The 230,686-nt window shown below is 41.9% G+C and carries 209 protein-coding genes, 10 tRNA genes, 1 pseudogene and 2 riboswitches (1 of these 222 cut by a window edge); of the genes and pseudogenes, 121 read left to right on the top strand and 99 right to left on the bottom strand.

The genetic code is table 11. From position 1 onward, the window contains the following. The 8 genes from EO132_RS10755 to EO132_RS10720 all read left to right on the top strand — a co-directional run. Positions 1 to 593 carry the 3' portion of a hypothetical protein gene (locus EO132_RS10755; protein WP_127137851.1) on the top strand. Its footprint begins 91 nt before the window's first position, so only the last 593 of its 684 coding nucleotides appear in the window; the start codon falls outside the window, past its left edge; it ends in the stop codon at positions 591 to 593. A gap of 54 nt (positions 594 to 647) precedes the next feature. Next, positions 648 to 1,655 (top strand): glycoside hydrolase family 43 protein, encoded by a 1,008-nt coding sequence (locus EO132_RS10750; RefSeq protein ID WP_127137850.1) that lies wholly within the window; start codon positions 648 to 650, stop codon positions 1,653 to 1,655. 23 nt (positions 1,656 to 1,678) lie between these two features. Continuing rightward, positions 1,679 to 3,430, top strand: a complete 1,752-nt coding sequence (locus tag EO132_RS10745) for an FAD/NAD(P)-binding protein (protein ID WP_127137849.1) — start codon at positions 1,679 to 1,681, stop codon at positions 3,428 to 3,430. Further along, a complete protein-coding gene (locus EO132_RS10740; protein WP_164732323.1) occupies positions 3,427 to 4,572 on the top strand; it encodes an amidohydrolase in 1,146 nt (381 codons plus the stop codon). The genes EO132_RS10745 and EO132_RS10740 overlap by 4 nt, the downstream gene beginning before the upstream one ends. 76 nt (positions 4,573 to 4,648) lie before the next feature. Next, positions 4,649 to 5,071 (top strand): DoxX family protein, encoded by a 423-nt coding sequence (locus EO132_RS10735; protein ID WP_127137848.1) that lies wholly within the window; start codon positions 4,649 to 4,651, stop codon positions 5,069 to 5,071. Position 5,072: 1 nt separating this feature from the next. Beyond that, complete coding sequence (locus EO132_RS10730) at positions 5,073 to 5,522, top strand: MarR family winged helix-turn-helix transcriptional regulator (protein WP_127137847.1); 450 nt, start codon at positions 5,073 to 5,075, stop codon at positions 5,520 to 5,522. Positions 5,523 to 5,589: 67 nt separating this feature from the next. Then, positions 5,590 to 6,345: a DJ-1/PfpI family protein gene (locus EO132_RS10725; RefSeq protein WP_127137846.1), complete on the top strand. Its 756-nt coding sequence runs from the start codon at positions 5,590 to 5,592 to the stop codon at positions 6,343 to 6,345. A gap of 6 nt (positions 6,346 to 6,351) precedes the next feature. Beyond that, entirely contained in the window at positions 6,352 to 7,044 is a 693-nt protein-coding gene (locus tag EO132_RS10720) for an SIR2 family NAD-dependent protein deacylase (protein ID WP_127137845.1), read from the top strand. On the opposite strand, the gene EO132_RS10715 is transcribed toward EO132_RS10720, so the two are convergent. Then, positions 7,034 to 7,486 (bottom strand): heme-binding domain-containing protein, encoded by a 453-nt coding sequence (locus EO132_RS10715; RefSeq protein WP_127137844.1) that lies wholly within the window; start codon positions 7,484 to 7,486, stop codon positions 7,034 to 7,036. The two genes, EO132_RS10720 and EO132_RS10715, sit on opposite strands and share 11 nt — an antisense overlap. A gap of 35 nt (positions 7,487 to 7,521) precedes the next feature. Here EO132_RS10715 and EO132_RS10710 point away from each other — a divergent pair, with 35 nt between their 5' ends. Further along, entirely contained in the window at positions 7,522 to 8,094 is a 573-nt protein-coding gene (locus EO132_RS10710) for a hypothetical protein (protein ID WP_127137843.1), read from the top strand. 46 nt (positions 8,095 to 8,140) lie between these two features. Further along, positions 8,141 to 9,484: an adenylosuccinate lyase gene (gene purB, locus EO132_RS10705; protein WP_127137842.1), complete on the top strand. Its 1,344-nt coding sequence runs from the start codon at positions 8,141 to 8,143 to the stop codon at positions 9,482 to 9,484. Between the two features lie 372 nt (positions 9,485 to 9,856). On the opposite strand, the gene EO132_RS10700 is transcribed toward purB, so the two are convergent. From EO132_RS10700 to EO132_RS10680, 5 genes are all read right to left on the bottom strand, one after another. Then, on the bottom strand, positions 9,857 to 10,672 hold the full coding sequence (locus EO132_RS10700) for a mechanosensitive ion channel family protein (RefSeq protein WP_127137841.1): 816 nt from the start codon (positions 10,670 to 10,672) through the stop codon (positions 9,857 to 9,859). A 126-nt stretch (positions 10,673 to 10,798) separates the two neighbouring features. Next, entirely contained in the window at positions 10,799 to 11,338 is a 540-nt protein-coding gene (locus EO132_RS10695) for a DUF4252 domain-containing protein (protein ID WP_127137840.1), read from the bottom strand. 113 nt (positions 11,339 to 11,451) lie between these two features. Next, positions 11,452 to 11,991, bottom strand: coding sequence for a DUF4252 domain-containing protein (locus EO132_RS10690; RefSeq protein WP_127137839.1), 540 nt, complete (start codon positions 11,989 to 11,991; stop codon positions 11,452 to 11,454). Positions 11,992 to 12,004: 13 nt separating this feature from the next. Continuing rightward, complete coding sequence (locus tag EO132_RS10685; protein WP_127137838.1) at positions 12,005 to 12,439, bottom strand: hypothetical protein; 435 nt, start codon at positions 12,437 to 12,439, stop codon at positions 12,005 to 12,007. Then, complete coding sequence (locus tag EO132_RS10680; protein WP_127137837.1) at positions 12,426 to 12,935, bottom strand: RNA polymerase sigma factor; 510 nt, start codon at positions 12,933 to 12,935, stop codon at positions 12,426 to 12,428. The genes EO132_RS10685 and EO132_RS10680 overlap by 14 nt, the downstream gene beginning before the upstream one ends. Positions 12,936 to 13,148: 213 nt before the next feature. Here EO132_RS10680 and EO132_RS10675 point away from each other — a divergent pair, with 213 nt between their 5' ends. Next, on the top strand, positions 13,149 to 14,681 hold the full coding sequence (locus EO132_RS10675; protein ID WP_127137836.1) for a S41 family peptidase: 1,533 nt from the start codon (positions 13,149 to 13,151) through the stop codon (positions 14,679 to 14,681). Between the two features lie 34 nt (positions 14,682 to 14,715). Here the strand turns inward: EO132_RS10675 and EO132_RS10670 are convergent, their stop codons facing one another. Beyond that, positions 14,716 to 16,578, bottom strand: a complete 1,863-nt coding sequence (locus EO132_RS10670) for a TonB-dependent receptor plug domain-containing protein (protein ID WP_127137835.1) — start codon at positions 16,576 to 16,578, stop codon at positions 14,716 to 14,718. A gap of 69 nt (positions 16,579 to 16,647) precedes the next feature. Further along, positions 16,648 to 16,881, bottom strand: a riboswitch (cobalamin riboswitch). Between the two features lie 55 nt (positions 16,882 to 16,936). Here EO132_RS10670 and EO132_RS10665 point away from each other — a divergent pair. The 6 genes from EO132_RS10665 (at position 16,937) to EO132_RS10640 (ending at position 22,219) form a co-directional block, all read left to right on the top strand. After that, positions 16,937 to 18,088 carry an ABC transporter substrate-binding protein gene (locus EO132_RS10665; protein WP_127137834.1) on the top strand — a complete coding sequence of 384 codons (1,152 nt, stop codon included), beginning with the start codon at positions 16,937 to 16,939 and terminating at the stop codon, positions 18,086 to 18,088. Then, on the top strand, positions 18,089 to 19,120 hold the full coding sequence (locus EO132_RS10660) for a FecCD family ABC transporter permease (RefSeq protein WP_127137833.1): 1,032 nt from the start codon (positions 18,089 to 18,091) through the stop codon (positions 19,118 to 19,120). Beyond that, entirely contained in the window at positions 19,120 to 19,899 is a 780-nt protein-coding gene (locus tag EO132_RS10655; RefSeq protein ID WP_127137832.1) for an ABC transporter ATP-binding protein, read from the top strand. Before EO132_RS10660 ends, EO132_RS10655 begins: the two co-directional genes overlap by 1 nt. 61 nt (positions 19,900 to 19,960) lie before the next feature. Beyond that, a complete protein-coding gene (locus EO132_RS10650) occupies positions 19,961 to 21,304 on the top strand; it encodes a DNA recombination protein RmuC (protein WP_127137831.1) in 1,344 nt (447 codons plus the stop codon). A gap of 2 nt (positions 21,305 to 21,306) precedes the next feature. After that, complete coding sequence (locus EO132_RS10645) at positions 21,307 to 21,672, top strand: 6-phosphogluconate dehydrogenase (protein WP_127137830.1); 366 nt, start codon at positions 21,307 to 21,309, stop codon at positions 21,670 to 21,672. Position 21,673: 1 nt separating this feature from the next. Beyond that, positions 21,674 to 22,219 (top strand): acyl-CoA thioesterase, encoded by a 546-nt coding sequence (locus EO132_RS10640; protein WP_127137829.1) that lies wholly within the window; start codon positions 21,674 to 21,676, stop codon positions 22,217 to 22,219. Here EO132_RS10640 and pgl read toward each other — a convergent pair. Then, the gene (pgl, locus tag EO132_RS10635; RefSeq protein WP_127137828.1) at positions 22,200 to 22,925 is read right to left on the bottom strand and encodes a 6-phosphogluconolactonase; all 726 of its coding nucleotides are present in this window, start codon (positions 22,923 to 22,925) and stop codon (positions 22,200 to 22,202) included. The two genes, EO132_RS10640 and pgl, sit on opposite strands and share 20 nt — an antisense overlap. 87 nt (positions 22,926 to 23,012) lie before the next feature. Next, a complete protein-coding gene (zwf, locus tag EO132_RS10630) occupies positions 23,013 to 24,545 on the bottom strand; it encodes a glucose-6-phosphate dehydrogenase (RefSeq protein WP_127137827.1) in 1,533 nt (510 codons plus the stop codon). A gap of 164 nt (positions 24,546 to 24,709) precedes the next feature. Here zwf and gndA point away from each other — a divergent pair, with 164 nt between their 5' ends. The 10 genes from gndA to EO132_RS10580 all read left to right on the top strand — a co-directional run bounded on the left by gndA (position 24,710) and on the right by EO132_RS10580 (position 34,765). Continuing rightward, complete coding sequence (gene gndA / locus EO132_RS10625) at positions 24,710 to 26,119, top strand: NADP-dependent phosphogluconate dehydrogenase (RefSeq protein ID WP_127137826.1); 1,410 nt, start codon at positions 24,710 to 24,712, stop codon at positions 26,117 to 26,119. Between the two features lie 17 nt (positions 26,120 to 26,136). Continuing rightward, positions 26,137 to 26,652 (top strand): DinB family protein, encoded by a 516-nt coding sequence (locus EO132_RS10620; RefSeq protein WP_127137825.1) that lies wholly within the window; start codon positions 26,137 to 26,139, stop codon positions 26,650 to 26,652. Further along, the gene (locus EO132_RS10615; RefSeq protein WP_127137824.1) at positions 26,649 to 27,500 is read left to right on the top strand and encodes a ChaN family lipoprotein; all 852 of its coding nucleotides are present in this window, start codon (positions 26,649 to 26,651) and stop codon (positions 27,498 to 27,500) included. Before EO132_RS10620 ends, EO132_RS10615 begins: the two co-directional genes overlap by 4 nt. A 186-nt stretch (positions 27,501 to 27,686) precedes the next feature. Continuing rightward, entirely contained in the window at positions 27,687 to 29,717 is a 2,031-nt protein-coding gene (locus EO132_RS10610) for a S9 family peptidase (RefSeq protein WP_127137823.1), read from the top strand. Then, positions 29,714 to 30,217, top strand: a complete 504-nt coding sequence (locus tag EO132_RS10605) for a YybH family protein (protein ID WP_127137822.1) — start codon at positions 29,714 to 29,716, stop codon at positions 30,215 to 30,217. Before EO132_RS10610 ends, EO132_RS10605 begins: the two co-directional genes overlap by 4 nt. A 30-nt stretch (positions 30,218 to 30,247) precedes the next feature. After that, positions 30,248 to 31,285: an amidohydrolase family protein gene (locus tag EO132_RS10600; protein ID WP_127137821.1), complete on the top strand. Its 1,038-nt coding sequence runs from the start codon at positions 30,248 to 30,250 to the stop codon at positions 31,283 to 31,285. Between the two features lie 42 nt (positions 31,286 to 31,327). Continuing rightward, on the top strand, positions 31,328 to 31,858 hold the full coding sequence (locus EO132_RS10595; protein WP_127137820.1) for a YybH family protein: 531 nt from the start codon (positions 31,328 to 31,330) through the stop codon (positions 31,856 to 31,858). Further along, positions 31,780 to 32,706 (top strand): helix-turn-helix domain-containing protein, encoded by a 927-nt coding sequence (locus tag EO132_RS10590; protein ID WP_127137819.1) that lies wholly within the window; start codon positions 31,780 to 31,782, stop codon positions 32,704 to 32,706. The genes EO132_RS10595 and EO132_RS10590 overlap by 79 nt, the downstream gene beginning before the upstream one ends. A gap of 11 nt (positions 32,707 to 32,717) precedes the next feature. Next, positions 32,718 to 33,638, top strand: coding sequence for an amidohydrolase family protein (locus EO132_RS10585; protein WP_164732322.1), 921 nt, complete (start codon positions 32,718 to 32,720; stop codon positions 33,636 to 33,638). 29 nt (positions 33,639 to 33,667) lie between these two features. After that, on the top strand, positions 33,668 to 34,765 hold the full coding sequence (locus EO132_RS10580) for a serine hydrolase domain-containing protein (protein ID WP_127137817.1): 1,098 nt from the start codon (positions 33,668 to 33,670) through the stop codon (positions 34,763 to 34,765). Between the two features lie 103 nt (positions 34,766 to 34,868). Here the strand turns inward: EO132_RS10580 and EO132_RS10575 are convergent, their stop codons facing one another. From EO132_RS10575 to EO132_RS10560, 4 genes are all read right to left on the bottom strand, one after another. Continuing rightward, positions 34,869 to 36,326, bottom strand: coding sequence for a TolC family protein (locus EO132_RS10575; RefSeq protein ID WP_127137816.1), 1,458 nt, complete (start codon positions 36,324 to 36,326; stop codon positions 34,869 to 34,871). Beyond that, on the bottom strand, positions 36,286 to 39,555 hold the full coding sequence (locus tag EO132_RS10570) for an efflux RND transporter permease subunit (RefSeq protein WP_127137815.1): 3,270 nt from the start codon (positions 39,553 to 39,555) through the stop codon (positions 36,286 to 36,288). The genes EO132_RS10575 and EO132_RS10570 overlap by 41 nt, the downstream gene beginning before the upstream one ends. A 23-nt stretch (positions 39,556 to 39,578) precedes the next feature. Then, on the bottom strand, positions 39,579 to 40,661 hold the full coding sequence (locus EO132_RS10565; RefSeq protein ID WP_127137814.1) for an efflux RND transporter periplasmic adaptor subunit: 1,083 nt from the start codon (positions 40,659 to 40,661) through the stop codon (positions 39,579 to 39,581). Between the two features lie 144 nt (positions 40,662 to 40,805). Continuing rightward, complete coding sequence (locus EO132_RS10560; RefSeq protein WP_127137813.1) at positions 40,806 to 41,207, bottom strand: hypothetical protein; 402 nt, start codon at positions 41,205 to 41,207, stop codon at positions 40,806 to 40,808. A 216-nt stretch (positions 41,208 to 41,423) separates the two neighbouring features. Between EO132_RS10560 and EO132_RS10555 the strand changes: the two genes are divergently transcribed. Beyond that, complete coding sequence (locus EO132_RS10555; protein WP_127137812.1) at positions 41,424 to 42,011, top strand: hypothetical protein; 588 nt, start codon at positions 41,424 to 41,426, stop codon at positions 42,009 to 42,011. Between the two features lie 37 nt (positions 42,012 to 42,048). On the opposite strand, the gene carB is transcribed toward EO132_RS10555, so the two are convergent. Then, positions 42,049 to 44,901, bottom strand: a complete 2,853-nt coding sequence (gene carB, locus EO132_RS10550; protein WP_127137811.1) for a carbamoyl-phosphate synthase large subunit — start codon at positions 44,899 to 44,901, stop codon at positions 42,049 to 42,051. A gap of 95 nt (positions 44,902 to 44,996) precedes the next feature. Then, a complete protein-coding gene (gene rpmH, locus EO132_RS10545) occupies positions 44,997 to 45,155 on the bottom strand; it encodes a 50S ribosomal protein L34 (RefSeq protein WP_072882462.1) in 159 nt (52 codons plus the stop codon). A 169-nt stretch (positions 45,156 to 45,324) separates the two neighbouring features. Here rpmH and EO132_RS10540 point away from each other — a divergent pair, with 169 nt between their 5' ends. The 6 genes and pseudogenes from EO132_RS10540 to EO132_RS10520 all read left to right on the top strand — a co-directional run bounded on the left by EO132_RS10540 (position 45,325) and on the right by EO132_RS10520 (position 50,279). After that, the gene (locus EO132_RS10540) at positions 45,325 to 45,840 is read left to right on the top strand and encodes a DUF2892 domain-containing protein (RefSeq protein WP_127137810.1); all 516 of its coding nucleotides are present in this window, start codon (positions 45,325 to 45,327) and stop codon (positions 45,838 to 45,840) included. A gap of 241 nt (positions 45,841 to 46,081) precedes the next feature. After that, a complete protein-coding gene (locus EO132_RS10535; protein WP_127137809.1) occupies positions 46,082 to 47,275 on the top strand; it encodes a metallophosphoesterase in 1,194 nt (397 codons plus the stop codon). Positions 47,276 to 47,616: 341 nt separating this feature from the next. Beyond that, positions 47,617 to 47,988, top strand: a pseudogene (locus EO132_RS19760) (DUF4369 domain-containing protein); the annotation flags it as partial. Between the two features lie 15 nt (positions 47,989 to 48,003). Beyond that, positions 48,004 to 48,696, top strand: a complete 693-nt coding sequence (locus EO132_RS10530) for a TlpA family protein disulfide reductase (protein ID WP_235856434.1) — start codon at positions 48,004 to 48,006, stop codon at positions 48,694 to 48,696. Positions 48,697 to 48,776: 80 nt separating this feature from the next. Beyond that, complete coding sequence (locus tag EO132_RS10525; RefSeq protein WP_127137807.1) at positions 48,777 to 49,436, top strand: peptidoglycan DD-metalloendopeptidase family protein; 660 nt, start codon at positions 48,777 to 48,779, stop codon at positions 49,434 to 49,436. Between the two features lie 222 nt (positions 49,437 to 49,658). Then, positions 49,659 to 50,279: a hypothetical protein gene (locus EO132_RS10520; RefSeq protein ID WP_127137806.1), complete on the top strand. Its 621-nt coding sequence runs from the start codon at positions 49,659 to 49,661 to the stop codon at positions 50,277 to 50,279. 66 nt (positions 50,280 to 50,345) lie between these two features. On the opposite strand, the gene EO132_RS10515 is transcribed toward EO132_RS10520, so the two are convergent. Beyond that, entirely contained in the window at positions 50,346 to 51,314 is a 969-nt protein-coding gene (locus EO132_RS10515) for a lytic transglycosylase domain-containing protein (RefSeq protein WP_127137805.1), read from the bottom strand. A gap of 49 nt (positions 51,315 to 51,363) precedes the next feature. Continuing rightward, the gene (locus EO132_RS10510; protein ID WP_127137804.1) at positions 51,364 to 52,026 is read right to left on the bottom strand and encodes an alpha/beta hydrolase; all 663 of its coding nucleotides are present in this window, start codon (positions 52,024 to 52,026) and stop codon (positions 51,364 to 51,366) included. Between the two features lie 160 nt (positions 52,027 to 52,186). Between EO132_RS10510 and EO132_RS10505 the strand changes: the two genes are divergently transcribed. Then, positions 52,187 to 52,480, top strand: a complete 294-nt coding sequence (locus EO132_RS10505; RefSeq protein ID WP_127137803.1) for a GNAT family N-acetyltransferase — start codon at positions 52,187 to 52,189, stop codon at positions 52,478 to 52,480. Between the two features lie 51 nt (positions 52,481 to 52,531). Here EO132_RS10505 and mtaB read toward each other — a convergent pair whose 3' ends face one another. After that, the gene (gene mtaB, locus EO132_RS10500; RefSeq protein ID WP_127137802.1) at positions 52,532 to 53,860 is read right to left on the bottom strand and encodes a tRNA (N(6)-L-threonylcarbamoyladenosine(37)-C(2))-methylthiotransferase MtaB; all 1,329 of its coding nucleotides are present in this window, start codon (positions 53,858 to 53,860) and stop codon (positions 52,532 to 52,534) included. 237 nt (positions 53,861 to 54,097) lie between these two features. Between mtaB and EO132_RS10495 the strand changes: the two genes are divergently transcribed. The 17 genes from EO132_RS10495 to EO132_RS10415 all read left to right on the top strand — a co-directional run bounded on the left by EO132_RS10495 (position 54,098) and on the right by EO132_RS10415 (position 70,676). After that, entirely contained in the window at positions 54,098 to 55,030 is a 933-nt protein-coding gene (locus tag EO132_RS10495; RefSeq protein ID WP_127137801.1) for a DUF5694 domain-containing protein, read from the top strand. Between the two features lie 139 nt (positions 55,031 to 55,169). Next, the gene (locus EO132_RS10490) at positions 55,170 to 56,501 is read left to right on the top strand and encodes an alpha-L-fucosidase (RefSeq protein ID WP_127137800.1); all 1,332 of its coding nucleotides are present in this window, start codon (positions 55,170 to 55,172) and stop codon (positions 56,499 to 56,501) included. 10 nt (positions 56,502 to 56,511) lie between these two features. Then, a complete protein-coding gene (locus EO132_RS10485) occupies positions 56,512 to 56,943 on the top strand; it encodes a putative quinol monooxygenase (protein ID WP_127137799.1) in 432 nt (143 codons plus the stop codon). A gap of 70 nt (positions 56,944 to 57,013) precedes the next feature. After that, entirely contained in the window at positions 57,014 to 58,189 is a 1,176-nt protein-coding gene (locus EO132_RS10480; protein WP_127137798.1) for a S41 family peptidase, read from the top strand. A gap of 65 nt (positions 58,190 to 58,254) precedes the next feature. After that, positions 58,255 to 59,079, top strand: coding sequence for an AraC family transcriptional regulator (locus EO132_RS10475; protein ID WP_127137797.1), 825 nt, complete (start codon positions 58,255 to 58,257; stop codon positions 59,077 to 59,079). A gap of 131 nt (positions 59,080 to 59,210) precedes the next feature. Continuing rightward, positions 59,211 to 59,738, top strand: a complete 528-nt coding sequence (locus EO132_RS10470) for a YceI family protein (RefSeq protein ID WP_127137796.1) — start codon at positions 59,211 to 59,213, stop codon at positions 59,736 to 59,738. A gap of 117 nt (positions 59,739 to 59,855) precedes the next feature. Beyond that, a complete protein-coding gene (gene ygiD, locus EO132_RS10465; RefSeq protein WP_127137795.1) occupies positions 59,856 to 60,683 on the top strand; it encodes a 4,5-DOPA-extradiol-dioxygenase in 828 nt (275 codons plus the stop codon). Positions 60,684 to 60,689: 6 nt separating this feature from the next. Then, positions 60,690 to 61,001: a DUF3861 domain-containing protein gene (locus EO132_RS10460; RefSeq protein WP_127137794.1), complete on the top strand. Its 312-nt coding sequence runs from the start codon at positions 60,690 to 60,692 to the stop codon at positions 60,999 to 61,001. 21 nt (positions 61,002 to 61,022) lie between these two features. Then, positions 61,023 to 61,805 (top strand): glucose 1-dehydrogenase, encoded by a 783-nt coding sequence (locus EO132_RS10455; RefSeq protein ID WP_127137793.1) that lies wholly within the window; start codon positions 61,023 to 61,025, stop codon positions 61,803 to 61,805. Positions 61,806 to 62,100: 295 nt separating this feature from the next. After that, positions 62,101 to 63,987 (top strand): CocE/NonD family hydrolase, encoded by a 1,887-nt coding sequence (locus tag EO132_RS10450; protein WP_127137792.1) that lies wholly within the window; start codon positions 62,101 to 62,103, stop codon positions 63,985 to 63,987. A gap of 230 nt (positions 63,988 to 64,217) precedes the next feature. Beyond that, positions 64,218 to 65,423, top strand: a complete 1,206-nt coding sequence (locus EO132_RS10445; protein WP_164732321.1) for an FISUMP domain-containing protein — start codon at positions 64,218 to 64,220, stop codon at positions 65,421 to 65,423. A gap of 93 nt (positions 65,424 to 65,516) precedes the next feature. Then, positions 65,517 to 65,840, top strand: a complete 324-nt coding sequence (locus tag EO132_RS10440) for a helix-turn-helix domain-containing protein (protein ID WP_127137790.1) — start codon at positions 65,517 to 65,519, stop codon at positions 65,838 to 65,840. Beyond that, positions 65,837 to 66,835: a DNA cytosine methyltransferase gene (locus tag EO132_RS10435; protein ID WP_127137789.1), complete on the top strand. Its 999-nt coding sequence runs from the start codon at positions 65,837 to 65,839 to the stop codon at positions 66,833 to 66,835. The genes EO132_RS10440 and EO132_RS10435 overlap by 4 nt, the downstream gene beginning before the upstream one ends. Continuing rightward, a complete protein-coding gene (locus tag EO132_RS10430) occupies positions 66,828 to 67,889 on the top strand; it encodes a DNA adenine methylase (protein ID WP_127137788.1) in 1,062 nt (353 codons plus the stop codon). Before EO132_RS10435 ends, EO132_RS10430 begins: the two co-directional genes overlap by 8 nt. After that, positions 67,834 to 68,328 (top strand): hypothetical protein, encoded by a 495-nt coding sequence (locus EO132_RS10425; RefSeq protein WP_127137787.1) that lies wholly within the window; start codon positions 67,834 to 67,836, stop codon positions 68,326 to 68,328. Before EO132_RS10430 ends, EO132_RS10425 begins: the two co-directional genes overlap by 56 nt. Next, complete coding sequence (locus EO132_RS10420; protein WP_127137786.1) at positions 68,328 to 69,398, top strand: HNH endonuclease signature motif containing protein; 1,071 nt, start codon at positions 68,328 to 68,330, stop codon at positions 69,396 to 69,398. The genes EO132_RS10425 and EO132_RS10420 overlap by 1 nt, the downstream gene beginning before the upstream one ends. Positions 69,399 to 69,596: 198 nt before the next feature. Then, positions 69,597 to 70,676 carry a 3-keto-alpha-glucoside-1,2-lyase-like domain-containing protein gene (locus EO132_RS10415; RefSeq protein ID WP_127137785.1) on the top strand — a complete coding sequence of 360 codons (1,080 nt, stop codon included), beginning with the start codon at positions 69,597 to 69,599 and terminating at the stop codon, positions 70,674 to 70,676. 3 nt (positions 70,677 to 70,679) lie between these two features. Here EO132_RS10415 and EO132_RS10410 read toward each other — a convergent pair whose 3' ends face one another. Both EO132_RS10410 and EO132_RS10405 read right to left on the bottom strand, forming a co-directional pair. Next, positions 70,680 to 71,858, bottom strand: coding sequence for a GlmU family protein (locus tag EO132_RS10410; RefSeq protein WP_127137784.1), 1,179 nt, complete (start codon positions 71,856 to 71,858; stop codon positions 70,680 to 70,682). A gap of 84 nt (positions 71,859 to 71,942) precedes the next feature. Then, complete coding sequence (locus tag EO132_RS10405) at positions 71,943 to 72,215, bottom strand: type B 50S ribosomal protein L31 (RefSeq protein WP_127137783.1); 273 nt, start codon at positions 72,213 to 72,215, stop codon at positions 71,943 to 71,945. A gap of 160 nt (positions 72,216 to 72,375) precedes the next feature. Between EO132_RS10405 and EO132_RS10400 the strand changes: the two genes are divergently transcribed. From EO132_RS10400 to EO132_RS10365, 8 genes are all read left to right on the top strand, one after another. Then, entirely contained in the window at positions 72,376 to 72,897 is a 522-nt protein-coding gene (locus EO132_RS10400) for a DUF4199 domain-containing protein (protein ID WP_127137782.1), read from the top strand. A gap of 42 nt (positions 72,898 to 72,939) precedes the next feature. Then, positions 72,940 to 73,887 carry a glycosyltransferase family 2 protein gene (locus EO132_RS10395; RefSeq protein ID WP_127137781.1) on the top strand — a complete coding sequence of 316 codons (948 nt, stop codon included), beginning with the start codon at positions 72,940 to 72,942 and terminating at the stop codon, positions 73,885 to 73,887. Positions 73,888 to 73,946: 59 nt separating this feature from the next. Then, positions 73,947 to 75,653, top strand: a complete 1,707-nt coding sequence (locus EO132_RS10390) for a phospho-sugar mutase (RefSeq protein WP_127137780.1) — start codon at positions 73,947 to 73,949, stop codon at positions 75,651 to 75,653. A gap of 3 nt (positions 75,654 to 75,656) precedes the next feature. Next, entirely contained in the window at positions 75,657 to 77,483 is a 1,827-nt protein-coding gene (locus EO132_RS10385; RefSeq protein ID WP_127137779.1) for an ABC transporter ATP-binding protein, read from the top strand. Positions 77,484 to 77,678: 195 nt separating this feature from the next. Then, complete coding sequence (locus EO132_RS10380) at positions 77,679 to 78,221, top strand: RNA polymerase sigma factor (protein WP_127137778.1); 543 nt, start codon at positions 77,679 to 77,681, stop codon at positions 78,219 to 78,221. Positions 78,222 to 78,254: 33 nt separating this feature from the next. Next, a complete protein-coding gene (locus tag EO132_RS10375) occupies positions 78,255 to 78,788 on the top strand; it encodes a hypothetical protein (protein ID WP_127137777.1) in 534 nt (177 codons plus the stop codon). Next, on the top strand, positions 78,781 to 79,221 hold the full coding sequence (locus EO132_RS10370; RefSeq protein WP_127137776.1) for a hypothetical protein: 441 nt from the start codon (positions 78,781 to 78,783) through the stop codon (positions 79,219 to 79,221). The genes EO132_RS10375 and EO132_RS10370 overlap by 8 nt, the downstream gene beginning before the upstream one ends. A 109-nt stretch (positions 79,222 to 79,330) precedes the next feature. After that, on the top strand, positions 79,331 to 79,684 hold the full coding sequence (locus tag EO132_RS10365; protein ID WP_127137775.1) for a DUF6515 family protein: 354 nt from the start codon (positions 79,331 to 79,333) through the stop codon (positions 79,682 to 79,684). A gap of 55 nt (positions 79,685 to 79,739) precedes the next feature. Here the strand turns inward: EO132_RS10365 and EO132_RS10360 are convergent, their stop codons facing one another. Beyond that, complete coding sequence (locus tag EO132_RS10360) at positions 79,740 to 80,771, bottom strand: WD40/YVTN/BNR-like repeat-containing protein (protein ID WP_127137774.1); 1,032 nt, start codon at positions 80,769 to 80,771, stop codon at positions 79,740 to 79,742. Between the two features lie 59 nt (positions 80,772 to 80,830). Here EO132_RS10360 and EO132_RS10355 point away from each other — a divergent pair, with 59 nt between their 5' ends. The 7 genes from EO132_RS10355 to EO132_RS10325 all read left to right on the top strand — a co-directional run bounded on the left by EO132_RS10355 (position 80,831) and on the right by EO132_RS10325 (position 94,156). Beyond that, positions 80,831 to 82,045 carry an RsmB/NOP family class I SAM-dependent RNA methyltransferase gene (locus tag EO132_RS10355; protein WP_127138008.1) on the top strand — a complete coding sequence of 405 codons (1,215 nt, stop codon included), beginning with the start codon at positions 80,831 to 80,833 and terminating at the stop codon, positions 82,043 to 82,045. Between the two features lie 442 nt (positions 82,046 to 82,487). Then, positions 82,488 to 86,162 carry a phosphoribosylformylglycinamidine synthase gene (gene purL, locus EO132_RS10350; protein ID WP_127137773.1) on the top strand — a complete coding sequence of 1,225 codons (3,675 nt, stop codon included), beginning with the start codon at positions 82,488 to 82,490 and terminating at the stop codon, positions 86,160 to 86,162. A gap of 127 nt (positions 86,163 to 86,289) precedes the next feature. Further along, on the top strand, positions 86,290 to 88,059 hold the full coding sequence (locus tag EO132_RS10345) for an AMP-dependent synthetase/ligase (protein WP_127137772.1): 1,770 nt from the start codon (positions 86,290 to 86,292) through the stop codon (positions 88,057 to 88,059). 122 nt (positions 88,060 to 88,181) lie between these two features. Then, positions 88,182 to 88,631, top strand: a complete 450-nt coding sequence (locus EO132_RS10340; protein WP_127137771.1) for a MarR family winged helix-turn-helix transcriptional regulator — start codon at positions 88,182 to 88,184, stop codon at positions 88,629 to 88,631. Between the two features lie 15 nt (positions 88,632 to 88,646). Then, on the top strand, positions 88,647 to 91,052 hold the full coding sequence (locus EO132_RS10335; protein ID WP_127137770.1) for a 3-hydroxyacyl-CoA dehydrogenase/enoyl-CoA hydratase family protein: 2,406 nt from the start codon (positions 88,647 to 88,649) through the stop codon (positions 91,050 to 91,052). An 83-nt stretch (positions 91,053 to 91,135) separates the two neighbouring features. Next, positions 91,136 to 92,326 (top strand): acetyl-CoA C-acyltransferase, encoded by a 1,191-nt coding sequence (locus tag EO132_RS10330; RefSeq protein WP_127137769.1) that lies wholly within the window; start codon positions 91,136 to 91,138, stop codon positions 92,324 to 92,326. Between the two features lie 21 nt (positions 92,327 to 92,347). After that, a complete protein-coding gene (locus tag EO132_RS10325) occupies positions 92,348 to 94,156 on the top strand; it encodes an acyl-CoA dehydrogenase family protein (protein WP_205780354.1) in 1,809 nt (602 codons plus the stop codon). Positions 94,157 to 94,328: 172 nt separating this feature from the next. Here EO132_RS10325 and EO132_RS10320 read toward each other — a convergent pair whose 3' ends face one another. Then, entirely contained in the window at positions 94,329 to 96,128 is a 1,800-nt protein-coding gene (locus tag EO132_RS10320; protein ID WP_127137767.1) for a glycoside hydrolase family 15 protein, read from the bottom strand. A gap of 103 nt (positions 96,129 to 96,231) precedes the next feature. Between EO132_RS10320 and EO132_RS10315 the strand changes: the two genes are divergently transcribed. The 4 genes from EO132_RS10315 to EO132_RS10300 are packed head-to-tail and all read left to right on the top strand — an operon-like array spanning position 96,232 to position 102,947. Then, positions 96,232 to 98,442, top strand: coding sequence for a bifunctional alpha,alpha-trehalose-phosphate synthase (UDP-forming)/trehalose-phosphatase (locus EO132_RS10315; RefSeq protein ID WP_127137766.1), 2,211 nt, complete (start codon positions 96,232 to 96,234; stop codon positions 98,440 to 98,442). After that, positions 98,439 to 99,962 (top strand): nuclear transport factor 2 family protein, encoded by a 1,524-nt coding sequence (locus tag EO132_RS10310; RefSeq protein ID WP_127137765.1) that lies wholly within the window; start codon positions 98,439 to 98,441, stop codon positions 99,960 to 99,962. Before EO132_RS10315 ends, EO132_RS10310 begins: the two co-directional genes overlap by 4 nt. Positions 99,963 to 99,988: 26 nt before the next feature. Next, positions 99,989 to 101,320, top strand: a complete 1,332-nt coding sequence (locus EO132_RS10305) for a M28 family metallopeptidase (protein WP_127137764.1) — start codon at positions 99,989 to 99,991, stop codon at positions 101,318 to 101,320. Positions 101,321 to 101,333: 13 nt separating this feature from the next. Next, complete coding sequence (locus EO132_RS10300) at positions 101,334 to 102,947, top strand: M1 family metallopeptidase (RefSeq protein WP_127137763.1); 1,614 nt, start codon at positions 101,334 to 101,336, stop codon at positions 102,945 to 102,947. Positions 102,948 to 103,016: 69 nt separating this feature from the next. Here the strand turns inward: EO132_RS10300 and EO132_RS10295 are convergent, their stop codons facing one another. Both EO132_RS10295 and EO132_RS10290 read right to left on the bottom strand, forming a co-directional pair. Next, complete coding sequence (locus tag EO132_RS10295; RefSeq protein ID WP_127137762.1) at positions 103,017 to 106,400, bottom strand: ThuA domain-containing protein; 3,384 nt, start codon at positions 106,398 to 106,400, stop codon at positions 103,017 to 103,019. Positions 106,401 to 106,592: 192 nt separating this feature from the next. Further along, positions 106,593 to 107,846, bottom strand: a complete 1,254-nt coding sequence (locus EO132_RS10290) for an MFS transporter (protein ID WP_417935870.1) — start codon at positions 107,844 to 107,846, stop codon at positions 106,593 to 106,595. A 229-nt stretch (positions 107,847 to 108,075) separates the two neighbouring features. On the opposite strand from EO132_RS10290, the gene EO132_RS10285 reads away from it, so the two are divergent. From EO132_RS10285 to EO132_RS10260, 6 genes are all read left to right on the top strand, one after another. Next, the gene (locus EO132_RS10285) at positions 108,076 to 109,995 is read left to right on the top strand and encodes a S9 family peptidase (protein WP_127137760.1); all 1,920 of its coding nucleotides are present in this window, start codon (positions 108,076 to 108,078) and stop codon (positions 109,993 to 109,995) included. After that, a complete protein-coding gene (locus tag EO132_RS10280) occupies positions 109,992 to 110,684 on the top strand; it encodes a DUF2490 domain-containing protein (RefSeq protein ID WP_127137759.1) in 693 nt (230 codons plus the stop codon). Before EO132_RS10285 ends, EO132_RS10280 begins: the two co-directional genes overlap by 4 nt. Before the next feature lie 74 nt (positions 110,685 to 110,758). Then, positions 110,759 to 111,346, top strand: a complete 588-nt coding sequence (locus EO132_RS10275; RefSeq protein ID WP_127137758.1) for a superoxide dismutase family protein — start codon at positions 110,759 to 110,761, stop codon at positions 111,344 to 111,346. A 102-nt stretch (positions 111,347 to 111,448) separates the two neighbouring features. After that, positions 111,449 to 112,075: a hypothetical protein gene (locus EO132_RS10270; RefSeq protein ID WP_127137757.1), complete on the top strand. Its 627-nt coding sequence runs from the start codon at positions 111,449 to 111,451 to the stop codon at positions 112,073 to 112,075. Between the two features lie 74 nt (positions 112,076 to 112,149). Beyond that, positions 112,150 to 112,677 carry an RNA polymerase sigma factor gene (locus EO132_RS10265; RefSeq protein ID WP_127137756.1) on the top strand — a complete coding sequence of 176 codons (528 nt, stop codon included), beginning with the start codon at positions 112,150 to 112,152 and terminating at the stop codon, positions 112,675 to 112,677. Positions 112,678 to 112,679: 2 nt separating this feature from the next. Next, positions 112,680 to 113,477, top strand: coding sequence for an anti-sigma factor (locus EO132_RS10260; protein WP_127137755.1), 798 nt, complete (start codon positions 112,680 to 112,682; stop codon positions 113,475 to 113,477). Between the two features lie 80 nt (positions 113,478 to 113,557). Here the strand turns inward: EO132_RS10260 and EO132_RS10255 are convergent, their stop codons facing one another. Both EO132_RS10255 and EO132_RS10250 read right to left on the bottom strand, forming a co-directional pair. After that, complete coding sequence (locus EO132_RS10255) at positions 113,558 to 114,205, bottom strand: OmpW/AlkL family protein (protein WP_127137754.1); 648 nt, start codon at positions 114,203 to 114,205, stop codon at positions 113,558 to 113,560. Between the two features lie 134 nt (positions 114,206 to 114,339). Beyond that, the gene (locus EO132_RS10250; protein WP_127137753.1) at positions 114,340 to 115,320 is read right to left on the bottom strand and encodes a CorA family divalent cation transporter; all 981 of its coding nucleotides are present in this window, start codon (positions 115,318 to 115,320) and stop codon (positions 114,340 to 114,342) included. A 70-nt stretch (positions 115,321 to 115,390) separates the two neighbouring features. Between EO132_RS10250 and EO132_RS10245 the strand changes: the two genes are divergently transcribed. After that, positions 115,391 to 115,927, top strand: a complete 537-nt coding sequence (locus EO132_RS10245) for a mechanosensitive ion channel family protein (RefSeq protein ID WP_127137752.1) — start codon at positions 115,391 to 115,393, stop codon at positions 115,925 to 115,927. A gap of 90 nt (positions 115,928 to 116,017) precedes the next feature. Here the strand turns inward: EO132_RS10245 and EO132_RS10240 are convergent, their stop codons facing one another. From EO132_RS10240 to EO132_RS10230, 3 genes are all read right to left on the bottom strand, one after another. Then, positions 116,018 to 117,307, bottom strand: a complete 1,290-nt coding sequence (locus EO132_RS10240; RefSeq protein WP_127137751.1) for a tetratricopeptide repeat protein — start codon at positions 117,305 to 117,307, stop codon at positions 116,018 to 116,020. A 73-nt stretch (positions 117,308 to 117,380) separates the two neighbouring features. Continuing rightward, positions 117,381 to 118,097: a DUF4331 family protein gene (locus EO132_RS10235; protein WP_127137750.1), complete on the bottom strand. Its 717-nt coding sequence runs from the start codon at positions 118,095 to 118,097 to the stop codon at positions 117,381 to 117,383. 19 nt (positions 118,098 to 118,116) lie between these two features. Continuing rightward, positions 118,117 to 118,809, bottom strand: coding sequence for a DUF4331 family protein (locus EO132_RS10230; RefSeq protein WP_127137749.1), 693 nt, complete (start codon positions 118,807 to 118,809; stop codon positions 118,117 to 118,119). A 167-nt stretch (positions 118,810 to 118,976) separates the two neighbouring features. Here EO132_RS10230 and EO132_RS10225 point away from each other — a divergent pair, with 167 nt between their 5' ends. Next, positions 118,977 to 120,167, top strand: a complete 1,191-nt coding sequence (locus tag EO132_RS10225) for an LETM1-related biofilm-associated protein (RefSeq protein ID WP_127137748.1) — start codon at positions 118,977 to 118,979, stop codon at positions 120,165 to 120,167. A gap of 89 nt (positions 120,168 to 120,256) precedes the next feature. Here EO132_RS10225 and EO132_RS10220 read toward each other — a convergent pair whose 3' ends face one another. The 7 genes from EO132_RS10220 to EO132_RS10190 form a co-directional block, all read right to left on the bottom strand. Beyond that, positions 120,257 to 121,012, bottom strand: a complete 756-nt coding sequence (locus EO132_RS10220; protein ID WP_127137747.1) for a LytR/AlgR family response regulator transcription factor — start codon at positions 121,010 to 121,012, stop codon at positions 120,257 to 120,259. Positions 121,013 to 121,057: 45 nt separating this feature from the next. Further along, a complete protein-coding gene (locus tag EO132_RS10215) occupies positions 121,058 to 121,387 on the bottom strand; it encodes a 2TM domain-containing protein (protein ID WP_164732320.1) in 330 nt (109 codons plus the stop codon). Positions 121,388 to 121,395: 8 nt separating this feature from the next. After that, complete coding sequence (locus EO132_RS10210) at positions 121,396 to 121,701, bottom strand: 2TM domain-containing protein (protein ID WP_127137745.1); 306 nt, start codon at positions 121,699 to 121,701, stop codon at positions 121,396 to 121,398. A 2-nt stretch (positions 121,702 to 121,703) separates the two neighbouring features. Beyond that, a complete protein-coding gene (locus EO132_RS10205) occupies positions 121,704 to 122,006 on the bottom strand; it encodes a 2TM domain-containing protein (protein ID WP_164732319.1) in 303 nt (100 codons plus the stop codon). Between the two features lie 44 nt (positions 122,007 to 122,050). After that, positions 122,051 to 122,329, bottom strand: a complete 279-nt coding sequence (locus tag EO132_RS10200; protein WP_127137743.1) for a 2TM domain-containing protein — start codon at positions 122,327 to 122,329, stop codon at positions 122,051 to 122,053. A gap of 183 nt (positions 122,330 to 122,512) precedes the next feature. Further along, complete coding sequence (locus EO132_RS10195; RefSeq protein ID WP_127137742.1) at positions 122,513 to 123,841, bottom strand: 2TM domain-containing protein; 1,329 nt, start codon at positions 123,839 to 123,841, stop codon at positions 122,513 to 122,515. 6 nt (positions 123,842 to 123,847) lie between these two features. Further along, entirely contained in the window at positions 123,848 to 124,471 is a 624-nt protein-coding gene (locus tag EO132_RS10190; protein ID WP_127137741.1) for a tetratricopeptide repeat protein, read from the bottom strand. A 157-nt stretch (positions 124,472 to 124,628) separates the two neighbouring features. On the opposite strand from EO132_RS10190, the gene EO132_RS10185 reads away from it, so the two are divergent. Continuing rightward, a complete protein-coding gene (locus tag EO132_RS10185) occupies positions 124,629 to 125,240 on the top strand; it encodes an FMN-binding negative transcriptional regulator (RefSeq protein ID WP_127137740.1) in 612 nt (203 codons plus the stop codon). A 4-nt stretch (positions 125,241 to 125,244) separates the two neighbouring features. Here the strand turns inward: EO132_RS10185 and EO132_RS10180 are convergent, their stop codons facing one another. After that, positions 125,245 to 127,041, bottom strand: coding sequence for a PorP/SprF family type IX secretion system membrane protein (locus tag EO132_RS10180; protein WP_127137739.1), 1,797 nt, complete (start codon positions 127,039 to 127,041; stop codon positions 125,245 to 125,247). Between the two features lie 272 nt (positions 127,042 to 127,313). Here EO132_RS10180 and EO132_RS10175 point away from each other — a divergent pair, with 272 nt between their 5' ends. Together EO132_RS10175 and EO132_RS10170 are read left to right on the top strand one after the other, a co-directional pair. Further along, positions 127,314 to 127,784: a GNAT family N-acetyltransferase gene (locus tag EO132_RS10175; protein WP_127137738.1), complete on the top strand. Its 471-nt coding sequence runs from the start codon at positions 127,314 to 127,316 to the stop codon at positions 127,782 to 127,784. A 290-nt stretch (positions 127,785 to 128,074) separates the two neighbouring features. Then, positions 128,075 to 128,497: a DoxX family protein gene (locus tag EO132_RS10170; protein WP_127137737.1), complete on the top strand. Its 423-nt coding sequence runs from the start codon at positions 128,075 to 128,077 to the stop codon at positions 128,495 to 128,497. Between the two features lies 1 nt (position 128,498). On the opposite strand, the gene EO132_RS10165 is transcribed toward EO132_RS10170, so the two are convergent. Continuing rightward, a complete protein-coding gene (locus EO132_RS10165) occupies positions 128,499 to 130,661 on the bottom strand; it encodes a TonB-dependent receptor (RefSeq protein ID WP_127137736.1) in 2,163 nt (720 codons plus the stop codon). A 212-nt stretch (positions 130,662 to 130,873) separates the two neighbouring features. Between EO132_RS10165 and EO132_RS10160 the strand changes: the two genes are divergently transcribed. Further along, entirely contained in the window at positions 130,874 to 131,293 is a 420-nt protein-coding gene (locus EO132_RS10160; protein ID WP_127137735.1) for a DUF2141 domain-containing protein, read from the top strand. A 145-nt stretch (positions 131,294 to 131,438) separates the two neighbouring features. After that, positions 131,439 to 132,380, top strand: coding sequence for a LysR substrate-binding domain-containing protein (locus EO132_RS10155; RefSeq protein WP_127137734.1), 942 nt, complete (start codon positions 131,439 to 131,441; stop codon positions 132,378 to 132,380). Between the two features lie 33 nt (positions 132,381 to 132,413). Here EO132_RS10155 and EO132_RS19585 read toward each other — a convergent pair whose 3' ends face one another. Then, the gene (locus EO132_RS19585) at positions 132,414 to 132,611 is read right to left on the bottom strand and encodes a hypothetical protein (protein WP_127137733.1); all 198 of its coding nucleotides are present in this window, start codon (positions 132,609 to 132,611) and stop codon (positions 132,414 to 132,416) included. Positions 132,612 to 132,731: 120 nt separating this feature from the next. Between EO132_RS19585 and EO132_RS10145 the strand changes: the two genes are divergently transcribed. After that, on the top strand, positions 132,732 to 134,015 hold the full coding sequence (locus EO132_RS10145) for a D-alanyl-D-alanine carboxypeptidase (RefSeq protein WP_127137732.1): 1,284 nt from the start codon (positions 132,732 to 132,734) through the stop codon (positions 134,013 to 134,015). Here EO132_RS10145 and EO132_RS10140 read toward each other — a convergent pair. Next, positions 134,009 to 134,596: an NUDIX domain-containing protein gene (locus EO132_RS10140; RefSeq protein WP_127137731.1), complete on the bottom strand. Its 588-nt coding sequence runs from the start codon at positions 134,594 to 134,596 to the stop codon at positions 134,009 to 134,011. The genes EO132_RS10145 and EO132_RS10140 overlap by 7 nt on opposite strands. Before the next feature lie 73 nt (positions 134,597 to 134,669). Here EO132_RS10140 and EO132_RS10135 point away from each other — a divergent pair, with 73 nt between their 5' ends. After that, positions 134,670 to 136,226, top strand: coding sequence for a M81 family metallopeptidase (locus EO132_RS10135; RefSeq protein WP_127137730.1), 1,557 nt, complete (start codon positions 134,670 to 134,672; stop codon positions 136,224 to 136,226). On the opposite strand, the gene EO132_RS10130 is transcribed toward EO132_RS10135, so the two are convergent. The 5 genes from EO132_RS10130 to EO132_RS10110 form a co-directional block, all read right to left on the bottom strand. Beyond that, positions 136,223 to 136,876 carry a DUF2461 domain-containing protein gene (locus EO132_RS10130; protein ID WP_127138007.1) on the bottom strand — a complete coding sequence of 218 codons (654 nt, stop codon included), beginning with the start codon at positions 136,874 to 136,876 and terminating at the stop codon, positions 136,223 to 136,225. The two genes, EO132_RS10135 and EO132_RS10130, sit on opposite strands and share 4 nt — an antisense overlap. 263 nt (positions 136,877 to 137,139) lie before the next feature. Continuing rightward, positions 137,140 to 137,940, bottom strand: coding sequence for a TIGR00266 family protein (locus tag EO132_RS10125; protein WP_127137729.1), 801 nt, complete (start codon positions 137,938 to 137,940; stop codon positions 137,140 to 137,142). A gap of 59 nt (positions 137,941 to 137,999) precedes the next feature. Next, positions 138,000 to 138,545 (bottom strand): hypothetical protein, encoded by a 546-nt coding sequence (locus EO132_RS10120; protein WP_127137728.1) that lies wholly within the window; start codon positions 138,543 to 138,545, stop codon positions 138,000 to 138,002. A gap of 134 nt (positions 138,546 to 138,679) precedes the next feature. Then, positions 138,680 to 139,819 carry a glycosyltransferase family 4 protein gene (locus tag EO132_RS10115; RefSeq protein WP_127137727.1) on the bottom strand — a complete coding sequence of 380 codons (1,140 nt, stop codon included), beginning with the start codon at positions 139,817 to 139,819 and terminating at the stop codon, positions 138,680 to 138,682. Positions 139,820 to 139,898: 79 nt separating this feature from the next. Continuing rightward, entirely contained in the window at positions 139,899 to 140,354 is a 456-nt protein-coding gene (locus EO132_RS10110; protein ID WP_127137726.1) for a DUF4442 domain-containing protein, read from the bottom strand. Positions 140,355 to 140,523: 169 nt separating this feature from the next. Here EO132_RS10110 and EO132_RS10105 point away from each other — a divergent pair, with 169 nt between their 5' ends. The 8 genes from EO132_RS10105 to EO132_RS10070 all read left to right on the top strand — a co-directional run bounded on the left by EO132_RS10105 (position 140,524) and on the right by EO132_RS10070 (position 148,421). Beyond that, the gene (locus EO132_RS10105) at positions 140,524 to 141,006 is read left to right on the top strand and encodes a DUF4870 domain-containing protein (protein ID WP_127137725.1); all 483 of its coding nucleotides are present in this window, start codon (positions 140,524 to 140,526) and stop codon (positions 141,004 to 141,006) included. Continuing rightward, complete coding sequence (locus EO132_RS10100) at positions 141,006 to 141,800, top strand: nuclear transport factor 2 family protein (protein ID WP_127137724.1); 795 nt, start codon at positions 141,006 to 141,008, stop codon at positions 141,798 to 141,800. Before EO132_RS10105 ends, EO132_RS10100 begins: the two co-directional genes overlap by 1 nt. A 245-nt stretch (positions 141,801 to 142,045) precedes the next feature. Continuing rightward, entirely contained in the window at positions 142,046 to 142,375 is a 330-nt protein-coding gene (locus EO132_RS10095; protein ID WP_127137723.1) for a PadR family transcriptional regulator, read from the top strand. A gap of 9 nt (positions 142,376 to 142,384) precedes the next feature. After that, on the top strand, positions 142,385 to 144,130 hold the full coding sequence (locus EO132_RS10090; RefSeq protein WP_127137722.1) for a PspC domain-containing protein: 1,746 nt from the start codon (positions 142,385 to 142,387) through the stop codon (positions 144,128 to 144,130). Between the two features lie 129 nt (positions 144,131 to 144,259). Next, complete coding sequence (locus tag EO132_RS10085) at positions 144,260 to 144,982, top strand: head GIN domain-containing protein (protein WP_127137721.1); 723 nt, start codon at positions 144,260 to 144,262, stop codon at positions 144,980 to 144,982. 108 nt (positions 144,983 to 145,090) lie between these two features. Continuing rightward, positions 145,091 to 146,101, top strand: a complete 1,011-nt coding sequence (locus EO132_RS10080) for a dipeptide epimerase (RefSeq protein WP_127137720.1) — start codon at positions 145,091 to 145,093, stop codon at positions 146,099 to 146,101. After that, a complete protein-coding gene (locus EO132_RS10075; protein WP_127137719.1) occupies positions 146,101 to 147,147 on the top strand; it encodes a PLP-dependent aminotransferase family protein in 1,047 nt (348 codons plus the stop codon). Before EO132_RS10080 ends, EO132_RS10075 begins: the two co-directional genes overlap by 1 nt. A 68-nt stretch (positions 147,148 to 147,215) precedes the next feature. After that, complete coding sequence (locus EO132_RS10070; RefSeq protein ID WP_127137718.1) at positions 147,216 to 148,421, top strand: C40 family peptidase; 1,206 nt, start codon at positions 147,216 to 147,218, stop codon at positions 148,419 to 148,421. 75 nt (positions 148,422 to 148,496) lie between these two features. On the opposite strand, the gene EO132_RS10065 is transcribed toward EO132_RS10070, so the two are convergent. Continuing rightward, positions 148,497 to 149,978 carry a SusD/RagB family nutrient-binding outer membrane lipoprotein gene (locus EO132_RS10065; protein ID WP_127137717.1) on the bottom strand — a complete coding sequence of 494 codons (1,482 nt, stop codon included), beginning with the start codon at positions 149,976 to 149,978 and terminating at the stop codon, positions 148,497 to 148,499. Positions 149,979 to 149,988: 10 nt separating this feature from the next. After that, positions 149,989 to 153,111, bottom strand: coding sequence for a SusC/RagA family TonB-linked outer membrane protein (locus tag EO132_RS10060; RefSeq protein ID WP_127137716.1), 3,123 nt, complete (start codon positions 153,109 to 153,111; stop codon positions 149,989 to 149,991). 295 nt (positions 153,112 to 153,406) lie between these two features. Here EO132_RS10060 and EO132_RS10055 point away from each other — a divergent pair, with 295 nt between their 5' ends. Beyond that, on the top strand, positions 153,407 to 153,850 hold the full coding sequence (locus tag EO132_RS10055) for a hypothetical protein (protein ID WP_127137715.1): 444 nt from the start codon (positions 153,407 to 153,409) through the stop codon (positions 153,848 to 153,850). Between the two features lie 64 nt (positions 153,851 to 153,914). Here EO132_RS10055 and trxB read toward each other — a convergent pair whose 3' ends face one another. The 10 genes from trxB to EO132_RS10005 all read right to left on the bottom strand — a co-directional run bounded on the left by trxB (position 153,915) and on the right by EO132_RS10005 (position 165,460). Next, complete coding sequence (gene trxB, locus EO132_RS10050; protein ID WP_127137714.1) at positions 153,915 to 154,883, bottom strand: thioredoxin-disulfide reductase; 969 nt, start codon at positions 154,881 to 154,883, stop codon at positions 153,915 to 153,917. A gap of 538 nt (positions 154,884 to 155,421) precedes the next feature. Continuing rightward, positions 155,422 to 156,792, bottom strand: a complete 1,371-nt coding sequence (rimK, locus tag EO132_RS10045) for a 30S ribosomal protein S6--L-glutamate ligase (RefSeq protein ID WP_127137713.1) — start codon at positions 156,790 to 156,792, stop codon at positions 155,422 to 155,424. Between the two features lie 13 nt (positions 156,793 to 156,805). Next, positions 156,806 to 157,591: an RMD1 family protein gene (locus EO132_RS10040; protein WP_127137712.1), complete on the bottom strand. Its 786-nt coding sequence runs from the start codon at positions 157,589 to 157,591 to the stop codon at positions 156,806 to 156,808. A 20-nt stretch (positions 157,592 to 157,611) separates the two neighbouring features. Next, the gene (locus tag EO132_RS10035) at positions 157,612 to 157,920 is read right to left on the bottom strand and encodes a hypothetical protein (protein WP_127137711.1); all 309 of its coding nucleotides are present in this window, start codon (positions 157,918 to 157,920) and stop codon (positions 157,612 to 157,614) included. 2 nt (positions 157,921 to 157,922) lie between these two features. Beyond that, the gene (locus EO132_RS10030; RefSeq protein ID WP_127137710.1) at positions 157,923 to 158,897 is read right to left on the bottom strand and encodes a deoxyhypusine synthase family protein; all 975 of its coding nucleotides are present in this window, start codon (positions 158,895 to 158,897) and stop codon (positions 157,923 to 157,925) included. Between the two features lie 52 nt (positions 158,898 to 158,949). After that, positions 158,950 to 159,822, bottom strand: a complete 873-nt coding sequence (gene speB / locus EO132_RS10025; protein ID WP_127137709.1) for an agmatinase — start codon at positions 159,820 to 159,822, stop codon at positions 158,950 to 158,952. A 20-nt stretch (positions 159,823 to 159,842) separates the two neighbouring features. Further along, the gene (locus tag EO132_RS10020; protein WP_127137708.1) at positions 159,843 to 161,297 is read right to left on the bottom strand and encodes an arginine decarboxylase; all 1,455 of its coding nucleotides are present in this window, start codon (positions 161,295 to 161,297) and stop codon (positions 159,843 to 159,845) included. Between the two features lie 464 nt (positions 161,298 to 161,761). Beyond that, positions 161,762 to 163,963, bottom strand: coding sequence for a xanthine dehydrogenase family protein molybdopterin-binding subunit (locus EO132_RS10015; protein ID WP_127137707.1), 2,202 nt, complete (start codon positions 163,961 to 163,963; stop codon positions 161,762 to 161,764). A 17-nt stretch (positions 163,964 to 163,980) separates the two neighbouring features. After that, complete coding sequence (locus EO132_RS10010; protein ID WP_127137706.1) at positions 163,981 to 164,436, bottom strand: (2Fe-2S)-binding protein; 456 nt, start codon at positions 164,434 to 164,436, stop codon at positions 163,981 to 163,983. A 193-nt stretch (positions 164,437 to 164,629) separates the two neighbouring features. Next, on the bottom strand, positions 164,630 to 165,460 hold the full coding sequence (locus EO132_RS10005) for an endonuclease/exonuclease/phosphatase family protein (protein ID WP_127137705.1): 831 nt from the start codon (positions 165,458 to 165,460) through the stop codon (positions 164,630 to 164,632). Positions 165,461 to 165,807: 347 nt separating this feature from the next. Here EO132_RS10005 and EO132_RS10000 point away from each other — a divergent pair, with 347 nt between their 5' ends. Beyond that, positions 165,808 to 166,815 carry a transporter family protein gene (locus tag EO132_RS10000; protein ID WP_205780353.1) on the top strand — a complete coding sequence of 336 codons (1,008 nt, stop codon included), beginning with the start codon at positions 165,808 to 165,810 and terminating at the stop codon, positions 166,813 to 166,815. Then, the gene (locus EO132_RS09995; protein WP_127137704.1) at positions 166,805 to 168,346 is read left to right on the top strand and encodes a vanadium-dependent haloperoxidase; all 1,542 of its coding nucleotides are present in this window, start codon (positions 166,805 to 166,807) and stop codon (positions 168,344 to 168,346) included. Before EO132_RS10000 ends, EO132_RS09995 begins: the two co-directional genes overlap by 11 nt. On the opposite strand, the gene EO132_RS09990 is transcribed toward EO132_RS09995, so the two are convergent. Both EO132_RS09990 and EO132_RS09985 read right to left on the bottom strand, forming a co-directional pair. Next, positions 168,347 to 168,958 carry an alpha-ketoglutarate-dependent dioxygenase AlkB family protein gene (locus tag EO132_RS09990; protein WP_127137703.1) on the bottom strand — a complete coding sequence of 204 codons (612 nt, stop codon included), beginning with the start codon at positions 168,956 to 168,958 and terminating at the stop codon, positions 168,347 to 168,349. A gap of 10 nt (positions 168,959 to 168,968) precedes the next feature. Next, positions 168,969 to 169,931 carry a helix-turn-helix transcriptional regulator gene (locus EO132_RS09985; RefSeq protein WP_164732330.1) on the bottom strand — a complete coding sequence of 321 codons (963 nt, stop codon included), beginning with the start codon at positions 169,929 to 169,931 and terminating at the stop codon, positions 168,969 to 168,971. Positions 169,932 to 170,213: 282 nt separating this feature from the next. On the opposite strand from EO132_RS09985, the gene EO132_RS09980 reads away from it, so the two are divergent. After that, positions 170,214 to 170,711, top strand: coding sequence for a DinB family protein (locus tag EO132_RS09980; protein WP_127137701.1), 498 nt, complete (start codon positions 170,214 to 170,216; stop codon positions 170,709 to 170,711). Positions 170,712 to 171,050: 339 nt separating this feature from the next. Here EO132_RS09980 and EO132_RS09970 read toward each other — a convergent pair whose 3' ends face one another. After that, on the bottom strand, positions 171,051 to 174,065 hold the full coding sequence (locus EO132_RS09970) for a VPS10 domain-containing protein (protein WP_127137699.1): 3,015 nt from the start codon (positions 174,063 to 174,065) through the stop codon (positions 171,051 to 171,053). A gap of 255 nt (positions 174,066 to 174,320) precedes the next feature. Here EO132_RS09970 and EO132_RS09965 point away from each other — a divergent pair, with 255 nt between their 5' ends. From EO132_RS09965 to EO132_RS09940, 6 genes are all read left to right on the top strand, one after another. After that, on the top strand, positions 174,321 to 174,698 hold the full coding sequence (locus tag EO132_RS09965; protein WP_127137698.1) for a DUF7009 family protein: 378 nt from the start codon (positions 174,321 to 174,323) through the stop codon (positions 174,696 to 174,698). Next, positions 174,692 to 175,279 carry a molybdenum cofactor guanylyltransferase gene (gene mobA, locus EO132_RS09960; protein WP_127137697.1) on the top strand — a complete coding sequence of 196 codons (588 nt, stop codon included), beginning with the start codon at positions 174,692 to 174,694 and terminating at the stop codon, positions 175,277 to 175,279. Before EO132_RS09965 ends, mobA begins: the two co-directional genes overlap by 7 nt. Positions 175,280 to 175,367: 88 nt before the next feature. Further along, entirely contained in the window at positions 175,368 to 175,877 is a 510-nt protein-coding gene (locus EO132_RS09955) for a DUF2975 domain-containing protein (RefSeq protein ID WP_127137696.1), read from the top strand. A gap of 3 nt (positions 175,878 to 175,880) precedes the next feature. Further along, the gene (locus EO132_RS09950) at positions 175,881 to 176,084 is read left to right on the top strand and encodes a helix-turn-helix domain-containing protein (RefSeq protein WP_014034008.1); all 204 of its coding nucleotides are present in this window, start codon (positions 175,881 to 175,883) and stop codon (positions 176,082 to 176,084) included. A gap of 21 nt (positions 176,085 to 176,105) precedes the next feature. Then, a complete protein-coding gene (locus EO132_RS09945) occupies positions 176,106 to 176,981 on the top strand; it encodes an ABC transporter ATP-binding protein (protein WP_127137695.1) in 876 nt (291 codons plus the stop codon). Further along, complete coding sequence (locus tag EO132_RS09940) at positions 176,978 to 180,139, top strand: ABC transporter permease/M1 family aminopeptidase (protein ID WP_127137694.1); 3,162 nt, start codon at positions 176,978 to 176,980, stop codon at positions 180,137 to 180,139. Before EO132_RS09945 ends, EO132_RS09940 begins: the two co-directional genes overlap by 4 nt. A 62-nt stretch (positions 180,140 to 180,201) precedes the next feature. On the opposite strand, the gene EO132_RS19580 is transcribed toward EO132_RS09940, so the two are convergent. The 12 genes from EO132_RS19580 to EO132_RS09885 form a co-directional block, all read right to left on the bottom strand. After that, positions 180,202 to 180,480, bottom strand: a complete 279-nt coding sequence (locus EO132_RS19580; protein ID WP_235856432.1) for a YdeI/OmpD-associated family protein — start codon at positions 180,478 to 180,480, stop codon at positions 180,202 to 180,204. A 33-nt stretch (positions 180,481 to 180,513) separates the two neighbouring features. Beyond that, entirely contained in the window at positions 180,514 to 180,708 is a 195-nt protein-coding gene (locus EO132_RS19575; RefSeq protein WP_235856431.1) for a YdeI/OmpD-associated family protein, read from the bottom strand. 121 nt (positions 180,709 to 180,829) lie between these two features. Beyond that, the gene (locus EO132_RS09930) at positions 180,830 to 181,282 is read right to left on the bottom strand and encodes a GNAT family N-acetyltransferase (RefSeq protein ID WP_127137693.1); all 453 of its coding nucleotides are present in this window, start codon (positions 181,280 to 181,282) and stop codon (positions 180,830 to 180,832) included. A 40-nt stretch (positions 181,283 to 181,322) separates the two neighbouring features. After that, the gene (locus EO132_RS09925) at positions 181,323 to 182,807 is read right to left on the bottom strand and encodes an amidohydrolase family protein (protein ID WP_127137692.1); all 1,485 of its coding nucleotides are present in this window, start codon (positions 182,805 to 182,807) and stop codon (positions 181,323 to 181,325) included. A gap of 46 nt (positions 182,808 to 182,853) precedes the next feature. Continuing rightward, on the bottom strand, positions 182,854 to 183,804 hold the full coding sequence (locus EO132_RS09920; RefSeq protein WP_205780352.1) for a TolB-like translocation protein: 951 nt from the start codon (positions 183,802 to 183,804) through the stop codon (positions 182,854 to 182,856). Between the two features lie 38 nt (positions 183,805 to 183,842). After that, positions 183,843 to 184,238, bottom strand: coding sequence for a hypothetical protein (locus tag EO132_RS09915; protein ID WP_127137691.1), 396 nt, complete (start codon positions 184,236 to 184,238; stop codon positions 183,843 to 183,845). A gap of 56 nt (positions 184,239 to 184,294) precedes the next feature. Next, a complete protein-coding gene (locus tag EO132_RS09910; protein WP_127137690.1) occupies positions 184,295 to 184,579 on the bottom strand; it encodes a hypothetical protein in 285 nt (94 codons plus the stop codon). A gap of 53 nt (positions 184,580 to 184,632) precedes the next feature. Next, a complete protein-coding gene (locus EO132_RS09905; RefSeq protein ID WP_127137689.1) occupies positions 184,633 to 185,082 on the bottom strand; it encodes a GNAT family N-acetyltransferase in 450 nt (149 codons plus the stop codon). Between the two features lie 103 nt (positions 185,083 to 185,185). Continuing rightward, a complete protein-coding gene (locus EO132_RS09900) occupies positions 185,186 to 186,028 on the bottom strand; it encodes an NAD(P)H-binding protein (RefSeq protein WP_127137688.1) in 843 nt (280 codons plus the stop codon). A gap of 5 nt (positions 186,029 to 186,033) precedes the next feature. Then, a complete protein-coding gene (locus tag EO132_RS09895; RefSeq protein WP_127137687.1) occupies positions 186,034 to 186,546 on the bottom strand; it encodes an anthrone oxygenase family protein in 513 nt (170 codons plus the stop codon). Between the two features lie 7 nt (positions 186,547 to 186,553). Beyond that, complete coding sequence (locus EO132_RS09890; protein ID WP_127137686.1) at positions 186,554 to 186,964, bottom strand: DUF5367 family protein; 411 nt, start codon at positions 186,962 to 186,964, stop codon at positions 186,554 to 186,556. A 91-nt stretch (positions 186,965 to 187,055) separates the two neighbouring features. Beyond that, on the bottom strand, positions 187,056 to 187,910 hold the full coding sequence (locus EO132_RS09885; protein ID WP_127137685.1) for a helix-turn-helix domain-containing protein: 855 nt from the start codon (positions 187,908 to 187,910) through the stop codon (positions 187,056 to 187,058). A gap of 378 nt (positions 187,911 to 188,288) precedes the next feature. Here EO132_RS09885 and EO132_RS09880 point away from each other — a divergent pair, with 378 nt between their 5' ends. Continuing rightward, entirely contained in the window at positions 188,289 to 190,100 is a 1,812-nt protein-coding gene (locus tag EO132_RS09880) for a sensor histidine kinase (RefSeq protein WP_127137684.1), read from the top strand. Beyond that, entirely contained in the window at positions 190,097 to 190,510 is a 414-nt protein-coding gene (locus EO132_RS09875) for a response regulator (RefSeq protein WP_127137683.1), read from the top strand. The genes EO132_RS09880 and EO132_RS09875 overlap by 4 nt, the downstream gene beginning before the upstream one ends. 100 nt (positions 190,511 to 190,610) lie before the next feature. Here EO132_RS09875 and EO132_RS09870 read toward each other — a convergent pair whose 3' ends face one another. Beyond that, on the bottom strand, positions 190,611 to 191,630 hold the full coding sequence (locus EO132_RS09870) for a helix-turn-helix transcriptional regulator (RefSeq protein ID WP_127137682.1): 1,020 nt from the start codon (positions 191,628 to 191,630) through the stop codon (positions 190,611 to 190,613). A 157-nt stretch (positions 191,631 to 191,787) separates the two neighbouring features. Here EO132_RS09870 and EO132_RS09865 point away from each other — a divergent pair, with 157 nt between their 5' ends. From EO132_RS09865 to EO132_RS09830, 13 genes are all read left to right on the top strand, one after another. Next, a complete protein-coding gene (locus EO132_RS09865) occupies positions 191,788 to 193,164 on the top strand; it encodes an RtcB family protein (protein ID WP_127137681.1) in 1,377 nt (458 codons plus the stop codon). Then, complete coding sequence (locus tag EO132_RS09860; protein ID WP_127137680.1) at positions 193,146 to 193,571, top strand: hypothetical protein; 426 nt, start codon at positions 193,146 to 193,148, stop codon at positions 193,569 to 193,571. Before EO132_RS09865 ends, EO132_RS09860 begins: the two co-directional genes overlap by 19 nt. Before the next feature lie 779 nt (positions 193,572 to 194,350). Beyond that, positions 194,351 to 194,893: a tetratricopeptide repeat protein gene (locus tag EO132_RS09855; RefSeq protein WP_127137679.1), complete on the top strand. Its 543-nt coding sequence runs from the start codon at positions 194,351 to 194,353 to the stop codon at positions 194,891 to 194,893. A gap of 13 nt (positions 194,894 to 194,906) precedes the next feature. Further along, a tRNA-OTHER gene (locus EO132_RS19290) sits at positions 194,907 to 195,045 on the top strand. A gap of 75 nt (positions 195,046 to 195,120) precedes the next feature. Beyond that, positions 195,121 to 195,193: transfer RNA gene (locus tag EO132_RS19285), tRNA-Asp, on the top strand. Between the two features lie 3 nt (positions 195,194 to 195,196). Then, positions 195,197 to 195,284: transfer RNA gene (locus EO132_RS19280), tRNA-Ser, on the top strand. Positions 195,285 to 195,555: 271 nt separating this feature from the next. After that, positions 195,556 to 195,628 (top strand) — tRNA-Lys (locus tag EO132_RS09850). A 6-nt stretch (positions 195,629 to 195,634) separates the two neighbouring features. Further along, positions 195,635 to 195,708, top strand: a tRNA-Leu gene (locus EO132_RS09845). Positions 195,709 to 195,712: 4 nt separating this feature from the next. Further along, a tRNA-Leu gene (locus EO132_RS09840) sits at positions 195,713 to 195,786 on the top strand. 2 nt (positions 195,787 to 195,788) lie between these two features. Then, positions 195,789 to 195,860, top strand: a tRNA-Gln gene (locus EO132_RS19275). 3 nt (positions 195,861 to 195,863) lie between these two features. Further along, positions 195,864 to 195,992, top strand: a tRNA-Phe gene (locus tag EO132_RS19270). A gap of 1 nt (position 195,993) precedes the next feature. Then, positions 195,994 to 196,066, top strand: a tRNA-Arg gene (locus EO132_RS09835). Positions 196,067 to 196,554: 488 nt separating this feature from the next. Then, positions 196,555 to 196,620: transfer RNA gene (locus tag EO132_RS09830), tRNA-Ser, on the top strand. 228 nt (positions 196,621 to 196,848) lie between these two features. On the opposite strand, the gene EO132_RS19670 is transcribed toward EO132_RS09830, so the two are convergent. Next, positions 196,849 to 196,971 carry a hypothetical protein gene (locus tag EO132_RS19670; protein WP_262707585.1) on the bottom strand — a complete coding sequence of 41 codons (123 nt, stop codon included), beginning with the start codon at positions 196,969 to 196,971 and terminating at the stop codon, positions 196,849 to 196,851. Between the two features lie 133 nt (positions 196,972 to 197,104). Between EO132_RS19670 and EO132_RS09825 the strand changes: the two genes are divergently transcribed. Beyond that, positions 197,105 to 198,205 carry a slipin family protein gene (locus tag EO132_RS09825; RefSeq protein ID WP_127137678.1) on the top strand — a complete coding sequence of 367 codons (1,101 nt, stop codon included), beginning with the start codon at positions 197,105 to 197,107 and terminating at the stop codon, positions 198,203 to 198,205. Between the two features lie 232 nt (positions 198,206 to 198,437). Here EO132_RS09825 and EO132_RS09820 read toward each other — a convergent pair whose 3' ends face one another. The 13 genes from EO132_RS09820 to EO132_RS09760 all read right to left on the bottom strand — a co-directional run bounded on the left by EO132_RS09820 (position 198,438) and on the right by EO132_RS09760 (position 217,518). Beyond that, positions 198,438 to 199,742 (bottom strand): HlyD family secretion protein, encoded by a 1,305-nt coding sequence (locus EO132_RS09820; protein WP_127137677.1) that lies wholly within the window; start codon positions 199,740 to 199,742, stop codon positions 198,438 to 198,440. Positions 199,743 to 199,744: 2 nt separating this feature from the next. Continuing rightward, complete coding sequence (locus EO132_RS09815) at positions 199,745 to 201,946, bottom strand: peptidase domain-containing ABC transporter (RefSeq protein ID WP_127137676.1); 2,202 nt, start codon at positions 201,944 to 201,946, stop codon at positions 199,745 to 199,747. Positions 201,947 to 202,269: 323 nt separating this feature from the next. Beyond that, positions 202,270 to 202,518, bottom strand: coding sequence for a hypothetical protein (locus EO132_RS09810; protein WP_127137675.1), 249 nt, complete (start codon positions 202,516 to 202,518; stop codon positions 202,270 to 202,272). 187 nt (positions 202,519 to 202,705) lie between these two features. Continuing rightward, positions 202,706 to 204,247: a TlpA family protein disulfide reductase gene (locus EO132_RS09805; protein ID WP_127137674.1), complete on the bottom strand. Its 1,542-nt coding sequence runs from the start codon at positions 204,245 to 204,247 to the stop codon at positions 202,706 to 202,708. Between the two features lie 46 nt (positions 204,248 to 204,293). Then, positions 204,294 to 204,473: a hypothetical protein gene (locus tag EO132_RS09800; RefSeq protein ID WP_127137673.1), complete on the bottom strand. Its 180-nt coding sequence runs from the start codon at positions 204,471 to 204,473 to the stop codon at positions 204,294 to 204,296. Positions 204,474 to 204,731: 258 nt separating this feature from the next. Then, positions 204,732 to 204,938, bottom strand: coding sequence for a hypothetical protein (locus EO132_RS09795; protein WP_127137672.1), 207 nt, complete (start codon positions 204,936 to 204,938; stop codon positions 204,732 to 204,734). A gap of 119 nt (positions 204,939 to 205,057) precedes the next feature. Then, positions 205,058 to 206,638, bottom strand: coding sequence for a vitamin K epoxide reductase family protein (locus tag EO132_RS09790; protein WP_127137671.1), 1,581 nt, complete (start codon positions 206,636 to 206,638; stop codon positions 205,058 to 205,060). A 445-nt stretch (positions 206,639 to 207,083) separates the two neighbouring features. Further along, entirely contained in the window at positions 207,084 to 208,322 is a 1,239-nt protein-coding gene (locus tag EO132_RS09785) for a M14 family metallopeptidase (RefSeq protein WP_235856430.1), read from the bottom strand. A 165-nt stretch (positions 208,323 to 208,487) separates the two neighbouring features. Next, positions 208,488 to 209,825, bottom strand: coding sequence for a fibronectin type III domain-containing protein (locus EO132_RS09780; protein ID WP_127137670.1), 1,338 nt, complete (start codon positions 209,823 to 209,825; stop codon positions 208,488 to 208,490). A gap of 154 nt (positions 209,826 to 209,979) precedes the next feature. Further along, positions 209,980 to 211,143, bottom strand: coding sequence for a hypothetical protein (locus EO132_RS09775; protein ID WP_127137669.1), 1,164 nt, complete (start codon positions 211,141 to 211,143; stop codon positions 209,980 to 209,982). Positions 211,144 to 211,163: 20 nt separating this feature from the next. Beyond that, complete coding sequence (locus tag EO132_RS09770) at positions 211,164 to 212,780, bottom strand: SusD/RagB family nutrient-binding outer membrane lipoprotein (protein ID WP_127137668.1); 1,617 nt, start codon at positions 212,778 to 212,780, stop codon at positions 211,164 to 211,166. Positions 212,781 to 212,801: 21 nt separating this feature from the next. Beyond that, positions 212,802 to 216,146: a SusC/RagA family TonB-linked outer membrane protein gene (locus tag EO132_RS09765; protein ID WP_164732318.1), complete on the bottom strand. Its 3,345-nt coding sequence runs from the start codon at positions 216,144 to 216,146 to the stop codon at positions 212,802 to 212,804. Between the two features lie 226 nt (positions 216,147 to 216,372). Further along, entirely contained in the window at positions 216,373 to 217,518 is a 1,146-nt protein-coding gene (locus EO132_RS09760; protein WP_127137666.1) for a FecR family protein, read from the bottom strand. A gap of 106 nt (positions 217,519 to 217,624) precedes the next feature. Here EO132_RS09760 and EO132_RS09755 point away from each other — a divergent pair, with 106 nt between their 5' ends. Beyond that, positions 217,625 to 218,167: an RNA polymerase sigma factor gene (locus EO132_RS09755; RefSeq protein ID WP_127137665.1), complete on the top strand. Its 543-nt coding sequence runs from the start codon at positions 217,625 to 217,627 to the stop codon at positions 218,165 to 218,167. Here the strand turns inward: EO132_RS09755 and EO132_RS09750 are convergent, their stop codons facing one another. From EO132_RS09750 to EO132_RS09695, 12 genes are all read right to left on the bottom strand, one after another. Beyond that, complete coding sequence (locus EO132_RS09750; RefSeq protein WP_164732317.1) at positions 218,168 to 219,619, bottom strand: sensor histidine kinase; 1,452 nt, start codon at positions 219,617 to 219,619, stop codon at positions 218,168 to 218,170. Positions 219,620 to 219,690: 71 nt separating this feature from the next. Continuing rightward, entirely contained in the window at positions 219,691 to 220,065 is a 375-nt protein-coding gene (locus tag EO132_RS09745) for a response regulator (protein WP_127137663.1), read from the bottom strand. A gap of 105 nt (positions 220,066 to 220,170) precedes the next feature. After that, positions 220,171 to 221,088 carry a ketopantoate reductase family protein gene (locus EO132_RS09740; RefSeq protein WP_127137662.1) on the bottom strand — a complete coding sequence of 306 codons (918 nt, stop codon included), beginning with the start codon at positions 221,086 to 221,088 and terminating at the stop codon, positions 220,171 to 220,173. A gap of 119 nt (positions 221,089 to 221,207) precedes the next feature. Next, entirely contained in the window at positions 221,208 to 221,831 is a 624-nt protein-coding gene (locus EO132_RS09735; RefSeq protein WP_235856429.1) for an HAD family hydrolase, read from the bottom strand. Continuing rightward, positions 221,831 to 222,481 (bottom strand): thiaminase II, encoded by a 651-nt coding sequence (gene tenA / locus EO132_RS09730; RefSeq protein WP_127137660.1) that lies wholly within the window; start codon positions 222,479 to 222,481, stop codon positions 221,831 to 221,833. Before tenA ends, EO132_RS09735 begins: the two co-directional genes overlap by 1 nt. Continuing rightward, positions 222,468 to 223,301 carry a bifunctional hydroxymethylpyrimidine kinase/phosphomethylpyrimidine kinase gene (thiD, locus tag EO132_RS09725; protein WP_127137659.1) on the bottom strand — a complete coding sequence of 278 codons (834 nt, stop codon included), beginning with the start codon at positions 223,299 to 223,301 and terminating at the stop codon, positions 222,468 to 222,470. The genes tenA and thiD overlap by 14 nt, the downstream gene beginning before the upstream one ends. Then, the gene (gene thiE, locus EO132_RS09720; protein WP_127137658.1) at positions 223,298 to 223,936 is read right to left on the bottom strand and encodes a thiamine phosphate synthase; all 639 of its coding nucleotides are present in this window, start codon (positions 223,934 to 223,936) and stop codon (positions 223,298 to 223,300) included. Before thiE ends, thiD begins: the two co-directional genes overlap by 4 nt. Then, positions 223,933 to 224,730: a hydroxyethylthiazole kinase gene (gene thiM, locus EO132_RS09715; RefSeq protein WP_127137657.1), complete on the bottom strand. Its 798-nt coding sequence runs from the start codon at positions 224,728 to 224,730 to the stop codon at positions 223,933 to 223,935. Before thiM ends, thiE begins: the two co-directional genes overlap by 4 nt. 73 nt (positions 224,731 to 224,803) lie before the next feature. After that, a riboswitch (TPP riboswitch) is annotated at positions 224,804 to 224,896 on the bottom strand. Positions 224,897 to 225,162: 266 nt separating this feature from the next. After that, the gene (locus EO132_RS09710) at positions 225,163 to 226,551 is read right to left on the bottom strand and encodes an Ig-like domain-containing domain (RefSeq protein ID WP_127137656.1); all 1,389 of its coding nucleotides are present in this window, start codon (positions 226,549 to 226,551) and stop codon (positions 225,163 to 225,165) included. Between the two features lie 17 nt (positions 226,552 to 226,568). Continuing rightward, complete coding sequence (locus EO132_RS09705) at positions 226,569 to 228,335, bottom strand: Ig-like domain-containing domain (protein ID WP_127137655.1); 1,767 nt, start codon at positions 228,333 to 228,335, stop codon at positions 226,569 to 226,571. A 20-nt stretch (positions 228,336 to 228,355) separates the two neighbouring features. Beyond that, a complete protein-coding gene (locus EO132_RS09700) occupies positions 228,356 to 229,840 on the bottom strand; it encodes an SLC13 family permease (protein ID WP_127137654.1) in 1,485 nt (494 codons plus the stop codon). Continuing rightward, a complete protein-coding gene (locus tag EO132_RS09695) occupies positions 229,837 to 230,616 on the bottom strand; it encodes an SGNH/GDSL hydrolase family protein (RefSeq protein WP_235856428.1) in 780 nt (259 codons plus the stop codon). Before EO132_RS09695 ends, EO132_RS09700 begins: the two co-directional genes overlap by 4 nt. Positions 230,617 to 230,686 lie beyond the last annotated feature (70 nt).

The following is a 230,686-nucleotide window of genomic DNA, read 5'->3' as shown; positions in this document are numbered from 1 at the left end:
TCTTGGACACCATTGAGACCAAATTGAATTCCCACATCATTGAAATGCTTTGGTTGAAGGACACCATACAAGTCGATATACAAAAAGAACAGATACAGGTAGATCCCACTTTAATCAAAAGCCTACGGGAATCTGCCAAGGACAGTACCCTTTACACTTCCAAGGAAGAAATTGATGAACTTCTCGGTGTATTGAGAAGAGGTGCACAAAACTGTTATTCATATGCACTTGAAAGCTATTTTGAGCACAATGAAGCCTTTGACCAAATCGTTTTTGGGAAATCCACACATATTGGACTCGAATCAGCAGAAAAAATTCTGGACAATTACTTCCAGCAGATAGGCTTGGTCAACACAAAGCCAAGGCGAAACCTTAATGAACCATTACCAAATGATGTTTTGCTTTCCTTTATCAACAAAAATGGAAGAGCCATTCATTATGCTTACTACCACAACGGTGTTTTTTATTCCAAAAATGGCTCCTTTGCACCTACAGAGTTCCAATCCTTGAGAAAGTTTCTCAAAAAAAGCTATTGGGATACACAACAAATCATTCTTTATAAAATTGATGAAGAAAAAGTAAAAAATATTTGATGTGACACATCTTTGTTTCATATTAAAGTTTCAACCAAACATTATAGACTATCAATGAACATTAAAAATTTTACAATTGCCGTATGCTGCCTGATGGGAACAGGCATATTTGCCCAACAATCCAACGAAAAACAGAACAATCCTATTTTTGAAGGATGGTACGCCGACCCCGAAGGAATCGTTTTTGGGGACACCTATTGGGTCTACCCTACCTTTTCCGATGATTACGATAAACAGCTTCATTTTGATGCTTTTTCATCCAAAGACCTAGTGAATTGGAAAAAACACGAACGAATTTTGGACACCACCAAGATCAAATGGTTGCGACAGGCTTTATGGGCACCCTCCATCATTGAAAAAGACAGTAAGTACTACCTGTTTTTTGGTGCGAACGACATTCAACGGCCAGGCAGAAGCTCCTACGACCCAAATAACGACATCAACCATTATGGCGGAATCGGCGTAGCGGTAGCGGAGACCCCTGCTGGGCCTTTCGAGGATTATTTGGGAGAACCCCTGATATCCGACTTTTACAATGATGCACAACCTATCGATCAGTTTGTTTTTAAGGACGTGGATGGCACCCATTATTTTTTCTACGGTGGATGGAGCCATTGCAACCTGGGAAAACTCAATGAAGATTTTACAGGCTTTCAACCATGGGAGGATGGAAGCTTGTTTAAAGAAATCACGCCTGAAGGTTATGTGGAAGGACCATTTATGTTTCTGAGAAACGGTATATATTACTTTATGTGGTCCGAAGGTAACTGGACGGACGGCAGTTACACAGTGGCCTACGCCATGTCCGACAAACCTACGGGGCCATACAATCGCATCGGGACGATTTTGGAATCCAAAGAAGGGGATATTGCCACTGGAGCGGGACATCATTCCGTAATCAACAAGCCTGGTACGGATGAATGGATTATCGTATATCACAGGAGGCCCATTCCCAACAAGGACCGCGATCATCGGGTTACCTGCATGGATAAAATGGAATTCAACCCGGATGGCACCATAAAACCTGTGGTTATGACATTTGAGGGAGTAACCGCTAATTGAAACTTTATTGAGCATATTCGGGAATGAATAAAAAAAGAAAGCTGGGAATTGTAGGTGTTGGTCCACGAGGTGGACATGCCCTGGAACGTTTTATTTCCCAATTGGCAAATCAAAATAAATTTTTAAATATTCAAATAGCACTTTTTGAGGCTACGGGAAATTTTGGGGACGGTTATGTATACAACACCAACCAAACTGAATCCAATTGGATAAACATTACAGAACGAACTTTGGAACTGCAGGAGCGAAAAACAATCCAAACACCAATCTTGGAAGTTCCTGGCTTCCCATCCTATCACGATTGGATTGACAAAAACCTATCCGACAAAGTAGATGCTTTTCCACCACGGGCCAAAATAGGCTCGTATTTAAACCAAAGGTTTTCATCACTCATAGCTCCCTTGGAGGCATTGGGCATAGTTTCAACCCATATAGAAAGAGTTGATGAGATAGTATTATTGGAAAACAACAAACTACAACTAAGAACCAACAAAGGGATTTATGATGATTTTGACGAGCTGTTGTTGACCATAGGACACCAACCCACCAAAATGTCTGATCAAATGGCAGCATGGGAGGAGTATGCAATGGGAAAAAGTAACATCAGCCTGTTTAAAGAAGCGTATCCCCTATCCAATATTTTATCATGTGAAAACCTTGGTTCACAAAGCACTATCGGCATTCGTGGTTTTGGTTTGACCATGATTGACGTGGTACGAAGAATTGCAAAGGAGTTTGGAACATTCACCGTCGAAGATGAAAAAACAAGGAAATGCAATTATCAATCCGGGAAGAATATCAAAAATATGTTTGTGCCTTTCTCTCTGGATGGACTACCTCCTGTCCCAAAACCTTTAAATGTCACCATTGATCATTGGTTTAAACCTTCAGAATCACAAATCAACACCTTTGAAAGCATCATTGGAAACCCTTCGATTCAGAAAAAAGCAGAGAATCCCAATTTTTTGATCAATGCCTTTGCGCCCATTGCTGCTGATATATATGCACGGCTTCCTAATATCATCAATCCAAAAAACTTTGGCACAAAGGAAATCGAGAACCTTATTTCCAATTGGCTAAAAGATCAGAGTTATGAAGATCCTACAATTGTTTCAATGAATCTCTCGGTCAGGGCAATGATGAGGGATTTTGTGGACATGTCCACAGGACAAGAACCTGTTAGCTTGGATTTTTGTATCGGTCAGGTTTGGAGACATTGCCAACCTTCCATTTACGAAAAGCTTTCCTTCAATGCTTGTTCGGATGGTGTTTTTGCTGAAATCATTCAGTTGGACGAATCCACAAAAAGATATTCCTACGGACCTCCTGTTGAGGCCATACAGCAACTTTTGGCACTTATTGAAGCAGGTATTTTGAATCTGGATGTTGTTGACGACCCGGAAATCGAGTTAACTGAAAAGGGTTGGCAATTACACAAATCCGAAAAGTCTCTCGTTACAGCAATCATGATAGATTCCGTGTTGGACCCGCCACAAATAAAAGCTGTGACTTCCTCTCTTGTTAAAAACATGCTGTCCGATGATTTGATACAGGCAGTACACGACAAATTGGGGATTTTGACAGATGAAAACGGATACTTGATTCCAAAAGAAGACAACAAAGTGCCCATAGCGTTACTTGGCCGTTTGGCCAAAGGAACAGTTATTGGCGTAGATGCTATTTTGGAATGTTTTAGTCCCAGAGTAGATCAATGGGCAAAGCAAGCGGCGGATAATCATATAGCCTGGTTAAATCAAAATATAGCTGCCCTATGATCGGAAAGGATATCCTTGATTTGAGACACCAACTCCATGCCTATCCCGATCTATCCAACAATGAGCATAGAACGGCGCAGATGATCAAAGATTTTATAACGCAACATCATCCCACAGAAATCATTGAAGGAATCGGGGGAACTGGGCTAGCTGCCTTATATCGATTCTCAGAAAAAGGGCCAACCATAGCGATACGTTGCGAATTGGATGCGCTTCCCATTGAAGAATCCAACCCCATCCCTTACAAATCAAATCACGAAGGTACATCCCATAAATGCGGACACGATGGGCATATGGCTATAGTTACCGGTCTCAGTAAGTGGTTACACCAAGAGCCATTTCAAACGGGCTCTGTAGTTTTGCTTTTTCAGCCAGCTGAGGAAACTGGAGAAGGCGCCAAACGCATGATTGAGGACGAAAAATTCTCCAAACTTCAGATAGACTATGTTTTTGCGCTTCATAATATTCCCAAGGCGCCAATGCACAACATCATAGTAACGGAAAATGGATTTTCAGCAGAAGTAATCAGTGTGGTCATAAAACTCAAAGGCAAGGAATCCCATGCTTCAGAACCTGAAAATGGCATCAATCCAGCCGTGGCCATATCAGAACTGATTCAAGCTATAGCCAAACTGAATGTTTCCGATGTATCCCATCCAAACTATGCCATTATCACACTGGTACACATCAACATGGGGCAAAAATCCTATGGTATTTCCCCTGCCCAAGGAGAACTACACTATACCCTTCGCACATGGAGCACATCCAAAATGGACGAATTGAAATCAAACTTAGAGGATCTAGTGCGGTCAACAAGCCATCAACACAAATTGCAATATGCACTGGAATGGCTGGAGCATTTTCCCGCGAGTACCTTGGACAAAGAAAGCAATGCGTTGGTAAAACATGCCGCCGAAGCCAATAATTACAACATCTTAGAGCGAAAAACCCCCTTCAAGTTTGGAGAGGATTTTGGATGGTTTTCCAAAAAGTACAAGACTGCTATGTTCGGGATTGGTGCTGGAGAATCTACCCCTGCCCTACACCATGCAGATTATGATTTTCCGGATGAACTCCTGGCAACTGGATTTTCCATGTTCAAAGCAATACTCATTCATTTATTACAGAAAGCCCAAGAATAGTATGTCGATTGTTCAGGTTTGATTCTTGATTCCATTGCATTATATTTGTATCGTACACGATTTAATCTTTTACGATATGAATACGAGTTTATTTCAAAAAATAATGCGAATAGTACTTGGAGGAATGATGGTTCTGGCCGGTATAGGCCACCTTACCTTCCAAAGAGAAGAGTTTCAAGCCCAAGTACCCAGATGGTTGCCCACCAGCCCCGAATTCATGGATTTTGTGGTAATAGCATCAGGTGTTGTGGAAATTGGATTGGGATTGGCCATGATTTTCCTTTGGAAACATCAAATAAAAGTGGGGATCATCTTGGCTATATTCTATGTTTTGATTTTCCCTGGAAATATTTCACAATACACCAATGGCATTGATGCTTTTGGTTTGGACACCGACCAAAAACGTCTGATTCGGTTGTTCTTTCAACCTGTATTGATTCTTTGGGCATTATGGTCTACCGGAGCTTTGAAACATTTGATCAGTAAATCAAAAGAATAAAATGAATGCCCCTGAACTTTATTTGGAGAACCAACTTTGTTTTCCTCTTTACGCCACTTCGCGGCTGACCACAAAAATTTACGCTCCCTATCTGGAAGAATTGGGAGTTACCTATCCGCAATATTTGGTTTTGCTCACGCTGTGGCAATACAACGATCAAAGTGTGACATCCATAGGTAAGCGACTCTACTTGGAGTCCAACACCCTTACCCCATTGTTAAAACGTTTGGAGCAAAAAAGGCTGATTGTTCGCAGCCGTTCCAAAACGGATGAACGGACGGTAATGATTACTTTAACGGATGCTGGCAAAAAACTCAAGAAAAAAGCGTTGGAGATTCCCAAAAAAATAATTGCTTCTTTTGAGGATGACACTATCACTGAAGAAGAGATGATTTTCTTTCAAAAAACCTTGTTCAAACTGTTGAATGTGTTGAATGATAAAACTTCTTAAACCAGTTTAATTTTTAAAGAGCCAATTCAGGATATATTTGTTCCTATCAATAATTTCAACGAATCCCATGAAAATTTCATTCATCATTTTACTAAGTGTTCTATTCTTCAGCTGTAACTCAAACACAACTGAAAATTCGGTCAATAACGAAGGTTATCAACCCCAAGTGGAAGCCTCGGCTTCAGATACTTTGACAACACACTTGAAGCCCTTCAAAGAAAACCTTCCTACCATCGGTCTCTTAATGTACAATGGCGTTCTTCAAAGTGAAGTTGTGGCGACTTCGGATGTGTTTGCAAAACCATCGGAAGAAGGAGAACAACTTTTCAATGTAATAACCATAGCTGAAACAAAAAATCCAATAACCACTGAGGAGGGTATGCGTTTTATTCCGGATTATACGTTTGACAATTGCCCTAAATTAACCGCGTTGTTTGTTCCCAGTGCTTACGATATGTATGCACAGGTACACAATGAAAAAATCGTGGAATTCATCAGAATAAAGAATAAAGAAACCGAATACACCGTCAGTAATTGTGCTGGAGCACAGCTCATAGGCAAATCTGGAATCGCGGACGGCAAGAAAATTGTAACTTGGATAGGTGGTGGTGAACAACTTCAAAAGGATTATCCCAACCTAAAAGTTCAGAACGATAGTTTGGTAACTTTTGTAAAAGATGGTAAGTTTTACTCGTCCAATGGTAATTTGGCCAGTTATGTATCGGCATTGAATCTTTTGGAAACGATGACAAGTAACGAGCATCGTGATTTTGTTGAGAGTTATCTGTATTTGGACCGTCTTCAAAACTGGAACAGACAATAATTTATTATGTCCAAACAAAAAATTGTAGTGCTCACAGGAGCGGGAATGAGTGCCGAAAGCGGCCTAAAGACCTTTCGGGACGAAAATGGCCTTTGGGAAGGTCATGATGTAATGCAAGTGGCCTCTCCTCAAGGTTTTGCCCAAAACCCTGAATTGGTGCTGGAATTTTACAATCAGCGAAGACGGCAATTATTGGATGTCTCCCCAAATAAAGGTCATTTGGCGCTCGCCGAACTGGAACAAGGATTTGATGTAAGCATTGTCACCCAAAATGTGGACAATCTTCATGAAAAAGCAGGGAGTTCCCATGTGGTTCACTTGCACGGCGAACTGTTCAAAGTGCGCAGTACAGTCAATGAAAACCATGTATTGGACTGGGAAAAAGATTTGATTTTGGGAGATACAGATGACCACGGACACCAGCTACGCCCCCATATCGTATGGTTTGGCGAAATGGTCCCAATGTTGGAAACTGCAGCGCAAATTACCCAGCAAGCTGAAATATTGATTATTATAGGCACCTCTATGCAAGTGTATCCAGCGGCAAGTTTGATTCACTATGCACCCGATGAAACTCCAATTTATTTTGTAGACCCAAAACCCAATATTCGGTCAACCGATTTCAACAACCTTACTGTAATCCCAAAAACTGCTGCCGAAGGAGTTCCTGAACTGGTAGAGCAACTTTTTAATAGTTAGCCCTAGCCCCATCGGCCCAAGCTACCAAAGCTCTGATTTGTTCCTCTGAGAGTTTGGCATCGCCATGGGTCCAGGTATATTCGTTGAGGGGCATACTGCCTCGTTTTACCTCTTCGACCACTTCTTCCAGTTTGTGGTCCTTCTTTTCCATATCATAATTCTCCCAATCAGAGAAATTCAGATGTCCTTTTCCATCTTCGATATGGTCGGCCAACCAATAAGACACCGGAGCAATGTTATTGTACCAAGGATATTCGGTATTGGCGCTATGGCAATCGTAGCAGGCAGTTTTTAAAATTTGTTTTACCTCTGGCGAGGGTTGGGTTTCAGCTTCAAAAGCGGCTACATAGTCGCCTTCTGCAATGTTCTTCTCAGGACGATAAAATTGCATGGCTATTAGAATAACCAACAAGGCAATTGCTATTTTTTTCACTATTTTCATCACGTTCAGGATTTTAGTAAATATATCGATTTTTTGTGACCAAAGAGCAGCTTCATACTACCCTTCACTCCGGCCGAATATCCAAATCACAAATTGATGGATTGGTCATGCAATTGGAGAAGCGACCTCAATTGGCCCAAGTGCTTTATCAGGAAGTTTTATTGGAAGATAAAGAAGGTACGTTTAATGCGAGCTGGACATTTGACCACTTAATGCGTAAAAATCTTTCATTAATCCTTTCCTTTTTTGAAGATTTTGTCAATGGCTTATCCGAATTAAAGACGGAATCCTGCATCCGGCCCATTGCCCATGTTTGTGAGATGGTCTGTGAATCCTATTTCAAAAAAAAGCAGCCTGAATTCGTTCAAAACATTACGGATGAACAATTGGAAAAAGTCATGGCTTCTTGTTTTGATTGGCTTATTGGCCCAATGAACATGGCACCAAAGGTATTTGCCATGACGAGTCTTTATTATTTGGGCCTAAAGTTTGATTGGGTCCACCCCGAGCTCAAACTGGTTTTGGAGGAAAGCTACGCTTCGGGGACCACAGGATACAAGAACCGGGCAAAAAAAACTCTGGATAAGTTGGCCAAATTGGGTGTCTAAACCGCAGCGTTTAAGTATCTTTGATGCTTTCAAAATTTTCCTGACCATGTCATTGACACAACTTAATGCCATTTCGCCGATTGACGGCAGATATAGAAGCAAGACCGAAGGTTTAAAAGACTATTTTTCGGAAGAGGCACTAATCAAATACCGTGTTCAAGTAGAAATTGAATACTTTATCGCATTATGTGAGGTGCCCTTGCCACAGCTGGCCGATTTCAACACCGCTTTGTTCCCTGAATTGCAGAAAATCTATCAAGAATTTTCTTCTGAAGATGCACAGGCCATCAAGGATATAGAAAAAACCACCAATCACGATGTAAAAGCGGTGGAATACTTCATCAAACAAAAATTTGATGCTTTAGATCTTCAAAAATATAAGGAGTTCATCCACTTCGGGTTGACCTCGCAAGACATCAACAATACAGCTATTCCTTTGTCCATTAAAGAGGCGATGAACGATGTTTATGTGCCATCTTATTTGGAAGTTTTTGATAAATTGAAAGAACTTGCCAAGGAATGGGAAAATATCCCCATGTTGGCCAGAACGCACGGCCAACCAGCTTCCCCTACTCGCTTGGGCAAGGAAATCGATGTGTTTGTGGAACGGTTCAAGGAGCAGTTCAATTTATTGAACGATATACCGAGTGCCGCCAAGTTCGGTGGTGCCACAGGAAATTACAATGCACACAAGGTTGCCTATCCTGACAATGATTGGAGGGTATTTGGAAAACAATTTGTACAGGAAAAACTAGGCCTGCACCACTCCTTCCCCACTACACAAATTGAACATTACGACCACATGGCTGCTTTGTTCGATTGCTTAAAGCGCATCAATACCATTTTAATTGATTTGGACAGGGACATTTGGACCTACATCTCCATGGATTACTTTAAGCAGAAAATCAAAAAGGGAGAAGTCGGCTCTTCGGCTATGCCTCACAAAGTAAACCCCATTGATTTTGAAAATTCTGAAGGGAACCTGGGCTTGGCCAATGCCATTTTTGAGCATTTGTCCGCCAAATTACCTATTTCTAGATTACAGCGTGACCTTACGGACAGTACTGTTTTAAGAAATGTAGGTGTGCCCTTTGCACATACCATTGTTGGGTTCCAATCTACTTTAAAAGGATTGAACAAACTCGTATTGAACCAGGCCAAATTCGAAAAGGATTTGGAGGACAATTGGGCCGTGGTTGCAGAGGCCATCCAAACCATTTTACGAAGGGAGGGCTACCCCAACCCCTACGAAGCCTTAAAAGGTTTGACCCGGACCAACGAGAAAATCAACCAAAAATCCATTGCCGATTTTATTGAAACCTTGGAGGTTTCAGATACCATCAAAGATGAATTGAAACAAATTACCCCAGCGAATTATACCGGGGTTTAAATTTGAGCCGGTTCGAGCGCAGTTGAGAACTTAAACTGTCCCTACAGCTCTGCTCAGGGAGCGTTATGTGTCATTTTGAAGAAGTGCATGTTATTCCGTGCGGTTACTGAGCGCTGGTCATTGAGCGAAGTCGAAATGAGGCGAAGCACGACACGGAATCCCATTCGAGTGAGAACGTGAAACGAGTTCAGGTTGACATTGAGGTTCCTCGCCCGTGATAGCTATCGAGAAACCCTGAATGACAAACAAGAACATTCGAGACCTTTAGTGGAATTCCTGCCAGCGTTAGTCAGTCATATCAGACAATTGCGCAAAAATAGATTTCTCGACTGCGCTCGAAATGACAAAAAATCCAAAAATCCAGCTATCCGACTATCCTTCCTTATGAATCTCCACCTGATGTGGGTATGGGATTTCAATACCAGCCTTATCCAGAGCTATTTTAGAGTTTTCATACGTTGAGAAATAGACATCCCAATAATCTTCGGGCTTGCAAAAAGGCCGCACCGCAAAATTTACAGAACTATCAGCAAGTTCCATCACATTTACAGATGGTGCAGGGTCTTTGAGCACCTTCGGGTTGGATGTCAGTACGTTCAACAAAACTTCTTTCGTCTTTTTGATGTCTTCCCCATAACCAACGCCGATTACAGTATCAACACGCATTTTTCCTTCTGCCGTATAATTGATGATATTCCCGTTGGCCATAGCGCCATTAGGGATAATAGCCAATCTATTCTGGGGAGTTACTAGTTTTGTAGTGAATATTTCAATGCCCTTTACACTTCCCAAAACACCTTGTGCCTCAATAAGGTCTCCGATTTTATACGGTTTAAAAATCATAATGAGTACTCCGCCCGCAAAGTTTGACAAAGAACCCTGCAGAGCCAAGCCAACAGCAAGACCTGCTGCTGCAATTACAGCGGCAAAGGTGGTTACATCGACCCCTAAACGGGAGATAACGATAATAATCAGGAATACTTTTAGTGCCCAAGAAAAAAGATTCAGCAAAAACTTTTGGAGTGATTCATCGTACTTGCTCTTAGACATGACCTTACGGGTTCCTCCAATAATTTTTTTGACCACCCACATACCCACGATGTAGATGATAAGTGCCGTAATCAGTTTAGGACCAAATTCTTTGGCGAGTTCGATCCCATAATCGAACCATTCTTGTGCTTTTTCCATGATGCCTAGGTTTTGTTAGTGTTCTTAGAATGAGACACTAAGATACTAAACTAGGTCACTATATCTGTCAGAAATAAAAAAGGACGACAAACGTCGCCCTTTTCGTACTTATATGATGATTGGGTTTTAGCCTTTGAGAAAATCTCCAATCTCCCCAAGCCCTTCTCCTTTGTAATCGGATTTTTCAATGGCTTGCATGAGTTGAATAATATGTGCTGGGTTCATATCCTTGCCCAATACCCGTACCAATGCAAAGCCTTTGTCTTGGCTATCACCAAAGATAATCACTTCGTCAATGGCATCCTCGTCCCCCAAATACTGAATGGTACCTTTGCCGTATTTTGAATTGATCTTCATCAATTCCACAAATTGATCGCCCTTAAGGATTTCTCGTACTTTTTTCTTTTCGATTTCATACTCGGCCTCATTGTCGGCATTCTTTTTAAAGGCCAACAAATTGAACTTTCTTAAGGATTCAATGGCTTCTTTCTGTGTCGGTGTCAAATTTACCTCATCCATTTTAAGAATACTGGCGGGTACATCAATGGACAAAAAGTTCGGGTTTTCCGAATTGTCCACATAATACTCTTGTAGACTGGGCTGCGAAGCACACGAAGCCAGGAGCAAAGCTCCGACCGCCATGATGGATTTAATTAAATGTTTCATCTTTTTATTTTTTTGATTGATTTTGTAAACTGAAAATCAGTTGACAATAATGAGTTGGTGTTTATTGTGTTTTGTTACAATTCCAACCGATTATTGTCAACCGAAATACAAACTTATTTGTTCTTCTCTGCCTCGTTCAATTCTTCGGGCAGGTTCATCTTTTTGGTCAACGAACTGATGTTGTTCAAATCGATGTCTCCTGTCAATGACAAAATCACTGTTTCAAACCTTTGACCATTGGCCTCAATATCCTTCATCCCGGTAACGAACATGAGCAGTTCACTCACATGGTCCGAGTCTTTACCTTCTTTGATATAGAACTTCACATTGGCGTCTTTGTCCTTGATTCGCATCAATTCCTCCATTTTGGAAGATCTTAGGTAGCTGTCCACAGAGGATTTCATATCATCACCAATTTTCTTGCTCTCGGTAGTAAATACCTTCAAGCTTTTCAAGCTGTTTACAATGCTTATGAATTCCTGTGCTTCAGGATCATCGGTTTCGATATCCATTTTGGCCAACAGGTTGAACATGCTCTTGTTCACGATTACCGTGGTTACATCGTCCAGGTCTTCAAACTTGTCAAAAACCGATTGTGAAAACCCTGCCAAAGGCAACAATGCCATTACTGCGATTAAAATATACTTCTTCATTTTGTTTCGTTTTTTAATTGTTGTTGTAAATTTTTTGTTTTGCTTCTTCAAACTCGTTGAGGTAAGCCACCTTTTCTGTGCCGCGATTAAAGTTTTCCGCTAACAGATCAAAGGCTTTTTTGGTTTCCTCGTAGGCGTACTCCGCCTTTGCTTGTTCCAAACGCTTTGTTTCTTGGTACTGATTACCAAAATAGATGCCAAAGGCGAGAACTACTGCCGCTGCAACGGATAGCCACTTGTAATAGTTTACTCTAGGTTTTAATGGTACCGGCTTGGTGTACTTTTCTTCCTTGGCCATGGAAAAGTAATTGAACATGGGTTTGTACTGTTCCAAGTGAGGCGCGACCTCGTCTTGTGAAAAATACGCCCTAAGTGTTCTTTCTTCGTCCACCGTTGCGGTGGCCTCGAAATACTTCTCCAATATTTTTTCTATGTTACCCAATTCCATAGCTATGTTTTTTTGTTAATTCTTCTCTTACTGTTTTTCTTGCCCTCGACAATGCTACGCGCACTGCAGTGGGTTTCATGTCCATGAGCTCGCATATCTCATCGAACTCGTATTGCTCTACATCCCGTAGTTGCAAAATCATTTTTTGTTGTTCTGGCAGTTCCTCCATGATTCGCTCCATCCAACTTACGCTGTCCTCGGCCTCCAATTGTTTTTGTAAAGAGGTGTTACCGTCGGTGTAATTGCTGTGAACCAATTTCAGGTTTCCTGCTTGCTTGGACTTTAAGCGGTCCAAACAAAAGTTTTTGGTCATGGTCATGGCAAAGGCCTCTACATTTTTATACTTTGACATGGACTCGTTCTTTGACCATAGCTTCAACAAAATCTCTTGAGTGGCGTCCTCTGCTTCTTCTCTGGAAACCAACAGGCGCTTTGCGAGCCTGTACAGTTTATCCTGAAAAGGTAAAACCACGTTTAAGAATTCTGTTTGTTTCATTTGGTTGTCTTAGTTGTTTTTGTGCCGTTCTTATCGACCTACACTATCACGACGATACATATCGAAAATTGTTACAAAAAATTTGTAATCTGCTTAGATAAGGCTATTTTGCAAGGCAATTTTGCATGGTTACCCATGTAATTTTACTCATTTCAACCTACACCTTTACTGATTTTGGAATAAAATTTGAGTAAATTCATTAAAAATTAAGCTATGAAAAAGTATTTCTTCCTTTTTTTAGGATTATCCCTATTTGTGTCATGTAGCAATGATGACAATGGAATAGATCCTGGTCCAACACCTCAACCCGAACCAAATCCTGACAATGTTGATGTCGATGCACAAAATTTCATGTGGCAGGCCATGAATCTCTGGTATTTTTGGCAAGGAGAAGTTCCCGATCTTGCGGATGATAGATTTTCCACCAATGCGGAATACACTGCCTTTTTAGCGGCAAACACGGATGCAGAAAATTTCTTTTATAGCATTTGCAATAGGCATGAGGAAATTTATGGCTCAGAAACCGCTATAGACCGATTTAGCTTCGCCTATGAAGATTATCACGATTTGGTCAATAGTCTATCCGGGGTATCCAAAAGCAATGGGTTGGAATTTAACTTAATGTATAAATACAGTACTGGAAATGAGATTTTCGGTTACGTACTCTATAAAGTCCCTAACTCCAATGCTTCTGATAAAGATATTGTTAGAGGGGAAATTTTCACACGTGTGGATGGCGTTCAGTTAACAGATATCAATTATACCAATCTTTTGTTTGGCTCCAATGACACATACACCTTGGGAATGGCCCATATTGAAAATGGTGATTTTGTGAACGATGCTAAGGAAGTAACACTAACCAAAGTAGAGAACCAGGTTGAAGACCCTATCTTGGTAGCGAAAACCTTGGACGTAAACGGTACTAAAGTCGCTTATTTAATGTACAACCGCTTTTTGAGCAGTTTTAATGACCAACTTAATGAAGCCTTTGCCGGTTTCAAGGCAGAAGGTGCGACTGAACTCGTTTTGGACATGCGCTACAACCCAGGTGGCAATGTCAACACTTCCCGTTTGCTCGCCAGCATGGTTTATGGCACCAAAACGGGAGAAGTCTACATAAGACAGCGCTGGAACGATAAAGTTCAGGAACAGTTTACAGAATTGTTCGGATCTGGGTATTTAGAGGATAATTTTGAAAACTCCGTAGGAGAAAACCCCCTTAACTCATTAAACCTGAGCAGGGTGTTTGTTTTGGCCACAGGGGATTCCGCTTCAGCAAGTGAATTGGTCATGAACGGGCTTGACCCTTATGTCGATGTTATTCATATAGGTGAGACTACACGTGGTAAAAATGAATTCTCAATAACTTTGGTGGACAATCCAGATTTAGGTTTTCCTTTTTATTACTATGCAGGGGAAAAAGAAGAAGTTGAAAGTGGGATAAACCCAAATAATAGTTGGGGACTACAACCTTTGGTTGGTAGAAACGAAAACGCAAATGGTTTTTATGATTACACCAGCGGACTGGTTCCAGATATTGCTTTGAGCGAAGACTTAACCAACCTTGGAGTCTTGGGCGATCCAAATGAGCCGCTTTTGGCCCGTGCGCTTGAAGAAATCACAGGGGTTTCCGCCAAAATAGACCTTACGGTAGAAATGGCTGCGGAATCTTTTACATCTTCAAGGTTCCAAACTCCTTTAAAGGACAATATGTATTTGGATAAACCATTGCAATTTAACAAATAATAAAAAAAGCGGCCGATCGGCCGCTTTTCTTTTTTTAAAGGTTCAGGTTGAGACCCACCCTAAAATTTCGTCCTCGGGTCGTGAATCCAAGCAATTCCCTGTAATCCTCATTCAATAAATTATCCGCATTCAGGAACACATTGAGCTTATTCGGAATCAGTTCGTGTCTAATGGAAAAGTTTAATAATGAAAAGGGATCCAAAGCAATATCCGAATACGTAGCAAAATCCGTATCAAAACGTTCGCCTGTGTAAGCATAGCTTAACGATGCATTGGTACTCTCACAAAACTGGTACCACAAGGACACATTGGCCTTATGCTTGGGAATACGGATGGCATTGTCCCCTTTACGTTCCGTAAAGGTATAATTGGCATTGACACTAAAAGTACTCCAAGGCAACCACGTAGCTTCCACTTCTACCCCATTGGCATCGATTTCGTCTGCAACGTTAATGCTCATATAATTGGCATCATACCCAATGGCATTGGTTTCGTTTCTATCAAAATAAACCGTACTGATTCGGAATGTATTATCCAGTTTAAATTCAATACCCCCTTCAATCGTAGCGTTTTCTTCTGGCTCTAGCTCTGGATTGCCACCAAAGGCGCCGAACAACTGCGTTAAATTAGGAGTGATGTATGATGTTGCATAAGAACCCATCAATTTCACATATCCGTTTTCCGTGTCAAACACGTAAGATGGGTTCACGTTGTACACAAAATGATTGCCATATTCGGAGTGATTGTTCAGTCTCGCACCCGCGTTCAGATTCAATCCAAAATCCGAAACATAGACCACATTGGCATAGGGGTCAACAATGGTGAAATCAACCTCTTCGGCAAAAACAGCCTCATCTTTGATATAATTTACCCCTAGAATGGTATGGAATCGCTTACCAAACACATATTTGTTGTACACATCCAATACCCAATTGCCTCCCTCGGTAATACTTTCGCCAAAGGTGTCGTTGGCCACAGACTCGTAATCCGTATAGGCCGCGTTCAAGTGTATGGAACCTTTTCCATAGCCAAGTTCAGATGACAGACCAACGCGTTGCTGCTCGTTCTGACCTAAATTAGGCGCCTCTGCCATGGTGGCATCATATTCATTTTTAAATTTGGTCTGATTCCCGTAGACCTGAATCCCAAAGCTTTCTGTAAACTGATAACCCAGCTTTACATTGGTGCTGAAGTGCGAAAAAATATCCTCTTCGTTCTCAGGAGTCACTGCAGCGGAGAGACCACTCTTGTATCTGTTGGAAAAATCAACGCCATAATTGAACTTGCCCAAAGTACCATTTACATTCGCGGAATTTTGAATACTTCCGATATTGTAATTCTGGTCATCCGCAGCCTGATTGGTCCCTACGCTGGTCTCAAAATTACCGGCAATCTTCTTTTTAGAACTCTTTTTTGTAGTGATGTTGATCACGGCCGTAACCGCATTGGTTCCATAAAGCGTACTTGCCGCTCCTTTGATAATCTCGATGGACTCAATAGTGTTTGGCGAAAGCAAACGAAGATCATACTCCGCAGAAAATGTGGATGGATCCTGCACACGAACACCATCGATAATAATCAAAACCTGACGACCACGACCACCTCGGGCATACACCCCTAGCACATCGCCATCACGACCACGGCTACCCGCAATCTCGACACCACTTTTGGTATTGATGATTTCCGCAACCGTCCTGCCTTGATTGCGTTGCATTTCCTCAGCCGTGATTTTGATCACTGTTTTTCCTGAGTTTTCTCGTTTCAACTCAAATTTTGAATCGCTGACAACAACCTCTTCCAGTTGTTGCACTTTAAGTGAATCTTGCTGTACATTTTGCGCAAAAATCCCCTTACCCGCCAATAGGGCGGTAATTAACCATAAATGATTTTTTTTCATTTCGTTTAATTGAATAAACGGGAGAATAGTATGTGATGCATACGTAAACTTTTATCCCGAAAGTTTAACATTGATTGTTTGAATCTGGCAGGTCTCCTGGCTTGTGTTTTGTCTCCTACCTTCCCACCCATTGGGCAGTGGCTTTGAAGAAAAGACAATCGCCTACTACGTACTGATGCTCAAAAAACATCAGTGCCGATTCGGCACATACATTTACAGTTGCGGGAACAGCTCCGGTTTTGCACCGGATTCCCTTTTAATCCCACGGAAAACTCCGTGCGAACCAAAATTCGGGGTCAAAGCTAATCAATCTGTTTAATCTTTTTCCGCAAAAATTAAATAATCTTACTTTTGACCTATGGCAAAAAATCAGCGGTCAATTCTATTCCTCAGCTTTCTTTTGATGGTATTGATAGGGTGCAAACAAGCAGAAAAAAAGCAACCTGTTCAAAATCAAGAAACAACATCAACAATAACCTATGCAACGGGCTTTACCGTTAATAAAGAGGCAGACTTCACTGTAATCGAAGTTACCGGAGCTTGGCCCGGGGCGGATAATTTCACGTATGCCTTGGTTCCGAAGGAAAAACTACCAACCATTTCGTTTCCCCGTGACGCTTACGATGCTATCATCGGTACCCCGATTGACAAAGTGGTCATCACCTCCACAACCCACATTGAACCCTTAAATCAATTGGGGGTCCTCAATACCGTGGTAGGTTTCCCGAATACGGATTACATCTCCTCCCCAGAGGCCCGAGAACTGGTGGAAAATGGGCAAATACAAGATTTGGGGATGAATGATGTTCTCAACACCGAAATGGTACTTGCTTTAAATCCAGAACTCATCGTCGGATTTAGCATCAATAATGAAAACAAAGCTTACGACATCATCAAAAAGGCAGGAACACCCGTTGTTTACAATGGCGATTGGGTGGAGCACACCCCTTTGGGAAAAGCGGAGTGGATCAAATTCTTTGCCCCTTTCTATCAAAAAGAAGCATTGGGCGATAATATTTTTGCACAAATTGAAGCCTCATACCTAGAGGCGAAAGAAATAGCCCAAAAAGCAAAAACCAAACCAACGGTTTTAACAGGTGGGCTTTACAAAGATGTATGGTACGTAGCAGGTGGGAAAAGCTGGATGGCCAAATTTTTAGAAGATGCCAATTCCGACTATCTATGGGCCGATAACGATGAAACGGGCAGCATAGGCCTTAGTTTGGAATCCGTATTGGAAAAAGGTCAAAATGCTGAAATATGGTTCAATTCTTCTTCGCAAACCACTTATGCCGGATTGGGACAAGCAAGCACACATCATATTCAATTTGATGCCTTTAAAAACAAAAAAGTGTACTCCAATGCCATAGACAAAGGAGAAACGGGAGGGCTCATCTTTTACGAATTGGCACCAAGCAGACCTGACGTTGTTCTAAAAGATTTTATCAAAATATTGCATCCGGAATTATTGCCTCAACACCAATTACAGTTTATCAAACCTTTACAATAAATGCATGTTTCAAAAACATATCGCATTTCCTTTATTTTTTTGGTGCTTGCATTACTGTGTTCATGGCTTTTGAACATTAGTTCAGGCTCGGTATCCATCCCTTTTGCAGATATTCTGTCCACCTTGTTCGGAGAAACACCAGAAGTCACTTCCTGGGAATATATTATTTGGGATTATCGTATTCCCAAAGCATTTACCTCCATTTTGGTCGGGGCAGGACTTTCCTTAAGCGGACTTTTAATGCAGACCCTGTTCAGAAACCCTTTGGCAGGCCCTTTTGTATTGGGAATCAGTTCGGGTGCCAGCCTGGGCGCTGCCCTACTTTTGATGGGTGTCTCCTTATTTACAGGATACACCTCATTCTCCTTTTTGGGAGATGTATCCTTGGCCATTGCCGCAAGTATCGGTAGCTTTTTGGTCCTTTTGATTGTTATGGTCGTAGCTCAGCGTGTCAAGGACACCATGGCCTTATTGATCATCGGATTAATGTTTGGCAGCATCACCTCGGCAATTGTGAGCGTTTTGGCCTATTTCTCCAGTGCAGAAAATTTACAACGCTTTATTTTTTGGTCTTTCGGGAGTGTGGGCAACCTATCCATAAATCAATTGCTTTTATTGGGGAGCATTGTCTTCGTCGGTGTTTTGCTGAGTATTATCTCCATAAAATCGTTGAATGCCTTTCTTTTGGGAGAAAACTACGCGCAGAGCTTGGGAGTTTCCTTAAAAAAATCCAGATTGACCATCATTATTGCAACTGGATTATTGGCGGGAGGTATCACTGCTTTTGCAGGGCCCATTGCTTTTGTGGGATTGGCCGTTCCTCATTTGACCAGACAGATTTTTGATACCATGGAACACAAAGTATTGATTCCCGCAGTAATGCTGTACGGCGCCATTTTAATGTTGTTGTGCGATACTTTGGCTCAACTGCCCAACTCTGCCAGTGTGTTGCCCATAAACGCCGTCACATCCTTGGTAGGAGCTCCTGTGGTCATCTGGCTCTTGGTACGTAAACGTAAAATGATGTTCTGATGTCAAAAGTTAGTCGAAACATATTGTCCATCGCCAAGCTGTCCATTGGGTACGGTTCCAAAACCGTGGCCAACAACATCAATTTTGATTTGGAAGCCGGTATGCTTTGCGGTGTGGTAGGCATCAATGGTATCGGAAAATCGACACTGTTGCGCACTTTGGCTGGATTTCAGCCCAAACTATTCGGTAACATTCTGTTGCATGGCGAACCGCTCGAAAAATACATCTCAAACACCCTATCAAAAGAACTTAGTGTGGTGCTGACGGAACAACCTGCTTCCAAAAATCTAACGGTGCAGGAATTGATTGCCTTGGGGAGACAACCCTATACCAACTGGCTGGGCACCTTATCAAAGGAGGACAGGCAACAGATTCAGGCTAGTTTAGATGCCTTTTTGCTGAACGAACTCCGAAACAACAAATGCCACGAACTGAGTGATGGCCAGTTACAACGGGTGTTGGTGGCGCGAGCGATGGCTCAAGATACATCGCTGATTCTTTTGGATGAACCCACTACGCATCTGGACCTCTTCCATAAAGTACAGATTTTAAAGATGCTTCAGGCATTGGCACATGATCAACAAAAAACCATCCTGTTCACTACCCACGAAATTGAATTGGCCATTCAGTTGTGTGACCGCATATTAATCTTGGACGGAAAAGAGCATCCCTTCGGAGATCCGTGTCAACTCATAGAAAAAAAACACTTTGACAGCTTGTTTCCTTCGGAAATGGTTCAGTTTGATGGTAAAACCGGTTCTTTTAAAGTGAATAAGTAAGTACACTTTCCATTTCGGCATCAAACGGAATCCGTTATCTTTATCCTTCAGAAACTTTTTCATGAGTACGGAACTTATCTATGTAATTATTGGCATCATTGCTTTGGCCATTGGCCTCTTTGCGGGGATGTATATTCAAAAACTGAAAACCAAGTCTACGGAGAGTGTTTGGGGAGAACGAGAACAGCAATTGAACGCTACCATTAAATCCCTGAACGATAAATTGTTGCTCAGTGATGAAGAGCAAAAACAATTGCAACGTGAAAAAGAACAGCAGAGCAATCAAATTGTGCGTTATCAAGCCGATTTGGAAAACCTTCAACTAAAGAACAAGGAGCAAAAGGAGGAGGTTGAAAAACTTCAAGAAAAGTTTACCAAGGAATTTGAAAACCTGGCCAATAAAATCTTAGACGAGAAAAGTGAAAAATTCACCAAGAGCAACAAGGAGAACATTGAAAACATCTTAACACCCCTCAACAAAAAAATCAAGGAGTTCGAGGAAAAGGTGGAAAAATCGCAAAAGGAAAACATCAGCATCAATTCCTCCTTGAAACAACAACTCGAAAGCTTACAACAACAAAACCTGAAAATTACCCAAGAAGCAGAAAACCTGACCAAAGCCCTCAAAGGCGATAGCAAAATGCAAGGGAACTGGGGCGAATTGGTCTTGGAGCGCGTGCTTGAAAAGTCTGGCCTAGAGAAGGATAGGGAATACAGTGTGCAACAAAGCTTTAAACGCGAAGATGGTAGTCGGGTCATGCCCGATGTCATCATCCACCTGCCCGATGGTAAGAAAATGGTCGTGGATTCCAAGGTGTCCCTAACGGATTATGAGCGTTTTACCAACGCAGAGGAAGAAGACAGACCCAGGTTTTTAAAAGACCATATCAACTCCCTACGAAGACATGTGGAACAGCTGTCCTCCAAAAAATATGAAGACCTCTACGAGATGGAGAGTCCCGATTTTGTATTGATGTTCGTGCCGATTGAGCCAGCTTTCGCCATTGCAATCAATGAAGACAATTCGTTGTACAACAAAGCGTTTGAACAAAACATCGTGATTGTGACACCTTCCACGCTGCTGGCCACCCTTCGAACCATTGATTCGATGTGGAGCAACGAAAAGCAACAACGGAACGCTATTGAAATTGCTCGACAAGCGGGTGCGCTTTACGATAAATTTGAAGGTTTTGTCACCGACCTGACCAAGGTGGGGAAAAAGATGGATGAGGCCAAATCTGAGTACCGTGGAGCCATGAACAAATTGGTGGAAGGACGTGGCAACATCGTCACCACTATCGAAAAATTGAAGAAAATGGGTGCAAAAGCGAAAAAGTCGCTTCCCGAACCCATTTTAAAACGAGCCCACGAAGACGATTTTGAAGAATTAAACGAGAAAGACTGACCATGAAAAAATTCCTGACCATTTTCATTGCAGCCATAGTCATTGGTGTTGTAGGGTACTTTTCCTTCATTTATTACGTGCCCTACAGTGAAGGATATCGTTCTGGTGAGCTCATCAAATTCAGTAGAAAAGGAGTTTTGGTAAAAACATGGGAAGGACAGATAAGTCAAGGCTTATCGGGCACCAATGTATTTTCGTTCTCCGTTGAGGACAGTGAAAAGGAAATCATTGAAAAAATGAAGGAGTTCCAGGGCCAGTACATCAAAGTCACCTATAAAGAACGCTATGCCACCTTTTTCTGGCTGGGCGACACCAAATATTTTATCACAGAAGTAAAATCAGAGAAATCACCGATTTTCAGAAACTAATATGAAGAAATTCAAATCATCCAGGGAAAGTAGAGTTTCCATTACCGAACTCATGCTACCCTCCCACTCTAATTTTGGAGGCAAAGTACACGGTGGGCACATTCTTAATCTCATGGACCAAATAGCCTTTGCCTGTGCTTCCAAACACTCGCAAAGCTATTGTGTAACCGCTTCGGTAAATCGGGTGGATTTTCTAAACCCGATTGATGTGGGCGAACTGGCCACATTAAAGGCTTCCATTAACTATACCGGGAAAACTTCGATGGTCGTTGGGGTACGCGTGGAGTCCGAAAATGTGACCACAGGGGAGGTCAAACACTGCAACTCCTCCTACTTTACCATGGTGGCCAAAGGTAAAGATGGAAAAAATAAAAAAGTTCCTGGACTCATTTTAAAGACCAAACAAGACATCCGCCGTTTTGCGCGCAGTAAAGAGCGTAAGCAATCCGCTTTTAAACGCGATAGCAAATACGAATCAAATAATTTTAAAGTAAACGAGTACGTGGAGTTCCTACAGGGGGAAAACGTTAAGATGGATTTTGATTGAGTTTTGCCGCAGCCTCCTCATCCAAAAACCAGACTAAGTTCCCTGATGATGGATTGACCAAGGATGCTGGGTAAGCATCAGAACCTTCGGTTTTCTCCACAACAGCTTCTACCTTTTTCGCTTTGGATGCCCCAGTGACCAAAAAGATCACTTCTTTAGCTGCGTTGATGACTTTTCCGTTGATGGAAACCCTTTTTTGACCTGAATCAGGGTGTGTGGCCACCACACAATGGTCATCTGCATCCCATAACTCAATCTGGTGCGGAAAAATGGAAGCGGTATGACCGTCATCGCCCATTCCCAATATGACCAAATCAAATTGAGGTACCTCCTCTACCCTGTCCAAATCTATTTCCAACAGATTGGCGTAGCGCATTGCTTCGCTAATAGGGTCCTTTTCACCCAAAATCCGGTTGATGTTCTCTTTGGGCACTTCAATTTTGGAAAATAGGTGCTCTACGGTCATTTTAAAGTTGCTTTCCTCATCCGAAGGAGGAACACAACGTTCGTCTCCCCAATAAAAATGCACCTTGCTCCAATCCACTTTGTTGGCAAAGTTCTCGGCCAACACATCAAAAACTATCTTTGGTGTACTTCCTCCGGATAATGCGACGTAAAAAGCCTCTTTATCTTGTAATTGATTCACAAAATAGCTGGAAAACTCTTCTGCTACCTCTTGCTTATCTTTATATATTTTTAAATCCATCTTAAATTAGTTTTTGGTTCTCGACCTTGGTTTATCCTGAGCGCAGCCGAAGGGCTCGAACTGACATATTTTTCCTAACTCCTAAATCTAGCAGATCACACAGTAACCAGGGTCGTCTGCCAAGTTTTCGCTGGGATTGCGCCAATAGCCCTCATCTTCAATCAAGTTATCAGCATTTTCGGGTCCCCAGGCTCCTGCGGCATACCCATACATGCGCACATCCTTACCACTGTTCCAGTAGTTCAAGATAGGGTCAACAAATTCCCAAGCAGCTTCCACCTCATCTGCTCTCGCGTACAGGGTAGCATCACCCTGCATGGCATCCAGCAATAAACGCTCATAGGCTTCCATGACATAGGTTTCAGCCAAATTGGCATAATAAAAATCCAAATTGGCCCGCTCTACCTTAAAGCCTTGACCAGGTACTTTTACCCCGAACTTGACCAAGATCCCCTCATCGGGCTGAATCCTGATAATCAACTTATTGTCCATCTCTTGCATTTCAGAGCCTTTGAATATCTGATGATGCGGTTTTTTAAAGTGAATCACGATTTCTGTTACTTTGGTGGGCATGCGTTTAGCGGTCCTTACATAAAAAGGAACCCCGTGCCAGCGCCAGTTGTCCACATAAAACTTAATGGCAGCATAGGTCTCTGTAGTGGAGTTGGCATCTACGCCATCTTCCTCACGATATCCTTTGACATCTTTACCATCGACCTTGGAAGCAACATACTGTGCCCGGATGGTATTTTCAAAAAGTTCCTTTTCATCAGTCATTATTCGCAGCGACTTCAATGCCTTGACTTTTTCATTTCGAATTTCTTCGGCATCGGCACCGATTGGAGGTTCCATTACCACCAAAGAAACCAACTGCAACAAATGGTTCTGGAACATGTCCCGAAGAGCCCCGGACTTATCATAATATCCTCCACGCTTTTCAACCCCTACGCTTTCAGCATTGGTAATTTCAACATGTTGGATATAATTACGATTCCAAAGTGGTTCAAAAATACTATTGGAAAATCGGGTCACCAATAAGTTTTGAACCGTTTCCTTCCCTAAATAATGGTCGATTCGGTAAATCTGATGCTCCTCAAAATATTTATGGAGACCTTGGTTCAACTCCTTGGCTGTTTCCAGACTGTAACCAAAAGGTTTTTCCACGATCAAACGTTTCCAACCATTGTTTTGCGTGTTCATGCCCGCATCGGATAAATTCTGCGAAACCGTTTCGTATAACGTAGGCGGTGTGGACAGGTAATAAATGATATTCCCTGAAGTATTGTGTTTTTCTTTTAGTGCTTCGACCCTTTTTCTCAACGGTCCGTAATCGGTATCATAGCTATCGCCTAGATCTTCATAATAAAGCTTGTTGGCAAAATCCTTTACCTTGCCATTATCCAAATCTTTGGTCTTTTGCTTCAAATATTCGCTATCGTAGACCACACGGTCCCGAAACGCCTCGTCCGTTAAGTCGCTACGACTAACGCCAAGAATCACGAAGTTTTCTGGCAATTGGTCGGCCAAGTATAAATTGAATAAGGAGGGTATTAGTTTTCTAGCAGTCAAATCACCCGATGCCCCAAAAATCACGAGCATTTGATTATCGGTCTTTTTCATAGTTTTTTTCTTTTCTGGCAAATTTTTTGCTCGTTGACAAATTCAGTCCAATATGATGTCAATATTTTTGAGCATGACGAATATAAGGTTTATTTTAGGTTCGTAATTAAAGAAACATCAACCTTGGTGATGTCTTAACACCTAAGAAGAAGAAAAAATATAGAATGGCAGACACGTATGATTTTGGCCTTGTGGGCCTTGGAGTAATGGGACGTAATTTTATTTTGAATGTGGCGGATAACGGATTTACCGCATTCGGAAATGATTTGGATGAAGAAAAAGTGAGTGCATTGATTGAAGAGGGAGGTGATCCTGCCAAAGTGAATGCCACTTCCGATGTAAAAACGTTTGTACAATCGTTGACAACTCCCCGAAAAATCATGTTATTGGTGCCAGCTGGAAAAATTGTGGACAGTGTCATCGAAGGATTATTGCCTCATTTGGACGAGGGCGACATCATTATTGATGGAGGAAATTCTTTTTATACCGATACCGACCGTCGTGAGTCCTATCTAAAGGAAAAAGGCATCAACTTTTTTGGCGCGGGTGTTTCTGGAGGAGCCGAAGGTGCACGAAAAGGCCCCAGTATTATGCCAGGTGGGTCAAAGGAAGCATACCAACACGTAAAACCCATTTTCGAAGCTGTTTCAGCCAAATACAAAGGTGAGCCTTGTGTGGCCTATCTCGGGCCAAAATCAGCAGGGAACTATGTGAAAATGGTGCACAATGGCATTGAATACGGTTTGATGCAGTTGACTTCCGAGATTTACGACCTGCTTAAAAAGGCAGGCGGACTTACCAACTATGAGCTGCACAAAACCTATTCTGAATGGAATGAAGGTCGATTGCAATCCTTTTTGGTGGAAATCACCTCTGAAATCTTTGATCAAAAAGATGATTTGACCGACAATGACCTTGTGGATATGATTCTGGACAAGGCAAAGCAAAAGGGAACTGGAAAGTGGACCTCTCAAAACGCCATGGATTTGGGCATTCCCGTACCAACCATCGATATTGCAGTGAGTATGCGAGAGATATCCGCCTTAAAACCAGAACGCATCAAAGCAGACGAGTTGTACGACCGTCCTTCACCAAAAGCGGTGGACAAAGCTGATTTCACTAAAAAATCGGAGCAAGCCTTGTACTTTGCCTTCATCATCACCTATGCACAGGGCATGCACCAATTGGCCGATGCCTCCAAAGAATACGGTTACGAACTGGAATTGGGCGAAATTGCCAAAATATGGCGTGCAGGCTGTATTATCCGTGCCGCGATGTTGGCCGATATTACCGAAGCCTACCAAGCTGATAAGGATTTACAGAACCTATTGCTTTCCCCTTCCTTTGTGGAAAAAGTGCAAAGCACGGTGGATGCAGCACGGGAATTGGTAAGTTATGGAGCCGCAAATGGTATTCCACTGCCAGGATTGTCCAATGCCCTTACCTATTTTGATGCCTATACCAGTAGTCGACTGCCGTTGAACTTGATTCAGGCACAGCGTGACTACTTTGGGTCGCACACCTACGAGCGCTTAGACCGCGAAGGTATTTTTCACACGGAATGGGAGAAGTAATTTAAACCTTACACGGTATGTCGATAAAAGGCTGGGGAGTTATTTTTTTAATCGGGTCTGCCATATCTTGTTCTCAAAAGCAAAATAACAAGGATATAAAAGATTTGGTAATGACCCAATTACACAATACACATACCAATCAAGAATGGTTTGTCCCTACCAATATCGCACTTGAGGGATTAACGTATGAACAGGCGATTTGGAAAGACAGTATTGCCAACCATTCCATAGCAGAATTGGTTTCCCATATCACTTTTTGGAGCGAGATGAATTTGCGGTCGTTCAAAAATTTGAAAACTACCGAACAAGAGATAATCAATGATGAAACTTTTCGGACTCCTTCAGAAAAAGAGTGGTTACAAACATTGAAGCGGTTGGATAGTATTCAACGTAAGTGGGAAACCTCCGTTAAAGAATCGAACGACATCAAACTAAAAGACTGGAGTGATGAAATTGTAAATATGAGTGCCCACACAAGTTATCATACTGGTCAAATTGTCTTTATTAGAAAACAAAACGGATGGTGGAAATGAAAAAAAATCTCCTCCTTTTAGCCTTTACCTTTTCCCTTTTGACCGCATCGGCTCAAAAAGAGCCTTACGTGCTCTACAACGTCAAAGGCAAGAAAGTCTCGTATAAAAAAATGCTCAAGACTCTTGAGAAAAAGGATATGGTGCTGTTCGGGGAATTGCACAACAACCCCATCTCCCATTGGTTACAATATGAGCTTACCGCTGAGTTGCACGACCAACGACAGCTCATTCTCGGTGCGGAAATGATTGAAGCCGACAACCAAGACGAACTCAACGATTATCTTTCGGGCAACATAGACTACAAAGCTTTGGATTCCACAGCACGGCTCTGGAACAACCACAAGACCGATTATGCCCCTTTGGTTGATTTTGCCAAGGACAGCAGTTTGGTTTTTGTGGCCTCCAACGTGCCCAGACGCTACGCCAGCATGGTGTATAAGGGTGGTTTCGAAGCCTTGGACTCCCTCCCCGTCCAAGAAAAAGAATGGATTGCCCCTTTGCCCATTGCTTATGACCCTAAACTGCCTGGCTATCAAAATATCCTAAAAATGATGGGGGATCACGGCAGCCCCACTTTAGTGATGGCCCAAGCCATCAAAGACGCCACTATGGCACACTTTATCCTTGAAAATTACAAAGAGGGAGCCTTGTTTCTACATTACAACGGAGCCTATCACTCAAATGATTATGAGGGCATTCTTTGGTATCTTCAATTGGAACGACCCGATTTGGAATACGGTACCATCTCAACAGTAACACAGAAAAATGTGCACAAACTTGAGGAAGAAAATAAAGGAATTGCCGATTTTATCATCTGCGTGGACGAAAATATGACAACTACGTATTAATACAAGCTGTCGCCTCGAGCGCAGTCGAGAGGTCTTCTTGAGAACTTAAATGGTCTCGACTACGCTCGACCTGACAATTACCGTCCAGCTTAAAAAGCCTTGGTAAAATCTATAAAATTACTTTTTCACAGTTGTGTCCACTAAGGGATAATTTGCTTATTTTTAAGAAACTAAATAACCGACCTCATGAAAAAATTACTCATCACCATGCTACTCCTCGTGGCCATAAACCCTTTAGGGTTCGGTCAAATGCAATCTAACCTGGAGTTATTGGATATCTTTAATATGGAAAATGTTTCCGATCCACAGATTTCCCCTGATGGCTCCAAAATCATCTACGTAAGGAACTTTAAGGATGTGATGACGGACAGGAATCTTTCCAACCTCTGGATCATCAATTATGATGGCACCAACAATCGTCCGTTGACTACGGGCAATCACAATGACTTCGCCCCCAAATGGTCTCATGATGGGTCTAAAATCGTTTTTAAATCCAACATGGCGGATGATAAAATGAAGCTCTACCTGATGTGGTTGGACACCAAGGAAACCATGGCCTTGACCAATACACCACAATCGCCAGGGTCCGTTTCATGGTCTCATGATGACTCTCACGTGGCCTTTAACATGTTTGTGCCTGAGGCCAATAAATCCATCGTTAAAATGCCCAGCAAGCCAGAAGGCGCCAAATGGAATGAACCACCCAAGTACATTGATAAAATGAATTACCGTGGCGATGGTGCCGGATACTACAAAGGCGGAAATTCCCAATTGTTCACATTACCTATTAGTGGAGGCACACCAAAACAATTGACTTTCTCTGAGTTTGATCATGGTGGACCCGTTTGGGCGACGGACGATACGCATCTATATTTTAGCGCCAATTTCCATAAAGACGAAGAACTGGAACCTGCCGATAGTGAGATTTATAAAATAAATATCAATACTGGTTTGGCCATCCCGCTAACTGACCGCTATGGACCTGATTCACATCCAGTCTTGTCTCCAGACGGTTCAAAAATCGCCTATTTAGGTTATGATGACCGTTTGCAGGGCTATCAACTGACTCAATTGTATGTCATGAATGCTGATGGTTCCAATTCTCAGTTGATTTCGGGCGACTTTGATCGAGATGTGGGAGATATGGCCTGGAACAGTAAAGGGAATGGACTGTATTTTATTTATACTGATCAAGGAATGGGCAAATTGGCATCAATCAGTCTATCCGGAAAAGTAGCTGATATTACAGATGGATTAGGTGGTTTATCTTTGGGAAGACCATATAATGCAGCCAGTTTTTCGGCATCTACCAACAACAAGTTCGCGTACACTTTAGGTAACACAAGCCACCCCTCCGATTTGGCAGTGGCAGACACCAAAAGCTCCAAACGCCTGACAGCCGTTAACGATGACCTTTTTTCTTTTAAAAAGCTGGGCAAGGTTGAAGAAATGTGGTGGGAATCATCATACGACCAAAGAAAAATACAGGGTTGGGTGGTAACTCCTCCAGACTTTGACCCATCAAAAAAATATCCGATGATTCTTGAAATCCATGGCGGACCATTTACCAGTTATGGCGAAGTCTATTCTGCCGAGATTCAGGCCTATGCAGCCGAGGGATATGTAGTGCTCTACACCAATCCACGTGGTAGTACCAGCTATGGAGAAGAATTCGGAAACCTTATCCACCACGATTATCCCAACCATGACTACGAAGATTTAATGTCCGGCGTGGATGCCCTTTTGGAAAAAGGATATGTGGATGAGGACAATTTGTTTGTGACCGGAGGTTCTGGTGGTGGCGTACTGACTGCTTGGATTGTGGGTAAAACCGACCGATTTAAGGCAGCCGTTGTGGCAAAACCTGTCATCAACTGGACCAGCTTTGTGCTTTATGCCGATGGGGTTCAATTTTTCTCCAAATATTGGTTCGGCAAAAAACCTTGGGAGGACCCAGAAAACTATATGAGACGCTCTCCCCTTACTTATGTGGGTAATGTGACCACTCCCACCATGCTTTTAACGGGAGAAGAAGATTACAGAACCCCGATAGCGGAATCCGAACAGTTCTACGCAGCTCTTAAATTGGAAAATGTGGAGACCGCAATGGTACGAATCCCTGGCGCTGGACATGGTATCGCCAACAAACCCAGCAATTTGATAGCTAAAATTGCAAGCGTACTGGCATGGTTTGATAAATACAAGGAAAAAGAATGAACCCATCAACCATTAAAAAATCAATATGCATTCTTTTGGTATGCACCTTGCTTTCCTGCGTGGAAAAACGGGATAAGGTTGTAGTAGAGCCTGTACAGACACCTAAAATTGATGTGGAAGCTGAGTTGGCGAAAATCGAAAAAGTTCGACAGTCGTTTGAGCAAACAGTTAAGGAAAAACGATACGGCGACTTGGGCAAGTTCACCACAGAGGATATGATTTCCATTGGTCCCGGTAGTGAAGACTGGATTGCTTATCGAAAACTAAGGGAACAATACGGAAACAAATTCCGCTACGACAGTATAAAAATGAATCCCAAAGAAACCGTGATATTGTCCGACACCATGGCTTACGATTTTGGGATAAGCTCCGTGTTTTACACCGATGAAAACGGAACCGTTCACAAAATGGAGGACACTTTTATGGTAATTATGAAAAAAGACAAAGATGGTAAGTGGAAGTTGCACCGGGAACTTGCATCATCATTAGTAATAGAATAAATTTAAATCCTGTATATAAACATTCTAACAATGAAAGTTACTGTAAAGAATAGCTTGTTGTTCCTTACAGTTTGTATTTGTCTTTTAGGATGTTCCCCCAGTACAAACGAAAAGAGCGCATCGAGTGAGAAAAGACCTTATGAAGGTCCCATAATTGACATGCACCTCCACGCATTGGAGGAAAACGAACTATCGCCTGAGCCTATGGCGATGTGCACACCCCTGGCCACCATTGTGCAACATTTTGACCCGCAAAACGATTTTGGCGATGTTTTTTGGGACAAAGCGGCGAAACCAGATTGCGAGGCCCCCTATTGGTCTCATGTTAGTTATAAGGAATATGTGGACAGATTGAACAACCAGGTGGAAAAATATAAGATTACCGCCATCACAAGTGGAAGTCTTCCCGCCACCAAAAAACTGATGGACCATTTTCCCAATCAATTTATGCGGGGGATTCAATTTCGTATCAATCGAGACAGTATCCCTGTGGATAGCTTAAAATCGTTGGTTCAAAACGAAGGACTGGACATATTGGGCGAAATAAGTAACCAGTATGGAGGTATTGCTCCAAATGACCCCAGAATGCTCCCCTATTATGCGTTGGCCGAAGAGATGGATGTCCCTATTTTACTTCACATGGGAAGTGGCTTGCCTGGGACCCCATTATTTTTGAATCCTGAATACGAAGTGGCTCACTCTAACCCACTTTTACTGGAAAAAGTACTGAAAAAGTATCCTAAAATGCGGATTTCCGTTGCACATTATGGGGAACCATTTATTGACGAGCTTATTGCAATGATGTACCACTACCCTCAACTTTATGTAGATTTAGGTGGGATACAATGGTGCTACCCTAGCGAATATTTCTACCAAAGTCATTTAAAAAAATTGGTCGATGCTGGCTTTGGAAAGCGCATTATGTTCGGTTCTGATATGATTATTTGGCCGGAACTTATAGCTGAATCCATAGCCATTATAAATGATGCTGATTTTTTGACCTACGAACAGAAATCGGACATTTTTTACAATAATGCAGCCAGGTTTTTAAGGCTATCCAAGGATTGATGTAAATCTTATTTTTTCAAGCAACCCATCAACTATATCATCATGAAAAATCAATTTCTACGTAGTATCACAACAGTACTGACCATTGCTTTTGCCACAAGTTGTAAGCAGCCCGTACCTGAGGCCAAATCGGGTAAGGAATATTCGGCGCAAATACAAAAAATCATTGAAGAAAAAAACGAGCAGATTCAAGGATTTTATGCTTCGGGCATGATTGACTCCGCTGCCACCCATTTTGCAGGCAACAGTATTCAATTCATGCCCAATCAACCAGCAGTTGTCGGGATTGAGAACTATAAGGCCGCTTGGAAACAAAACATCCAATTTGGCAAATGGGAATTTGACCTCAATACCCAAGAAGTAAAGGCCAGTGGTAATTTAGCTACGGAATACGGGAAATACACCATGACATTCACGCCAAACGAGACCTCTCCCATACCCGCAATGGAAGACAAGGGCAATTATATGGTACTTTGGGAAAAATTGGACGGCGAATGGAAAGTGGTCTGGGATGCCCCTGTAACAGAGCTTCCATTACCAAGTCAGGCTCCAGACTCAACCATGGTAGAGTAAACTTCACTCCTATTATGATTCAACAACTCCACATACCCAAAAACCCAGCACTTTTACAGGTAGTAAAGTTTATAACCTATGTGGAGTTGACCCAAGAAGACATCTTGGACGGTAGAACCGCCATATTTCCAAACGCCACTACGAACATCCTGTTCTCCCTGGACGAGGACATACTAGTTAATCAAACATCTTCTTCCAATTCTATTTATACCTCGTGCAGCTCTACCGTTTTTTTTAAACCTTTTGAGGGGATGAAATTCATGACCGTGCAATTTCACAGCTACGGGCTTTCCTATCTAAAAAAAATCCCTGCATTTGAATTATTGGACGCTTTAAGCCATCTGGACATTATATTTTCCGCTAGCGATATCGAACGTGTCTCTTCCCGGTTGAAGGAATGTAAAACCATAGGAGAAAAGTTTACCGCATTGGAAATGTTCGTCAGTAAGAAAATAGGACTGCCGGAAGTAGACCCCAGACTCCCCTATTCGTTGCAGCTTTTGAATTCCGAACATTCCATTTCCATTGATGCGTTGAGTCAATCCCTGTGCATTTCTAGCCGAGGCTTGCAAAAGCTCTTCAAAAAACATATTGGGATGAGTCCTGTTTATTACCGAAAAATTATTCGCTTTAATAAAGCTGCCCAGTTACTCCTGAACGATTCGAACAACTCATTAACTCAGGTTTCCTATGATTGCGGCTATTTTGACCAGGCCCACTTCATTAAGGATTTTAAGGAATTCGGGGGCATCTCCCCTTCGGAGTTTTTACGGTTAAAATCAGATAGTTCGGATTTTTACAATTATAAGGTCACAGAGTTACATACCTTGGATGCACTCAACCCATAGTCCATCAAATGATGAAGAGAAATTTAATCGGATTGTTGTTATTCTCCATTTGGGGAACATTGCATTCACAACAATACACCGGTCCCATAATCGATATGCACATACATGCCTACAACCAAGAACTTGGTGGTATGATGTTTGGCATGGACCATCCGAATCCACTCAAAAACGAACTATATAAAGGTGTAAAAACGCCTGAAGCGCAAAAAATGGAGACCCTCAAAAAAATGGATGAGCACAACATTGTGTTGGCGCTGACCTCCAATGGCCAATTATGGAAAAATGACGACCCAGAGCGAATTCTGGTCAGTGGACGAAATATGCCCTTGGAGCAATTAAGAAGTATGGCAGAAAACGGAGAACTAACCGCCATTGGTGAACTTAATCCGTTTTATAGGGGCGTTACAGCTGATGATGCATCATTGAGACCCTTGTTCGATTTAGCTGAAGAGATGAATATTCCTATCGGTTTTCACATTATGCCAGGAGGACCTCCTAGTGGGCTCTACCACTTAGGAATGAATGAAATTAGAGTCAGAAACGCCAACCCCAAACAATTGGAAGAAGTATTGGTGGAGCACCCCAACCTAAAGATTTATGTAATGCACGGCGGATGGCCCTATTTGGAAGATATGAAGGCTATGCTATATGTACATCCGCAACTGTATCTGGATGTGGCTGCGATTGACTGGGTTTTGCCAAAAGCTGAGTTCCACAACTTCATCAAAGGATTGGTAGATGCAGGTTTCGGCAAAAGAATCATGTTTGGAACCGACCAAATGATGTGGCCCGAGACCATCGATATCGCTATAGATGCAATCAATTCTGCCGATTTCTTGACCCTAGAACAAAAAGAAGATATTTTTTATGATAATGCCGCCGAGTTTTTAGGGCTTTCAGCATCGCTAATCGCCAAACACAAAAAATTGTAAACTATAAGTACCCATTAAACTATCAAAATATGAAATTCATAAAATCAATAACCCTCCTTTTGACCTTTGCGATGATTTCCATTCAGTATTCGATAGGTCAACAAACAGACAAAACAGAGGGACTTTCCAACCTTATTGGAAGGTTATATGTCAATGGCACCCTGCATGGAGGGGTTCTAGTGGCAGAAGGTGAAGATATCCTCTACCGAGATGCTTGGGGAGTGGCCAATATAGACCAACACACCGCTTTGACCGTTGACGAGAAGTTTACCATTAACAGTATGGGTAAAATGTTCTCATCGATACTTATTTTGCAGCTTGTAGAAGAGGGAAAACTCTCCTTTGAGGATAAACTAAGTGATATGCTGCCCGAATTTCCACACAAGAGAGCCAAAGACATTACGCTGCACCACCTATTGGCACACCGCTCTGGAGTTCGGGATTATGGATTATTACAAATGGCAGGCCAACTTCCGTATAATTTGACACGAGATCAAATGTTTTCGGAAATTGGCAAAATGGATTTAAAGTTTGAGCCAGGTTCTAAATTCAACTACAGCAATTCGGGATATATGCTTTTGGGTGCAATCATCGAAAATAACCGTGGGAAACCATTAAAAGAAGTTATGCTAGAGAGAATTTTTGAACCACTTGGAATGCAGAACACATCCATGATTTATAAATATGATCTTGATGAATTGCCACAGTACTTTTTACAGGATGGAACTGTTTACCAAGAAGACGATATGGTCATCTACGGAGGTGACGGTGCAGAAGTTTCCACTATGGATGATATGTATACTTTTATGATGGCCCTTGGTTCCGATAAATTGTTATCCAAAGCTATGTGGAAACTAGCATTTACACCACACTCCTTTCCGAATGAAGTTCCTGAAGACGCTTGGCCTCCTCCACATCAGGATCCTTATGGATATGGTTTTAGTATTATGGAATTACCTTTTGATGGCGAAACAACCGCTACAGCAGTGGGACATGGTGGAGCAGGTTTGGGAAGTAATTATGCACTCCGCTTTTTAGAGAGTAAACGTATCATTGTCAACTGGAACAATATTTTTAAGAACCCGATACTTTTTGATGTCATCAACTATTTGGCAGCAAGCAATTAAACACCTTCGTTTAAAATCAGAAGCCCGGTTCACAAATGTGAACCGGGCTCCATTTTGGGTAAATCAATAGCCAAGACAGTAGGTAAAACTATCGATTCGGGACTTAATTCCAGCCACCGCCCAAGGCGCGGTACATATTTACCTGGGCCAATAGCTGGTCTCTTTTGGTCTCTACCAATTCCATTCGGGATTCCAAGGCCTCACGCTGTGCCAAAAGCACCTCGATGTATTCCACCCTAGCGGATTGGAACAAACGAGTGGACAGGTCTATGGATTCCGTTAGGGCCTGTACCTGACCATCTTTCAAATCATAGCTCTTTTTTAAGTTATCGATGTTGGACAACTGGTTGGCCACTTCGATGTAAGCATTCAAAATGGCCTTTTCATATTCATAAACTGCTTGCAACTGTCGGGCCGTAGCATTTTTATATTGCGCCTTAATTGCATTTCTGTTGATCAAGGGGGCTACCATATCGCCAATGGCTGAATACAACACAGATTCTGGTGTGGTGGTCAGGTATTTGGTATCGAACGCTTCCAATCCCAGACCTGCCTTTATGGTAAACTGTGGATAAAAATTGGCTTTGGCCGCTTTCGTATCCAACTTGGCCGCTTGCAATTCAAATTCAGCGCTACGCACATCGGGACGATTCTGCAACAATTGCGAAGGAATTCCAGCGTAAATCACATCAATGGGGGTGTCGATAAAATTATCGGAAGCCCGCTGAATATGTTGTGGAGAGCGACCTATCAAAAAGTTCAATCGGTTTTCCACTTCCACGATTTCCTGCTGGATTTCATATTTATGGCTTTGGTTTTTCATGACCTCGGCCTGAAAACGCTTTACGGCCAATTCCGTGGCACGGGCAGCTTGTTTTTGCAGTTTTACCATGCGCAGTGCATTCTGCTGAATCCCCAAGTTCTGATCAATAATGGCCATTTGATTGTCCAAAGCCATCAGCTCATAATAGGAATCGGCTATTTCAGCCACCAAATTGGTCACCATGAAGTTTTTACCCTCCACACTGGACAGGTATTCAAAAACCGATGCCTTTTTCTCGTTGCGAAGTTTCTTCCACACATCAAGCTCCCAAGTGGCGAAGGCCCCGACCATATAATTGGTCAGGGGCTCGGGAAACTCCTCGCCCTCCTTTACCCCGAGGTTCTTTTCCACAGCCCCGTTTCGGGTATATTCGCCTACTTTTTCAACCTCGGCACCAGCCTGAAGGTTAACAAAGGGCAAATACTCCCCTTTCTTGGCCTGAATCCTATTCTTGGCCATATCCACTTGCTGCAACATGATGTTCAGCTCTTGGTTTTTTACCAAAGCTGAATCAATCAGCGCAATGAGGTTGGGGTCTTTAAAGAATTCCTTCCATTCCACCAATCCCGTGTTTACCGTATCGGCTGACTGGTTTTGATAGTTGTCCGGAACCGCTACGTTCTCGTCCCTGATCTCGCGAGTTGGCACACAAGAATAGAGGGCCACCATCGCTATCATTCCGACTAAAAGTGATTTTCTATGCTTCATCTTGGTCACCATTTTTCTTTTTCTTTCCATTTCTTGTGGTCATTTTTTTCAAAAGTTTATTCACTTCTTTCAAGCGAGTGCGCAATCTGCTCTCGCTATCATCATTCTTAAAGAATTCCTCCGAAATCGGCTCATCATGCTCATCCTTGATCAAGCTCTTACCATCTGCCATTTTAGCAAAAACATAATACAGACCCGGAATCAGCAAGACACCGAAAATGGTTCCGATAAGCATACCGCCCAAAGCAGAACCTCCGATGGTACGGTTTCCTATGGCTCCTGCACCAGTGGCCACCACCAATGGTATCAAACCAGCGATAAAGGCAAAAGAGGTCATCAAAATTGGCCTAAAACGTTGTTTAGAACCTTCGATGGCCGCTTCGAGAATGGTTGCACCCTGTCGGTGTTTCTGGACCGCGAACTCAACAATTAATACGGCGTTCTTACCTAATAGTCCCACCAACATGATCATCCCGATTTGTGCATACACATCATTGGACAATCCCATGAGCTTCAGCAGGAAGAATGAACCAAACACCCCTACCGGAAGTGATAGGATTACCGCCAATGGCAGTAAGAAACTCTCGTACTGGGCCGCTAACACCAAATACACGAATATGAGTACCACAATGAATATGTAAATGGACTCATTTCCACGTTGGGCTTCGTCATAGGAAAGACCTTCCCACGCTATATCGTATCCTCTTGGCAAATTTTGCGCTGCAACTTCGCGGATGGCATCAATGGCATCGCCACTGGTATACCCTTTGGCTGGCAGTCCACGGATGGCTGCCGAATTATACAGGTTATAGCGCGTTACCTCGTTTGGCCCCAAACGTTTCTCCATGGTCATAAATGAGGAATAGGGTACCATTTCCCCCTCTTCATTCTTAACAAAGAGCTTTTCCAGATCAGATGGCATACCACGATATTCAGGAGCAGCTTGGGTGTACACCTTGAAGAATCGTCCGAACCGGATGAAACCCTGCTCATAGGTACTACCAATCAAAATGTTCAGGTTCTCCATGGCTTTTCCTATGGAAACCCCTTTTTGCATGGCGGCCTTATTGTTGATTTTCAACTCGTACTGCGGATAATTGGCAGCATAGAACGTAAACAAACCAGCCAACTCCTTACGCTCACGCAAGGCATCCATAAACTCATTATTGATTCTTTCGAACTCATGGTAATCCGTACTATTGGTCTTGTCCAACAAACGCATTGCAAAACCACCTGATGAACCGAAACCTGGAACCGCTGGGGGCTCAAAATATTCGATGACCGCACCGAGGTCTTTGGTCTCTTCTTCCAATTCTTCCATAATGTCGTGCACGGAATGTTCCCGTTGCGACCATGGTTTCAGGTTGATGAGACAAGTACCTGCGTTGGAACCACGACCTTCCGTCATGATCTCATAACCTGCCAAAGAGGAAACGGATTCAACTCCTTCAGTCTCCTCACAAATGGCCTGAAGCTTTCTGGCCACCTCGTTGGTCCGTTCCAAAGTGGCTCCTGGAGGTGTCTGGATAATGGCATAGATCATCCCTTGGTCTTCATTGGGGATAAATCCGGCGGGCAATACTTGGTTTGTAAAGAAAATACCCGCACAGAAAGCCAGTAACACTCCAAAAGTGACCACTCTACGGTTTACGATTTTGTTCAATACCCCAACATATCGTCCCGTAAGTTTTTCAAACCTACCATTGAACCAATCAATGAATCGGTTTACGGGGGATTTTCGTCTTGGTTTACCATGGGTGTTTTTCAGCATCATGGCACAAAGAACCGGTGTCAAAGTAAGGGCAACTATGGCTGATATCACAATAGATCCCGCCATGGTTATTGAGAACTGTCGATAGAATACCCCCACAGGTCCTGTCATGAAAGAAATAGGGATGAACACCGAGGTCATTACCAAAGTAATGGCAATAATGGCTCCACCAATTTCTCCCAATACTTCGTAAGATGCCTTGTAGGGCGTAAGGTTCTCCTCTTCCATTTTTACGTGGACGGCCTCCACGACCACAATGGCGTTGTCCACCACAATACCAATCGCCAATACAAGGGCAAAAAGCGTTATCAGGTTGATGGACAGTCCAAAGAGCTGCATGACGAAGAATGCCCCAATCAGCGATACGGGTACTGCAATGATGGGTATCAAAGTTGAACGCCAGTCCCCTAAAAAGAGGAATACCACAATAGCCACCAGAATAAAGGCGTCACGAAGGGTATGCAGTACTTGATCTATGGATGCATCCAAGAAGTTGGATACGTCATAACTGATTTTATAATCAATTCCGGGAGGCATATCGGCCTCAAGTTCATCCAGTTTCTCTTTAACAGATTTGATCACATCGCTACCATTACTACCAAAGGTCTGTTTTAATACTATGGATGCTGATGGATCTCCGTCGAGATTGGAATAAATATCAAAGAACTCACTACCCAATTCAACATCGGCGACATCTCCAAGTGTGAGGATTTCCCCATCATCATTGGCCTTGATAATTATATCCTTATATTGCTGGGGTTCGTTATATCGGTTCTGATAGACCAGTACATATTCCAGGGATTGCGCCTTTTTTCCCGAGCTTCGCCCTAAACGTCCAGGTCTGGCAAGAATACTTTGCTCTTCCATGGACTCCAGAATCTCTTCTGCGGAAACGTTATAAGCGCGCATTCGGTCTGGCTTGAGCCATACTCGCATGGCAAACTTACGGCTACCCAAGATCTTGGCACTTGCAATACCGTTGATACGCTGGATTTCAGGTATCATTTTGGTGTATGCATAGTTGTACAGGAATTTTTCATCGTTGTTCTTGGCATCACTGTACAGGTTCACATACATCAACATACTGGGCTGAACGGGGGTGATCACAACCCCTTCCCGTTGCACCAGCTCGGGCAACAAGGGCATTACCTGATCCACCCGTGTCTTTACCCGGACCACGGCTTGGTTGGGGTCGGTTCCTGGTTCAAAGATCACACGTAAGGTTCCTTCACCAGCACTTGTGGCATCCGATGCGATGTACCGCATACCCTGAACCCCGTTAATGGAGGTTTCCAGTGGAATCAGAGTAGAGTTCACCAATACATCGGCACTTGAACCTGGGTAGGCAATGAATATATTGACCGTGGTAGGTGCGATTTGCGGGAACTGCGAAATGGGCAGTTGTTTTATGGCCAACAGTCCCGTAAAAACAATAATGACCGAAATCACTATGGCCAATACAGGTCTGTGAATGAATTTTTTAAACATAATAACTAAGGATTATGGGATTGTTACTCAGTGTACAAATCAAGGTGGGAGAGTACGGATTCGGGTTTTTCAAAATCGTAATGGATTTTCTCCCCACTTTTTACCATCCGGATACCTTCCAAGAGCACTTTGTCGTTCAACGAAAGCCCTTTTTCCACCACAAATAGGTGTGGTAATTCAGCTCCTACGACTATTTCCCGCTGTTGTACGGTATCGTTCTCATCGAGTACAAACACAAATTTTTTGTCCAACACCTCGAAAGTTGCTTTTTGAGGGATAAGCATCGCTTTGTCCAGCGACACTTTCATCAAAATGCTTCCTGTCTCGCCATGTCTCAGAATACCATCGGGATTGGAGAAGGTTGCCCTAAAAGCTATGTTTCCCGTTTCGTGATTGAATTCCCCCTCAATGGTCTCCACAACACCTGGCTGATTGAACTTTTTGTTATTGGCCATTAACAGTTCAACGGCTTGTTTTTCGTTCTTTTTGGCACTGGTTATGTAATCCAAATATTCGGCTTCGGGCACATTGAAGTACACCCACATCTTGGAGTTGTCGGATAGAGTCGTTAAAAGTTCACCTTCGTCCAAGAGACTACCTTCTCTTGCCTCCAAATGGTCCATTATCCCATCAAATGGGGCACGGATATCGGTAAATCCCAAATGGGTCTCGGCCAATGTGACTTCTGCTTTGGCTCTATCAAACTCCGCTTTGGCCATGGCAAGTTCGTTTGCGGACACTACATTGCCATCTGCCAATAATTTGGTGTTCTCATACTCTATTTCGGCCACTTCCGCCTCTGCTTTGGCCTTTTGAAGGTCTGCTTGGTAGACATTGGGCATAATATGAAACATTTGCTGTCCTTTTTTTACATGTTGCCCTTCATCCACATAAATGTGCTGCAGGTATCCTTTTTCCAAAGCCCTTAGCTCAATATGCCTAATGGAATGGATTTGACACACATAGTCCTTGGTGATTGAAGTGTCTTTTTGAATGGGACTGGACACGAGAAATTTGGTTTCTTCCTTGTTTTCGTGTTCTTTGGATTCGCAGCTTGCATAGCACATCACTACAAGCAAGCCGATGAAGATGGAAAATCTCCTCATAGTTTTACTGGTTTAAAAAATGTTTAGAAATGGTCAAGGGAAGTCCGAATCCACATAAAGGGACCTGCCCTTGGTTATTGATTATTACCCAAAGGGTTGCGGATAGATGCAAAGCGTTAATTCGGCTCTGCTAAAAAAGAAATTCTAAATTCGGAATACCTGAAACCTAACATGCTTCCTTATGGATGAAGCTGATTTGGGTATGGAAAACCCACATTTGGTGTTAGATTCCAAAAACAGTTGCCCCCAAGAGGCGGCAAAAATATTGGCAGTCGAAAAACTGCCATACTCTAAAGAAAAACTATGTGATGTCGTTTCTTCCTCACGCTCATCCTTTTCTTCAATGTCTATTTCTGCGCAGTGTCTTTTTTCTAGCCCTGATTGCAATGCATTGAACGAAGCGAAGGAATGTTGATTTTCTAAATTTTGAAAGTAACAAGCATTGTCCGCATCCGAAGTATGTTGCGAATCTGCATACAAATTAATGAGTCCTCCCAACAATAGGATGAATAGGGGAAACAAATATTTTGCAAATGCTTTTTTCATTTGGGGAACAAAACTATGTCAACCAAACTTCTCCAACAAATAGTGTTTGTTAATTATGGTTAAATTTTAATTGCAAGCTGTTTTTCTTGATGAAAATTTCGTAATGGTCCCATTAAATTCCATTTCATGCAAAATTGATTTTTCAAAAAATAGCGGAATTGGCTCTGAAAAATTAATATTTTATCTTAGTTGTACTTGAAAAACAAAGGCTTCTATATGAAAAATCGTCCTGCCATTATCTTTTTGGCTTTGCTAATGCCATTATCTTCCTGTATCGACAGCTCTAGGAAAAAGAAGGATATCGACTTAGAGGCCGATGCTCTTCATACGGTTTCCATTGACGGGGATTACTCCATAAGCGTTCCAAAATTCATGAATGGCACCACTGGATTGAACGAAGAAGCATCACTGCAATATCAAAGTATACGTCGTGAAGCCTATGTTATTGTAATTGATGAACCCAAAAAAGGGTTTGAGGATGTCTATAGGGATTTGGAACAATACGATGATCATCTTTCCGTAATACAGAATTACAGGGACGCTAGACTGAAAATACTCTCAAGAACCACGGAAATCAATGGAAAATCCGAACCGGAATCCATCAAAATACATGGTTTGGATGCTGAATTTCTAGAGTTGGATGCGAAGGTAAATGGCCTGGACAATGAAATCTCCTATTTTTTGACCTTTGTTGATGGTCGTGAAAAGGTGTATATGATCATGTGCTGGACCTTGAAAAATCAAAAAGAGGAACATGAAAAAACCTTTAAAACGATTGCCGAATCTTTTGAACTGATTGATTAGGAAACCGCCTTAAAGGTTTGTGTATATTTGGTTTAGCTTACTTGCTCAAGTACATTTTTCGTCTCGAGTATAAGTTATAAAACTCATCATCTTTCAAGCTTTCGATAAACAGGATGCTCTCCCCTGTACTTTTCATTTCCGGCCCTAGGTTTTTATTCACGTTAGGGAACTTATTGAAAGAGAACACAGGCTGTTTGATCGCATAACCATCCAAGTGTGGGTTAAAGTCAAAATCCTTGATCTTTTTATCGCCCAGCATTACTTTGGTTGCGTAGTTCACATAAGGTTCCTTGTATGCTTTCGCTATAAACGGAACCGTACGGGACGCCCTCGGGTTGGCCTCGATGATGTACACGATATCATCTTTCACGGCAAACTGGATGTTGATCAAACCTACGGTATTGAGTGCCAAAGCAATTTTTTTGGTGTGATCCTTTATCTGTTGCAGTACAAATTCACCCAAGTTGAACGGCGGCAATGTCGCATTGGAATCCCCTGAGTGGATTCCACAGGGCTCAATGTGCTCCATAATTCCAATGATGTAGACATCTTCCCCATCACAAATGGCATCTGCCTCGGCTTCGATGGCTCCATCCAAGTAATGATCCAACAGCAATTTGTTGTTCGGTATCTTTCGGAGCAAATCCACCACATGGGCTTCCAACTCCTCTTTGTTGATGACGATTTTCATTCCCTGTCCACCTAATACGTAGGATGGTCTTACCAACAAGGGAAACTTCAGTTCTTCGGCCAAATCCAAGGCTTCGTCAGCTGTTTCGGCCACACCGAATCTTGGGTAAGGAATGTCGTTGTCTTTCAACAAAGTTGAAAAACTTCCCCTATCCTCGGCCAAATCCAAGGATTGGAAACTGGTACCGATAATATTGATTCCGTACTTATCCAGTTTTTCGGCAAGCTTCAATGCGGTTTGTCCTCCCAACTGTACAATTACGCCTTCAGGTTTTTCGTGAAGGATAATGTCGTAAATATGCTCCCAGAATACGGGCTCAAAGTAAAGTTTGTCAGCCGTATCAAAATCCGTGGAAACCGTTTCTGGATTACAGTTGATCATGATGGTTTCGTAACCACATTCCGCAGCGGCCAGAACGCCGTGCACACAGCAGTAATCAAACTCAATCCCCTGCCCTATTCGGTTAGGTCCAGAACCAAGTACTACTACTTTTTTCTTATCCGTCACCTCACTGTCGTTGGCTACGTAGCGCTTCCCATCGGCTGTTTCTATTTCTTCTTCAAAAGTGGAATAGTAGTATGGGGTAACTGCTTTAAACTCGGCGGCACAGGTATCCACCAGTTTGTATACCCGGTTGATGTTCAAATCCATACGCTTGCTATGCACTTCGCTCTCCCAACAATCCAACATATGGGCAATCTGTCTATCTGCGAAACCTTTCTGTTTGGCTTCGAGCAACAATGCCTTTGGCAAGCTTTCTATGGTGTATTTTGATATTTCCATCTCCAAGAAGTGTAATTCCTCATATTGTTTAAGGAACCACATATCTATCTTGGTGATCTCGTGGATGCGTTTTAATGGAATTCCCAGCTGAATGGCATCGTAAATCACGAATACCCTGTCCCAACTCGGTACTCTCAATTTATCAATAATGGTTTCGTAGTCTTTGTACCCCTTACCATCGGCCCCCAATCCATTACGTTTGATTTCGAGGGATTGTGTGGCCTTGTGCAAGGCTTCTTGGAACGATCGTCCGATACCCATCACTTCCCCTACGGACTTCATTTGAAGACCAAGGGTTCTGTCGGAGCCTTCGAATTTATCAAAGTTCCAACGGGGTATTTTTACGATAACGTAGTCCAAAGTTGGTTCGAACAAGGCTGATGTGGACTTGGTAATCTGGTTGTCCAACTCATCCAAGGTATAGCCAATCGCCAATTTAGCAGCGATTTTTGCAATTGGGTACCCAGTAGCTTTGGATGCCAAAGCGGAAGATCGGGAAACCCTTGGGTTGATCTCAATCGCGATAATATCTTCTTTTTCATCCGGGCTTACAGCAAACTGAACGTTACATCCACCTGCGAAGTCCCCTATGCTGCGCATCATGTGAATGGCCATGTCCCTCATTCGCTGGAACGTTCTGTCAGACAAGGTCATTGCAGGTGCTACGGTAATGGAATCCCCAGTGTGGATACCCATTGGGTCCATATTCTCTATGGTACAGATGATGACTACGTTGTCATTTTTGTCACGTAGCAGCTCCAACTCGTATTCTTTCCAACCCATTAAGGCTTTGTCGATCATGACCTCGTGAATTGGGGATACTTCCAAACCATGGCTCAACATATCGTCAAACTCTGCTGGATCGTGAACAATGGCCGCTCCTGCTCCACCGAGTGTAAAGGAAGCTCTGATCACCAAGGGAAACCCAAACTCCTGGGCAATTTCCTTTCCTTTTAAGAAAGATGTTGCTGAAGCCTGCGGCGGCATTCCTATTCCGATTTTGAGCATCAATTCCCTAAACTTCTCACGGTCTTCGGTAATGTTGATGGCATCGATGTCCACCCCTATGATCTCCACTCCAAAATCTTCCCAGATACCTTTTTCATCGGCTTCAATACAAAGGTTCAATGCTGTTTGTCCCCCCATTGTTGGCAATACGGCATCTATATTTGGGTGCTTTTGTAGTATCTCTATGATTGACTTCGTCGTCAAAGGTTTAAGATAAACGTGGTCTGCCATGGCAGGATCCGTCATAATGGTGGCGGGATTGCTGTTTATCAAAATGGTTTCGATACCATCTTCCCGTAGAGAGCGAAGCGCTTGGGAACCGGAATAATCGAACTCACATGCCTGACCGATGATAATCGGACCAGAACCAATAATCAAAATGGAATTTAAATCTTTTCTTTTGGGCATTTTCTATAGGGGTTTCTCGGTTATCTGCTTATATGTCAAAAAAAAGGTGTTACCTAGAAAAGTAACACCTTTAATTTAAATAATAAATACTATCATTATTTTTTATGTCTTGGCTCAGAGGAAACAGTTAATCTTTTTCTTCCTTTGGCTCTTCTTCTCGCAAGAACTTTTCTACCATTGGCAGTCGCCATGCGCTCCCTAAAACCATGCTTGTTTCTTCTCTTCCTTTTGGATGGTTGATACGTTCTTTTCATTTCCGAACTGTTTTATGGATTTTGTTGATGGGAAATTAATCTTCCCTAAAAAATTCTGGGCGCAAATATACGAAGACTTTTTACTTTGGCAAGCCCAAACTTAAAATATTTAATTAAGTTTTTAGTACTTTTGCCAGCGCTTAACTAAAGGTAAAAATCACTAGACAATATGTTCAATAAAAATATCAAGCTCGTCATTGCCGTTCTTATCATTGCTTATGCCGTTTACCAGTTTGTGGAAGGCAACATTGGCAACGGAATCGCATTGATCTTGCTCTCCCTAGTATTCATCTTTCTTTATTTCAGAAATGAGTTTATCCTTTTGGCCTTTCTTAAAATGAGAAAGCAGGATTTGGATGGAGTACAAGCGTGGCTTGATAAAATAAAGAACCCGGAGTCCGCTTTGATCAAAAAACAAGTGGGTTACTACAACTACTTGCACGGTATCATCTACTCACAAAAAAACTTGACCCAAGCCGAGAAGTACTTTAAAAAGGCATTGAAATACGGTTTGACCATGGATTATGATGTGGCCATGGCCAAATTGAGCTTGGCTGGCATTGCTATGCAAAAGCGCAGAAAGCGTGAAGCCACCCAATTGTTGAGCGAGGCCAAGAAGTTGGACAAGAACAACATGCTTACCGACCAAATCAAGATGATGCAGCAGCAGATGAAGAAGATTTAGTCATTCTTCTCTTTTCTAACCTTCTTTCCGTTTTCATGCGTTAAACCATCAAACTGAATTTGGTTTTGAGCAATGGCAAACGGTGTTCGTCCCAATCATCAACATTGCCTCTCTACGCTAAACTCAGATCGGGATGGGCAAATGCCACATATAAAACGATTTACATCATGTAGTCTTGGCTCATTTAAAAGCCTGTAACAAAGGCTAAAATGAATCGTCCTAATCGAAACAGCCCAATACCATGAAGCAGTTATTTCGATTAGTCAAAGTTCTTTTTTCCATCTACGTAGTGTATTTATTAATTGGTCTAGGGCTGGGCTATTTTGGTATCATCAATAGTATTCCGTTAGCTCCCGGGTGGAAAATAAAAACACCAAACTACGCAAAGGAACAAACACAGGTAGATTTTGAGCAACCCATTGTGTATTATGAAAATGACAGCTTAAAGACACTGTTTATTGAAGAGCATCAAGGTGCTCTCCGCAAGCGGAATACATCGCACCATTTAAAAGAAACCGTTTCCGTACGAATCAACTATGAAGAAATAAATTTCGAAGTACCCATAATTCGGGCCCATTCCATTGAAACGGATGTTTATCCGTTGCCAAATAAAGCCATCTGTGTTTCCGATATTGAGGGAAACTTCGATGGTTTTATCCGATTCCTTAAGGGAAACAAAGTTATCAATGACAACTTGGAGTGGTCGTATGGAAAAGGACACTTGGTTTTGCTTGGAGATTATTTTGATAGAGGTAAATATGTAAATGAATGTTTGTGGTTAATTTATAAACTTGAGCAAGAGGCGGAACGTGTTGGCGGAAAGGTACACTTTATATTGGGCAACCACGAAACAATGAATATAATCGGGGCATATGACCATAGTCTATTTAAGTATGTGAACGGAAAGTTCTTTGCAAATGCAACGTTTATGGATTTTGAATATGAAAATTGGTATTCAAAACAAACCGAACTGGGAAGATGGTTGCGCACTAAAAACTCCATCGAAAAAATGGGCGGTCTTGTTCTGGTTCACGGAGGTATAAGTCCTGATTTGGTAAAAAGTGGTCTGACATTAGAGCAAATCAATTCAGGGATACGAAAAGGGTTGGATAAAAATCCAAAAGAGCATTCCGAAACAGAAGCCCTACTATTAAGAAACAATGGTCCATTGTGGTACCGGGGGTTAGCAAAAGAAGAAATTACCAATGAGCAAATTGACACGGTACTAGCTTATTTCAATAGTAGCAAAATCATCATTGGGCACACCGTTTTCAACCAGATAAAAACCCTATATGGAAGTAAAGTGATTGATATTGATGTAAACCATTCAGAAAATAGAGAGATACTTGGTCTCCTTATAGAGGATAATACACTTTATGAAATAAATGACAATGGCAATATGCGAAAGTTAACTTCCTACAATAGCGTTAATTAAAAAGGTATAATCTCTGAATCTCGAATATAGCCTTTTACCATTGAAGAAATCAAAAAATTAGGCACGGCAGCATGCCTACCGACCAAATTAAGATGATTCAGGTGCAGATGAAGAGGATTTAAGTTACCTAAGCTTTATATTTCCACTATTCCTGTTTCATTTAGGCAGAAAATCATCAATCCTGATGCTACCTTTGTCAATTCCATGGACTTTTTGTTAAAATTCTATAACTTAAGCAGTCGTAAGAAATTCTTAATCTGATAAGTAGAAATAATTTTTCTGTATGGGATGAATTCATTAAAAATGAATTATGTCATATTGGATTTTGAAATACAATTAAGATGACTGGAAAAAAAACTTGCTACTCTATTCTAATTCTTTTTACACTTTTCTCGTGTGTGGAAAAAAAGCAGAATAATGAATATACAATCAATGGAAAAGTCAATGGATACCAAAATGACTATATCTACTTAAAAATTGACAATTCCGTTGACAGTGTTTTAGTGAAGGACTCAACTTTTGTTTTTAAAGGAGCGGTCACAGAGCCAAGGAACGCATCCTTATACCCAGAAAATCCAAATTCCAAAGCACCAATGGGTTACTCTGGATTTATAATAGAAAATAACCCCATTAGCATTCATCTCACTTTCGATAACTTCGAATATAAAGGGTGGATTTTACCGAAATTAACTATGGACAGTATCAAGGGTTCAACCAACCAAAAAATATTGGAAGATTTTGACCTGAGAATGAAAAACACCTTTGACAAAGAAAAAAACGACGGTGTACGAGAGAAAATCCTTTTTGAAAACCTAACGGAATTGATTGAGAACAACCCAAAATCCTTTGTAAGTGGGGAACAATTAGCCTCAAAAGCGAATTTTTATGGCTACTTAAGTAGTTCACAATTGGAAACCCTCTATCGAAAATTAGATACAAGCTATCAAAACAAAGATGATTTAAAATACATTACAAACATTATTGAAAGACGTAAGATATTGGATATTGGAAAAATTCCTCCAAAAATAATTCTTCCAGATGAAGAAGGGGAGTTGGTCGATAGCAGTACACTTAAAGGTAAGTTTCTTTTGCTGGAATTTTGGGCTTCATGGTGTGGGCCCTGTAGAAAAACCAACCCTGAATTAAGAAAGCTATATAACTCATACACTCGTAAGGATTTTGAAATTTTAGGGGTATCACAAGATGAAAAACTAAGTGATTGGAAAACTGCAATTAAAAAGGATAGCCTTAAATGGATTCATGTCATTGACTCATTGAATACTATCGGTAAAGAATACAAATTGACAACGATTCCATTTAATGTCCTTTTGGACAAGGAAAGAAGAGTGATAGCTCGCGACTTAAAGCCAAGTAAGCTTAAGGATGTATTGGAATCAAAATTGAACAAAAACACGTTATAGACAACATAGCACCATCTTTTTCTTTGTCTGTTGCATACCTAATTTTGCACAACTTTATTTTTTCACACTACCTTTGATTCATGTATTACCCGCTATGCCTCAATGGTGCCGATATCCTCCCCTTATTTGGTGATTTCCTAAAAGGAGTACCCTACATCTTTGATTTTTCATCCAATAATCCAAAAAACCTTGAATACAACCTCTTTGATTTCGAAGAATTCAATACCAGGATTTTTGATGAGTTGGAGGCCTCTAACAAACAATGGGGTATTGGGAGATATTTGGAAGAGCGGAAAAGTCTACTACGAGCTTACCCAAATATTATCGAAGAACAACGATATTACCACCTAGGCCTGGATATTATCGTACCATATAACACCCCAATGTATGCTCCCTTGGATGCCGAAGTTTATAAAACGGGAAAAGAAACTGCGATTGGCAATTACGGAGGATACATCATCCTAAAGCATGACATCAATGGAGTGGTTTTTTACTCCCTATACGGACATTTGAAAACGCCGCACTTGGTCAATGTTGGGGACAAGGTCAAAGCTGGCCAAAAATTCGCACACATAGGACAAGAAAGTGATAGCGGCGGCTGGTTTTGTCATGTACACCTACAAATCCTGACCCAAGCAGCGATTGATGCAGGTTATGCAGATTGGGGATATATTTCGCCGGAATTACTGCCAAAGGTGGAAACGTATTTTCCTTCGCCTTACTTTTTGTTCAAATACTAAAAAAGAAAATGTTTACTTATCATAGTCCCCTCACGATAAATACCTCTTATTCCGAAATTGGACCGTATACCTTATTAGTATAAACTCATGTAAAGTCCATATCCGTCAATTGATATGGGGCATTGGTCAATTGCTGCTTTTTTTGTCTGTTTTCTTATTTCTTCGCCACTCATGTCGAATTTCCAATCGATGAGCCAAACCAAACTATTATTAAATTAGCATATGAAATTCTTTAAAACTCCTTCTCTTTTCATTATCATTTTATGCTTGACTGGATGTGCATCTGGCTATAGAATGATTCAACCAAAAACAATCAATTACATTTCCAAAAACGAAGTTGATGGACTGACCCTTCAATACAGATATGAATTATTGGACAAGAAATATGAGAAAAAAGAGGAGAGAAAAGGAGTCAAATTGGTTGCCATTAAAATTACCAACAACTCGGACAGAGATGTAACATTTGGCAAAGACGTGACGTTAGCGTTCGAAAATGACCGCATTGTTTACGTGATGGAAAATGAAAAAGTCTTTAAAACCTTAAAACAAAGTCCCGCTTCGTACCTGTGGTATTTACTTTTGACCCCATTAAACCTTTACACCACAAAAACCAATTCATATGGCGTACCTGAACAAACAAGCTCCACTCCTATCGGTATGGTTCTGGGTCCCGGCATCGCCGGAGGAAACATGATAGCGGCTGGCTCAGCCAACAAAAAATTCAAAACTGAGTTATTGGAATACAATATCAACGGTACAGTCATTAAAAAGGGAGAAACCAAATACGGCCTCATTGGCATAAGAAGTGATTCCTTTGACGCATTACGACTCAGAGTTCAATAACCCAACAAATGTAAGTCGGATTAGCAGCTGGGAACAATTCCATGTACATCAAACTGATGGCAAAACCTATTTCCCCATACTTCCCACTCGGTAATACCCTTTGTTCGGGATTTCAATAGTGTATTTTTTACGGGAAGCATTGTTCAAATGCGGTTCGCGCAACCAAGGGTTGTGTCGTTTCAACACCTTGTAGTTGATTTCGTAAAGTTCTGCAAAATCAGCCCAGTTGGTCACAGCCGTATCCACTTCAACGGTAAAGGTGGGCACTTTTTTGTACATATCTTCTTCTTCCAACTGGAAACCGTACTTATCACGATTGGATAGAATTTCCTTGATGGCCAAAATACGGAACACGTAGCGACCTGTCTCCTGCCCCAACAACAAGTCGTAGTAATCATCCACTTGCTGAATGTCCATGTATTTTTGAACACCTGCAGGACCTGCATTATAGGCGGCAGCGGTCAAGGTCCAGCTTCCAAAGCGGTCTTTCCACTTGTTCAGGTAATCACAGGCAACTTGGGTCGCTTTTTCCACATGGTAGCGTTCATCCACATTATCGTTTACCTCAAGACCGTATTCTCTACCTGTTCCTCGCATAATCTGCCAAAAACCTGTCGCTCCAGCCGGGGAAACCACATTTTGCAAACCACTCTCAGCTACGGCCAAGTATTTAAAATCATCCGGGATACCATTCTTTTTAAGAATGGGCTCGATGATTGGGAAGTATTTGTTGGCCCTTTTCATCAACAAAAGGGCATTGGATTGCCAATAGGTGTTCACCAAAAACTCACGATCCACTCGCTCCATGATCTCCGGGTCATCTTGCGGAACGGACTCACCTGCAAAATTGAGATCCTCTGGAATTTCTATGGCACTGATTTGATAGGTATCCGCCACATTCTTGTCCGAAGTTTCAGTATCGGATTCCTTAATCACAGGTTTTTCTTCCACTTCATTCGACTGCACGGCAAAAATCAGCGTGCTCACTACAGCTATCAATCCTATTACAGCGAGTATGTTTTTTATGTGTTTCATAGCAATTCTTTTATTTGAGTATTGTAAAGATACTATTATATAGACGAAATTATTCCAAAATAATTGTGGGCAGATGCTCATTGAACCATCGGGCCCGATGTATGATCATGGTATGAGTACCGTTTTTTACCGTGATGCAGTCCTCAATATTAACTATTGGGAAAACAGCATCCCGCTCTCCTTGAATATGCACCACATTGTCTGCTGGAGCCTCCTGGTCCCAATTCACGATCTGGTCTATGGACCAATCGATATAATACTTATCGCGGACGGACAAATACTTTTCATATAAATACAAGCGCTTGGTCACCGTCTCGCCAAAGGCATATTTTGCCAGTAATTCCACATTGTTTACCAAACCTGTGGGCAATAGTTTGTGGACTTTGGTGTACTTGGCAAAAATCATTCTTTTGGGCAGCTCGTGTTTGCTTTTGACCGATGATACCACAATAACCTTTTTGACCGGGATGATTTTAGCCATCTCCTGTACCAACATCCCACCAAATGAAACCCCAAGTAATACAGGGTCTGGATGTTCAATCTTTTCGCACATTTTTTGAGCATATGCAATGAGGCTCATCCCCTTTTCTGGCACAAACCACTCCAATGTATGGGTAATAAACTGGTCTTTAGGAAGTTTTATCCCTTCAAAAATTGAAGCGTTGGCAGCCATTCCCGGCATAAGGTAAACATGGATTTTATTATCGGACATATTGCACCAAATATCGATAAGGACTAGGAAATTAGCAATATTTTGACTAATTTTGTATCCCTTTTGCAGCTAACCCCGCTTATGAATACAATTTTTCAATCAGGGGAACAATAAAATACCTATTCAGGGTATTTACGAGTCGTTAAAAAACAAGTACTATATGACAACATTGGAAATCACTGACAATAGTTTCTTGCGTCAATTTGAAACTACAGTCAATGGGCATTTAGCCAAAATTGAGTACTCTTCACAGGAGCGCAAAGTATTTTTGACCAAACTGGTTATTCCAGAAGAAATTACAAAAGAGGGTTTTAAAGAGGATTTTATCAAAGCGGTTTTAAATGAAATCCAGGAAAACAACCTTAGAGTTGTTCCTACAAGCCCACAAATTGCTGGTTTTTTGAGAAAAAACAGGCAATACAAGGAAATGTTACCAGTTGGTATCCGTATCTGATCTAACCAATCATCAGAAAAGCATTCAAGCCTCCTTGACCGGGAGGTTTTTTTATGCCATAATTTCGTTGGAAACAAATTCAAACCGCACCAGACCATCCGCATCAATGTCGGCAAGCTCCACTTGGTGCAAAGTGTTCACCAAAGATGGGTCCCAAGGTGCTTTCACTTTTACGTAGTTCTCCGTAAATCCGTGGATATAGCCTTTTTTATTCTCGCCTTCGAATAAAACAGTGCGCACGCTGCCCAATTGACTCTCATAGAAAGCCCTTCGCTTTTTGGCTGAAAGCCCACGAAGCATTTTGCTTCGTTTACTGCGTACTTTTTTAGGGACGACTTCATCCATCTCCGCTGCCACTGTGTTATCCCTCTCGGAATAAGTGAATACGTGCAGATAGGAAATATCCAATTCGTTCAGGAAATGATAGGTCTCCAAGAAGTGTTCATCGGTCTCTCCAGGGAAACCCACAATTACATCCACCCCGATACAGGCGTGGGGCATGGTTTCTTTGATACGTTTTACCCTATCCACATACAAATTGGACAGATAACGGCGACGCATCTTCTTTAAGATATCATCACTACCGCTTTGCAAAGGCACGTGAAAATGGGGCACAAAAGAATTGCTCTGGGCCACAAAATCTATGGTCTCATTCTTGAGCAAATTAGGCTCAATGGAAGAGATACGAAGTCGGTGGATACCATCAATGGTATCCAAAGCCTTTACCAAATCCAAAAAGGTGTGTTCGTGCTTTTTATTGCCAAACTCGCCTTTGCCATAATCTCCTATATTGACACCTGTAAGTACAATCTCTTTGATGTCTTGAGAAGCAATTTCCTTGGCATTCTTTAGCACATTGCCCAAGGTGTCACTACGTGAAATACCCCTTGCCAATGGAATGGTACAGTAAGTGCATTTATAGTCACATCCATCTTGAACCTTTAAAAAAGCTCGGGTACGGTCTCCAATGGCGTAACTGCCCACATAGAAATCCGCATCCTCAATTTCACAGGAATGCACCTCTCCCCTATCATTTTTGGTCAAATCGTTCAAGTAATCAGTAATCTTGAACTTTTCCGTTGCACCAAGCACCAAATCCACTCCATCCACCTCGGCCAATTCTTCAGGTTTTAATTGTGCGTAGCAACCCACTGCGGCGACAAATGCATCTGGATTGGCTTTTTGGGCCTGTTTTACGATGGTTTTAAAACGTTTATCAGCGTTCTCCGTGACCGAACAGGTATTGATCACATACACATCAGCCTCTTCCGAAAAGTCCACACGCTCAAACTCCTCCTTCTCAAAACCTCTGGCAATCGTAGAAGTTTCTGAGAAATTGAGTTTACAGCCCAGTGTGTAAAATGCGACTTTTTTATTCATATACCTGCCTTGCGTTTTAGGGCCGCAAAGATAGTGATTTGTTGGGAGTTATCGTAAGTATTGACGTTGGATGGTAAAGAACTAGTTGATTGGGCGCGATGGCTTAAAGTTAACGGAACGAGGTCAGCGTACGATTGTCAACCGATCATAGGTTATTGATATTGAGACCACAACAACCATTATCCAGAAATACCGTGGAAATATCGTAACAAACCCTGTCGGTTCATCACTAATAAGATGAATATCACAACTATTTATTCAAGGAACATTTCCAACATTTTAATCATCAATCAATTTATGATCAATCAAAAAACAACCATCAAGTACTCTTTAACTTTGCTTTTTATTGGAATTATCTCACTCACTTATGGTCAACAATCAAAAACAAAAATCCTGATTTTAGGGTCTGACCACCTTTCTCAAGTGTACCACAATGATTATCCCAGCACGGATGTATTCTCGGATACAAATCAAAAATCCTTGAAAAGCTTCAACAACACTATCAAAGCATTTCAACCCGACATGATCGGTATTGAATCCACACCTGATCAGCAACAGGAAATCGATAGCCTCTACCAACTATACCTAGAGGACAAGCTCAACCTGAAAACCGTTGAATATGGCCGTAGTGAAAAATATCAGATTGCCTTTCCCATTGGAAAAAGTTCGGGGGTCGACCAAATAGCTTGCATCAATTACAAAGGCGGCACTTCACAAAGTGTACTGGACAATGGGGATAATATTCAAATTTATAAGAATGAAGGCAAGGAACTGGGCAAGATTGTTATGGAAAAATATGGTCAATTAAGGCAAGGTACACTATCCTTCAAGCAATATCTGACCTTTTTGAACCAACCCGAAAACTATGGTAAAATCTATCGATTGAGATATATAACACCTGCCAAGGTAAGGAATGGAAGGTTTAAAAACCCGGATAAAATGATTGACACCGCCTTTATAGATCGCGAATATATAGGTGCAGAGCTCATATCAGTTTTCAAGAACAGGGATTACAAAATATACTCGAATATTGTGACCAACCAAATGCAAAAAGGTACAAAACGTATTTTGATTGTCATAGGAGTGGGTCATGTAGAGTCTTTAAAGTCAATTTTTAAAAGCGACATCGATTACGAAGTAGTGGATGCCATCGATTATCTAACCCAATAAGATTTTTGGAGGTTCCAGATAATTTCTTGACCAGCTCAGATGAATCTATACAACACAAAACATTAAAGGTAAGCATTGGGCAAAAACCAGTAGAATTGTTAGATTAGTGCAAATTGTACACTATCTAACATACAACACCATGAATAGGCTCATAAAGCATCTTAAAAAAAGAAAAAAACTCGTTTTACTGAGTTTCATTGCCTTGTTCTTTACAAATCTATCCGTTGCGCAAGAATACCAGCCCACCAAAGAAAACCTGGAGAACCGGGAATGGTACCAGGATGCCAAATTCGGGATGTTTATCCACTGGGGGGTATATTCTGTTTTGGGTGTGCACGAGTGGGTCATGGAAACCCAATCCATCGACAAAGACACGTATGAAAAAATCCCAGCTTTCTTTAATCCAACCGAATTCGATGCCGAGGAATGGGTGCTATTGGCCAAATCGGCCGGCATGAAGTACATTACCATTACCACTAAACACCATGATGGCTTTGCCATGTTCGATAGTGAATTGACGGATTGGGACATTATGGATAGGACGGTGTATAAAAAAGACATCATCAAACAAATAGCAGAAGCCTGCAAAAAGCATGGAATAAAACTGTATCTGTACTACTCCCAATTGGATTGGCACCATAACGATTATTACCCAAGAGGCGATACCGGTAAAAAGGTAGGCAGACCCGACCATGGTAATTGGGAAAACTATCTGGATTACATGAACGGACAGCTTACGGAACTCTTGACCAATTATGGCGAAATAGGCGGTATTTGGTTTGATGGCTGGTGGGACAAAAAAGAAGCCGATTGGCAGCTCAGAAAAACCTACGATCTCATCCATGAGTTGCAACCCCAAGCCATGATAGGCAGTAACCACCACCAAGCCCCCAACCCTGGCGAAGACTTTCAAATGTTTGAAAAAGACCTTCCAGGAGAAAACAAAGGTGGTTACAGTGGAGACTCCGAAGTGGGCAACCTCCCACTCGAAACTGCCGAAACCATGGCGCACCGATGGGGCTTTTCGTTGCAGGACAAAGCCTATAAATCTTCCAAAGAACTGATTCAATATTTGGTAAAAGCAGCTGGATACAACTCCAACTTTCTATTGAACGTCGGCCCTATGCCCAATGGTAAGATTCAACCTGAGTTTGTCAAAACCCTTAAGGTTATCGGGGACTGGACCGATAAATACGGAGAAACCATTTATGGAACCAGAGGCGGCCCCATTCCTCCGCAGAGTTGGGGTGTATCGACCCATAAAGACAACAAAATCTACATTCATATTATGGATTGGAAAACCGACAACTTCTTTTTCCCTTCCGTTGATGGAAACATCAAGAGCGTAATTGATTTTCAATCCAAGAAAAAACTGAAGCACAGTACCAATTCCTACGGCACATTGGTAGAACTACCAGAAAACAGGGATTATGACGAAGCAGACTTTGTTCTGGAAGTGAATTTAAAATAGCTTGGAAACCATGAAAAAATTACAGCTAATCATAGCTGCCCTCCTACTTTCATTTTCCTGTGTCCCCGAAGAAAAGATAAATCCAGAGGTGGATTTTGAAAAAATGATGATTCGGATAGCTGAACTTGAAATAGCGGAAGAACATCTCGATTCTTATCTGTTCGAGCTAAAAAAAGAGGCCAAAGCATCCATGGACATCGAAAACGGCGTTATTTCCATTTTTCCGATGTATGAAGAAGAACATCCTACGCAAATTACCATTGTAGAAATATATGCCGATAAAAAGGCTTACGAAGCCCACCTAAAAACACCTCATTTCAAAACATATAAAACCACTACAATGGAAATGGTCAAATCATTGAAACTGATAGACATGAATGCCGTTGACCCAGAGACTATGCCATTGATTTTTGAAAAATTAAATCCTGATTCAGTAGAGTAAGGCAACCTCCGACGTTGAAATCGCGTCTAATGTAATAGAAAACGAAACCTGTACCATTTCAAAAATATTTATGCTTAAATACTTCATTACGTTCCTCTACATCTTGGGAACATCCAGCCTCTTTGCACAAAACACAAACTGCAATTGTTTAGATGAACTGGAAAACATTACCAAACTGATTCAAAATGCAAAGAGCTATACCGTTCAAATCAAAAAAAATAATAAGGAAGATGAGCTAAATGTTTGGAAAGCCAAAGTGGCAGAAGAAATCAAGAATGACTCCCTTAAAGATTTCTTTTGTATGGGATACCTCCAAAAATATGCTTCGTACATCAATGACAGGCACAACGAAATTTATAAGGTTCCTGAAGATATTTCTTCCAGTGTTCCCATATACACCAAACCGATAGACACTTTAAAAATCAGTAACGATGGTGTTTCAGGCATTTACCATATGGGCAGTGATAAAATCTTTTTGAAAAAAGAAAGTGACCTTCTTTGGTATGGCATCACTTTGGACTCCAGTAAGGAAGCTTGGAAGCCAGGAGCCATCAGGCTGAAAATCCAACAAAAACCTGATGGGAGCTATGAACTGTTTGAATTCTATCAAAATGGCATCTTGTTTTATCAAAAAGACATCAAAATTGCAGATGGTCGAATTCATGGCACCTTCTGGAATACATCCAATCAATATTTTTTCAATAAAAACCACAAAGAGAACTTCAATTACGAAGCCATAAACACTTCGTTTGACTATATCGGTATCAAAACATTGAAAAGAACACGCAGTTTGATGAAAGAAGCTGAACGGTTCTATGAAGAAACCCTTCCCAAACTTACCCGTCAGAACTTAATTGTAGACTTACGCAACAATGGCGGAGGCGCCACCAAACAAGCAGATGAACTCCTGAAACACCTAAAAAGGAACAATACCATTCAAAAAGTCTATGTGCTTATCAATTTTAAAACCGGTAGCTCAGCCGAATTGACCACTTTGGCCTTGAAAAAAGACCCCAGAACCATTATCGTAGGGGAAAATTCCCGTGGAATGCTGGAATACGGATATGGAAACAAGGCCTTTTCTTCCACAACCGATTGTGCTGGGATAAAAACAGTGCTTTCCACGAAACATATCAATAGCGATTTGAGCAAATACGAATCCAAAGGCATATCCCCCGATTATGGGCTGAACAATGAAAGTGATTGGCTGGAGCAAGTAATCCAGCTGGACAACGCCTTAAAATGAGGGTGCAAGTTGCAATGTAAACAGGGTTTCCACTACCTTAGTCAAAATATTGAATTCTAACTCTTGTGGAGCAACTCTTCAAAATATTCAGGTACACTACAGAAGAGGCAAAAGCCTTGGAAGGCCAAAAAATTGAAGCCCATGTGCATGATTTTGAAGAACTGATCATCGGTGCCAAGGGTAAAATTTCCCACTTTATCGATTTTGAGGACGAAACCGTCTATGCTCCATTTGTGAGTTTCGTGACCATGGGAAAGCCCCATCTCCTCCGTCCACAAGTGCACGAAGGGGAGTGTGACCTTTGGGTCATCCGTTTTCGGAGCGAGTTTATGTCCGAGGTCATTTTTAAGATGTACGGCTACTTTCACAACCGGGCCAATGTTACCCTACCCGGCGACCAATGTTTTGATAGGCTCATGGCCCTGTGCCAAATGATGTACGACGAAACCCAGCGTCCAGCCCCAGGATTGATTGTGATCAAACAATTATTCATGACGCTGCTCACTATCATCAACCACGAAAGGCCCACGAATATTCAATCTGACTCGGCTAATTCCGCTTCCGAGACCTACACCCATTTTCTGCATATTTTGGAAGAGAACTTTAGGCGGAACGTAAAAATATCCTTCTACGCCGAAAAGCTCTTTATGAGTGAACGAAACCTCAACATAGTTTGCCAAGAAGTGATGCAGCAAAGCGCAGGCGAAATCATCGAGACCCGCAAACTCAACGAGGCCAAAAACCTATTGATGAACAGTAACAAAACCATCGCAGAAATCGGTTTTGAAATCGGTTACAACGAAAAAGCCTACTTTTCCAAGGTCTTCAAGCGTAAAACCGGCTATACCCCAACAGCCTTCCGCAAAGAAATGAAGCAGCTCATTTCCTAAAAGTACAACACTTCTTCCCAAAGGTATTACCTCCTACAGTACTATAGTTCAGAACTTTGTTATCACAATCAAACCATTGAACATATTGGTTACGATTGGCACTGAACAGTTTCATTAATAAAAAAATATATATGGCTACAATTTGGAAATTAGACCCAACACATAGCGAGCTTACCTTTAAGGTAAAGCACCTGATGATCTCCAACGTAAAAGGAGAGTTTACCAAGTTCGATGCTACCATCGAAGGTGAAAAATTTGAAGAATCCACCATTTCCGCTACCGTGCAGACCGCATCCGTTTTCACCAATAATGACGAAAGGGATGGCCACTTGCAAAGCGCTGACTTTTTTGAAGTGGAGAACTACCCGGAAATGAAGTTCACTAGCACTTCCATTACCAAGGAAAGTGATGACGAATTTAAACTGACCGGAGACCTTACCATAAAAGGAACCACGAAGTCCATTACCTTGGATGTTGATTTTGGTGGATACATGACCGACCCTTATGGCAACCAAAAAGCTGGTTTTTCCATTGAAGGGAAATTAAATAGAAAAGATTTTGGACTTAACTGGAATGCAGCCTTGGAAACAGGTGGCGTTTTGGTAAGCGACGAAGTAAAACTTGCGGCCGAACTTCAGTTTGTGAAGGAAAGCGCATAAGATAGTTCCCCGTCTCATAGTAATGACCTGGGCCGTAACATGTCCAGGTCATCCCAGAAGACCATGAAAAGAAAGGATTTTTTAAAATCTCTAGGGATACTTCCAATAACCAGTGTTATGACAGATTTACAAACCTTACGTTCGCTCAATGAGAGTCTGCCTTTTACGCAGAAAATGCCTGTGTTGTTCTTGGGGCATGGTAGTCCTATGAACGCCATTGAGGAAAATGAATTTGTTGCCAATTTTAGGCGCATGGGCAAGGAATTGACCCGTCCCAAGGTCATCCTTTGCATATCCGCACACTGGGAGACCAAGGGCACCAAGGTAACCGCTATGCAGCACCCGCCCACCATTCACGATTTTGGCGGGTTTCCGCAAGCATTGTTCGATGTGCAATATCCCGCACCCGGCAGTCCCGAACTGGCACAGATTACCAAAGAGGTCATTACCAAGACCGATGTGGAACTCGATACCCATTGGGGATTGGACCATGGGGCTTGGAGCGTGATCAGGCACATGTACCCTGACGCTGATGTACCCGTGATCCAATTGAGCTTGGATTACACAAAACCTCCAAAATACCATTATGAACTGGCACAACAACTGGAGGCATTGCGACACAAGGGCGTGTTGATTGTAGGCAGTGGAAACGTGGTGCACAACCTTCGCAAGGTAAAATGGGACAAACTGAATGACACCTATGCTTGGGAATGGGCCGAAGAAGCCAACGAAAAAATGAAGTCCTACATCATGGACGGGAACCATCAGGCTTTGATTGATTATGGAAAGCAAGGCAGCAGTTTTGCCCTGTCCATACCTACGCCAGAGCATTATTTACCCTTGATCTATGTTTTGGGGCTAAAGGATAAAAAAGAATCGATAGACCTGTTCAACGATAAAACCGTTGGGGGTTCCATTGGGATGCTTTCCCTTAGAATCGACTAATTAAAAATGGACAAGAAGTTTAATACATATCAAATCCATCTGAAGGAAAAAGCACTCAAAAACGGGACCTCTAGTGGTAAAGCGCTGGATTTCCAATTTGAGAACCACGACGATATCATGCAGTTGGTGGAACTCATCAAGAACAAAAACCTGTTCAAAGAACAGAGTGATAACATCGAGTTTCTCGTAGGTCTCAAATTATTTTCCGAGGTCATGCTGAGAAACCGCAAGCATGAATTGTTCGAAGAATTCGGAGCAGAGTTCGGAACGTTCATGAAAAAATTCAAGAGCCACGTGAAAATGGCCGAAACAATATAGCAAACACATAAAAATATCAACATGAAAGATAACGTAATCATTATAACGGGAGCCGCCATGGGATTGGGGCTTGCCACAGCAGAATACTTAGCTGAAAAAGGAGCCAAATTGGTCCTTGTCGACTATAATGGAGAAGCTTTGGAAGATGCCGTCAAAAAACTGAAGGGTATCAATTCCGATGTGGAATTATTGACCGTTGAGGCCGATGTCTCCAACGAAGAAGCCGTGAAAAACTACGTTGAAAAAACCGTGGAGACCTTTGGTCGCATCGACGGATTCTACAACAACGCAGGTATTGAAGGAAGACAGGCTCCTCTGACCGAATATGATCAAGAGGTATTCAAAAAGGTCATCGACATCAACCTGATGGGTGTTTACTACGGAATGCGCTACGTGATTCCCGTAATGCAGAAACAGAACTACGGTAAAATCGTAAACGTAGCATCTGTAGGTGGAATCAGGGGTGTTGCCAACCAAACAGCTTATGTGGCTTCCAAACACGCCGTATCGGGCATGACCAAAAATGCTGCCTTGGAATATGGTCGTGATGGTATCTTGACCAACGCCATAGCTCCTGGCGCTATTTTGACCCACATGGTAGCGGAAGCCTTCAAACAAGTCAACCCGGATGACCCAAAAGCGGCAGAAACGGAATACGCACAGCGTAACCCCACCAAAAGACTTGGTTTGCCCAAAGAGGTAGCCACAGTTGTTTCATTCCTGTTGAGTGAAGAAAATGGCTATGTAAGTGGCCAAACCATCGCCATAGACGGAGGAGAATCCAATATGTACGGAAACTCCTAAAAGCTAATTGCCTTTACTTTGATTGATGATGGGGCCCCCAGTTACCAACGTACCAGTGGTGCTGGGGGTTTTTTGTATCCAAACCTGACCACTATCAGCTATTGATCTAGAACTACCACCATATCGTGGAATCAGTTGATAAAACCCATGTAATTTGTTGCATTTCCTTTATTCATGGGCTTTTTTGCATTAACTTACACTACCAACAATTGCAATCCGAAGCTACCATCTAAACCAATGTTGGCTCTGGACAATTGCAAAAAAGATAAAATAACTCAAAACCAACTGACTAAACATGAAAAAACATGCTATTCCAATGGTATTGGCATTGGTCTGTCTCTTTGCTGACCATTTTACCCTAAATGCTCAAAGTAAGGTTCTTCAAGAGCTTGAGGAAATTGCCATTATCGACCAAAAAGTAATGATGCCCATGCGCGATGGCATCCGTTTGGCAACGGACATCTATCGTCCGAAAACTGATAAAAAAGTACCCATCATTTTTTCACGGACCCCGTATAACTTCAATTCGTGGGGCGATGGCGAACAAAGAACCCGAACAGCCAGTAGGGCTTTGGAAGCTGTCAAAAGAGGGTACGCCTACGTAGTCCAAAACGAGCGGGGAAGATATTTCTCCGAAGGGGAATGGGACATTTTGGGAGTTCCATTGACAGATGGCTACGATGCCTTTAGCTGGATGAAAGACCAACCTTGGTCCAATGGCAAAATAGGTACTTTGGGATGCTCCTCCACCGCGGAATGGCAAATGGCCGTTGCCGCTCTGGACCACCCTTCCCATGCCGCCATGGTACCACAGGGATTTGGTGCCGGTGTAGGTAGAGTGGGCGACATTATGGAACAGGGAAACTGGTATCGTGGTGGAGCGGAACAGATGTTGTTCTTTGCATGGCTCTATGGCGTGGAGCAGGACAAGTTCAAACCGCGTATTCCAGCAGGTGCTACGCAAGAGGATTTGATCAGGATTTCCAGATTTTACGATTTGGCCCCCGAAAACCCACCAGTGGACATGTCCGAAGCATTAAGTCACTTGCCCATCCAGGATATTCTAAAAAACATCAACGGAAAGCACGAGATATATGATAAAATGATTCGCCGCAAACCCAACGACGAAGATTGGTTCAAAGGAGGGCTTTATCATGACGATATGGACATCGGTGTTCCGAGCTTTTGGTTTGCCTCTTGGTATGATGTGTCCATTACCCCGAACATTGCCTTGTTCAACCATGTGAGGAACAACGCGAAGGACAAAACGGTCAGGGAAAATCAATATTTGGTGATTGCCCCTACCCTGCACTGTGGTTATACCCGTGCAACGGAAAATACCATTGTTGGCGAACGCAGTGTCGGTGATGCCAGACTCAACTACGATGAGCAAATCTATGGGTGGTTTGATATGTGGCTCAAAGGCGAGGACAATGATTTCAAGGAAAAAACGCCAAGGGTCCAATATTACACCATGGGAAGCAACAAATGGCAGGCTTCCGAAACCTGGCCGCCCAAAAATGCCACGCCTACCACCTATTACCTGAACAGTAATGGCGGAGCCAATAGCTCCTTCGGCGATGGGGTTTTATCCACCAAAAAAGCGGATTCGGACAATCCCGATGGCTTTACTTACGACCCCATGGTACCTGTACCTTCTTATGGTGGAAATGTATGCTGTACCGGAAATGCGGTCAAAGGTGGTGCTTATGATCAGCAACAGATGGAAACAAGGGACGATATTTTGGTGTACACTTCCGATGTATTGGAAGAAGGCGTTGAAATTACAGGCTTTATTGAATCCACACTTTACGTGTCCTCCGATGTGAAAGACACTGATTTTACCATCAAATTAATCGATGTATACCCCGATGGCAGTGCTTACAATTTGGATGAGACCATTCAACGGGCGAGGTATCGTGAAGGATATGACAAAGAAGTGTTCATGGAAGAAGGAGAAGTCTACAAAATTGACTTGACCCCAATGTCTACCAGTAATTACTTCAAAAAAGGGCATCGTATTCGTATTGAGGTGTCCAGCAGTAATTTTCCGCGTTTTGCTCGAAATTTGAACACAGGAGGCAATAATTACGATGAAAAAGAGGGTATCGTTGCCCATAACAAGATACACCATTCCAAAGCATACCCATCACAAATAACGCTACCCATAGTTGCTGAGTAGTTAGATGGGTTCCCCTAAAATATAAAAGCCAGTGGTCTATTGCTACTGGCTTTTTTTTTCATGGAATAGAAAAACACCTGTTTTAAGTTAAGCTACTTGAAGCTCAATTTTTTGTTTTCTGTCCCGTTATCAAAACACCAATAATTGATATCCGGCTGAAATCGTCACCCAACAAAGGATATACATAAAAACCTAAAACCACTAAACAACATAAATTTTAAAACTGAATGATGAAAAAAACGATACTTCTTTTGCTTCTAATCATATCATCCAATGGCTTGTTGGCACAAGATTCCTATGAAGCCACAGTGAAAGTTGAAAAGATGATTTTTGAAAACATAGTGGCAGCAAGAGATTCTTCAAAATCAATGGTGGGTACAATCAATTCATTTGCATTTGCGAATGATCGGAAAAAATCCATCCTGAAAGTAAAAAACAAGGCAGAGTCAATTCATGATATATTTAAAGAGGTTAGCAAACAACTCTTTGGTTACGAATTGAATACAGAATATATCGAAGAGCAATTATCCGGCCCCGTAACCTCACTGAGGTCAAATCTAAGCAATGCCTATGATGCGGCTAATATAATTTCCAAGCAAGCCGATAAAATTGCCGCTGACGTTAAAAGCAGCTCAATTTATAAACATCATAGAAATATCCAGAATGCCCAAGATGAATTGGAGAATTCCTTGAACTTGGCAATCCAAGATATGCACAAAATCGTTCAAACACGAACAGACCCTTACAATACTGGTGTCGTTTCAGTAAAAAAATCAAAAACAACCATCGATTATTTGGATGGACCGGCTTATGAGGGGAAAAACTACAAATCCGTTAAAATAGGGGAGCAAATTTGGATGACTGAAAATTTGGACATCGATGAATTCAATAATGGTGATGAAATTCCGTACGCCGCCAATTATGAAGCGTATAAAAAGGCATACCAGCAAGAACAACCTGTTTGGTGTTACTACAATTTCGACCCTAAATATAGTTTTTTGGGTAAGTTTTACAATGGCTATGTTCTTACGGATGAACGCGGAATTACCCCCGAAGGATGGGAAGTGCCAAGTTATCAGGATTGGTGGAAATTAGCTGCTTACATGGAGAAGACCTATAACAGTAAAGATTACGATTATAAATTAAAAAGTACCGATCGTTGGAGTGATTACAAAGTAAATGGCGCTTTTCAGGAAAATGGAACAAATGAAACAGGGTTCAATGCAATTCCAAGTTCAATTGTTAAGTTCAACGAAAAGGAAATATCAAAATTAGGTTACGCTGCTTGGTGGTCAAGGACTAAGGTGGAAGACAACGATTTTTTCAAAAATCACTTTATCTCATCATCAATTGGATTAATGCCAGATGACAATCTTGCATATACCAACACTGCTTGGTTGGGCAGTTGTCTGAATATCCGGTTGATCAAAGAGTAAGACGCTCCGTTTCAACTACCCCATCTTTGCCTAACTTGATGCAAAATTCACAAATTAGAGTTACATTTGCTAAAAACAGGTCAAGTCAAAAAGATGGCAAGTTTCGGGAAATTCATCAAAACAGAGAGGGAAAAACGGGAGTGGACGCAAACCGAATTCGGTACAAAAATCGGAATCAATACGAGCGCCATCAGCCGTATCGAAAACGGCAGTCAAAAATTCAGTAGATCTAAACTCAAAGAGCTCTCCAGTTTGTTTGGGATGGAACTGCAACAAATAACCGACTTGTTCTTTGCGGACAAATTTGCCAGGGAAGCATTCAAGTACAAGTGTTCGGAATCCGTGTTTGCCGTTGCGGAAGATACCGCCAACTATTATCGTAACACCAAGGTTAAACAGGGAAAACTGGAACTATGAGCAAAACCTTGAACTATATTGATTTATTCTCCGGGGCCGGCGGTTTTTCCCTTGGGTTTGATAACAAAGGGTTCCAAAACGTATTTTCGGTGGACATTGAACCGAGTTTTTGTGAAACCTACCAGTACAACTTCCCCTCCCATAATTTGATTCAAAAAGACATTTGTAGGGTTTCCGATTCCGAACTTGAATACTTGAAGGAATACGACCACATCGATGTGGTCATTGGAGGGCCGCCTTGCCAAGGTTTCAGTATTGCTGGAAACATCGGTAGAAAATTCATTGACGACCCCAGAAACAGACTGTTCAAAGAATTCGTCAGAGTTGTAAAAGTGATTCAGCCCAAATTCTTTGTCATGGAAAATGTGGCCCGGCTGTACAACCACAACAAAGGGAACACCCGCAAAGAAATCATAGCCGATTTTGAAGCATTGGGTTATCAGGTGGAATGTAAAATCCTGAATTCCGCAGATTACGGCGTGCCCCAAATCAGGAAACGGGTCATTTTTATAGGCTCCAAAAACCGTCAAGAAATCATATTTCCTCAAAAAGAGGTGGAAGCTTATGCCACTGTCAAAGAAGCCTTATCCTGCTATCCAAAATTGGAATCCGGCCAAGAATCCAGTATTCCAAACCATATCGCCATGTCCCATTCCGAGCAAATGCTGCACAAAATGAGCTTTGTCTCCGATGGTGGCGACCGAACTGAGATTCCGGTCCAGATCAGACCCAAATCGGGCGATGTCCGAAAATATATAAAATATGCTAGCGACAAACCCTCTGTGACGGTAACAGGGGACATGAGAAAAATATTCCATTACGAACAAAACAGGGCGTTGACGGTTCGGGAACTGGCAAAACTCCAATCCTTCCCCGATGATTTTGTGTTTAAGGGAACCAAAATATCGCAACAGCAACAAGTGGGAAATTCAGTCCCGCCTAAAATGGCCGAAGCCATTGCAAGTACAATTATTAAAATGAGTGAGAATGTTTAAATATCCAAAGGTCAATTACATCGGCAATAAAGAAAAAATTGCAAAATGGATATGCGACCAATTTCCAAATGATGCCCATACACTGTTTGATGCTTTTTCGGGCGGTTGTTCTTTGAGTTACGAAGCAAAATGCAGAGGGTTGGAAGTCTACACCAACGACATTCTAAAAATCAATTACCACATCGCCAATGCATTGATTACAAACAACGATGTATTGCTCGATGCATCTGACATTGAAACCATCTTCAGTGGAGAACCTGTGGAGGGGTTTATGCATGAAAACTATGCAGAAGTCTATTTTTTCCCTCAAGAGTGCAAAGAACTCGATCGCTACAGGCAAAACATTGAACTATTGGCATCCGAAGAGAAAAAATCACTGGCTTTCGCCTTGATGCGAAGAGCCATGATTCGCAAAATGCCGTATTCCCGCTTTACCCTGAATTGGGACAAAATTGTGCAGCTACGCGATGAGGAATACAGCTACAAAAAATACAAAAGAAGAAGGGCGTACCACAACCAATCGTTCAAACACCACTTTCTTCAAAACCTGGACGAATACAACCAGGCCATTTTTAGCAACAACAAGAACAACGTTGCGTACAATGATGACATTTTCAACCTCTTGAACACGGTCAAGGCCGATATCATTTATCTGGACCCGCCATACACGGGCACAATGAACAATTATTTTGGGTTCTACGGTCTGGTGGATGATTTTATAACTTCGGAAGTGACCCAACCTTTTGAAAACAACTTCGTCAATAAAAATTCCGCCATCGAATTGTTTGACCAATTGTTTTCCAAACTCGGTAATTTCAAATATTGGTATTTGAGTTATAACAACGCTTCGTATCCCAGTAAAGAGGAACTCCTTGATTTACTTCGTAAATATTCCGATCGTGTGGAAGTTATGGAGCGTAAACACAACTATCAGATCACAGGGAAGCACAAGAAGGAAAAAAACAAAGAGTTTTTATTCATTGTGGAAAATGAAAATCATGACAACACTAACCGTCACAGCAGCAGACATACAGTTTGCGAAGCAACAAATTAAAGCCTTTGAAAAAATTGAAGCGGGCCGTTGGCGCTACAGCAATGTGGAAGCTTGGAGAGGAATCGTTTGTGAACTATTGGCCAGCAACTGGCTGAAGGACAATTTCAAGGTAGAACAATCGGCCAAAGGACTTGATGATTCCGGTATTGTTGATGATTGTGATATGATCATCAATGCCAAGAAAGTTGAGATCAAATCCGCGACCAAGAACTATTTCCGATATCTAATGCCCAAAATCCACGATGTCAAGAACAAACTAAAGGACATTTATATTGGCGTTAAATACAACGAAACCGTTCAACCTAACCAAGTGCACATTCTGGGGTATATCCAACGCTCCGAAATTTTAAAATTCCCTATCAAGAAAAATAAAGGAGCTCCCTATTATGAAGTTCCGCTTTCCCAATTAACCCCCATTACCCCAAATACTTTTGATTGATGACTACGCAGAACTACGAGGAATATTGGAAACTGACAAATGCTTTTACAGATTATAACGGCAAAAAATTTTTGGACACACTTGCAGTTTGCATTGAGTTCATTGATAATTATAAAGCTGAAGAATATTCTGAAGAAAAATATTCAAAACTTCAAGATGAAATACACGAAGTAAACCCTATAAATCACATTTCAATCAGGAAATCCATAAATCAATTAGTAAAAATGGGGTTTATCAATTCATTTTTAGTTTCTTACCACCCTCATGCTAAAGAATACTTAGGTGCTAGAACAAATAAAAAAAGAGAAACTGTTTTATCCAAAATCGTTTACTCGAACTCTAGTTTCAATAGAGCAGTAAATAATGAGTCGGATATAAAGCAAATCAACTTTCTAATCCAGACATTAATTGAAAAGGGGAAATTATCAAAAGAGGAAATAATTGCTTTGATGCTTGTTGATATTGAAGCCCACGATAACCCATTTATTTCTGAATCTGAACTTGCAGAATACGTCAAAGAAGCTAAAGAAATTGGCTTTTTGGAAAGAAAATATAATCAAATAGGCTATTTATACAATCTTCTAGGAAAATTAGATGATTTGGTATTTGTTAAAGATGACCTATATTTCAAAGAAGATGCAGAGCAGATTTTCGGAGAAGATTTAATCACTAAAGCAAAAAGAAGAGATCCGTATCTACATCGATTATATAAAAATCAACTTCAAGAGGAGTGTGAGGAACTTTATGGTTCTCCAATGTGTGTTCTGGAACATCTTGCTTATCCCGTTTTAATAGCAAGTCATATAAAACCGTTCATTGATTCTGATGAACACGAAGCATATGACCCAAATAATGGCTTGTTATTGAGCAGAACCATTGATTCTCTATTTGATTTAAAATATATTTCTTTTACAGATGAAGGGGAAATGTTGTTTTCAAATAGAACGTCAGATGATGTCAAAGAGTTTTGGAAAGCCTATAGACTTGATAAAGCTATCCTTAATGAGGAAAGGAAAGAATATTTGGCATATCACAGAAACTTAATGGAAAAAATCGATGCCAAAGCGTAAAGTAATACCGATAAAAACATACTGCTTCGATATTTTTACCTATGGCTATTACTAAGAAGCCAAAGCACGCTTAACGGCTATTATTGAACAGTGCGAAACCATTGTGAAACTGCCTTGATAGAACTTTCCAATCTTTGCCCCCTTGTCAGGAACCCCCATCCCCTCCGACCAAAGTAACATCAATCAAAAAACGAACAGATGATGCGATTTCGCTTACCCTTCTTTATTGGCTTGTTTCTAGCAACCCTACCCAGCCACGGACAAACCACCACAACCATACCGCTAACACCCGAGCACTGGACCGCTGCCAAAGCCAGTCAACTAGCCTTTGAAACTTTTGAGGGCCGCCCTACCCTGGTTTTGGACGGCAAAGCCTTTGCCAACAACATCGAATTTTCCAACGGTGTATTGGAACTAGAGGTGTATGCCAACACCCAACGGAGCTTTGCAGGCTTCTTGTTCCGCAAACAGGACCAAAACTTTGAGGAAATCTATATGCGCATGCACAAATCCCGCCAAGTGGATGCGGTTCAGTACACGCCCACCTACCACGGGGAGAGCAACTGGCAGTTGTACCCCGAACATCAGGCGCAGGTTACCTTTGCTAACCAAGGTTGGAACCACCTACGCGTAGCCGTGGAAAACCTGACCGCCACCGTGTTTGTAAACGGTGTGCAAGTAATGCAGGTGGAGCGGTTAAAATCGGGCAACCTTTCGGGCGAAGTCGGGATTTGGGCATTGTTCGGCAATCGGTTCTCCAACATAAAAGTCACAACAACAGGCGAAGCTGTGGCCAAGGAGCCCTACCCTATCGTAACGCCCGCCGACGGCATCATTGCGGAGTGGCAACTTACCGAGGCAAAGCCTTACGTGGAAAACCAAATTGATATGGAAACTTTGTCCAAAGCAAAGACCATCCCTGCCCGCACCGAAGCATCGGGCTTATTGCCCATATCCAGATATCTGGAAAAACCCAGTTCGGGCAATTTTGAGGGCAATCCAGAAGCCTACACCATCGCATCCACCGAAATCAAGGTCAACGAGGCACAGACCCGATTATTTTCCTTCGATTATAGCGATAAGATCATCGTGTACTTGAACGGAGCACCCATTTTTTATGGAAACAATGCGTTTCGGTCCAAAAACAATCAGTTTCAGGGCCATTTGGGGCTAACCGCCAATAAAATTCCTCTGCATCTCAAAAAAGGCAGTAATATTCTGCATTGCGTAGTCATTGACAAAGCCAACGGCTGGGGATTGATGGGGAAATTGGAGTAGCGTTTAGTAGTTCCGCCACTTTTGGGTCAGCTCAAACACATGTTCCAAAATGTTGGCTTCGGTATCGTTGAATTCCATATTACGACGCTTCATCATGGCCTCGGCCACTTCAAAGGCCTTGTTGGTCCTAAAAGTCGTGTAACCTGCCGTAGCACCGCCCCAACTAAAACTAGGGATAAAGTTTCTTGGGAATCCACTGCCAAAGATGTTGGCACTCACACCTACCACGGTTCCGGTATTGAACATCACATTGATGCCGCATTTGCTATGGTCGCCCATCATTAAACCGCAAAACTGCAGCCCTGTTTTGGCAAAACCTTCGGTTTTGTAGTTCCACAGGCGCACAGGTGCGTAGTTGTTCTTTAAATTGGAGGTGTTGGTGTCCGCGCCAATATTGCACCACTCCCCTAGCACGGAGTTGCCCAAAAAGCCATCGTGACCTTTGTTGGAGTTGGCGAAAAGCACCGCATTATTGACCTCTCCACCGAGCTTGCACCCAGGTCCCGCCGTTACCGCCCCATAGATTTTGGCACCCATCTTTAAAATGGCACTTTCGCAGAGGGCCAATCCGCCACGTACGGTACAACCTTCCATCATCAGGGCGTTTTTGCCAATGTAAATGGGTCCCGTGGAAGCATTCAAAATGCAAAATTCCACCGTGGCACCTTCCTCGATAAAAATGTTCTCGGGACTCTTTACTTGGTTCGTATCGGGTATGGGTTGGCTCTTTCTCCCCTTCGTGATCAAATCAAAATCAGCTTGAAGAGCCGCTGCGTTGTTGGAAAAGATATCCCAGGTATTTTTTATGGTCAACACCTCGTCTTCAAATGGAATGGCGGTATATGCCGATTCCTCAAAACCCGTTTCCAGATTTTCCGTGACGTAAGCGATATAACTGTCTTTTCCAATCAAAGCTTCGCCCATCTTTAAATTGTTGATGGCTGCCACCAAATTCTCATTGGGCAAATAGCTGCCGTTGATCACGGTATTTTCAGCAGTGACCGTCAACGGGAACTTTTCCGAAAGATATGCTTCAGTTTGATGGCTCACGGAGGCCTTCAACCATTTTTCCCATTTTTCGCTAATGGTCAAAATACCGACCCGAATCTCGGGCACCGGGCGTGTGAAAGTAAAAGGAAACAGGTCTTCGCGGTGGTTACCGTCAGAAAGGATATAGTTCATAGCGCAGCTTTGAATAGGGTAAAAATAAAAAAACGCCCTCGAAAAGTATCGAGAGCGTTCCTATATTTCGTTAAAAAGTACGACCTACTCGGCCTCCTTCTTATCTTCCTTCTTAAATTTCTTGTACTTGTTCTTGAACTTGTCAATCCTACCAGCGGTATCGACCAATTTCGTCTTACCAGTATAGTATGGGTGAGAAGTTCTTGAAATTTCCAATTTTACCAAAGGGTATTCAACACCATCAACAGTGATGGTCTCTTTCGCTTCAGCAGTGGACTTTGTAATGAACACGTCATCGTTTGACATGTCTTTAAAAGCAACCAATCTATAGTTTTCTGGGTGTATACCTTTTCTCATCGTCTTAAATGCTTAATCTCAGAATTTTCAGGGTGCAAATTTAATGATTTCTTTGACACCTCCAACTTAAAATGACTAAAAAAATAAAGTTAAATTTATATGTAACAAATGTAAGCAATCGATAACTAACCTTTTATAAGCAACACTAATTTTAAAAATCATGGAAGAACAACAACCTAAAACAGGAAAATTCGCACTTAATTACGGACTCATTTTGGGTCTGATTTCGGTGGTGTTCGGCGTAATGCTCTACACCCAAAAGATGCATTACGAGAGAAATACAGGGATTATCGTAATCTCCATCGTAATAATGGCTGCCATCATCTTTGTGGGGGTCAATGCCTTTAAAAAAGCCAATGGCGGGTATTTATCCATTTCGGAAGCTTTGAAAGTTGCCGTAGGGATTGCCGTAATCGGTGCCGTGATTTCCTTGGCCTATCAATTTGTGCTCACCAACTACATAGAGCCTGACTTTATGGACAAAGCCATAGAGATGGCAAAACCCGAAGCAATGGCACAGAACCCCAATATGACCGAGGAGCAGTGGGAACAAGGCGTGGAAATGCAGAAAAGTTTCGCATGGCTCCAGTATCCCATTGGTTTGATCATAAACTGTGTACTTGGATTGATATTGGGTCTTGTTACTGGCTTAATATTGAAAAAGTCCAAAGCGGATTACTAAAACAAAAAATGCTACTTTTGAAGGGAATTCCAGAATCAAACAATGCAGATTTCCATTGTAATTCCTTTACTTAACGAGCAAGAATCGCTTAAAGAACTACATGATTGGATTGTACAAGTGATGCAATCCAATCATTTTTCTTATGAAATCATCCTTATCGATGATGGCAGTACCGATGAATCTTGGAAGACCATCTCCGAACTTTCCAAGATCAACGAAAATGTGAAAGGCATCCGGTTCCTGAAGAACTACGGAAAATCACAGGCCCTTCACGCAGGTTTCAAGGCCGCCGAAGGCGATGTGGTCATTACCATGGATGCCGACTTACAGGACAATCCCGAAGAAATCCCCGAAATGTACCAAATGATCACCCAAGAGGGGCATCATGTGGTATCGGGCTGGAAAAAGAAACGTTACGATTCCGTCATCACAAAAAATATCCCGTCCAAACTGTTCAACTGGGCGGCGCGTACAACCTCTGGGGTAAAATTGCACGACTTTAACTGTGGGCTCAAGGCCTTCAACCATAAAGTAGTGAAAAACATAGAGGTTTCAGGAGAAATGCACCGCTACATCCCTGTTTTGGCCAAAAATGCAGGCTTTTCCGATATTACAGAGAAAGTAGTACAGCATCAGGCACGTAAATATGGGTCCACCAAATTTGGTGCAGAGCGTTTTATCAATGGTTTTTTGGATTTGATCACCATCTGGTTCGTGTCCAAATTTGGGCGTAGACCCATGCACCTTTTTGGCGCTTGGGGCGTTCTTATGTTCATTGTAGGATTTGGATTCGCACTCTATTTAGGGGTTGATAAGCTCTTTTTAAACCCAACAGGGCGATTGATTACCCAACGACCACAGTTTTATATTTCATTGACGGCAATGATCATTGGTACACAATTGTTTTTGGCAGGTTTCCTTGGAGAAATCATGGTGCGATCACGAAAAAATGATACCCGATACAACATCTCCGATAAAATTAACCTCTAGGCCATTCTCAAACCCTATAAACTTTGTATTTTTAAATATCTAAACAACGAATAAACACTATGGATTCCATTACAGCTACAGCGCAATCTTGGTTGACCGATTTTTTTGATGAAGACACGAAGAAGGAAATCAAACACCTAATGGACAACGATCCAGAAGAACTCAAGGAACGTTTTTATAAAGATTTGGAGTTTGGTACGGGAGGTATGCGTGGTGTAATGGGCGTAGGTACCAACAGAATCAACAAATACACCTTGGGGAAAAATACCCAGGGACTCAGTAATTACCTCAAAAAATCCTATACCGACGACGACCTAAAGGTCGTAATCGCTTACGATTGCAGACATAACTCCCAATCCTTGGCCAAAACGGTGGCAGAAGTTTTCTCCGCCAATGGTATCAGGGTGCATTTATTTTCGGATTTAAGGACCACACCAGAACTTTCGTTTGCGGTAAAGCATATTGGATGCCACGCAGGAATCGTACTTACGGCTTCCCACAACCCACCGGAATACAACGGATACAAAGTATATTGGGCCGATGGCGGACAGATTGTACCTCCGCAAGACGGCGAAATCATTGCAGAAATCAACTCCCTCTCTTTTGAGGACATTAAGTTTGATAAAAACGAAAGCCTCATCCATTTGATTGACAAAGAAGTGGATGAAGCCTTTTTTGAAGCATCCGTAAAAAACGGCAGCTTTGATGCCAAGGGAAAAGACGACTTTAAAATTGTATTTACTTCCTTGCACGGAACCTCCATTACCGCCATTCCAGAGGTGTTGAAGCGAGCAGGATACAACAATGTCACCATCATCGAAGAACAAGCCGAGCCAAACGGGGACTTCCCTACAGTGGAATCGCCCAATCCGGAAGAGCCCGAAGCCTTGTCCATGGCCATTGCCAAAGCTGAGGAAATCGGTGCGGATATGGTGGTGGGTACCGACCCTGATAGTGACCGTTTGGGCATTGCCGTTCGTAATCTGGATGGCAAAATGGAACTTTTGAACGGGAACCAGACCATGGTGCTCATGACCAAGTTCCTTTTGGACAAATACAAGGAAAAAGGATTCAAGGGCAACGAATTTATTGCCACCACCATTGTTTCCACTCCTATGATGCAACAAATGGCCAAATCGTACGGTGTGGAGTTCAAAACAGCATTGACCGGGTTTAAATGGATCGGTAAAATGATAAAGGACTTTCCGAGCTCCGATTTTATAGGTGGCGGCGAAGAAAGTTTTGGATATATGGTCGGGGATTTTGTGCGCGACAAAGACGCCGTGACCTCCACCCTATTGGCTTGCGAAATTGCAGCCGATGCCAAAGCCAACGGAAGCTCTTTTTATAAAGATTTGATAGATGCCTACGTGGAGTTCGGTTTTTATAAGGAAAAATTGATTTCCATTACAAAAAAAGGGATGAGCGGTGCGGAAGAAATCAAGCAAATGCTGAAGGATTTCAAAGAAAACCCGGTAGACACCGTGCAAGGCTCAAAACTACTGTATATTGAGGATTACAATACGTCCATCGTTAAAAATGTACAGACAAACGAAGAGTTTACGCTTCACTTGCCCAAGTCCAATGTATTGATTTATGAAACGGAAGATGGCACTCGAATCGCCGCCCGCCCCAGTGGAACGGAACCCAAAGTGAAGTTCTACATCAGTACAAATGCAAAATTGGACAAAGCAGCCGATTTTAAATCCGTAAATTCGCAGTTGGAAGCCAAAATAGAAGGTATCCTATCCGAGCTGAATTTATAGTGAATGAACTACTTTAAAAAGATTCTCCTGTTTGCGGCACCTTACCGCAAATATGGTGTTCTGAATATTTTCTTCAATATTCTCTATGCATTGTTCAGTGCACTGTCCTATGCTGCACTTATCCCAATGCTGAATGTACTCTTTGATAAGACCAAACAAATCAACGAGCCCCCCACATACGAAGGTGTCGGCAAGCTCAAGGATTATTTTGAGGGGTACATGAATTACCAAGTGACCCAGTACTCTGGCGAAGACCCTATGAAAGGGCTCATTTTTGCCGTTGGCCTCATTTTATTTTTGTTTTTGTTCAAGAACATTTTCAATTATTTGGCCATGTATTTCATTACTTTTTTGAGAAATGGAGTGCTCAAGGACATTCGTAACAAGATGTACGAGAAAATCATGGATCTACCCATTTCCTATTTCTCCGAGAAAAAGAAAGGGGACGTCATTGCTCGGATTACGTCAGATGTATTGGAAATACAACACTCGTTCCTTTCCATTTTGGAATTGATCGTACGTGAGCCATTGACAATTCTTTTCACGATTATCGTAATGTTCATCATCAGTGTGAAGCTTACCATTTTTGTGTTCATTTTTATTCCCATTGCAGGAATGATCATATCAAGAATTGGGAAATCGTTGAAAAAGAAATCCGATCGAGTGCAAAAAGAACAAGGCGAATTCCTTTCCATTGTTGAAGAAACTTTGGGAGGACTCCGTGTCATCAAGGCTTTTAATTCAGAATCCAGGTTTTATCAGACCTTCAAGGAATCCACTACGCGTTTTTTTAAGTTCTCCAACTCCCTGCTGAACCGTCAAAACCTATCATCCCCTACCAGCGAATTCCTTGGAATCGTTGTTTTCGGGGTGCTGCTCTGGTTTGGTGGACGAATGGTGCTCCAAGAAGGCTCACTGGATGCCGCCTCTTTCATTTCCTACATGGGATTGGCATTCAATATTTTGACCCCTGCAAAAGCCATTAGCAAAGCTTCTTATGGCGTAAAAAAAGGAAATGCTGCCGCGGAACGTGTATTGGAGATTCTCGAATCGGAAAATCCAATCAAAAACATTGAAGGCGCAGAAGACAAAACAGACTTTACCTCTGGAATTGAACTCAAAGAAGTTGGGTTCAAATACGAAGATGATTACGTACTAAAAACCTTCAACCTAAAGGTTAATAAAGGAAAAACAGTGGCCTTAGTCGGGCAATCCGGTAGTGGAAAAAGTACCGTGGCCAATTTGGTCACCCGTTTCTACGATGTCAACAAAGGAGAAATCCTGATTGATGGCACCAACATCAAAAACATCACGAAAAAGTCGCTTCGTGGACTCATGGGCTTGGTCACACAAGACTCCATTCTCTTCAACGATTCCGTGAAGAGCAACATCGCTTTGGGAAAAGAAAATGCTACCATGGACGAAATCATTGAAGCCGCCAAAGTGGCCAATGCCCACGATTTTATCATGGACCTGCCCCATGGCTACGACACCAATATTGGCGATAGCGGAAATAAATTGAGTGGCGGGCAAAAACAACGCTTGTCCATTGCTAGGGCGGTACTCAAAAATCCACCCATTATGATTTTGGACGAAGCCACCTCGGCCTTGGACACCGAAAGCGAGCGCTTGGTACAGGATGCCTTGGAAAAAATGATGCAGAACCGTACCTCCATTGTCATCGCGCACCGACTGTCCACTATCCAAAATGCCGATACCATTGTGGTAATGAGCAAGGGCGAGATTGTGGAACAGGGAACCCATGAAGAGTTAATGAAGTCCGACAAAAACTACAAGAAACTGGTAGAAATGCAGTCGTTTGGTTCGTAGGGAGTTGGATTATTGGGTTACCCACTTCCTAACTCCTAAAGAAAAAAGATTTCTCGACTACCCCTTCGACTGCGCTCAGGGTGACAACTCGAAATGACAACCGTTCAACCCTTTTCCCTTAACCTTTCCACTATTGCCGAATAAAAATTAAACCTTTTCCCCGTACCTTAGTCAAAGTATCAAACAACAAGAACATTGATCGCTGAGGAAACCTTAGTCCAAGAACTACAACGGGAAGAAAGCCGTGCAAAGGCCTTTGAAGTGTTGGTGAACACTTACAAAGAACGCCTGTATTGGCATATTCGTAGAATTGTCCTCAATCACGACGATACGGACGATGTGCTTCAGAACACCTTTATCAAAGTGTATCGAAACATTGAGAAGTTCAAAGGTGACAGCAAACTCTATTCGTGGATGTATCGCATTGCCACCAACGAATCCTTGACGTTTTTGAAACAGAAATCAAGGAAATTGGGCGTAAGCGACCAAGAGTTGAAGGACAGAATGGTGGAAAACCTCCAAGCAGATGTATATTTTGAAGGAGATGAAATCCAACTCAAACTACAAAAAGCATTGGCCACCTTGCCCGACAAACAGAAGTTGGTTTTTACCATGAAGTACTTTCAAGAAATGAAGTACAAGGACATTTCCGAAGCACTGGACACCTCGGTGGGCGCATTGAAGACATCCTACCATTTGGCAGTTAAAAAAATAGAAGCGTATCTTAAAGAAAATTAAACCTTTGACGCATTAAGCAGTCAAAACAACACGATGGAAAAGGACAAAGAAAATAGTTTCAACACCCCCGAGGGCTACTTCGAGAGCTTTAACGATCGGCTAATGGACCGAATCCAAAAAGAAGAAGCGAAGGAAGGCGGTTCCATAATTCCCAAAACTGATGGTTTTGTGGTGCCCAATGGCTATTTTGATGAAGTAACCCCTAGCGTACTTTCCAAAATCAATACAAAAGAGCCCAAGGTCCTACCATTGAAAACCCATAAGCGTTTTTACTACGCCATAGCTGCTGCAGCCGCTATTTTTATAGTGATGTTCAGCCTTACCTGGGAATCAAATCCAGAACCCATCACTTTTGATGATTTGGCCAACGCGGAAATTGAGGCGTATTTTGAAAATACCGACTTGGAAATGACCTCTTATGAGATTGCGGAAGTGGTTTCCATTGAAGAAATAGAATTGAACGATATACTCGATAATGAGTTGGCAGATGACATCATTATGGAATATTTGGATGAGAATGTAGATGATATTGAAGAATTGAATTTAGAAGACATTGATTATGAATAAGAGAGCACTAATACTTTGCACCCTATTGTTCGGCACCTTTTTGTTGCATGCCCAAGGACCTGTTCGGGACCGCATCAAAACACTTAAAGTAGCCTTCATTACCGAACAAGTAGGCTTGACCAGTGAGGAAGCCCAACAATTTTGGCCCATTTACAACGCACACGAGGAGACCATGGAGGATATCCGAAGAAAAGAGCGTGCGCAAATTCATGCCAATATCGCTCGTGCGCTAGAGCTTTCCACAAACGAATCGGAACAGTTATTGGACAACCTGCTTGCCCTCCAATTCGATAAACAAAAAGCGGAACGTGAGTTTTTATCCAAACTACGAACGGTAATCCCTGCAAAAAAAGTACTGCTATTGGTCAAGGCCGAAGAGGATTTTAAAAGACAGATGATTCAACAGTTCCGAAAACGGCGAGGTCGAAATTGAACAGGGTAATATCATAAAATTATACAAGGAGCCTTCGGGCTTCTTTTTTTGATTAAACCTTTCCCAATAACCACAGTCTTACTATCAGAAACCATTAAAATCCAATGTTATGAAACGAATGAAAGTATTTTTGGTTATCACAGCATTTCTAGGAACCATGCTTAGTGCCCAAGCACAGACAAGAACGGTGGTCAGGGTGTACCCGAAACATGGAACCTTAGTAAGAACAGTATCCAATCCAAGGGTTATAGTTCACAAAAGAACAAATTATTACTACGCCGATGGTGTCTGGTACAAAGCACGCGGAAAAAGATATGTGGTCACAGCTGCACCACGAGGCATCAAAGTCAGAACCTTGCCCAGAGGCAGTAAAGTGGTTTACCAAAATGGAAGAAGGTTATACCGATACCGAGGAGTCTGGTATAAAAAAAGAGGACGCCACTATGTGGTCGTATACGTATAGTTTTTGATTGATTTGTTTTTAGTTAGTTGGAAAAGCGGCACTTTTTGCCGCTTTTTTATTTAAAATCCAATTTAGCTATCCTTTTACTCCCTGCTGCAAAGGCCGTGGAATCATTCAAGAAGCGAAAGGTATAAAAAGGCTCTTCGCTCAATTCCTTCCAGCTCTGGCCACCATCCGAAGAATAAGAAATTCCATTAAATCCAGCGGCAACCATAGCTTCTCCGTTGGTATTGGGAACAAACTGCACACAACTTTTGTAACCTGGCTCTTGACCATCAGCAACCAATTGCCATGTTTTGCCCCCATCAACTGTTTTTATCTTATTGGCCTTTTTGGATTCCGGTTGAGTGTAGTCACCTCCTATGGCAAACCCAAGATTTTCATCAAAAAAGTCCATCGAATATATGCCTTGCGTCGGTTCTTCCGAAATTATCGGGGTTTCCTGTATTTCCCAAGTCATGCCCTTATCGCTGGAAAAATAAATTCTTCCTTCCGTGGTGCCGACCCACACCTTGTCGCCTTTAACCACAATATTACTGTTACTGGCCGCAAAAGCCCCCTCTCCTTCTATGCCTTCAGGTAAATCCGAGCAAGGAATCTTAGTCCAAGAATTCCCGCCATCCCTTGTGATAATAATTGAAAAACATCCATTCACCGTATCGCCCACGGCAATACCTTCGGTATCGTTCCAAAATGTAAGGCTATCATAAAAAACACCTTCTCCTTCTTCCGTATACACCAATTCCATTTGGCCATTTTCTCCAGTTTTATACAGCAGGGCAGGGCTTTCCACAGAAAGCATGAAAAAGTCATTCGAAGTGTGGCCAACCGCCCTAAAATGAGGTATGATGGAGTCAAACTCTTGTACATTCGACATCACTTTAAGGGAATTCACATCCACGGTACCATACATACCATTGCTCCCCGCAAAGGCCAAGGTTTGTGAATCCAGAAAAGTTATTGCACGAATACTTACGGAATCTTCAAAAACCGGAGTTACATCAACTGTTTTGAATGGTTGTTTCTTTGGCTCCTCGGCACAGGAAATTAAAACTAGGATGGCAAAAAGGGATAAGATTGACCTCATGATATTTATTTTCCTCAAAAGTATGCAGAAATCATACCTTTGCAACCTTATTTTATATGATGCGTTTACACAGAAACTTGGTATTTGCCGTAATTGATGCCCTTCACCTAATTTTTAACGAAGGGGAGTATGCTGATAAAGTGATTGAAAAAGTACTGCGATACGATAAACGTTGGGGCTCGCGTGACCGCGGCTTTATCGCCGAGACCACCTACGATATCGTTCGATGGAAACGCCTGTATTCTGAAATAGCCGAAGTGCACGAGCCTTACAGCAAACCCCATTTGTTTAGATTGTTCGGCGTATGGTGCGTATTGCGAGGCATCCGAATCCCTGATTGGAAACAGTTGGAAGGCACACCGGAACGTCGCATAAAAGGTAGGTTTGATGAATTGTCCAAAATCAGAAAATTCAGGGAGTCCATTCCCGATTGGATGGATGAACTGGGCGAAAAATCGTTGGGCAATGAACTTTGGACCAAAGAGATTGCCGCCCAAAACCAGCAAGCCGATGTGATTCTACGGACCAATACGCTAAAAGTCCCCAAACCACAATTAAAATCATTTTTGGCCAAGGAAGACATTGCCACCGAATTTATTGAAGGATATCCCGATGCACTAAAACTTGTGGAGCGTCAAAATGTATTTGTTAGCCAAGCCTTTAAAGATGGCTTGTTCGAGGTACAGGACGCCTCTTCGCAATTGGTCGCACCATTTTTGGAAGTGGAACCCGGACAACGTGTGGTGGATGCATGTGCGGGTGCGGGTGGGAAAACACTTCATTTGGCTTCGAAAATGCAGAACAAAGGGCAATTGATTGCTTTGGACATTTATGAAAGTAAATTGAAAAAACTCAAGAAAAGAGCCAGACGCAATGGTGTGCACAATGTGGAAACCAGAGTGATCGATTCCACCAAAGTGATCAAAAAATTGCACAATAGTGCCGACCGTGTATTGCTTGATGCTCCCTGCTCAGGTTTGGGGGTCATCAAAAGAAACCCTGACTCCAAATGGAAATTGGAACCCGAATTCGTTGACCGAATCATGGGAGTTCAACAAGATATTCTTCAGAATTACAGTAAAATGGTCAAAAAAGGAGGGCAGATGGTCTATGCCACCTGCTCCGTTTTACCTCAAGAAAATTCAGAACAAGTCAAAAAGTTTCTGGAATCCGAAAATGGGAAGGACTTTGAGTTTGTGAAGGAGCGAAACGTTTTTGCTTCGGAAACAGGATTTGATGGATTTTATATGGCCTTGTTGAAGAAGAAAGGATAAGGGCATGTCACATCGACCGCAGCCGAGATGTCTATTTATATTTGAAAAATATACGCAATTAGAGTCAAACAAATTACAGAATCCAATTATTAAAAAATAAGCCTAACCACATTTTTCAAAAAGTGTCTCAGGAAATTACGCCACTCTTGCTCATCATCCAACAAAAGGACAATGACAATGCAGATTACGACAACCAAGATGGCTTTTATCCATTTGTCCCTATGACTGGATTTTTTGATGGGATTCATACATATAGCTTCAATTCAAAATCAAACCTAGGGAAAAGAATTTTTCTTTAGATACGGAATTGATTTATACCCTTTTTCAATTGACGAATACACTATCAACAGCTATTCGTTAACAAAACACCTTTACCGTAAGATAAATTACGCTGCAAAATCGTATTTTTGCACTTTCTTAAACCGTTCAACGCAAAGATTGTATGATCCATTTTTTTGGGGACAAGGCGACCAAGGTTTTTGCCGTCCAAACCACTCAGGAAATCGCTCAGGAAGACACTAATAAACTGACATGGTTGTTTGGCAACCAGCCTAAGATTGAAGCGGCGTCACTCGACGCCTTTTTTGTTGGCCCACGTGCTGCTATGGTAACGCCTTGGAGTACCAACGCCACAGAGATTACCCAAAATATGGGTGTCACGGGTATTATCCGTATTGAGGAATTCCATGCCGTTTCAGAGGATTACACTGATTTCGACCCCATGCTTTCCCAAAAATATTCTTCCTTGGGACAGAATATATTTACTATTGATATTGTTCCAGAGGCCATACAGGAGATTGATGACATTGCTACCTATAACGAGAAAGAAGGTTTGGCGCTGAGCGATGAAGAGGTAGCATATTTGGAGGGACTGGCCAAAAAATTGAATCGTAAGTTGACGGATTCCGAGGTGTTTGGTTTCAGTCAAGTAAATTCCGAACACTGTAGACACAAAATTTTCAACGGAACTTTTGTGATTGATGGCGAAGAAAAACCCTCTTCCCTATTCAAACTGATCAAGAAAACATCCGAAGCAAACCCTAATGATATTGTTTCGGCATATAAGGATAATGTCGCCTTCATCAAAGGGCCTAAAGCCGTTCAGTTTGCGCCCAAAAGTGCGGACAAACCAGACTTTTATGAAGAAAAAGAGTTCGATTCCGTGCTTTCCCTAAAAGCGGAAACCCATAACTTCCCAACTACAGTGGAGCCCTTCAACGGTGCCGCCACCGGTTCTGGAGGTGAGATCCGTGACCGTTTGGCTGGAGGAAAAGGATCCTTGCCTTTGGCAGGAACCGCAGTTTACATGACCTCCTACTCCCGATTGGAGGAAAATCGTCCTTGGGAGAAAGGAATGAAAGAAAGGGATTGGTTGTACCAGACCCCCATGGATATTTTGATCAAAGCATCCAACGGGGCATCCGACTTTGGAAATAAATTTGGTCAACCGTTGATTGCTGGTTCCGTCCTGACTTTTGAACATCAGGAAGAAGCTCGAAAATTGGGCTTTGACAAAGTCATTATGATGGCTGGTGGTATCGGATATGGCAAAACCGACCAAGCCTTAAAAGATACACCTAGTAAAGGAGACAGAATAGTCGTTCTAGGCGGTGATAATTATCGCATCGGGATGGGCGGAGCTGCCGTATCCAGTGCAGATACTGGAGAATTCAGCTCCGCTATTGAGTTGAATGCGGTACAACGTTCCAACCCTGAGATGCAAAAACGGGCTTCGAACGCAGTTCGCGGGCTATTTGAAAGTCATGACAACCCTATAGTTTCCATTCACGATCATGGAGCTGGTGGACACCTCAACTGTTTATCGGAATTGGTGGAGGAAACAGGTGGAACCATAGATACGGATAAATTGCCCGTTGGAGACCCTACCCTTTCCAAAAAGGAATTGATAGGCAACGAATCCCAAGAACGTATGGGATTGGTTATCGGTGAAAAAGATTTGGACCTTTTGGACCGAGTTTCAGCTCGTGAACGTTCCCCTATGTACAACGTGGGTAAAGTTACGGGCGACCATACTTTTAAATTCACTTCTGGCGAAACAGGTGAAACACCAATGAACTTGGAACTTTCCGACATGTTCGGAAGCTCTCCCAAAACCATTATGGAGGACAAGACTGCCCAACAGAAGTATCCAGCCCTTGCTTATTCCTTGGAATATTTCCACGACTATTTGGAGCAGGTACTACAGTTGGAAGCGGTGGCTTGTAAAGACTGGTTAACCAATAAAGTGGACCGCTGCGTAGGCGGACGTGTGGCTAAGCAACAATGTGCCGGACCATTGCAATTGCCTTTGAACAACTGCGGTGTCATGGCAATCGATTTTAAGGGGAAAGAAGGTATTGCCACCAGTATTGGCCACTCCCCTATTTCAGCATTGATAGACCCTATTGCAGGAAGTAGAAACAGTGTAGCGGAATCGTTGACCAATATTGTTTGGGCTCCATTGAAAGATGGCCTTAAATCAGTATCACTATCCGCTAACTGGATGTGGCCTTGCCGAAATGAAGGAGAAGATGCTCGTTTGTACTCGGCAGTAGAGTCTTTGTCGGAATTTGCCATCAATTTGGGAATCAACGTACCCACAGGAAAGGATTCACTTTCCATGAAACAAAAATATAAGGACGGAGAAGTATTGTCCCCAGGGACTGTAATTATCTCCGCGGCTGCGAATTGCAACAACATCAACCAAGTAGTTGAGCCTGTTTTGCAGAAAGATGGCGGTGATATTTACTACATCAATCTATCCAAGGATAGCCACAAACTAGGTGGATCCTCCTTTGCACAGATTTTAAATGGTATTGGTGATGAAGCTCCATCTGTTTTGGATGCTGAAAACTTCAAAACTGCTTTCAACACATTACAAAAGCTCATTAAAGAAGGTAACATACTGGCAGGTCATGATGTGGCTTCAGGTGGTTTGATTACCACCTTATTGGAACTTTGTTTTGCAGATAACGATTTAGGAGCCAACTTGGATTTATCCAGCTTGGGCGAGCAGGACATCATCAAACTATTGTTCTCCGAAAACATTGGAGTGGTGTTCCAAGCCAAGGATGTTACTGTGGAAGGTGCATTGAAAGCAGCGGGTGTGGAATTTGCCAAAATCGGTACGCCAACCTCAGAAAGCACTTTGAAAATCAAAAATAATGGTGTTGAAATAGGATTGAACATTGCCTCCTTGCGAGATACTTGGTTCAAAACATCCTATCTACTGGACAACAAACAAACTGCCAACGGTTTGGCCAAGGACCGCTACGACAATTATAAGGAACAGGCATTAAACTATATTTTCCCAGAAAACTTTGATGGTAAACTGTCATCTCGAGCGCAGTCGAGAGACAACAATCGACCCAAAGCAGCCATTCTGCGAGAAAAAGGAAGTAACTCTGAGCGCGAAATGGCCAATGCCATGTATTTGGCCGGTTTTGATGTAAAAGATGTGCACATGACCGACCTGATTACAGGTAGGGAAACGCTGGAGGATATTCAGTTTATTGGTGCTGTAGGTGGATTCTCCAACTCCGATGTGTTGGGCAGCGCCAAAGGTTGGGCAGGTGCTTTCAAGTACAACGAAAAGGCAAACAAGGCTTTAAAAGATTTCTTTGCCAGACCCGATACCTTGTCCGTAGGGATTTGCAACGGATGTCAATTGTTCATGGAGTTGGATTTGATCAACCCGGAACACGGCACTCACGGCAGAATGACCTATAACGAATCGCATAAGCACGAAAGTGGTTTTACCTCCGTTAAAATCCAAGAAAACAACTCAGTGATGCTATCCAATATGGCAGGAACCACGTTGGGTGTTTGGATAAGTCACGGTGAGGGTAAATTCAGCCTCCCTCATACCGAGAACCAATATAATATTGTCGCAAAGTATGGTTACGAGGGCTATCCGGCCAATCCAAACGGAAGTGATTACAACACGGCTATGCTTTGCGATAAAACGGGTAGACATTTGGTGACCATGCCCCACATTGAACGCTCCACTTTTCCATGGAACTGGACACACTATCCAAAGGATAGAAATGATTCAGTTACCCCATGGTTGCAAGCCTTTGTGAATGCTAGGGAATGGCTTGAAAACTTGGAAGATTAGTAGTAAACACCGCTGTTCGGAGTCAAAAATTGGGGATTTTTCAAAATTTACCTTAGGTAATTGTTAAATCTGTTTCATAGTTATGGTCTGATTTGCTAATTTGCAATCGCTTTACATAAAACTTACTATGCAAACTGTTACCCGATTATTTGATTTCCCATACTATCAACTTGAAAAATACCCCTTAGAAAAATCACTGGTCACTAAAAGTGACGGTACATGGATGGCAACATCCACAAAAGAATATATTGATAAGGCCAATGCTGTAAGTAGGGCCTTGTTACGGATGGGATTCAAGCCCAATGATAAAATTGCGGTGATTTCCAGTACAAACCGTACCGAATGGAATATTGTTGATATCGGGATTCTTCAAATCGGAGCGCAGAATGTACCTATTTATCCCACTATTTCGGAAGAGGATTACGAATACATTTTGAATCACTCTGAAGCCAAGCTTTGCTTTGTATCCTGCGAGGAAGTTCTTGAAAAGGTAAAGTCCATTCAATCCAAGATCAAAAATCTAAAAGATGTTTATTCGTTTGATCAACTCAAGGATTGCAAAAACTGGAGTGAAGTTCTGGAGAAGGGTGCAGACATATCCAACCAAGATGAAGTTGAAAAATTAAAGGACGGCGTTACACCTGATGATTTGGCCACCTTGATCTATACTTCCGGTACAACAGGAAGGCCAAAAGGGGTAATGCTATCACATAACAATATAGTATCCAATGTGGTGTCCAGTCAAACTAGGGTGCCTTTTGAAACCGGCGGGGTAGCACTCAGCTTCTTGCCCGTATGCCATATTTTTGAGCGTATGATATTGTACTTATATCAGTACTGCGGTGTTGAAATCCACTTTGCGGAAGGTCTGGACAAAATCAGTGACAATGTAAAAGAGGTAAAGCCCAACGTAATGACCGTGGTACCGCGTCTGTTGGAAAAGGTTTACGATGCCATAATCGCCAAAGGAGCACTTTTAAGCGGCATCAAAAAGAAATTGTTCTTCTGGGCCGTTGAGGTAGGACTTAAATTTGAACCCTATGGAGCAAACGGCTGGTGGTATGAAAAGAAACTTGGACTCGCCAGAAAACTCATTTTCAGCAAATGGAAAGAAGGATTGGGTGGTAATCTAGCCGTAATGGTCTCAGGAAGTGCTGCCTTGCAACCTAGACTTGCAAGAGTATTTGCCGCAGCCGATATGCCAGTGATGGAAGGTTATGGACTTACGGAAACCTCTCCTGTGATCGCCGTGAATGACCAACGCAACAAAGGTTGGAAAATTGGCACCGTTGGCAAAATGATTGATAAGGTCGAAGTGAAAATCGCTGAAGATGGGGAAATTCTTTGCAAAGGTCCCAACGTAATGCTGGGCTACTATAAAGATCCAGAAAAAACTGCCGATGTAATGACAGGTGCTTATTTCCATACCGGGGACATCGGAGAGATTGATGCCGAGGGCTTTTTGCGTATTACCGATCGTAAAAAGGAAATGTTCAAGACCTCTGGCGGAAAATATGTGGCACCACAATTATTAGAGAACCGTTTTAAGCAATCCAGATTCATTGAGCAAATCATGGTCGTGGGCGAAGGCGAAAAAATGCCTGCTGCTTTGATTCAGCCCAACTTCGAATTTGTTAAGGAATGGGCCAAGCGCCATAACATTGAATTAGGTTCCAATGAAGAATTGGTAAAAAACGAAAAAGTGATAGCCCGTATGCAAGAAGAAGTGGACTGGGCCAACCAAGACTTTGCAAATTGGGAAAAAGTAAAACAATTTAGGCTTACTCCGGATATTTGGAGCGTGGAAGAAGGCCACCTGACCCCTACCATGAAACTAAAACGGAAGCCGGTAAAAGAAATGTATCTCAATTTGTACAATGATATTTACGGACATTGATCAAAACATCTCATAAAATGAAAAGCCTGCAAGTTGCAGGCTTTTTTTTGCTATCAATAAATCTAAATATATTATGCATGCATAATATATTTTTATATATTTGAGAACACCAAACCAGTTCTATGAAAGATTTGACCATTGATTACGCCCTTAGGGCCACCTGGCAGGCTGTGAGCAAAATGTACAACGAGGAAGCGAAAAACTACGGGCTTACAATGGCCATTGGATTTACCTTACTGAGTATCGACCCAAAAGGAGGTACACCGAGTACCACATTGGGCCCTAAAATGGGAATGGAAGCAACGAGTTTGTCCAGAATCTTAAAAAACATTGAGCAAAGAGGTTATATAGAAAGAAAGCGTAACCCAAAGGACGGACGTGGGGTTCTAATTTATTTGACTCCTTTGGGGCTAGAAAAACGAGAAGAGTCCAAAGAAGTGGTACTCCGTTTCAACGAAGTGGTCAAAGAAAACACTTCGCAAGATGATATGGTGGGTTTCTTTAGAATTATAGAAACCATCAACAAGCTGATAACAGACAAGAAAATCTATACAAAAACAACTAATAATTAAATTATAAACCCGCACATGAAAAGGCATATAAACAAAGTTGCCGTAATCGGTTCCGGAATAATGGGAAGTGGCATTGCATGCCATTTTGCGAATATTGGGGTCGAAGTTCTATTACTGGACATAGTCCCACACGAACTTACCGACAAGGAAAAGGCCCAAGGGCTAACCTTGGAAGACAAGGCGGTCCGTAATCGCTTGGTGAACGAATCCCTCGCTGCTGCCCTCAAATCCAAACCCTCCCCTATTTATCATAAAAAATTTGCTGACCGCATCAGTACAGGAAATCTGGAAGATGATATTTCCAAAGTGGCCGATGTGGATTGGATCATTGAAGTGGTAGTGGAACGTTTGGATATCAAAAAACAGGTGTTCGAAAATTTGGATAAACACCGTACACCGGGCACTTTAATTACTTCAAACACCTCTGGAATCCCTATTCGGTTTATGAGCGAAGCAAGAAGTGATGATTTCCAGAAGCATTTCTGTGGCACGCACTTTTTCAACCCTGCCAGATATTTAAAGCTTTTTGAAATTATTCCAGGTCCAAAAACCTCTCAAGAGGTGCTGGACTTCTTAAATGGATACGGTGAGCAATTCTTGGGGAAAACATCGGTGGTCGCCAAGGATACGCCCGCATTTATCGGTAACAGAATCGGAATCTTTAGTATTCAGAGTTTGTTCCATGCCGTGAAAGAAATGGGAATGACGGTTGAGGAAGTCGATAAATTGACTGGCCCAGTTATCGGAAGGCCTAAATCCGCCACCTTCCGTACCGTGGATGTGGTTGGACTGGATACTTTGGTGCATGTGGCTAATGGGATTCATGAAAACTGCAAGGAGGATGAGCGACACGAACTCTTTCAATTGCCCGACTTCATCCAAACCATGATGGATAATAAATGGTTGGGAAGCAAAACCGGACAAGGATTCTACAAAAAGATTAAAGGGGATGATGGTAAAAGTGAAATCCTAACACTGGATTTGGATACCATGGACTACCGCTCTAAAAAGAAAGCAAAATTTGCCACTTTGGAGCTAACAAAGACCATTGACAAGGTCATTGAACGATTCCCGGTTTTGGTAGATGGTAAAGACAAAGCAGGAGAATTCTACCGAAAGAGCTTCGGAGCCCTTTTCGCTTACGTTACCCACCGTATTCCTGAAATTACGGACGAATTATACAAAATAGATGATGCCATGAAGGCCGGATTCGGTTGGGAACACGGACCGTTTCAAATTTGGGATGCCGTTGGGCTCGACAAAGGTCTTGAATTTATCAAAGCTGAAGGTTTGGAGGCTGCTTCATGGGTGTCCGAAATGAAAGAAGCCGGAATTGATTCCTTCTACACCGTAAAAGAAGGGAATACCTACTTCTACGACATTCCAAAAAAGGCTATGGAAAAAGTTCCGGGCCAGGATGCATTCATCATTTTGGACAATATCAGAAAAACCAAGGAAGTCTTTAAAAACAGTGGTGTTGTTATCGAAGATTTGGGTGATGGAATCCTCAATTGCGAGTTCCAATCCAAAATGAACACCATTGGAGGCGATGTATTGGCTGGCTTGAACAAAGCGGTAGATCTTGCCGAAAAGGATTTTGCAGGATTGGTGGTTGGTAACCAAGCTGCTAACTTCTCTGTTGGTGCCAATATCGGAATGATTTTCATGATGGCCGTGGAACAAGAATATGATGAGCTGAACATGGCCATCAAAATGTTCCAAGACACCATGATGCGCATGCGATATTCCTCTATTCCGACTGTTTCTGCCCCTCACGGTATGTGTTTGGGCGGTGGTTGCGAACTTTCGCTCCATGCAGATAAGGTCGTAGCCGCGGCAGAGACCTATATTGGTTTGGTGGAATTCGGCGTAGGTGTAATTCCCGGTGGAGGTGGTTCCAAGGAAATGGCGCTACGTGCTTCCGATACCTTCAGAAAAAACGATGTGGAGCTCAATGTACTTCAAGAGTACTTCCTTACCATCGGAATGGCCAAAGTATCCACTTCGGCTTACGAGGCCTATGACTTGGGCATCCTTCAAAAAGGAAAAGATGTAGTGGTGGTCAACAAAGACCGTCAAATAGCAACAGCAAAAGCATACGCTAAACTAATGGCAGATGCAGGCTATACCAAACCCGTCAAACGCAAGGATGTCAAGGTGCTTGGAAAACAAGCTCTGGGTATGTTCTTGGTAGGCACGGACTCCATGGAAGCTGGACACTACATATCGGAACATGACAAAAAGATTGCTGATAAATTGGCCTACGTAATGGCAGGTGGTGATCTTTCTGAAGCGACAATGGTGACCGAACAATACCTTTTGGATTTGGAACGGGAAGCATTTTTATCACTTTGTACCGAGAGAAAGACGCTGGAACGTATCCAACACATGTTGAAGACAGGAAAACCACTTAGAAATTAGATTTATTGATCAATGGACCTTTTAATAGCTAGACAAGGAATCCAACCATCCATGAATCCAAAAATCAAAGAATCCAAATAAAAATGAAAACAGCATATATAGTAAAAGGATATAGAACAGCCGTAGGGAAAGCCCCCAAAGGTCTGTTCAGGTTTAAGCGTCCCGATGAACTCGCCGCCGAAACCATCGAATACATGATGAACGAGCTTCCCCAACTGGACAAAAAACGTATTGATGACGTTATTGTGGGCAATGCCATGCCCGAAGCCGAACAAGGTTTGAACATGGGAAGGCTCATCTCCTTAATGGGACTTGATATTGAAGACGTTCCTGGCGTTACGGTAAACCGTTATTGTGCCTCAGGATTGGAAACCATTGGAATCGCCACAGCAAAAATCCAGTCAGGAATGGCGGATTGCATCATTGCAGGTGGTGCCGAAAGCATGAGCTATATTCCCATGGGTGGTTATAAACCCACTCCAGATTACGCCACGGCCAAAGAAGGTCACGAAGACTACTATTGGGGCATGGGACTTACCGCCGAAGCTGTGGCCAAACAATTCAAGGTATCTCGCGAAGATCAAGACGAATTCGCCTTTAATTCCCATATGAAAGCCTTAAAAGCTCAAGAAGAGGACCGTTTTCAAGATCAAATTGTTCCTATTGAGGTAGAACACACTTTTGTAAACGAAGCAGGAAAAAAAGAAACCAAAAACTACACCGTCAACAAGGACGAAGGTCCGAGAAAAGGAACCAACATTCCAACTTTGAACAAGTTGAGACCAGTTTTTGCTGAAGGAGGTAGTGTAACCGCAGGTAACTCCTCACAAATGAGCGACGGTGCAGCCTTTGTAATGGTAATGAGCGAGGAAATGGTAAAAGAACTGAACCTTGAACCCGTTGCCCGTTTGGTAAATTATGCTGCCGCAGGTGTGGAACCAAGAATCATGGGAATTGGACCTGTGAAAGCGATTCCCAAAGCCTTAAAGCAAGCAGGGATGAAGCAGGACCAAATAGACCTCATTGAATTGAACGAAGCATTTGCCTCGCAATCCTTGGCCGTTATCAGGGAATTAGGGCTGAATCAGGATATCGTTAACGTGAACGGGGGAGCCATCGCACTCGGACACCCGCTGGGATGTACCGGGGCTAAATTATCCGTCCAACTTTTTGATGAAATGAGAAAGCGTGACATGAAAGGCAAATACGGTATGGTCACCATGTGTGTGGGTACTGGGCAAGGTGCCGCAGGTATATTCGAGTTCCTAAATTAAAATGACTAAACACAAAATATCATGAGCGATACAATTGAAAAAGACATACTGAGAGGAGGTCAATTCTTGGTCAAGGAGACCAAATGTGAAGACATTTTTACCCTAGAAGACCTCAACGAAGAACAAAAAATGATGCGTGAAAGCACCAAAGAATTCGTAGACCGAGAGCTTTGGGCGCATTGGGAACGTTTCGAGAAAAAAGATTATGCCTACACCGAGGAATGCATGCGAAAGGCAGGCGAACTTGGACTTTTGAGCATTGCGGTTCCTGAAGCCTACGGCGGTATGGGAATGGGGTTTGTGTCCACCATGTTGGTGTGTGACTATATTTCCGGAGCCACTGGTTCCTTTAGTACTGCTTTTGGAGCGCACACTGGAATTGGAACCATGCCCATCACTTTGTACGGGACTGAAGAACAAAAACAAAAATATGTACCTAAATTGGCTACGGGCGAATGGTTTGGAGCCTACTGTTTAACTGAACCAGGAGCTGGTTCTGATGCCAATTCCGGTAAAACAAAAGCCGTTCTTTCCGATGATGGTAAATATTATAGCATCACAGGGCAGAAAATGTGGATTTCGAACGCTGGATTCTGCAACATGTTCATTGTCTTTGCCAGAATAGAAGACGATAAGAACATTACAGGCTTTATTGTTGAAAATGATGTAGAAAACGGTATCAGTTTTGGCGATGAAGAAAAGAAGTTGGGCATCCACTCCTCCTCTACCCGTCAGGTATTCTTCAATGAGACCAAAGTACCTGTTGAAAACATGCTTTCCGAAAGAGGAAACGGATTCAAGATTGCCATGAACGCCCTAAATGTGGGTAGGATCAAATTGGCAGCTGCTTGTTTGGAGGCACAACGTCGTGTTGTTAATGAAGCGACAAAATACGCCAATGAGCGTATACAGTTTAAAACACCGATTATCAACTTTGGCGCTATCAAGGCTAAAATTGCGGATATGGCCACCAACGCCTATGTGGATGAGGCAGCATGTTATCGTGCGGCCAAAAATATCGAGGACAGAATCGCCATTCGCGAAGCCAGTGGAAACTCACACCAAGAAGCAGAACTCAAAGGTGTTGAGGAATATGCTATCGAGTGTTCCATTTTAAAGGTTGCCGTTTCCGAGCACGTTCAGCACACTACGGATGAAGGCATACAAGTATTCGGAGGAATGGGCTTTAGCGCCGATACACCCATGGAATCAGCTTGGAGAGATGCCCGTATTTCCAGAATTTATGAAGGTACCAACGAAATCAACCGTATGCTCTCTGTAGGCATGTTGGTGAAAAAAGCCATGAAGGGCCATGTTGACCTTTTGGGCCCTGCCACAGCTGTTGGCGAGGAATTGATGGGAATTCCATCTTTTGATACACCTGATTTTTCCGAATTACTTTCAGAAGAAAAAGATTTGATTGCCAGATTGAAGAAAGTATTCTTAATGGTAGCAGGTAGTGCTGTACAAAAATTTGGACCGGATTTGGAAAAGCATCAAATGCTATTGATGGCCGCTTCCGATATCTTGATTCAGATTTACATGGCGGAATCCGCTATCCTAAGAACAGAGAAAAACGCAAAACGCTTTGGTAAAGAAGCCCAAGCTACTCAAATAGCGATGTCCAAATTGTATTTGTACAGAGCAGTGGACATCATCCAACAGAAAGCCAAGGAAGGCATTGTTTCCTTCGCTGAAGGCGATGAGCAACGTATGATGCTGATGGGCCTAAAACGCTTTACCAAGTATACAAACCAACCCAATGTTGTGGAACTTAGAACGCAAATCGCCGACAAAGTTGCCGCAGATAACGGGTATACCTTTGACTAATTCAAATATTTGTTGGGATGAAAACCCACTAGGATTTGAAAACGCCCCGATTGGGGCGTTTTTTAGTTGGTATAGTAATGTCAGGTCGAATACAATCGGGGCAAAAGTCAAACTTGCGTTTTCCCAAATACCTCTCGGCTGCGCTCGAGGTTACAATCATTCCTTACACGGCTTATTTAATTGATTCCAGTATCCGCTCGTCTTTTTGTTTAGTCGAGAAATTAATGGCACACTCAATAAGGGCCAAATGCGAATACGCCTGCGGGAAATTACCCAACAATCGTTTTGTTTTAAAGTCGATGTCCTCACTGAATAATCCTAAATGATTGCTGTAGCTCAACAAACGTTCAAACTGCTCCAGAGCCTTTTCTTCCTCCCCTATCTTAAAGAGCGCATTGATAAACCAGAACGTACAAATGGTAAATGATGAGGATGGCAATCCAAAGTCGTCCTCATTTTTATAGCGGTACAAAAGACCATCATTACTAAGTCCCTCCTCTATCGCTTTGACCGTGCTCACATATTTTGGATCACGGGCATGGATAAAACCATAAGGCTCCATTAACAGCACTGAGGCATCCAAATGGCGAGATCCATAAGATTGTACAAATGCGTTAATGTCGCTGTTCCATGCGTTTTCGTGGATATCTTCCTTGATTTTCTGTTCAAGTGCCGTCCAACGTTCCAATTTTCTGGTTTTACCGAACATATTGGCCACTTTTATGGCGCGGTCCAGAGCCACCCAACACAATACCTTGGAGAAGGTAAAGTGTTTGTCCTCCCCACGGAACTCCCAAATACCTTTATCGGGTTCTTCCCAGTGTTTTCCAACAATCCATACAATACCTTTGGTAATGCTCCAAAGCTCCTCCACATTTTCAATATCGTTGCTGAAATTTTTCAACTGCTCGTAAATCACATCCATCAAAATGCCATAAATGTCATTCTGGCGTTGTTTATAGGCTGCATTACCCACGCGAACAGGCTTGGACCCCTTGTAGCCATCAAAATGGCTCAAGGTCTTCTCCGTTAGCGTCTTTTCCTTGTTGATACCGTACATGATTTGGAGTTTCTCGTCCTTATCGGGCATCAAATCAATAATAAATTGAAGGTAGCGCTTGGCTGAATTCTTATGACCAAGCTCGGAAACCACTTTTATAACCATGGATGCATCCCTGATCCAACAAAAGCGATAATCCCAGTTCCTGACCTCGCCAATGGTCTCTGGAAGTGATGTGGTCGCAGCGGCAAGCACAGCCCCAGTTTTGTCGTAGGTCAGCATTTTAAGTGTGATGGCACTTCGGACGATTTCATCCTTGAATTTTTGGTAATCTGGCGTCTTAGCAGCCCAATCCAACCAGTATACCTTGGTGCGCTCCAGTTCCAACCCCATTTTCTCCGTGGTCGGTTTTAATATCTTCTCATTGTAACGGATGAGGAAGTACCCATCCTCTTTCAGGGATATCTCATGCCCTTCCAGAATACTTTCCTTGTCAAATGAAGTATATAAAAACAAGGTGTCATATTTTAATTTATGGGTAAGGCTGGCTATAAAATCTTCTTTTATGTAGTGCTTGGTCTCTCCCAGGCCATATTCCAATTTAGGGTTATAGACCACCGAAAATTGAGGCGTTCCCGAAATGTATTTAACGTAACGAATAATCTCAGGCTGCGCTTTATATTTTCCGTTCATTTTATGATGACGCGGCATAAAATCATGCAGCTCAAAAATATTATCGCCTTCCGAAAAACGAGTAACTAGAATGGCTGTATTGGGAAAATATTCCTGTTCAATGTTATAATCACCTTTGGGATGCACCTCAAAACTGCCGCCTTTTTGCTCATCCAGCAATTTTGCAAATATGGAGGTAGAGTCAAATTGAGGCAAACAGCACCAATCTATGGAGCCTTCTTTGGAAATCAATGCTGCACTCCTGCAATTTCCTATAATTCCGTAATTCAAATTGTCCATAGGTCAAAAATTCTCAAAAGGGTTAGAATGAATTGGTTTTGCGCTCGAATTTCCCGAATTTTAAAGAAACAAAAAATTAAAATACGTCAAAAATCATCCTTTTATGGGCAAAACTATCATAATCTCAAATCGATTACCCGTTCAGTTACAAATTAGCAATGGAACACTCAATGCGATACCAAGTGTTGGAGGTTTGGCCACAGGGATGAAATCTGTACACAGTGGAGGCGAAAGTCTATGGATTGGCTGGTCCGGATTAACGGATGAAGACACCCCGGAAGAACTGGAGGATGATATTGACAAGGCTCTAAAAGAGCATGGCTGTGCCAAAGTAAAACTCGATTCTGATGAAATTGATGGATTTTATTACGGTTTCAGTAACCGAACCATTTGGCCCTTGTTCCACTATTTTCTCAAGTATTCCGAATTTGAACTGAACTATTGGGACACCTACAAATCCGTAAACCAAAAGTTTGCCGATGCCATCATAGAAAACTCGGATGAGGACGACACCATCTGGATTCATGACTATCAATTGATGTTAGTACCACAAATGGTGCGGGAAAAGCGTCCTGATACCACTATTGGCTTCTTTTTGCATATTCCTTTCCCATCTTTCGAAATTTTCCGAACCCTCCCTTGGCGTGAAGAAATCTTGGAAGGATTGTTGGGCTCCGATCTAATTGGGTTCCACACCTACGACTACGAAAGGCACTTTTTGAGTTCCGTACGAAGATTGATCGGGTTGGATGTGAGCTTTAACGAGATTTATCTGGATAACAGGGTGATCAAAGTGGATTCATTCCCAATGGGGATCGATTATAAAAAGTTTAGGGATGCTGCTGTACTGCATGATTCCAAAAGCAAGGAAGAGCGGAGCGATTTACAGGTCCGTTTGGACAACCACAAGGCATCAGCACCCGATACCAAGCTCATTCTTTCCATAGACCGTTTGGACTACAGTAAAGGAATCGCAAAACGAATCAATGCCTTCGAATATTTCCTTCAGAAATACCCGGAATACAAGGAAAAAGTACGATTAATCATACTGGCCGTCCCCTCCCGTTCCAACGTTCCACAATATCAATTGTTAAAAAGAGAGGTGGATGAATTGGTAGGCCGAATCAATGGAGAATTGTCCACAGTGAATTGGACGCCCATTTGGTATTTCTACCGTTCCCTGCCCTTTGAGAGCCTGATTGACCTCTACACCTCCAGTGACATTGCATGGCTTACCCCGTTACGGGATGGAATGAACTTAGTCGCCAAGGAATATATTGCCACCCGTACCGATAAATCAGGTGTGCTTATTTTGAGTGAAATGGCCGGCTCTGCTTACGAAATGAACGAGGCATTGTTGATCAATCCAAATAATTTTGAACAACAAGCAGATACCCTGAAAAGAGCCTTTAACATGCCCATGGAAGAGCAGGTATCGCGAAATACCTTTCTGCAAAAAAGATTGGAACGCTACAATGTGGAAGTCTGGGCCAATGAATTTATGAATGCTTTGAAAGAGAACAGGGATTTGGGCAAAGCCTTTATTTCAGAGAAAATGTCCTCGGAGATTCTATTGTCCATTCAAGAAGAATACATGAAATCCAAAAAACGGCTATTGTTCTTGGATTACGACGGAACCTTGGCCGGATTCCACAAAGATCCACAACAAGCCTCTCCCGATGAAGAGCTTTATGAACTCTTGGATGAACTGAATCAACAAGAGGACACAACGGTATTTTTGATCAGTGGAAGGGACAAACAGACCTTTGGACGTTGGTTCCTGCCTAAAAAATACAATATGATCGTAGAGCACGGGGTGTGGATTTCCCGAAACGGAGAAGACTTTAAATTGTTGGAACAGGTAAAAGGGGAATGGATGAGCAAAATCCGACCTGTGCTGGAATCTTTTGTGGATAGGACCCCAGGATCATTTATCGAAGAAAAGAACTATTCCTTGGCGTGGCATTACCGAAATACGGACCCGGATTTTGGAGCAAAAAGAGCCACAGAGCTCAATACGGTATTACGCAGTTTAATCGGTAATGACGATATTAGTGTGTTGAACGGGAACAAAGTAATGGAAATAAAAAGCAGCAATGTGAACAAAGGAAGGGCTGCCACTCGTATGTTAAGCGAAGATGATTACGACTTTGTTTTTGCCATTGGTGATGATTGGACCGATGAATTTATGTTCCAAGAACTCCCGGATTCGGCGGTTACCGTTAAAGTTGGACTCAAAAAAACACAGGCCAAATACCATGTGGAAAATACTGCAAGGGTCAGGCAATTATTAAAACGTTTTACAAAACCATGATACGAAGGTTTTTCATTATTTGCTTTTTGTTGGCATCCGGTCAAGGATGGGCGCAGATAGAAACAGAGGTCTATCTTTTTGATATGGAACTGAATAATGGAAAACCCGTTTTGAGCAATCCTAAAAACATTTCCAACAATCCCGGATACGACAATCAGCCTTCGTTTTGGGATGATGATAGTGTGTTGTTTGCCTCTACCAGAGAAAACCAAACGGATATTCTTCAGTTTAATGTTAATGAAGGAAGTATGTCATCTTGGTTGACTTATACCACCGCAGGTAGTGAATACTCCCCTTTACGTATTCCTGGAAAAAATGCTGTTTCCGCTATCCGTTTGGATGTAGATGGCCTTCAGCGACTCTACGAATATGATGTCGAGACCAGCGAATCAGAGGCTTTGTCAGATTTAAAGATTGGATATCATGTGTGGTTCGATAATCAGATTTTAGTTGCCACTGTTTTGGTGGAAAACCGAATGGACCTTGTGGTTTTGGACTTGGAAGAGCATACCCAAAAGACCGTTTATCAAAATGTAGGGCGTTCCCTGCACCAAATACCCAATACTGATTTGATCAGTTTTATTGGCAAAAAAAACAATGCTTGGGAGGTTTTATCGCTTAATCCGATTACGGGCGAATCCAAAAAAATAACCCATACCTATGGTAAAGAAGAGGATATTTGTTGGTTGGATGAAAATACCATCATTACAGGAGCGGGCAAAAAGCTTTTAACAAAGGATATTGGCTCGGAGAACGGTTGGGAACCCTTTATCGAATTTGATCAGGAAGAAATCAACAACATTAGCCGAATTGCCATTAGCCCAAACCATAAAAGATTGGCTTTTGTTGCGGAGGAATCCCCTGCTAAAATCATTCAAAAACAAGTAAAGGCCTTTAATCAACGAGACTTGGAAGCATTTGTGTCCTGCTTTGCCGAAGATGTGCTGGTCAGACGTTTTCCCAATGAAAAAATGTATCAGGGCAATGGTACAATGAGGAAGAACTACGAACGCTTTTTTGAAAATGTGGAATCATCCAGCGTCGAAGTAGTCAACCGAATTATCCTTGGAAACACCGTAATTGATGAAGAAGTTACCCAAGTAGATGGCAGGGAAGGACATCAAGTGGCCATATATCAAGTCCAAAATGGGCAAATCACTTCAATGACCTTTATTTTTCCGGATGGTCCTTTGACCGATGCAGAAAGTATTGTGGAAGAGCAACTGGACGCTTATAACAATCGTGATATTGAAGGCTTTGCCGATACCTATGCCGATTCCATTGAAATATTTGAATATCAAAATACACCAAGCGTGAAAGGCAAGTCGATGGTCAAACAACAATACGGATCGTTTTTTGAAAACACTCCCGACCTTCATGCAAAAATAAAGAACAGAATAGTTATTGGCAACAAAGTGATCGATCAAGAGCAGGTAGTTGCCAATGGCATGGAATTTAAGGCCATTGCCATTTACGAAGTGGAGAACGGGACAATTACCAAGGTCACATTCATTAAATAACTTTGAACAAATCAAACCCCGCACATATGAAAAAAACAATTACGCTCCTATTGCTAACCATTACAACCCTTGGTTTTGCCCAAACCGATACTCGACTTTACGATATCATCAATTCAGTTTCCGCTGAACGTATTGAAAGTGATATAACCACATTGGTCAACTTTGGTACAAGACATACGTTGAGCGATACCGTTTCCCAAACCCGGGGCATTGGTGCTGCCCGAAGATGGATTAAATCGGTGTTTGAAAAAATCTCTGCCGACTGTAGCAATTGTCTCGAAGTTTTCTATCAAAAAAACTTAATAGAGGAAGGCGATAATTCCCGAATCGTCAAAGATGTGGAAATCGTAAACGTCGTTGCCATTCAACGTGGGACCAAATTCCCGAATCGTTTCATAATCATGAGCGGGGATATCGATTCCCGTGTCAGCGACCCTACCAACTATACTTCTGATTCACCAGGAGCCAACGATAATGCCAGTGGAATGGCCGGTACTATCGAAGCATCTCGTGTGTTATCCAAATACAAGTTCGAGAGCAGCATCATTTACGTAGGACTTTCAGGCGAAGAACAGGGTCTTTATGGAGGTAAAGGTTTAGCCACCTATGCCGAAGAGCAAGGATGGGATATTGTTGGTATTCTCAATAACGACATGATTGGAAACATAACCGGAGTAGATGGCGTTGTGAGCAATAGGGATTTCAGGATTTTCTCAGAACCCGTTCCACCTACCGAAACAGAACGAGAGCGAAGGGCTAGACGCTTCTATGGCGGCGAAGTGGATGGGATTTCCCGTCAGCTGGCACGCTACGTGTACAAAACCACCAAGACCTATATGCCCGAAATGAACCCCATGATGATTTACCGTTTGGATAGGTTTGGACGTGGCGGACACCACAGACCTTTCAATGATGCTGGCTATGCCGGTATTCGCATCATGGAAGCCCACGAGAATTACACACAGCAACACCAAGACATCCGAACAGAGGACGGTATTGCCTACGGAGATGTTCTGGAACACGTAAATTTTGAATACGCCAAAAAGCTTACGGCCGTCAATGCCATTAACTTGGCATCCATCGCCTGGGCCCCACCTGCTCCAGAAACTGTTGAAATCGGAGGTATTGTGGAACCCAGTGCCAAACTACGTTGGAGCAAGGTTGAAAATGCGGTCGGATATAAAATATATTGGAGGGATACCACCTCCCCTACTTGGGACCATTACAAATACGTTGGGGATGCAAATGAACATACCTTGGAAGGCATTGTAATAGACAATTACTTCTTTGGGGTGGCTGCCGTGGGCAAGGACGGACATGAAAGTCCAGTGGTTTTTCCAAACAAGATTTTTAGATAATAAACATTCATAAATGAAACAAAACTTCCTAACCATTGCCCTTTTACTTGGAGTATGGGCAATCAGTGCACAAGAATTCACAAGACAAGACACCCTAAGAGGCAGCATAACCCCTGAACGCGCTTGGTGGGACTTGAGTCACTACGATTTGAACGTAAAGGTTGAACCCTCCAAAAAATTCATCTCGGGATATAATGTAATCAGCTATAAGGTATTGAATGAAGCCAAAACACTTCAAGTTGACCTGCAGGAACCCATGAAGATTGAATCCGTAGAACAAGATGGCAAAAAGTTGAAATTCACTTCGGAGGGAAATGCACATTTCATCAAGCTGAAGAAAAAACAAGTGCCTGGAGAGCTCAATCAACTTAAAATAACCTACTCCGGGTATCCACGGGAAGCTGTTCGTGCGCCATGGGATGGTGGTTTTTCATGGAAGGAGGACCCTAACGGAAACCCCTTCGTGGCTACCTCTTGTCAAGGACTCGGAGCAAGTGTTTGGTGGCCCAACAAAGACCATATGTACGATGAGGTGGACAGTATGCGCATCAGTGCAACGGTTCCAAAAGACCTGATGGATGTCTCCAACGGACAATTGGAAAGTGTAGAGGACAAAGGGGATTTCAAAACCTACAATTGGGTCGTCAAAAATCCAATCAACAATTATGGCGTTAATGTTAATATTGGGAATTACGTTCATTTTGGAGAAACCTACCAAGGGGAAAATGGTCCACTTCAACTGGATTACTATGTGCTGCCTGAAAATTTGGAAAAGGCCAAAAAGCAATTTACACAAACCCCAATGATGATTAGGGCCTTTGAGCATTGGTTTGGTCCCTACCCTTTTTATGAAGATGGTTTTAAATTGGTGGAAGTGCCCTATTTGGGCATGGAGCACCAAAGTTCCGTAACCTACGGCAATAAGTTCGAGAATGGTTACTTGGGCCGTGACCTATCAGGTACCGGTTGGGGGCTACAGTTTGATTTTATTATCATCCATGAAGCGGGGCACGAGTGGTTTGCCAACAACATCACATACAAAGATATTGCTGATATGTGGGTGCACGAAGGATTTACAGCTTACTCGGAAAATCTGTACCTCGACTATCACTTTGGTAAAAAGGCATCTGCCGAATACGTAATCGGAACACGCTCCAATATTCAAAACGACCGCCCGATTATCGGACCTTATGGTGTGAACAAAAGTGGTTCAGGCGATATGTACTACAAAGGAGCCAATATACTTCACACCTTACGCCAATTGGTGGACGATGATGAAAAATGGCGTCAAATGCTGAGAGGGCTGAATAAAGAGTTTTATCATCAAACCGTTACCTCAGCTCAAATTGAAGCTTATTTGAGTGAAGAATCAGGCAAAGACCTATCTGCTTTCTTTGATCAATATTTACGTACGACCATGATTCCCTCCTTGGAATATAAACTTGATGGAGAAACCATCAGTTTTAGGTATGTGGACATTGTGGAAGGTTTTGATATGCCCATCAAAATAACAGTTAATGGTTCGGAAAAATGGTTGTTCCCCAATGCTTCATGGAAAACGGAAGATTTGGATGGAACTAAAGTCGGTTTTGATAAAAACTTCTACATCGAGACTAAAAAACTATAATCCCAATTAGTATAAAAGCAAAAAGGCTCTGCAAATGCAGAGCCTTTTCTATTTGATTTCAATCAATTCTTAATTAAACTGTACCTGTGTCAGTGCAAAAGGGCTCGCCCCTTCTCCTTCAGCCTTGTAGGTAAGGTATAGCTCAGGTTGTACTCCATCAGTTTTCTTGATGGGTATCATAATAGCTCCACCTTGACCACCAAGTCCAGCAGGATTGAGTTGTCCTGTTCCCAGGACTTCACCATCGGGAGCTCCGGCTCTCAACTCCATAGTATAACCTATACTTGGAGGTTCTTGCCATCCTACCATGACCATCAATCTACTTACACCAGTTAGGTCGGTATCTTCAATCTTCAACCACCCTTCTGCAGCGTTCAATAGCTGTAGTTGCATTCCACCAAAAGACATGGCTTGCATACCCTCGGTGGGAGTACCATCAGGGAAAGACATGCTATTGCTTGCCAATACCACTGTTTCGGAACCTGTCAAAGGCAATGCTTCTCCCTTACCTTCATCCGTATAACTGGCAGTCAACAAGAATACCTCTCCATTTTCTTTAGCCTCTGGCCTAACGGAACCTGACAAAGGAAGTGATGGTTCTTTATTATCACCACCTGCCAAAGACTGGATGTATTGGGTAATTTGTCTAGCCTCCATTTGGGTAACATTAGGGTGCGCTGGCATAACCACTTCTCCCCAAACACCAGATCCACCTGCAATGATTTTCGCCATCAAGTAGTTGGTAGAGCGTCGGTCTCCTTTGTATTTTTCAGAGACTTTCATGTAACTAGGCCCTATGGATGTTTCATTTTCCTTGTGACAGGACTTACAATCCAAGCTTTGGGTCAATGCTTTCCCCATGACAGCGCCAGACACTTGTTGGTGTCCCAAGTTCATGTTCACCTCATCCATACCAGAACGGTATTCCACGGATACATAAACATTGTCCTCATTTACCTCGCTGTCCTCATCGGTAACAGAAACGGTATAATTAATGGGTTGTCCGGGAATATAAAAGGATTTATTCGCTTGATCCATTTCAATACTTACAACGGGCCTCACATTGCCTGCAACAATGGTCTGGTCAATGCTTGATGCCTCTTCGCCAGCTGGGTCCTTAACAGTAACGTTCAACTTGTATGCTCCAGCTGCATCGTAGGTATGTGTCAAGGTAGGTTCAGTGGTCTCCTCAGTAGTACCATCACCCAAATCCCAAACATAACTCATGCTATCACCTTCCCTGTCATGGGCCTCTACTGTAGCTGTAACAGAAAGTGGCAAAGAACCCGAATTGTTGTCCACGATGAAGTTGTCGATTACGGGCGCACGGTTACCTCCGTTGTATTCAATATAACTCAAACCACTATCTGGATTTGCAGAGAACCAGCCACTACCGTATTCCAATAGGTACACGCGTCCATCAGGACTCATCTCCATGTCAATCAGGTTATGAAGTTCGATATCCGGAGCAAATGGCTCCATTTTGTTGAACGTACCATCTTCAAACAGATGCACGGCCATCATCCAGCCTCTCATCCAATCATAGATAATGACCTTACCGTCATAGTATGATGGCAATCCGCCGCCGTTTGGATACATATCAGACCAATAAGTAGGCCCTGCCATGGCATTCCTACTACCGGAACCGACTTGTGGAAAGTCTTGGATATCACCATAATGATAATATACATACGCTGGCTTTGCCGGTGGCAATTCCCTTAAACCTGTGTTGTTCTTGGAATCATTGATTGGTTTTTCTGGGTCAAAGAACCTTCCGGATTCACCTGTTTCGTAGTTGTATTTGTTGTAAGCAAAGTTGTCACCGATAAACATGGGCCAACCGTAGTTGCCAGGCTCACGGGCTTGGTTCATTTCATCATAACCCATTGGGCCACGTGTTTCCAAACTATCTACACGGGCATCGGGACCTACATCTCCCCAATAAAGGTATCCGCGTTTCATATCCACAGAAATACGGTAAGGGTTACGATGCCCCATGGTGTATATTTCTGGACGTGTTTTCTCAGTACCTACCGGGAATAAATTCCCCTCGGGAATATCGTAACTTCCATCTTCGTTTACTCGGATTCTTAGGATTTTCCCTCTAAGATCATTGGTGTTGGCAGAAGAACGTCTAGCATCAAAGTTTTCTTTACCTGATTGGTCGTTCAACGGTGCGTAACCATTGTTGACATATTTGGCCTCGCTATCGTTAAATGGGGTTGAATTATCCCCAGTTGACAAGTAAAGCAATCCATCAGGGCCAAATGCAATGGAACCTCCTGTATGACAGCAGATTTCTCGCTGACTTTCCAGCTCCAAAATTACCTGCTCGGAATCCATGTCAAAATTACCGTCCTTGTATTTAAAACGCGATAAACGGTTGATCCAATTATCTCCTGTTGGTGCATAGTAAAGGTAAATCCAATTGTTCTCAGCGAAGTTCGGGTCTTTTTGAAGTCCCATCAATCCTTGCTCAGCATTAACACCTGGGGTTTCGAGTGTTTTGTGATATACATCCAAAAAGGCCACTTGGTTGATTTCTTTGGTCTCATCGGAATACAACATGACCTCTCCCCTACGCTGTGCAATCAACACATCATTGTTCGGAAGTACGGTCATCTCTGTAGGCTCAAAAAATTGTCCCGTGGACAAAACCACCTTGCTGAAACGATCTGCTTCCGGTGGGATTTGGGAGCTAGCCTTGACAAAATCCAATTCCAGATTTTTGCCAATAGCATAATTGATTCCGCCCAAAACATGCTTTAAAAACAGTTCTTCGGAGTAACTTTCATCTGTATGCCCTGCAGCAGTGTAAAAAGCACGTCCACCATCAAAATCATGGTACCAGGCCATTGGGTGGTAATCTCCATTTTCGCCACCTTCGTAGGTAGACTCATCAACGGTCATTAAAACATTAATGCCATCATAAATGTTTTTGTAGTTGTACAATTCATCAGTACGGTGCCAGATGGAATCCGTGAAAAATTCGGTCGCTGGGTGGTTTTTATCCTTTATGATAAAGTCAGCTTCGGGCGTACCCGCTGGATGGCTTAAAAATTGCGCTCCGACCAGTTTGTTGTACCAGCCCCAATCGTACTCCGTGTCAGCTGCCGCGTGAATACCCACATAGCCTCCACCTGCTTGGATATAGCGTTCGAATGCTGCTTCTTCACGGGCATTGAGTACATTTCCGGTGGTGCTCAAAAACACCACGGCGGAATACTGTGCCAGATTTTCGTCGGTAAATAGTTCTCCATTGGTTGTAGTGTCAATGACAAAATCATTCTCTTGGCCTAATTTTTCAAGTGCCGCAATTCCTGATGGGATAGAAGCATGTTTAAACGCCATTGTTTTTGAAAAAACGAGAAGCTTTGGTGGCCCTTGACGCTTTTTCTCACACCCAACAAGAACAAAAAGTAGGCATATAGCCCCTAAAATGTAATTCTTCATGTGCATTAGTAATAGTTGTAAAATCTTAAAGTTTAGTTTTGATAATTAGCAAAAAGCCAATTGAGAGGCAATATAATTACTATTTTACTGAAATTGGACTTCTATTGTCTCAAATTGTATAAATAACCCTGTGAATAACATAATACGGCATACGAAACGCATTTGGGTCATTAATCTTCAAGCCCTTAAAACTTACTTACCATAATTTCGATGGTAAATAAATGCAGCTACTCCTCCAACCAAAGCAAAAAAACTCAACATCCAGAACACATTTTGATGTCCGATTTCTTCACCGGGATGTGCATCTAGGAGCATACCGTATGCAGGACCAGCAAATACATCTGGTGTGTAGCCTATCAAAGAAATGATTCCAACTGCAGTACCCGTTAAAACCAAAGGGATTTTGCCAACATGCATTACACCAAAATACAAGGCCCGTGTAGCATAAACACCCGCAGCGATGATAATTACAGAAATAAAAAATAACAATGTTGTTGTTGGAGCGATAACCCCACTGGCAAAGAATAGGCCTCCTATCAAGGTTAAAATGAAACTTACCACCAAAAGCCAGGTAATTCTTAAGCGATCGGCAATCAACCCGAATAAAATACCTGTAGTGGGCCGTAGGAATTGCAACAAAGTTCCCACTTTGGCCGAGTCCACCTGGTTATACAACATTACTTCCTCCGCGTATTGGGAGATGATGTCCGTAATTTTATAGCCTACGTACCCGCAAAGAATAATGACCATTAGCAACCAAACCGAAGGTAATTTCAACACTTGTTTGATATCCCTCCAGGAAATGCGCTCAAGGGTTACTTCTTGATTGGTTTCGTCTGTTTTCATAAAAAACCAGACCAACACCCCAATCAAAACAATGATTATGGAAGCAACATAGATCACATAGGTAAATGCTTCCTTGCGGTCATCGAGATTGGCTACATCCGGAGGCTCCGATAAAAAAAGGGAAAACACCACCACACCCAACAAACTGAACAGGGCGCCTGTCAATCCGCGACCACCATCAAGGAACCCAAAAGCCTTTCCCTGTGAATCGGCTCCACCCCAAATTCTAGTAGCCTTGATCATGGGAGCCCAAAACAGAAAAATAGTGGTAAAGCCCCACCAACCATAAACCATTTGAAGCATCCATAAATCAGGATATTGAGCAAACAAAAAGCCCCCCAGAGCAGTCATCCATAAGGCAATGGCAATAAGTTTTCGAGGTTGATATTTATCAGCCAAAGGCCCCCCTAGAACATAAGAGACCATGGCCACCAAGCCATAAACGGAAAAGCATAGCCCCAACTGTACATTGTCCAACTCCAAAACATCCAATACGGTGGGCCTAAAAACGCGCGGTAATACAAAAGGAAGGATAAAAATTGCCTCGCCCGAAAGAATCAACAATAACAAATAGAACCAACTTGGCTTAGCCTCCTTCAAAACTTGTGTTTGGTTAAAAATCATTAAAAAAAATGGAAAAACCCAGAAGCTTGATGAATAAAAAATCGGGTATCTTTGAGGACTCACATTTCAACCATATCCGGTTTATGCCCGGTTTAAGAAATAAGGCAACGGATTTTGGTATCTTTAGGCGACCGAAAAAGAATATACCCCCTCCAAAGTATGCTTTTCTTAGGTCAAAGCTGAATTCAAAACATAAAGCCAACTCATGAAAAAATTATTAGCCATCGCCCTGATCACCAGCATATGGGCCTGTAAAGAAGAGAAAAAAGAACCTTCCATCGCAGAAAGGATGAAGACCTATACCATTTCCCAAATGATGGACAATGAATCCATTGGAGGTGGAAGTTTTTCACCCGACAAATCCAAACTATTGGTTTCAAGTAACCGCTCGGGCATTTACAATATGTACACCATACCCACTTCGGGAGGCGAAATGATGCCCATAACACAATCGGACAGTTCTTCGGTGTTTGCTATTTCCTACTTTCCGAATGATGAGAGAATGCTGTTTCGCATGGACAACAATGGCGATGAAATCTATCACATTTTTGTAAGGGACACCGATGGAAGTCATGAGGATTTGACACCTGAAGAAGGAGCTCGTTCCCTGTTTCACCAATGGTCCGAAGACAAATCAGCCTTCTTTTATGGTTCCAACAAGCGCGATAGCCGATTTATGGACCTGTACAAAATGGATTTGGAATCCTTAGAATCCGAATTGGTTTACAAAAATGATGATGGATATGATGTAGGTGTCGTTTCTCCTGATGAAAGATATGTCGCATTGAGCAAATCCATCAACACCAATGACAGCGATTTGTTCTTGTATAATTTGGAGTCGGATGAATTAATGAAAATCAATAAAAGCCAAAGCGGAAATTCACCTCAGGATTTCGCCCCCGATGGTTCGGCACTGTACTTCACTACAGACGATGGCAGCGAGTTTTCTTATTTGATGAAATATACGATTGCCGATGAATCCTACGAAAAGGCCTTGGAGCGCGATTGGGATATTTCAGGAAGTTATTTTACACAAAATGGCACTTATCAAGTAACTTACATAAACGAGGATGCGAAAAACACCATCGAAGTGATGGAAGTGGCCACGAAAGAGAATATTGATTTGCCTACGGTAGAGAATATGGAGGTTACGAGTGTAAGTTTTTCCGATGACGAATCCATGATGCGTTTTTATGCCGGTGGATCGCACACGCCATCCAATCTATATGTTTATAATCTGAACACCAAGGAACAAAAAAAGTTGACGGATGTACTGAATCCTGAAATTCAAGGGCAAGACTTGGTCAAAGCAGAGGTTATCCGATATAAATCCTTCGATGGACTGGACATCCCTGCTATTTACTATACGCCACATCAAGCGAGTGAAGCCAATCCAGTACCTGCTTTGGTTTGGGTGCACGGAGGTCCCGGAGGACAATCTCGACAAAACTTTAGCTCCTTTATCCAATATTTGGTAAACCATGGCTACGCTGTGTTAGCAGTAAACAACCGAGGAAGTAGCGGATATGGTAAAACCTTTTACCAAATGGACGATTTAAACCATGGAGATAAAGATCTTAAAGATTGTGTCGAAGGAAAAAATTGGCTGGCCAAACAACCAGAAATCGATGGAGAGAAAATAGGAATTATCGGAGGGTCATATGGTGGATACATGACCATGGCCGCCCTAACCTACACACCAGAAGAATTTGATGTAGGTGTCAATCTCTACGGGGTTACCAATTGGATACGAACACTGAAGAGCATTCCACCATGGTGGGAATCCTTTAAAGATGCCCTTTATAAGGAACTGGGAGACCCACACAGTGCTGATTCCGTCCGATTAAAACAAATATCGCCACTTTTCCATACCGATAATGTCACCAAACCTTTAATCGTTCTTCAAGGTTCCCAAGACCCTAGGGTATTGCAGGCAGAATCTGATGAAATTGTGGCTGGGGTTCGGAAAAATGGCGTTCCTGTGGAATATGTGCTTTTTGAAGATGAAGGCCATGGATTTGTAAAAAAGGAGAATCAAATAACAGCTTACAGTAAAATTTTAGAATTTTTGGACGAGTACTTAAAAGAAGAAAAAAGTACCCCTATTAAAGAGGAAAATAAATGATAAAAAAGTTAGTTACCCTATTTATCCTATTTGGATTAGTAAACGCTAATGCCCAACAAGCTGGCGAAGACGAATTGGGAGCCTGGTATATGTATTTTGGCACCAATAAAGTTTCCGAACGTTTCAGTGTCCATACCGAAGGCCAGTTCAGGTTTTACGAAAGCGCCAGCAACTTCAACCAAATGCTGTTGAGAACAGGTCTCAATTATCATATCAACCCAGATGCCATAGCGACTGCCGGTTACGCATATATTGATACGGACAATACCTTTTTTGAGTTTGAAGACGAGATCAATTCCATGGAACACCGAATTTTTGAACAGTTTATTCTAAAGAATAAGGTTTGGGAATTCCTATTTGAGCACCGTTACCGCATGGAACAACGTTTCTTGGATTTTGGCGAAACCACTGACACACAGCACAGGGCCCGTTATCGTATCCAGATTACACTTCCGTTGACAGATACCTTCTTCCTTAACTTTTACGATGAATTGTTCATCAACCTTCAGGATGATTTATTTGGTCAAAACAGATTGTACGGTGCGGTAGGCGTCAATATTACTGAAAACAGCAGTATTCAATTAGGTTATTTGAGAAATCAATTTGCCAATGCCGTATACGACCGTTTGCAATTCGCGATTTTTTACAATCCAGACTTAAGAGGATTGTTTAAGAGCAAAAAAAACTAGGAATAGAGCACGATAAAGGTTGACTTGGTTATTAATATTGCCTAAATTAAGAGCTAATCTTTAAAACCATTTTAATGAAAAAAATACAGATATCAGCCCTAGCGCTATTATTTATAACAGCATTTAGCTGTAAAGAAGCAAAAAAAGAAGCTGAAGAAACAACCGAGGAAGTTGAAGAAACAGTAGAACAAGTGGCAGAACAAATGGATCCCGAAGTCATTACTTTCGAAATGGAACCTAAAAGCGATAGTAATGTAAGTGGCGAAGTGGTGTTTACCCAAGATGAAGGCGAAGTCATCATGAGAGCAACCTTTCTAGGACTCGATGAAGGAGAACATGCGATTCACTTACATGAAAAAGCTGACTGCTCCTCCCCTGACGGAAAATCCACTGGAGGACATTGGAACCCGACCCATGAACCACATGGAAAATGGGGTTCCGAAGAAGGGTACCACAAAGGGGATATTGGGAATTTCACAGCAGATGCTGATGGAAATGCCACGGTAGAATTTTCTACAGATGAATGGTGCATTGGTTGTGGTGACGAGAAAAAAGATGTTTTGGGAAAAGCTGTAATCGTCCATCAAGGAACGGATGATTACACCTCACAACCTTCAGGTGCTGCAGGAGCAAGAATTGCTTGTACAGGCATCATTCAATGATATTGAAAAACATCAAAATAAAAAGCTGCCCAATGGGCGGCTTTTTTTATTGGGATCCCTTTGGATAATGCCTAACTTAGACCTAAAATTAAAACATTCGAAATGAAAAAAATTCAAATTGCCGCATTGGGGCTATTGTTGGTAGCCGCCTTTAGCTGCAAGCAAACAAAAAAGGAGGAAGAAAAAACAGAAGAAACCGCTACCGCTACCTACAGTATAGTGGAAGACTCCACCGATGTTCGGTTTACTGCCTATAAAACCACCGAGAAAGTTCCGGTTGGTGGTACGTTTCAAGAAGTAGAATTAACCTACACTGCAGGGGAGACTCCATTGGAAACTTTGGATGGACTCGAATTTTCCATTCCAGTGAGCAGCCTTTTCACCAACGATGCGACCAATACAAGAGACCCAAAAATAATTGAGTTCTTCTTCGAAAAAATGGCGGAGACCCAATCCATAACAGGTACTTTTTCTTTTGACGCCGACAATAGCTGTACTGTACAGTTGAGTATGAACGGTGTATCCACAGAACTTCCCATGGAATATGAAATCACGGACGACAACCATGTGAATTTCTCTGGCACCATGGATTTGAAAAAATGGGACGCCTTGGAAGCTCTTGCCTCACTTAACGAAGCATGTAAAGTATTGCATACGGGAGCCGATGGAGTAAGCAAAACTTGGGAAGACGTTGCCATTACCGGATCTGTTTTATTGGAACAGGAATAAGAATTGCTTTTCAACAAAGATTTGTAAGAGAGCTGCCTTGAGCAGCTCTTTTTTTATATATTTAGGCAACTTCAATGGATCTGGACAACCTCATACAACAATTTCAGCAAAAGGATACGGTCGCTTTTGAGGCCTTGTACAACATGTATGCTGAGAATATCTGTGGGGTTATCAATGTCATTGTCAAGGATTCCGAACGGTCCCAGGAAATTTGTCAGGATGTTTTTGTCAAGATTTGGGAAAAGTCCGATCAGTACGATACTTCAAAAGGTCGTTTTTTTACTTGGATATTGAACATTGCCCGTAATGCCGCTATCGATGAAGTGCGCTCAAAAACCCATAAAAATCAAAAAAAGAACCTCCCTGTTGATTCTCTCGTAGGTATTTTTGAAAGCGGCGAAGATTTAAACAGCAAAATGGACACCATTGGCCTTCAATCCCTGTTGAAAGGACTCAAGGAAAAGTGTATTTTGCTTATTGATATGCTTTATTTTAAAGGATATACCCAAAAAGAAGCTGCCAAGGAGCTGGATACGCCCATTGGCACCATAAAAACAAGAATTAGAAGCTGTATTTCGAACATTAGAAAAAATATGGCATAAGCATGGATGTGAAAGAGTACATAGCGTCTGGAAAATTGGAACTCTACGTTGCTGGAGCGCTATCCCCTGAAGAAAATCTTGAGGTGCAGCACTATGCCATTCAGTATCCTGAAATAAGGAAAGAAATCGAGGCCATTGAAAAGGCCATCCTGGAACTCACAGAATCCGCTTCGCCCAAAATGCCACAAGACGGTTTTGCAAAAATTAAGGCGGAGATAGATGATGTTATCCCTTTTACTCCTGAAGGCTCGAAGACCAGGAGGACACCTTGGGGCAGTTATCTAGGTTGGGCAGCATCCATTTTACTGGCCGTAGGTCTGTTCTGGATGTATAATGAAAATGCAAAACTGAAATCCGAAATCGAGCTGACCAACCAAGAAAAGCAAAACTTGGAGGAAACACTATCCGAAACCCAAGAAGAGGTAACGGCCACGGAAGGTTTGTTGGAAGAAATCAGGGATAAAAATGTAACCGTAATTGCTCTTGGTGGACAAACCGTTTCCCCATCATCCTATGCGAAAGCCTATTGGAACAAAGAGGAACAAAAAGTCATCATAGATGCAAAAGGGCTGCCAGAACCACCAGATGGGTTCACCTATCAAGTTTGGTCGTTAAAATTAGACCCGCTCACACCGACCAGTATTGGTTTACTGGATGATTTTGTGTCGCAGGACACTAGGCTCTTCACTTTGGAAAATGCCAATGAATCGGAGGCGTTTGGAATTACTTTAGAGCCCGAAGGCGGTAGCGAGACCCCAACACTGGAACAATTGTATACGCTGGGGGCCGTAGGGGCATAAATTAGGGTGAAAAAAGAAGGTGGCCTGGATAAACCAAAACCACCTTCCATACTTAGATTACCTAAAAAAACAATCGAATATTAAAGTTTAAGACCTACTCCAAATCCAAAAATCCATGGATTAATGTCCACATCCGCATCTACAGTAGCACCCAAGGCGGTAGTAGCGTCAACTGTGGCGGTAGTATTCAAGAACAATTTTTTCACATCAAAGTTCAAGAACCATTTATCGTTCAACATGTAATCAAAACCACCCTGCAAGGCAAAGCCAACGGCAGTGTCGTATTCAATGTCATCCACAACAGGGCCTTCATCAACACCGTAGAACAAGGTAAGGTTTACCCCTGCCCCTAAATAAGGAACAAAATTGCCTCCCGTAAAGTGATATTGACCTGTTAGCGTTGGGGGCAACAACCATACACTTCCCAAATCAATTTCCCCGGCGGCGGTCTCCACGGCCTTGACATCATGCTTGGTGGTTCCCAGAATCAATTCCATAGACCAATTATCATCAAAAAAGTAGGTAATGTCGACCTCGGGAACAACGGATGTAGAAATATCCACATCTCCGCCAATAGCTTCAATATCGGCACTTTCGTCTGGAGAAACCACAATTCCCCTTAATCTAAATTGCCATTTGCTACCGTTGTCCGCTGGGGCATCTTGGGCAATTGCCAAGTTGGTCAATCCCATTACAGCCATTACTGCTACTAGTATTCTTTTTCTCATCGTGTGTTATTTTAAAATGATGAGACAAATCTACCGAGCACCCTTTTCCAAGAATATGATGTTTATCATTGGATTAAACCCAAGAAAATCACATCTGGAAAAAAACCACTTTTATATATCAGTAAATCAACTGTTTAGAACCATTTTTTTCGTTTGAAAATGATAATGGAAATGATGGTGACGATCAACATGACGCCCAACAATATAAAATAACCATAAGGCGACTTCAATTCCGGCATGTTTTCGAAGTTCATCCCGTATATGCCCGCTAAAAAAGTAAGTGGAATAAATACCACCGAGAAGATGGTAAGAGTCTTCATGACTTCATTCAATCGGTGCCCTTGGACACTAAAAAAGAGGTTGATTTGGCTTTCCAGTTCCATGATATCCGAGTCGATATCAGCAATCAAACCATTGATTTGTTCACGAAGTTCGCTAAAGTACTTCGTCTGGAATCCTTTGACCTCTACCCGTTCCAGTTTTATAATGATATCCCTAAGTCCGTGCGATGCTTTTTTAAAATCCTGGATCACGGCTTTTTTCTGCTCCACCTCGAACATGAATTCCGGTGTGGGTTCTCGTTTTACAATGGCATCCAAGGCATTTTCCATTAGTACGGTCTCTTCGTATTTATCCTTGTAATTGGTAATCAAGGTTTCCAAAATGAAAAAGAGCAGATAGTCCGCACGCTTTTTTCTGATGATGCCCTTATTTTCAAAAATACGTTGGCGAATCCAATCAAAATGATCGCCCCTCTTTTCTTGTATGCACCAGTTAAAATCCTTGGCCACCACAAAATACATCTGTTCCGATTCCATGCTGTGATGCTCCGTTTTTAAGATACGGGCCGCAATGAACAATTGATCCTCCAAAACAATTACTTTGTTGCCCATTTTTTGGTTCAAGAGCAAGCGTAACAAAAAGTCGTCAAGCCCATTGCCATCCACCATTTGCCTAAACTCCTCCATATACTCCAGACCATAGGTGTTTACCCAAGTGATGGACTTATCGCCTTTGGAGAGCTGTATATCATCCTGCAAAGAGAATTTTCGGTTGTAGTAATTGTCCGGTGAGTAATTTATCACCCATGAATTTTCTTCAAAATCTGTTTTCATGGTTTAAAATATGAAAGGGTTTATTCGTAGTTTAGAACTATAAGTTAAACCAAATTTACTAAGAACCATCATGATTGACCCCATGTCCTTTAAGTCCGAGATTTTGTTCACTATTGTGCTCTTAACCATCATTATAGCCCTCAATTCGCTGAGCAAAAGAGCAATTCGACGTTTTGGCAGGACCAGTTCCATTGACATGAACAGTAGAAAAATCATCTTTTACCTCAGTAATTTGATGTTTTACCTGTTGGCTTTTGTAGGCATATCTTTGATATGGGGGGTTAATTTCAAGGATTTTTCGGTGTTCATTTCATCCATATTGGCCATTTTGGGGGTTGGCTTTGTGGCCCAGTGGTCCATTTTATCCAATTTAACCGCCAGTGTCATTTTGTTTTTCAATCACCCGTTACGGTTGGGCGATAGGATTCGAGTAATGGATAAGGATTTTGATTGGACGGGGAAAGTGGAGGATATTAGTGGTTTTTATCTGTTTATGCGTACCGATGATGGTAAACGCATAACGATACCCACCAATTTGGTCATTCAGAAAGGAATCGAAATCCTCAAAGAAGAGAAAACCGATATGGAAACCCATGATGAAGAATAGAAACGCCATGGAAAAACCATGGCGTACCTAAAAACAACAACCAAGCTGAGACCATGGCGATCTCCAACCTAGTTTTTTAGAAGGGCAAACCTATAGACTGGTTATCTGGGCCTCCTTGATGGGTCCAAGTTCGTACGCAGCTTCTAACAATTCTTGTTTTAACGCACTTACTTTTTCTTTTTTCCCATTGGCTTTATAAACCTCTGCTGCTTGATGAAGAATCGCGGGCTCGTAGGTAGCGCCCATTACATGCTTTTCTATGACTTCCATGGCCTTTTGCTCCTGTCCCACCTGCAATAAACTATAGGCGAGCAAACCATAAGATTCAGGTGTAGGTCTGTTTTTGACCTCTTCCTGAGCTAGCTCAAATGCCTTCTGCTCCACTTCCAGCCCCAATAAAAAATCCACATTGTAAGCATTGTACATATCTCCATAGTCTTTATTATCCTCAATGATTTTGTAATAATCATCCAAGGACTGTACCCGGAGCAAATCATTCTTCATAAAGTCTGCTATTTCAGCTTTTAGCAAATAGTATTCGGGGGATTTGTTCTTTTTCATGATGGAATCCAGAATTCGAAGCGCTTCAGCACCATTTCTTTCATGGGAATATACAATCCAAGCGATACCTTTCTTGGCATAGGCATTCTGTGGGTCGATTTGCAATGCTTGAAGATATAGGTTGTAAGAGTCCTCTATCCGACCTGCATGACCGTAAAAGTCTGCAAGATTTGTATAGGACCAAAGCAACAAATTCCGGTTTTTTGATGATTCTGCCTTTGCCTGGGCTTTTTCCATAAATTTGATGGCGGTCTCCAGGTCTCCTTTGTAATCGTTCCATTTGGCCACACGAATCAGATAACCAAAGTCGGACATGTTCTGTATACTATCCAAGTATGTATTGGCCAAGTCATAATTGCCCAATTCCATGTGAAGGTCAAAAAGAAGGCTTTGGGATTCCCGAACACCACTGCCCAAGTCTCTTGCTTTTTGCGCCAAGGTAAGCGCCTCCTTGAACCTATGCTGTGAAATGTAATTTCGAGCCAATGCCCTGAGGTAGCCCGATTTCCCGACAGCTGCGATTTCGACTGCCTTTTTTAGGGACTGTTCAGCATCCTTTAAATATCGGATGTCACCTGTTCCTTTAAAAAAACGGCTATACTCACTGGCCACATTGCCCAAACTCAGCAACTGTGTGCTATCTGATTTGATTTTGTTGTCCCAAAGCTTATAATATTTTGAGGTGGTTTTTACGGGTTCTGCCGCCAAATAATGATTATAATCCTGCTTATCTGTCTTAAATTCGGTTTCTTCCTGCTGACACGATGCCAAAAGCAGTATGAACATTGGAAGAAATATATATTGTAGGGTTGTTTTCATCTTGTTGTTGTTTTAGAGTTAATAAAAAGGGGGAAGGAAAGTTTCCTTCCCCCATCCCTTTCATAGCAATTAATTACTCGGGTGCTCCCAAATAGGGAAATGAAGTCGAAATATCGGCCGTAAGCCCAACACCATCAGATGTCAGTCTTGGTAAATCGGCCATACCATCATCATCCAGGTCCTGACCACTAAACCTGTCGCCTTCCATTCCCCCGAAAAATAGAATTAGGGATACATCTATAATATCGTCATTGGGGTGTCTTCCAGTCAAAGCCACTTCATCACCGTCGGGAACCAAAATATTTCCATCATTATCATTATCCGTTCCAGGGTTAAAATATGTAGTCGGCAAATCTGGCGCTACTTCCAAAACATCTGCCGCCAAAACCGTGGTCAAGGTTGCTGCATCCAGCCCTAAGATGTTGTTTTCATAATCCACATCTGCAGGGTCCAATCCCAGTTTTAAGGCATAAACATCATGGTATTGCTCCAACCTGGCTTGGAATCCCATTTGGAAGGCCGCGCCCATCTCCGAAGGAATCGTAGTGTTGTGTGCGTCTTTCACACTGGCTTCTCCTTCCATGTCGTAGCTCAAAGTGGTATTGATTCCAGGACGTCCAATGTGATCCACTTGCGAAAAGGTTCCAGAAAAATCCACCTCCATCATATCATCGTCATCCATCATCATGTCGTCGTCCATGTAAGTACCGTTATCATCGTTGCTACAGCCAACGACTAGCCCAAAGCTCAGCACCAAGGCTGTTATATATATCGATTGTCTTAGTTTCATAATATTGCTTTTAAGTTTCTTATTGTTTTCTATTTGTTGTTACCCATGTCTTGTAAACTGATAATCCAAGTGCATTGGTAGCGGTGGGGGCTCCCAACATGCTGTTTGGAATTTCCACCACTATGGATAGCGTATTGGCACCATCAAAAGTGTCGGCCGCTTCTTCCGTAGGTAAAAAACCGCCCGGCGCAGAATCCAATTCAGGGGAGATTACCGCATTGAACTGGAAAAAGTCAAAAAAGAACGGGTCCTGTCTTGGTCCTGCAAAAAGGGACACTCCATCGGAAGTGGTCTCTACAACAGCACTAGCTCCTGAAATCTCCACATCGCCCAAAGCGGCATCGGTGTAGACTTCGCTGTTTAAACCAGTTTGAGACGGGGCAGTTGGACCAAAAAAGTACATTCTTCCATCTCTTGCTATGGCCTGGATTACTTGATCTTCGACCAAGTCTCCGTCCAAATCAATATTGATTTCGGTAAGTACATCCTCGTCAAAAGTTCCATAAGCCAATTCTGGCAGTACGTTGGATTGGAGGTCAACAACAAATACGGTGTTGTCCGAACCTTCACTGGGTTCAAATGCATAAAAGTCGGCAATGTCCGCCGTTGTTCCAGCGGAAGAGGGCGCGTCAATGTGGTCTGCAGACACCAGTACGGTAGCTACAATTGCCAAGGCTCCAAGCCCTAGTAAATATTTCTTTGTTTTTTTCATGTTAATTGTTTTAAAGGTTTCCTACACCCCTACCTACGGAACCTTGTTTAGGGCGGTTTGGTTTTGAAATGTTAAAATTGTCTTAACGTAATTTTATTGCATCGGTTTACTTGGGATAAAACCAAAGTCAGGGAAATTGTTTTACTTTGACGTTCTAATTCATTTCAATGAACCCTTCTTCCTCTGGATGGATCAACAAGTTTGGTCACCTTGTAGATCATGAGTCTTTCCCTTTCGAAGACTTTAATGACTTGTACCAAGAACTCAAGGACAATGGATTCATTTATGGTGTGCATTTAAGGATTCCTTCCTTTATAGAAGTGCAGCACACATTAAGTGAAGATGAAATTGCCAAGATCAATTTATTGACCGCTTTGTATTTTACCTATACTTTCGAGGTTGGAAAAACAGATTTTGAAGCTTTCGTCAACAAAGTTTTTGAGTATTACCAATCGTTGGATGTTAGTCGGATTTCATTTTTAAACAAGATTTTGACAGGGTCCAAAACCGAATCCCAACTCGAAAAATTGATTGATTCCAGAATCTATTTGAGTGATAATACGTTCAGCAGAGCTCTAGGAAATAGTTTGACGAATTCGCTCTTGTATGTGGATATCCTCATCTTTATTGTTTACCTCAGAGGCGAAAAAAATATGATGGAACATGCCCAACTTTTGGAGTACGTTACCATCAACATTGTGTACCATGCACTCAACTCAAAAGAGACCCATGAGTCGGATGCAAAATTGATTCAATTGTTGGGATCTTCGTTAACTTATGTGGATTTGGATGAAGCAAAATTCGAAGGAAATTATGCCGATTTATTGACCCAAAATTTCACGGAAAACGAGAAGGATTATTTTCTGGATATGGCCTGTTTGACGATATGGGAAGACAAGAATTTAGACTACACTGAAACAGACTATATTTTTGGTCTTGGAAAAGACCTTGGAAAGTCCAAAAAAGAGATAGAATCCGAATTGATTTTTGTGCAAGAATTCTTCGAAAAAAACAAGGACAAAGTCGCTTACCTGAATAGCAAAAATTTGGCTGTTCAATTCTACGATGGCATGTCCAAAAATGTAAGCAAACTTATTCTGAGAAATAGCAAAAGATTAAAAAAAGAGCTCGCCGAAAGTCGGGAATTGGTCACTCTCTTATCCAAGTCAACCGTAAAAGATTTGAGTGCGGAAGAGAAGAAAAAAGTTCAAGATCAGTTGCTGGATATTTTTAAAAGTATTCCGTCCTTGGCGATTTTTATGTTGCCGGGAGGTGCCATTCTTCTCCCAATTTTCATTAAATTGATACCCAAACTACTACCCTCTGCTTTTGATGACAATCGAGTGGAAGAAAACTAGCTTTTCAAGCTAAAAAAACCACTATAAGAAAAACTTATAATAGGTTTTTTTATTTTAAATTATTCTGATTATCAGTTTTTTAAATAAACTTACTCTAACCAAAGCTTAAAGTCTCTTACGCGCTCTCGACTTACGATGACTTCGTGCTCATCAAAACGGTTCAACTTAATTTGAAGCCTTGAATTGGTATATGAAATGATGTCTCCTATGTGGTTGATGTTCACGTAGAACTTTCTGCTTACCCTAAAAAATGTCTGCGGCTCCAACTCTTCTTCCAACTGTTCCAAAGTGGTGTCCAACAAATAATTTCTTCCATCCGAAGTTGCGGCATAGGTCCCTTTGTTCTCACTGTAAAAACATTCCACTTCATCGGCATTTATGATTTTCAGATGTTGCCCTACCCTAGCTGTAAATCGTTTTTTGTATTCCCGTTCCAAAGGGTTTACCAAGAGCTTTTTTATGTCGTTGAAATCAATCGGGATTTTTCGGTTTTCGGGCTTGAAATTTTGATACTTTTTTACGGCACTTTCCAGCTCTTCCTCATCAATGGGTTTTAGTAAATAATCGATGCTGTTCAGCTTGAATGCTTGGAGTGCATATTCGTCATAAGCGGTGGTAAAAATGATGGCGCTTTTCACCTCTATTTCATCAAAAATTTCAAAGGAAAGTCCGTCCGATAATTGGATGTCCAAAAAGATCAAATCGGGGTGTGGATTTTCTTGGAACCAAGCTAAGGATTCTTCCACGGAATGCAACATGGTGGAGACCTCGATTTCCAATTCCAAAAGCAATCTGGACAATCGTCTTGCTGCTGGTTTTTCGTCTTCAATAATCAGGACATTCATGTACGTTTGGTTTACGTTTTGGTTCAGTCTTTAAAGGTAAAAAGTCTATTTGTATTTATCCATCTTACTCCTATCCTCATCCATGTATTTTTGGATTTGGCGTTCTTCCCACTTTTTAAAGAAAGCAAATTTATGTCTGAATATAATCAGGGTATGCACGACCAAGATCAATGCCCAGATTAGGATGTTGGTTGTGATCCATTCGTAATAATAGGATTCTTTTGGAAATGCTTCTGGCAACAAAGAATTTAAAACTCCTGTTTGTAAAAGGTATAGCAAACCGTTCACGATCACAAAAATCAAAATGTGTCTGTAATACCCTTTGAGTTCTTCAACTCTTTTTTCTGCCGCCCCCCTGGCGTTATTTTTGTCCATTGTCATTTTTACTTATACTTCTCCATTTCCTCTTTGTCCTCATCCATATATTTTTGGATTTGACGTTCTTCCCAGTCCTTTCCCAAAAGCGGATTAAATCCAAAGGTCTTGGAAGCGTGAAAAAACAATCCTATACCCCAAGCCACCAATGTGATGAAATGCTCCCATTTCCAAAAAATGTCTGAATTAAGATAAATATTGATTAAGATAAAGGTGTTTATTACTACATAAATGGTCAAATGAATGTAGAATCCCTTGAGTTCGTCGACTCTTTTTTTGGCCCTGTCGTACTTTTCTTTATTAAAGTTATGCATGATTATTTCCATTTATTTTGATGTTCATCGTCACGCATAATCTCCTCGATCTTACGTTTCTCCCAATTTTTACCGAAAAATGGGTTTAGGTCAAATGTTTTGATGGCATGGAATACAATTCCAATACCCCAACCAAAAGCGGCCCACAAGAACCATGCATAGGCAAAATGATTGGTAAAATAGTTGATAAGGGCCAATCCTGAAATGACCAGGACATACGAAGTGAGGTTGCCGTAGAACTTTTTAAGCTCTTCCACGCGCTCTCTGGCCCGTATGTATTTGTTTTCTTTATCTGAATTTTCCATTGTGTTGTTATTTGATGTGATGTGGTAGTTAAAAATACTCATTCTTAAAATTCTTTGTCGTTCATAAGTTCTTGAATCTTACGCTTTTCCCATTCCTTCACAAAAAGGATGTTTTGTCCATAAGCTGCCACCCAATGAGCTACTAATCCAAGTCCCCAACCAATGGCCGGGAAAATTACCCAAAGAAAATCGGTGGTTTTAAAATTGAGGTACGCAAGCATTGGAATCACTATGCAATAAGCGGTCAGGTTACAATAAAATGATTTGATCTGCCCCACTCTTTCCTTTGCTTTGGCGTAGCGTTGTTCATCCAAGTTATTCATGAGCTGTTCGTTTTTGATGATTGATTACAGGTCAAATATCCCCATACTTAAGGGTAAATTGAAAAACGAATTCCCGAACTGTAATTTTAGTGGGATGAATTGTATCCAAGGTTAGGGTTTAGGGGGAAAGGGTTGAATTTACATCCAACTGTCAACTCTTTATATCTGAAGTTTGTAAATGTTCTAGAAATCATCCTTATCCATGAGCTCCCTGATTTTGCGTTCCTCCCAACGCTTGCCCCATAGTGGATTGTATCCAAAAGCTGCCATTCCATGTGCGGTTAGTCCAAATCCCCAGCCTATGGTTGGGAAAAATGCCCATAAAAAGTCCGTGGTGCGGAAGTTGAGCCACCACAAGAAGGGAATTATAATGCAATAGGCCATCAGGTTACCATAGAAGTCCTTTATGTTCTTGACCCGTTCCTTGGCATTCGCGTAGCGCTTCTCTTCAATATAGCTCTCCTGAGTCTCCATAACGGTGTACTTCTGGGTAAGCATCGGGATAAAAACGCTAAAATCCTTATCGGTCTTTTCAATGACCATTTCACGGTCCGTTAAAATATGGTATCGCTGTTTTATATTCTGAAGACCTACTCCACTACTCTTTTTCACTACCTGCTTTTCCTGAAGGTTGTTACTCACGACCAACATGCCATTTTGTTCAAACACCTTGATATGCAATGGTCTTGAGGATGTGACCACATTGTGCTTGACCGCATTTTCCAATAAAAGTTGCAACGATAGCGGCACTATCTTGGCTTCGGGCTGGGAGCATGCCTCTGGAATATCGAAAATGATACTATCCTCGAAACGCATTTTCAAAAGCCTCACATAAGTTCTGGCAAACTTCAATTCTTCATCCACAGTAACCAAATCCTTGTTTTTCTGTTCGAGTACATATCGATATACCTTGGACAAGGATGTGGTAAAGTTTTGGGCCTGATGCGGGTCTTCATCAATCAAGCTCGTCAAAACATTGAGACTGTTGAACAGAAAATGGGGGTCCAATTGGTTTTTCAATGCATCAAACCTGGCAGAAGCCGAGCCAGCAATGATTTTCTGCTCTTTGACCTGCTTTTCCTTGTAATATTTGTAATAGTATGCCGCATAGAACATGATTGCGACGGCCATGGCAATGACAAAGGAGCTTACATAGAACTCGGTTCGTTCCTCAGCCAAAAACTGACTTATGGTCTTTTGATATACCACTACCACGAGCACAAACCTTGATACGATTATCCCCAAAATAGACGCCACGATATTTCCTAAAATACCATAGCCTACGTACTTTTTGGTAAAAAGCTCTTTATCGTACTTGCGCATCATAAATATAAAAGATGCTGCATTGAACATGTAAATGATCACAGAAAAGACCATGTTCTCCCAAAACTCCACCCATAACTCTCGGTAGGTCAAGTCCCAGCCCTTGATAAAGAAAATAATGAGGAAAACTATAAAAATAGCTATCCCCACTAAAAATGCCTTAACCAGTTCTCTAAAAAACAGTTTCATTATTTCCTATTTACCGCAGTTCTCCAAAATCTCCTCTGCCCTTTCCTTACCCATGGTTGGATAAAACGGTGTTTCGGATTTAAAGGTAGCAAAAAGTTCCAAGGCCCTTTCCACATCTTTACAGTAGGGTGTGATATCCTTTCCAAAGTAACGTGCCGACCCCATATCCCACTCTGCTTTAGATAGTATCACTCGGGGATTATTGGGAGCCAGTTCCATGGCTTTTTGATATAACTGTGCATTCTTGGGAGATAATGTCATGGCATAAGTAGCACCATCAAAAGCAATCCAGGCCGTGTTGATGAGCGCTTCTTGAATCAAAAGTTCCGGATTGTTGGGAGAGATGGCCTTGGCCACATCCAAAAACTCCTTGGCTTTTTCCAGTTGCTTACTCAGTTTATCCTCATCTTTCTCGCCAAAGGAAATTACCGTATTTATTTGAGCAACATAATAGTAGGGCAACCATTTATCAGGCTCTGCGGTGGCAATGCGTTCGAACATATTGGATGCCTCTATGACTTTTTGGTTCTGCCATAGCTCAAAAGCCTTTTTCATTCCTTTGGAATAGCGGTCCTGAGCATTGATGAATGTGGTTCCTAAAAGTACAATTGCTAAAATCAGCTTTTTCATGACTGTCGTTTTATGATTATTGATGCCGCAAAGATGTCCAGCTGTTGCAGATTTTTAAAAGAAGCTTTACCGAACTGTAAACAATCGCGGATGAACTGTAATGCATCCAATCTTTAATTTATACTTTAGCGCTTGGTTCTAAAATCCAAGCACTTTTATGTACACTCCTCCGCACTACAGCAATGATGATATTGAAAAAATCAAAGATTTCTTGAGAAGCAACAGCTTTGGCATCTTGATTAATATTGTGGACAACAAACCATGGGGCACCCACATTCCACTGGAATTGGAAACAGATGATGAAGGGAATGATATTTTGGTGGGACATATTGCCAAGGGAAATCCACAATGGAAATATTTTCAGGACGAAGCGGAAGTGCTCTGTATTTTCAACGGACCTCATGCCTATGTGTCATCCTCGTGGTACAAAGAGGAAGAAGTACCGACTTGGAACTATATTGCCGTGCATGTGTATGGCACCTTAAAAGTTTTGACAGAAGAGGAAACCATGGCCTCCATGCACCGGTTGGTAGATAAATATGAGCAAAGCTCCAAAAACCCGATCTCCCTTAATAATCTATCATCAAAAACCTTGAGGCAAGTAAAGGGTGTAGTTGGTTTTAAAATAGCAGTTTCTGATATACAGGCCACCTACAAGCTTTCTCAGACGCAAGTAGATGACCATCATAAAATAATATCGGAACTTGGAGAACGCCCCGATGCGGGGAGTCAAGGAATTGCCGAGCATATGAAAGACAAAAAGCCTTAAACTTTTATTCTATATCCTGAAAAATGGCATCTGCCCAATTGGAATATCTGGAATTTTCCACGTGCATGATCCAGATTTCATCTTGGTACTTTCCTTTCATCTTGGATTGATAAGCTTCATAAGCCAAATCGTTTTCGTCGTATTTCGCCAAATAGACGTAGTTAAGGCCATTATCCGGGTTCTTGAAATATTGGGCTTGCAACCCTTTACTTTTCAACTCTTCCATGAAGTTTTTCAAGTAAATCTCATTTTTAAAGACATTGGCCACAATGTAGTGCCCCTGACCAACTCCATCAAGGTCGATATACTTTTCTATGGGCTTAAATGCACCACCATTAAAGGTTCCTTCGTCTTTTTTCTCAAGTTGTTTGGAAACCTTTTGGGTGTTTTCGGCTAAAGCTGTTGTGGTTGACATTTCAATGGCATTATACAAAGAATCCAAATCTTTGCTGTCGGCCATATAGAGTTGTTGCGCCTTTTTTTCTATACCGGGAATTTCATCACCATTGTGTCGCTTTACCAATCGCATGACCATTTCAAAACGTCTTTCCATATCTTCCTCCCTACTCTGCTTCATGGAATCCACTTTGTAGAGCAAGTCGTCGATCACAGCGTAACTATCCTCTTGCTTTTCCTGTAGTTCAGCAACACGCTCTTCCCAATAAGCCCTATCCTCCTTGTGGGAAGGTCTCAAGGTGGTTGCGACATCCAGCTTGCTGTTTTGCTCGTTTTTCTCAGCTTTATCGCTTGCATCGGCCACAGCCGTATTTTCAATTTTCTTTTTCGCTTCGTCATCATCTTCGTTGGAGACAAAGGTGTTTTTGGAAAGATTGGGCACAAAGGAGTAAGCGATTGAAATTTCGTGGGTTACCCCAAGGTTGGCGATGCTGTTGTTCAAGCTTTTCTCAAAGTTATATCCAAAGGACAATCGTTGGTTCAAATTAAAACCTGTTCCTGCTGAAGCACCATAAAACTGATCGTACCCACCTTGAACCCATCCTAACTTAGGTAGGTCCAAAATGACACCTCCTCCAAAAACAGGGTCTTCGCTACCTTCAAAACGGGCACGAACCAATGGCATTAATCTACTTCCTTCAAAAATTCCCCTGGCATTGTCAAATTCATTGGTAAACTGGATATGTCCGGAAAAGGTCTTTTGATTAAGATTGCTCAACGATTTTCCCGACTTTAAATTGTAATCCACTAAATTTTGGGCAAAAACACCAAAATCAAACTTACCTAAGCTAAGATTCAATCCTGGCTGAAATGATATCACAGAACTTTCCTCGGCATCACTCAACAGGATATCCCCTTCATCTGAGGTCACTGCCCTACTGGGGTCGTAACTACTCACATAATAAGGGATGTTTACTCCAAATGTTAGACTGCTTTCTTCTCCCAATTGGATACCGTGGGAGTAATTGGCCATAACACCTAAATTGGAAATCACACCTTCACGTTGGTTGTAAAGGCTGAAGCCTAATCCTACCATATCGTTCAATTGGCCACTGTAGCTCAAAAAGTAATTTTGGCGATTGTTGTCAAAATCAGCACTTTGGCTTCGATGGAAAAAATTGATGTACGATTTGTCCTCACGTATCGATGAAAAGGTGGGGTTGATCAAAAATCGGTTGAACTTCAACAAATTTTGAAAGGGAACATCATAACTCACGAAAGGATTACTTTCCTCTTGAGCTTGAGTGGGAAGACCCAGAAAAAGGACGATCAAGAACGCAAAAATGTAACGCTCACATTGGGTCGGAAATGTAGTCTGGGGAAACGGGGGTAGTTTTATCTCCATAGCCGATTGGGATTTGTAGGTTAATATTCCTGATTGGGACAGGTTGATATTTGTTTAGTTTTTTCACTTGCAAGATTTGGGACTTGTAAGAATTTTCATCTAAATATTATGTAAATCTAATTATTTTATCGTCCAAGAGGTAATTTTTTCGTTGAACGGCACACTGAATTGATAGATAGAAGGTTTTGGTTTATAAAATTTGGGTTTCATTGCATTAAATGTTCTTCTACTTAGGTTATTTTTGAGGTCACAACTTCAAAAAAGTACTCAAAATGGAGGTTCCAGTGCGTATTGTGCCCTATTCCAACATCTATAAAGATGCTTTCAGGAAATTGAACGAGAAATGGATCATTAAGTATTTTGAGATGGAGGAAATGGATCGGCTTGCGCTCCATAACCCAGAAGAATATATTTTGGGTAAGGGCGGATATATTGCGGTGGCTTTACTCGATGATCAACCTGTCGGTGTCTGTGCACTGATTCCCTGCACGTACCTAGGATATGATTTTGAACTTTCCAAAATGGGGGTCTCTCCCAAAGCCCAAGGTAAAGGAATCGGGAAATTATTGGGGCAGCACATCATTGATAAGGCAAAAGAGCTAGGCGCACAGAAAATCTTCTTGGAAAGCAATAGAGTTTTGGCTCCCGCTCTAGCATTATATAAAAAATTAGGGTTCAAAGAAATGACAAAAGTGTCCTCGCCATATGCACGCAGCGATATTCAAATGGAGCTTGAATTATAAGGTTGTTTCAACTAAAGCTTTTGTTGTTAGACTACAACTATAAAATTGGAACAATTATGTGCCTCGTCCTTTCTCTTTAATTGATTAATCGCACATCTGATTGCAATACGTCCAAAAACAAATCCTAACCTTCTGAAAATCAAAACAAAGACCTAATTGTGGGAAAGATTCTTGAAACCTGTGATCCTATTCCGCCTAAATAACGGTTTTAAGCTGAAAACGCACAGAAACCGACCCATATATCACTAAAAATGAGTATTTTATATAGGATAATTCTAAATCTCATCGCCATGGGTCTGATAAAAAACCTCAACAAATGGGCCAATGCCCATACTTATCTTATTCTAGACCTGATTCGTGTATTGCTCGGTATCGTGCTTTTTGTGAAAGGCATAGAATTTATGTCCAACCATGAAGAAATGGAGAAATTGGCAGCTCCGTTCCAAGACGTTCCCGGTGGAATGATCTTTCTTCATTATTTGATTCCCGCTCACTTTGTGGGAGGTATTCTTATTCTAGTCGGTTTATTGACCCGATGGGCGGCCATTGCCCAGATACCTATAATCTTCGGTGCGATACTGACCAATTTTCTAGGACAAATGAACACCAACAACCTTATGCTATCCATTATCGTATTGTTGACCACCTTATTCTTTATTGTATACGGGTCTGGAAGGAACTCCGTGGACTACTATCTAAAAATGCAGCAATAACCTAAAGGTTATCCAATTGATTGCTTTTGCCATCGGTGCTGATGGTCCAAAAGAACCCTACAAAGAAAAAACTATCCGCGGGAGGTGTAATCGCTCTTCTATTGTACACTCCATTGACATCGGGCGTATTGGCATATTGATAATTGCTGATATTATTAATGCTCAACAAATTGCTCACGGAGAAGTATAAAATCTTTTGCTGATCAATCAAATAGGCCCAATTAAAACTCAAATTATTGTACGATTTGGTTCGCTCTTCCATAAAGCCGGGGTTGTTCGGATCGTGGTACGGTCTACCAGAACCATAAGAATACGAAAGCCCGACTTGCGACCGTAACTTATCCACCCAATACTTGGTGACCAATGAAGCGTTATGTTTTGGTGCAAAGTTCGGGGTTGACCTTCCAGGGAAGTTTCGATAGTCCCGTTCCGTATCCAGATAGGAATAGGAGAACCAATAATCCAAGTTCTCTATGCTTTTGCTGTCTCTCCAAAAAATGTCCACTCCTTTGGCGTAGCCCCCTCCCGAGTTTGTATAGGCTGAATCGAACTGTGGCATATCGGTATCAAACTTGATCAAACGGTCATAGTCCTTGTAATACAACTCTGTTCTGAAGGTTTTTCCATTGTTGATGTATTGATAGTTAAGAATGTAGTGAGACGCCTTCTCCATTTCCAGGTTTTGATCAAATTTCACGACATCGGAGAGTGGTCGTTGATAAAAATCGCCATAGGCCAAAGAAAACTGTCCGTCCTCCCCTGGCTTGTAAGCCAAAGAGACTCGTGGCGACACCTCAAAATCATTAAGCAAACTACTATGTGTTGCCCTAACCCCTAGTTTCATGGCGAATTTATTGGTCAGAAAGATATCGGACTCTGCAAAAGCGGCCCAAAGACCATCGGTATACCCATTGTTGAATGCATCTACATCCGCATCGGTATAGGTTTCATCAAAATGGGTGTTGAAATATTCCGCTCCAAAACTCAAATCGTATCGATTACTGAAGTTTTTACGCGCCTTTAGCTTCAGGTGCGTGGATGTGTCCTTGTTATCGACCTTGTCTTCATCAATACCGATATCATTGGTGTCCCATGCTATGGATGCACCAGAGGTCAAACTCAAATCGTTATCAAAATAGTATTTATAGGATGAATTAAAGTATAGGTTGTTGTTCTTGAGACGGAAACGAACGTAATCATCAAAATTGATGTCCTCCTGTTCAATATCCAGATTGGTATGATTGAATCCCGTGTACAATTTAAACATGCTCTTATCCCCTTTGCTCCTAAAAACTGCTTCCCCTGAAATGGATTCGAACGGACTGTTCCAACGCACTCCTTGGGTGGATGGAATCAGGGCTTCATACGGAGCAAGATTCATATAAGAGGTATTGATGCTCAACGATTGGTCGCCCCAAATCTCCGTGTGGCCAACCCCACCGCCAACACTCATTATGGAAATATTGGTTTCCTCTTGCAAAGGTACATCCGTTGTGTTCAGTAATAGCACACTGGACAGGGCTTGACCATATTCTGCAGAGTAACCTCCCGTACTAAAGGATATCCCTTTAAAAAGAAAAGGCGAAAATCTACCGCGGGTGGGCGTATTGTTGGGCGTGGCATTGAAGGGTTGAAAAACGCGAAGCCCATCGATAAACACCTGGGTCTCCCCTGCCGTACCCCCACGAACAAACAAACGTCCATCTTCATTTACCGTCGTAGTACCCGGTAACGTCTGCAAAGCCGCTACAAAATCGCCGGCAGCCCCAGCGGTGGTCACAATATCCAACGGTTTCAGTACAGACACTTTGGAATTGTCCCCAGCCTCGAAAGTTCCAGCGGTCAAGGTAACGCCTGACAACGAATTGACGGACTCCATTAATTTAATATGTAAATCCTTAAAATAGGAAATATCCCCAGCCTCGTAATGCGGTTCGTAGGACAGCATGGAGACAATGAGTGTTTGCACCCCCTCCTCGGTGGTCTCAAAACTAAAGTTTCCATTGGCATCAGAAGAAGCACCATCGTAAGTACCCTCCAAATAAATGTTGGCACCTTCGATGGGATTGTTTTTGGTATCGGTCACTTTCCCTGTTATGGTCTGTTGGGCAAAAACGGCTCCCGAACACAATAATAAGGTAATTAGATGGGTAAAGATTTTCATGACTGTTCATTTAGATTGATGCCACAAATTTCTTCTTCAACATTTTTCCAAACCAAAACGAAATACCCAATTGTTGTTTTTTACATCTGAATTGAATTGCAGTTTTCACTTTGCAGTTCACTCCAAAAAATCAACATTTCGGTAGGTTGAAATTTTTAAAGAGGTACTTCTTCCTGAATTTTGGAGCATACAAAACATCAATAACAAATCGTATGAAAACTGTAACACTAGCATTAAGTTTCTTCTTTGTAAGTATCATTGCCATGGCGCAAGAAAAAACAGGAATCGACATTACAATTACCATTGACAATATTACCAGTGACGAAGGCATGGTACTTGCCGGTCTTCACACCGAAGAAACCTTCATGAAAGGCCAAGGCGTTCAAAACCTTAGAAGCTCCATTAAAGACGGAAAAGTAACCTTTACCTTTACCAATGTTGCTCCCGGAGAATATGCCATTTCAACACTACACGACACCAATGGGAACAACCGCATGGATTTTGAGCCCAATGGAATGCCCAAGGAAAGCTATGGAATGTCCGGAAACGACATGACCATGGGCCCACCCTCATTCAACAGTGCCAAGTTCACCGTAGCGGATAAAGATTTGGACATGAACATCCGCTTCTAAGCGAAAAAAACAATTCATCAATCAATGGAAAGCCTGCTCAGAGCAGGCTTTTTGTTTGCGGAGCAATAAACGATTCAGGATTATGGTTTTTGTATAGATTAACCTGATGGTTTTTTATACTTTTATGCCCTAAACCTATACTTGAATGACGATTACCCAGCTACAATATGTGCTTGCTGTGGCCGAACACAAGAACTTTACCCTGGCCGCGGAGAAAAGCTTTGTTACCCAACCCACGCTCAGTATGCAGGTGCAAAAGCTAGAGGACGAATTGGACGTACTTATTTTTGACCGCAGCAAAAAACCGATATCCATTACAGAGGTGGGGCAAAAAATTGTGGCACAGGCAAAAAACATTGTAGCCGAAGCAGAACGAATCAAGGATATCGTTGATCAAGATAAAGGATATGTTGGTGGAGACTATATTTTGGGCATTATACCTACGGTAATGCCGACATTACTGCCCATGTTTTTAAATGCCTTCATTAAAAAGTATCCCAAGGTCAACCTAATCATCAAAGAGCAATCCACACAAACCATGATCAAGAATATTTTAGACGGTCACTTGGATGCTGGTATTGCTGCCACCCCATTGGAAATTGAATTTATCAAAGAACGTCCTTTGTATTACGAACCTTTTGTGGGCTATGTTCCCAAAAACCACCGATTGGCAGGAACAGATGAATTGAATACAAGTGATTTGGATGTCAATGATGTTTTATTGTTGCAGGATGGTCATTGTTTTCGTGAAGGTGTCATCAATCTATGTAAAGCATCGAAAAACCGACTTGGGGAACAGTTCAAAATCGAAAGTGGCAGTTTCGAAACTTTGGTGAGCTTGTCCGATGAAGGTATGGGCATGACCCTATTGCCTTACTTGAATACGTTGCACTTGGAAGAAGGAAAGAAAGCAAACCTCAAATCCTTCCAAAAACCTACCCCTGCCCGTGAAATAAGCTTGATTTACCATAAAAGTGAACTGAAAATACAGATTACGGATGCGCTCAGAGAGGTAATCTCCAGTATTGTGCGTGGAGCTATTGCTTTTCAGGATGTAAAAATCATCAGTCCCTTGGCCAAAAATTAAAAGAGCCGCTTTTCAGCGGCTCTCGTTAGTGTTTTAAACTTTTAATAATAACAATGTTGGTTGTAATTCTGGTTTATCCACAATATAAAATTGCAACCAGATTTTCAATTCCTCCACTTCATTGGGTAACAATCTAGAAATTGCTTTCTGAAGTTCCCTAGTGAAGAGTTTAGCATCAAAACTCACCTTTTGAAGGATTGTTTTGGTGTAATCTAACATAGCTCTAGGCATATCAATTTGATTAAATTGGATAAATAGGTTGTGTCCTAAATTACTAAAAAAGGGGGTTAAAAAAGCTAACTTCCAGTTAAAAAATGAATATATTGCTGTTAAAATCGACCAACTGCACACATGTACCAACCACAAAAAACACCCCATAAATCACTCATTTTCAACTGCTTTTTAGTTTTATTCCTACTGTCTGGATGTACTTCCATCAAAAAAACGATACACGCTAACATTCGCGCCGATAAGCTGCAAAATTCTTTTCATGGTCTGGTCATTATCGATGCCAATACGCAAAAAGAAATCTATAATCAGAATGGGAACAAATACTTTACACCGGCCAGCAACACGAAGATTGTAACCTTCTATACAAGCCTAAAATTACTCCCCAAAAACATCCTTACTTTAAATTATAAGGTAGCTAATGACACCATTTTTATAGAAGGAACTGGCGACCCCTCTTGGCTGCATCCTTATTTTAAGGATAGTACGGCCATAAATTGGTTGAAAAATCAGGAAACCATAGCATTGTATACCCAGAATCATGACGAACGAAGGTATGGACCAGGATGGGCATGGGAAGACTACGACACCTATTTTTCTCCTGAGAAATCCACTTTGCCACTTTACGGCAATGTGGTTACAATGTCCAATGTTGAAGGTTTGAAGGTTTCTCCTGAAATTTTCCAAAATCAAACTAAAGAAAAAGATACCACGATACAACGAGTTGAGTTCCACAATCAGTTTTACATTGCTCCAACGGAACAGGATACTTTGGAGGTACCTTATGTAACCAGTGATAGTTTGACTAAACAATTATTGGAAATAGCGACGGGAAAAGAGGTTTTATTGACCAATCATTACCCTGATGGCGAAAAACAGACCTTGTATGGCATGGAGACCGACTCCATTTACAAACGCATGCTATTGAAAAGCGATAACTTTTTGGCCGAGCAATTGTTACTGACCGCTTCAGGAATGGTTTCTGACACCTTGAGCACTGCAAATGCCATCGATTTCATGTTGGACAACCATCTAAATGACCTAGAACACCAACCACGTTGGGTAGATGGTTCAGGACTCTCCCGATACAATCTATTTACACCAAAGTCTTTTGTCCAGATTCTTCAAAAGTTGTACAAAGAAGTCCCTGAAGAGCGATTGTTTGCCATTTTTCCGATGTGGGGACCGGATAGTACCGTAGAGCAATGGGAAGACCCAAGTACCAAGCCTTTCCTTTTTGCTAAATCAGGGTCTGTAGGGAACAATTATAATTTGAGTGGCTTCGTGAAGACCAAATCAGGGAAGCTGCTCATCTTTAGCTTTATGAACAACCATTTCAAGGTATCCTCTTTGGAAATTAGGCAAACGATGTACGCAACATTAAAAAATCTCTACGAAAACTACTGACCAAAAATTCCCTGAACTTGGGCATATTGCAGTAACATGATGGTTTTGGCGTCTTTGATTTCCCCAGACTCCATCATGGCAATGGCTTTTTCAAAATCCAGTTCCAACACCTCAATGTTCTCGGTTTCATCTTCAGCACCACCGCCTTCGCTAATCTTCATGCCATCTTCATAGGCCCCGATAAAAAAGTGAAGGATCTCGGTAACCGAACCAGGGGACATATAGGATTCAAATACCTTTTTTACTTTGTCAATTTTATAACCGGTCTCCTCCTCTACTTCCATTTTAATCGTTTCTTCAGCATTGCCCTTTTCCAAAAGTCCCGCGCACACCTCAATCATCATTCCATCCTCATTGCCATTCACGTAGGTGGGCATGCGAAACTGCTTGGTAAGTACCACCTTGCCTTTTTCAATATTATAGAGTAGAATCGCGGCACCATTGCCCCTATCGTAGGCTTCACGGGTCTGTTTTTCCCAAACACCATCATCACGTAAATATTCAAAAGTGATTTTTTCAAGGGAATACCAATTGTCCGATAGCAGTTCCCGCTGCATGTTTCTGATTCTGTCGTTAGCCAAAATGAATAAGTTTTTTTAAATATAAAGGTTATGCCGATATTTATGGATGATGAAACCAACCAAATAAATTGACATGCGTACCCCTTTACTTTATCTATTCATTTTCGCCTTATTGATAGGTTGTGAAAAGAACACCGAAAAAAAATTACCCAGAATTGCCATTGCGGGGCTGGGGATTGAATCCAGTACATTTTCGCCCGCCCTTACCCATGAAGAAGCTTTTCATCCCAAAATAGGGGATTCCATATTTAACCGCTACCCATTTATGGAGGCAGATTCTTCCTTGAGACAACGGGCCGAATGGGTTCCCACTTTAGTGGGAAAATCGCTGCCAGGAGGTACCGTTACCCGTGAAGCTTATGAGTCCTTGGTGAACAAAACATTGACCATGTTAGAAGAAAACATGCCTTACGACGGGCTTTTCTTTGATATTCACGGCGCCATGAGCGTTGTGGGCTTGGACGACCCCGAGGGTGACCTCATCAAAAGAATACGCGAAGTGGTAGGGACCGATGTGTTGATATCCACTTCGATGGACTTGCACGGCAATGTTTCCAAACGATTGGCACAACACTCCGATTTGATTACTTGTTATCGCATGGCTCCGCACGAAGATGCTATTGAGTCGAAAAAGCGAGCTGTTGAAAACTTGGTATCCCGATTGGAAAGCGGAAAAGGTAAACCTACATATAAAGCATGGGTTCCAGTACCCATTCTGTTACCCGGCGAAAAAACAAGTACAAGAGTGGAACCTGGAAAAAGTCTATACGCCCAAGTCCCCGAAGTGGAACAAAAGGAAGGTGTTATCGATGCAGCCATTTGGATTGGCTACGCGTGGGCCGATGAACCAAGAAACCACGCTGTGGTCATGGTAACGGGAGATGATAAGGAACAGGTTACCGAAGGCGCGGAAAAACTGGCCGATAGTTTTTGGGATGTCCGAGAGGAATTTGAGTTCGTAGCCCCAACAAAATCATACGAAGAAGCATTGGAACTTGCACTTGCCAGTGATAAGAAACCTTTTATGTTGAGTGATATGGGTGATAATCCCACAGCAGGGGGTGCTGGCGATGTTACTTGGACCTTGACGGAACTGTTGAAACGTGAAGAGTTCCACACACCGCATGGCAAATCTTTGATTTACGCTTCCATTCCGGGACCTGAATTGATAGAAGAAGCCGTAAAAGTAGGAGTTGGTGGAGAAGTCAGTGCACCCGTGGGCGCAGAAATCGATGACCGTTATGCTCCTCCGCTACAATTGACGGGAGAAGTGACCGCTATAAAACATGGCGATGTTCATGCGGAGACCGAGGTTGTAGTAAAAGTGGACAATGCCCATGTTATCGTGACCAAAAAAAGGAAGCCGTATCACAGAAAATCTGATTTTACCAATTTGGGGCTGACCCCTAGTGAAACAGACATCATTGTGGTTAAAATTGGCTATTTGGTGCCCGAACTCTACAATATGCGCGGGGACTGGATTATGGCGCTGACCCCTGGGGGCGTAGACCAAGACTTAGAGCGTTTGGGCCATAAAAGAATCATTAGGCCCATGTTTCCCTATGATGAAGACATGGAACGTCCAGACCTATCGGCTCGTTTGATAACGGCTTCAGACAAGCTGGACTAAACGGTTACCGCTTGGTTCAAATATTGACGAAAAGGAAGCATTTCCTTGTAAACTTCAACGATTTTTTCCTTGAAATCATCGCTGAGGACATCCTTCTTGGTCAAGCCATATTCGACCGCGAACGTTTTGTTACGTAGCAATTCAATATGTGGATGGTCATTGGAAAATCCTTTGGGCGATGACACCAGTTTTTCGTCTTCATATAAACCACCGAACATTTTTTTGAAAGACGGCTTATCAAGAATCGCCTGCAATTCCTCTCCATTATAATCGATGGCATCACGGATACTACGAAGGGTTTTGGAATCCGGTCGCCAGCGACCGCCGGCCAGCAGACAATGTTTTAGACCTATTTCGATATAAAAATCGGCGGAGTTGGGCGCTTTGTCCAATCCAGCACCAAAATGATCTTTATAAATGGGCTTGTTGGGATGGAACATCAAATTATTGTTGATTCGGTTGATGCCTTTTTTGCCCGGTGTTGGGTAATAGTCATCATGGAGTTGCGCCATTGTCATATCCAAATCATCCAGCCAAGTGATGAAATCGTTACGGAGGGATTTGTACCATTTACGGTTCGCATCCATCCATTCCTTGTTATTGTTTTGCTGCAATTCTTCCAGAAAGTGGAACAGGTCGTTGAAATTCATAGGCACAAAAGAAGTGATTTTTTCAGAAATCAGATGTCCGATTTTTGGATGGTTGGAATCTTGGAATTTGTTACTTGTCATTCCGCACCTGATGCGGAATCCATTTTTTGATGAGATGCTGAAACAAGTTCAGCATGACGTTTATCAATCATCTTTGAGCTGAGTCATTTTAATCATGGCTCAGTGAGAATAGATTCTTCACTCCGTTCAGAATGACATTGAGCCTCGGCTTTCCTAACTCCTAACTCCTAACTCCTAAAATATTAAAACCTGTTATCCCCATCCAGCAAATCACCAAGGCCGCCCAAGATACTCCCTTCCCCCTTGTCTTTTCCGCCACCACGAGGAGCAGCGGCCCAGACACGGCTGGCCAATCTACTGAACGGAAGGGATTGAATATACACGGTTCCAGGACCGCGAAGCGTAGCGAAGAACAGTCCTTCCCCTCCAAATACGGAATTTCGAATGCCGCCTATAAATTCAATGTTATAATCCACGGTATGGGAAAAACCAACGATACACCCCGTATCCACTCTCAAGGTCTCGCCGGGAGCCAATGTCTTCTTGGCCATGGTTCCACCGGCATGTACAAAGGCCATTCCATCTCCTTCCAATTTCTGCATGATAAAGCCTTCACCACCAAAGAAACCACGTCCCAAGCGTTTGGAAAATTCAATACCAACGGAAACGCCTTTGGCAGCACATAAGAACGCATCTTTTTGGCAGATAAACTTCCCTCCTTTTTCAGATAGGTCAATGGGAACAATTTTACCCGGATAGGGAGAAGCAAAGCTTACCTGCTTTTTTCCTTGGCCAATGTTCAGGAAAGCGGTCATAAAAAGGCTCTCCCCAGTGAGCAATCGCTTACCTGCGGAGAATACCTTTCCCAAAACACTGGTATCTTGGTTGGAACCGTCTCCGAAGATAGTGTCCATTTTAATATCCTCGTCCATCATCATAAAAGTGCCTGCTTCAGCTACAACAGCTTCTTGAGGGTCCAGTTCTATTTCCACATATTGCATTTCTTCGCCGTAAATGTGGTAGTCGATTTCGTGTGCGTTCATTTTTGATGTTTTTTGATTTCTATTTATACGTTGGAGAATTCAGAATTTTGTTACAATTATTAGTGACACATTTCTAATGCCCTTTTGATCTCTTTTTCAAAACCTTCTTCTTTAATAGGTAATTCTAATAAAATTAATTCTTTGTCAAAATCATATCCACGATTAGGTCCAGTCGAACCTCCATTTTTTGTGGGATTAATTTCGATACGTTTTTTGTTTCTGGAGATTAATATCATTTTTGAATCTTGCATCTGCTTTTTAATCGACTTTCTACCAGTGAGTTTGGCAACAACATCAATTGTACTAGACTTCTCAAAATTTACTACACCCCACCTCGATTTATCCAAGTGCTCCAAAACAAGCCTAACAAGTTGATATTGTTCGCCACTTTCTTTTTCAATTTTACTTATGATGTTAGAATGAACTCCTGGACCATTTTTTAAAGTATGTATGGTGGTTACTAAAAAACAATCAGGATACTCAACAACATTAGCTCGTTGCCATTTGGATAAACCTTTGATTTTGAAGTTTATCTTGAGTTTAAGGTTTCGAAAAAATTGATTGACCTTAATCTTATATATAATTCTACGAGTCTTCCAATCCATTTACCTTTCACCCTTTACCAACATTATCCCTTTACCTTCACCGTCAACTCAAAATGAAAGGTGGAAACATTAGTTACATAAATCCATCAACTCACTTATTATTGTGAACTTATTTAAGTAAATTATGATAATTTTTATTTCTTCTCATCTGACAAAACTGTTTTGTACAAATTCAAAGTTTTATCCGCTACCTTGTTTATAGTAAAATTCTCTTTTGCAAAAACATATGCGTTCTTGGCCATTTCTTTGCGCTTTTCTTCATCAGAATATAACTCTATTATTCGTTCTTTCAATGAGTTCGAATCATCAAAATCGATAATATACCCCGTTTTACCATTTATAATTTGATCGTACGCCCCTTCTGCCCTTGTTCTAATGAAAGGAACCTTACAAAGCATAGCTTCCAATACGGAAACTGGAAAACCCTCTTTATATGATGTTAAAATACCTAAGTCCGAAGCAAACAGAAGGTCTTGTGAGTTGATATGACCAAGTAAAAGTATATTATTCCTTAACCCTAAATTCTCAATATAATGTGTTAAATCTGTTTTCAACGATCCTTCACCTCCCAAAAGTAAGATTGAATTATTTTTAATCTCTTCGGGTAACATGTCGTAGGCTTCAATTGCTGTTTTGTGCCCTTTAATACCTTCAAGTCTTGCTAATTTTGAAATAACAAATTTGTATGGTTCAACCTTCAACCTTTTACGCGCTTGTTGTTTTTCAATCAAACTAGGTGGATAGAAAATGTTTTCATCTGCTCCGTTAAAAATCATTTCAATCCGATTATCAGACAAACCAAATTTGTCCACCATAAATTCTTTTGTCTCTGTACTGATTGTAATGACCCTATTTCCCCAAAATGACACCACCTTATAAAAAAAGCTTGATGGGATTTTATTAAGATGTATTGTTGTAACAAATGGTATATTCAAGAAATACTTAACAAGTTGCGCATATAGACTGACAGAGCGCCAATGTACATGAATAATATCGGGGTCAATTTCTTTAACTGTATTGATGAACCCTTTTATGATGAAAGGTATTTTTAAAAATCCCTTCGCCCCAGTTCTTAGGTAATCCAACTCAATAAATTCTATTCCTGCTTCGCGATAATATTCTTTTGTGAAAAGATGACTCCCTTTGACGCCTCCGCAAATAATTGTTGTTTTCCACCCTCGTTCTTTATAAATCTTTCCCAATGAATACATTATTGCAGATACTCCGCCTGAATCTATATATTTAGCTAAAAAAATTACTTTTTGCGATTCCATTTTGACACTTGCTTATTTTATTATTTTATATTTAAATACTACCAACAAATCGAGAAATATGAGATGATGGATAATGATATTATCTTTTCAACTTCACCGTCCACTCAAAGTGAAAGGTGGATACCTCTACCCCATCTTGGTTGACCCCCACGGCTTTCATCCAACAGGTTTGTCCCTCTCCCGTTTCAACGGTCTTTTTTATCGCATCGGCAATCAGTTTGCCATCCTCACAGGTAAAATTGATTCTCCCCGTAGCCTTTTTGGTAAAGGTGGCTTTGTTGTTCGCTACCAGCATCGACACTTTTTTGCCGCTTTTCTGGATTTCGTTCATGACCAACGCGCCTGTACTCAGTTCGGCGGCCATCCCTTGAACGGCCCAAAACATGGATTTAAACGGATTTTGATTCCTCCATTGATGCTTTACCGTGGTTATCGCCTTTTTTTCATCAATATATTTGAGTCGTACCCCGCACCACCATGCCGAAGGGAGCTTCATAAAAGTGAACATATTGATTTTACTGGGTGTAAGTGCCATATTGTTTATTTAAGTCTGCCTAAAAATAGGTAAAAAGATGGTATTCAATATTGTTAATTTTTTGTTAAATCATAGTACTTTGTTTTGCATAGTACCATCTTTTGGATATATATTTGCATCGTAAGCTAATAGGTTAACCCTTTTACAATCAAAAAACATCAATCAGAAAATGGCAACTACCATCACCAAACACGAACGAAATTTATCCGCGATTATCCACGCGTCCATGTTCTCGAAGTACTTTATCCCGTTTGGGAATTTTATACTTCCGTTGATTCTATGGACCGCCAACAAAAAAGAGCATGCGTTTGTCGATTACAACGGCAAACAGGCTCTTAATTTTCAAATTAGTATGTTGCTTTACTCCATCGTGGCAGGTTTGGTCACCATCCCTTTCTTTATTGGATTTTGGCCAGACTTGTTCGATTGGAACTTTTTCGGGTTCCACGGGTTGAGCGACCTTAACAACTTAAATATCCATATCGATAGCGACGACTTTAGGTTTGGAAGATTATTCTGGCCTGTTGGTATCTCAGGTTTTTTACAAGTGGCGCTTGGCATTGTGAACATTGTTTTCACTATTCTGGCCACTATCCGAACGAATGAGGGAGAATATTTTAAATATCCATTCACAATAAAATTCATCAAATAATGAAGAGTTTCGGATACATATTTGGATTTTTCGCCCTGATTCTAACCAATTCAGTCAGTGGGCAAATAGCAAAGGGTTCAGAATTATACAGAACATTGAAATCCAAGGATAGTTTATTGTTCGATGCCGCATTCAACCGATGTGATGTGGAAACAATGGAGTCGTTGTTTACAGAAGATTTCGAGTTCTATCATGATAAAGGAGGTTTTACCGACGGAAGGGAAGATTTTTTGAAGCCGACCAGAGAAAACTGTGAAAAAATAGACCCAAATGCGCCACAGTATTCAAAAAGAATATTGATTGATGGAAGCCTTGAAGTCTACCCCCTTAAAAAGGATGGAGAAATCTACGGGGCCATTCAACATGGGGTGCACAGGTTTGAATTTCTGAATGACAAGAACGAATACCAAAAAGGGGATATCGCCAAATTTACCCACGTGTGGACGCTAGTCGATGGTAAATGGAAGATAAAAAGGGAGTTGAGTTATGACCACCATTTGATGAAAAATGAAGAAACTTCCAAGGTAATTACTGTAGCAGAAGAAATATTGGACGCCTATGAGGGAAACTATACATCTCCTCAAGTTGGTAATGTTCAAATCAAAAAAGACAATGGTATGCTTCTGTTGGTTACGGAGAAAATGCAGGCGACGCTCTTCGCAAAAACAGCGGATACCTTTATTATGAAAGAACGACCTGTACAATTTAAATTTATCATATCGGGCGATGGAGGTGTTGAAAAAATGCAAATCATCGAAAACGACAAAGTGGTGGATGAAGCGCTACGGAAATAAAATCAATCATTAATCATAAAAGGAGCTTAATCACCTCCAACATCATCATCAATCAAAGAAAAAGGAGTTTAACCATCAATCAAAAAACGAAACAAACAATCATCAATCAAAGAACCGTTTCCACTCCCCTGCCCAATTCAGGGGAATGGAGTGGAAACGTAACCAAACAAAGTTTGGAAGAACAAAAAACGAACTGTTAATCAGATGCCGAACCCAGTTCAGCATAAATTTAGAACCATGAAATTATGAACATAGAAAACACAAAAGCACAAATGCGCAAGGGGGTTCTAGAGTATTGCATTTTGTCCATTCTCAGGGATGACGACAAATATGCCTCAGAAATTCTGGAAGCCTTGAAAGACGCAAAGATGTTAGTAGTGGAAGGTACCATATACCCTTTGCTCACAAGGCTTAAGAACGCAGGATTGCTCAACTACCGTTGGGAAGAATCCACATCGGGACCTCCCCGCAAATATTACGCGCTCACCGAAACAGGCCAGTTGTTCCTCAACGAACTCAACGGCACCTGGGACGAACTAAGAAATGCAGTCAATCTGGTAACCAACGCAAAATAGAATCAAAAAATGAACAAGACAGTAAATATAAATCTAGCAAATACGCTCTTCCATATAGACGATGATGCGTATAATAAGCTGAGACGTTACCTGGAGTCCATAAAACGCTCCTTTGCAGGTACTAAGGGAAGCGACGAGATCATTGCCGATATCGAGGCCAGGATCGCCGAGCTCTTTCTCGAAAAAATGGAGAACGAACGCCAAGTGATCACCCATAAAGAGGTAGATCAGGTAATCGATGTGATGGGGCAACCCGAAGATTACATGGTGGACGAAGATATTTTTGAGGACGAACCCAAAAAGAGCTACGCCGAACCTACTGCCAGTAAGGCAAAAAAACTGTACAGGGACATCGACCACAAATATATTGGTGGTGTCTGCGCAGGTTTAGAACATTATTTGGGTATCGATGCCCTTTGGGTAAGGCTCATTTTTATCCTATTGGCCGTATTCACCAGTGGTTTTGGACTTATCGCTTATATCCTACTTTGGATATTGGTTCCCGAGGCCGCCACAACCTCCCAAAAATTGGATATGCGGGGGGAGCCCGTCAACATCAGCAATATAGAACGCAAAGTTAAAGAGGGGTTTGATGATGTTGCCGAAAAAGTGAAAAATGTTGACTACGATAAAGTGGGCAACAAGGTCAAAAGCAGCTCCAAGACCTTTTTTGATACCATCGGGGACATTATCCTGTTCCTGTTCAAGATATTCGGGAAGTTTATCGGCATTATTCTAGTGCTGGTCGGTGCCGCAAACCTGATCGCGCTATTTATTGCAATCGTTACCGTTGGTGCTTTTGATGCTTCAAATTTCCCTATTATTGATGTGTACAACACCATCATTGAAGCTGGGATAATTCCAGTATGGGCCACATTGTTATTTGGCTTCTTTACCTTGGGAATCCCATTCTTCTTTGTAATGTACTTGGGATTGAAGATTTTGGTGACCAACCTCAAGTCCATCGGGAATATTGCGAAATTTTCCTTATTGGGTCTTTGGTTAATCTCCATAGGAGCATTGATTGCCCTTGGCATAAAGCAAGCTGCTGAATTCTCCTATACCGGAAGCGTGAACGACAGAACAGAACTGGCGTTGGAAATTCCTTCCGATACTTTAGTGGTTACCATGAAGGATGGAGACATGGACTATGACCGAGGCGACATTCATTTTGGAAGAATGACCTTTGGGTACGACGATAACGATGACCGTATTCTTATGTCCGATGAAGTTGACATCAAAATACGAAAGTCGGATACAGACTCTGTCAGCATCAACATTAGAAGAGATGCGGATGGAAACTCTATGCCAGCAGCACGTGACCGAGCCAGAAACATCGAATATGACTATACGGTTGATGGCAATGAAATTGTATTGGACAAATATTTGACTACAGATACATCGAACAAAGCCAGAAACCAAGAAGTGACCATAACCATTTATGTTCCAGAATCCATGACGGTATATTTTGATGACTCCACAACCAGATACATTGGTAGGGGAATTGACAATGACCAAGGTTTTTACAGAAGCGGCATGGCAGGTCAATACTGGTTGATGAGTGACGACGGGGAATTGCAATGTTTGGATTGTCCAGAAGATGATGAGGAGGAAGAGGAATCTGAAGGCAATGGCAAGATCATCATCAATGAAGATGGCATCGATATTGACATCAAAGACGACCAGGATTCCTTTGAAATGAGAATCAATGAGGATGGGGTAAAAGTTAAAGCTGGAGAAAAAAGTAACAATTGAGTCCCGTAATTCGTCAATTCAGTATATCATTATTTAAAACACATATATAAAAACAGACATTTGAACTGATTTCAATATCAGTAGTCAACAAATCATTTTTCAAAATCAATCAATAGTAAAACAACAATCATGACAACACTAGCAAGATTAGCAATCGCCGCACTCTTATCCCTCTTTGCATCCTCATGCATGATGGATATGAACTTCGGCAACGGAAAAACGGGCAACGGCGAAGTCGTAGAAGAAAGCCGCGATGTAAAAGAAACTTTTGACATCGTATCGGCCTCTGAAGGAATCGACGTATTCGTGACACAAGGGTCCGACTTCAATATTACCGTGGAGGCCGACGAGAACATCATTGACCTTATTGGAACGGATGTTAAAGATGGTAGACTTAAAATCCATGCGATTGAGAACATTGGAAGAGCCACCAAAAACGTATATGTGACCTTACCAGAGATCACGGCTTTGGAAAGTTCCAGCGGTGCTGACCTTATTGCTCAAAATGTGGTCAAGGCAGAAAACATTGAACTGGATGCCAGTAGCGGGGCCGACCTTCGTGTAGAGGTTATGGCAGGCGAAGTTTCTGCCGATGCCAGCAGCGGTGCCGATATCAAGGTATCCGGACAGGCCGAAGCACTTTTTGCCGACGCTAGTAGCGGTTCGGACATCAAAGCACAAGACCTTATGGTAAAAAGATGTAACGCTGATGCCAGTAGTGGTGCCGATATCTCCGTGAATGTTTCGGAGTCTTTGGTAGCCGATGCCAGCAGCGGAGCGGATATCAAATACACTGGCGACGCCAGCGTAGAGACCAAAAAATCCGTTTCGGGAAGCGTACGCAAGTATTAATCCAATTCCCTTTAAATATGCAAAGGCCCGCTGAGTTTTCAGTGGGCTTTTGTCTTTAATATCTATGCCCAAAGCACTATCTTAGCAAGATACAATACCTAACTAACTATGCAGATAGCGCTCAAAAAATACACGCTTCAATTAGCCCACACCTTTACTATTTCCAGAGAATCCCGAGACGAACAAGACACCTTGATCGTTTGCCTCTCGTTGGATGGAAAAACAGGGTATGGTGAAGCCACCTCCAATCCTTATTATAAAATTACCATCGAGGGAATGATGGCCGAAATAGAGGCCGTCAGAGACCAAATTGAAGGATACGATTTTGACACTCCGGAAAACTTTTATAGGTTTTTAGAATCACTTGACCTCCACAAATTCACGCTTTGTGCTTTGGATTTGGCCGCAAATGACTTGTATGGCAAATTAAAGGGCAAACCGCTCTACGAACTTTGGGGTACCTCTGCAGAAAAGTATCCGAAAACAAACTATACCATAGGTATAGATACGGTTGAAAAAATGGTGGCCAAGCTCCAAGAAAAGCCTTGGCCCTTATACAAAATCAAGTTGGGAACCCCTGATGATGTTGCCATAGTCAGGGAACTTCGAAAACATACGGACAGTGTCTTCAGGATTGATGCCAACTGTGCTTGGAGCCCCGAGGAAACCATTGAAAATGCCCCTCAGCTCAAAGAACTTGGCGTAGAGTTCCTCGAGCAACCCCTGAAAGCGGATAATTGGGATGGAATGTCACTGGTAAAGGAGCAATCCGTTCTTCCTGTTATTGCCGACGAAAGTTGTATTATAGAAAGTGATGTGGAACAATGCGGACCCTATTTTCACGGCATCAACATTAAACTGACCAAGTGTGGGGGGCTTACCCCTGCCCGTCGCATGATCAAAAAAGGGCGGGAACTGGGGTTACAACTTATGGTAGGTTGTATGACGGAATCCACCGTAGGCATTTCCGCCATTTCACAACTGTTGCCCCAATTGGACTATGTGGATATGGACGGAGCCATGCTTTTAAAAGGCGATATAGCAAAGGGCGTCGAGATTTTGGATAATGGCGAGGTCATTTTTCCAAGATTGCCCGGTAGCGGAATAGAATTGCTCTGATGGCTTACCCGATCCAAAGCATACCCGATAGAGAGATTTTAGTTGATGGCAAACCTCATTTATACTTTGGGGGCACGGCCTATTTAGGACTGCAGAATTATGCTCCCTTCAAGGAATTGTATCTGAGCAATGTTTCCAAGTACGGAATGCACTACGGCGCCTCTCGAAAATCGAATGTGGCTTTGGATATCTATGGAGCCACCGAAAGGTATTTGGCCCAATGGGTCGGCAGTGAAAGTTGTTTGACGATGTCCAGTGGTTATTTGTCCGCTCAACTCATTGTTCAACACCTAATGGAGCAAGGGCACACCATTATTGCCGCACCCAATGCACACACCGCACTTTGCATCAATGGAGTAATTATAACATCTAGTTTTAATGAATTGGAACAACAAGTGTCCGAAGAAATCGATAGAAATCAATTACTGCCCGTTGTCCTTTTTGATACCATTGATTTTTCAGCCCAGCAGTTTCCAAAGTTTGATGGGCTACGAAACCTTCCTTTGGAAAAGATCATTTTAATTGGTGATGATTCGCATGGGATGGGCATTGTAGGAGACAATGGCCGTGGCTGTTATAGCATGCTCAAAACTCTTCAACCCGCCAAACTTATGGTTTGCTGTTCGCTGGGCAAGGCATTGGGCATACAGGCGGGAGCCATTTTTGGAGATGCGGACGACATCAGCATGTTGGAATCCACTCCCTTTTATGGAGGTGCCAGTCCAGCTTCGCCCGCATTCATGGCCACGATATTGGATGCTAAGGAAATATATTCGAATCGTCTGGAAATTCTCAAAACCAATTACCACTATTTCAAAACACAATTGAAAAATGCATCATTCTTTACCCATATGGAAGGGCATCCGACCTTTGAATTTCAAAATACAGAGGTCGCTTCTGCTTTAAACGAAGATGGTATCATCTTTACTAATTTTAATTATCCTGATGAGAATGGACCTATTGTCAGCCGTATCGTTTTGAGTGCCTATCATACCAAGGAGGATATTCAAACATTGGCCAATAAGTTAAATGCCCTATTGGATTAATCCGTATATCTTAGTAATTGGTTATTTTGCAAACATTAACTCAACTCAAACCTTATAAAAATCATTTTATGAAATTTCCATCCTTACGAAAAAGTGGATTATGCTTTTTCGCACTGCTTGCCATCATTTTTTCTGCTTGCAAAACTGAAAAAGGCACAGAAACTCCCAATAAAGTCGATGAAATTATTTCTTCCGTCAAGGAAACGTATGCCCCCGATAAACGTGTGGCCCTTTTCGATATTGAATCAAAAGAGGATGCCTCTGGCTACATTGTAACAGGGAAAACCAATTTGCCCGAAGCGCTCAATGCCCTTCAGGAAGAGCTGGAATCACAACAAATCGTATTTAAGGATAGTATTGAAGTACTTCCAGAGGCTGATTTGGAAGGGAAAATTTATGGTATCATCAAGCTTTCGGTGGCCAATTTAAGGTCCAACCCATCACATTCTGCAGAAATGGTCACTCAAGGGACCATGGGAATGCCTGTAAATGTGTATCAAAAGGAAAGAAGCTGGTATCAAATCCAAACCCCTGACCACTATTTGGGCTGGGTGGACAGCGGAGGTGTAGCTTTGATGACCAAAGATGAATTTGATGCATGGCAAGCTTCGGAAAAGTTGATCTATACCAAAACTTATGGCCACTCTTTCATGGATGCTGATGAATCGTCCCAAGTCGTTTCGGACCTTGTAGCGGGGAGTATTTTGAGTTTGGCCTCTGATGAAGGCTCTTTTTATGAAGTAGCATATCCTGATGGAAAAAGTGCCTTTGTTCCCAAGGCAGAGGCAACTCCGTATTCAGATTGGAAATCATCTTTGGCCTTTTCCAAGGAATCATTAGTGGAAACCTCCAAAACCATGATGGGAGTTCCCTATATGTGGGGAGGAACCTCCACAAAAGGGGTGGATTGTAGTGGGTTTACCAAAACCGTGTACTTTATGAACGGTATGATCATACCACGGGATGCCTCCCAACAAATCCACGAAGGAACTCTTGTCGACGATTCCAAAGAATTTGACAAACTGGTACCTGGCGATTTGCTCTTCTTTGGAAGAAAAGCCACCGAAACAAGCCCCGAGCGCGTTATACATGTGGGCATGTGGATTGGAAACAACGAATTCATCCATTCAGCTGGAAATGTCCACATCAGTAGTATGGACAAAAACGCTGAAAATTTTGATGAGTACAATTATAACCGTTACCTGCGAACCAAGCGTATTCTAAACGAGACCGATGAAGGACTTATCTATTTGACGAAAAGTGAAGTTTTTTAAGTTTAGGAAAAGTACTTGCAAAAATAAAGGCCATCCTATTGGATGGCCTTTTATTATTACCGGTTATTTTCTTGTTTATTGATCCCACCAAACCGGAACTACTGGCTCTTCTTGATTTTCCAAAACATTGGCTTCATTTCTGTTCAATTCCGTTGAAGGGTAGTTTGCTCTTCTAAACCATTGCCCTGGAAATTCAGTGTCAGCGCTTTCCTCTTCGCTTCTGATTTCCAGTCCAGTAAACACATCATCTGAAAAATCATACCTCCTGTAATCGACAAATGTCTCTGGATTCAAGAAGTTATGTATGTATTTTTCCTTCATGATATGGTGAAGACTCAGGGATGACTCCCCTACTCCAACTGCTCCATCAGCCATATAGTCCGTTCCATCCACTCCATACATATCCATACTCGCAGCGATGCCTTCCATATAAGCTGTATAGGCTTCAGTGTTGGAACCAACACTTGTAGTAGTGCCTCCATTGGCTAAAAATGCTGCTTCTGCTTTGATAAACAATACTTCTGCATAAGTAATCAACATCAATGGTGAATCTATACTGGTATAAAAGCCATCTGCTCTAAACCTGGCATTGGCATCCGTCCCATCCGGTGCTATACCTCCGCCTCCACTGACAAAACCTTTATATTCTGCCTCGTCATCGTTTTCCGCAAACAATGGCAATCTTGGATCTATATCCACTAGTCCATCCTGAAAAGGGTAATAATCCCCGTTCATAGAACTAACCAATTGACTAGCAATGTCGTTGCTCAAGTTTCCTGTGCTACGTGCCAAAATTTCGGCAGAATACCATGGGTTTATGTTCTTTTCATCGTAGTACATAGCAAAATTATCGTCGTTGGACGTAAATCCATTTTCCACTGTAGCCAAAACATCAGATGGGGAAACGACTCCTTTATTTACTAGATGCAATTGGTAACGGGCCTTTAAAGAATAGGCCGCCCTCAACCATTTGTCAACATCTCCTCCGTAGATTAAATCAGAAGAACCCAATTCGAACCCGGAATCATCCGCTCCATTCAATTTTGCTATTGCTCCATCCAATAGACTGAAAACTTCTGTGTAAATGGATTCCTGTGTATCAAAAGTGGGGAAATTATTATCCGGTCCACCACTTGCATCCGAATATGGAATATTATCCCAAGTATCCGTTGCTATTCCAATATTGGCGGCAATTAAAATATCTGCAACCGCATCAATATGGTTAGCTCCTGTTTCTGCTGCCTTGTCTTTTACCACTTCCAGATTGGGTAGTACATAAAGGTACACCTGACTCCATAGTCCGCTTGCCGATGTTTGTCCGGCAGCACCGCCACCGGTAGTCACAAAATTCTGTACATAATTACCAAATGAAAGTTCTGCTGAACGTTGCCCCTCCAAGGTGCTGTGCATTACAGGCGCCATAAGATCCTGCATTCTCAATTCTTCCACAGTAGCCGTATTGGATGGAGTATTTACATCGAAATAATCATCGCTGCATGCTACAAAAATCATTGTAACACATAACATAAAAACTCTAACTCTATTTATTCTTTTCATAATTTCTTTTTTAAAATGCAATGTTCAATCCAAATGAATAGCTTTGAGCCAATGGAATGTTTAATCCCGTGAAACCATATACGTTGCTTCCTGCACTGTATTGGTTTCCTTCAGGGTCATAACCGTCAAAAGGTGTCCAAAGCAAAATATTGTTTGCACTTGCTGACACACTTACTTTATCCAAACTAAAACTTCTTGTCAGCTTAGCCGGAAAATCATAAGACAGCGCAATGTTCCTAATCTTTAACCAAGATGCATCTTGCACCAAAATTTCGGATGCACGATTGTAAACACTGGAATTTCGGTAGTAGTTCTGATCGATTAATGCCTCAGTGGTATTTGGGACAAACCCGCCATTTCCATCATCCATGACACCATCCAAAACCACATTTACATCTCTTTGCAAAGTGCTTTCCAAAATACCATTTCTTATTGAGTTTCTCTGTCCAGAATCATAAAGATCACCGCCTTCTTTCCATTCCAAGAGGAAATTCAGACCAATTCCTTTATACCTTAAGTTACTTCCTACGGATGCTATAAAGTCTGGGAATGCATTCCCAACAACTACTCTCTCATCCAAATTAATAGTAGGATAGCCGTCAGGGCCGATATATCTTTCTCCATTTTCATATACCCATTTATATCCATAAAGATTTCCCATTTTGTCTCCGGCTCTTACCTCTGAGGTAACTCCCGCAAAACCTGAGTCTGCAAAAATAATAGCTTCAATATCTTCAGGGATTTCCAAGACTTCTCCTTCGCTGGTAGACCAGTTAAAAATCAACTCCCATCGTAAATCCTGGTTTCTAATTATATCTGCACTCAACAGCAGTTCATGACCAAAAACCTTGTAATCACCCGCATTTCTGGTAATACCTGAAAGTCCGGATGAATATGCCGTGCCCACAGTGAAAATTTGATCTTTTACACGTGTATTATAATAGGCATAATCCAATCGGATACGACTATCCAAGAATCTTAGGTCCGCGCCAAATTCTGTGGATTGGTTTCTCTCTGGTTTGATCTCCGAGTCTCCCAATAGGGTACTCCTGCGATATCCTCCAACACCTCCGAAGGGGAAATCCCCATCGACCACAAAATATTGGCCCACATCCCCAAAACCAGGCCCTTTTCCGACTTCGGCCCAAGATGCCCTTAGTTTACCAAATGAAAAAACATCGTTTTCACCAAATAAATCGGAAACATCATAAGCCAAACTAACTGATGGATAAAAGAACGATCTATTTTCTTTAGGCAATGTGGAAATCCAGTCATTCCTACCTGTTAGAGTTAAGAACAACTTATCTTTATATCCAAACTTGGCCTCACCAAAAACACCTACTGTCCTGTTTTGTACTATGGTTTTGGTAATGAAAAAATTAGTTGTGTTTCCAATTTCATTTACGCCGGGAACATTAAGTCCTTCCCCCCTTGCTTCCAAATAGCTTCTTTTTGAATCTGAAAGTTGATGACCAACGGTAAAATCCGTTGTGAAATCATCTGTCCATTCCTTATTGAATGCCATTAGAAAATTGGATTCCAATCCAGTAAAATTTATATTTTGCTCCAAAATAAATCCACCTACTTGAGAACCTCCGTCCAAATCAGGTCCAACATAACGATTCCTTGCATCGGAATAATTATCAATTTGGGCAGCATACGTTATTGTTAACCAATCTTTTGGAGTCCATGTAAGAGTTGTATTTCCAATCCATCGATTGACATCATCCTCTAAATTACTGGTTTCCATAAGATACCTAGGGTTGTCAATTATTCCAAAAGAATAATCCCTTTCACTTCCATCGGGATTCATGTAATCATTGATCGGGAAGGTTCCAGAATAATATGATAATGCACTCATCACAGATTTGTCACCACCATTGGCCCTTCTACCACCGGAATTTGTGAAGGCAACCGATCCATCCAGAGTGAAATTATCAGTTACCTTATACCCGGCTTTCAACCGGAAGTTTGTTTTTTTATAATCCGTATTGGGCAAGACCCCTTGTTCTGAATTATTTCCCATAGAGAAGTAGTAGTCTAAGCGTTCACCTGCACCACTTAAACTCATGTTAAGTTGAGAATTGAATCCTGTTCTAAAAATATCGTAAGGGCTGTAGAACCTATCATTGGTAAGGTCAACAATGTTTCCTTCCCCTAGATCAAAGGAATCCAATGCATACTCAGGTCCCCATGAATAAAAAGACGTAGCAGCCTGAACCCTATTGAACCCCGTATCGGACTCTGGATCGTACAAGGTGCGTGGCTCTCCATTGAACCCTTCCCTATATGTGGTTTGTAAAGGAGGGGTGGTCTTCACATCCCTGAATGTTGTAGATGCAGTAATATTGATCTTAGCCTTGCCTTTCTTTCCTTTCTTTGTAGTAATCACAATAGCACCATTAGACGCTCGAACACCATAAAGGGCCGTAGCTGCAGCACCTTTTAATATATTGAAGCTTTCTATATCCTCTGGATTTAAATCCATAGCCCGGTTAGAAAACGCAAACTGTTCAGAACTATTGGGTGAATTAGACCCTGCACTTGGCCTTACTTCACCTGCAAAAGTATCGTTATTCAAAGCTAAACCGTCCACAATAATCAAGGGCTGGTTACTTCTATTAGGGTTAATAGAGGTTACCCCCCTGATCAAAATATCCACACCGCCACCAGATGTTCCTGAAGAACGATTGATCTGAACCCCGGCCACACGCCCCTGTAAGCTTTCAATGGGGTTGGCTTGTCCTGCAAGGTTCAAATCCTCTGTATTTACTTTGGAAACAGAATACCCTAAAGATTTCTGTTTTTGCTCCACACCAAATGCGGTTACCACAACTTCATCCAATTGTGTTGAATCTTCTTCCAAGACAACGTCGATTGTAGTCTCAGATCCTACGGTTACCTCTTTTGGCTTCATCCCTATATAAGAAAACTTAAGGATTTGCCCATTGGAGGCATTAATGGAATAATTTCCATCAAAATCTGTAGTTGTCCCGATGTTCGTGCCACTCACTACAATGGTCACTCCAGGCAATGGTGCACCCGACGCATCGGACACTGTACCTGTAATGGTCTGACCAAACGCAGCAACACAAAAAAACACTGCAATAAATGTCAAATAAATGTTTCTCATTACTTAAGTTTGTGTTAATACACCTGAAATTTGTCCAATTTTTTTTACAAATCAAACATTTAATCAAAAAAATGTTTGATTCTTAAAAATTAACGCAATACAGTTAATTATTGTCAACAATAACCTCCCATGTTCAAATAAATTGATTTCAGAGTGTCTCTAGAGCTCCCTACGTGAGCTACATTTCCAGTTTAACAATTGCGTATATGTTAAATTTTAGGGTGTAAAAATTTGATTTGATCAATTTTTATTGGTATATTTTAAATATCTTTTAACACTTCTAAAGTAGGGCATTATGAAAAAATCAGTTTTACTTTTCTCTCTCGTTTTTGTTTTCTTAATGGCAGGAAGCTTTACGGAGCACAACCCAACAAAGCCAAGCATTAATGGCACTTGGGAATTACAGAGTTTTTACAATTATGACGGGGAAAATGTCATAGATACCATTGAAAAATCGGATGGATACAGACAAGTTAAAATGTATTCCAAGGAAAAAATCATGTGGACCCGATATGTACCGGACGACCCTAATGGAAGATTCGGATATGGTTCCTACAGGGTAACGGACAACTCATTGATAGAGGTAATCGAATATGGTGATGACAATATGATGAAAGCACTGGACACCATGCGGAACTTTACATTTGAGCTTGTGCTTAAAGAAGATACATTCAGTCAAATAACGGTTGATGCCGATGGAAACCGGACTTTTTCAGAAAATTACAAGCGGATTGATTAAATTGCAATCAACAAAAAAGGCACTGAAATTTCAGTGCCTTTTTTGTTTTCCATGGTTGTTATGGTTATGAAGCCAACATTTCTTCACTCTCAACCGAAGCTAGATAGCGCTCTGCATCCAAAGCGGCCATACAGCCCGTTCCAGCAGCAGTAACTGCCTGTCGGTAAATTTTGTCTTGGGCATCACCACTGGCAAAAACACCGGGTTTGTTTGTTTTGGTGGACTTAGGTTGTGTAATAATGTAACCTGTTTCGTCCATGTCCAACTGTCCTTTAAACACATCGGTATTGGGTTTATGCCCAATCGCAATGAACAATCCGGTAACGGGAATATCCTCTTTTTCCCCAGTCTGGTTGTTCACAGCCCGTATACCTTCTACTACTTGGTCCCCCAGTACTTCTTCAACTTCAGTGTTGTACTTGATCTCAATATTGTCAATGCTATTCACTCTATGTTGCATCGCTTTTGAAGCTCTCATGTAGTCCTTACGAACCAACATGGTCACCTTGTTACATATATTCGCTAGGTATGATGCCTCTTCGGCAGCGGTATCCCCTGCTCCAACAATGGCCACATCCTGACCTTTGTAGAAAAATCCATCACAAACAGCACAGGCAGACACACCGCCTCCTCTAAGACGCTGTTCACTTGGTATATTCAAATATTTGGCAGAAGCTCCTGTAGAAATAATCACGGTTTCAGCTTCCAATTCAATTGTCTCATCCACAGTTACCTTGTGTTTTCCACCTACTTCATCGCTCAATTCCACGGCGGTTACCATTCCTATGCGCACTTCGGTACCAAATCGTTCCGCTTGTTGCTGCAATTGCATCATCATGGCCGGTCCATCAATACCTTCGGGATACCCTGGGAAGTTATCCACTTCGGTTGTTGTTGTCAACTGCCCGCCAGGTTCCATTCCCGTATATAAAACTGGTTTTAAATCTGCTCTTGCTGCATAAATGGCCGCAGTATAGCCTGCAGGTCCTGATCCAATAATCAATGTTTTGATTCTTTCCACTTGTTCTGACATAAATCTTCTACTGAAATGTTACATTACAAAAGTAGGTTTTTTGTCCAAAAACTTACACCCTCAACATTTCTGGTTTTCTTAAAAGATGTGAACAATTGTGAATGATTGACGGCGAGAAAAGGGTCAAAATAAAAAAGAGCCGTTAAAAACGGCCCTTTTCCGAAAAAGTAGGTCAAATTTATGGGAACATAATTTGATCTTAGAGAACCGTTACAACCAAGGGGCTCAACCTCAAAAACCCCTTGGAGCAACGTAAACCTTAATTGTAAATAAGATATTTGGTAAAGAACACAAAGTACCTTATAATCACCCCAATCTTATTTTAAGGTTTTTAACGTAAGCAGTTATGCTTTTGTTAACTGAGACAAACATACTATTGTCTTTTGATTTTGAAGGGGTACAATTAACCAATGGGGCTTCTCCGTTTACGGATGCCCGTTTTCAATTTATATTCGTGTTTTTGGAGCCTCGTGTAGGAAAATATATGTGAAAATGTATAATATTCTGAATTTCAACCACTTGAAAACATCCTGTGGGTTTACTGCTTGTATTTCAGCTTTTTCTCGATGGTCTCGATCATTACGTTGGCAATATCCTTTCCAGTTGTATTCTCAATACCCTCCAATCCAGGTGAGGAATTTACTTCCAGAAGCAAAGGACCCTTATTGGAGCGGATCAAATCCACACCTGCTACATCCAAATTGAATACTTTGGCTGATTTGATGGCTAATTTTCGCTCTTCAGGTGTGATTTTTACTTTGGAAGCTGCACCGCCTTGGTGAATGTTTGCCCTAAACTCTCCTTTTTGGGCAGTTCTTTGCATGGAAGCCACTACTTTACCATTGACCACGAAACAGCGGATATCGTGTCCATTGGCCTCTTTGATAAACTCTTGTACCAAAATGTTGGTCTGTACACTTTTAAACGCATTGATCACACTCTCCGCGGCCTTGTTCGTTTCAGCAAGAACCACTCCTTTACCCTGTGTACTTTCGAGCAACTTAATGATCAACGGAGCACCGCTCACCATGCGTATCAAATCCTTGGTATCCATTGGGGATTTTGCAAAACCTGTAGTAGGAATATGAATATCGTTTTTAGAAAATAATTGAGAGGCAAATAGTTTATCGCGAGATCGACCTATGGAATCAGCGGAGTTTAGGCAGTACACACCCAGCGTATCAAACTGACGCAACAATGCACAACCATAAAAAGTAACGGCTGGTTTAATCCTAGGAATCACCGCATCGAACTTGTCCAAAATGTTTCCACCTCGGTATCTAATCTCAGGTGTAGCAGCATCCAGCTTCATGTAAACGTGCTCCACATTCAAGAAAACCACTTTGTGACCACGCATTTCTCCAGCCTCAATGATTCTTTTGTTACTGTAAAGATTCGGGTTACTGGCCAATAGACCAATTCTTAACCCCTTCTTCTCTGTGGTATAGGGCTGATATTTCTTTTCCAGTTCATCATCTGTGATATCGCCTTGGATGAAACTTTGCGATGGATCTACCAAATATCTACCATTGATTGCCTCGCGGCCCAATAGCATACGATATTCCATGGTGTCCCTATTGGCCAGCGTCAGTTCTATTTCAAAAATTTCGCCATTAATATTGACATTGGTCCTAATTACGGGGCGTTCTTCCGAAATACCCTGCGAACTCTTCACATGGCGTACATCCACCAGTTTGGCCTGGCATAAAATGGATATGCTTCTATTGTCTTGAACGGGATTGACCTCGAATCGCACCCATTCTTCCAGCCCTTTGGTAAAAACTTTAATCTTACTGGCTTGAATAGATGATGTTTTTGCTCCGGAATCCACTCTGGCCTTGATGGCCGGAATTCTCATATCATCAAATTGGCACCATTCTTCGCTACCCAATATTTTAAAATCGCTCAAAACAAATATGTATTTAACTGATTAATCGCATAATGAACAAGTCCAAGACCTCGACCAAAATCAAAATAATAATGATCCACTCGAGCCTACTACTCTCCCTATGGTCCATAATAGTCATGAACAGACTGAGGTTTTCCTTGATCACATTGCCTTGTTCCTTTATATTTCGGTACCGCTCCTTTAGATCAAAAATCTGTTTAAGGCCTTTGTCCAATCGGTCGAGCTCCAAATCTTCCCACACTACTTCATGGGAATCAAAAATATATAGGTTTTCAGAAATTTGGTTGTTAATGTTCAACACTTTTGCAATGTGTTTTTTCAACTTCTTCCCTCCTATGTCCAACTTTCCATTCAATTCCAGATAGGTGGTGTGCTGACGGGTTTCCTTCATCGCCTGTTCCGATAGCCCTGCAAAATGATCCAAGGCTACGGATTGCGACAAATGCAATAAGGCCAATCGGATACCCTCCACATTGGATTTTGGCAAAATCACCTTATCCTGATCGATCATCGACTCTTCACGACCGGGCACCAATTCCATTTCCATCGTCTCGGTAATATCCGACTGCCTCCATTCTTCGCAAAATGGTTTGATTTCCATTAAAAGTTGCGTTATCTCCGCTTCGCTATATCCAAAAAAGGAAACAACACCGTATCTGAAAATATAAAGGTAACGTGATGCATCGGAATAAAAAAGTTCATCCCTATCGCCATAAATCAATTCTTTGTTCAAAGCTCTCCGACAGGCAAGTATATTAATGCTTGTTGCCAAGTGAAGGGCCATTGCCTTTGATTCCATTAGTTAAGGTTAGGTGATGTTTATTCTTCTTCGGAGCCTTCCAACTCGCCAGTATCCAAATCGGAGTCTTCGCTATCGTCGTTTTCCGAGTCATCAAAATCCTCCATGGCCATAACAAGACGCTTGCTTACTTTAACCAAATAAGCAGTATCCTCTGTCCTGACCTCTACACACTCGACGACTTCGTTATCGGCATTCCTATAGGTTACAATATCATCATCATCGTAACCATCAGGGAATTTTTCCACAAGAAGGTTGAGCATGTTCTTATCCAACTTTTTGTAATCTACGATTACTCTTTTTAAAACTGTGGTTTGTCCTTTTCTCATGGTTACATGTCTAATAAGTAGGCAAAAATCAAAGGCGCCACAATGGTCGCATCCGACTCTACAATGAATTTGGGTGTATCAATATCCAGTTTGCCCCAAGTGATCTTCTCGTTGGGAACCGCTCCCGAATAGGAACCGTAACTGGTGGTGGAATCACTGATTTGGCAGAAATAACTCCAAAACGGAGTATCGGTCTGCTCCAAATCTTGATACAGCATCGGTACCACGCAGATAGGAAAATCTCCGGCAATACCTCCACCAATCTGAAAAAAGCCAATACCATTTTCCGAGTTTTTAGCGTACCAATCTGCCAAAAAGGTCATGTATTCAATGCCTGACTTTACCGTGCTGGCCTTTAGTTCGCCTTTGATCACATAGCTGGCAAAAATGTTGCCCATGGTGCTATCTTCCCAACCTGGAACTACGATTGGCAGATTTTTCTTTGCCGCAGCGTACATCCACGAGTCTTTAATATCAATTTCATAGTACTGCTCCAATACTCCGGAGAGCAATAGCTTGTACATAAACTCATGTGGAAAATAACGTTCTCCCTTTTCGTCTGCTTCTTTCCAGATGTCGTAAATGTGTTTTTGCAACCTTCTAAAAGCTTCTTCTTCTGGAATACAGGTGTCCGTAACACGGTTTAATCCATTTTCCAACAGGTCCCACTCTTCTTCTGGGGTCAAATCCCGGTAGTTGGGCACTCGTTTGTAGTGCGAATGCGCCACGAGGTTCATTAGATCCTCCTCTAGGTTGGCACCTGTGCAGGAAACAATATGGACCTTATCAGTACGGATGATTTCAGCGAAAATTTTTCCAAGTTCGGCTGTACTCATCGCTCCGGCCAGGGAAACCAACATTTTAGAACCTTTGTTCAGTTGGTCTTCATAGCCTTTAGCGGCATCCACTAGGGCCGCAGAGTTAAAGTGCAAAAAGTATTTTTGTATGAATTGTGATATTTCTCCTTTGTTACTCATTGTAATTAATATGTTTTTGGAATTTTTGAAGTAGCTGTGTTTGCTTCAAGCTTTATTCCACGAAATCGTTATTATCTGAAAATTTATAGCTCAACATTTTGTAGTAGAGCTTTGCTGCCAAGAAATCGGAGGACCTATCAATATCGTTCGGACATAGCTCCACAATATCAAACCCTACAACGTTCTTTTCTTTAAAGACCCTACGTAAAAAATCCAAGGTCTCGTACCAGAACAAACCTCCTGGCTCTGGTGTTCCCGTTGATGGCAAAATAGAAGGGTCAAAAGCATCCAAATCAAAAGTGATGTAAACATTGTCCGTCATCAAATCCAAGGCGGAATCCATCCAAAAATCATCGGATATCATCTCATGGGCAAAAAATACTTGATCCTTGTCCATTACCAATGTTTCGGTATAATCCATACTGCGAATGCCCACTTGAACCAAGTTGGTGGTCTCGTTGGCCTCGTACAATGCACAGGCATGATTGTATTTAGTACCTTCATATTCCTTGCGCAAATCGGCATGTGCATCAATTTGAAGCACGGTAAGGTCTTCAAAACACTCGTTAAAAGCTCTAATGGCACCAATGGAAATGGAATGTTCCCCACCGACCATGGTCACCAACTTGTTTCGGTTGATGTATTCTTTCACGGCCTTGTGAACCGATTCCACCATAGCATCCGGTGTATCAAAGCCATCAAGTGTCTCTGCCAAATACACTCCCTGCTTATAGACTTCACTATCGGTTTCAATATCATAGACCTCCATATTTTCTGAGGCCTCCAAGAAGGCTTCCGGACCTTTGTCCGCTCCTTTTCCCCAAGTACTGGTACCATCATAAGGAACTGGCAACAATACCACTTTTGCCTTTTCGGGCGAGCCGTATTCCTTTGGAATACCAGCGTATGTTCTTTCGGTTTTCATTTTTTTAAATACTTTCTTTTTCAGTTATTGCTAGGTACGGGCAAATCGTTGGCCTCCACCAAAACATCGGCAGATTTTTTGTTGGCATAGCCGAGTATGGAAAGAAACTCTCCAGCGGTTTGCTGCTCGGCAAAAACACGCGTTTTGACATTCCCCTTCTCATCCTTATCAATAAGAATATGTTGGGGATTGGGAATTAAACAATGCTGCAATCCACCAAAACCACCAATGGTTTCCTGGTAAGCTCCCGTATTGAAGAATCCAATGTACAAAGGCTTGTCCTTTCGATATTTGGGCAAATAAATGGCGTTCATGTGCTGCTCCGAATTGTAATAATCATCGCTATCACAGGTAAGCCCGCCCAGTAAAACGCGTTCGTACTCATCGTTCCATCGGTTGATGGCCAACATGATGAATCGCTTGCTAATGGCCCAAGAATCTGGCATAGTGGTAATGAAAGATGAGTTGATCATATTCCACTTTTCACGGTCGTTCTGTTGTTTTTGATACAGCACTTCGTAGATGTTTCCTCCACTTTCCCCTACTGTGAAGCTTCCGAATTCTGTAAAGATATTGGGTACTGCCACACCAGCTTCGTCGCATGCCTGACCTATTTGATGAATGATCTCGTCCACCATGTACTCGTAATCATACTCAAAGGCCAAGGAGTTTTTAATAGGGAAACCGCCTCCAATGTTAAGGCTATCCAAGGTTGGACATACCTTTTTGAGGTTGATGTACACTTTTAAACACTTCAAAAGCTCGTTCCAATAGTAGGCCGTATCCCTAATTCCTGTATTGATGAAGAAATGAAGCATCTTCAACTGTACTTGGGTGTTGGGTTTTATGGACTGATTGTAAAACGGAACAATGTTTTTGTACCCAATACCCAATCTAGAGGTATAAAACTCAAATTTGGGTTCTTCTTCGGAAGCAATTCGGATTCCAATTTGGAATTTGCCCTCAATCGCTTCGCCCAACAGGTTAATTTCCTCATAATTATCGATAATAGGGATGCAATTGCGATGCCCGCCATTGATCAATCCAGCTATGTTTTGAATGTATTGGTCGCGTTTAAAGCCATTGCAAATGACATAGGTGTCTTTTGTGATCTTACCTGCATTCTTTAAATGCTCCACAATATTGATATCAAAAGCCGAAGAGGTTTCGATATGGATATCATTCTTCAATGCCTCGTTCAGTACATGCTCAAAATGAGAGCTTTTGGTACAGTAACAATAGTGGTATTTCCCAGCGTATTTGTGTTTCTCAATAGCAGAGTTGAACCAGCCTTTCGCCCTCTGAATGTTATCAGATATTTTGGGCAAATAGGTAAACTTTAAGGGGGTACCGTAGCGTTGCACCAAATCATTAAGGTCTATGCCATGGAACTGAAGTTTGTTATCATTTAATTGAAATTCCTCTTGGGGAAAATCATAGGTCTGCTCGATTAAATCGATGTATTTTGTTTTCATTTGAATTTCGTAATTGTATTGTAAAATAATAAGATAAATAGACGTTTGAAAATCAAAATCTATCAGATACGAAATTCGAATACGGTATAAGGTACAAAGTAAGGAGTCCGTGAAAAATCACGGTTAAAATGATGTAGTTCTTCGAAAGTCAGCCCGTATATTCGGTGTCTTAATCTTAAGACGGCTTTTTGGGTAGACTTTCTTATCCCCAAAAGCCCGAACATGAAAAAAGTCTTCAAAGCTTGTAGGCAATGCGTCCTAATTGGATGGACTCATTTATGGGGCAAACATAAATAAAAATCCAATACTGCAACTTTTTTTACAAAAAATTTTATTTAAAATAACTTTTTGATTATCAGTTTATTATCGTCAAAAATCAAAAAAAACAATATACCCCAATAAAAACTGGCCAGTAAAAAACAGCTACTGACCAGTTCAAATTTTCATATTTTAATCCATCATGATCAGCCTACCAATGGTGGCTTATCATTAATGAAAGGTTGTTTGTAAAAACGTCTTCCTGTTGCCTTGTACAATGCATTGGACAATGCTGCAATGGCAGGTGGTAAAGAAGGTTCTCCCAAACCTGTTGGATCTATGCCATTATCCACAAAGTGCACTTCAATGTTTTTTGGTGCTTCGGAATGACGGATGAGACGATAGGTATCAAAATTGGATTGTTGTGGCTTACCATCTTCAAAAGACATGGCACTATAAGTGGAGTGACCAATGCCATCAATCATACCTCCTTCTATCTGGTTTTTGGCGGCTAATGGGTTGATGACAATCCCGCAATCCACCGCACAGATGATGTTATCCACTCTTGGCATATCGCCACCATCTTCCAATTCAATTACTTGGGCCACGTAGGAGTTATGACAGTAGTACGCAGCTACGCCCCGTGCCTTGCCGGTTTCCGCACCCCAATTGGCCTTTTCTTTGACCAATTTAAGCACTCCCGCATAACGTTCCGGGTCGTAATCGTTCTGCTCTGGGTCACCTACTGGGTTGTTGATAGCTCTATCAAAAAGCTCTAAACGGAATTCCAATGGGTCCTTTCCTGCAGCTTCCGCCACCTCATCCATAAAAGCCTGCTCTGCTCCCGCGACAAAATTAGATCTCGGGGCTCTCCATGCTCCCGTGGTCACATTGGTTTGTAAGCTATGCTTTTCTGCCAAATAATTGTCCACGGCTCCTGCTGGGAAACGGTTTTCAAAAATCAAATCATCATTGGTACCCGCACCTCTTACATGCCAAGCGATCAGGTTACCGTTTTCATCCAATCCTGCTTTGTATTTTACTTTGTATGAGGGTCGGTATGTACCTTGTGTCATGTCATCTTCCCTAGAATACACCAGTTTGATGGGTGCATTCATTTTTTGGGAAATCACTGCTGCTTCTATTACAAATGGTCCATAAAGTCGGCGACCGAAACCACCTCCCATACGGGTCATCATAATGTCTATTTTTTCCAATGGCATACCCAATCGGGCCGCTACAGTTTTTTCGGCAAATTCCGGTGTTTGTATAGGCCCCAGCAATTCTGCTTTTTCGGGCGTTACATGCGCGAAAAAGTTCATGGGCTCCATGGTATTGTGTGCCAGATAGGGCGCTGAATACGTACTTTCCACAATTTTTGCGGCTTTCGCAAAAGCTGCATCTACATCACCATCTTTTCTTGCAGGGGTTTCCGATGGAGTTTCCAACAGTTCCGCTAATGCCTCTTCGTGGTATGATGTACTTTCGGCGGTGGAATCTTGTTCCCACTCAACCTCAAGTGATTTTTTTGCCTGCATGCATTCCCAAGTACTATTCCCGACAATAGCTACAAGCTCGGGAATACCCCCTTGATCGGACCATTGTTTCTCGATACCTTCGGGATATACTTCAAAATGGAACACATCCTTGATACCTGGCATGGATTTAACCGCATCCGCGTTCATTCCTTTGTATTTCATTCCAAAAGCCGGTGGATGTACAATCATGGCCGTTAGCATGCCTTCTTTATAGACATCCAGACCAAATAATGGTTTTCCTGTCACTATTTCCTTACCATCCACGTTCTTCTTGTCCGTACCGATAATGGAAAAGTTACCATTGTCCTTTAACTGTACCTCTTCAGGCACTTCAATACTGGTAGCGGCAGAGGCCATTTCTCCATAACCTGCGGAATTTCCACTTGCTTCGTGGGTCAGAACCCCGTCTTTAGTGGTAATTTCATCTGCAGGAACGCCCCAAGCTTGGGCTGCGGCATCTTTTAACATATGTCTGGCCGTGGCTCCCGCCATTCGTAGACTTTCCCATCCTTGTCGGATAGACTGGCTACCACCCGCCAATTGGCGCGTAAATATATCCGTGTTGAGTGGAGCCTGCTCCACCATCACATTTTTCCAAGCCACGTCGAGCTCTTCGGCCACGATCATGGGCATGGATGTTTTTACGTTCTGTCCTATTTCGGGATTGGGTGACATGATGGTCACCATACCATTGTCCCCTACTTTAAGGAAACCGTTTAGTTCAAACCACTCCTTGGGCAGGCTGTTTACCTGCTCCGGGGTCATTTTACATGAAGCCAACCAGCTAAACCCGATAACAAGTCCACCACTAGCCAAGCCTGTATTCCGAATAAAGGCACGTCGTCCTATTTTTGTCTTTACAAGTGTCATGATACTAGTTTTATGGGTTATGATTTAGCCGCCAATTTCACGGCTTTTTTGATTCTTGTGTACGTTCCACAACGGCAGATGTTGCCGTTCATGGCCATTTCAATTTCTTCGTCTGTTGGGTTTGGGTTTTTCTCCAATAGTGCAGAGGCGGTCATAATTTGACCTGCTTGGCAATACCCACATTGGGGCACGTCCACTTCCAACCACGCTTTTTGTACAGGGTGGTCGCCTTCTTCAGATAAGCCTTCGATGGTCGTGATTTCGGAATTTCCTACGGAAGAAACGGTTAGCATGCAAGCTCTGGTCGCCGTGCCATCCAAATGAATGGTGCAAGCCCCGCATTGCGCGATTCCACATCCGTATTTGGTTCCAACTAAATTTAAGTGATCTCGTAAAACCCAGAGCATTGGAGTGGATGGGTCCACGTCAACCTCTTGTTTTGTTCCGTTGATGTTAAGTGTAAAAGTTGCCATAATGTTGATTAATTCCTTTGAAGTTAAAGATTTCTGACAACAATTTGGACAGTTCCTCAAAACATCATGTTAAAATTAACATTGTTTTTAGGTTTTTTGAACTTACTTAAAATGAGTATAAATAACACGCTTGAATTACACGCTTCTTCAAAAAAAAAAGAATAAAAAACGTTTGAAATCCTTTAGACCAGCTTCAATAGGTTAATCGTGCGAAAACAGGTAAATGGTCCGAAGGGTATCGCGTATCCTTGGAGTCGCTCAAAATGGCGCTTTTGAGCACTTCAAACTCATCAGAAACAAATATGTAATCGATTCTTCGTTCTACAGGTTCGTTGAATTCAAAGCCGTTAAAGGTCCCTTCCGGGCCAAAGGCATTTTTGCCAGCAGCAATGTGTGTATCCGCCATTTCCGTCAATATCACTTGTACGCCGGGACTATCACTTTCCAGATTGAAATCGCCAGTGACCACAACGGGGTAATCCTCGGTGTTCAATTCCTTGATTTTTTCAAGGATGAGTTTGGAACTTTCCGTTCTCGCTTTCACACCAACATGGTCAAAATGGGTATTGAACAGCATAAACTTTTTGCCATCCCTTTTGTTTTGAAAAATCCCGTAGGTACAGGTTCGTGGCAAAGCGGCATCCCATCCTTTGGATGGTTTTTCCGGCGTAAGGGATAGCCAAAACGTAGCTTCTTCAAGTAGCTCAACCCTTTCTGTATTGTAGAAAATGGCAGTATGCTCGCCTCTTTCATCACCATAATCACGGCCAACTCCAAAATAGGCGTAGTCTTCCAGCCCTTTATCCATTTCTTTGACCTGATGAATCAAGCCTTCTTGAATTCCAAACACATCCGGATTATAAAAGTTAAGCTGGGAAATCAAAAAATCCTTCCGGTTGTCCCAGTTATTGGGAGCATCGTCCGGATTATCGTAACGGATATTATAGGAAATGATGTCTATCGTTTGTCCTTGGACATTTAATAATGTCCCTAGAGTCAAAAGAAAAAAGAAAATGTTTTTCATTGTGGTGTACGCTGTAAATCTATTGAAAGACCAATTGGCCATTTTTATTCAGACTGCAAACTATTCAATTTTTGGGGTATCAAGGTTATGATACCATTATTTTCTTTCCTCCAGATTTTCCTTTCCCGATGAATATTTTACCCAAAAACATGACAATGCTCATAAAACCATCAAAGGGATTTGGGATTTATTAACTCAAATTAACCAATCCACAATCATTTTACCTTTTCCCTAATCCTTATTGACAATTCCTTAGTCCCACACCTTGCCACCTCACTCTATTTTAGCCATACAATCAATCAATAAAATATTAACCAACTGATAATCAGTTTATTCAAACTCAATTTATGGTAGTAAAAAAACACCTTTATCCACTACATCTATTTCTTTCGAAAAAGATTGGATGGGTCTCGGCACTCTTTGGAGTGTTGATGTTTCTTGTTCCGACAGAGCCCATTCATTCCCAAACTCCTTCCGATGCCCTTATGATGCCCTCCAAGAACATTTGCGTTCTTTTTTCTTACGATATGGGCACTTTTGACCGATATTGGGAAGGGTCGTACCTAAGATCCAATGAAACCATCGCCACTGTGGACCGAAATACCGTACTTCCCATGGCGGCCATTGGTATTCTGGACAATCTTAATTTTTATGTGAGCCTACCTTATGTAAAAACCGAATCTTCAGAACCTAACGGAGGTAAGTTTGCTGGAGCCAGAGGGTTTCAGGATATTGGCTTTGCCTTAAAATACAGACCCATTCGAAAAGAATTGGGACCTGGCCGAATTTCATTTTTGGGAACGGCAGGATTTTCCACACCGTTTACCAATTACCTTTCCGATTACAGACCTTACAGTATTGGTGCCGGAGCTCCCGAGTTTTCCTTGCGTGCCATTGGTCAGTATGAGTTGAACAACCAATTCTACTTTAGGGCATCCGTTGCACATCTTTGGCGGGGCTACACAGAGGCAGAACGAGACTATTACTACAACAACGGTAGTTATTACACCGCTTGGATGGATGTTCCCAATGCTTGGACCTACGAAGCCATTATTGGTAAATGGCTTTTTGACACCTCTTTGAAACTGGAATTGAGTTATACAGACCTTACCTCAACCAGTGGAGACGACATACGGGCATATAATGCTGCACAGCCCACCAACAAAGTTGAATTTGACAGGATAGGGTTTTCCGCACAATACTTTTTTAAATCCATCAAAGGTTTGGGAGTTGTAGCCTACCATAACCGGGTGGTCAACGGAAGAAACGTACCTAAATTCAGCAATACGGGATTTGGACTGACTTATCAATTCAATGTAATCAAGAAACAAACTGAAATTACCGATGAGCAATAAAATATACACACTGTTTATGGCCTTGGGCCTTATACTTTTGACTTCTTGCGAGAAAGACACACCGCAGTACATTCCCTACGAAGGGTATGCCTACTCCGAACTTGACGTAGATGGCGGGGATTGGGTTCCCGTGCTTGAGGAATCCGGTGCCTCCATAGAAATACCGGTTCCCGAAGCTATCGATTCCGAAAGCTATCAGAATGAATTGGAAGAGGTAAAAGAAGCCATGGCCAACATGACTTCCAACCAAAAAAGCGCCATAAAATACTGGACCAACAATCCAGCTATCCGCTGGAACGAGATTGCATTGGAACTCATTGCCAAGTACAATCTGATCCCTGGTCCTAATGCTGATGGCACTTACACCTTGCCCAATCCTAACAATCCAGAGGGGCCACCTGCCTTTCCTTTTGCACACCCTCCTTATGCCTGTAGGGCATTGGCCTATATGTCCGTAGCCCAGTTTGATGGACTCATTTCCGCCTGGCACCATAAATACGAATACAATAGAGCTGCTCCTTTTGCTGTGGATGAAAGTATTGAATACGCTTACGAGGAAAACGACATGCCTTCTTATCCTTCGGATGGAGCGGTAATTGCCAGGGCATCCAAAAATATTCTGACGGCTATGTTCCCGCTTGAAGCTCAATATCTTCAGCAAATGGAAGACGAGCATTTGGAAAGCCTATTACTTTCAGGGGGCAACGTTATGAGTGACATTACCGCAGGAACAACAATTGGAGATGCGGTTTCCGAAACGGCATTGACAAGGGCTTCCAGCGATGGTATGAAGGATGCGCAAACACCAAAGGCCGTTTCCGACTCCATAAAACAAGCCGCTTACGATAGATTTGGATGGGCTTGGGACAATTTAGAGATTCCAGAACGTCCCGTGGGTCTTACTCCGCTCTTTAGCCAAGTGACCATGTGGAGTATTGATGATGTAGAAAGTGTTAGGCCGATTGCTCCTCCTGAATTGGACTCCCAAGAATTATTGGACGATGTGGAACTATTGAAGGACTATGCCAAAAACATGACGGAAGAACATCGAAGAATCGCCAATTTTTGGCAAGATGGCCTAGGAACTTACACCCCTCCAGGCCATTGGAACCGTATCGCCAATGAATTGATGGTGGAGAAAAAATTGAACCCACTGCAAACAACACGGACCTTGGCCTACATGAATATGGCCATCATGGATTCGGGCATTAGTTGTTGGGATGCCAAATACTATTATCATTACCCAAGACCCATACAATTGATTGAAGGGTTTGAAACCATTGCGGGAACACCGAATTTCCCGAGTTATACCTCTGGGCATAGTGTTTTCTCCGCTGCAGCATCCGAAGTGTTGGCCTATGTTTTTCCTGAAGAAGCCGAACAAATGAGGGCATGGGCAGAGGAAGCCGCAATCTCCCGAGTATATGGCGGAATCCATTGGAGTTTTGATGCCACAGTGGGCACGGACCAAGGGAGGGAAGTCGCTCAATATACCATTGATAGGGCAAAAGCAGACGGAGCAGACCAGTAACTAAGCACCGACTATTGTTCTAAAAGTAAGGTTGATTCTCGGTGTCTTTACCAACTTTGTTGGTGGTAGGCGGTGGAGCCAATGTGATTGGGTACTCCCTTTCATTACCAAAAGGCTTCCATGGTCGAGGGTCAGCCCTACCTTTTCTTTGGATTCCTTGTGCTTGAAGGCGAATTTTCGCTCTGCTCCGAAACTCAGGGAGGCAATGGCTCCATTTTTCTTCAGGTCTTTCTCTGCATCGCTGTGCCATGCCATACCTTCTTCCCCTGAGTGATACAAATTCAGTAAGCACGAATTGTAGGTCTCCTTCGTGAGCTTTTCGACAAGCGCCTTAAGCTTCAATAATTCCGTAGTCCAGGGCAAAGCCTTTTTTGTACTGTTGGAGTAGGTATATTCAAAAGGTTGATTTCCATACCATGCTACTTTTCGCTTGGTCTCTATCCGTTTGCCGTAGATTTGGACAACATCTTTCTTCCAAGCAATGGTTTCCAATAATTGTTCAAAGTATCGATTGGCTTCTTCATGATTCAAAATAGGGCCATGATAATGGACAACACCATCCTTGGGCAACCAGTTCTTTTCAGGGTCAATCTGTTCGGTAAATAAATCCACTTCTTTAAAATTAGGCGGTCAACATTTCTTGGCTCTTCTTCAGAATGTCAGACACTCTTTCTCTTAATGCTTCGGGTTCAATGATAGTTGCATAATCTCCGAACATGAGATACCATCTGGCAAATCCGTTCTTCATATCCGTGGTCATAAAAGTCATTTCCACCTGTTCGCCCTTTACCTCTTCTGAAATAAAACCATAATATTTTCTTCCGGCTTGTATGTATTTGGCCACTGATTTTTCCACTAATATCCGCACTCTTGTTTTCGCTACCTCTTCTCGTTTTTTGCGATGTTCTTCGATGGTTCCGTGTTCCAATAAAAAATCCAGTGATGTTCTTGCGATCTTGTGGATTCTATCCGTTCGGAAATGTCTATAATCCGTCCGCAAATGGCAGTAGCCCAATATGTACCAGAATCCGTTTTCATGAAAAAGTCCAACAGGTTCTATTCTCCGTTCCGATGGCGTTTCTTCCCTAAGTGATTCATATTTTAAAAATACCTGCTTCCGTTCTGCAATGCTCTCAAACAGAATTTCAAGGGCATTGGGCACCTTTTCATTGAACAAAACCTGACCTGGCACTATGGATACTTGTGACTCTAAAGCTTCCACCCAATCCTTCTCTTTTCCGAGCAAGACCGATTTAAGTTTAAACATGGCCGACTCATGATAAGCTCCGAGGGATTTATCGGTAAACTTTTGCATGAGCTTTTCCGCGGCAACAAAACTTCCCGCTTCTTCGCGGGTAAACATCACGGGAGGCAATCGATAGCCTTCCATAATGGTATATCCCACACCTGCTTCACTCACAATGGGCACACCCGAAGCCTCCAAAGTCCGAATGTCCCTATAAATGGTGCGCAGGCTCACATCAAAGCGGTCTGCCAATTCCTGTGCCTTTACAATCCGTTTGGACTGCAACTGAATTAAAATGGCCACTATCCTATCAAAACGTTTTGCGGTATCCATTCCCATAATTGTGTGAGCTATCTCCCAAAGATAGGATTTCAACCCAAGGATAGGAGATCTTTTCTTGCTCATCTTGATTCGATTATAAATTGATTAGGTTCTACTTTCAAGAGTCTCGACTACACTCGACCTGACATCTTGCTGATTTTTCAAAGCTATGCTTGCCGAGTGACAACAGCTTGTCAAGAACTTTTTTTTCAAGCGCTTTTTTTCTACTGACAAAGGGCTGTCACACCCCTTCGATAATTTTGATTTCAGAAACAATAAACCTTTAAAAAACAAAGCATCATGGAAAACACCATTAATGAACAGACAACGCACCAAGTAATCACTCCTGAGCAATTTTTGGAACATTATCAAGGCCATAGGAGGCTAACACGAAAAGTTATTGAAGCTTTTCCCGAAAAAGAGTTCTTTAATTACAGTGTTGGTGGCATGCGCCCTTTTTCCGAGATGGTAAAGGAACTTTTTGCCATTGCTGTTCCCGGACTTACCGAAATTGTATCTGAAAACACCAGTGAATTTGACGAACACAGGGATTATGGCACCACCAAGGCTGAATTTTTGCAAAAATGGGACCAAGACACAGATGAAATCAACACGCTATGGAAACAAATCAGTGTTGAACGGTTTCAGGAAGTCATAAAGCTTTTTGGTCAGTATGAAGGTACCGTACTATCCAATTTGCAGTATTTTGTGGATAACGAGATTCACCATCGCGGACAAGGCTATGTTTATTTGAGGGCCTTGGATATTGAGCCTCCATTTTTTTATGACCGTAGCTAAGTGATGATGACCGTTCATGTATTTAAAACATCTGTAAAACGAAAAGGCGAGGTAAAAAAACTTCGCCCTTCGTTGAACAAATTGGTTGATAGCAATGGTTGTTGGAATTTTGACCTTGAAGATTGCGACAACATCCTTCGGGTTGAAACCCAAAGCCTGAATGCACCGATAATTTCTTCGCTACTTCGGAACAAAGGTTTCCATTGCGAGGAACTGCATTGATTTTCGGAAAAGTCCACAAATCGATGCCTTTTGAATTTTGTCAGGTTGAGCGCAGTCGAAACCTATTGATTACCACTAATCATTAAGTCCTCGACTGCCCTCGAATTGACATGGTTTTTATAAGTTGGCTTTTTGCTTGAGCTCGTTGAATTGGGCCAACAGTTCTTCATAACTGTCTTTTTCCTCTTGACCGGGTTCTTTGTCGGCGCCGCTTACAATATAGTACAGATAAGATATTTGGGATACCATTACCACTTCTGGATAGGCCCCATCAGCATTTTTCAGCTCCTTCAAAATATCTTTGTAATGCTTGATTTTCGCCTCCCCTACTTTTGATTTTTCAAGCTCCTTGATTTTATCTTCCACTTTGTCCTGAAGCATTTTGGCTTCCGACAATAGGTCTATGACTTTAAACTGAAGTTCCTGTTGTGCTTTCATATCCGCCAAAGAAACCCCATCATCTTCAAGTTTTGGGTCCATGAGAACTTTGAAGGGTTTCTCAAAAGTCTGATTCCCTACGGTCAGTTTTGCAGTATAATTCCCGGGAAGCACCATGGGGCCGTTTTTGAATCGCCTTCTTTTGTTTTTGTCCCATGCTCCTTTTTGCTGAAGGTTCCATTCAAATCGATGTAATCCTTTTTTGGTCTCCAGCTTTTTGTCCATGTAAACGAATGTCATACTAAGGCTCATATCATCAACCGTTTCAGTGGTGGATTTCAATTTTGTGGAATCGCTCACAACAGTTGCAACTTCCTTCCCTTGGGGATCCAAAATCTGAAGACTTATACCTTCTTTAGTATCGGATGGCAAATAGTAATCAATAATCACACTGGTGGATGGGTATTCCGGGAAACGTCCTCCACCCCATGGGGTTTGATACCTATATGTGTCGTCGGGCTTGAACAGAACCGGTGTTTCCCCCAATTCGGTAATATTTTCATCTTGAAGCGTGGTAACCTTGTCCAAAATCCAGAAACCACGACCCATGGTACTTAAAATCAAATCTCCTCGAAACAAAGTAATATCCGTAATCGGCGTTACCGGAAGATTTTGTTGGAACTCTTTCCAAGTTCCACCATCATCGAACGACACGAACATGCCAAACTCGGTACCGGCATACAACAAGCCTTCGCGAACTGGGTCCTCCCGTAGCACCCTTGTGGTATAGTCTGATGGTATTCCGTTGGATTCGGTACTTATCAATTCCCAACTATCCCCATAATCATCAGTTTTATACAGATATGGTGTGGTATCGCCCAACAGATGACGGTCTACTGCAACATATGCCTTGGCAGGATTGAACTGTGACGGTTCTATGGACTCAACCCTTCCTCCTTTCGGCAATTTTTTGGGCGTAACATCCTCCCATGTTTCACCGCCATCTTTGGTCACGGAAATTACCCCATCATTGGAACCTGTCCATATCACACCTTTACTTATTTTGGATTCCCTGATGGAATACAGCGTGCTGTAATATTCTTCTCCCGTAATATCGCGAGTAATCGGGTTTCCTGATATGACTTGCTTGTCAGGCTCATTCGCCGTCAAGTCTGGGGAAATAGTCTCCCAATTTTTACCACCGTTGCTGGTAATGTGCAAGAACTGAGACCCCATGTAGACCACTTCAGGGTCAAATGGGGACACATGGATGGGTGCAACACGTTGGAATCTATATTTTAAATCCTTGGGGTTGTGTCCGTATATATTGGATGCGCCAATGGAGTATTCACGGCTTTGTCCTGTTTTTTTGCTGTACACGCTGAAGCGTCCCTTGCAGTTGTTGTAAACAATGTAATGGTTGCCGGGCATTGGGATTACAGGTCCTGTTTCACATCCTCCAACACTCATCATTTCACTACCGCTTGCAGGGGATGATGCTTTGGGGGCCATACTTGGGATAGCCAACGTGGAATTATCCTGTTGTGCCCCATACACCCAATATGGATATTGGTCATCCACCGCAACTTGATAGATTTCAGCCGTGGGCTGATTGTATTGTGTGGACCATGTTTTACCACCGTTATGGGAAACATTGGCTCCTCCATCGTTACACTGAATCAATAAATCCGGGTTGTCTGGATTGAGCCATATATCGTGGTTATCTCCGTGTGGTACGCTCATCCGTTTCCATGTTTTTCCTCCATCAGTGGATTTTATCAAAGGATTGGCATTGGAATACACAATATCTGGATTGGTCGGGTCCAATTCAATGTTGGTATAGTAAAATGGCCGGTTTACCAATCTTACATCATCGGAAACATGAGTGAATGACTTACCTTGATCTTCAGATTTATACAATCCCCTATCCTTGCCTGGGGCTTCCACAACCGCATACAATATTTTGGAATCCACTGGGGAAACTGCTAGATCAATCTTTCCAATCAATCCTTCGGGGAGACCGTTTTCCAATTTCTCCCAATCTTTTCCACCATTTATGGATTTGTAGATGCCTCCTTCGCTGTTTTTTCCTCCTGAATCAATGGTCCATGGTGTCCTACGTGCTTTCCAAGCGGCAGCATATACCACATTGGGATTCCCTGGCAGCAATTCCAGGTCGGCAAACCCCGTTTCTTCGGAAACATACAGGACTTTCTCCCAAGTTTTTCCTCCATCAGTGGTTTTGAAGATGCCTCGTTCCTTGTTGGGTTTAAACGTGTTTCCTATGGCCGCTACCCAAGCAATATTACTGTTCGTGGGGTCTATTTCCACGGCTCCAATTTGACCTGCATTTTCCAATCCGATATGTTCCCAGGTTTTACCGGCATCTATAGATTTGTATACCCCTTTTCCTGAGATAATGTTACTACGGATTCCATCGGAGCCCGTCCCAACGTATACTATGTTAGGGTCGTTGGCCGCAATTTCGATGGCTCCGATGGATGGCGTTTTAAAGAATCCATCGGAAACATTGTTCCAAGTGGTTCCATAATCATCGGTTTTCCAGACGCCTGCACCAGATGCTCCAAAATAAAAAGTTCCGGGCAACATGGCAGTTCCAGTTACAGTGGTTACCCTACCTCCCCGGGAGGGGCCAATGGTTCTGTACTGTAATGCTTCAAAGTCCTGGGCCAAAGTGGCACAGGTAACTAAAAATGTAAAAAGGAAATAAAAAGAACGTTGCTTAAAGGTCATGAGTTAGTTAAATAGTTGGTTTCTCCTCAAATCTACTAAATCCCCAGCCAATCTGATATGGCCCATCAATGGTTTTATAAGCTTTTCGATTGATACCATTGGAAATTATGAATTTCGTAATCCATCAAATGTATTAAAATGATGACTCAATCATGGGTTCCTTAATGTTCAATCCATATATTACCATTATGACCCTCATGATGTTTTTCTTCAGGGCAAGAAAACCATCGGAATTGAGTAAATTGACCAAAAAACATGAAAATACGAATCAAAGGCAATTCCATACGGTATAGATTGACCAGAACAGAGGTAGAGACCTTTTGTAGAACAGGCGCTTATAAAGAGACTACGGATTTTGGCCATAGCATGTTTACCTACGTGCTCAAAGCAAAGAAAGGCATTGATGCTTTGGAGGCTTCCTTTGAGGAAAACACCATCACACTATTCCTAAGTGACAAGAAACTATCAGAATGGGCTACATCGGATAGGATTGGCTTTAGTAACACTTTGGATTTGCCCAATGGAAAGCAACTTTCACTGCTGTTGGAAAAGGATTTTGCTTGTTTGGACAATACCATCGAAGACCAATCCGACAATTACCCCAACCCAAAAAGCGGTACCAGTGCATGTTGACCCCTGCAAACATAACGGGCATTGTCCTTGCAGGGGGAAAAAGCACTCGAATGGGCACGGACAAAGCATTTTTGGAACTTAATGGTAAACCGTTCATTACCCATATTCTGGAAACAGTCCAACGATGTACAGAAGATGTTTTTGTGGTGTCCACCAACCAGAAATTAGATGAGCTGGGTCTCACAAGATTTCCCGATTCGGTTCCCGGGCTTGGTCCCGTTGGGGGTATCCACACCGCTCTGTTACATTCCAAAACCGAGTTCAACCTTGTTGTTGCATGCGATACGCCATTTTTGAATCAGGATACCATACATTGTTTGATTGAAGGCATCGGTGAGGAACATGATGCTTTTATCGTTCAGTGCGAAGGCGTACAAATGCCATTGATTGGTATTTACCGAAAAAGCAGCCACCCCTTTTTCACTCAAGCCATTGATGAAAAAAGACTAGGCCTACAAAAGCTGCTGGCCAAACTACAGACAAAAATCATTGAATTGCCCAAATCCCACGCCAAATTCGTGATGAACATCAATACTCCATCAGACCTCAACGCCATTGAAGACCTTGATGGGCAAAGCTAAGAATCCCACAAAATTCAATAAAAAGATATTTTATTATTGTTTTACAATAATTTATTATATATTTGCAGAAATATTCATCATCTGACCAATGAAAAAAACAAGAGTAATATCTAAACTATTGTATGCAGTTACCAGAAGTATTTCTTGGATCTACTTGGTAGTTGCACTGTACGGTGCTTTCTCGTGGATTACAAAAACCAATATTCAAATTGAGGAGACCAGAGCTGTGATCAACTATCCTTTTACCGATGTTTCTTTTTTAATATTGGACGACAACTGGCCGTATTTTCTATTTGCTTTTTTGCTACCTGTTTTATCTTATACTTTCTTTTTTTGGCTGCTTTCCAATGTGTTTAAAGTGTTCTACCAGGAAAAGCTTTTTACCCAACCCAATATTGCACATTTAAAGCGGTTTTATTTAGCAAATTTGATTTTTCCCATAGTGCTTGTCGCCTTTTCTTCATTCTTTATCGAGATTGACAATGGAATATTCATCATTGTAGCGTTACACCTTGTTCTGGGGGTTTTTATCTTCATTATTTCAGAAATTTTCAATCAAGGGCTGTCATTACAGAACGAACAAGACCTATATATTTAAATTATGCCGATTATTATAAATATTGATGTGATGCTTGCCAAACGAAAGATAAAGAGCAAGGACCTTGCTGAAGAGATTGGCATAACCCCTGCTAATTTATCCATACTTAAAAATGGAAAGGCCAAAGGTGTACGCTTTGAAACCCTAGAGGCCATTTGCAAGGCCTTAGACTGTAAACCAGGAGATATTATTGACTATGTAGCATAGTTCTTCCAACATATTTAGACCATGAATACATTAAAAATTGATAATGTATCCCTTGTGTATAGCAATGGGTACAAGGCGCTTACTGCCTTAAATCTAGAAATAGAAAACGGAATATTCGGACTCTTGGGGCCAAATGGCGCAGGCAAATCTTCCCTTATGAAAACCATTGTTGGACTGCAAAAACCAACGGAAGGCAACATCAGTTTCAATGGTGTCGACGTTGTTCAAAACCCACTGGATATCCAAAAGCATTTGGGTTTTTTGCCCCAATACTTTGGAGTTTACCCCAAAGTATCCGCTTATGACCTTTTGGAGCACTTGGCCAAATTGAAAGGGGTATCGAACAAGAAGCAACGTCATGATCAAATCATGAATTTATTGGAAAAAGTGAATTTGACCGATTTCAAAAACAAAGAGGTCCATACGTTTTCAGGAGGTATGAAACAGCGTTTTGGAGTAGCCCAGGCATTATTGGGAGAACCCAAAATCGTTATTGTAGATGAGCCCACAGCCGGATTGGACCCAGAAGAACGAAATCGTTTCAATACACTGCTCAGTGATATCAGCGAGGACATCATCATCATATTATCCACGCACTTGGTGGAAGATGTGAGAAACCTCTGTTCACAAATGGCCATCATTAAAAAGGGACATGTTATTTCTCAAGGTGCCCCAAACGACTATCTCGAGCAATTAAATGGAAAATTATGGAGCAAAGCGATTTCCAAAGAAGAACTACCCACTTTGGATTCGCATCATCAAATCATAAGTAAGCAATTGGTGGAAAGGGTCATGCACATCACCATTCATGCTGACGATTGCCCTGCCGGTTTTACAGAAACAACCCCAACTTTGGAGCACGCCTACTTTACACATTTAAACACTGTTGCCTTGTGAAAACGATTATCCTAAACGATATACAGACCATAGTAAAGCAAAAAGCGACATTCGCTACCCTACTCATTTTTGTGGGCATTGGGTTCCTGACTGGATTCAAATTCAATATTTCGGTTGGGGATGAACTTGCTGCGAATGCCGCCTACTCGGTTGGTTTTATGATTGGGTTATTGAGCCTTACCATCATTTTAATCGCCACTGTACTGGCATTTTCTCTATTGTTCAAAGAGCAGGATGCTAACTATGGTTTAATTGTTTATTCCACTCCCATCAAGAAAAAAGCATTTGCGTTTGCCCGTTTCTGTTCTTTCTACCTGTTTACTTTGTTTGGTTTTTTTACTTTAATCATAGGGTACGTGGTCGGACTTCATTTGTCGGAAAATGCCCAAATGAACCTAGACTTTAACCTTTGGCACTTTACATACCCTTTTTTGCTATTTGGAGCTATCAACACATTGGTCGTGTGCTGCATCCTATTCTTTATTGCACAGGCTTTTAAAAATAAATTACTGGTAGCCATTTCAGGTTTACTGCTGTATGTGTTTTACATGATAGCCCTGATGTTTTCCAATGCTCCTTTTATGGCGCAAGCAATGCCACAATCTTTGCTGGTACAGCGTATTTCTGCCTTAGTGGATATTTTTGGGCTTTCCGGGTACTTTTTTGAAGCCAAAGACCTCGATGTTTATCATCGGAACAATCACGTTGTGCCCTTTACCAATCTATTACTCATCAATAGGTTGATAATTACCCTTTTCTCCCTGGGCATGGTATATTTAGGGATTCGTTCCTTTTCCTTTCTACCTAGTTTTAAAGGAAAGTCCCAAAAAAAGAGTTCAAGCTTACAGCACAATACGCAACAAATCCCTTTTTCTACGACAGCGACCACTTTTAACCGGGAATCAAGGTGGCGAGCGATATTCTCGTTCATCAAGGTTGATTCAATTTATATCTTCAAAAGCATAGCTTTTGTGGCCATCTCCATATTACTTCTGTTTTATGTTGGGGTTGAAATGTTCGATGACATCAACAAAGGCATCCGTATGCCCCAACTTTATGCCAGTTCCGGCCTTTTGGCACAAACCATCAACAATACTTTTTATCCGTTGGGAGGTTTGATTCTGGTTTACTTTGTAAACGATATCTTTTGGCGGAGTAAGGCCAGTGGGTTTTCTATTATTGAGAACACTACCTTCCATGTGGCCGAAAAACGAACAGGCCACATGGGAAGTATTTCCTTGTTGATATTATCACTAACTGCCATAATGCTTTTAGAGGCCATTATTTTTCAGTTGGTGTTCAGGTTCCCTCTTTTTGATTGGGAGGCCTATGCTGGGGTACTCATGTTCAACACGCTCCCATTACTGTTATTCGCCTTGTTTTTGCTTTTCATCAATACAATCAGTAAGAAAAAAGGCATTGCCCTAGGGATTTCCATCTTGAGTTTTTTGCTCTTTGCGACACCCATTGCCAAAAGTATTATTGATAATTCCCTGTTCCGTTTCTTATCAGGGTATCGTGGAACGTACAGTGATTTTCTTGGCTATGGTGCTTACCTATATCCATTTCTATGGCGACTCGCTTTTGGGTTTTCTCTTATCTGTATTTTATTCCTTGTGTACAATTTCATCAAGTCTCGCCCTAAAAGATTGGCGATAGGAATTGGAACAACCATTTGCATCATCATTGCCTTCTTCAATGGTTCACAATATTTAGAAAACCATGTCCCAAAAAAGAAGAAAGAGGAACAAATCGCAGAGCTTGTTTCCTACGAAAAAAAGTATCGAAAATATCAACATATAAATCAACCAACGATCAAAAAAGTGGACACTAAAATTGATTTATATCCAAATGAACGGTCCTATACCGTTCAAGGGAAGTATGTCCTAAAAAATCCCTATTTGGAACCAATTGATTCTATTTTGATTCATGTTCCAGAGGATTTCGAGATCAAATCCCTTGTTTATCAATACAAAAATGAAACAATTAACGTAGACAAGCCAATTTCGGAACTGCTCCTGAACCAGCCACTTACAGCGAATGATTCAGCAAAACTATCTTTTGAAATGTCCTATACATGGCATCCTGTAAATGGCCATGATCCTTTTAATGCCATAGTTGAAGATGGTTCATTCATGAGAATCAGTCGGTATTATCCCCAATTTGGATATAATGACGGGAAAGAACTATCCGACATCCAGTTGAGAAAAAAACATGGTTTGGGCACCGTCACCAAATTAAAAAAGCTGGAGGCACCTAAAGATGGTATCAATGACGCCATTGATCTTAACATGCAAATCTCCACATCAAAAAACCAAATAGCTGTAGGTACGGGAGAACTACAAAAAAAGTGGCAAATTGATGACAGGAACTATTATGAATACAGTGCTGCATCCATTCCTTTCCGATTTGCAATTTCCTCCGCAACGTATCAAACAAAAAGTGTGGAACATAACAATATTGACATTACGGTTTACCATCATCCATTGCATAAGAACAATGTGGACCACCTTATTGAAAACACCAAACTCACCTTGGATTACTGTATCGAAAATTTCGGCCCCTATCCCTTTACATCCATCAATTACTCCGAAGTTTCATCGTTCACGCAAGGTTTTGCTGGGACTGCCTATCCTGGGACCATTTTTATGACGGAGAACATGACATTCAATGCCAATCTCGGTGCAGGCGACAATCAGGACGTAGTGAACGAACTTGCAGGCCATGAGATAGCCCACTTTTGGTGGGGCACCAACCAAATTGCCCCCGACTACAGGGAGGGTTATTCCATGCTGACAGAAAGTTTGGCCATGTATACCGAAATGATGATCTACAAAAAGATGTATGGAAAGAAAGAAATGATGGAACGTGTTGCTATTCATCAACAAATTTATGAAGCCGAAAAAGGATTACATAAAGAAAAACCTTTGCTTAAAGTGGCTCCAGGAGACACTTACTTGGCTTATTCAAAGGGTGCGATTGTATTTGTAGAACTGAGTGAATTGATTGGGGAAAACCAATTGAACAAGGCCTTGAGGAGTTTTCTTGAAAAAAACAGCTATCCCCATGCCAAGCCCACCTCCACGGATTTATTGGAGGAAATACTTGAAATAAGTGACCAGTCCCATCATGATAAAATAAAATCACTTTTTGAGTAAAATCGTGATTGCGCATCAATCATTATACTAAAATCATGTTTGCCATGGCCATAAGACGTTTTTTATCCAAACGGCTTTGGTTTTCTTTGTTGACCCGCGTTTTGCACTATTTCAATAATTCTTTTAAGTCTTGTTTCTTCTCTTTTAGCAGACACAACCCAATACAACATCGATTTTTTGTCAGACCTACTTAGACTTTCAAAGTATTCTGCCGCCCCTTTATGGTTGGCAAGCCCTTGTTTTAAATCTTTTGGGATTTCCAAGTTTTCCACTTTGTCCAGAATTGTCCAAGAACCGTTCTCCTTGGCAATTTCAATACTTTTGAATCCCGCTTCTGTCATAAGTCCATTGTCAATTAAGGCTTCAATTTTTTCCTAATTGATTTTTGACCAATTACTTTTGGCTTTTCGTTTGGTAAAATATTGTTTATACCTTTCACTGTCAATTGTTCGTTTTGTGCTGTCAATCCAACCAAAACAAAGAGATTCATCAACTGATTCACTCCAACTTAAGTTATATTTCGGAGATGCTTTCCGGTAAAAAACCAACCAGACAGCATCCTTTTCCATGTGGTTCATTTCGAGCCATTTTCTCCATTGTTTTTTGTTTTTTGTTTTTTGGACAAAATACCTCAGTTTCTTTCATTGTCGATCTCGAATTTTATCAGATGCTTACAACAAGCGAATTTCTTTAAAAATGCATTTTCATGCCTTCGTGGGTGGCTTTGAACCCTAGGGACTCGTAAAACCGAATGGCATCCGGGCGTTTTTTATCGGTGGTCAATTGCAATAAATGTGCGTTACGTTCTTTTGCCCTGTTGATGGCCCATTCAAATACGGTTTTACCTATGCCCAGACCTCGATGATCTTTGTGTACGCGTACACCTTCAATCTGAGCTCGAATACCTCCTTGGTACGTTAGATAAGGAATGAAGGTCATCTGAAAAACCGCAATGATTTGCTCTAGTTCATTTTCAACCACCATCAATTCTTGGTTTTGGTCCGAATCAATTCGCTCAAAGGCATCAAAATAAACTTGAGGCAAAGGGAGGGTGTAATTTTCGCGCTTACTGCCCAAAGCATCGTCCGCAATCATTTCAACGATTGTCTGAACATCTCCTGAGGTTGCTTTTCTGAATTGCATGGTTTTTACTGTTATTCTATATTTTAATTATACTATGGTTCTACTCTGTACCCTTCTGGGCAGAAAATGTCTTCCTGTCCAAAGGTATTCCATTTATGATTACTTGTTCTATATCGTTATATGCCGTAATATCTTGTAAGGGATTTTTATTCAGGATGAGTAGGTTGGCTTTCTTTCCACTTTCCACGGTACCGTAGAATTGATCAAGGTTGAATGCTTTTGCGTTCTCTATGGTCGCCATGGCCAATATTTTGCTTAGGGGAACCCCTGCCTTTTCCATTTCCAGCATTTCCAGATAGCCATTGTAGCCCGGTGGATTGCCAAAGGTCGGGGACGATGGTGTATCCGTACCGAATAGGATATGGCCACCATGGTCGAACATATATTTCAAATTGATTTTTCCTTGATTGGAAATTCGGTTGAAATTGTTTGAAATGATATTCTTGGGAGCATCCCCAAATACGCTGGCATACATGACATCCGAATTTGCCTTATAATATTCAATCAAATTCTTTGGCAACACATTTTCCAATTCTGTGTTATTTAGGTAATCGGAATCCGTAAGTTCCCTTAATCCATTTATCACTTGCAAAGTCGGCATATAACCCACTTTGTTTTCAATCTCAACATCCAATGCTTGTTTGATTTCTTCTGGAACCGCATTGGTTGAATCCAACCTATGGTTTGCCCAATTCCAAAGACCATGGGCCACAATATCAACCTTTGCTTTTCCTAAAAATTGATGTGCCTCCAAAGAATTTCCATGAATCACCAAAACCAAATTGTTTTTATGCGCCTCTGTTTTCATTTCTTCCATCAGCGCTTCGGAAGGAGTTGGAAAACGAGGTTGTGTTGGGTCAAAACCAGGTTCGTAATAGGTTTTTAATGCAATAGCCCCCGATCCCGCTATTCTTTTGGCTACTGCTTTAGGACTGTGGTTCTCTTTTATAAATTTTTCGGGGATGGGATAAGCTTTGCTTTCTTGATAAATGAAGTTGGGGATTTCATCGTTCCAATTGGAGAGTCCGTAGCCATTCCCAATAACCGCTCCTCCGCCAACATAGAACAAGTCAGGTCTAATTTCAGCTTTTTGAAAATCAACCAATCTTTCTGGTTTGGCAGTTCCCAAATCAATCAAGGTCGTGTATCCAAAATAGAGATAGCTTTTGGGAAGCTGTTCCCTAAAGCTTTTTACAATATCAGGGTTTTGAAGCTCTTCTTCATCAGAAAGGGCATCCGTACCGGTAACATGGACATGACTATCTATGAGTCCGGGAATGATATATTTTCCTCTCGCATCAATAGTTGTAAAGCTCCCCTTTAGATTAGGTCTTTCTTCTCCAACATAAACGATTTCATCTCCATCCACTGCTACAAAACTATCGGTAGATACGGTCTGGTTTTCTGGGGAGATGATCTGGGCATTTTGAATTAACACCCCATTTTCCACTAAAATTTCAACCCCGCTCGTTTTACACGAAATCAAACTAAAGATAGAAAGCAGTAGTATTATTGTTTTGTTCATTGCATTTTAAATTGATGCTGACAACCTATGATTTTAGTCGCAGTGTTTAGTTATTGTTTTTGCTCTTCTTAATACTTTCTTTTACAGACTTGAAATCTACCCAATAAATATTTCCCAACCACTCAGAACCATCATCTTCCCCTTGTATTTCGAATCCTCTATGGAAAAACAAATACCTGCCATCGGGCGATACACTTGCTGCCATTTCCGTTTGCTCTGTATTGATTTTAGATCCCAAATTGTACGCTTCCGTCCAGGAACCGTTTCTTTTAAAACTGATGTACAGATCACTGTCTCCAAATCCCGAAGGTCTTTCCCCATCAAATATCATGTAACTTTCATCAGGTGCGATGTAGGGATGTGCAATCATTTTTCCGGTATTGATTTCGTTTCCCATCTTTCGGATATCGCTATATCCCCCCGCTTCGGTCATGGCATAATAAATGCCTCCATTCTCGGGTTTGGCTCCTTCCTCTTGAGAGGTAAAATACAGATTCCCATTTGCTGAAGAAGTCAGGTACATCATATAAGTTGCAGCCGATGGTTTTTCCAAAGGCAATGGTTCGCTCCATCCACTATTCCTTCTTTCGCTGTACCATTGAATCAATCCTGGTGATTTGAGTGTATCATTGATTGGTCTTGTGCTACCAAAATACAGTCGGTCTCCTGTGGGATTGATATGAGGTTCAAATTCCCATGTCTCATTTGATGAAAAAAAGGCCAATTGCGGTGTTGTCCAGCTACCATCGACCAATTTTGAAGTCAAAATATTATTTCGTCCCCCCGGTTTACGACGTGTATAATAGATTTCGTCCATCGCTGGGGAGAAGGTAATTGCAAAATCCATAGCTCCCTCTATCGAAATAACCCCTTTACCAAAAACCAAGGGAATATCTGTTGGGATTTCATCACTGAGCAACGTAAGGTTTGATTTTTCACTTTCCTGACATGATAAAATCAAGAAAGTGAAAATGATAAATACCAGTATTTTTTTCATGTTCGTTTTTTTTGATTGATGCTATATTACCTAAAAAATCACTGCTTCAATCTTTTGTTCCAAACCATAACCAACAATAGAAGGATGAAAGCAATTCCAAATCCCAGTATTCCAATGTTTATTCCCAAAAAGGTTTTTTCGCTACCATCCAGGTATTTCATGGATCCCCCGTAAAACTCCTTTACACTGAATGCCAATAAGAATCCTCCGGTAACCAACATACTCACAATCGCACTGATTTTTACATCCTTTTTCACCCATGCCAGCCATAGACAAAAAAACCCGATTCCGGAGTTGGTGATCAATTGCCACACCTCGTGGATGCGAGCATGGGGTGTCCAATCCGGGTTGAACACATGGGTATCGTTGATTTCCAAAAATGGGACTGCAATGGCATAAAGTACAATGCAGAAGGTGATGATGATTCTGTTCATGGTGCAGATACGAAGATTATCTCTTACAGTAATTGATTTTCAATTATTTTATACGTTCAGTAAAGGTTCTTTGTCATACCCTTTAAACCAACTTCAGGTAAAAACTGATCGGAAATTGTGAGAATGGCATGCAGGTTGTCCCGTAACCTCTCCAGCTTTATTTCCTCCGGGTTTATAGAAGTTTGCAAAAGATGAAGCGCCATATCCGCGAGAAGCAACCGCTGTTTTTCGAGCCATTCCTCATCGTTTTTAGTTGCTGGATGGTTCAAGTAAGCTGTTTCAACCTGACTGTGTAATTCCCAGCTGGTTTTTATCATTTCTGTTCGTTCTTCTATTGTCATTGGTGTACGCTTTAAATCAGTATTGCAGTAATTTGTTTTGCTCGTTTTTTTGATTAAATATTGTTCAACTCCATGTGCAAAATAGGGTAAGGTTTGCCAGAGGCATCCAATGCTGAACGGCCTACCACCTCGAAACCATAATGCTTATAAAATCCAACCCCTTGTTCGTTTTGTTCGTTTACATCTACTTTTTGCACCTCTAATTCATCTATGGCATGGGCCAATAATTTCCTCCCAATGCCCTTCCCCCTACTGTCTGGGTGGATAAAGAGCATTTCAAGATTGTTGTCAGACACACCTGAAAACCCTAGGATGTTTCCTTTGCTGTCCCTAGCACACCTCAGCTCAACAGCATCCAAATAAGTACTTAGGATCAGTGGTTTGAAATAGGCAATATCCTCTTCCTTTAAGAAGTTGTGTGTTGCCCGAACCGAGGCTTCCCATACCTCCACCAATATGGGGTATTCGGATTTTTGAACATGGCTGATATTAAATGCTTTCATAGGTTCACTATATGTCATCAAAAAGGTGGTAAAATTACATTAGCATGTATGAATTGCGATTAGCCCAGGTCAGCTAACAAATCCAGTTGTCCTGAAACAAATGTTAGGCGATTGGTATTCCACTTTTCCAAACTCCTGTTTTGACTGTTTCATTTACATATTGGGTAAAACTCTTGGGCTTGCGTTTGAGTACCTTTGCTATATCATTGGTAATTTCGGACACCATGGGATTCCCCAGCACCTCTGTGAATAAATATTCAATCAACCAAACGAAGTCTGCCGGCACACCGTGCTCCTTCATCGCTGCTACATACTCTTCAATGGAAATCGGCGCAAAAACAATATCCCTGTCTGCGGCTTTGGCAATTTCCGCAATCGCTTCTTTAAAAGAAAAGGTTGTTGGCCCGGTAAGCTGGTAAACTTGTCCATTATGTTGCTCGTGAAGTAAAGCTTCAACAACCACGTCGGCTATATCTCCCGTATCCACATAAGGTACCTGTACATCAGCTTGGGGCAAGGCGACAACTCCTTGCTGAATAGGTTCCAGAAAGAAGCTTTCGCTAAAGTTCTGGCTGAACCAACTAGCACGTACTATGGTATAGTCCAATCCTGAACGCATAACTACTTCCTCACAAAGCTCAGCTTCCCGTTCTCCTTTACCGGATAGCAACACCACTTTTTTCAAGTGCTGCTTTTTGGCAAGATCAATAAGGCTTTCAATCGACTGCTTTGCGCCAGGTACCGCCAAATCAGGCTGGTAGGTAATATACATTTTGTCCACTCCCTCTAAAGCATCTTTCCATGTTTCTTCATTGTTCCAGTCAAATGCAGGTTCAGATGACCTTGAACCGATACGCACATTTTGGTTCAGGAGCTTTAAACTATCCGCCACTTTTCGTCCTGTTTTACCAGTTCCCCCAATGATTAAAAAATTATCTTTTTTCATGATTGTTAATTTATGTTTGAATTGATTTGATTTTGTAAAAGGGCAAGAATCAGAAGTAAAAATGATAGTGTGGACGAAATGGTCCTAATCAAGTGCAATCTGTTCCATTTATTCTCAAAATTGTTTCGTAAAGCCCTTAACTTTTCAGGAGTGAAAGTTTGTAGGTCAGCTTTCTCCAGCATCTCGTTCAGTGGTATATTACCCATTATGGTTATCACCACAACCCCTGCTATGTAAAGAATTCCCGCTGCCAAAAACATCCAAAAAATAGTATTGGGCTGATTTCCATTGAGGTATATATTGGCCATGTGGCCAAACAAGGGTCCAAAAAAGACTATGAGGAAAAGAGGATTGATTATGGCCCTGTTCATCTCTTGAAAGGACAGCAGGTATCCAAGGTCATCCAAGCGACCTATCCCCAGGGTTACTGCATTGGTCCAAGTAAAGCAAAGTCCCGCTGTCAATCCCGTGAGCAGTATATTACCAATAGTTGTAATTGTGTTCAAAGAAAGTTCCATGGTATTCCTATAATTGATTCAAAGAATTTATTTGCTTTGGACGAGCCTTAGCATACCAATAGATGGTAGCAACCGCTACAAATTCCAGTGCTATCAACCAGAAATCGGTAGAACCGAAAAAACTGGTATAGCTACCACCATAAGGGATAATCAATAAGGGAACGGTAATTAATGCATCCAATGTGGCACTGGCCAATAGCATTAACAATCCAATCGTTAATCCATGATGGGCGGATTTTACCTTTTTATAATACAGCCATGCTCCCAACCATACTAAAAACGGAACCACCAATGCCAATCCAATATTGGCCTGTAAGTATCTATCTTCTGAAATCGGCAACATGTATAAGGCCGAAAAAGCAGAAACGCCAAAAATCCAAACCAGAATTCCGATTCCCAATGCTTTTACTGTTCTCATTCTTCCTGTTTTTTTGATTACAGGACAAAACTAAGCTGACATTCAAGCCTTTATTTATTCCAAAAGGAGTATGATTTGTTGGAAACGGAGTTTACTTGATCTGGCTGGGTCTATACCCGAATTTTTTCTCGAAGGCATTGGAAAAAGAACTCAAGCTATCGTAGCCCACATGCCACGCCGCTTCCTGTACTGTGGCTTCTTGGTTCCTAATCAGTTCATGGGCAGTTTTCAATCGTTCGTTCTGAAGGTATTTGAATACCGGTACGCCAAAAAGTTCCTTGAAGTCCTTTTTAAGGCTGTAGCTGTTCAACCCTATTTGACGGGATAGCTCCGAAAGAGAAGGTGGGTTGTCCAAGTTATCAATTAGGATTTCCTTGGCCCTGTACAACTTGTCTTGCTCCTTGAGATTGATTTTTTCGGTTTGCATGGTGGCCAATTGCCCAAAAAAATGGGACAACAGGGCGGTCATTTGGCTTCGGAAAAACATCATTTTGGTTTTCCCGTGATATTTCATGTTGAAGACCGAATCCACAATCTGGTCCATTTCTGGAGTCATGAAAAATCGTGGACCTTCCACATAGTGGTCGGAAGGATTTACCAATTCACTCAATAAAGAAGAGAAAATTTCCCCTTCTTGATTGGGCAGGTTGTTCAAATTCCGCAAAGCCGTAGCAATCAGAATACAACGTAATGGTTTTTCCGGTACCACGGTATGCTCAAATTCAACACTTGAGTCTGCATAAAAAGACAGGGCCAGCCCTTTTGTATGATTGAATGTTCTGGATTGTGAACCATAATTCACTTTTAAGTCCACATTTCCAGAGCCGTAAAAAGCAACGGCGACCACTGGTTCGTCAAAGCTGCAGGTATCCACAACCATAGTATTGGTAGTAGCTTCTTCAACTAAAACCGTAAAATCGTTGATATCAATATAATCCCGGGTCATCTATCTGGAAAAATCCGTTAAAGATAAAGAACCTTGGAGTTTATGCCAATTTGTTGCTTTCAATGGTAAACTATGACTATACCTCAGATATAATGCATTAAAATCAAGTGTACATAGCAGGCATTAAAAACCTTTAATCTAATCCTTAAAAATCATGCACATTTCAGAAACCAAACCACAAACCAATCGGTATAAATCAGTCACAACAGAGGCTGCGAAGATTAATGACAACCTAAGAGAAACAACCAAAAATTAAAATTAGACTAATTTTTATCTAAAAATTCGCAAATAATTGGGGCATAAATATAATTATTCTTAATTTGAAGTAAAATTCCCCTACATAAAACAGATATAAATTTTACAAAAAAATCCGCTTTTATGTGGAAAAGGATCGTAACAACATCCCTAGCATTATATATTCCCCTATTGATTTTCTCCCTTTTTTGGGGCTATCTACAAAAAGACAGCCTTATAAAAAACATGGGGGAAATACAACAACGTAATATCCTCAACAAAAGCTACCACTTAATTGATCAGAGTATCATTTTGATCAAGATCACTTCTTTCTGGTCCGATGTAACATTCAATGAATCCTTTTCCAAAGAAAATCCGTTGGATTCTGTATTCATCTCCAATTATATCCGAACCATGCAGGGTTTGGATGTATATGATCAATTTCGGATCATAGATATACACGGGGATGAAATGCTACGCTACGAAAAAGTTGATAAAGACAGCATGGCACCTGCTCCACTCCAGAGCAAAACAGATCGTGCCTATTTTCAAAAGGGACTTACCTTGAACAAAGGGCAGATTTATGTAAGCCCCATTGAACTCAACAGAGAAAATGGAGTGCTGGAAACACCCCATAAGCCTGTTATTCGAGGTGTTACCCCCATTTTTGCCAACAATGACAACCCTACAGGCCTAGCTGTTGTGAATTTTAACATGGGTAAAATCTTCGATTTAATGCGAACGAGAATCACGGGCGACAACTTTTATCTTTTGGATAAAAACAAAAATGTGATCACAACAAACCTTTCCAATAACACATTGCCCCACCAGTCCCGTATGAGCCCTCTTGACTCCTCCATCAAAAAGAGGCTTGAACTTAAAAAACTGATTTTTTCCAGAGATACTTTTTTTATGGAAAATGGGAGTCTGTGGGTCTACCAAAACGTGAGAACAGGTTTTGAAAAAGATATGGGCATGAAGCGCTATGCGGATATGCCAGATATTGTAACCGATGATGATTGGGCCATTCTTCAAGAAATACCACACCAATACATAAGACAAAGGCTCCAGCCCATTAGAAGAAACCTCATATTGTTCAATGCACTTACCTTAATCGTAATTGCAATCATAGCAATGGTCTATGCTCGAACCCAAAAAGAACGGAAGAATTTTTTGGAACAACTAAAAAGTCAAAAAAACGCCTTGGTAAAAAGCCAGTCACAACTCAATGAATCCAATAGCTTAGTGAAAAATGCCAACGAACGCCTACGGGTACGCAACCGGCAGCTGGAGGACTTCAATTATGTGGTGGCCCATAACCTAAAGGCACCTGTAAGCAGTATGTCCATCATTGTGGATATGTTGAGCAAACCCAATAACCAAGATACATTCAAAGAGCTATTGCCCAAACTGGAAACCATCTCCAACAGTATCAGCACACTTACAGAGGATGTACAGACCTATGTATCCATTTTGAACAATAAGGAACTTGAAGTGGAAAACGTGAACCTTCTGCTGTTGATCAAGGAAGTGGAAAATGATTTTGTGGGAACCTTGTTGAACGAAGAGGGCAAAGGGTTCAATACCATTTACAATTTAGATGCATGGCACTCTGTAAAATGTTCCAAATTCTACATGAAGAGCATTGTACAAAACTTCCTTTCCAATGCTATAAAATATAGAAGACCGGATGTGGACTCCCATATCATTTTTGAAAGTGCATGGGAAAACGACAAAAAGGTATTGTATGTAAAGGATAATGGTCTAGGTATAGATATGGAGCGACACAAGGAAAGTATGTTCAAACTATATAAAAGGTTCCATAGAAGCCATTCCGGAAAGGGAATGGGTCTGTTTATTGTAAAATCGCAATTGGAAGCGATGAACGCCTCGATTGAAGTGGAAAGCGAGGAAGGCGTAGGTACAACGTTTAAAATAAAATTCCATAAAATATGAAGAAACCCAGCATTCTATTGGTAGACGACGACGAGGTTTATTTGTTCGTCACTAAAAAAATATTGAACAACCTATCGGATGATTTGGTCATCAATACCTTTACCGATGGCGAACAGGCCATTGAGTACATGGACCTTTGCATGAGGGAAAATGTGAAGCTCCCCGAAGTAATCCTACTGGACATCAATATGCCGTTTTTGGATGGTTGGGGCTTTTTGGCTGAATTCAAAAAGATGAAACCCAAACTAGAGGCACAAAATGTAAATATTTTTATGGTCACTTCCTCCAATGACCCGAACGACTTAAAAAAAGCCCATGACTTTGAAGAGATTACGGGCTATATCGTAAAACCGGTTTTTGAGGACAAAATGGAAGAGATTCTGACCGAGGTCTACAATGGTGATTGGTAAGTTGTATCTAGCACTACCAAACTCTAAACTGCCCTAAAAACAATACATTCAGAAGCTAAAACTACTGTTGTTTCACCCAATTAAAGTAAGTCCAGAAAAATCAAGCAGTTTCTTTGCTGTATCTATCTGCAGCATTTGCCAGCTTATCGGCAATTCGGTTTCTCAATTTTTTGGGTTTGATAACTTCCAATGAATCTCCAAACCCCAATAACAAACGTTCCAATTCAAAATTGGGTTTGACAACAAAAGTAATCTCAATGCTACCATCTTCGTGTTTCTTGACAAATCTTTGCGAATGATGTATGGGTTTGGTGACAACATATGGAGCATTATGGCTGTCTATCCATAACTTTACAACTGAAGGACGACCTCTGCTTACAGTAACTCCAACAACATCCTTATAGAAGTCATCCGCATCAAAATCATGTTCTTCATACAAAATGTTGAAGTCATAATCCAAAGCAATAATTCGATCAAGAGCAAGGTTTACCACTCCCCTATTCTTATTTCCCATCCCAATCAGAAACCAACGATTGTTAAACTCCTTCAACAAATATGGGTGAAAGGTGATTACATTGGACTCGATGGCCTTAAAGGATTTATACTCCACTTTGAGCACAATCTTTTTTTGTATGGCCTGATATAGTTCATCCAACCAATGAAGGCCTTTCAGGTTTTCATTCTTGTCCAAATGGATGATGGAAGACCTATGTGTTTTCTCCGTATACACCTTATCCTCCAATCGCTGTATAATTCCACCAAGTTCCGAAAAGAGTGAAAAATCTTTGAACTGTTTGAGCATTTCCACGGTTTCAGTGAGTACGTTCATATCATTTTCATTCAAGGGAATATCCGTAATGGAATAATCCTCGTCCTCATAACGGTAAAATTTCTTGTCATAAACCACTATGGGTGCATTGTAGCCCAATTTATCGCTGCGCATCATTTGAATATCCAACTGTACTGTACGTTTACTGACATTGACAGACCTTCCCTCATACTCGTAAAGCGCATCCGAACATGACTCTATCAAATCTTCCAAGGTCCATTGACGATAGCTGTTCTGTAAACATTTATCAATGGTCTTATATCTTATGAGTGCATTCTTATTCAGGGCCATTCCTATTATTTTTATAGAAAACTAACGAATTATTTTATCTACGCAAAATGTTTGCGCAGTAGTAATGAAATCTTTGTATGGAATCATAAGAGTCTATCCGACTCATCAGTAGTGCTCCGTCAAACGAGGAGTCGACGGAGCTTAAAAAAGAAATACAATGGAACCAAAAACAAATTTTACCGGAAAGGAATTGATAGAAATGGGCTTCAAACCAGGGAAATGGTTTAAAGAGGCCATCGCCCATATCAATGAAAACCAATTGCAAGGTAAAGCTTTGAACAAATACTTAGAACAATTCAAGTCCCCCCCAGCAGTGGGTTTGCATACAGAGGTTGTTCCTTTTTCGGTGAACATAAAAGCGGAGAATGAATTGGAAGAGACCAATGTCAATTCTGTCATTCAGACCATGGATGCTTTAATGCGCACTCCAACATTGGTAGATGGTGCTCTAATGCCCGATGCCTGCCCTACTGGTCCTACCGGCACCATTCCGGTCGGCGGGGTGGCCGTTGCCAAAAATGCCATCCATCCGGGGATGCACAGTGCCGATATCTGTTGTTCCGTACTGTTGACCGATTTTGGAAATGCCGACCCCAAAGATGTATTGGATGCAGCACATGGTGTTACCCATTTTGGACCTGGGGGCCGTTCGAGGGAAAATCAGTTCAGGTTTCCAATGGATCTATTGAAGGAAATGGAAACCAACTATTTTTTGAATGACCAAAAATGCATTTCTGCTGCAAGATCCCATTTGGGAACCCAGGGGGATGGAAACCACTTCTTATTTGTGGGCATTTCTAAAAAGACTGGCAATACCATGATGGTAACCCATCACGGAAGTCGTGGCTTTGGTGCAAATCTCTACTCAAAAGGGATGAAAGTTGCCGAGCGGTTCAGGAAAGAACTGTCACCTGAAACACTCAAACAAAACGCTTGGATTCCTATCGATACCGAAGAGGGTGAGCAATATTGGAATGCCCTTCAAATTGTTCGAAAATGGACCAAGAAGAACCATGAGTGCATCCATGATGCCACATTGAATTCATTAGGAATCAACGCGGAAAACCGATTTTGGAACGAACACAATTTTGTATTCCGCGATGACGAACTGTTTTACCATGCGAAAGGGGCCACTCCATTGGATGCCAAATTCATGCCAGACATCACTGGTCCAAGATTGATTCCTTTGAACATGTCAGAACCTGTTTTAATCGTTGAGGGTGAAACCACCAAGAACAATTTGGGTTTTGCTCCCCATGGAGCCGGCAGGAATGTGAGCAGAACACAACACAGAAAAAGTAAGAGTGGTACCTTTCAAGAAATCTTTGAGGAAGAGACCAAAGGTCTGGACGCTCGTTTTTTCTCCAACGAGATTGACATTACCGAATTGCCCAGTGCCTATAAAAATGCGGAGGCCGTCAGAAACCAAATGGAAGAATTCGGTTTGGGAACTGTTATTGATGAAGTAATGCCCTATGGTTGTATTATGGCCGGGGATTGGAAAAAGAATGCCCCTTGGAAGAAAAGGAGATAATTATGTCAAAAGATTTCATTGAATATTATATGGCTAGTGGGAGAGCAGAAAAGAAATTGTCAGAATCATTGGGATTGACGTGGGATAAAAGTATCCAGGACTGGGACTTGGTAAATTCAAATCCAGAAAGAATTGATGATTTTTTGAAAGCTTATCAAGAACTTGATGATGACGATGAAAAATTTGTCCTTATGCAATTGATAGTTGCCTCATTTGATGATTTTCAGTCAGATAAAAATTTTGATTTTAAATTGTGGAATAAGTGCAGTATCATTCTTGAGAAGGAACATTTTATTCATATTCACACGATTTACTACTGGTCTATGAAAGAAAATCAATCTGATCACTTCTTTATATCTCCGTTTATGGAAGTGATTTTTAGGAAGGTAATCCATTATTATCAATAAAGTTGAATACCAATTACTTTTATCAATTATACAACTGTTTTCTATTCATAATTTGGATGTAGAACCTAATTTCATGCATATTTGCACCACAAATGAAAAATACTAAAGCACATAGCAAACCGGGAGCACTGTTCAGTCAGTGTGACTATCGCTGGATTTTGGAATTATCCTCGCGTAAGGGACGTGATGTGTCTAGTTGTGAATCTATTTTATATTGATGTAGAGCAAATCATGATACAATACACAAGCGTCCAACAACATTGGGCGCTTTTTTTATGGAAAATTTTTAAGAAATGAGTGAAAATTAAAAGGACATAAAAAGAAATAGTTGAAACAGGAATCAATTGAGAGACAGGCGATTGTACAACTATTTAAAATCTGCTAGAAAGCGGACAGGGATACTATTATCCAAAATGTATTTAACTAATTGATTTTCAGTAATTTAAATTTGTATTTTTCTTGTATATTCAAAATATTGGTTTCATATTTGCACCGTCGAATCAAGAACGACACAAGTGAATCATAACAGTAAAAACGAAGCTATGCTTTTATATCAAAGTTGTTTTAAAAGCCGATTGCTCAGTGAGCGATCATTCAGAAAGCTTCGGTTCTTTCCATAAGGGGCATAGTCTCCCATAAAGAATCCGAAGCATTCAAAAAAAATAGAGTGTTTCGGATTTTTTTATGCCCAATTACTGCATAAACATTTCCGAGGCCAATGCAAACCGCATAATGGGATTGGCATGTCCATACCCAAAATGCACTAGGAAACTTATATCATGGAAAGAACAAATTTTAACATGTACCTGTTCAAGGCACTGGATGCATATCCGTATGACCTTGAGGAAGCGATCGAAGCATTGAACTATGCCCTATCCTATGATGACAAAAATGCAAAAGCCCTTTGTCTGATGGGAAAGGTATACGCTGAACAGTTGGGCGAATATGAAGCGGCCAAGGAATGCTACGCCCAGGCCATGGCCAGCAATATGGAGGTGCCTTATATATACCCTGACTATGTCAGGACCTTGATTATGAACGAGGATTATAAAGAAGCCCAGAAACTATTGGATTTCGCCATAGACTTGAAGGCAGTAGACAAAGCAGCTTTGTATTTCTATCAAGGTTTGCTCAACGAAGTACAAAGCGAGTACAAGGAAGCGATCAATGCATACAAACAAGCAAAAAAGCACGGACTGAACAATGAATTCATAAGACGGATTGAAGAAGAGATAGGTCGTGTAAAAGGAAAGCTTGGGAAGAAGAAAAGTAAGAACAAGAAAAAACGAAAGGAGGATACATCTAAAAACCGCTCCAAATAAGGGGCGGTCGTATGGGAGTGCGCCGAAGTTGGAGAGTCGGGGCGGAACTGAAATGAGTTAACGAATTCAACGAAACCGATGAAAAATAAACATATATGAGTTAAAATCCGTTGTCATTGACTGAGTAGGTTCGATTCCTACCACTCCCACCATAGGTCCAAAGCGCATGGGTAATCCATGTCCCTAAAAACTTGGGGTTGGAAATCAAATGCAAACAGATGTATCAAAGTACCGTAACTCACTGGCTAGAGTGCCCAACTGTCTCTTGGGAAGAAATGGGTTCGATTCCCATCGGTACTGCAAGGAAGGTAGGCAAATATTGGTTCGTTCCGCTCGCCTGCTAAGCGAGTCTATCGATACGGTAGTGAAGGTTCAATTCCTTTGCCCTCCGCAAAAATGACAAGGTGGCTGAATGGTCAAGGCAATGGATTGCAAATCCACCATTTATGAGTTCGAAATGCTTTGCATTCACGAACTCCATAAAAAATAGAGATGATGTGAGTAATCTCATCCTTGTCTCGCTATAACAAATGCTCCATTAGCATTGTGGCTAGTACATCCGGCTTTAGCTCACGGAAATCTATTTTCAAATAGGTTTCGCTGAATGAACAAGTTCATTTCTACCGGAAGACAAGGGTTCAATCCCCTTATGGAGTACACAATGAGATATAACTCAGTTGGTAGAGTACCGTGCTTTTAACACGGGAGTCTTGGGCTCAAGCCCCAATACCTCAACAATATGCAGGAATGGCGAAAATGGTAAACGCGCCTGATTTAGGATCAGGAGATTGAGAGTTCGAATCTCTCTCCTTGTACAACGCTCCACTAGCCCAAACGGTAGAGGCAAAGGACTTAAAATCCTTAAAGTCCAAGTTCGAATCTTGGGTGGAGTACGAGACCTGTGATGTAACGGCTAGCATGCAAGAATTTGACTCTTGCCGAAAAGGTTCGATTCCTTTCAGGTCTTCAAGGAACAGTAGGAAAGCTGGTCAATGCAACGGATTGAAGATCCGTGGATACAGGTTCGAAATACTTAGCATTCACGAGCCCCGCCATATGAAAATATAAAATAGGCGAGCTAATCCTGTCTGTTCCACCATAGGAGTATAGTTCAAATGGATAGAACGCTAGGCTACGAACCTAGAGATGCGAGTTCAAGTCTTGCTATTCCTACGATGGGACAAATGAAAATTAACTACGCACGAAGATTGCGCAGTATAGATGCAACTTTGTCATGTAGTTAAAATAAACCTCTTTAGCTCAAAGGGAAGAGCTGTGGTAAAAGACCTTGGATCGTAACCATGGAGTGATTGGAAGATATTGTTGGCGGCATGCCTGCCAATGAATAGAATTTGCAGAAGCACCGAAATGAACAAGAATCAAAGTAGGGAAGCGCATTTAGAGCCAATCTGTTCGTTTCGACGAAAGTGCCAGTTCGAATCTGGCAAGGGGTACTATGTTCATTGAATCATTATCCATTTAAAGGATAATAAAATATCAAGCGGGTCTTGTTAGGTGTTTCTGTAAGGCACTATTGTATGGAACATTGCCGAGAGGTATCATGCTTTCATGTGCAACTTGACTTGGAGGTTTCGGCTGTTTTCCAAAAAACAACCACCAATTCTGTAAGTCGTGGGTTCGAATCCCACTCCCAATTATTTGGGATAGTTCAGGGGTCAGAACAACAGACGTGGATGTCGCGGGTTCGACTCCCGCTCTCCCTCCCAGGAGATAGCTCAGTTGGTAGAGCACTACGCTTTTAACGTAGGATTATGGCCTAAACAACCATACCAAAGCCGACCATCTTGTAAAACTGGTCCCCAGCCTGTCACGCTGTAAAATTGGCAAAAAACAGTGCATGCAGATCTGTTGGATGTCCAAAAGGACATGTAACAATCTGAAAAGTACCTTGAAACCTGAATGCATTGTCAAGTAAAGGGTTCACTTTTTTGTGGTCAGCCCATTTGGATACACCAGTTGCCCTGCAACTTGAATCCCAATTTGGCCCACTGCTCAAAACTGGTCTTGGAACTTGGCAATGGTCGGGTTTCCGTAGTGGACGGATGATTTGTATCCACTGTTTTTTAATACGAAATGAATCAACTAAAAATACTCTTGGGATAAATGCGGTACCCGTAGCGGATATCCTAAGCTAGCAAAGCCACAACAGGCCTTGTGTCCAATGATTGTTTAATTAAAAATGTTAAAAAAATGAAACGAGTAAGAATCAATGCGGGAAAAGTAGGTTTGGTTTTTAAAAAGGGAGATTACAAACGAGTGATTGACCAAGGAACCTATTGGTTAGGGTTTAATGAACAATTGGTCCAATACGACCTTACAAGACCTTTTGCAGCCCCAATAGCAGCAGAGATCTTGCTTGAGGATGAACGATTGGAGGCAATGCTTCATGTGGTCGAGGTCAAGGACAACGAATTGGCCGTGGTCGTTGAGAACGGAAATTTCAAGCAGGTGCTTACCGTAGGTAGGTATTTCTTCTGGAAAAATCTCTTGGACTACAAGTTCATTAGCGTGGACCGCAGCAAGATTGAAATCACTGAGGAAATCGATACCTCTTGGTTAAGTCGACCTGAATTGAGCCAATACATCCGTTTGTTCGAAGTGGCAGCATATGAAAAGGCCATTATGCTGGTTGACGATGTGTATGCCAAAACCCTTGCGGCTGGTACTTATCGCTTCTGGAAGAACGACACCACCATTAAAATTGCAAAGGCGGATATGCGCCAATTGCAATTGGAGATTGCCGGACAGGAATTGTTAACCAAGGACAAAGCCGCCGTTCGTATCAACTTTTATACACAGTATAAAGTAACCGATATTGAAAAAGCGCTTTTGGAAAACAAGGACTACGAGAAGCAGCTTTACATTGCCATGCAACTTGTATTGCGTGCCTATGTAGGTGGATACAGCTTGGATGAGCTTTTGGAACGCAAGGAGAGCATTGCGGAAGCAGTGTTTGACGACATCAAAACCGAGGCCACCAAACTAGGGGTGACCGTTTTGAACTGTGGTATCCGAGACGTGATCCTTACCGGGGAAATGAAAGATATCATGAACCAAGTTTTGGTGGCACAGAAGAAAGCCCAAGCGAATATCATTACCCGTCGTGAAGAGACCGCTTCTACCCGAAGCTTGCTGAACACAGCAAAGCTGATGGAAGAAAACGAAATGCTCTTCAAGTTAAAAGAGATGGAATACGTTGAAAAGATTGCCGAAAAAATCGGTGAGATCACCGTCTCTGGAAACGGGGGTATGGTAAAACAATTGAAAGAGATCTTCTCTGTCAACAAGTAAAATGGAATGCGCCTGCGAGAGTTGGCGCATTTTTTATAATAAGCGATGAATAGAAGAAAGAAGTATTCACAACTACCTCACAATCAAAACCTTATTTCGCATTCCATAACTAATTAACCAAACTCTAAACTGCCCTAAAAACAATACATTCAGAAGCAAGAGTCAATGGAATCTTCACACAGCAAATTCGTTCACTAAACCCAAGTGATATTCTTTGTTGTTCTTGGAAATTTCAATATTGAAACAACTCCTTGAACTTGTAAAAAAGCCTTTCCGCCACACTCAGGTTCTCCGTAATGATCTCTGCATTTCCCAAAAGTTCCTGCTCAAAGGGCAATGTTTGGTTGTAGGACGTGGAAGTACCTTCAGGAAGGGAGATATAGACAAAGTAGTTTCCCTCATTGTCCGGCGAGACCGAAATGTTTTCCACTTGTCCGACCAACATACCATATTGCTGGTACGGGAAATTGTCCAGTTTGACCAGCACTTTCTGCCCAGGGACCACTTTTCCCGCATTCTGTGAGGGCAGTACCAACTTACCAACCAATACAGAGGTATCCGTTGGGAGAATGGAAAAGACCATTTCTCCAGCATTGATGAATTGGTTCTCCCCCCAGAATTCATGGAACCCCACAATGCCTTCCGTAGATGACATCAGAACATAGTTGTGCTCCCATTGCCTAATGGCCATTTTCAAGGTGTTGAGGGACTGGGATAGATTTCTCAATAGCCGCATATCGTCCTCTTGTTCATTAATCTTTGTGGTCTTTAGGTTCTGATCCGTGGAAGCTATCGCCTCTCTGAGTTGGGAGATGGAAATGGCCATGGCACTGATGTTCTTGTCCATTTGCAGCAGTTCCAGTTTCTTGGATTCGTATTCCTGTTGGGAGATCACCCCTTTTTCATATAGTTGTTGATGCCTGTCAAAATCCATCTGCTCAAGAGCGTATTCTTGTTCCAGCAGCCGCCTTTGATCGATTTGGTTCTTTAGCCTTGATTTTATCTCAACAAGGGATTGACGGGTTCCGTCGAGTTCATTCAGGTAAGGGTTGAGATCTTCCATGAGCTGAAGATCAACATAGTTTTTTTCAAAACCGATATAGGCCGATTCTATGTCTCCCAGTTCAAGTTTGGACACGGTATCCAAGGGAAACTCCAAGTTTTCCGACCTGATGGACAGCGTATCGACAATCGATTTCAGATAGTACACATCATTGATATTGGCCGTATTCCTAATCACGGCCAACTTTTGACCGACCCTTACCGTATCCCCATTGCTGATGTAAATATCGTCCAATGCCCCTGAAAACCTTGCCACTATCCGTTCCGTGGGCTGCTCAGTGGACACAATGACCTTTGCGGTCACAAAATCCGGGTACTTGATCATAAAGGCAAGTACCAAGATGATCAGGGTAAAAAGAAAAATAAGGGTAATGCCCCAGCGTACGATCCAAGCCGGAGGTTTGGTCAGTATTTCCTGTACCTCTTCCGATCTCAACTCGATATTGTCTTTATTCTCTTTTTCGTTTTCAGGCATGGTCAGTTCTCCAGTTTTTCAAGTTCCAGTTGGTTTTTTACCAGATTGTAATATGCTCCCCGTAGTTCCAAAAGCTCATGGTGGGTCCCAGATTCCTTTATCCTCCCATCATCCATGACCACGATCTTGTCCGCGTTCTTCACTGTGCTCAATCTATGGGCGATGATTACCACGGTCCTGTTCTTGAAGAACTTGTTCAGGTTTTCCATAATGATCCGCTCATTTTTGGCATCCAATGACGAGGTGGCCTCATCAAAACACAGGATATCGGGGTTTTTGTAGACCGCCCTTGCAATAAAGAGACGCTGCTTTTGTCCTGTACTGATGCCAGAGCCCTCATTCCCGATTTTTGTATTGAACCCCAGGGGCAGTGATTGCACGAAATCATAAATGTTGGCGATTTTGGCTGACTTTATCAACCGTTCACGGTCTATCGACTCTTCACCAATGGCTATGTTATAGGCAATGGTATCGCTGAACACGTAGCCTTCCTGCATGACCACTCCACAATGGCTCCGCCATGTTTTATGGGAAATCCCGTTGAGATATTGTTCGCCCAGCAGAATGTTCCCTTTCTCGGGTTCATAGAACTTCAACAAAAGCTTCATCAAGGTGGTCTTGCCGCTTCCGCTCGCGCCCACTATGGCAGTTACCTTGTTTGCAGGGATTTCCATGCTGAGCGCTTTGATCACATCCTCGTCGCTGCCCAAATAGCGAAAGGACACCTTTTTGAAATGGATGTCCTGATCGGGATCTATCTGGTTGACCAACTGTTTTTCCCTGCCCTCCTCATCTTCCTTGTCATGGATTTCCGCCAAGCGTTCCATACTTATCCTGGCATCCTGATAGGAACGTATGAAACCTACCATTTGGCTTATGGGCGAGTTGAGCTGCCCGATAATGTATTGGATGGAAAGCATGATTCCCAATGTAATGTTTCCCTCGATCACGAGCATGGCGGAGGTAAAGGTAATGATGATGTTCTTGAGCTCATTGATGACCGATGACCCAACGCCCTGTGTCTGCTCCAAGGCCAGACTTTGTATGGACACCTTGAAAAGTCGTGCCTGAACGAATTCCCACTTCCATCGCTTTTGTTTTTCGGCATTGTGCATCTTGATCTCCTGCATGCCATTGATGAGTTCTATGACCGTGCTCTGTTCTTGGCTCAATTGCGAAAAACGTTTGTAATCAAGCTCTTTTCGCTTTTTCAGGAAATAGAGTATCCACAGGACATAAAGTGAGCTCCCCACGGCGAAAATGAAAAATATGGTGGGACTGTAATACAATAGCACCGCCCCGAATACCAATAGGTTGAAAAAGGAGAACAGCGTGTTCAGTGTCGATCCGGTCAAAAGGCTCTCGATTCTGTTGTGGTCGTTGATCCGTTGCATGATATCGCCCGTCATCCGGGTATCGAAATAGGCAATGGGGAGGTTCATGAGCTTGATGAAGAAATCGGACACCAGGGAAATGTTGATGCGGGTGCTCAGGTGCAACAAAATCCATCCCCTGAAAATTTCCACACTCGTGCGGCCTATGAACAACATCAACTGGGCCATGAGCACTATGTAAATGAAATTGATGTCCTGGTTCTGTATCCCGACATCGACAATACTCTGGGTAAGAAAGGGGAAAATGAGCTGTAACAGGCTACCTACCAAGAGGCCTATACACAACTGGACCAACAGCCCTTTGTATTTGAACAGATACTGAAACAGAAACTTGAGCGATCTTTTGTCCGTATTCTCCCACTCCAGTTTTTTGAACTTCGGGGTCACTTCCAACAGCAGGGCTATGCCTTCTTTGGTCTCCTCACTGGCATTGTTGCCTATCCATCGCTCCAAAAACTCCTTTGCCGTATATGTGATCAGACCGTACGATGGATCTGATATATAAACCACGCCCTTTTTAATCGCATACACCACCACAAAATGGTTCTTGTTCCAGTGAACAATGCAGGGTAGCGGGCTATCCTTAAGCTGGTGGTAATCGATTTTAACACCCAGGGACCTGAACCCAATGGCCTCGGCGGCATCACTGAGTTTTAGCAGGTTGCTGCCCTCCCTTGTGGTCTCGGAAAGTTCCCGGATTTCCTGCAATGAGATAAGCTTGCCGTAATGCTTGGCCACTATCCGCAGACAGGTGGGACCACAGTCTTTGGAATCGGGCTGTTTGTAGAATGGGAAGCTCTTTCTGTTCAAATTCTTTTTTTATTAATGTAATAAATGAATCTTGATATGTTTTTATATACGATGAAATTGTATATTAAAACACAACCAAGTGCTTTTGCTAATAGACAACATGTAATATATGAGGGTATTTCTCAAACCAATGTATTTTTCTTGCTAGAGTGGTATCCAACTACCTCAATAATTGTTAGTTATATTTTGTATTTGAGATATTTTTCAATAAATACCCGATAGCTACAAACACTCCTGGATAATATTTGAAGGTTAGTTAAAAAGCATCTAGACATATTACTAGATGCTTTGTTGTTACCAGCTAAACAATTAAATATCAACGTTTAACACCCTATACAAGGATCGCCAGGATAAAAATAATCATCGTCACAATAGGTGGGTTCATCAAAACCTTCATCCAAACATCTTGTGCGTATATTATATTTTATCCTACAATTTGATGCAGCAGGGCAATCTTGGGGACCATTACATTCTCGATAACAATCACCTTCATCCACATTGTACCCCCCTAAAACATGTTTAAGTTGATCTCTTCCAAGAATTTCATTGGATTCAAAACTCATTTTTTTCATTATAAGACAATTTAAAATTACGTTTGCCCTGAACATTTAACGACCATCAAGGTTTTGGTCCATGCTTCGCGAAAGCAATATTGTTCTATCCATTAAGGAAATAGCTAGGCCGTTTTTTTCTTTTTATCAATTCAAAACTCTTACAAAAGTTCTTTATACACTTCTATTTCTCGGACATTTAGGTTTGCTAGGGTTCTGAATTGGATAATTCTTGAAGCCTATCTATCAGTTTTCCTGAGCTTGGTCTGGGCATATCACCATCCAATAACCTTCCCCGCTCATTAAAGAATAAATACCTTGGTATTGTTATTTCTCTTTTCTCTCCCAACTGGGCTCGAAGACTTGTATCAATAGATTTATCCACCATAAAATGACTGCCCTTTAAACGATATCTCCGTATTGCCTTTTCCCAACTCTTACGCGCTCTTCGTGAATCGAGTGAGACATACAAGGCCTCAATATTTAGTTCTTTAAGTACTGGCTTCAATTCGTCTATAAACCCAAATTCTTGGATACATGGTGCACACCAAGTAGCCCACAGGTCCACAAAGACCTTTTTACCCTCGAATCTTCTACGTATAAGTGAATCTAATATGTTGTCCTGATATTCGTCGATTAGGATAAGGCTATCAGACTTTAGAGACGCAAAGGGATATTTGGAGAGTTCATTGTTACCACCATCACAATCCAATCCATCAAAATGAGTAGCCTGTAACACATCATTATATTCACTTTCTGGAAAAGTTTTTCTAAACTTTTCGAAACGTCTCAAATCCTCACAAATAGGATTTTCCTCATATTTTCTACTCAGTATGAGCTGTGTGGCCATCATCTTTTCCTGTAACTCTATGGGAGCGTAGGCATTTTGTATGGACTTGTCATCCCAGATATCCAATTCTTTTCTTTCTCCAGGCAATAGTCCGCGGGCTATCAGCCTACATTTATTCTCTGCGTTTACTATTCTGTTGATTCCTACATTAAACCGGTAGCGTTCGGAAAATGGGTCATATTTCATAAAAAAGTACTCCAATACCTTATCGATATCCACTCTTTTCAAAGTTGATGTTTTAGGATAGTTATAAGCATGAGTCATAATACTAGATACAGCACTCAGCATCTTACCTTCTGCCTGGGTCCTTACCCGTTCATGAAACTCAGGAGTAATCTGTTCTCTTTTCAATAAATCATAGAATGGGTAGACCAAACTGTCAAGAATTTCTTCCGTACGCGCTATAACAGCTTGAGGTGAATCTGCATTTGGCCCCAAAGCTCTATTGAGCACACTTGTAAGGTGGATAACACGAAAGAGACTCGAATTGAAGATGAGGTCATGCCCCATAGCATTGTTCCCTGTAAAATTTACATCGAAGTAAGGTACGGACCTTTTAATTTGCATTCCGATCTTACCCTTACCATCAAATATCAGATGAATGCTTGGAATGACCTCATTGCTTGCTAAAACAATTACATTAGTACTTGGTGATTTAAATGTCTTTTTAAAATAGCCATCAGTAATGGGTACGCTATCATAATTACGAAAATAACTGGTGGCATCCGAATCCAAAAATTTGTGAAAGACAACGAACGAGGAATCATTCGCATGCGGAACATTACCAATAATATCGGTATTGGAAGATTTTTTCGATTTATCTGAACATGAGAGGATACAAAAATATATCCATATCATGAGGAACAAACGGAGGATAATATAACCTTGGCTATTATACATAAAAAATAGTTAACCCAGCAAATTAACTGGGTCAACTAGCATTTAATTAATCGCAAAAATTATCACAGTTCCCAGTAGAAGAACAACCTACGGTAACACTCCCATCCGGATTGTCACAACTACACTTTACGGTTCCTTCCTTGCAATCATCTTCATATCCCCCAAAAATTGATTTGAGTTGGTTTCTTCCTAAAATTTCATCGGATTTAAAACTCGATTTTTTCATTATAATAATTTAAAATTTATATAACCCCGAACCTTTAACGACCGTCAAGGTTTCGGTCCATGCTTCGCGAAAGCTATGTTTTCTATTATTTAATTGTTGTCAATAACAATTGACTTTTTATTCCTCTTGATTGAAGTCTTTGCGACACTATTTCAATGATTGATGTACTCTGATTGAACCACACTTAAAGTTGTTTGGTCAATTTCTACTACGCTTTAAAAAGAGCCAAGGAACTTATTAGTTCCTTGGCATTTATTTCTACATAATGCAAACCCCATTGTTACACATGGCACCTGGTGGAGTAAATCCACAAACTGAGGTCCAATTAGGATGACAGCACAATGGAACAGCCCAAATTTCCTCACAGGTCAGACCTCCACCTTTGCCCCCTCCCACAAGACCTCGCTGTTCGTCTTTGGAGAGTTGGTGCACTCCTTTTAAATTCTGCAAATTTTTAAAGTTCATAATCTTTAAAATTTATTGTTATGTTTGCCCTGAACATTTAGGGACCATCAAGGTTTTGGTCCGTGCTTCGCGAAAGCAATATTGTTCGTACGGCCAAGGGAACAACTTGGCCGTTTTGTTTAATTCAACGCTTCCCTTAAATCATCGACACTGTATTCCTTGGGCAACTCATATCCATTGATGAAAATGGTAGGGGTATGCGTTATCTTCTCAGCATTGCACCACTCTTTCATGGCCAATATTTTATGGTCTTGTTGCAATAGTTCACCATTCAGTTCATACTTCTTGGCAAATTGCTCATAATTCTTTTCCTCTGCCAGATACCAGCTGTCCATGGCCTCATGCGCTTGTATATTATCTTTTTCATCCAAGGCCAAGAAGTGTTTAACTGGCTTGTTTCGCCTATCACCTTCATCGGTGGAAGCCGTAAAAAGAACCTGTAAATTAATCTTGCCTTCCCGCAACAGATCATCCAACACAGGGTGTGCTTTGGCACAGGGGCCACAATAAGGATTGCAGACCTTTATCAGGTTATATTTAGCATCTTTGTTCACAAATGAAATACCCAATCCATCCGTTCTCGTTTCAATTTTTCTATTCTTTACTAAAAGACCGTTCAGAACATTGGGGTTGTTCTTGATCTTTTTCAGCCCTCTTTTATACAAATTCAACTCTTTTCCGTTTTCCAACAAAGGTTTGAGCCAACTCCACACTGGAATAGGCAAAAGAAGCAATGCCACCAAGAGGGGCAATGAACGGAGATTTGTCTGTAACAAATGGAAGCTTGCAAGGGAAGCCGTCAATGTTTCCAATACCAACACTGCCTGGACCACCAGACAAAACTTGCACCATTGCTTGATGACAACACCTTGATAATACAATGAGATAAGCACCACAGGGATTGACGCATAGCTCAGATAGGCCAATGGAGCAAGAGAGGATTTTGAAAAGCCGTTTATGAGTAAATACAAAAGAGTCCCGAAGAAATATGAAAACCCGATAAGACCCAAGCTCAGTTTTTCATTGAATAACTTAGCATATTTTGAACTGAGCACAGCATTGCAATCAACCCTTTTGTCCCCAGAACAAAAACTTTGCAAAGTGGGATTGTATTTGTCGACTTCATACCATAAGAGCATAATCCCCATGGTCAACCCAACAAGTTTCAAAACGAAGTATCCCGGAACAGACCATACAGCTGCCCCTTCGAATGACTGTGAATCTAGGAGCACCAATACCAACCATGAAACCAGAAATAGCAACCCCACCCACTTAAAAAAATCGACCGTTCTTTTTTGCGAAATTCTTTTTTCGATACCTGGTTCTCCAGAATTTTCAGTGGTTTCCGCCAGTAAACAGACTCCTTTCCATCTTTTCTGGAAATCATCTGTTGGAATCGATATTGGTTTTCCTTTTTGGTCAAGATAGGTAGCTTGCTCATCGGAAACACTCTTGAGTGAATAAAAAACACCTCCATAATCTGAAAATTGGACAATACACGGCATAGGTAGCTCTTTGAGTTTTTGGAAGTCCACTCTAACTGCCATCGTATTTATCCCATATTTGGAGAATGCATCGGATATGCATAACAGACTTGGATGGTCCGAATGTGAGAGAATAGTGTCATCTAGAAATTGATTGGTGAATTTGACCCCAAGGCTTGTCAGCAAGTTTTTGGTGACAGACGTACAGTTATCCATTGGTTGGATTTTTTAAGGATTAAAGTAATACGTGGGGGATTACGGTAAACTTAAGAATTTTCTTATAACATCGAAAGCTTCGTCTATTAATTATTAATTTTTTAAAGAAAAAATAATTTAATCCTCTAATATCAAGAAATCTATCTTTTTGATGACCAAAAATTATAAATTATTGGAAATCAACGTAAAAATCAATACTACTGAGGAAAGTATATTCCCATGACTTTTTTTAGCGTTCTTGATTGCTGAAATATTCCTTATTGATGAGATGAGTTAAGGAAAATAAAAAAAGCTGAACATAAATGTTCAGCTTTTGCTTCATCGGGATAACTAAGTCAATTTAAAAATCACTAACCCATAGTTTCATTGTTTCCATCAATACGGAACCAAAGAGTTGATTATGGTATAGATTAATATACTTAGTGATGTCCATCTAATCCACAGTTCATTTCTTCTCCAGCAATAATTCCATCATGGCCAACGAAGATGCCCTTCCGATTTCAAGTATCCGCTCTTTTGGCGTTTGATCCCCTATTTCATACGTTATTCCTACGGCACCTTGCCCGTACAAGAACCATCCTTTCGACACTGGTTTATTGCTGTTGGAATCCTTTTCATTGACTTTGTAGTTTTCAATATCTTTTTCCAACCTATCGAACCAATCGTCAATAAAGTGGGGCAAGGTAGTTTCTTCCCTGCTTTTGTTGGTATAGAAAACATCTTCGTAGGTGGAATGAAAATCCAATCCCAAAACAATTTCGCCCTTGTCCTCTTTGCTGGTCTGCGTAATAAAAGATACTGCATTTTCAACTTCTGGTTGGCGGTATTTTGACCAATCTCGATTAAGGTCTACCCCATTGGAATTATGCCTCCAATGTCCTAAATCCACCCCATCTGGATTAAGAATTGGAAAAGCCAACACCCTATATTTGCTTAAAAATTCGGTGGAAAGCGCAGAGTTTTCCACGATAGTTTCCACAAATTTTTGAAAAGCGAAGAAGCCTGTGACTTCTGGAGGATGCTGCCTTGTTAAAAGTACAACAATGGGCTTACCTTCCGGATTCCCCCTGTACATGTCCAAAACCGGGATATTTCTCCCCAAGTTGGACTGACCGGCGCTTTTCAAGTGCACAAAATCGTTGGAATCTACAATATGTTGCAGATACCATTGTTTCACATCATCTGAACTATTGATTTCTTGGGCCGCAATTCGTTGGGGCTCCCTATTTACCATTAGCCGTAGAATCCGCCCTTTACCTGATTTCATAACATCCACGGAATCCACAATGCTCCATTCCCCTTTCGTTCTCTTTTTTGGTTTGTACCTGTGCCAGAATTCTTCAGGGTACTCAAACTCAAAGTAAACTTGCTTTGGAGAATCGGACCAAGTTTCAAAAGCATAGTAAGGGCTCTCGTTGATAGGGGTATTCTCTGGTGCAAAATGCAATGTAATCGTTGAATCATTGGATTGGTTCGCATCGTTGAGGCGGGCACCATCAAATTCATTGCTCACTGAAACTCCCAATTCTTCAAAGTAATAGGTCTTTTTTGTTTGATAATCTATCGGTTTGTCACTAGTGTCTATTGGGTTTTTAAACTTTACCTTTTTTGGCAGGGTGCAATCAACCATTACCAGTGCTAAAGCAATGGACAACACAGTTGCCCAATATCTCTTAATTCTCATATTTGTTATATATTGTTTTGTTGGCTGATGAAATTCATTACAAACAACTGATTATCATCAAAATAAATTATTTTAATTGTATTTCGGTCGGCGATTCATCGAAAAGAACCCCACCTGATCAAAGGTTTCATGTCAATCGGTAAGGAATTATTTGGAATCAATCATTTAAAAAACATTTCCCAAGGCATTGCTCATCTTAGTCCAACCTGAAGCATCCTGACGAAGTTTTGGTCGCGCCTGTTCAATGTGGATAAACCTTCCCGATGTTTCCGTGGCTGAAGTGCCACAAGGATCGGGAGAACTATTGATAAAACGACCTTGTGTGTTGGTAAAACCCCGTAGTCTGGTCCAATCTGTATCGATATGGGCAATCTTAAAGGTCAATGAAGCATCCTCTTCCAATAGGGCGTCCCTGATCAAGGAGGCATAATCGGTGTCAGGAGTTTCGTCCGTCCCATTACTCATGATCACATCTGGGTCATTATCGCCCTTGCCAAAACCATGTAATTGTACAAATACTGTATTCGGCAGGCTTGTGGCAATAACCTCGGTGGTTCTTTGGAAGGCCGAATCGGTATTGTGCGCCAAATCCGATATACGGTATGCACCACTACTACCGCAAGCTGAGGTCGTCCCGGAACATTCCGTTTCGGTATCACTGTTACATCTATGGGCACTGCTCAAAAGAAGCGCCTTGGCCACATTGTTCCTAAAGGAATATGCCGCCTCATAGCCTGTGTTGGTATCATACTTAATGTGTGGTGCCATCAAAATAAGATCTTCGCTTTCCGGTGTCGCACTGAATACATAGATACCCCAATAATTCGTTTTTGCACTGTCGTATTCAGCCAAAATATAAAATACCTGATTGGGGGAAAGTGTGTCATCCGTAAATTCTGTGATTTGATAATTAAGTTCTGCGGATTTAGCTACGGCTTCCGAAATCTGGTCGTTGAGCATATGGCCGACAACTGCTTCCCAAAGGTCCAGTTGTGCATCAACTGGAGCGGTATAGCCGTCCTGTCCGCTTCCCGGTACGTTATCTATCAGGTTTCTCAGATAGGTGTCTATATTTCCAGACTCATACTGGAGCTCGGCCGTTATGGACCCCATAGTGGTCAACTCCAGAACTGTGCTCAAAGGGGATTCGTTTCCCGCTTGGTCAATGGCCAATACTTGGTAAGAATAGGTTGTGCCCGGTTCCAAATCTTCCAAGGCATAAAAGAGCTGTCCGGAACTTGTCAAAAAAACACCATCTTGATAAATGGCATAGTTCTGAACACCAACATTGTCTGTTGCGGCATCCCAGCTCAACCTTGCAGTGGTCTGGGTTATGTTCTCAGCGGTAAGTCCCGTGGGCACCGTGGGCGCCTCTTGGTCAACCTCTGGAGTGGGCTCGTCATCGCCTCCTCCACTGGAAGAGCAAGATGCCAAGAACATCAATGCCATGACCATAAATCGTCCGGCAAAGGAAAAATCCGTTCTCAATTGTATGATTTTCATATAGTTTGTTTTTTATTGACAAGGACGCTATGCGTTCCTAATCCATTTTGACAAATCATTGTTATTGAATATCGGCCCCAAATAAAATTGGGACCGATATCCTCACAACAATTTAGAGAGCAAAATCAATCATAAAATCTATCAATGACCGAGGTTAGTCCTCGGATTCATAAATGATTACATTGTCAATATCAAAAGACTCGGATGTAGCACCGGATTGTATCTGAATGACCAATTCATAGGAACGTACTCCTCGTAGGTACCCACTATTGATTTCATACCATTGTCCAGCAACTTCCTCGATATCATCACTGTATATGCTGGCCAATTCAAGAACTTCTGCCCCTGAATCAGTCGTGATATTGGCATAGGCATGGATTCCATCCAATGATTCCCAGCTGGTATCCCCAAAATATACTTGAAAGGATACCCCAGAGTTTTCCTGTCCCTCAGGCACCTCAACGGTATCAAAGGTCAATCGAATGGCCCCATCTGCATCTTCCGAATGGAATCCTTGGGTTCCATCTGGATAAGCCTCATAATCCTCAAACAAGGAAAAAACACCGATACGTTCGGCCGAGAAGCCAAGACTACTGCTACTGATATCCGTAATCGCTATATATTCCGCATCAAAACCAAGCTCATCATCCACACCATTGCCTGCTGCAACGTAGTCCACATAAGGTGGCACATCACCATTGATTAGGTCAAGGGTCTCATCATTACTACCATTTCGGTCATAAGTGTCATCCTCTGCTCCGATAGGAACTTCTTCAAATGAGGTTGCCCTAATCGTTTTTCCTGCTGGTTGAAAAAAGGAAATGGAAAACTCCATGGCCTGATTCGGAAAATACAACTTGGATCTATCCGTGGTATCACCACCTTCATTGACATTGTTGTCGTTCAAATCTGGAGAGGCACCACTATAGGTCCCGTTTGGACTGGTTACCGTACCCACGAAGGACATGGTCGACCCCAATTCGATGTCTTCCTCGGTCAAACCAAGTGCATCGATGATATCACTGATGGGAAGTTCCAATTGGTAAGGAAACTCGGTTACTGTGATAATATTCTCTGCCGTAGCGTCCCCATAGGTCACAGAGAGTGAATAACTGTCTGCATTTCCATTGGAATCCACCAACTGTGCGCTGATTATATCGGAATCCAGCCTGAGCACGCTATAACTGAGCTCAGGGGTCTGGTTGAAGGAGACAAAGCCTCCACGATCGGTAATATCCTCAAAGGTATTGTTGTCATTGGAACAACCTATCAAGAATAACAGTCCCAATAAAAATTGTATGCTTATACTTCTTTTCATAATAGAAATCGTTTTGCTGGTTATTTAATGAAACTATCAGGATTAGTGTCCCAAAATACTTTGTCATAGTTGTTCTTCTGCTCTAAGGACAGGTTACGCTGTATCTCTAATCTAGATAGCGGGAAGCTTCGTGGAAACACAGGGTCATCATCATCGATGGGCACTTGGATATCAGAAGGGTATCCTGTTCTTCTATAAAAATTATAGGACTCAATCGAGTTTCCAAATGCGGAGAGATAATACTCTTTCATGATAATGTCCAAACGTTCCTCATCGGTGGTTGCACTGGCATAATCCGACAGTACTTCATCAACATAGGCATCCACATCAGCGGATGTGGGCTCAAGATCGGAGCTTATGCCTCCAAAGTTCATCACTTTGTCCATGGAGCTTCGGATACCGGCTTCCAACAAGCTGGCCGGGTCCCCGTTCGCACCTAGGGTAAGGGCTGCTTCTGCACGCAGGAAGCTAACGTAAGAAGAGGTCAACAAAGGAAGGATTCCAGCTCCTCCCAGGTTATCGGTAGTGCTCGGTGCACCTACAAACTGGTTTTCATCAAAGCTACCTCCGCCAGGGTAAATACCGTAAACGGTTCTAAGGAGATTGTCCCCTCTTCCCACACGGCTCTCGCCATGGTCATAGCCCCAATACTGATCGCCGATGTAGCAATAATCCACATCTGGGTCACCTTGACAAGGCAAATACGGAGGTCCACTGAATGGATCTGCATCTGACTGGCGGTAGAGGTAGTACCGAATTCTAGGGTCGGGATTATTCTTCGACTCTTTTAAAAGGAACATGAAGTAGTTACCGATATACTGGTCAAAACCACTTACATAGGCCCTTTGAAAATATTGGTGCCTGCTTTCTGGCTCTTGTACCGTACTATAGGACCATTGAAAATCCTCCTCGTTGGTATCAATCAGGTTTTCGGACAATAGGGAATTGATTTCCCCTTGAATATTGGACACACCGATATCGGCGCTTGCCAATCTGGCTTGGACGAGCATTCTCAATTTCAACGAATTCGCAAAGGCCAGCCATTTGTCCTTGTCACTTTGATAGAAAAGATCCGTGGAAAATTCAAAATTCGCTCTTTCGATTTCATCCTTGGCTTCTTCGATATCGCCCAGTACTGTTTGATAGAGCTCTGCTCCACCATCTAGTTCTGGATTGGGGAACTCCGCGTTGTTCACTGCCTGTGAATACGGTACGGCCCCAAGGTAATCCACCATGGTCACGGTCATATAGCCCATCAAAAGCTTGGCGATGCCACTATGGAACAGTAGGGTCTCATCTTCTTCGGCCAAGGCTGTGATCGTACGTACATTGTTGAGAGCCTCATAATAGGTATCCCACTCATTGCTGGTAGACCCATCCATAACACTGGTCGGGACCACATCCCCGTAGGTGTCGGTCATAGCCTCGTAACGCATGACATCGTCCGTGTTGATGATCATCCATTTCATGTAATGCTGGAAAAGGTACTGCACCTCGTTGAGCATGTATTCCGGGTCCGCACTATCTGGAGTCAGATAGTTGGGATTGTCCTGTAGATCGAAATCCGTGACCTCGCAACCCATCAAGAGCAGTAAGGCCAGTGTGCTTATACTAAAGTATCTTACTATATTTTGCATGTTTTTTCTTTTTAGGTAGGATTAAAATGTTGCGGTTATACCCAATGCTATCCTTCTTGTGGAAGGGACCGTACTGTCCCCTTCCAGGCCATCACTCTCTGGGTCATAGTTGGTATACCTTGGGAAATTAGGTGCTCTGTACCAAAGGTTTCTTCCTGATAGGGTAAAGTCAATCTTTTTGAAAGGCAACGATTGTCCCTTTTGCCTATTGAGGGTATATCCTAAGGAAACTTCCCTGATACGGAATATGGAGGTATCCCACATGGCCAAGTCATTGGCATTGTAATAATTGGAATACGAAATCCTACCGGGATTCATCTGAAAAGTATTGGGGATCTGATTGCCATTGGAGTCCAATAAAGGTTCCCCCGTAGCATCATCAGCCAAATAACCGGGGATGACGAAGGCTCCGTCCCTATCCTCGGTATCCCGGGTCACACCCCGTTGCAACATATTCCTTACGGCAGTGGAATATATCTCGCCACCATGCCTATACTCAAGCTGCGCTGAAAACCTGAAGCCTTTGTAACTAAAGGTGTTGATATTGGTCAATCGCCAATCCGCATTGGGATCACCGATGACCTCATCATCAAAGCCTACATCACTACTGGTGATAACTTCTCCAACCCTGGTACTGGAACCATTTCCACTGATTAAGAGATTGCCCTGATCGTCACGAAGAGCATAATCCCCCATCACAACGCCAAAAGGCTGTCCTTCCACAGCAAACCTATCCTCTTGCAAGAGGATGTTCGCTCCAGTATCCGTGGTTTTGACCACCAAGGATTCATCAGCGGTAAAAATGTTACGGAAATTCCATCGGAAATTATCGTTCTTGAACAAATCTATGCCCAGGTCGATTTCAACCCCTTTGTTGTCAACCCTTCCTAGGTTGATGTACTGATTATCAAAGCCTGAGGATCCTGCCAAAGGAGCCGCCATAATCTGATCTTCGGAGATCCTTTTGTAAACGGAGGCTTCCAAGGTCAATCTATTATTGAACATATTGGTCTCCAATCCCAGTTCGAACTCCTTGTGCAGTTCGGGTGCTAAGTTCGGATTGGCAAATCTTGTACTGTATCTATTGGTCACTGGATAAGATCCATCGGCCGCAGCAAACCTAAGGTTATCGATGACCAAAGTACCACGGGTCCTATAGGCACTAGGATAACCGGAAGAGGTCGCATAGGCTCCCCTGATTTTCAGGAAGTTGACCACGTTACCACCAAAGTCAAAGGCCGAGGTCGGCACAAAGGATAAAGAGGCCCCTGGATAAAATAGGGATTGATTGGCTCTTTCCACTGTACTTCCCCAATCATTTCTACCGGAAAGGGTAGCATACAAATATCGTTTGTAGGCAAACTGGAACTGACCGAACACACCTGCCAGGTTTTCATCTTGGGACGAATAATCAGATTCTGTAGTGGTATAGTTACTGGGCCTTAAAAAACCGTATACCACTTGTCCATTGGAATCCGAAGACCTGCTTTGGTATCTGGTTATCCTAGAGTTGGCACCAATCTGTGCCTCTAGGTTAAGGTCCTCGGTAATGTTCTTATTGAAACCAAGAATCAATGTCTGGTTGACGTCCACATCACGGTTACTATCCAAACGGAGGTAACCTATTCTAAAGGTATTATCGTCATATCCTCCTTTGTTGGAATATTCAAAACCGTTGTAATGTCTGCTATCATATCCTGCCCTATAAATCAGGTTAAAGTCATCGTTCAATTTATAATTGGCATTGACCGTACCGTAAACATGTTCCGTAATACCGTTGGTCCCAGTATTATGCAACATCCACAAGGGATTGGTGTCATTTCTATAATAAACCGATTCCCCTGTCAATGGGTTCTGATACGGAAGCTCGGTCAAATCAATCCATCTGGGCTGGTAATACACTACGTTGAAAATACTCTCTCCATAAACTGTATTTACCTTTCTTGATGAATAGTTTAACGTCGCCGTAAGATTCAGATTATCGGAAATCTGAGCTCTACCACCCACACTGATATTGAATCGTTTCAAATCGTTATGATCGATGATACCTTTTTCGTCAGTATAACCTGCGGTAATGTTGAATCCAACTTTTTCCTGTGAAGTCGCCACGGTCAGTGAGTGGGTAGTACCTACACCTGTACGGAAAATGTTACGGACATTATTGGGCTTCGCCGCTATGTCCATGGTCGCACCCTCATACTGAGGAAAAATATCACTCAAAGAAGCATACGGATGATCGATTGTTCCGATTTCCGAAAATGCAGGTCCCCAGTTGGAAAGGTACGTCGGTTGGAACTCTCCTTCCCCTCCATTGGAATAGGTGTTCTGGAACTCGGGCAACTGTGATACCGTATTGGTGTATACCGTGGTTGAATACGTTGCCGTTGTCTGTGCTTGGCCCACTTTGGCCGAACCACTCTTGGTCTGAATCAGGATGACCCCGTTCCTACCCTCACTACCATAGAGCACGGAGGCGTTGAAGCCCTTCAAAATGCTCATACTTTCTATATCATTGGGGTTGATGTCCCTAAGCAGTCCATTAAAAGGAACATCGTTCACCACGATCAGTGGATTATTGGAACCGGTGATTGAAACATTTCCCCGTATCCTGATGGGGGAACTACTACCTGTTTGTCCATCTGCTGTGGTAATTACCACACCGGCAATCTTACCCTGTAGTGTCCGGGCCAAATCAGCCTCTGGACGTTGCTCCACTTCTTCTGATTTCACTTGGGAAATTGCATATCCCAAGGCTTTTTTGGATTTTTTAATCCCTTGGGCGGTAATTACCACCTCCTCTAGCGCTTGTGCCGTTTCTTTCATCACGACCTCCATGGTAGTCTGGTCCCCTACTTTGACCTCTTTGGTCTCGAATCCCATATGCAAAAAACGGAGCACATTCTCGGGGTAGGGTACGGTAATACTGAAGTTACCATCGAAATCCGTTGTGGTTCCTTTGTTGGTCCCTTTAATCAGTACCGTTGCATTGACCAAGGGAAAACCATCGCCATCGATAACGGTACCCGTCACATTGATTTGTGGTTGGTCATTTTGCTTTCCAGCTTTTTTTACCATGATGGTGTTGTCCGTTGTCAAAACAACATTGAGGTTGCCCGGTTCCAGACTTTTTTTGAGAAGTCTGTTTGTACTGATCCGTCCCTTTTTTACAGATATGGTCGGATAGTCATCGAACATCCCGACCTCATAGATAAAACTGTAGTCGGTCTGATTCATGATCAGGTCGAAGACCTCATCAACCGTCATGGCTCCATCCAAATCAATTTTTATACTGGACTTTTGGGAAACTAGATTGTTGGGGGCAAAACTGAATACTGTAAGACAACATAAAAAAATTAATGTTCTCATGAGTAGCAATAGAAGCCGGTTTCCTAAAAGAAACCAAGCTTTCGTTAGTTTAGTTTTCATAAATTTGATTGTTATTAGTTAGTTTCTGAAACAATTAATTAATAATGATGAATAGGGGGCGTGACCATTGAACTTTGGCGAGTTTGGCACGTCCCTTTTTTGGTTACTTTTTTAGGTCATAAGCAGTTTTTTATGGTTTGACTTCCTTTTATGGCTGGTTATCTGTTTATTTTAATATGACGGTCTTATCATTGATCTCATAGCTGTTCAAGGAACTCGACATAATTACCGAGAGTACGTCCTCGATACTCTGGTTCTTTCTCAACACCCCTTTGAACCTTTTTTCCTCCAAAGACTTGTTTTCAAATATCACTTCCATATCATACCATCGGGAAAGGGTTCTCATAATCTCCTTTAGACGCTTTTTCTTAAAGCTGAAAACCCCGGACTTCCACGAAGTCTCGGAAAAGACATCAACTTCAGAAACATGCATCTTACCGCTTTCCAAATCAAGTCTTGATTGCTGACCCGGGTTTATCTTAAATGATTGGTCTCCATTTCGCACGGTAACCTTGCCTTCAACCAAAGTGGTAAGGACCTCGGGTTCGTTGCCATAGGCATTGACATTGAATTCGGTCCCCAAAACACGGACCTCCTGTTCATTGTGGTATACTTTGAAATCGTCCCCATGGTTCCTTTCGCTGGATGCGACCTCGAAGTAGGCCTCTCCATATAGAAGATATACCTCCCTACTCTGCCCTGGCACAAAATCCACGGGATATTTCAGTTTGGACTCGGAGTTGAGCCAGACCTTGGTACTATCGGAAAGTAGTAAAGAAAACTGCCCTCCTCTAGGCACGGAAAGGTAATTATATTCCATCTGGCTGGTCTTGCCCTGCTTTGGGACATATACAATCTTATCTTCTTTGGCGTTAAGGGTTTCGGTGGTGTAATCGGCTCCTTTTCCCAGTGCAACTTCTTTACCATCCCCAAGGGTAAGCACGGCCGAATTGACACCGGGTCGTATTTGGTTGTTCCTTACTACAGGAGCGGGGGGCACGGAATCTTGCGTAGAAAAGAGTACATTTTTGAAAAAGAGGGTTGAACCAATCAGAACAAGGAGCACTGCTGCATATTTTAACACTACAGTAGCATTGAACCTTTTTTTGGATGGTTTGATGGTATCAAGTAATCTATCGGCATTCCCAAAATGCTGTTCCGAGTTCAACAAATGGTTGATTTTCACGTATTCATGAAAATAGTTTTGGTTCTCCTCAGACTTAAGCCACTCGGACAAGGCTTCGGTCTCTTGCTCGGAAAGTCTATTTTCAACTAATTTTAGCAGTAATTTATCAACCTTCGTTTGATTCATACTTAATAATTATTTAATCTTATGACGTGGGAGAATTCCAATCCCCCCTCTTTGAAGGATAAAAATTTTTTATTTTTTGTTCTTGTTATAAAAAACAACCTCTTTTTTGCAGCAGCATACGGACATATTTATATTGAATTCCCTCAAGAAAGGGGACAAAAAGGTCTTCGAAAAGCTCTATTCTTCGTATTATCAAAAATTATGCTCCTTTCTTTTGAGCTACTGCCAAGACCGGGATATCATTGAGGATGTGGTACAGGATGTTTTTTTGAACCTATGGGACAAGCGTAGGGAAATCAATATCCAAACTTCCTTGAATGCTTTTCTCTACAAATCGGTATACAATAAGCTCATGGATAAATACCGACATCTAAGACTCAAGAACGAAATGCTTTCCTCTTACTACCATACCGCTGTAATGCTAGCTGTGGAAAAAGAGAATGACCGACCAAATAAGGACATTCGATTATTGCACCAATGCATGGAGGGGCTTCCTGAAAAATGCAAAAAGGTCTTTATGCGGGGTAAGGTCCGTGGATTGAACTATAATGAAATCTCTGAAGAACTCGGGATTTCAGTAAAGACGGTGGAGGGACATGTGGCGAGAGCCTACAGACTGCTGAAAGAGTGTATGGGGCAACACAATTAGCTATTTTCTAAAACTAACCGTAAAGGTGCTGCCCACATTTTTTTGACTGACAACATCAATGGTACAGTCCATAGCCTCTATCTGTGTCTTTACCAAAAAAAGTCCCATACCCTTGCCCCTTGTTTTTCCACTGAGCCTACCATACATGTCAAATATCCTTGCTTTTCGTTCCGGTGTCAAATCCATTCCGATGCCATTGTCAGACACCTGAAGCAAAACTCTACCGTCCTTTTCTGCTGTGGAAGCCTTAATTTCTGGAGATATTCCTTCTCTTGTATACTTCATCGCGTTCAAGAGGAGATTATATAAAATATTGGACATATAGCTTTTTACTGCGATAATTTGGTCCACCTCTGAAAAATCGACCTCAATATTTGCTTGGGTTTCATCAATCGCCCAAGAAAGTAGGGTCTTGACATCTTCATATACTTCAGTAAGGGATACATTGCTGAATTTTTCCTTGACCGAACTTTTAAAAGATAAAGAGTTGTTCAAATCTTTGACCGTATTATCAAGGGCCTCGACAGTCCGTTCCATATTCTGGACTACCTCATCATTGTTGCCATCCTTGCCCCAGTCATATATTTTGGAGAGCATCAATAGATTCGATATCGGGGCCCTAAGATTGTGGGAAACAATCCGGACGAAGTTTTGAAGCTCAATATTCTGTTCCAAGATTTTCTGGTGGCTCTGTACGTCCTTCGTTACGTCTTGTGCCGTACCTGACATCCGATTAGGGTTTCCGTCAGCATCGCGGAAGACATGCCCCTTTGAATGAATGTATTTTTCGATTCCACCATCCAGCAAAAGTCTATGGGTAATATCATGATTGACCTTGCCTTGGACACATTCCTCCAAATGTTCCAGAAACCGAACCCTATCCTCCGGATGAACCATGCCCACCACAGAATCGTAGTTGAGATCAAAAGATCCCTTTTCCTTTCCCCAAATCGCATACAACTGATCTGACCAGTAAATCACATCGTTTTCCATGTCCCATATCCAATGTCCGACATCAGCTACTTCCTGTACCTCCTTGTAACGTCGTTCACTCTCTTCAAGACTGAGAACATTTTGGACTTCTTTGGTAATATTACGCTGCCATACACAGCAGCCTATAACCTCTTTTGAAACCTTCATATAGGGCTGGAAGGTAAACTCATGGAATTGGTTGTTGCCTTCTCCACTGAACATATGAACCGTAGTAGTGGCTTCTCCTTCCAAAGCCTTTTGACACCCTTCCAAACAAATTTTGAAAAATTCACAGGAAGCATAGATTGGTTCCAAGTCCATACCCACAATGGCCTCTCCACAGTCTTCATCTTTTATCCGCTGTCCGAATGAGCAGTTGAACGCAGTCAGTCTATACGAATTGTCCATCGCCCAGACCATATCGTTCCTAGCTGTCACTTCCTCTACCTTTTCTCGGATGATTTTTTGTATGTCTTTCATCGTGGTTCCGAAATCCTTGATAACATAGTTTGACAATGCAACCCTGTAGCCCCCAGTTAGGCAAACGGGAATTATAAATAGCGTTTTAAATGTTCTCTTTGCAAAGGTTTGGGAATAAATGCCCGAACATATTTTTTAAATTCCGTCGCTCTATCCCGGTCCGCTTTAGCTTCCGAAGAAGTTACGATTAGAACGTCATACCGTTGGGGAAAATTGTCCCGGGTCATGGCCTCCAAAAATTCAAAGCCACTCATCTCGGGCATATTGATGTCCAACAGTATCAAGGTCTTCATATTCAGCGACTTTTTGTCACGAAGTTCTTTAAAGGCATCTTCAGGATTGGTATATACTTTCAGCTTGTCCTTTACCCCAATCTTACTGAAATGCAGCGTGTGGATTTGATTGACCAAAGCATCGTCATCAATCAGATAAATTTCATCATACATAGCTTAAAAAAAAGCTGGCAAATATATATGTTGATTATCAATTAGTTACTATGATTTTTCATTTTTTTGCCCTACACTAAAAAAATGAACATGAAAGTGTTTGGTTTACTTCATTTTAATCGCAGACCTCATTTGAATCAATTGTCCCAGCAACCTTGTATGCGTCACAGTTTCCGGTATTCCCAGGTCGTCGGCTATTCTGGAGACCTCCAAGTTCAAGCTTTCGATTTCCGTTCTTCTGTTATTGAGGATGTCCACATAAGTGGAAATCAATTGGCCATCCGAGCGCTGGCTGATCAGCATCAGGTTTTTCTCTATCGTGTCACTATCTAGATTGATACCCTGTCTTTGTGCCAGTGAAACACATTCTTCTATAACCGTTTTGGCCAATTTTGCCGCCTCGGAATTCCTTACGAAAATGCCATTATCCGTTTCGAGCAATGGACAAATGGAATTGAAGGCACAATTGGCAATTACCTTTGTCCATATGTGTTGCTTTATATCGGGTTCAATATGAAAACTGAAATATGGCGTGTTGATTATATGAATTACATCTTCGAGGCAGTCATTGTTCCCCTGTAAGTTTCCGACGGGTGATGAAGTCACGGACTTGAAGGTAACCTCATTGTCTCCAGTTACCTGACTAGTAGAAAACAGAACACAGCGATACACCTTATCAAACTCTTGAAAGGGGCTTTCCACATGAAGCCCATTTTGAAGAAGTACTATGGAAAAATCCCCATCTTTGTCCTTTAACTTTGCTGCGATTTCCGTATTGGCGAACGCCTTGGTCGCTATTAAAACAATGCCATTGATAGCCTGTAGACCACTAAATGTGGTCGTGATGATTTTTTGGTGAAAGATTTGATCCTTACCAATAAGAGTGATCTCATCTTCACTGTCAGGTATGTTGTCCACACTGCCCCTTACAAGTACCACCTCTTTGTTTTCCTGTTGTAAAAAAACGGCCAGAGCCTTTCCTATGGCTCCTGAACCAACAATGTAAATTTTTGTTTCTTTCATGTTTTTCTGTTCATTGGGTTGCTACTAGGCCATTAGAAAGGTTAAGAGTCTTCGGTCCCAATCCTTCCTTTGTCTGTAAAATACTGTTATGTATTGACTTATGTTCAAAACATTTGATATTAAAATCTGTCAATCTTATAATCGGCCCATTGCAGTGATATGTCCTTATTTCCTTTGGTATAGGCTATCACGGTCATACCGGCTTTTTTTGCTGCTTCCATCCCTGTTTCACTATCTTCAATTACGGCACACTCTTCGGGCATTACTTTCAACTTCTTTGCTGTATTCAGGTATATGGCAGGATGTGGTTTGCCTTTCATTTCAAAATCCGCAGATGAAACCATATCGAACAAATCTGTGGTTCTGGTCTTTTTCAAAACCGTTGGAATAATCTTTTCGGGGGAATTGGTTGCAAGACCTATCTTATAATCCTGACTCTTCAGTTTTTTGATGAAAGGCCTAATTTCCAAGGTAGCACAGTCTTTCATGGATATCAATTCCATTACCCTTTGAACGACCATCTCTTCTGCCTCCTTAAGTGTTGTTCCCTTCCAAGGAAACTTTTGATACCAGAACTGGGCTACTTCCTCGGTGGTCATGGATTGGGTCCGCTTACTATCGTGCTCGGTAACTCTTACCCCTAGCGAAGAAAATATTTCGTATTCTGCCTGCTTCCAAATGTCTTCGCTCTCCACCAATACTCCATCCATATCAAAGATGATGGCTTTCTTGTCCTTCAACATCAGTTCCATATTCTCATATCATACGCTGCTTCCCAAAAATGGTATTCCAGATGGGACGCATGGATAAAGGCTTCGGTCATTCTTTTTCGAATTTCCGGTGTGGTATGCTGTGCTGCTTGGTCACAGATGTCAATTGCTTGCTTTACACTATCCGCAAATTCCTCTCCGCCATAGGTGTCAATCCATCGCTGGTAGGGATTATTGGTTATTTGTTGGCCATTGTAAATATGATCGCCCACTTTTTTATAAATCCAAAAACAAGGCAAAGTTGCAGCCATCGCAACTTCTACAGGTTCCAAAGCCGCAGTACTCTTCAAAAAATGGGTGTAATGATGGCATGCTGGCTGTAGAACCCCTTTGTCCGTTACACCAAAATCCTCAAAATAAGATTCGTGCAGGGCATTTTCCACCACTATGGCCCCTTCCGCAAAGCGGATATAGGCGAGGGCATCTCCTATATGATGGGATTTGGAGCCAATCATGGCAAGTGCTCTGCCAAAATGCTCCAAGTAGAGTGAATCCTGTGCCATATAAAATTGAAATTTGGTCTTAGGGAGGGTACCTTTTGCCAACTCTTGGACAAATGGCATGTTCAGGATAGCATTATAATTTTCATCAATTTTTTTCCAGGTCTGTTCAGTCCATTTCATTTTTAATCATTTTTTGAGGGTCGAAAAAGTGGTTCAAGGGGCCGCTCCCCTTTCCGGTCTGTACATTTTTTCCGCTATCAATGGCATGGTGCACATAGCGTTGGCCAAGATCAACGGCTTCAAAAAGGTCTTTGCCTTGTGCCAAATAGGACGCAATGGCCGAAGATAAGGTACAACCTGAACCATGCGTATTGTCCGTTTTTATTTTTGTCACTTCAAAGGGATGGCATTCATCGTTTTGGTCAAAAAAGAGGGAAGTGATACTTGCTGTTTTCTGGTGTCCACCTTTCATGAGGATATTGTTACAACCCAGTGCCTTTATATGTTCTCCGGCAGTGCGCATCTCTTCCAATGTACTCACATCCATATTGGCCAAAATTGCAGCCTCGTCCATATTAGGTGTAATGATGGTTGCGATGGGCAATAACCTCTCGACCAAGGCATCTATTGTATTCTCCTCTATAAGGCGATGCCCGCTCGTGGCGACCATAACCGGGTCAAATACGATAGGAACCTTTTGATATTTTTCCAACGTACCCGCTATGGCATCTACAAGTTCAGGGGTGTGCACCATTCCTATTTTAATTGCCTCGGGCATGATATCGTCCATGACTGCTTCAATTTGGTCAGTAACAGCTTCGATGGGAATGGAATATATATTTCGTACCCCTTGGGTGTTCTGTACGGGTAGGGCCGTGAGGACTGTTGTGGCATAGCACCCCAGTGCCGATATCGTTTTGATATCTGCCTGTATTCCGGCTCCACCACTTCCATCAAAACCAGCAATGGCCAATACCGATGGATATGTGTAATTTTTCATATTATGATTGTGTTTTTTAATTCATAGGCTGCTTTCTCAGGGTCGTTTGCTCCGCATATGGCCGATACCACAGCGATACTGTCAGCTCCAGCCTCGATAACGGTCTTTGCATTTTTCATGTCGAGATTGCCAATGGCAACCAATGGTTTTTGTGTTAATCCCCTTATTCTGGCAACACCTTCCACTCCCCACTCCGTTACGGTATCCTTTTTTGTATCTGTCTTGAATACTGGGCTAATTGCGAGATAGTCAGACATGGCCGCTTGCTCATTATCCAACTGTGCCAAATATTCTATGGAATAACCGATTATCCTTTCTTTGAAAAAGGCTTCTTGTCTCAAGCTCGTGGGACTGACATCTTTGTTGCCCACATGGATGCCCGCAGCACTGGCCTTGGAGGCAACCTTTGGATTGTCATTGATGATCAATGGGACACCATGTTTCTCCGTGATTTCCCTCAACCGTTTGGCCCGTTCCAAAAACAGATACTCTGGCAGCTTCTTTTCACGTAATTGGATGACATCGACACCTCCACGAATAGCTTGCTCCGCAACCTTCAACATATCTTTTCCTTTGCAGGCTTCTTCCGAAATGACCAAGTACAAAGGGTAGGGAAATTGGGAATGAAGCTTCATGACTCGGATATCTTGATATGGCCATAAAACTCCTTTTCCGACAAATTATAGAGCTTATCAAGAAGATGCAGTTGTAAGGTACCGGGGCCTTCAGATTGTTTTGCGGCCAATTCACCGGCTATACCCAACAAGGCCATTGCTGTTGCTACAGCTTCGGTTTTATTTTCAACTGTTCCGATAAAAGCACCTACAAGTGCAGATGCGGTACAGCCCATACCGGTTACCTTGGTCATTAATGGTATTCCATTCGCTATTTGGATTTTTTGGGAGCCATCCGTAATAATATCCGTAGCACCAGAAATACATACTAAGCTACCATATTTTGTGGCTATATTAATTGCAGCGTCCATGGCTTCATTACTTTTCGCTGTACTGTCTGCTCCTTTGGTAGTTTCTTGGTTTACTTGGGCTAATGCCATAATCTCCGAGGCGTTACCCTTAATGACAGTTGGCTTGAACCTCAATAATTCCTGCAAGATGTCATCGCGAAAGGAAGTAGCTCCTGCCCCAACTGGGTCTAAGACCCATGGTTTGTCCAGTGTATGGGCTGTTTCGGCGGCCAAAAGCATGGCTTCGCACCAATATTCGTCCAAGGTACCAATATTGATGACCGTTGCGTTCGCAAGGGCGACCATATCACCAACCTCGGATTTTGCATGGGCCATGATCGGAGAGGCTCCTGTAGCTAGAAGCGCATTGGCCGTATTATTCATCACCACATAATTGGTCATGCTATGTACCAGTGGTGTCTTTGATTTAATAGATTGAACGTGTTTCCAGAGATGTTGTTCCATTGCCTTTAGTGTTTTAAATGAATTGGGCTTTAGGAACAAATCGGAAAACAAAGGAAAGTCACATCACAAAATGATGCCAAATTTCGCTTTTCCCTACGTCGGTGTAAGCCGTATCAGGTTCCAAGGGACTCTCTCAATTCTTTTCAGAATACCCCTAAAGCATATGCGAATATACACAATAATTAGCCACTTGAAAAAAGAAAGAACTATCCAACCTATGCTTAAAGAAGGTACTGGACTTTTACTTTCTTGATAGGTACAGATGAACTCATTAAAACCAAAAAAACACTGTTAATCAAATGATTAACAATACTCTGTTTCTACCTATTTGGTGGTTCATCAGGATGAGTGAAACAAAAGATGGCCCATAATGGGCCATCTTGAATTAACTAAATCAACTATTCATGAATCTTACCTTGATTCAGGATTACCTTATTCAAATTCCAATAAATAATCCTTGAATTCGGGTGAATTGAACATCCCATTACCATCGTGTGCTACATTGGGCACAATTATTTTTCTATGATTATGATCTGTTGGGTAAAAAGTTTCCATGTATTGAAACATATTCTCACCCCGATTGAATCGATTGGAACCCAACAAAGTTGCTTGACAATCTGTTGTATTAAGAGTTCCATCTGTTGATGTGTCATCACCTCCCAAAAAGTAAACCGTATTTCGAGAAACCTGCTGTTCTGTCAAGGTAGTTGCATCGACCCCATCCAAATAAGGCACAGCAAACTCATATCCATAGGGCCAATAATCATAGCCTGCGCAATCCATAGGCTCATAAAAGCTTGCTACATCCTCGTTGTATCGCTGGCCATCCGGATAATAGAAATATTGATTGTTCGCCACTACGTACTGAAAATTAATCGTTTCAATCGAAGCTTGTACTTTATTGGCCAAGGCATAATGTTGTGTAAAAGTGGCTCCAGATGAATGCCCCGTAATAAAAACGGTTTCTAGGTTAGGAAACTTCTCTTGGTTTGAAAAACGATTGACCAAGCTATCCAATACGGTAAAGGAACTTATTCCTGAGTTATTGTTTCCTGCATTTGCTCCTTCACGCCATCTGGAATCGTTCCATACCAATCCATTTGCTGGAGCAGTTCCATTATTTTGGAAATAAGGGGCGATAACCAATGTGGTTTCTTCCAACTCCAAACTTTGTAAAGAATTGATCATGTAACCATAGTAATTATCTGCATCTCGATTGGCCCCGTGTACCACAACAACAACCTTTTCTATAAAATCCCATACAAACTCGGTATCCTCGATAAAATCATAGTTTGAATAGACATCAAATGACAATGATTGTTCGGAATTGTCCAAAAACTCCAATCGTTGCATACAATCTCCCGAAGCTGATAGACATGGGGTCTTTGCATTCGTGTCTGTATTTTCCGTTGTAAAGGAATAGGAAACCGCTTGATGGAGCATTTTTCCCTCGACACCAATTCGACCAGAATCAACACCTATAGTATAGGCCGTGTTGGGTGCCATACCATCCAAACCAATCAACACCTTTGTGGATTGGTTAAGGTACTGCGCCGTAAAAGGCAAGTTCTCCTGTCCTGTACTGATGTACACTGCATCTTTAAACACCTCGGGGTCAACCGCGGACGAAAAAACAATCTCAAAAGTACTGTTCACTGGAACGTCCTGCATATCATCTATAAACACCACATCATTCAACTTAACAGAAATCACGCTCAACGATCCCGTCGTGGCATCATCATCTTCACTACAAGCGGTGAACCATAGCACAACCAAGCTCATAAGAACAATTTGAAGCTTCTTAACTATATTTTTATTCATCTTATTCTTTTAATAAATTAATTACATGTCGGATAGGTACAGGCCGACTCTTGTGTTGTGGTAGAACCGGCAGCGCAATCCACACCACCAGTCATCCAAGTTGCACCTTCTTTATAGGCCCAAGATCCCGAATATTCCCAGGCTGCCCCTGTTCCATCAACATTTACATCCCCATAGGTTTCAACGACGGTATTCCCATTAAAAAGTTCTATAGCATCATCGCCATTCTGGTTCATGGACTCGGTCTCTATAATGTGTTCAAACGAATCGATACAGCCACCAAAATAAGCTGCTATTGTTGCTTGCTCGCGAGCCAGAAGAATATCGTCCCCTTCCTCAACGGCAATAGCAGGCAATGTAAATTCGATACCGTCGGTACCTCCTCCATTGTTGGCAACACCGATACTATAGATGCTCAAATCGGGGATGTTTTTATTAACCTTTAAGTGTACAGCCTTTCCTCCGTTGGTTCCGCTGCCATCCCACGATAGGGCCAACACTCCTTTTAAAGAAAGTGCTTCGTTACAAATAGGGTAAGGACAGTTGGAATCAGCAGAAGTTGTGGAGCCGATGGAGCAATCAAGTCCTCCCGTGGTCCAGAAACCATCAAATTTATAGGCCCAAGAACCAGAATATTCCCATGCTTCTCCCGTACCATCCACATTAACGTCCCCATAGGTTTCGATAACGATATCTCCTTGGAACAATTCGATGGCATCGTCTCCATTTTGGTTGATGGCGGATTCAGCTTGGAGTACATATTCAAACTCATCGGTACATCCTCCAAGATATGTGGACAACAAAGCTGTTTCCCTGGCCACCAGAATATCATCCCCTGCATCAACAGAAATCGCAGGTAAGGTAAACTCTTTGCCGTCTGTTCCCCCTCCATTGTTCGCTGTTCCCAAACCATAAAGGCTTAAGTCAGCAATATCCTGATTGGCCACAAGATGAACGGCTTTACCATCATTAGTCCCGGAACCATCCCATGTAAGGGCCATAATCCCCTTTAATGATAAGGCAGGTAATTGTTCAATAATCGCCATGGTTATGCCTTCTGAGCTACTTGAGGCATTGGTTACTTCTCCCAATGAAATATCAATCATCTCATTGCCTTCATTTTCGCCATCCAATACCGTGGTAATCTCAAAAGAAACGGATAGGGAGCCTTGAGGAACAATGATTGTTTCCTCCCCAGAAACAGTATAGTCCACGTCTTTGGTGGCACTTCCATCAAAAATGAGGGTAGCGGTCACATCATCGTTTGCGACTTTATTCAAAGTTGCCGTGATCGTAGCCGTTTCACCATCTTCATGTAATTCGGAAACATCACTAGACAAGGTCAAGGTCGGTGGCACAAAAGCTGCAGTAGTGAAATTAATGGTAAATGGGTTGTCCAAGGATTCTCCTTCAACACCATACGTTCCCTCTGGTAATGTTACCGTATAACTCGTTTCATAGTCCAACTCACTTGGAATCAAACTAACATTTGAGTCGGTGTTTGAAAATTCAATTTCGTAATCCACGTTTCCGGAGCCTGAAGTAAATTCCAGGGCCGATACCATAGCGTCGGTATTTAAACTATGGGAAAAAATCAAATCGACCGAGGTGTTCACCGGAACATTTTCGACACTGGTTTCAAAATTTGTTTCGGTTATATTGGTGGTCAATACTCTCAAGGAGCCATCATCTAAAATGGTTCCTTCATCATCATCGTTACAACCAATAAATAAAAACACCATAAAAAAGGCTATGTGCAATATTGGGTTTTTATACGTTTTCATGTTTAGTAATTTTTAGTTTGTCATTTGGTAATCTTTTCTGAAATAAATGCACTGAACTCCCTTGGATGAAAATCCCAAATAAAAGGTAACAGATAGTACACCATAAGGGACAGGAACACAATGGAAACAATGTTCATCCATATCCCACTTTTGGCCATATCGGATATTTTTAAATATCCCGACCCAAAAACAACTGCATTGGGCGGGGTTGCCACTGGAAGCATAAAAGCACAGGAAGCAGCCACTGTGGTAGCCACCATCAATATGTAAGGGTTGATGTCGAGTCCTATGGCAATCGGTGCCAAAATAGGAAGTAACATGGCGGTTGTAGCCAAGTTTGAGGTTACCTCGGTAATAAAGTTTACGGAGGCAACAATCACCACAACCAATACAATAAGGGCCAATCCTTGCAATAAACTCATTTGACTGCCCAGCCATTCTGCCAATCCGGTCGTTTCAAAACCCGAGGCCAAGGCCATTCCCCCTCCAAACAGCAATATGATTCCCCAAGGAAGCTTGACAGCGTCTTCCCAATTGATTAAGGGTTCCTTTTTGTTATCGCTTTTAATGGTGAACAACAGGATACCTGCACACATGGCTATTATGGTATCATCAATTGCGGGCAGTAAGGGTTGAAGCACAAAAGAGCGCGTTATCCAAGCAAGGGCCGTAAAAATAAAAATGCCAAGGATTATTTTTTCTTCCTTCTTCATGGGCCCCAACTGCTGTATCAATGCATTGATTTCCTCCCTTCCTCCTGGAAACTCTGTCTGTTTAAAGGTAAAAGCAAACTTGGTCAGGTAGATCCAAGCGATGACCAAAAGTGGAATTGCTATGGGCAATCCCCACTTGGCCCATTGCCAAAAAGTAATCTCTATCCCATAGACCTCTTCCACATAACCGGCGAAGACCAAATTCGGAGGTGTTCCAATCAAGGTGGCCACCCCGCCTATGGAAGCACTGTAAGCTATTCCGAGCATAAGCGCCTTCCCAAAAACCAAGTTTTCATCTTCCCGGGTAGCAGGGTTGTCTTTTAGCTGAGTAACAATGGACATAGCTATGGGCAACATCATTACGGAAGTGGCCGTGTTGGAAATCCACATGGACAAAAAGGCCGTCGCCACCATAAAGCCCAGAATGATCTTAGAGACATTGGCTCCTATGATGCGAATAACCTGCAAAGCAATCCGTTTGTGCAGATTCCATTTTTCAATGGCAATGGCCAACATAAAGCCGCCCATATATAAAAAAATGTACTTGTGTCCGTATGAGGCGGTGGTACTCGATAAGTCCACAGCTCCCGTCAATGGAAATAGAATAATGGGCAAAAGTGCGGTCACCCCAATTGGGATAGCTTCGGTTACCCACCATATGGCCATCCAGAGGGTAATTCCCAACATGCTAAAAGCACTCTCTGGCATACCGGAAGGAGGGGCAAAGGCTTGTAGTATCAAAAAGACCAATGGCCCCAGCACCAAAAATATATTTCTTTTTACCAAACTCATTTTTGGGTCTTGTAAGGTTCAAAATTCATTTCATCCACCAACTGTCTCAAAAAGTTACCTGTGGTTGGCAAAACAAACGATAGATATAATTTTTCGTCGTTCGCATCCTTGGTAATCAAACGGTTAGGAACTTCAATGATGGATTTGCCCGTAAGCAATTTGGTAATGGTCAAAGCAATCAAATACGTACCATCCGAAGAAGGGTGCTTGTCATCAAAATAGAATTCCAAATCAGGCCTCACAGTTCTGGCCTTCATGTACACCGGTCCCACGGGCAACACCTTTGCTTTTAACGATGTGGCTAGATCCATATACCCCTTGGTAATGGTCTCTTGCATCAATGGATTGGATTTATAGGCCCAGGTCATATAGAAAATGGGCTGCGCCCCTTTGGAACGGACCAGTTCGGCAAACTTGGTACCGTATTCCTTAAAACGTTCCGGTGTATCTATGGTACTCAGGCTATGGTCTCCGAACACCACATAGTCCCATTCTTTCTCTTCAAGCAGTTGGCGGGTAACCGTTCCTTTTTCACTTTTCCAGTGCTGTTCCAAATTACTGCCTCCCACAGTGGATTGGTGTGCAGAAATATCAACCCCCTGTGTTTCGGCCATAGCGTCCACCAATTGGGGCATGTTCCAAAAGTAGGTAAAGCTATTTCCAACAAACAATATTTTGATGGGACCTTCCTTTTCTTGGGCACTTAGCTGAACCGGAATGGTCAGCACCAGTGCAACTATCCATATACTCAGATTCTTGATATGCTTTTTTCTCATAATTTGATAATGCAATTGTTATTGGTTTATTGATTGACCGGGGTTTCGTCAAAAAAATTGGGTATGGGAT

Source organism: Flagellimonas oceanensis (genome assembly GCF_003992595.1).
Taxonomy (GTDB): Bacteria; Bacteroidota; Bacteroidia; order Flavobacteriales; family Flavobacteriaceae; genus Flagellimonas; species Flagellimonas oceanensis.
This window is presented reverse-complemented; position numbering and strand designations above follow the sequence as displayed.

Coding starts and splice junctions, on each gene's coding strand:
- thiM (WP_127137657.1), bottom strand. CDS start 224,730: ATGGAACAACATCTCTGGAAACACGTTCAATCTATTAAATCAAAGACA.
- EO132_RS09950 (WP_014034008.1), top strand. CDS start 175,881: ATGCCGATTATTATAAATATTGATGTGATGCTTGCCAAACGAAAGATA.
- EO132_RS09915 (WP_127137691.1), bottom strand. CDS start 184,238: ATGAACAGAATCATCATCACCTTCTGCATTGTACTTTATGCCATTGCA.
- EO132_RS10420 (WP_127137786.1), top strand. CDS start 68,328: ATGACTACGCAGAACTACGAGGAATATTGGAAACTGACAAATGCTTTT.
- EO132_RS10745 (WP_127137849.1), top strand. CDS start 1,679: ATGAATAAAAAAAGAAAGCTGGGAATTGTAGGTGTTGGTCCACGAGGT.
- EO132_RS10230 (WP_127137749.1), bottom strand. CDS start 118,809: ATGAAAAAAACAAAGAAATATTTACTAGGGCTTGGAGCCTTGGCAATT.
- EO132_RS10035 (WP_127137711.1), bottom strand. CDS start 157,920: ATGAGAAAAGGACAAACCACAGTTTTAAAAAGAGTAATCGTAGATTAC.
- EO132_RS10090 (WP_127137722.1), top strand. CDS start 142,385: ATGAACAAGACAGTAAATATAAATCTAGCAAATACGCTCTTCCATATA.
- EO132_RS10325 (WP_205780354.1), top strand. CDS start 92,348: ATGAGCGATACAATTGAAAAAGACATACTGAGAGGAGGTCAATTCTTG.
- EO132_RS10365 (WP_127137775.1), top strand. CDS start 79,331: ATGAAACGAATGAAAGTATTTTTGGTTATCACAGCATTTCTAGGAACC.
- speB (WP_127137709.1), bottom strand. CDS start 159,822: ATGAAAACCGAAAGAACATACGCTGGTATTCCAAAGGAATACGGCTCG.
- EO132_RS10615 (WP_127137824.1), top strand. CDS start 26,649: ATGAAAAAAAATCTCCTCCTTTTAGCCTTTACCTTTTCCCTTTTGACC.
- EO132_RS10505 (WP_127137803.1), top strand. CDS start 52,187: ATGACAACATTGGAAATCACTGACAATAGTTTCTTGCGTCAATTTGAA.
- EO132_RS10200 (WP_127137743.1), bottom strand. CDS start 122,329: ATGAATAACTTGGATGAACAACGCTACGCCAAAGCAAAGGAAAGAGTG.
- EO132_RS10205 (WP_164732319.1), bottom strand. CDS start 122,006: ATGGAAAATTCAGATAAAGAAAACAAATACATACGGGCCAGAGAGCGC.
- EO132_RS10395 (WP_127137781.1), top strand. CDS start 72,940: ATGCAGATTTCCATTGTAATTCCTTTACTTAACGAGCAAGAATCGCTT.
- EO132_RS10015 (WP_127137707.1), bottom strand. CDS start 163,963: ATGACACTTGTAAAGACAAAAATAGGACGACGTGCCTTTATTCGGAAT.
- EO132_RS19580 (WP_235856432.1), bottom strand. CDS start 180,480: ATGACAGAAGCGGGATTCAAAAGTATTGAAATTGCCAAGGAGAACGGT.
- EO132_RS10580 (WP_127137817.1), top strand. CDS start 33,668: ATGAAATTCATAAAATCAATAACCCTCCTTTTGACCTTTGCGATGATT.
- EO132_RS10720 (WP_127137845.1), top strand. CDS start 6,352: ATGTCCAAACAAAAAATTGTAGTGCTCACAGGAGCGGGAATGAGTGCC.
- EO132_RS10575 (WP_127137816.1), bottom strand. CDS start 36,326: ATGGAAAGAAAAAGAAAAATGGTGACCAAGATGAAGCATAGAAAATCA.
- EO132_RS10445 (WP_164732321.1), top strand. CDS start 64,218: ATGAAAAAAACGATACTTCTTTTGCTTCTAATCATATCATCCAATGGC.
- EO132_RS09765 (WP_164732318.1), bottom strand. CDS start 216,146: ATGAGAACATTAATTTTTTTATGTTGTCTTACAGTATTCAGTTTTGCC.
- EO132_RS09700 (WP_127137654.1), bottom strand. CDS start 229,840: ATGAGTTTGGTAAAAAGAAATATATTTTTGGTGCTGGGGCCATTGGTC.
- EO132_RS09905 (WP_127137689.1), bottom strand. CDS start 185,082: ATGAAAGCATTTAATATCAGCCATGTTCAAAAATCCGAATACCCCATA.
- EO132_RS09695 (WP_235856428.1), bottom strand. CDS start 230,616: ATGAGAAAAAAGCATATCAAGAATCTGAGTATATGGATAGTTGCACTG.
- EO132_RS10295 (WP_127137762.1), bottom strand. CDS start 106,400: ATGAAGAATTACATTTTAGGGGCTATATGCCTACTTTTTGTTCTTGTT.
- EO132_RS10595 (WP_127137820.1), top strand. CDS start 31,328: ATGAAAAATCAATTTCTACGTAGTATCACAACAGTACTGACCATTGCT.
- EO132_RS09880 (WP_127137684.1), top strand. CDS start 188,289: ATGTGGAAAAGGATCGTAACAACATCCCTAGCATTATATATTCCCCTA.
- EO132_RS09775 (WP_127137669.1), bottom strand. CDS start 211,143: ATGAAAAGAAGTATAAGCATACAATTTTTATTGGGACTGTTATTCTTG.
- EO132_RS09795 (WP_127137672.1), bottom strand. CDS start 204,938: ATGAACTTTAAAAATTTGCAGAATTTAAAAGGAGTGCACCAACTCTCC.
- EO132_RS10225 (WP_127137748.1), top strand. CDS start 118,977: ATGAACCCTTCTTCCTCTGGATGGATCAACAAGTTTGGTCACCTTGTA.
- EO132_RS10405 (WP_127137783.1), bottom strand. CDS start 72,215: ATGAGAAAAGGTATACACCCAGAAAACTATAGATTGGTTGCTTTTAAA.
- EO132_RS10000 (WP_205780353.1), top strand. CDS start 165,808: ATGGTAGTAAAAAAACACCTTTATCCACTACATCTATTTCTTTCGAAA.
- carB (WP_127137811.1), bottom strand. CDS start 44,901: ATGCCCAAAAGAAAAGATTTAAATTCCATTTTGATTATTGGTTCTGGT.
- EO132_RS10260 (WP_127137755.1), top strand. CDS start 112,680: ATGGATGTGAAAGAGTACATAGCGTCTGGAAAATTGGAACTCTACGTT.
- EO132_RS09810 (WP_127137675.1), bottom strand. CDS start 202,518: ATGAAAAAAATGAGTTTTGAATCCAATGAAATTCTTGGAAGAGATCAA.
- EO132_RS10285 (WP_127137760.1), top strand. CDS start 108,076: ATGAAAAAATTATTAGCCATCGCCCTGATCACCAGCATATGGGCCTGT.
- EO132_RS10490 (WP_127137800.1), top strand. CDS start 55,170: ATGAATAGGCTCATAAAGCATCTTAAAAAAAGAAAAAAACTCGTTTTA.
- EO132_RS10485 (WP_127137799.1), top strand. CDS start 56,512: ATGAAAAAATTACAGCTAATCATAGCTGCCCTCCTACTTTCATTTTCC.
- EO132_RS10315 (WP_127137766.1), top strand. CDS start 96,232: ATGGGCAAAACTATCATAATCTCAAATCGATTACCCGTTCAGTTACAA.
- EO132_RS09970 (WP_127137699.1), bottom strand. CDS start 174,065: ATGACCTTTAAGCAACGTTCTTTTTATTTCCTTTTTACATTTTTAGTT.
- purB (WP_127137842.1), top strand. CDS start 8,141: ATGTCATTGACACAACTTAATGCCATTTCGCCGATTGACGGCAGATAT.
- EO132_RS09870 (WP_127137682.1), bottom strand. CDS start 191,630: ATGGCCCTGAATAAGAATGCACTCATAAGATATAAGACCATTGATAAA.
- EO132_RS10375 (WP_127137777.1), top strand. CDS start 78,255: ATGGAAAAGGACAAAGAAAATAGTTTCAACACCCCCGAGGGCTACTTC.
- trxB (WP_127137714.1), bottom strand. CDS start 154,883: ATGTCAGAACAAGTGGAAAGAATCAAAACATTGATTATTGGATCAGGA.
- EO132_RS09965 (WP_127137698.1), top strand. CDS start 174,321: ATGAAAATACGAATCAAAGGCAATTCCATACGGTATAGATTGACCAGA.
- EO132_RS10370 (WP_127137776.1), top strand. CDS start 78,781: ATGAATAAGAGAGCACTAATACTTTGCACCCTATTGTTCGGCACCTTT.
- EO132_RS10415 (WP_127137785.1), top strand. CDS start 69,597: ATGATGCGATTTCGCTTACCCTTCTTTATTGGCTTGTTTCTAGCAACC.
- EO132_RS09750 (WP_164732317.1), bottom strand. CDS start 219,619: ATGAAAGACATACAAAAAATCATCCGAGAAAAGGTAGAGGAAGTGACA.
- EO132_RS09985 (WP_164732330.1), bottom strand. CDS start 169,931: ATGGGAATGGATACCGCAAAACGTTTTGATAGGATAGTGGCCATTTTA.
- EO132_RS09920 (WP_205780352.1), bottom strand. CDS start 183,804: ATGAAAAAAATACTGGTATTTATCATTTTCACTTTCTTGATTTTATCA.
- EO132_RS10460 (WP_127137794.1), top strand. CDS start 60,690: ATGGACAAGAAGTTTAATACATATCAAATCCATCTGAAGGAAAAAGCA.
- EO132_RS10010 (WP_127137706.1), bottom strand. CDS start 164,436: ATGGCAACTTTTACACTTAACATCAACGGAACAAAACAAGAGGTTGAC.
- EO132_RS10435 (WP_127137789.1), top strand. CDS start 65,837: ATGAGCAAAACCTTGAACTATATTGATTTATTCTCCGGGGCCGGCGGT.
- thiE (WP_127137658.1), bottom strand. CDS start 223,936: ATGAAGCTTCATTCCCAATTTCCCTACCCTTTGTACTTGGTCATTTCG.
- EO132_RS09925 (WP_127137692.1), bottom strand. CDS start 182,807: ATGAACAAAACAATAATACTACTGCTTTCTATCTTTAGTTTGATTTCG.
- EO132_RS10730 (WP_127137847.1), top strand. CDS start 5,073: ATGAATGCCCCTGAACTTTATTTGGAGAACCAACTTTGTTTTCCTCTT.
- EO132_RS10345 (WP_127137772.1), top strand. CDS start 86,290: ATGCAAACTGTTACCCGATTATTTGATTTCCCATACTATCAACTTGAA.
- EO132_RS10585 (WP_164732322.1), top strand. CDS start 32,718: ATGAAGAGAAATTTAATCGGATTGTTGTTATTCTCCATTTGGGGAACA.
- EO132_RS10680 (WP_127137837.1), bottom strand. CDS start 12,935: ATGAAACAAACAGAATTCTTAAACGTGGTTTTACCTTTTCAGGATAAA.
- EO132_RS10330 (WP_127137769.1), top strand. CDS start 91,136: ATGAAAACAGCATATATAGTAAAAGGATATAGAACAGCCGTAGGGAAA.
- EO132_RS10390 (WP_127137780.1), top strand. CDS start 73,947: ATGGATTCCATTACAGCTACAGCGCAATCTTGGTTGACCGATTTTTTT.
- EO132_RS10335 (WP_127137770.1), top strand. CDS start 88,647: ATGAAAAGGCATATAAACAAAGTTGCCGTAATCGGTTCCGGAATAATG.
- EO132_RS10030 (WP_127137710.1), bottom strand. CDS start 158,897: ATGAGTAACAAAGGAGAAATATCACAATTCATACAAAAATACTTTTTG.
- EO132_RS10155 (WP_127137734.1), top strand. CDS start 131,439: ATGACGATTACCCAGCTACAATATGTGCTTGCTGTGGCCGAACACAAG.
- EO132_RS10160 (WP_127137735.1), top strand. CDS start 130,874: ATGAAAACTGTAACACTAGCATTAAGTTTCTTCTTTGTAAGTATCATT.
- EO132_RS10510 (WP_127137804.1), bottom strand. CDS start 52,026: ATGTCCGATAATAAAATCCATGTTTACCTTATGCCGGGAATGGCTGCC.
- EO132_RS10175 (WP_127137738.1), top strand. CDS start 127,314: ATGGAGGTTCCAGTGCGTATTGTGCCCTATTCCAACATCTATAAAGAT.
- EO132_RS10220 (WP_127137747.1), bottom strand. CDS start 121,012: ATGAATGTCCTGATTATTGAAGACGAAAAACCAGCAGCAAGACGATTG.
- EO132_RS09865 (WP_127137681.1), top strand. CDS start 191,788: ATGGAACCAAAAACAAATTTTACCGGAAAGGAATTGATAGAAATGGGC.
- EO132_RS10750 (WP_127137850.1), top strand. CDS start 648: ATGAACATTAAAAATTTTACAATTGCCGTATGCTGCCTGATGGGAACA.
- tenA (WP_127137660.1), bottom strand. CDS start 222,481: ATGAAATGGACTGAACAGACCTGGAAAAAAATTGATGAAAATTATAAT.
- EO132_RS10180 (WP_127137739.1), bottom strand. CDS start 127,041: ATGGAGATAAAACTACCCCCGTTTCCCCAGACTACATTTCCGACCCAA.
- EO132_RS10660 (WP_127137833.1), top strand. CDS start 18,089: ATGCATGTTTCAAAAACATATCGCATTTCCTTTATTTTTTTGGTGCTT.
- EO132_RS10735 (WP_127137848.1), top strand. CDS start 4,649: ATGAATACGAGTTTATTTCAAAAAATAATGCGAATAGTACTTGGAGGA.
- EO132_RS10700 (WP_127137841.1), bottom strand. CDS start 10,672: ATGGAAAAAGCACAAGAATGGTTCGATTATGGGATCGAACTCGCCAAA.
- EO132_RS10410 (WP_127137784.1), bottom strand. CDS start 71,858: ATGAACTATATCCTTTCTGACGGTAACCACCGCGAAGACCTGTTTCCT.
- EO132_RS09825 (WP_127137678.1), top strand. CDS start 197,105: ATGAAACGAGTAAGAATCAATGCGGGAAAAGTAGGTTTGGTTTTTAAA.
- EO132_RS10280 (WP_127137759.1), top strand. CDS start 109,992: ATGATAAAAAAGTTAGTTACCCTATTTATCCTATTTGGATTAGTAAAC.
- EO132_RS10235 (WP_127137750.1), bottom strand. CDS start 118,097: ATGAAACTAAGACAATCGATATATATAACAGCCTTGGTGCTGAGCTTT.
- EO132_RS10520 (WP_127137806.1), top strand. CDS start 49,659: ATGAAATTCTTTAAAACTCCTTCTCTTTTCATTATCATTTTATGCTTG.
- EO132_RS09760 (WP_127137666.1), bottom strand. CDS start 217,518: ATGAATCAAACGAAGGTTGATAAATTACTGCTAAAATTAGTTGAAAAT.
- EO132_RS10195 (WP_127137742.1), bottom strand. CDS start 123,841: ATGAAACTGTTTTTTAGAGAACTGGTTAAGGCATTTTTAGTGGGGATA.
- pgl (WP_127137828.1), bottom strand. CDS start 22,925: ATGGATTTAAAAATATATAAAGATAAGCAAGAGGTAGCAGAAGAGTTT.
- EO132_RS10495 (WP_127137801.1), top strand. CDS start 54,098: ATGAATATCACAACTATTTATTCAAGGAACATTTCCAACATTTTAATC.
- EO132_RS19585 (WP_127137733.1), bottom strand. CDS start 132,611: ATGCCTAGAGCTATGTTAGATTACACCAAAACAATCCTTCAAAAGGTG.
- EO132_RS10715 (WP_127137844.1), bottom strand. CDS start 7,486: ATGAAAATAGTGAAAAAAATAGCAATTGCCTTGTTGGTTATTCTAATA.
- EO132_RS10620 (WP_127137825.1), top strand. CDS start 26,137: ATGTCGATAAAAGGCTGGGGAGTTATTTTTTTAATCGGGTCTGCCATA.
- EO132_RS10655 (WP_127137832.1), top strand. CDS start 19,120: ATGTCAAAAGTTAGTCGAAACATATTGTCCATCGCCAAGCTGTCCATT.
- EO132_RS10610 (WP_127137823.1), top strand. CDS start 27,687: ATGAAAAAATTACTCATCACCATGCTACTCCTCGTGGCCATAAACCCT.
- EO132_RS09855 (WP_127137679.1), top strand. CDS start 194,351: ATGGAAAGAACAAATTTTAACATGTACCTGTTCAAGGCACTGGATGCA.
- EO132_RS09995 (WP_127137704.1), top strand. CDS start 166,805: ATGAGCAATAAAATATACACACTGTTTATGGCCTTGGGCCTTATACTT.
- EO132_RS09790 (WP_127137671.1), bottom strand. CDS start 206,638: ATGGATAACTGTACGTCTGTCACCAAAAACTTGCTGACAAGCCTTGGG.
- EO132_RS10640 (WP_127137829.1), top strand. CDS start 21,674: ATGAAGAAATTCAAATCATCCAGGGAAAGTAGAGTTTCCATTACCGAA.
- EO132_RS09885 (WP_127137685.1), bottom strand. CDS start 187,910: ATGACCCGGGATTATATTGATATCAACGATTTTACGGTTTTAGTTGAA.
- EO132_RS10555 (WP_127137812.1), top strand. CDS start 41,424: ATGAAAAATCGTCCTGCCATTATCTTTTTGGCTTTGCTAATGCCATTA.
- EO132_RS09900 (WP_127137688.1), bottom strand. CDS start 186,028: ATGAAAAAAGATAATTTTTTAATCATTGGGGGAACTGGTAAAACAGGA.
- EO132_RS10215 (WP_164732320.1), bottom strand. CDS start 121,387: ATGGACAAAAATAACGCCAGGGGGGCGGCAGAAAAAAGAGTTGAAGAA.
- EO132_RS09745 (WP_127137663.1), bottom strand. CDS start 220,065: ATGTATGATGAAATTTATCTGATTGATGACGATGCTTTGGTCAATCAA.
- EO132_RS10115 (WP_127137727.1), bottom strand. CDS start 139,819: ATGGAATCGCAAAAAGTAATTTTTTTAGCTAAATATATAGATTCAGGC.
- EO132_RS10145 (WP_127137732.1), top strand. CDS start 132,732: ATGTACCAACCACAAAAAACACCCCATAAATCACTCATTTTCAACTGC.
- EO132_RS10270 (WP_127137757.1), top strand. CDS start 111,449: ATGAAAAAAATTCAAATTGCCGCATTGGGGCTATTGTTGGTAGCCGCC.
- EO132_RS10565 (WP_127137814.1), bottom strand. CDS start 40,661: ATGAGGAGATTTTCCATCTTCATCGGCTTGCTTGTAGTGATGTGCTAT.
- EO132_RS10670 (WP_127137835.1), bottom strand. CDS start 16,578: ATGAAAAAAAATCATTTATGGTTAATTACCGCCCTATTGGCGGGTAAG.
- EO132_RS19575 (WP_235856431.1), bottom strand. CDS start 180,708: ATGGAAAAGGATGCTGTCTGGTTGGTTTTTTACCGGAAAGCATCTCCG.
- EO132_RS10130 (WP_127138007.1), bottom strand. CDS start 136,876: ATGAATTTCAACGACCTGTTCCACTTTCTGGAAGAATTGCAGCAAAAC.
- EO132_RS09890 (WP_127137686.1), bottom strand. CDS start 186,964: ATGAGAACAGTAAAAGCATTGGGAATCGGAATTCTGGTTTGGATTTTT.
- EO132_RS10355 (WP_127138008.1), top strand. CDS start 80,831: ATGCGTTTACACAGAAACTTGGTATTTGCCGTAATTGATGCCCTTCAC.
- EO132_RS10400 (WP_127137782.1), top strand. CDS start 72,376: ATGGAAGAACAACAACCTAAAACAGGAAAATTCGCACTTAATTACGGA.
- EO132_RS10020 (WP_127137708.1), bottom strand. CDS start 161,297: ATGAAAACAAAATACATCGATTTAATCGAGCAGACCTATGATTTTCCC.
- EO132_RS10070 (WP_127137718.1), top strand. CDS start 147,216: ATGAAATTTCCATCCTTACGAAAAAGTGGATTATGCTTTTTCGCACTG.
- zwf (WP_127137827.1), bottom strand. CDS start 24,545: ATGAAAAAGACCGATAATCAAATGCTCGTGATTTTTGGGGCATCGGGT.
- EO132_RS09805 (WP_127137674.1), bottom strand. CDS start 204,247: ATGTATAATAGCCAAGGTTATATTATCCTCCGTTTGTTCCTCATGATA.
- EO132_RS10245 (WP_127137752.1), top strand. CDS start 115,391: ATGATTGACCCCATGTCCTTTAAGTCCGAGATTTTGTTCACTATTGTG.
- purL (WP_127137773.1), top strand. CDS start 82,488: ATGATCCATTTTTTTGGGGACAAGGCGACCAAGGTTTTTGCCGTCCAA.
- EO132_RS10300 (WP_127137763.1), top strand. CDS start 101,334: ATGAAACAAAACTTCCTAACCATTGCCCTTTTACTTGGAGTATGGGCA.
- EO132_RS10600 (WP_127137821.1), top strand. CDS start 30,248: ATGAAAGTTACTGTAAAGAATAGCTTGTTGTTCCTTACAGTTTGTATT.
- EO132_RS09780 (WP_127137670.1), bottom strand. CDS start 209,825: ATGAAAATCATACAATTGAGAACGGATTTTTCCTTTGCCGGACGATTT.
- EO132_RS09820 (WP_127137677.1), bottom strand. CDS start 199,742: ATGCCTGAAAACGAAAAAGAGAATAAAGACAATATCGAGTTGAGATCG.
- EO132_RS10525 (WP_127137807.1), top strand. CDS start 48,777: ATGTATTACCCGCTATGCCTCAATGGTGCCGATATCCTCCCCTTATTT.
- EO132_RS10665 (WP_127137834.1), top strand. CDS start 16,937: ATGGCAAAAAATCAGCGGTCAATTCTATTCCTCAGCTTTCTTTTGATG.
- EO132_RS10110 (WP_127137726.1), bottom strand. CDS start 140,354: ATGGCACTTACACCCAGTAAAATCAATATGTTCACTTTTATGAAGCTC.
- EO132_RS09740 (WP_127137662.1), bottom strand. CDS start 221,088: ATGAAAGAAACAAAAATTTACATTGTTGGTTCAGGAGCCATAGGAAAG.
- EO132_RS10170 (WP_127137737.1), top strand. CDS start 128,075: ATGGGTCTGATAAAAAACCTCAACAAATGGGCCAATGCCCATACTTAT.
- EO132_RS10695 (WP_127137840.1), bottom strand. CDS start 11,338: ATGAAACATTTAATTAAATCCATCATGGCGGTCGGAGCTTTGCTCCTG.
- EO132_RS10095 (WP_127137723.1), top strand. CDS start 142,046: ATGAACATAGAAAACACAAAAGCACAAATGCGCAAGGGGGTTCTAGAG.
- EO132_RS10040 (WP_127137712.1), bottom strand. CDS start 157,591: ATGGAATCAAAGGCAATGGCCCTTCACTTGGCAACAAGCATTAATATA.
- EO132_RS10320 (WP_127137767.1), bottom strand. CDS start 96,128: ATGGACAATTTGAATTACGGAATTATAGGAAATTGCAGGAGTGCAGCA.
- EO132_RS10385 (WP_127137779.1), top strand. CDS start 75,657: ATGAACTACTTTAAAAAGATTCTCCTGTTTGCGGCACCTTACCGCAAA.
- EO132_RS10165 (WP_127137736.1), bottom strand. CDS start 130,661: ATGAAAATCTTTACCCATCTAATTACCTTATTATTGTGTTCGGGAGCC.
- EO132_RS10265 (WP_127137756.1), top strand. CDS start 112,150: ATGGATCTGGACAACCTCATACAACAATTTCAGCAAAAGGATACGGTC.
- EO132_RS09910 (WP_127137690.1), bottom strand. CDS start 184,579: ATGACAATAGAAGAACGAACAGAAATGATAAAAACCAGCTGGGAATTA.
- EO132_RS10085 (WP_127137721.1), top strand. CDS start 144,260: ATGACAACACTAGCAAGATTAGCAATCGCCGCACTCTTATCCCTCTTT.
- EO132_RS10105 (WP_127137725.1), top strand. CDS start 140,524: ATGGCAACTACCATCACCAAACACGAACGAAATTTATCCGCGATTATC.
- EO132_RS10515 (WP_127137805.1), bottom strand. CDS start 51,314: ATGAAACACATAAAAAACATACTCGCTGTAATAGGATTGATAGCTGTA.
- ygiD (WP_127137795.1), top strand. CDS start 59,856: ATGACAGATTTACAAACCTTACGTTCGCTCAATGAGAGTCTGCCTTTT.
- gndA (WP_127137826.1), top strand. CDS start 24,710: ATGGCAGACACGTATGATTTTGGCCTTGTGGGCCTTGGAGTAATGGGA.
- EO132_RS10455 (WP_127137793.1), top strand. CDS start 61,023: ATGAAAGATAACGTAATCATTATAACGGGAGCCGCCATGGGATTGGGG.
- EO132_RS10210 (WP_127137745.1), bottom strand. CDS start 121,701: ATGCATAACTTTAATAAAGAAAAGTACGACAGGGCCAAAAAAAGAGTC.
- EO132_RS10540 (WP_127137810.1), top strand. CDS start 45,325: ATGTTCAATAAAAATATCAAGCTCGTCATTGCCGTTCTTATCATTGCT.
- EO132_RS10360 (WP_127137774.1), bottom strand. CDS start 80,771: ATGAGGTCAATCTTATCCCTTTTTGCCATCCTAGTTTTAATTTCCTGT.
- EO132_RS10125 (WP_127137729.1), bottom strand. CDS start 137,940: ATGAACGCACACGAAATCGACTACCACATTTACGGCGAAGAAATGCAA.
- EO132_RS10100 (WP_127137724.1), top strand. CDS start 141,006: ATGAAGAGTTTCGGATACATATTTGGATTTTTCGCCCTGATTCTAACC.
- EO132_RS10560 (WP_127137813.1), bottom strand. CDS start 41,207: ATGAAAAAAGCATTTGCAAAATATTTGTTTCCCCTATTCATCCTATTG.
- thiD (WP_127137659.1), bottom strand. CDS start 223,301: ATGAAAAATTACACATATCCATCGGTATTGGCCATTGCTGGTTTTGAT.
- EO132_RS09955 (WP_127137696.1), top strand. CDS start 175,368: ATGAAAAAAACAAGAGTAATATCTAAACTATTGTATGCAGTTACCAGA.
- EO132_RS10535 (WP_127137809.1), top strand. CDS start 46,082: ATGAAGCAGTTATTTCGATTAGTCAAAGTTCTTTTTTCCATCTACGTA.
- EO132_RS10740 (WP_164732323.1), top strand. CDS start 3,427: ATGATCGGAAAGGATATCCTTGATTTGAGACACCAACTCCATGCCTAT.
- EO132_RS10605 (WP_127137822.1), top strand. CDS start 29,714: ATGAACCCATCAACCATTAAAAAATCAATATGCATTCTTTTGGTATGC.
- EO132_RS10065 (WP_127137717.1), bottom strand. CDS start 149,978: ATGAAAAGAATAAATAGAGTTAGAGTTTTTATGTTATGTGTTACAATG.
- EO132_RS09875 (WP_127137683.1), top strand. CDS start 190,097: ATGAAGAAACCCAGCATTCTATTGGTAGACGACGACGAGGTTTATTTG.
- EO132_RS10075 (WP_127137719.1), top strand. CDS start 146,101: ATGGCTTACCCGATCCAAAGCATACCCGATAGAGAGATTTTAGTTGAT.
- EO132_RS09770 (WP_127137668.1), bottom strand. CDS start 212,780: ATGCAAAATATAGTAAGATACTTTAGTATAAGCACACTGGCCTTACTG.
- EO132_RS10480 (WP_127137798.1), top strand. CDS start 57,014: ATGCTTAAATACTTCATTACGTTCCTCTACATCTTGGGAACATCCAGC.
- EO132_RS10305 (WP_127137764.1), top strand. CDS start 99,989: ATGAAAAAAACAATTACGCTCCTATTGCTAACCATTACAACCCTTGGT.
- EO132_RS09895 (WP_127137687.1), bottom strand. CDS start 186,546: ATGGAACTTTCTTTGAACACAATTACAACTATTGGTAATATACTGCTC.
- EO132_RS10685 (WP_127137838.1), bottom strand. CDS start 12,439: ATGGAATTGGGTAACATAGAAAAAATATTGGAGAAGTATTTCGAGGCC.
- EO132_RS10650 (WP_127137831.1), top strand. CDS start 19,961: ATGAGTACGGAACTTATCTATGTAATTATTGGCATCATTGCTTTGGCC.
- EO132_RS10590 (WP_127137819.1), top strand. CDS start 31,780: ATGGAAAGTGGTCTGGGATGCCCCTGTAACAGAGCTTCCATTACCAAG.
- EO132_RS10240 (WP_127137751.1), bottom strand. CDS start 117,307: ATGAAAACAACCCTACAATATATATTTCTTCCAATGTTCATACTGCTT.
- EO132_RS10060 (WP_127137716.1), bottom strand. CDS start 153,111: ATGAGAAACATTTATTTGACATTTATTGCAGTGTTTTTTTGTGTTGCT.
- EO132_RS09710 (WP_127137656.1), bottom strand. CDS start 226,551: ATGAATAAAAATATAGTTAAGAAGCTTCAAATTGTTCTTATGAGCTTG.
- EO132_RS10675 (WP_127137836.1), top strand. CDS start 13,149: ATGAAAAAGTATTTCTTCCTTTTTTTAGGATTATCCCTATTTGTGTCA.
- EO132_RS10440 (WP_127137790.1), top strand. CDS start 65,517: ATGGCAAGTTTCGGGAAATTCATCAAAACAGAGAGGGAAAAACGGGAG.
- mobA (WP_127137697.1), top strand. CDS start 174,692: ATGTTGACCCCTGCAAACATAACGGGCATTGTCCTTGCAGGGGGAAAA.
- EO132_RS10005 (WP_127137705.1), bottom strand. CDS start 165,460: ATGAAAAACATTTTCTTTTTTCTTTTGACTCTAGGGACATTATTAAAT.
- mtaB (WP_127137802.1), bottom strand. CDS start 53,860: ATGAATAAAAAAGTCGCATTTTACACACTGGGCTGTAAACTCAATTTC.
- EO132_RS09930 (WP_127137693.1), bottom strand. CDS start 181,282: ATGCAATTCAGAAAAGCAACCTCAGGAGATGTTCAGACAATCGTTGAA.
- EO132_RS10135 (WP_127137730.1), top strand. CDS start 134,670: ATGCGTACCCCTTTACTTTATCTATTCATTTTCGCCTTATTGATAGGT.
- EO132_RS09800 (WP_127137673.1), bottom strand. CDS start 204,473: ATGAAAAAATCGAGTTTTAAATCCGATGAAATTTTAGGAAGAAACCAA.
- EO132_RS10055 (WP_127137715.1), top strand. CDS start 153,407: ATGAAAAAATCAGTTTTACTTTTCTCTCTCGTTTTTGTTTTCTTAATG.
- EO132_RS10255 (WP_127137754.1), bottom strand. CDS start 114,205: ATGAGAAAAAGAATACTAGTAGCAGTAATGGCTGTAATGGGATTGACC.
- EO132_RS10690 (WP_127137839.1), bottom strand. CDS start 11,991: ATGAAGAAGTATATTTTAATCGCAGTAATGGCATTGTTGCCTTTGGCA.
- EO132_RS10425 (WP_127137787.1), top strand. CDS start 67,834: ATGACAACACTAACCGTCACAGCAGCAGACATACAGTTTGCGAAGCAA.
- EO132_RS10470 (WP_127137796.1), top strand. CDS start 59,211: ATGGCTACAATTTGGAAATTAGACCCAACACATAGCGAGCTTACCTTT.
- EO132_RS10645 (WP_127137830.1), top strand. CDS start 21,307: ATGAAAAAATTCCTGACCATTTTCATTGCAGCCATAGTCATTGGTGTT.
- EO132_RS10725 (WP_127137846.1), top strand. CDS start 5,590: ATGAAAATTTCATTCATCATTTTACTAAGTGTTCTATTCTTCAGCTGT.
- EO132_RS10450 (WP_127137792.1), top strand. CDS start 62,101: ATGAAAAAACATGCTATTCCAATGGTATTGGCATTGGTCTGTCTCTTT.
- EO132_RS10340 (WP_127137771.1), top strand. CDS start 88,182: ATGAAAGATTTGACCATTGATTACGCCCTTAGGGCCACCTGGCAGGCT.
- EO132_RS09945 (WP_127137695.1), top strand. CDS start 176,106: ATGAATACATTAAAAATTGATAATGTATCCCTTGTGTATAGCAATGGG.
- EO132_RS09785 (WP_235856430.1), bottom strand. CDS start 208,322: ATGAGAATTAAGAGATATTGGGCAACTGTGTTGTCCATTGCTTTAGCA.
- EO132_RS09980 (WP_127137701.1), top strand. CDS start 170,214: ATGGAAAACACCATTAATGAACAGACAACGCACCAAGTAATCACTCCT.
- EO132_RS09735 (WP_235856429.1), bottom strand. CDS start 221,831: ATGTTGAAGGACAAGAAAGCCATCATCTTTGATATGGATGGAGTATTG.
- EO132_RS10275 (WP_127137758.1), top strand. CDS start 110,759: ATGAAAAAAATACAGATATCAGCCCTAGCGCTATTATTTATAACAGCA.
- EO132_RS10430 (WP_127137788.1), top strand. CDS start 66,828: ATGTTTAAATATCCAAAGGTCAATTACATCGGCAATAAAGAAAAAATT.
- EO132_RS10120 (WP_127137728.1), bottom strand. CDS start 138,545: ATGGATTGGAAGACTCGTAGAATTATATATAAGATTAAGGTCAATCAA.
- EO132_RS10310 (WP_127137765.1), top strand. CDS start 98,439: ATGATACGAAGGTTTTTCATTATTTGCTTTTTGTTGGCATCCGGTCAA.
- EO132_RS10080 (WP_127137720.1), top strand. CDS start 145,091: ATGCAGATAGCGCTCAAAAAATACACGCTTCAATTAGCCCACACCTTT.
- rpmH (WP_072882462.1), bottom strand. CDS start 45,155: ATGAAAAGAACGTATCAACCATCCAAAAGGAAGAGAAGAAACAAGCAT.
- EO132_RS10190 (WP_127137741.1), bottom strand. CDS start 124,471: ATGAAAAAGCTGATTTTAGCAATTGTACTTTTAGGAACCACATTCATC.
- EO132_RS09705 (WP_127137655.1), bottom strand. CDS start 228,335: ATGAAAACGTATAAAAACCCAATATTGCACATAGCCTTTTTTATGGTG.
- EO132_RS10185 (WP_127137740.1), top strand. CDS start 124,629: ATGTACACTCCTCCGCACTACAGCAATGATGATATTGAAAAAATCAAA.
- EO132_RS10570 (WP_127137815.1), bottom strand. CDS start 39,555: ATGTTTAAAAAATTCATTCACAGACCTGTATTGGCCATAGTGATTTCG.
- EO132_RS10250 (WP_127137753.1), bottom strand. CDS start 115,320: ATGAAAACAGATTTTGAAGAAAATTCATGGGTGATAAATTACTCACCG.